A 225,940-nucleotide genomic window follows, 5' to 3' on the forward strand; every position below is an offset into this window, starting at 1 on the left:
CGCTGATCGCCGCCATCGCCTCCGGCACGCTGTTCACGCTCTCGTCCGTACCGGCGGTGAGCGCGTTGCGCTGCACGGCAACCGCCTCCAGCTCACGCACGAGCGAGGACTTGCCGACACCCGCCGCGCCGTGGACGTGGAAGACGAAGCTGTGCCGCTCGTCCTCCGGCGCGGTGTCGAAGTTGCCGCGGAACACGTCGAGTTCACCACGCCGACCGACGAACCCGGCACGCTTGCGCCGCCCGATCAGCTCCTGCATAGAGGGCCGCGCCCGCCCCATCCGTACGTCCCCTCGCCGTCCCCGAAGCCCGTCCACGCCACCTCCATTCTGGCTCAATGCGTACGGCGTACGGCGGGTCCCGCAGGGAAAAATGATCGCCATGGCCACCACACCCCCACGCAGCGCACTGCACCTCACCAGCACCCTCCTCACCGCGACGGTCGCCCTCTACATGGCCCTCGTCGCCTTCGGCAACATCACCGACTTCGGCACGAATCAGGCCTTCGTGCAGCACGTTTTGGCGATGGACACGACCTTCAAGGACGACGACCTGATGTGGCGGGCCATCACCAGCAAGGGCCTCCAGAACACGGCGTACGTCGCGATCATCGTGTGGGAGACGCTGGCCGCCCTGGTCCTCATCTACGGCACCTGGCTCTGGTCCCGCCGCTCCGACGACAGCGCCCGCCGCTTCTCCACGTACGGCCTGCTCATGGTGATGCTGCTGTTCGGCGCCGGGTTCATCGCGATCGGGGGCGAGTGGTTCTCGATGTGGCAGTCGGCCGACTGGAACGGCCTGGACGCGGCACTGCGGGTGTTCCTGCTCAGCGGGGTCGTACTGCTGGTGGTGAACCTGCCGACGGAGCCCCGCCCCAGCCTGGGGAAGGGTTCAAGCTGAGGGATTGGCAGATCCGTCCCATGCCCGGTCCCCGCCACCTGCGGTTTTGCCGTCCGAACGTGGGACGGATCTGCCAATCACTCCTTCGGGCCCCGGAACCGGCCCCCGCGCATCGGAGCTACTGCACCACCACTACCGACGTGCCCTTCTCGCCGAACGTCCACAGGGCCGACCCGTCCGCCTTCGCCATCCGGATGCCGCTGGTCTGCGTGCCGGAGGCGACGGCGGGCGGGGATGAGCCGTCCACCGCGTTGGAGAAGGCGATGGAAAGGCCCGACTTGGTGGCGAAGTAGACGATGTGCTCGATCTGGACGCCGTCGGAGCCGGTCGTGGAGTCGCGGCGTACGTCGACCGTGTAGGTGCCGGTGTCCGGGCTCACCGTGCCCGGCCAGACCGCGAAGGTGCGCTGGGGCGTGTCGCTCGCGTCGACCAGCCAGACTCGCTTCTGGGCGAGGGAGTAGACGATGCGGCGGCCGGTGCCGGAGCCGTCGGGGACCGCGGCGGCCGTCGGCTTCGTGGGGGACGCCGACGGGTGCGCCGACGCCGAGACGCTCGGGTTGGCGGCGGCCGTGGCCTCGGGCTTCGGCCCCTTGTCGGCCTGGACCGCCAGGGCGGCGACGACGGCTATCGCTCCTACCGTCAGACCGGACACCCAGACCTTCGAGGCTGGCACGGCACGCATCTCCTCAGCTACGACCCCCTCCGAACGGGGGCCCGATCATCGTACTGCGACCCTGATGAACCCCGGTCGCCCGCGGCCGCCCGACAGCGTTCCACGCGCACCTGGCGCCGACCGCTGACCTCAACTGTTCCTTTTGGCCGACCACTTCACCCGACACTCGGCACAATGCCCATGTCAACCGATGCCCCAGTCTGAGAGCTCTCGATGCGCTACGCGGCGTTCATCTCGTACAGCCACTCGGCCGACGCGCACCGGGCGCGGGTCCTTCACGAGGCGCTGCACCGGTTCGCCAGGCCCTGGAACAAGCCGCGGGCGCTGCGGGTCTTCCTGGACAAGGTCAGTCTGTCGGCCGACCCCGGGCTGTGGAGCACCGTGGAGGCGGCGCTCGGCGACTCCGAGTATCTGATCCTGCTGGCGTCGCCGGAGTCCGCCCGCTCGCCCTGGGTCGGCCGGGAGATCTCCTGGTGGCGACAGGGTCCCCGGGCGAAGAACCTGCTGCTGGTCGTCACGGGCGGCGAGCTGTACTGGGATCACGAGGCGGGGGACTTCGACTGGGACCGCACCACCTGCCTCCCCGAGGCCCTGCGCGGCCATTTCGACGAGGAGCCGCTCTGGGTGGACCTGAGCTGGGTCGACGAGGACCACTCGGGGTCCCTGCGCGACGGCCGTTTCCAGGACTGCGTGGCCGATGTCGCCGCCCATCTGCACGGCCGCCCCAAGGACGACCTGACCGGCGAGGACGTACGCCAGCACCGCAGACTGCGCCGCTTCCGCCGGGGCATGTTCAGCGCCGTGTGCGTACTGGGCGTGCTGGCGGTCGTCGCCGCCGGGATCGCCGTCGTCCAGGAGGGCAGGGCGGAGGACCAGGCCCGTATCGCGACCGCCCGCCAGTTGGCCGCCACGGCGCTCAGCCTCAGCGACACCGACCTGGACGTCGCCGCGCTCCTCGCCCTCCAGGCGTACGACGTGCAGGAGACCCCCGAAACCCTGTCCGCCCTGTACCGGCTGACCACCGCCAGCCCCCATCTGGTCCGGTTCCTCCAGGCCGACGGCACGGTGACCGCGCTGGCCCACACCACCGCCGCCAAGTACCTGGCCGTCGGCACCGACACGGGCTCGGTCACCGTGTGGTCCTCCGACGGGACACGGCGGGTGGCGCATGTGCCCGTCGAGGGGCGGGTCACCGAGCTGACGTTCAGTGGTGACGACCGGCTGCTCGCGGTGGGCACCGAGACAGGGCAGGCCGTGGTCCAGGACATGGCGGACGGGAGCACTCGGCGGCTGTCCGGCGTCGGGGGCGAGGTGCGTGGCCTCGCCTTCCGGCCCTCCTCGCACGAACTCGCCGTCGCGGACGACCGTGACGTCCTGTTGTACGGCGACACCGGCCGTGCCCCGGGCGCCCGCGTCGGCACCGGGTCCCTCGCCGGTGTGCAGGACCTCGCGTTCTACGACAAGGGCCGGAAGCTGGTCGCGGTCACGACCCAGGACTGGCGCCTCTATGACAGCCGGCTCCGCACACTGCGGTCGGGCCACGACACGATCTACCCCGCGAACGGGTACACACCTGGGGAGTCCCCCAGCGGCAACTGCCTGGGGATCGCCACCTTCGGCGGCTCGGACTTCGTGTCGCTCACCGATCTGCTCCGGGGCGACCTGGCGGAAGGGAGCGGCTGCGGAGCCCATCCTGACCTGCCCGGCAGGGAGGCCAGCGCCCTGGCCGTCTCCGACGACAACCGGGCCGTCGTCGGAACCAGCGAAGGACTCTTCCTCGCCACAGCGCCGGAGGGCAGACCGGACGACGCCGTACTCGAGACGCTGCCCGGCGTCACGGCACCTTCCGTACTCGCCTTCTCCCCCGGCGCGGGCGACCGTCTCGCCTCCGCCGACAGCGCCACCGTCGCGCTGTGGGACCTCGACAAGACCGCGCCCGCCGCTCCCACCCTGCACCGACACGGGGTGTCCGTACCCAACACCACCAAGCTGCAGAGACAGCTTCCTCTCGCCGTGGCCCCGGACGGGCGGGTGGCGTGGAGCCAGGAGCCCACCGGTGAGGACTCACTGCGGGTGTTGTCCCGAGGAGAGAACATCGGCAGCATCGGGGCACCGAACCCGTTCGACGCCGTCGCCTTCGCGCGCAAGGACCGGAACACCCTGTACGCCGCGGTCGACTGCACCGTCGGCACCTGGAAGTCCTCGGACGGCGGCGCGATGCTCCGGGAGGGACTCGCCACCCTGTCCGCCGTCGCCGGCCCGACCCGCATCGCCACCCGGCCGGACGGAGATGTCTCCGTGATCTGCGACGACGGCTCCCTCTACATGCTCGACGACGAACGCCAGTTCACCCAGGTCGTCCTCACTGCTCCCGCGTCGCCCCCACAACAAGCCGGGGCCGCGGTCACCGCGCTCGACGACACGGGCACCCTCGCCGCCGTGGCCGCCGGTGACGGCCGAGTCGACGTCTACGAGATCCCGTCCGGGCACCGGCTGCGCCGCCTGGACCTCGGCAGCTCGGCCCCCGTCCAGCTGGGGCTCTCGGAGAAGACCCACTCCCTTCTCGCCGTCACCGACGACGGCATCCTGGAGCGCTGGGACCTGCGCACCGGCAGCCTGGTCCAGCGCTCCGACGGGGCGGGCCGGTACGGACTCGCGTTGGATCCCTCCGGCCGCTGGGCCGCCACCCTCGCCGGTGACGGCACCATGTGGCTGTGGGACGCCGTCTCCGGCAACCGGCTGGGCAGCACCACCCTGCCCCTGAGCTACTCCCTGTCCGGATCCGGCACCGGCGGCACCGAGAGCGGCCTCGCCTTCTCCGCCGACGGCGCCCGCCTCTGGACCGTCACCGAAGGAGGCGAACTCCTCTCCTGGGACACCTCGGTGGCGGCCTGGTCCGAGGAACTCTGCGCCAGAGCGGGCCGCCGGCTCAGCGACGCCGAACGCTCCCGTTACCTGACCTCGCTCTCCGACGACGACACCGCCTGCGCCGACGCCCCCTGAGCGCGGCTCTCAGTCCAGCACCGGCAGCAGCTCCGGGAGATGCCCGTCGGACACCGCCGCCGCCTTCCGCCGTTCCTCCGGCACCTCGCCGTACAGCGTCGTACGAGGCCGCGAAGGCCGGCCCGCCGCCTCCGCCACCGCGATCAGGTCCTTCACCGACTTGTAGGAGCCGTAGGACGAACCCGCCATCCTGGAGATCGTCTCCTCCATCAGGGTGCCGCCCAGGTCGTTCGCGCCGGAGCGGAGCATCTCCGCCGCGCCCTCCGTGCCCAGCTTCACCCAGCTGGTCTGGATGTTCGGGATCCAGGGGTGCAGGAGGAGGCGGGCCATCGCCGTCACCGCCCGGTTGTCCCGCATCGACGGGCCCGGCCTCGCGATCCCCGCCAAGTACACCGGGGCGTTGGTGTGGATGAAGGGGAGGGTGACGAACTCCGTGATGCCGCCGGTTCGTTGCTGGATGCCGGCCAGGGTGCGCAGGTGGCCCAGCCAGTGCCTCGGCTGGTCTACGTGGCCGTACATCATCGTCGAGGTCGACGGGATGCCGACCTCGTGTGCCGTTTCGATGACCTCGATCCAGGTCGCCGTCGGGAGCTTGCCCTTGGTCAGGACCCAGCGGACCTCGTCGTCGAGGATCTCCGCGGCCGTTCCCGGGATCGAGTCCAGGCCCGCTTCCTTCGCCGCCTCCAGCCACTCCCGGATCGAAAGGCCTGTCCTCGTCGCGCCGTTCACCACCTCCATCGGTGAGAAGGCGTGGACGTGCATTCCGGGGACCTTCGACTTCACCGCCTTCGCTATGTCGAAGTACGCCGTTCCCGGGAGGTCGGGGTGGATGCCGCCCTGCATGCAGACCTCCACCGCGCCCACGTCCCACGCCTGTTGGGCGCGGTCCGCGACCTGGTCCAGGGAGAGGGTGTACGCGTCGGCGTCCGTCCGCCGCTGCGCGAAGGCGCAGAAACGGCAGCCCGTGTAGCAGACGTTGGTGAAGTTGATGTTCCGCGTGACGATGTACGTCACGTCGTCGCCGACCACCGATTTACGGACGTCGTCCGCCACTCCGCACAGCGCGTCCAGCGCCGGGCCGTCCGCGTGCAGCAGCGCCAGCGCCTCGGCGTCCGTCAGCTTCGTCGGGTCGTCCGCGGCCACCCGCAGGGCCTGTCGTACGTCGGTGTCGATCCGCTCCGGGACCATCCCCGGCGCCGCCGCCTCCCGCAGGGCGCCCCAGTCGCCGTACACCTCGTCGAAGTCGTCGCGGCGGTCGGACGTACGGCCCTGCGTGTCGATGGAGGCGTGGAGGTCGGTGCGGCCGGACGGGACGAAGACCTCCTCCGGTTCCTGCCACGGACGGCCGTTCACCGGGGCATCGGGGAGCGCGAGGCCCGTCTCCGGGTCCGCGAGCGCCCGTACGTGCGGGAGCAGGCGCGGGTCCAGCCAGGGCTCGCCGCGCTGGACGAACTCGGGGTACACGCAGAGGCGTTCCCGGAGCGAGAAGCCGACGGCCGCCGACCGGTCCGCCAGTTCCTCGATCTGCGGCCAGGGGCGTTCCGGGTTCACGTGGTCGATCGTGAGGGGGGACACTCCGCCCCAGTCGTCGATCCCGGCCCCGATCAGGCGCTCGTACTCCGAGTCCACCAGGTTCGGCGGGGCCTGGAGGCAGGCCGACGGGCCCATGATGTGGCGGGCGACGGCCACGGTGGCGACCAGCTCGTCCAGTTCGGCGTCGGGCATGCCGCGCATCGCCGTGTCCGGCTTGGCGCGGAAGTTCTGGATGATCAGTTCCTGGATGCCGTGGTAGGCGCGGGACACGCGGCGGAGGGCGAAGAGGGACTCCGCGCGCTCCTCGTACGTCTCGCCGATGCCTATCAGGAGGCCCGAGGTGAAGGGGACGGACGAGCGGCCCGCGTCCTCCAGCACCCGCAGGCGGACGGCCGGTTCCTTGTCCGGGGAGCCGTAGTGGGGGCCGCCCGGCTCCGACCACAGGCGCTCGGCCGTCGTCTCCAGCATCATGCCCATCGACGGGGCGACCGGCTTCAGGCGCTGGAAGTCCGTCCAGGACATCACCCCGGGGTTCAGATGAGGCAGGAGCCCGGTCTCCTCCAGGATGCGGATGGAGATGGCGCGGACGTACGCGATGGTGTCGTCGTAGCCGTGCGCGTCGAGCCACTCCCGGGCCTCCGGCCACCGCTCCTCCGGCTTGTCGCCGAGGGTGATGAGGGCTTCCTTGCAGCCGAGGGCGGCGCCCTTGCGCGCGATGTCGAGGACCTCGTCCGGGGACATGAACATGCCGTGGCCGGCGCGGCGCAGCTTGCCGGGGACGGTGACGAAGGTGCAGTAGTGGCACTTGTCCCGGCAGAGGCGGGTCAAGGGGATGAAGACGCTCTTCGAGTAGGTGATGACGCCGGGGCGGCCCGCCGCCTCCAGGCCCGCGTCACGCACCCGGGCCGCGGACGCGGTGAGGTCGACGAGGGCCTCGCCGCGGGCCTGGAGGAGGACCGCGGCTTCGCTGACGTCGAGGGCCACGCCGTCACGGGCGCGTTTGAGGGCGCGACGCATGGAGTTCTCGGTCGGGCCGGTGCCGCTGGTGGGCTCGGTGGGGCCGTTTCCGGAGGTCGCGGAAGTCGTCATCCTTCGAGCATACGAGCGAGGTGATCAGGGCAGACAGGCACCGCCCGATTCGTCCCCGGCCGCCGGCCGTTACACCGTGTAAGAGGCACCGGCCGTTACACCGTGTAAGAGGCATAGGCGTCCAACACCTCCAGCACCTCCGCCTCCCCCGCCGGCGGCAGCTGCACCACGACCTCCTCGATGCCCAGCTCGGCGTAGTGCGCGAGCTTGCCGGGGGTGGGGAAGACCGCGTACGGAACGACCTGGAGGGCCGCCGGGTCGCGGCCCGCGTCCGCCCACGCCGTGCGCAGCACCGGCAGCGTCTCCGTCAGACCACGGCCGCCGATCGGCAGCCACCCGTCGGCGTACTCGCAGATGTGCGCGAACAGCTTGGGGCCCGCCGCGCCGCCGATGAGGGTGCGCGGGCCGATGACCGGGCCGCGCGGCTTCTGTACGGGCTTGGGGTACGCGTGCGAGGCCCGGACGCGCCCGAACTCCCCCTCGTACGCGGACGGTTCCTCCGCCCACAGGGCCTGCATCAACCGCATCCGATCCCGGACCAGCTCCCGCCGGGTGGGCCAGTCGACGCCGTGGTCGGCGGCTTCCTCGACGTTCCAGCCGAAGCCGAGGCCGAGCGTCAGCCGTCCCCCGGAGAGATGGTCGACCGTCGCGATCTGCTTCGCGAGGTCGATCGGGTCGTGCTGGGCGACCAGCGTGATGCCGGTCCCGAGGCCGAGGGTCTCGGTGACGGCGGCCGCCTGTCCGAGGGCGACGAAGGGGTCGAGGGTACGGCCGTACTCGGGCGGGAGGTCGCCGCCCGCGGGGTACGGCGTCACCCGCTCCACCGGGATGTGGGTGTGCTCGGGCAGATACAGGCCGGCGAAGCCCCGCTGCTCCAGCTCGCGGGCGAGCCGGGTGGGGGTGATCGTCTCGTCGGTGAGGAAGATCGTGGCGGAGATACGCATGGCCCATCTGTACCGGGCTGTGCCGGAAATGTCCATACCGACTGGTCGGCATCCGTCAGCGTTCGTCGACGTCCAAGCCGAACAGCTACCACTCCCTCAATTCCCCTGTCTTTCCACGGCAGTTCACACACGCCCGGGAGAATTGAGGCATGTGTGACGACAACGAGCTCCATCACAGCATCGGAAGACGCACACTCCTGGTGACGGGAACCGCCGCCGCGCTTACGTTGGGAAGCGTGACCTTCGCCGAAGCCGCCGACGCAGCCGACGGCGAGCAGGAGACCCGTACCGTGCGCGGCACGCTGCCCACCGGGTCGCCGGACTTCGTGTACGTACCGGTCGAAGTCCCGTCCGGCGTAAGGGAGATCAAGGTCTCCTACACCTACGACCGCCCGGCCGTCCCAACGGGTACAGCAGGCAACGCCCTCGACATCGGCATCTTCGACGAACGCGGCACAGAGCTCGGCGGGAAGGGCTTCCGGGGCTGGTCGGGCGGCGCCCGGACCGAGTTCTTCCTCCGCGCGGACGACGCGACGCCCGGCTACATCCCCGGGCCGGTGCGGGAGGGCACGTGGCACATCGCCCTCGGCCCGTACACCGTGGCCCCGCAGGGGCTGTCGTACGACATCACGATCACGCTGACGTACGGGGAGCCGGGCGAGGCGGTCGAGCCCGTGTATCCGCCGGCGCGCGCGAAGGGGCGGGGCCGGGCCTGGTACCGGGGCGACTGCCACCTCCACTCCTGGTACTCCGACGGGCGCCGCACCCCGGCGGAGATCGCGGCCCTGGCCCGGGCCGCCGGCCTGGACTTCATCAACACCTCCGAGCACAACACCCATGCGGCGCACGCCCATTGGGCGGACGTGGCCGGGGACGACCTGCTGGTGATGCTGGGCGAGGAGGTCACGACGAGGAACGGCCATGTGGTCGCCCTCGGCACGGACCCCGGCACCTTCGTCGACTGGCGTTACCGGGCTCGCGACAACCGCTTCGGCCGTTTCGCCCGCCGTATCCGCAGGGCCGGGGGGCTGGTCGTACCGGCCCATCCGCACGCCACCTGCGTGGGTTGCGGGTGGCGGTTCGGCTTCGGTGAGGCGGACGCGGTGGAGGTCTGGAACGGGCCCTACACGCCGGACGACGAGGTGGCGCTGGCGGACTGGGACGCCATGCTGGTGGCGTCGGTGCGGGAAGGGCGGGAGGACCGAGAGCGCGAGGAAGGGCGCGCCGGGCGGGGAGGCCGTGACTGGATCCCGGCGATGGGCAACAGCGACGCCCACCGCGACCCGGACGTCGTCGGCTCCCCGCAGACCGTCGTCCTCGCCGACGACCTGACCCGCGAGGCGATCCAGGAGGGCATCCGGGCGGGGCGGTCGTACATCGCCGAGTCCAAGAACGTCTCCCTGACCTTCACGGCGACCGGCTCGAAGGGCGAACACGCGGGCATCGGCGGCCGGTTGGCGGCGAATCCGGAGACGCCGGTGACGGTACGCCTGGAGGTGACCGGCGCGCCTCGCTGCACGGTCCGGTTCGTGACCGACCAAGGCGTGCTGTTCACGAGCGCACCCTTGCCGGTGGCGGGGTCGGGGGTGGTGGAGTGGCAGACCACTCCGGCCTACGCGGCTTACGTACGGGCCGAGTTGAGGCACGAAACGGCGGCGGGGCCGCTGCCGGGGGCGTTGGCGGGGTTCACCAACCCGATCTTCCTGGGCCGCCGTTTGTGAGACTGCGTGCATGACCTTCACCACCGGCCCCGCTTCTCACGATCCCGCCCTGGACTTCCCCGAGTTGGCGCCCTACGCGCGCAAGACCGTACGGCTGCACCCGCGCCGGGGCGCCCCAGGGCCGCGGGACAGCCACATCGGCGGCCCGCTGTTGTGGCCGGTGGGTGAGGCGTGGCCGTCGTGTGGTGAGCATCGGGATGTGAACGGGCGGGAGTTGGGGCCGTATCCGCTGGTGGTGGTCGCGCAGTTGAGGGCAGGGGACTTTCCGGAGATCCGTTTCCCGGAAGGTACGGATGTGGTGCAGCTGCTGTGGTGTACGGACTGGCACGATCAGCCGCATCCGGAGGGGTGGGGGCAGGCATGCGTCCTCGTCTGGCGCCGGGCGGCCGATGTGACCGACCTCCTCGGCGACCAGCCGGGTCCGGATCCGGGTGAGGACGGGGGACGGGGACATGGTGCCGAGGGCCTGCGTGCTGCATCCCGAGCGGCTGACGGAGTACCTCTGGCGGGACGAACTCCCCGACGGGCTCGCCGATCGTCACGAGGCGTGGTTGGAGGGGCGTGCCGGAGTCGATGGCGTGCAGGGAGTGTGGTGCGGTGCTTGTACGCGGGGTTGTACGTCTGCTCGGGCGATCCTCGTCATCCCGCGTCGCTCTTCACGCAGTGAACGCAGGAGGTGAGCGCCCCCAGCGTGGCGATGGCCGGGCAGCGGGCGACGGATCATGCTCGCGGGAAGCCGGCACCCTCCAGGTCGGCGACCACCGCCGCGTGGTCTGACGGCCACACCCCGTCCACGGGACCGTGTCCGGCCCGCCGTACCCCTCGTACCGTGCCCTCGCCCTCCGGGCCCGCCGGGGCGCCGACGTGGATGTAGTCGATGCGGCCGCCTGGGCCGAGGCCGGGATGGACGTACGGGTTCTGCGGGGTCCAGGTCGCTCCGGGGGTGGCCTGGTCGGCGTACTCCCAGGCGTCGAAGAAGACCTGGCCAGGGACGGGTGGGGATGTGCGCAGGCCGCCGAAGAGGCGGAGTTCGTCGGAGTCGGGCCAGGCGTTGAAGTCGCCGGTGACGAGGGGTGGGTAGGGGGTGCCGTTTTTGTGTTCCGCCACGAACTCGGCCAGTGCCCTGACCTGTTGGACGCGGACCGCCGACGCGTGGAGGGGGGAGGTGAGGTGGGTCGTGAAGAAGGGGATCTCGGCTGTCGGGGCGGACAGGCGGGTGTACAAGGCCAGTCGGCCGTCGTCCAGGTCCGGCGGGGCCGGTAGGCGCAGGACCGACTGCTGCTGGATCGGCCAGCGGCTCAGTACCGCGTTGCCGATGTCCGCCGAGTCGTCGGATATGCGGTGCTGCCAGCGTTCGGGGGCCGGGGACGGGGCCCAGGTCCAGTGGAGGTCCAGCTCGGCGGCCAGCCATTCCGCGAGGTTCTCGCCGGTTCGGCGGTCCGACCAGACCTCCTGGAGGCCGACGACGTCCGGCCGTAGTTCACGCAGTACCGCGAGAATCGCCTTCTGGCGCTCGGCCCACGGGCCGAACCGCCACCACAGGTTCCACGTCACCACCCGCACGGACACCTCACCAGCCCCTCCACGAGACTTGGTAACCATGCCCCGTCACAACGAACGCAAGTATCGGATCGTCGCCGCCTTCCAGCGCCGGCTCAACGCCGTCATGCGCCGGCTGCCGACCCACACCCTCCTGGAGACCACCGGCCGCACCTCCGGCCTGCCCCGCCGCACTCCGCTCGGCGGGCGGCGGGTCGGGGACTCGTTCTGGCTGGTGTCGGAGTTCGGGGAACGGTCGCAGTACGTCCGGAACATCAAGGCAGATCCCCGGGTGCGGGTCCGGCTGCGCGGGCGCTGGCACACCGGTGTCGCTCACCTGCTCCCCGACGACGATCCCGTCGCGCGGCTGCGCAGTCTGCCCCGGGTGAACAGTGTGGGGGTACGGGCCATGGGGGCGCAGCTGCTGACGGTGCGGGTGGATCTGACCGACTGAGCGGCTCCGCCATCCCACCGCGCGCCCACCCGCGCCCACCCGCGCCCACCCACGGCTCAGACGAGGGACGCGGCCAGCAGGGCGAAGGCCGCGACGATGACCGCGACGCGGACGTAGTGCCAGCGCAGCCAGCGGTTCAGCTGCTGCTTCCAGTCGGCGGGACGGTTCTCCGGGGTCCACGTCTTGTTCCGGTTGTTGATCGGGACCAGCAGCAGGATCGACATGATCACGCTGAGGAGCAGCAGTGCGCCGGCGGTGACGACCAGGCCGGTGCCGTGGTCGTGCCATCCGGCTACGGCCCAGATCGCGACCAAGGCCAGTGAGCCGATGTACCAGACCGGCATCACCGCGCCGAGCATCCGGCCCCCGTGGGCGTGACCGAGCTGGCCGCTCTCCTCCGGGAGGGCGTTGAGGATCGGGTTCATGACGAAGGCGACGGCGAACTCCACCCCCACCATCACGCCGACGACCACGACCGTGACGACCTCGAGTGTCTCGAGTGTGCTGAGCATGATGACCCCCTGAAGCGAAAGCTGGAATCTAGCGTTGCTAGCTGTTGAGGCAACGCTAGACCTACTGCCGCTCGATTGTCTAGCAGTGCTAGGATCGACTCATGTCGGTACAGGAGCGCAAGCAGCGTGAACGGGCGGAGCGCGAGCGCCTCATCGTGGCGACGGCCCGCGAACTCGCCGAGCAGCAGGGCTGGGACGCGGTCACCACCCGTCGGCTCGCCGAGCGCATCGAATACAGCCAGCCGGTCCTCTACAGCCACTTCCGCGGCAAACGGGAGATCATCGGCGCCGTCGCCCTCCAGGGCGCCACCGAGATGGCCGCCGCGATGCGGGCCGCGACCGCCGCCGCGGACGGCACACGGACCCGGGTGACCGCCCTCGCCCGCGCCTACCTCGACTTCGCCGAGCGCAACCCCGCGGTCTACGACGCCCTGTTCCAGCTCGACGGCGGTCTGCCGTACGCGCGGGAGGACACCCCCGAGCCGCTGAAGGACGCCTTCGCCGCGCTGCTGGAGACCCTCGCCGAGGTCGCCGGGGACGGGGTCGAACCGGGGCTGTTCACCGAGCTGTTCTGGGCGTCCCTGCACGGGATCGCGACCCTGACCCGTACGCGCAGGCTGCCGCCGGAGGACACCGAGCGCAGGGTGGAGCTGCTGGTCGACCGGCTCGCCGTGCTCTGAGTCTGAGACACGACCGATGCCCGGGCCAGGGGGGCGGTCCGGGCATCGGCGCTGGACGGAGACCTACGCGCCGCCGTGGGGGTTCAGGGCGCGAAGATCTCCTTGCCTTCCTCCGCCGTGCGGAGCGTGATGGCCGCCGCGGGGCAGTTCTCGGCGGCGTCGAGGAGTTCGGGGGACGCCGGTACGGGGGACTCGGGGGCGGTCGCGCGGCCGGCCGTGTCGAGGGTGAAGCAGGTGGGCGCGGTGCCGGCGCAGAGGCCGGAGCCGACGCAGACCGCGGAGTCCAGCTCGATCCGCCACTGTTCCTCGGCCGTCATACCGGCTCCCCCGCCTTGTTCCGGGTCGGTACGGTCACCGGGGCTGTCTCGGACGGCCCGCCCTCGCTGATGCCGAACCGGCCGTGCAGCCGCCGCAGCGGGCCGGGCGCCCACCAGTTGGCGCGGCCCAGCAGCGTCATGACGGACGGGACGAGGACACCGCGCACCACGATCGCGTCCATCAGGACGGCCAGCGCGAGGCCGAGGCCGAGCATCTTCATGTTGGTGATCTGCGAGGTGCCGATGGCCACCAGGACGACGGACAGGACGGCGGCCGCCGCGGTGACCACGCCGCCGCTGCGCTGGAGGCCGAAGACGATGGCGCGGGTGGTGTCGCCGGTGCGGTCGTACTCCTCCTTGATGCGGGACAGGACGAACACCTCGTAGTCCATGGAGAGTCCGAAGGCGACGCAGAACATCAGGACGGGCAGGGTCGCCGGGATGAAGCCGGTGACCGTGAAGTCGCCGAGCAGGCCGCTGAGATGGCCGTCCTGGAAGACCCAGACCAGTGCGCCGAACGTGGCGGACAGGCTGAGGACGTTGAGGACCACCGCCTTCAGGGGGACCACCACGCTGCCCGTCATCAGGAACAGCAGGATCATCGTGACGCCGACCATCGCGAGCAGCGCGTAGGGCAGCCGGTCGGCCAACGTGTCCTGGGTGTCGACGAGTTCGGCCGCGCCGCCGCCCACCAGGACCGGGAACGGGGACGGCACGTCACGGATCGCGCGGACCAGGTCCTGGCTCTCCGGGGAGACGTCCTCCAGGGACGGCTCGACGGCCAGGTAGGAGGCGCCGGTCGTGGTGTAGCGGGCGTTCGCCGGGCCCGGCTGCTGCACCAGGCGGCCCTCGGCGTACGTGCCGGCCGAGGAGTTGACCCGTACGACCCCGTCGAGGCGGGACAGCGTCGTCGCGTACGAGGCGATGTCCGTGGCGCGGCTCCTGCCGTCCACCCCCTGGGCCACCACGTCGAGTTCGCCGGTCGGGCGGGACGTGAAGCCGTCGCGGATCACCTGGTGGACCTGGTGCGCCTCGGCGTCCTTGGGCAGTTGGCGGTCGTCGATGTTGCCGAAGGTCACGCCGAGGAAGGGGGCGCCGAGCGCGACGAGGAACGCGACCGCGGTGACGGCGAAGACGACCGGGCGCTTCACCACGGCCTCTCCGATCCGCCGCCAGCGGCGGCCCGAGGCGTCCGGTGCGGTGCCCTCGGCCGAGCGGCGGCGGAAGAACCGGGTCAGGTCGAGCGCGTCGATCCTCCTGCCCAGGACCAACAGCAAGGCGGGCAGGACGAGGAGCGCCGCCGCGGCGGCGATGAGGACCACCGAGATGCCCGCGTAGGCGAAGGAGCGCAGGTAGTACATGGGGAACAGGAGCATCGCCGAGAGCGCCACGGCGACGGTGAGCGCGGAGAAGGCGACCGTGCGGCCGGCGGTGCCGAGCGTGGTGCGTACGGCGGTCGCGGGCGGGGCGCCGCCGTGCAGTTCCTCGCGGTAGCGGCGGACGATGAACAGGCCGTAGTCGACGGCGAGTCCGAGGCCCAGCGCGGTGGTCAGGTTGAGCGCGAAGACGGACACGTCGGTGAAGCCGGTGATCACGCGCAGGCTCGCGTTGGTGCCCACGATGGCGATCAGGCCGATGATCACGGGCAGCAGGGCGGCCACGGCGCTGCGGAACACCAGGACCAGGATCAGCAGGGTCAGCGGCAGCGCGATGACCTCGGCACGCGCCAGGTCCTCCCGGCTGGTGTCCTGCACCTCGGCGCGGATCTGGGCGGCGCCGCCGATGGAGACGTCGACCGGGCCGTGGCTGCCGCGGTAGTGCGGGGCGAGGGCCTTGAGGGTGTCGTCGGCCTCGGTCTCGGTGTCGGTGACGCGGGCGACGACGAGGCCGTAGCGGCCGTTCTCGCTGCGCAGCGCCGGGGACTTGGCCTGCCAGTACGAGGTGACGCCCTGGACGTCGTGCTCGGCGGCGAGCCGTTCGGTCAGCCGCTCGGCCTCCGCGGTCACCGCCGGGTCGTCGACGCCGGCGTCCGCCTTGACGAGCAGCGCCAGGTTGGGGCGGCCCGCGGCGAACTCCCGGTCGAGGAGACGGGCGGCCTGCGAGGACTCGGCGGCGGGGTCGGTGGTGCCGCCGCCCTGGAGCCGGTCGGCCACCCCGCCGCCGAGGACGACGGCGCCCGCGGCGAAGAGCAGCGCCAGGAACAGGATGAGGCGTGGCCGCGCCGTGGTCAGCCGGGCCAGACGCTCGAACATGGTGGTCCCCTTCAGAGGTGACGCGGGTGTGGGTGGGTGGGTATGGGTGATTGGCAGATCTGTTCCATCGCTCGGGCGTAAAACCGCAGGTGAGTGGGGGCCGCCCCTGGAACAGATCTGCCAATCACCGAGCCCCTTGACCGGCCTCAGCCGGAGCGGGCCGGCTCGCCGACCGCCGGGAAGCTGGCGCGGCTGAGGCCGAGGGTGCGCAGGAGCAGGCCGTCTCGGAAGCGGTCGGGGAGGATGCGCAGGAAGGACAGGGCTCGGGCGTCCTGGCCGATCAGGTAGCGGGTGGCCGGGCGGCGGGCGGTGATCGCCTTGGTCAGGGTCCGGGCCGCCTTTTCGACCGGCGTGGCCTTCTGCTTCGCGGCGGCCGCCTGGGCCTGGCCGAGCGCCTTCACGTAGCTCTGCCGGGCCTCGGGCTCGCCGGTCCAGCCGTCGTCGGCGGCGGACTTCTCCGCCTTGTGGAAGATCTCCGTCTCCAGGGCGCCGGGTTCGACGAGTACGACGTCCACGCCGAGGAACTTCAGCTCCAGGCGCAGGGTGTCGTTGAGGGAGGCGAGGGCCGCCTTCGAAGCGGCGACCGGGCCGAAGAAGGGCACGGCCGTGCGGGCGGTCACCGCGCCGACGTTGACGACGCGGCCGCCGGCCTGGCGGAGGGCGGGCAGGAAGGCCTGGGTGACGGCGATCTGTCCGAGGACGTTGATCTCGAACTGGCGGCGCAGTGCGTGCGGGGGGACGAGTTCCAGGGGGCCCTGCACGATGACGCCGGCGTTGTTGACCAGGGCGTCCAGGCCGTGGTCGGCGAGGACGGGGGCGACGGTGGCGGCGGCCGCGTGGATCGAGTCGGGGTCGGTGACGTCCAGGACGACGGGGACGACCGAGGCGAGGCCGATGGGCAGTTGGTCGAGGGCGTCGGGGGTGCGGACGGCGGCGATCACCCGCCAGCCGGCGTTCGACAGCTTCTTGATCGTCTCGGTGCCGAGACCGCCGGACGCGCCCGTGACGAGGGCGGTGGGGGCGGTGGCGGCGGACGAGGTGGGGCTCATGGGTGCCTCCGGGGGTGTGAGGGGGCCTGACGCGGCAGAGGTGCCGGATGCGGGGCGGGGTGGGTCATTCGTCCTCCACCAGGTGCATCAGCCCCGCCGGGAACCGCTCCCCCGCGAAGGCGCCCGGCGGCGCGACCGCCTCGATACGGGCCAGGTCGGCGGGGGTGAGGTCGACATGCAGGGCCGCCGCGTTCTCCTCGAAGTCGCGGCGGGTCTGGCTGCCGGGGATGGGGACGACGCCCTGGGCGAGCAGCCAGGCCAGGGCGAGCTGTGCGGTGCTGCACCCCTTCTCCAGGGCGATCTCGCCGAGGCGGGCGACGATCGCGCCGTTGACCGCGAGGTTGTCCGGCTCGAAGCGCGGCAGGAAGCGGCGCAGGTCGTCGGTGGCCAGGTCCTCGTCGGTGAGGATCTGGCCGCCGAGCAGCCCCCGGCTGAGCGGTCCCCAGGAGACGAAGCCGATGCCGAGTTCCCGGCAGGTGGGCAGGATCTTGTCCTCGACGCCACGGCTGGCCAGCGAGTACTCGGTCTGGAGGACGGAGACGGGGTGGACCGCGTGGGCGCGGCGGACGGTCTCGGCGCCGGCCTCCGAGAGGCCGATGAAGCGCGCCTTGCCGGCCCGCACGATCTCCGACAGCGCGCCCACCGACTCCTCGACCGGCACGCGCGGGTCGATGCGGTGCAGGTAGTAGAGGTCGACGTGGTCCGTGCCGAGGCGGGTCAGGCTCGCGTCGATCGCCTTGTGGAGGTGGGCCGGTGAGCCGTCGAGCTCCACGCCGGTCGGGGTGCGGATCATGCCGCCCTTGGTGGCCAGCACGACCTTGTCCCGCAGTCCGCCGGCGCCGCGCAGCGCCTTGCCGACGATCTGCTCGGACACTCCGTCGCCGTACATGTCGGCGGTGTCGATGAAGTCGACGCCGAGTTCCACGGCGCGGTGGATCGTGGCGATGGATTCCGGGTCGTTCCGGTCGCCGTAGAATTCGGCCATTCCCATGCAGCCGAGCCCGAGCGCGGACACTTCGAGGCCCTTCGCGAGTTCGCGACGCGGCACATCCATTTGCTACTCCAGTCGTCTCGGAAGAAGCCGAATTCCCGGCTTTTCAGCACATGGGCCCCGGCTTTTCAGCGTATGAGCGAGAACGTGCGGGCACAATGGTGGAAAAACTAATAGCAGTACCGCCACCAGCGGCCCGTCAGCGCCTGACCAGATGAAAGAGCCAGGTCAGAGCGGCTGCACCGGACAGTGCGGCACCCAGCACGCACACCGCGGTCCACCCGGAAGCGGAATACGCGAGAGCGGCTCCTGAGGCACCCACGGCGCCGCCCAGGAAATATCCGGTCATGTAGACCGACGTGACTCGGCCACGAATTTCCGGGGGAACCTGGTAGATCGCTCCCTGATTGGCGATGTGCGCGCCCTGGACCGCGAAGTCCAGGGTGAATGTGGCGAGGACGAGAAATGTCAGGGACGTTTTTCCGAGGGCGGCCGGGAGAAAGGACAGGCACACCCCGGCGAGCAGGATGCCGGTGAGGGGCGTGCCGCGTCCGCGGTCGGTGGCCCGGCCGGCCAGCCCCGCGGCGACGACCCCGCCGACGCCGACGAGGCTGAGCAGCCCCACCGCACCGGCGCCGTACCCGTACTCGGGTCCGGCGAGCAGGAACGGCAGCGGGGTCCAGAACGCGGTGAACGCGGCGAAGCACAGGGCGCCGTACAGGGTGCGGCGGCGCAGCGTACGGTGGGCGGCGACCAGGCCGGGCAGGGAGCGCAGCAGCGCCCCGTAGCCGAGGCCGGTCACCAGGGGCGGAGCGGCGCCGGCCCGGGGCAGCCGGCCGCGCAGGACCAGCACCAGGAGGCCGGCGCAGGTCGCGGCACCGTAGTACACGGGCCGCCAGCCGGTGCGGTCGCCGACGACGCCGGACAGGAAGCGGATCAGCAGTGAGCCGACGAGGACCCCGCTCATCACGGTGGCGACCACCCGGCCGCGCTGGTCCTCGGGTGCCAGGGACGCGGCGAACGGGACCATCACCATCACCGCGACCGAGGCGAGGCCGATCAGGGCGGCCGCCGCGTAGAGGACGCCGATGCCCGGTGCCGTGGCGGCGAGCAGCAGCGCGGCCGTCTCCGCGGTGAGGAGCGTGAGGATGAGCCTGCGCCGGTCGAGGAGGTCGCCGAGCGGGACGACGAGGACCAGGCCGAGGGCGTACGCGGCCTGCGTCGCCACCACCAGGAGGCTCGCGGCGAGATGGGAGCGGTCCAGGTCGGCGGCGATGGTGTCCAGGAGCGGCAGGGCGAGGTAGAGGTTGCCGACGGTGAGGCCGCTGGCGAGCGCCAGCAGCCGGACCGGGGTGCGGGGGACGGGGGCGGCGTGCCGCCGGGGCGAGTCGGGGCGTACGGACGAGGCCATTCGGGGCGTCCGGGCCGTCAGCCGACGGCGAGCGGCAGGGACTCCACGCCGCGCAGGGTCAGCCGGGGGCGGAAGACGACCGTGTCCGCGCCGACCGGGCAGTGCAGCCGGGGGAAGCGGCGCAGGAGGGTCGAGAAGGCGATCTGGGCCTCCATGCGGGCGAGGGAGGCGCCGAGGCAGTAGTGGATGCCGGAGCTGAAGGACAGGACGGGGGCGTCGCCCCGGGCCACGTCGAAGCGGTCGGGGTCGGGGAAGCGGCGGGGGTCGCGGTGGGCGGCGCCGACGAGGGCGACGACGGAGGAGCCCTCGGGGATGACCGTGCCGGCGATCTCGACGGGTGAGTCGGTGACGCGGTTGCCGAGCTGGGTGGGGCTGTCGTAGCGGAGCATCTCCTCCACCGCGCCCGGTATCAGGTCGGGTTGGGCGCGCAGGCGGTCCATCTGCTCGGGGTGGCGCAGGAGGGCGAGCATGCCGTTGCCGAGGAGGTTGGTGGTGGTCTCGAAGCCGGCGCCGAACAACAGGTTGCACATGCCGATGAGTTCGCCCTGGCTGAGCTGGTCGGCGCCGTCCTTGGCGGCGATGAGCGCGGAGAGGAGGTCGTCGTCGGGGTGCTTGCGGCGCTCCTCTACGAGTTCGCTGAAGTAGTCGTCGGTGAACTGGGCGCCCTTGTCGCAGGCGGCCAAGTCGTCGGGGGTCAGGCCGAGTTCGTAGATGTCCTGGAAGGCCCGCATGGGTTCCTGGAGGGAGGGGAGGTCGGCGTCGGGGATGCCGAGCATGCGGCCGGTGGCCATCGCCGGGAGCGGGAAGGCGAAGTCCCTCATGTAGTCGATGGTGCCGTCGTGTTCGAGCCGGTCGGCGAGGTTCTCGACCATGGCGGTGATCTGCGGGCGCATGGCCTGCACGGCCCGGTTGGTGAAGGCGAAGCCGGCCAGCTTGCGCAGCCGGGTGTGGTCCGGCGGGTTGGCCCACAGCATGATGTTCGGCAGCCGGCGCAGGGCCGCGTGCTCCTGCCACTCGTCCTTGCCGACCCAGGGGGCGAAGACCCGGTAGGGGTCCTTGAGGGCGTGCTGGCTGCGAAGAAAAGTGTTCACGTCGTCGTAACCCGTGACCACCCAGTGGCCGAGAGCGGTGCGATGTACTGGGGTCAGATCCCTGACGCGCTCATAGAGCGCATAGGGTTCGCGCAGGCCCTCGGGCGTGAGGAAGAGCTGGGCGAGCAGCTCATCCGCATCCGTTTCCATGAGGTGTCCTCTCTGTGTACTCGCTGACTCCCCCTCATGATTGAGCAGGATTTCCGGAAGAGGGAGAGTAGAGTCTCTGCTAGTGGTTTCCGCACCACGAATCCGATCCCACGGGGGCTTTTCATGGGAAATTTGAAGGATGAACATGGCCGGAAGGAGCTGGGGGACTTCCTCAGGTCCCGGCGCAGGAAAGCGGACCCGAAAAAGAGTGGACTGATTAATTCCGGAAACGAGGTGAGCAGGCGCCGAATTCAGGGGCTGCGCAGGGAGGAGGTCGCCCAGCTCTCGGGTGTGAGCCTCACCTGGTACACCTGGCTGGAGCAGGGGCGGGACATCAACGTCTCGCGGCAGGTCCTCGGCGGGATCGCCCGCGCCCTGTCGCTGGACGCCGTCGAGCGCAGCCATCTGTACCGGCTCGCGGGCGAGGTGCCGCCGGACACCGCGGGCGCCGGCGACGAGCAGGTCGCCGGACCCGAGATCCAGACCTTCATCGATCTGCTCGACCCGAACCCCGCCTATGTGATCACCCGGTGCTTCGACGTCGTCGCGTGGAACCGCGCGGAGGCCGCTCTCATGGGCGGCTTCGATCATCTGCCCGTCCATGAACGCAACGCGCTGTGGCTCATGTTCAACGCCCCCGAGGCCCGCGAGCTGCTGCCCGACTGGGAGCGCGAGGCGCGCTGGCTGGTGGCACTGCTGCGGGCCGAGTCCGCGCATGAGCTGGGCAGTCCGCGGTTCATCGAGGTGGTCAGCAGTCTGCGGAAGTCCAGCGAGCTGTTCAGCGAGTGGTGGACCTCTCATGACGTACAGGCGTTCGCCCCCTCGGTACGCCGTTTCAAGCACCCGGTCGTAGGAGAGCTGGAGCTCAACTACGTGAAACTCTCCGTGGAGGGCGGTCACGGGCTCAGCGTGGTCTCCCACTTCGCGACCGCGGGCTCGGAGACGGCACGGCGGCTGAGCACGCTGATCGCCTAGCTCCGGCCCCACGCTCAGGCGGTGAGCAGGTCCGCGGGGACCTCGTCCGGTCGGCCGATGACGCCCGACTGTTCGAGGGCCACCTCCCACAACCGCCGCCGCCCCGCCCTGTCCTGGGCGAACGGGTTCGGCTCGATACGCCGCCGCTCGTGGAAGTAGACGCCGCTCGCGTTCTCCAGCTGCGGATCGGTGACCAGGCGCACGATGTTGCGGGCGCCGAACCCCGTGCGATGCGGGGCCAGCACGAACGTGCTGCGCACCATCTTCGTGGCGCACATGCCCGGATGGAGACTGTTGGCCCGCACCCCGTCGGCCCGCAGGCGCTGCGCGTACTCGTTGGTGAAGGCGGTCAGCGCCAGCTTGGACTGCGCGTACGCGGCCATACGGTCCCAGCGCTCCGCCATCTGGAGATCGTCCCAGCGCAGTCGCCCCCACCCCTGGGCGACGGAGCTGACGTTGACGACGAGCGCGGGCGCGGAGCGGGCGAGCAGGCCCGACAGCCGCAGGGTCAGGGCGAACGGCGCGAGGAAGTTGACCTGCCACTCCAGCTGAAGGCCGTCCGCCGTGACCCGGCGGGTGCGGGCGCTGCGGTTGGGCGTGGCCACGCCGGCGTTGTTGATCAGGGCGTCGAGGCGGCCGTGCGCGGCCAGCACCTCGTCGGCCAGCGCGTGCACCCCCGCGCGCCGCGACAGATCGGCGACCAGCGAGCTCCCCCGGCCGGCGCCCGCCTCGCGCACCCCCGCGAGCGCCTTGGCCGTCCTGCGCGGATCACGGCCGTGCACCACCACGTGCCAGCCCTGTTCCGCGAGGAGCCGCGCGGTCGCCTCCCCCAGGCCGCTCGTGCTGCCGGTCACCAGAGCGACCCGTTCTGTGCTGGTCACGTCCTGCTCCTTCACGGCCGAATCGTCATCGGTAGTCGCGGGAATCACGAGATGCGCGAGATTCGCAAGACTCGCGAGATTCGCGCGTCAAACGGTTTTCTCCCAGTTTCACAGTCCCCGATCCGCGGCCGCCGGACAAGATTACTGAAACCACTAGTGCCAACGGCACCACCGTCCGGTCAAGTATTCGTTGACAATCAGACCGCCGGGTGTGGATTGTTGTGCAGCAGTGAAAGCCACGCCCCGGGGAGGCGATAATGGCAGAACAATCCATAGCACCTGTCATAGTCGAAACCGTTAAAGGCGGCATTCCGCTGGACCGGCTCGGCGTCACTTTGATGCATGAGCACGTCTTTGTCCTCAGTACGGAAATACAGGAGAACAATCCTCAGCTCTGGAATGAGCGGGCGCAGATCGACAGCGCCGTCGCCAAGCTGAACGCGGCCGCCGAGCGCGGTGTCGACACCGTCGTCGACCTCACCGTCCTCGGCCAGGGCCGCTATCTGCCCCGTATCAAGAAGGTGGCCGAGCGGGTCGCGCTCAACATCGTCGTGGCGACCGGCGTCTACACCTACAACGACGAGCCCCTGTACTTCGCCTTCCGCGGCCCGGGCCGGGTCTTCGAGGGCCCCGACCCGATGGTCGAGCTGTTCGTGCGCGACATCACCGAGGGCATCGGCGACACCGGAGTCAAGGCCGCCGTCCTCAAGTGCGCCACCGAGACCGAGCAGCTGCCCGAGGGCGTGGAACGCGTCCTGCGCGCCACCGCGCAGGCCCACCGCGAGACGGGCGCGCCGATCCAGACCCACAGCAACGCCCTGGTGCGCAACGGCCTGCTCCAGCAGAAGGTGTTCCGCGAGGAGGGCGTCGACCTCAGCCGGGTCGTCATCGGCCACTCCGGTGACAGCGACGACCTCGGCTATCTGCGCGAGCTGCTCGACGCCGGCTCGTTCCTCGGCATGGACCGCTTCGGCATGGAGTTCATCGCGCCGCTCGACCAGCGCGTGGAGACCGTCGCCCGACTGGTCCGCCTGGGGTACGCCGGACAGCTCGTCCTCTCCCACGACTGCCCGTGCTTCCTCGACTACCTCACCACCGACCAGCGCGAACTCGTCGCCCCCTCCTGGGAGTACACGCACATCCACGACGACGTGCTGCCCGCGCTGCGCAAGGCCGAGGTGAGCGACGAGGACCTCCGCACGATGCTCGTCGACAATCCGCGCCGCTTCTTCGCGGCCAACGCCCCCTACTGACCCCCACCTTGCAAGGAGGCTTCCGTGACGCACAGTCCCGTCGACCGTCCCGTCACCGCGCAAGGCCCCTGGGAAGAGCTCGGCGCACCCCTGTGCCTGGACACCCCCTGGGTGAAGGCCTGGGTCGAGCAGGTCCCGCCGGGCGGCACCCGCCCCCTGCACACCCACCGCAAGCCCTGGGCGACCGTCGTGCTCAGCGGCGCCAAGGTCCGCTCCCTCGGCCCCGGGGGCGAGATCCTCCGCGAGGGCGAACTCCCGGACGGTGTCGTCCTGTTCAACCCGGCGGACGAACCCCTGTGCCACCAGATGCACAACATCGGCGACACCGAACTGATCATGGTCGGGCTCCAGTGGGAGAGCGGCCCGGCGGGCACGGCGCAACCGGAGGCGTCATGAGCGCCGACGTGGTCGTCGTCGACTACGGCGGCGTGCTCACCAACCCCCTCGCGGAGACCTTCTGCGAGTTCGCCGCCCTGGCCGGCCTCGACACCACCGCCCTCGCCGAGGCGTTCCTCGCCGCCACCGAACGGCACGGCGAGACACCCATGGCGGCCCTGGAGACCGGCGCGATCAGTGAACGTCAGATGGCCGACCGCATCCTCGCCGAACTGCCGGCCGGGTCCGAACGGGTCCTGGACGGGCACGAGTTCGGAGAGCTGTGGTTCCGCGGGCGCCGCCCCAACCAGCGGTTCGTCGACTTCCTCCTGGACCTGCGCGCGGACGGCCACCGCCTCGCCCTGCTCACCAACAACGTGCGCGAATGGGAGCCGCGCTGGCGCGCCCAGCTCCCCGTCGACGAGCTCTTCGAGGTGGTCGTCGACTCGCACAAGGAAGGCGTGCGCAAGCCGGATCCCAAGATCTACCGGATCCTGCTGGACCGGCTGGCGGTCGCACCGCACCAGTGCCTGTTCGTCGACGACACCGAGGAGAACTGCGCCGCCGCGCGCGAACTCGGCATCCCTTCCGTGCTGTTCACGGACACGGACACCGCCGTACGCGAGGTGCTCACCCACCTGGAAGGCAACGCACCGGACTCCGAAGGGACTTCACCATGACCGAGGACATCCTGATCGTCGGCGCCGGCCCCACCGGGCTGACCGCCGCGTGCACCCTGCTGGGCCTCGGTGTGCCGTGCCGGGTCGTCGACCGGCGCGACGGGCCGGGCGGGGCGCCCAAGGCGCTGGTGCTGTGGAGCGGGGCGCTGGAGTGCCTGAACCGCATCGGTGCCGCGGGGGCCGTCGTCGACGCGGCGCTGCCGCTCGCGCGCGCCACCTACTGGTCGCGGAAGAAGCAGATCGGCGGGATGCGGTTCGGCGGCCTCGACGGCACCGCCTTCCGCCACCCGCTGTGCGCCCCGCAGCCCGTCACCGAGACCGCCCTGCACGACCGGCTGCACGCCCTCGGCGGAGAGGTCGAGTGGGAGACGGAGGCCGTCGGCGTCACCGTCGCCGGCGACAAGGCCACCGTGGCGCTGCGGACCGCCCAGGGCCGGGTCGAGCGCGGGACGTACCGGTATGTGGTCGGCGCGGACGGCACCCACAGCAGGATCCGGGAGCAGGTCGGCATCCCCTTCGAGGGGCACACCTACGACCGGGTGTTCCTGCTGGGCGACGGCCTGCTGGAGGGGCCCGCGCCCGAGGACGAGGCGCAGTACCACATCACCCCCGAGGGCGTGCTGGTCCTCGTACCGCTGCCGGACGGCGGGCACCGCGTCTTCTTCGACACCGCCGCCGACGACCGCACCCAGCCGCCGTCCGACCAGGAGCTCCAGGCCCTGCTGGACGAGCGCGGCCCGGGCGGGCTGGTGCTGCGGGAGACCTGGTGGTCCAACCGGTTCCAGGTGCACGCGAAGGTCGCCCCGGCGTTCCGGGCGGGCCCCGTCTTCATCGCCGGGGACGCCGCCCACGCACACAGCCCCGCGGGCGGCCAGGGCCTCAACACCGGGGTCCAGGACGGCTACGACATTGGCTGGAAGCTCGCCTCCGTGCTGCGCGGCGCCTCCGCCGACCTGCTCGACAGCTACGAGCCGGAGCGCCGCCCGGCCTCCGCGCAGGCGGTGCGCAACGCCGACCAGCAGACCCGGATGTGGCTGCTGCGCAACCCCATGGCCCGCGCCATGCGGGACGCCACCATGCAGTCGCTCTCCCGGCGGGGCCTGCTGGAGAAGCAGATGCTCCCGCAGCTCGCCCAGCTCGACCTCGACCACTCCGCCAGCCCCGCCGTCGCCGACCTCCTCGGCGCCACGGCGGTGCCCCGCGCGGTCCGGCTGGGGCGCCGCGTACCGGACCTGCCGCTGGTCCCGCAGCACGGCACGAAGGCGGACTCGCTCCACCAGTACCTCACCGCGGGCCGGCACACCGTGCTCGCGTACGGCGATCAGGCCGCCGGTGACATGGCCGTCCGGGCCGTGGCCGCGCTGCGGGGGCGCGGTGTGGACGACATCACGGACGTGCTGTGGGTCAAACCGGCGGGCGACAGCTCCGGGGCCGGACACGGTGGCGGCGCCGCCGATGCCCGCTGCGACACCGCGCGCGTGTCCGGCCCCGGGTTCGGCAAGGAGGACGGCACGCCCTGGCTCGTGCACATCCGCCCCGACGGCGCGGTCGGGGCCCGGGCCGGCATCCCGGGCGTCCTCGAACTCCTCGACCGCCTGCCTTCGCAACGGGCCGTCGCACCCGAGGCGGCCTGAGCCATGGACCGACACCCCTTCCCTGTCGGAAAGGACCCCCACCGACCATGACCCTGCCCGAGACACAGCCCACCGAGCTCGGCATCGAGGACCCGGCCGAGACCGTGCCGGACGCCGTGGCCGAGGCCGCCGCCCGGCTGCGCTACGACGCCACGGTCTCCCGCACCCTGGTCCACCGCACCTCCGTCGCCGAGGTGTTCGTCACCGACTCCACCGCGATCGGCGAGGAGACCTTCCTCGTCGCCGCCCAACTCCCGCGCGGCCACCTCATAGGCGAGAACGCGCCCCTGTACGACTACACCCTCCTCATCGAGGTGGTCCGGCAGGCCGGCGTCCTCGTCGCCCACGAACACCTCGACGTGGAACTGGGCTCCGCGTTCATCTTCCGCAGCCTCAATCTCCGTACGGTGGGCCTGACCCAGCTGCGGATCGGGGCCACGCCCGCCCATGTCCTGGTCACCATGACCGTCCACCCCCGGCGCAACAAGGCGGGCCGGGTCCAGGGCTTCACCTTCAGCGGGAACGTCGCCCTGGACGGCCATGTCGCGATGTCCGGCAACGGCGCCCTGCTCATCGTCTCCCAGCGCGCCTACCGCACCCTGCGGGCCAAGCGCCGCACCGCGGCCACCGACCTCGCCCTGCCCCGCTTCACCCCGGCCGCGCCCTCCGCCGTGGGCCGCAGCGAGGCCCGTAACGTCGTGATCACCGCGCCCGTGGTGGCGAGCGAGGCCCGGATGTCGGCCCAGCTCGTCCTGGACGCCAGCCATCCCCACATGTTCGACCACCCCCTCGACCACGTCCCCGGCCATCTCCAGATGGAGGCGGCCCGCCAGCTCGCCGTCGCCGCCGTGGCCCAACTGCACGGCCTGTCCCCGCACACGCTCACCATCTCCGCGATCGAGACCGAGTTCACCGACTACGCGGAGCTGGACCAGGTGACCGAACTGCGGGCGACCGTGGAGGGTTTCCGCCGCCAGGACGACCTGCGCACCCTCGCCGTACCCGTGGTGATCGACGTCCGGCAGGAAGGAGCGGTGACGACGACGATCCGGCTGGAAGTGGTGCAGTGGACGTGACCGGCCCGCCGTTGCAGCGGGTGCTCGTCACCGGTGCCACCGGTCTGCTCGGGGGCCATGTCGTACGGCAGCTGCTCGACGGCGGCAGCGCGGTGACGGCCGTGGTCCGGGACCCGGAGCGGGCCCGCGCCCTGCTCCCCGGGCACGGTCAACTCACCGTCCTCCAGGGGGACGTACGCGACCCGGGCGCCCTCGCCCCGCCCCTCCCGGGGCACACGGCGGTGATCCACACGGCCGCGTACTTCCGTGAGTACTACGCGCCGGGAGGGCACGACCCGGCACTGCTGACGGCCACGAACGTCGACGCCGTGACCGGCCTGCTGGACGCGGCGGCCACGGCCGGTGTCCCGGTCGTCGTGCACACCAGCTCCATCGGCACGCTCGGCACCCGCCCCGACGGGCGCCCCTCGGACGAGGACACCCCCGAGGGGCGCGGCACCCGCGCGAACGGCTACTACGCGAGCAAGCTCCGCTCGGAGGAGGCGGTGCGCGCCTTCGGCGCCGAGCGCGGGGTGCGGGTGCCGATCGTGCTCCCCGGCTGGATGTGGGGGCCCGGGGACGCCGGACCGACCTCCGCCGGGCGGCTGTTCGCCTCGGTGGCCCAGGGCCGGCTCGCCGCCGTCCCGCGCGCGGGCAACCACGTCGTGGACGCCCGTGACGTGGCCGAGGCCTGCGTACGGGCCGCCGCCAAGGGCGAGCACGCCCGCCGGTACATCGTGGCCGGCGACTGGGTCCCGCTCCCCGAGGTGTGCCGGCTCGCGGCGCGCGCTCTGGGGGTCACCCCGCCGCGCGAGGTCCCCGCCCGGCTCGCGCTGCTCATGGCCGCCCTGCTGGAGGCCGGAGGCAGGCTGCGGGGCGGTACGCCCACCGCGACGCGGGACGGCGTACGGGCCCTGCTGGAGGGCGACCGACGCCGGGTGACCTCCGCCCGGGCGGAGCGTGAACTCGGCGTGGAGTTCCGCCCGTTGGAACGGACCCTGCGGGACCAGGCCGACTGGTACCGCACCCACCACGACACCGTCCGCTGAGCCCCGGGGCCCGGGCGGTCACGTCCCCCGACCGCCCGGGCCCCGGCCTGCCTTCCCACCCTGCGAGGAGACCGACCCAGCCATGCCCAGACCCAGCAGCGAGATCAGCAGACGGGCCTTGATGACCGGAGTGTCCGCCCTGGCCGTCACCGAGGGCGTCCTCACCACGACGGACGCGAGCGCGACCCCCGCGCCCGCCGCGCCCACGGTGTCCGTCGGCCCCGGTGACGCGCGGTACGCGGAACTCGCCACCGGCGTGAACAAGCGGTGGACGGCCACGCCCGAATCCATCCGCCTCGTCGCCTCCACGGACCAGGTCGTCCAGGCGGTGACGGAGGCCGTCCGCACCGGAAAACGCGTATCGGTGCGCAGCGGCGGCCACTGCTACGCCGACTTCGTCCACCACCCCGACACGGACATCATCATCGACACGTCCCCGCTGAACGGGATCACCTACGACCCCGCCCGCAACGCCTTCACCATCGGCTCCGGAGCCCAACTGGGCCAGATCTACGAGGCGTTGTACAAAGGCTGGGGCGTGACGCTCCCCGGCGGCGCCTGCCTGACAGTGGGTATCGGCGGTCACGCGTGCGGGGGCGGATTCGGCCCGCTGACAAGGAAGTTCGGCCTGGTGGCGGATCACATCGAGGCCGTGGAGATGGTCGTGGTGGACGCCGGAGGACGAGTCCGTACGGTCCAGGCGTCCCGCTCCCCCTCCGACCCGCACCGCGACCTGTGGTGGGCCACCACGGGAGGCGGCGGCGGAAGCTTCGGCATCATCACCCGCTACTGGTTCCGCTCCCCCGACGCCACCGGAACCGCACCGGGCCTCCAACTCCCCACCCCGCCCCGCGAGGTGCTGGTCAGCCTGGCGGAGATCCCGTGGAGCCGGCTGGACGCCCCGTCGATGGCCCGCCTGGTCCGCAACTTCTGCGCCTGGCACGTGGACAACGGCGCCACCTCCTCCCCGTTCATCTCCCTCTCCGGCTATCTGCTGATGCGCCAGGGGGCGACGGGCGGCGTGGCCCTGTTCACGCAGGTCGACGGCACGGACCCGGACGCCGACCGGCTGCTCGCCCACTACACCGCGGCCCTCACCGCCGGGACCGGCCTCGCCGCCTCCTTCCCCTCCCGCCGCGTCCCGTGGCTGGCCTCGACGAAGCTGCTCGGCACCAGCAGCCCGGTCCTGCTGTACGACCACACGTTGCGCAGCGCGGTGAAGACGGCGTGGCTGAAGGGGAGTTTCACCGACGCCCAACTGGCGGTCATGTACCGCCACTTGACGCGCACGGACTACACGAACCCGAACGCCGTGATCTCCCTCAACGGCGGCGCGGGCCGCACGAACGACACCGCCCCCGGCGCCACGGCCATCCCGCACCGGGACGCGGCCCTGATCGCCCTCTACGAGAACTTCTGGATCGACCGGCGCGAGGACGACAAGCACCTCGCCTGGCTCCGGGACCTGTACCGGGAGTCGTTCCAGGACACGGGCGGCGTCCCCGTCCCGAACGACCTGACCGGCGGCTGCTACATCAACGACCCCGACCCCGACCTCTCGGACCCCGCCTGGAACACCTCGGGCGTGCCCTGGCACACCCTGTACTGGCGGGCGAACTACACCCGCCTCCAGCAGGTCAAGGCCCGCTACGACCCCACGGACTTCTTCCGCCACGCACAGTCGATACGGCTCCCGTAAGGCCGGGGACCGCTCACCCCGGCCAGACGATCGACTGCACCTCGCTGTAGGCGTGCAGCGCGTACGACCCGACGTCCCGCCCGACCCCGCTCTTCTTGAACCCCCCGAACGGAGCCTCCATGTTCCGCCCGACGGTGTTCACCCCGACCCCGCCGGCCCGCAGCCGCCGCGCCACCCGGAAGGCACGGGCGACATCGCCGGACCAGACGTAGTCGATGAGCCCGTAGTCGGTGTCACCGGCGAGCGCGATGCCCTCCTCCTCGTCGTCGAAGGGAACGACGGACACGACCGGCCCGAAGATCTCCTCCCGGACGACCCGCATCCCGCTGGTGCAGTCGACGAGGAGGGTGGGAGCGACGTAGAAACCATGCTCGTACGACGGCCGGGAGCCGCCCGCGACGACGACCGCGCCCTCCTTGCGCCCGAGTTCGACGTACGTCTCCACGCGTTCCCGGTGCGCGGCGGAGATCACCGGCCCGACGACGGTGTCCGCCTCGCGCGGATCCCCCACCTTCAGATGCCCGGCGTACGCGGTGAGCCCGTCCACGAGCCGCTGGTACACCCCGCGCTGCACGAGCACCCGGGTCGGCGCGGTGCAGATCTGCCCGCTGTAGAAGGAGAAGGTGGTGCCGATCCCGGAGACGGCGGAGGCGAGGTCGGCGTCGTCGAAGACGAGCGCGGCGCCTTTTCCGCCCAGCTCCATCAGCTGGCGTTTCATCCCGCGCCCGCACACCTCGCCGATGCGCTGTCCTACGGCGGTGGAGCCGGTGAAGGAGACCATGTCGACGTCGGGCGAGTCGACGGCGGCCTCCCCGACCTCGACGGACCGTCCGGAGACCACGTTGAGCACCCCCCGGGGCACCCCGGCGGCCTCCAGGGCCTCCGCCATCCGGAAGACGGACAGCGGGTCCTGCGGGGCGGGCTTCACGACGACCGTGTTGCCCATGGCGAGGGCGGGGGCGATCTTGCCGGCGGGGTTGGCCCAGGGGTTGTTGTACGAGGTGATGCAGGTGACGACGCCGACGGGCTGCCGTACGGCCAGGGCCCCCATGACCCCCGCCTTCCCCATCGGCCCGGCCTCGTTGATCTGCGGCGGGATCGCCCACTCGGCGGGCTCCACGCGCGCGTACCGCGCGAACCGGGCGGCACCGACCCCGACCTGCATGGCCCGCGCGGTGCCGGTCGTGGCGCCGGTCTCGGCCTGGGCGAGTCCGGCGTACTCCACGAACCGCGACCGGATGAGGTCGGCGGCCCGCGCGAGGATCGCGGCCCGCTCCTCGGGCGCGGTGCGCGACCAGGACCCGAAGGCCTCGCGGGCCGCGGCACAGGCCGCGTACACCTGATCCCGCGAGGCCTCCGGCGCCCACCCGACGAGTCCCTCGGTCGCCGGATCGACGACCTCGTAGTGCCCGCCCTCCGGCTCGACCCACGCACCGCCGACGAAGAGCCGCTGTTTGCGTTCCCGGGTCACTTCGTCGCCACCGTCCGCGTGTCCCGCCCCGACCGCAGCACCTTGCCCGGCACGGCCCCGCTCACCACGTCGTCGCGGATCGCCTCGACCCCGTTGACCCACACGGCCCGGATCCCGATCGCCTTGGAGTCCAGGCGTGGACTGTCACCCGGCAGGTCGTGCACCAGGGTGGCCGTGCCCGCGTCGATCCGCTCCGGGTCGAAGAGCACGAGGTCCGCATGGAAGCCCTCCTGGATCCGCCCGCGCTCCTTGAGCCCGAAGAGCCGGGCGGGATCGTCGGTGAGCATCCGCACGGCCTGCTCCAGGGTCGCCAGCTTCCGCCCGCGCAGGCAGTCGCCGATGAACCGGGTGGTGTACGGCGCCCCGCACATCCGGTCCAGATGCGCCCCCGCGTCCGACCCGCCGAGCATGACGTCCTCGTGCTGCCAGGTCTCGGCCCGCAGCGCCCAGGACGCGGGGTCGTTGTCGGTGGGCATCGGCCACAGCACCGTACGCAGATCGTCGGCGGCGCAGATCTCGACCAGGCACTGGAAGGCGTCCTGCCCCCGCTCCGCGGCGATGTCCCGCACGACCCGCCCGCTGAGCCCACGGTTCGCCTCGCTGTACGTGTCCCCGATGACGTACCGCCCGAAGTTCGCGAGCCGCCGGAAGACCCCGGCCTCCTTGGAATCGGCGCGCCGCAGCATCTCGGCCCGCACGTCCGCATCCCGCAGCTTGGCGATCCGCTCCGGGACGGGCAGCCCGAGGATCGGCCCCCATCCGGGAATGAGATTGAGCGCGCAGAACGTCCCCAGGGACATGTTCATCGGCGTGAGGATCGGCATGGTGAGCGCGACGATCCGCCCACCCGCCTTCCGCGCCTGCTCACTGGCGAACAGCTGCCGGGGCACCCGCTCCGGCACGGAGGCGTCGATGGTGAGCACATTCCAGTTCAGCGGCCGCCCCGCCGCCGCGCTCATCTCCACGAACAACTCGATCTCGGCATCACTGAACTGATCGAGACACCCGGCGACGATCGCCTCGATCTGCGTACCCTCATGCTCACCGACGGCCTTGGCGAGAGCGATGAGTTCAGCGGGCCGCGCATGCCGGGACGCGACGGGCTTCCCGTCCCCGTCGGAGTGCGTGGACGACTGAGTGGTGGAGAACCCCCAGGCCCCGGCGTCCATGGCCTCATGGAAGAGCCGGAGCATGGCGTCGAGTTGCTCGGGGCTCGGCTGCCCCCCTACCGCATCCGCCCCCATGACATACCGCCGCAGCGCACAATGCCCCACCATGAACCCGGCGTTGACCGCGATCCGCCCTTCAAGAGCGTCCAGATACTCCCCGAAGGAGCTCCAGCTCCAGGGCGTCCCTTCTTCGAGAGCGACCAGCGACATGCCCTCCACCTTGGACATCATCCGCCGGGTGTAGTCGGCGTCCTCGGGACGGGAGGGATTGAGCGGCGCGAGCGTGAACCCGCAGTTCCCGGCGGCGACGGTGGTGACACCGTGATTGAGGGAGGGGGTGGCGTAGGGGTCCCAGAAGAGCTGGGCGTCGTAGTGGGTGTGGGGGTCGACGAAGCCGGGGGCGAGGATGAGGCCGGTGGCGTCTTCGGTGGTGCGGGATTCCTCGGCGATCCGGCCTATGACGGCGATACGCCCGTCACGGATACCGACGTCGGCGGGGTAGGCAGGGGCGCCGGTCCCGTCGACAACGGTCGCCCCCTTGATGACGTGATCGAGCACGGGGCTCACCTCCTGATGCGCAGCGAGTTGACCTGCCTAGGGGCGCGGGGCTGTGTCAATTTGCGGCTACCGCCGCGTGAGCGCGACCAGCCCCCACGCACCCGCACACCGCAACGGCGCTCAAGAGGCCGCCCGGAACCGGGACGTCCGATGCACCGGATCCGTGTCGATCTTCGGAATCACGTGCTCCCCGATCAGCCGGATCGTCTGCAACGTCTCCTCCTTCGGCACCCCCACCGGCAGCCCGAAGCTCAGCTGATCCGCCCCGGCCTGCTCCCACCGCTTGCACTGCCGGACCACCTCATCGGGGTCCCCGCAGATCAACAGCTCTTCCTCGATGAGCAGTTCGACGAACTCCGGCGTGTACTCCGGCAGCGTCTCGGGCCACTCGGGGAACCCCTCGGGCCGCGGGAACGTGTCGTGGTACCGGAACACCAGCGAGGGCAGATAGTGCAGCCCCCCGTTGACGGCGATCTCGATCGCCTCGGCGTGCGTGGGCGCGCAGATGGCCGTCGTCGTCACCATGACGTTGTCGTTGACGAAGTCCCCGACCGGCTCGGCGTTCACGATCGCCGTCTTGTACTGCTCCAGCACCCACTCCATGTCGGACACCTTCTGGATGCTGAACCCGAGCACCCCGAGCCCCTTCTTCGCCGCCATGGAGTACGACGGCGGCGACCCGGCGGCGTACCACATCGCGGGGTGCGACTTCCCGTACGGCTTCGGCAGGACCTTCCGCGGCGGCAACTGCCAGTGCTTGCCCTGGAAGCCGACGTACTCGTCCTGGAGCCACATCTTGGGGAACTCGGCGATGGTCTCTTCCCAGATCTCCTTGGTGTAGTTCATGTCGGTCACGCCGGGTATGAACCCGAGGATCTCGTGCGACCCGGCCCCCCGCCCGCTCCCGAACTCGAAGCGTCCTTCGGAGAGATGGTCGAGCATGGCGACCTTCTCGGCGACCTTCACGGGGTGGTTGACCTGGGCGAGCGGGTTGAAGATCCCGGACCCGAGATGGATCCGTTCCGTCGCGTGCGCGAGGTACCCCAGGAAGACGTCGTTCGCGGAGAGGTGGGAGTACTCCTCCAGGAAGTGGTGCTCGGAGGCCCAGGCGTACTTGAACCCGGACTTGTCCGCCTGGATGACGTACTCGGTCTCCTCCATCAGCGCCTTGTGCTCCGCGAGCGGATCGGTCTCGGCGCGCTTGCCGACGTATCCCTGTACAAAGAGCCCGAATTCCAAGGCGGTTCACCGTCCCAAGTCCAGTTGGGTCTGCTGAGTGCTACGACTTTCTGACGTACCGTCAGAAAGGTCAATACCCGACGGGTCACTACCTGACGACCCGTCAGAAGACACTGACCCCCGCCAGCCATCCCCCGTCGATCACGAACGGCTGCCCGGTGATGTACGACGAGTCCTCGCACGTCAGGAAGAGCGCGAGCCGCGCCACCTCGTCCGGCCGGCCGATCCGCCCGAGCGGCACGAGCTTGCGGTACAGCTGGTCGATGGCCCGGCTCATCCCCTCCGCGTCCGCCCCGGGGTCCAGTTGGGCCGGGTTGGACATCGCGGTGTCGATGGCGCCGGGGCACAGGGCGTTGACGCGGATGCGCCGGCCGGCGAGTTCCAGGGCGGCGACCCGGGTGAGGCCGAGGACGGCGTGCTTGCTGGCGGCGTAGCTGCCGACGGCGGCCATGCCGGTCACACCCGTGTAGGAGGCGGTGTTGACGATGGTGCCGCCGTCCTCCATCACCGGCGCCACGGTCTTGATGCCGAGGAAGCAGCCGACCTGGTTGACCCGGACGACCTGCATGAACTCGTCGAGGGGCGTGTCGACGACGGAGTTGAAGCGCAGGATGCCGGCGTTGTTGACGAGGCCGTCGACGCGGCCGAAGGCGTTCTTGACGACGCGCACCGCGTCCCGCCACTGCTCCTCGTCGCCGACGTCGAGATGGACGTACCGCGCCCCGATCTCCCGTGCGAGCGACTCCCCTTGCTCATCGAGGACATCGGCGAGGACGACCTCCGCCCCCTCCTCCCTGAACAGCCGCGCCTCCTGCTCCCCCTGTCCGCGCGCCGCACCGGTGACGATGACGACGCGTCCGTCCAGCTTGCCCATCCGGCATCTCCTCAGAGGTGGGGCGCCACTTCGGTTCCGAAGGCCGCCATCTGGTCGGTGAGTTCGCTGCGGCCGCGGCTGCGGAAGCGAACCTGGAGCTGATCGACGCCCATCTCGCCGTACGCCCGCAGGGACGCGGCGAGTTGGTCGGCGCCGCCGGTGAGGGTGCGGCGGCCGACGTCCCAGGAGGGCTGTCCGATGTAGAGGGGCTCGGCGATGGCGCCGACGGTGAAGGGGCCTTCCCTGTCCTGACGCAGTTCGCGGATGCGGGCGATCTGCGCGGGCAGCCGGTCCCTCGGATCTCCCTGCGGCAGCCAGCCGTCCCCCTTGAGCGCCGCCCGGCGGACCGCGGCGGGCGAGGAGCCGCCGACCCAGAGGGGTACGCGGGGCTGGGCGGGGCGGGGACGCTGGCCGAGCCCCTCGAAGTCGTAGAGCTTGCCGTGGTGTTCGGGGAACTCCTCGGGCCCGAGGGCGGCGGTGAGCGCGTCGAGGCACTCGTCGAGCACCGCGCCCCGCTGCCGGAAGTCGACCCCCAACGCCTCGAACTCCTCCGGCACATGCCCGGCCCCGACCCCGAGAATCAGCCGCCCGCCGCTGAGACGGTCGAGCGTGGCGTACTGCTTGGCGGTGAGGAGGGGATGGCGGAGGCCGACGACCGCGACGTGACTGAGCAGCCGTACGCGCTCGGTCGCGGCGGCGAGGTAGGCGAGGGTGGCGACGGGGTCGTACCAGACCGTGCTCATCGCGGGGGCGAGGCGACGCGGGATGGCGACGTGGTCGCAGGTCGCGATGTAGGCGAAGCCGGCGCCGTCGGCGGTGCGGGCCACGGCGAGGAGGTCGTCGGGACCGGCGCCGGCCTCCCAGGGTTCGGCGTAGATCGTGCTCTGGGACTGGACGGGGAGCTGGATGCCGTACTCCATGCGCCTCTTGTCCGTGTGCGTCATGCGCCGCTCCACAGGCCGTCGGGGGTGAGCCCGAGGAGGTCGATGGCGTTGCCGCGGACGATCCGCTCGACGAGGTCGGGGGCGAGGTGGCCCATCTGGGCCTCGCCGACCTCCCTCGACTTCGGCCAAGTGGAGTCGGAGTGCGGGTAGTCGGTCTCGTAGAGGACGTTGCCGACGCCGATCGCGTCGAGGTTGCGGAGCCCGAACGCGTCGTCGAAGAAGCAGCCGTAGACATGCTCGGCGAAGATCTCGGACGGCGGCCGGTGCACCTTGTCGGCGACTCCGCCCCAGCCCCGGTTCTCCTCCCACACCACGTCGGCGCGTTCGAGGATGTACGGGATCCACCCGATCTGGCCCTCGGCGTACATCACCTTGAGGTTCGGGAAGCGCTCGAACTTGCCGCTCATCAGCCAGTCGACCATCGAGAAGCAGCAGTTGGCGAAGGTGATGGTGGAGCCGACGGCGGGCGGGGCGTCGGCGGAGGTGGAGGGCATCCGGCTGGACGAGCCGATGTGCATGGCGATGACGGTGCCGGTCTCGTCGCACGCGGCGAGGAAGGGGTCCCAGTCGTCGGTGTGGACGGAGGGCAGGCCCAGGTGCGGGGGTATCTCGGAGAAGGCGACGGCCCGGACGCCGCGCGCGGCGTTGCGGCGCACCTCCGCGGCGGCGAGTGAGGCGTCCCAGAGGGGAATGAGGGTGAGGGGTATGAGCCGCCCTTCGGCCTCCGGCCCGCACCACTCCTCCACCATCCAGTCGTTGTAGGCCTGGACGCACAGCAGGCCCAGCTCGCGGTCGCCCGCCTCGGTGAAGGTCTGCCCGCAGAAGCGGGGGAAGGTGGGGAAACAGAGGGCGGACTGGACGTGGTTGACGTCCATGTCGGCGAGGCGGGACGGGACGTCGTACGACCCCTGCCGCATCTGCTCGTACGTGATGACCTCAAGCTTGATCTCGTCCCTGCTGTAGCCGACGGCGGTGTCGAGGCGGGTGAGGGGCCGGTGCAGGTCCTCGTAGACCCACCAGTCGCCGATGGGGCCCTCTGCGGTGCCGGGGGTGCCCATCACGGGCTTGAACCGCCCGCCGAGGAAGGTCATTTCCTTGAGCGGCGCGCGGACTATGCGGGGCCCGGTGTCCAGGTACTTCTTCGGAAGCCGGTTCTGCCAGACGTCCGCCGGCTCCACGGTGTGGTCGTCGACGGAGATGATCAACGGAAAGGAGGGGGCGGGGGTGGAGGTGTCTGTGCCGCCCGTGGTCTCGGGGCTGTCCGTGGTCTCGGTCATGGCGCTCACGGTAGCGCCGATCTGACGACCCGTCAGCTACGGCGGCAGTGACCGCGTATGGGGCTTTGTGTGCGGAAGTGTGCGAAGAGCGCGTGCAGACCTTGTGACATACCGCGCGCCTACCTGTGATCAGCCTCTCCACAGCTGACGCATCTGCCATGAACAAGGCAAACTGGCGGGGTTGCTCACTGTGTCTAGGGGGACGGCGATGGACGGTGTACCGCGAGTGCCTGAGCAGCGGCGTTCCGGCTCCTCGACGGAGTCCGTACAGCCGCTGCGCTTCAGCGTGCTCGGACCCGTGCGCGCCTGGCGCGGCGAGGAGTCCCTGCCCACCGGCTCCCCCCAGCAACGCGCGCTGCTGGCCGCCCTGTTGCTGCGGGAGGGCCGTACGGCCACGGCGGCCGAGCTGATCGACGCCCTGTGGGGCGAGGAGTCCCCGCCCCAGGCCCTCGCGGCCCTCCGGACGTACGCGTCACGGCTCCGGAAGGTGCTGGACCCCGGCGTCCTGGTCAGCGAGTCGGGCGGCTACGCGGTGCGGGGCCTCGGCGAGGGCGCCCTGGACCTGGCGGCGGCACAGGAGCTGGCAACGCAGGCGGAGAAGGCGCGCGGCACCGGCGACCTGTGCCACGCCCGCGACCTGCTGGGCCGCGCCCTGGCCCTCTGGGACGGCGAGGTCCTGGCCGGCGTACCGGGCCCGTACGCCGCCTCGCAGCGGGTACGGCTGGAGGAATGGCGCCTCCAACTCCTGGAATCCCGCCTCGACATGGACCTGGAGCAGGGCTGCCACGCGGAGGCGGTGTCGGAACTGACGGCCCTGACCGCCGCGCACCCCCTCCGGGAACGGCTGCGCGAGCTGCTGATGCTGGCGCTGTACCGCAGCGGACGCCAGGCGGAGGCGCTGGCGGTTTACGCGGACACGCGGCGGCTCTTGGCAGACGAGTTGGGAGTAGACCCCCGCCCGGGGCTACGGGACCTGCAACAGAGGATCCTCCAGGCGGACCCGGGTTTGGCGGAACCGTCAGCCCCGGTGGCGGAACCGGCCGCGATACCGGTCCGCCCGGCCCAACTCCCGGCGACAGTCCCGGACTTCACAGGGCGGTCGGCCTTCGTGACCGAGCTGGGCGAGGTGCTGGCGTCCGCGGAGGGCCGCGTGATGGCGGTCTCGGCGCTCGCGGGCATCGGCGGGGTGGGAAAGACGACGTTGGCTGTACATGTAGCCCACCAGGCCCGATCGGCCTTCCCGGACGGCCAGTTGTACGTCGATCTCCAGGGCGCGGGTTCGAGGGCGGCGGAGCCCGAGACGGTACTGGGCTCCTTCCTGCGGGCGCTGGGCACGCCGGACTCGGCGATCCCGGACTCCCTGGAGGAACGGGCCGCCCTGTACCGCTCGGTACTGGACGGCCGCCGGGTGCTGGTCCTGCTGGACAACGCGAGGGACGCGGCCCAGGTCCGTCCGCTGCTGCCGGGCACGGAGGGCTGCGCGGCGCTGGTGACCTCGCGGGTGCGGATGGTCGACCTGGCCGGCGCCCACCTGGTCGACCTGGACGTGATGTCCCCGGACGAGGCCCTGTCCCTGTTCACGAAGATCGTCGGCGAGGAGAGGGTGGGTTCGGAACGCGAGGCGGCCCTGGACGTGGTGGCGGCGTGCGGCTTCCTGCCGCTGGCGATCCGCATCGCGGCGTCGAGGCTCGCGGCTCGTCGCACGTGGACGGTCTCGGTCCTGGCGGCGAAGCTCGCGGACGAACGCCGGCGACTGGACGAGCTCCAGGCGGGCGACCTCGCGGTGAAGGCCACCTTCGAACTCGGCTACGGCCAGCTGGAGCCCGCCCAGGCACGCGCCTTCCGGCTCCTGGGCCTGGCCGACGGGCCGGACATCTCGCTCGCCGCCGCGGCCGCGGTGCTGGACCTGGGCGTGGAGGACACCGAGGACGTCCTGGAGTCCCTGGTGGACACCTCGCTGCTGGAGTCGGCGGCGCCCGGTCGGTATCGGTTCCATGATCTGGTGCGGCTCTATGCGCGGGCCTGCGCGGAGAGGGACGAGTGGCCGCCCAGTGAGCGGGGGGCGGCGTTGTCGCGGTTGCTGGACTTCTATCTGGCGACCGCGGGCGGGGTCTATCTCATCGAACGGCCGGGTGACCGGCTGGTGGACCACCTGGAGGACGCCGCGTACCCGGGGCTTGCCTTCGCGGATCGCCATCAGGCGCGGGACTGGCTGTACTCCGAGGCGATCCCCCTGCTGGCCTGCGTACGCCAGTCCGCACAGCCCAGTTCGCTGCGGCGTGCCGTCGACCTCCTGTGGGCCGCCGTCGATCTGGCGGAGTCGGGCGCCAACTCCAAGGAGTACGAGACAGTCGCCTCCCTTCTCCGGGACGTGGCGCAGGAGTCCGGGGACACCCGCACGGAGGGCCGCGCCTCGACGGCGCTCGCCTTCGTGCATCAGCACTCGGGCAGCCGTTTCGACGTAGCCTTCCAAGAGGCCGAGCGAGCGGCCGAGTTGGCCCGCGAGGCCACCGACCCGCTCACCGGCTGCTGGGCCTCCAACATCGGCGGCGTGATCGCGCTGTACCAGAACCGGCACGACGAGGGCATGGCGTACTTCACCCACGCCATCGAGAGCTTCCGAGCCCTCGGCGACCGGCCCGGCGAGGCGAGCGCCCTGTGCAACTTGTCCCGCATCCACCTCGCCACCGGGCGGACGGAGAGCGCGGTCGAACTGGCCCAGCAGGGCACGGCGATGTACGACGACATGGCCCACGCCTTCAAGGGCGCCAACGGCCGGTACGCGCTGGGCCTCGCCCTCACCCAGAGCGGCAGGCTCACCGAGGCGACCGAGTGCCTCCAGCAGGCCCTTCAGGTGTTCCGCGACAGCCGCCAGCGCCTCTGGGAGGGCATGACCCTCTTCCGGCTCGCCGAACTCGACCTCGCGGCCCGGCGCCCCGCGCAGGCCGCCGCGAACGCCGAGTCAGCCCTGTCCCTGCTGCGCGGCATCGGCGGGGAATGGCGGCACGGCAACGTCCTCACGGTCCTCGGGCAGGCCCTCAACGGGATCGGGCAGTTGGGCCGGGCGCAGGTGTGCTGGCGTGAAGCGCTGGAGATTTTCGAGGGGTTGGGGTCGGCTGAGGCTGATGGAGTGCGGGCGCTGTTGAATCCGACGGCGGTTGCGTGACGCGGTCAGCGTGGGCTGGGCTGGGCTGGGCTGGGCTGGGCTGGGCTGGGCTGGGCTGGGCTGGGCTGGGCTGGGCTGGGCTGGGTGAGGATGCCTGAATGGGGGCCACTCTGACCGGCGGAAACGCGCGTTCATCATTCGTTTATCGCCGCCCGGCAGTCTGAACTGTGTCGAGCCGTCGCGTCGGGGGGCAGACGGAGCGACATCGGGCCGGACATCTAAGGTGAACCGGCCCAGCGGATCCGCCCGGCAGTCCTCGGGGGAATTGCCGGGCGGATCCTGCCCATTCATCGCACCACACTGCCAGGGGAGCCCAGCGACATGAGCGACGAGACCAGCACCGACAACGTCCACGCCACGGACGAGCCGACCGCGACGACAGACAACGTCCACGCCACCACCGAGCCCGTCACCATCAAGAACGTCCACGCCACGTCCGACCCGCTCAAGCTGAGCGAGGACACCGGCGAGGCCACGACGGACAACGTCCACGCCACGGACGAGCCCGTCTGACCAGACCTTTTCCCACACGGGGTTCGGCCGCGGCGGCGCGGAGGGGGAGCCGCCGCGGCCGATGTGTGTCCGGAGGCGGTTCAGGTCGGTCAGTACGGATGCCATGTCCGTTGGAACCGCTTGAACATTCGCCCCTGTCTCACTGAGGCCACCGGCGTACGAAGATCACTTCTATCGCCAAAGGAGTTGGGATGACACGCGCCAAGAAGGTCCTCGTCACCGTAGCCATTGCCGTCGCCGCGGTGGGCGGTGCCGCAGCCTCGGCGTCTGCCGACACTCACATCACGGTCACGCCGAACGACACGCACATCACCAGCGTCTCGAAGTAACTCCCCCAGATCACAGCACGATGGGGCCGAGCACGGGCTCGGCCCCATCGTCGTGTCACCCCAGCGGCAGCACGCCGTCCCCTTTCGCCGACGGACTGCTTAGATCGCCGCTCCCGTCGAGCACTTCCTGCCCTGCACCCACGGAGGCGGCCCGCGCTTCGCAGTCACCGTCACAAAGCGACGACCCGAACCCCCTCGCCGCACAGCTTCGTCATGTCGTCCTCGTCGGACGTGTAGAGCACAATGTTCCCACCCAGTCCCCAGGCGATCACCGCAAGAACCGCGTCGATCGCGTACTTGTGACCGTGCAGCCCCGTGTCCCGTAGCAGCCCGATCGCCCGCTCCGCGACATCCCGCGTGACCGGCTCCACGACGACCCGGGACATCGCCCACGTCCAGGCGGCATGCTGCACCTGCCCGTTGTAGGCCTCGATCAGGGTCATGGAGCTGGTGACGACCCGGATGCCCGAGCGGTGGGCCTGCGTGAGCCTTGTAGTCATCTTCCGTTCACGTCGGGCCGCTCGGGACAGGGCTTCGCAGTCCAGCACGAAGGCGTCGACAGTCATCAGCCCGCCAGGGGAAGGTTTGAGTCGCCGCCCGCGTCAGCGGGCCTGTCCCGCTCGGCGAAGTAGCGCTCGTGATCGCGCAGCTCCGCCCCTGCCTCCGCCATCTCGGCCTCGGTCAGCGGTCCGCCTTCTTCCTGCATCCACGCCACCAGCTCACCGAGCCTGTCCTGCTCCCGCTGACGCTCTATGGCCCTCGTGACGTACGCGCTGAAGTTACCGGCCCCGACTTCGGAACGGATCTCCTCGGCGAGTTCTTCCGGCAGCGTCACGGTGTACTTCTTGGTTGCCATACCACTCACCATACCTACATCCGCCGCGGTCAGCCCGGCACTCACTTCGCCTCCGCAAGCTCGCACCACACCGCCTTGCCCGCCACCCCCTGCTCCACGCCCCACCGCAACGCCATCGCATCGAGGAGAGCGAGCCCACGCCCGGCTTCGTCGTCGCCCGTGGCGTGCAGGAGTACGGGGAGGGCGCGGGCGTCGGGATCGGCAACCTCGACGCGGACCCGACCGCCCTCCACACGTGCCACCCGCACCCGGACGGGCGTCCCCTCTCCCACGTGCCGGATGACGTTGCCGACGAGCTCGGTGACGCAGAGTTGCACGTCTGCGCTTGGCTCGCCAAGGCACCGGCGCAGGGTACGACGCAGGTCCGGCACCGCTCCGAGGGTGGCGGGGAGATCGAGGTCCAGCAGAATGCGTCCGCTCCCCCGCAGGGCAGCCGCGAGCTTGCGTGCCGTCGCGGCATTGCAGTTGCCGAGCGCGATCAGGCCTGCCGGGGGTTCGTAGGTGCCCGCGAAGGTCGGCAGATCGGGGCGCAGGGAAGGGAGCGTGATGCCGTGGGAGGCGAGGGCGGCTCGGAGGTCGCCCACGCAATGATCGATATCGACGGCGGCAGTGGGGGGTTGGCGGTCGTGCATGAGGCGGCGCCTTCCTGTGCTCTCTGTGACTAATCACTCACACAGTGGCGTGATGGTGCGTACCGTGAAAGGGACTTCGATTGCGCAAACACAACTCGCAAACGGCGGTGATGAGTCGTGCCCCCACGCAAGGACCCCGACGCCTCGGCGAACGTCCCCTCCTTCTACGGCGCCGAGTTGCGCTATCGGAGGGAGCAGGAGGGCCTGACCCTGGAGCAGCTGGCGGAGGGAAGCTTCCGTGGCGTCCCGTTCCTGAGCCAGATCGAGCGCGGGGAGCGGCGTATGCCGCTGGATCTGGCCCGGCATGTGGACAAGGTGCTGGGCACGGACGGGTTTTTCGAGCGGCGCTGTGAAGACGCGCGGAAGGCGAAGCAGTCGGGGCATGCGGAGTACTTCGCGGATGTGGCGGAGATGGAGCGGCATGCGGAGACGATCGAGGACTGGGCGCCGATGTTGGTGCCGGGGCTGTTGCAGACGGAGGCGTATGCGCGGGCAGTGGTGCACATCTCGCTGCCGTGGCTGCGGCCCGAAGTCGTGGAGAAGCAGGTCAAGGCTCGTAAGGAGCGGGCGAAGCTCTGGGAGCGAGACAACCGCCCGGCGTTCTGGGCCGTCCTGCACGAGTCGCTGATCCGCAACCCGCTGGTACCACCGGAGGAGATGGCTGCGCAGCTGGAGCACATCACACATGTGGTCCGTTCCACGCAGAGCGTTTTACAGATCCTTCCGGAAACAGCGGCAGCCCACCCCCTCATGATGGGCATGATCAAGGTCATGACCTTCCCTGACCAGCCGCCCGTGGTGTACACGGAGGGGCTGCACAGCGGCCAACTCATCGACTATCCAGCCCTCGTGAAGGACTACCGCAGGTCGTACGATCTCCTCAGGGCCGCGGCACTGCCACCAGAGGCGTCCCTGGCCATGATCGAACAGGCAGCAGAGGACTACCGAAATGGCAAGCAACGAGCGTGACTTGAGCACCGCCAGCTGGCGCAAGAGTAGCTACAGCAACGGAAGCGGCGGCGACTGCGTCGAGGTAGCCGACGGCCTCCCCGACGTGGTCCACGTCCGCGACTCGAAGCTGGGCTCGGAGCAGCCCGCACTTCTCGTCCGCCCGGCCGCCTGGTCGGCGTTCGTGACGGCGGTCGCGCGCTGAGCGTTCGCTCCGCTGGGTTATCCACAGGCGAAGGCGTGATGTCCGAGCCTCCTGAGACTGTCGCGATGTGGAACACAAGGAGTTGCGAACTCTCGCTGAAGGGGGCCTGCTGCTCACCTCGCGGGCGGTGGCGGCCGGTTGGCCCCGGATGACTCTGTTACGGAGGCTCGGGGTGGAGGGGTGGACCCGGGTTCGGAGCGGGGTCTGGGTGGAGCCCGGGCGGGGGATCGATCTCCGGGTGCGGGCGAAGGCCGTGCAGTTGTCGCAGCCGCGGCTTGTCGTGAGTCATGGGTTGGCTGCCCGGCTGTGGGGCATCGAGACCCTCGGGCCGCGCACTCCGGCGGTCCTTGAGTTCATCGACCCTGGGCTCAGCATCCGGCAGGGCAGTGCGGACGTACGGGTGCACCGGGCCGTTCTCACCGAGGACGAGGTCACGGACCGGCGGGGGCTCCGCGTGACGGACGTGCCCCGCACCCTCGCGGACCTCCTGCGCACCGGTCCGAGAAACGACGCGCTCGTCGCCGTCGAGTCCGCCCTGGGGCGCCGCACCGTCGACGGGGTACGCCGGCCCGCGCTCACCACCCGTACCGCCCTCTCCTTCGCCCTCGACCTCGAACCCGGACTCCGCGGGGGCGTCCGCGCCCGGCAGTGGCTGAGCCTCGCCGACCCTCGTGCCGGGTCCCCGCCAGAGACCCTCGCTCGCCTGCTGATGCTCGACGCCGGGCTCCGGCCCGAACCCCAAGCCGAACTCCGGTTGCCTGATGGCCGGCGACGGTACGTCGACTTCCTCTTCCGGCAGGCGGGGCTGGCGGTTGAGATCGAGGGATACGCCTATCACGGCAGCCGTGAGGCACATCGGCGGGATGTGGCCCGGTTCAATGAGGTGCTGTGGTGTCCGGAGATTCGTGGGGTGCTGCGCTTCACCACCGCGGACGTCCACCAGCGCCCCGCCCAGCTGATCCAGCAGATCAAGTCAGCGCTGGCTGCGGCAAGGCCGTCTGCCGGGGAGCCGACGAAGAGGCTCGGTTCCTGACCTCACGCGAGGCGAGTGCAGGCGGCCTCTGTTGCTGCGTTGCCGTGGGACCGCCCGCTTCTTTGTCAGTGTCGTGATTCCGTGAGCCGAGTAAAGGGCGCTGCGCGTCGGCTGCGCCGATTCCGCTTCGCTCCACCCTTGACTCGGCTCACGGAACCACGGGTTAGAAGCGAGCGGGCGGCCCTGAGGGATGGGTGGCCCAGGTGGGGCGGCTGTGCGGTGAGTTGGGCTGTGGGCCGGGGTTGGGGGGGCGCGGTCGCGCCTCGCCAGCACGCCGGGTGGGATTGGCGTCTGACCGCCGGTGGGAGGCTGGGGCGCGCGGTCACGCTTCACGGCGGCACGCCGGGTTGGCATAGCGGCGAGCGGCCGGTGGGAGGCTGGGGCGGCGCGGTCGCGCCTCGCCAGCACGCCGGGTGGGATTGGCGTCTGACCGCCGGTGGGGTGGTGGGGCGCATGAGCCGGCCGCTACGAATCGTGCGCGGGGAGCCGGTCGGGGCCTTCGGGCTCTCTTCAGGGAGTGATTGGCAGATCTGTCCCACCCCCGGCACCGCCCACCTGGGGCATTTCCATCCCGCCCATGAGACAAATCTGCCATTCACTCCCTGATCCACCTGCCACCCCACCGGCGGTCAGTCGCTGAGCCGACCCGGCGTGCAGGCGAGACGCGACCGCGTACCACCCGCCGGCCGCAGGACGCTAAGCCAGCCCGGCGTGCAGGCGAGACGCAACCGCGCACCGTCCAGCCCCGGCCCGCAACCCCACCCACCGCACCGCACACCCACCCAGCGGGCCACCCATCCCCCAGGGCCGCTCGCACGCTTCTCCCCCGTGGTTCCGTGAGCCGAGTCAAGGGTGGAGCGAAGCGGAATCGGCGCAGCCGACGCGACCGCAGGGAGCGCCCTTTACTCGGGTCGCGGAATCACGACACTGACAAAGAAGCGGGCGGCCCCACGGCAACGCAGCCAACGGCCGTTCACATCAGGTGCCTTCAACCGAGCACCGACTACCCCGGGCCGCCCCGCCCCGCCCCACCCAGGTCCAGCGGAGGCCGAGTCTCCTACCAGTGCGCTGCGCTTCCTTTGGCATGTACCTGTTGCCCGATGGGCGGGTGGCAGCCTCATGGAGGTGTGGGATGCACCGCAGACTCGGCACCGCACTCGCAACGTCAACCCTGGCTCTGGTCACCGTCGTCGGTACGGCGACGAGTGCCGGGGCCGCTCCCGCTGACAAGCCCCAGGTTCTCTCCTCCTGGACCCAGACCAGTTCGTCGAGCTATGACCTCTGGGCCGCGGCCCGGGCCAACCAGGGCGCCTGGTCGGCGTACGGGTTCGACTGGTCCACCGACTACTGTTCCTCGTCGCCGGACAACCCCTTCGGGTTCCCGTTCTCCACGTCCTGCGCCCGGCACGACTTCGGGTACCGGAACTACAAGGCCATCGGTGCCTTCGACGCCAACAAGTCCCGGCTCGACAGCGCCTTCTACGAAGACCTCAAGCGCGTCTGCAACAACTACAGCGGTCTCACCAAGACCAGTTGCACGAGCACCGCCTGGACGTACTACCAGGCCGTGCGCGCCCTCGGCTGATCCACACCGCCCACCGCACGTGCGCGATCCGGGGCGCCGGTCACACCCGGCCGGCGTCCCCTCCCCGCAGCCCCGAGCGCAACTCCCCCTTCACCACCTTTCCGCTCGCGTTCCGAGGCAGCTCCCCCACGAACTCCACCGCCCTCGGCACCTTGTAGTTCGCCATCTCCCTGCGGGCCCACGCGATCAGGTCGTCCGCGGTCGTCAGCGCTCCGGTGCGCCTCACCACGTACGCCTTTCCGACCTCCCCCAGCCGTGGATCCGGGACGCCGATCACCGCCACGTCGGCCACGTCCGGGTGCAGGCCGAGGAGTTGCTCTATCTCCGCCGGGTACGCGTTGAAGCCGCCGACGATGTACATGTCCTTCAGGCGGTCGGTGATACAGAGGTTGCCGGCCGGATCGAGGACGCCCACGTCTCCCGTGCGCAGCCAGCCGTCCGGGCTCAGGACCTCCGCCGTCGCCTTCTCGTCCTCGTAGTAGCCCCGCATGACGTTGAAGCCCCGGACGAGGACCTCGCCGGGGGCGCCCGGGGCGGCCGCCTCGCCCGACGCGTCCGCCACCCTCACCTCCGTGCCCGGGATCGCCCGGCCCGAGGTCGACGCGATCACCTTCGGGTCGTCGCCCCGGCGGCACATCGTGACCATTCCGGTGGCCTCGGAGAGGCCATACGCCGTCAGGACCGTCTCCACGCCCAGTTCGTGCCGTAGGCGCTCGACCAGTTGCAGGGGCACCACCGCCGCTCCCGTCACCACCAGGCGGAGCGCCGAGAGGTCGTAGGCCCCTCTCGCCGGGTGGTCCAGCAGTGACTGGTGCAGGGTCGGCGGGCCCGGGAGGACCGACACCCGTTCCGCGGCGATGTTGGCCAGGACGGTGTCGGTGGTGAAGACCGGCTGGGGGATCATCGTCGCACCCCGCATCAGGCAGGCGATCACGCCCGCCTTGTAGCCGAAGGTGTGGAAGAAGGGGTTCACGATCAGATAGCGGTCGCCCTGCCGCAGGCCTGCCAGGTCGCTCCAGATCTCGTATGCCCGCAGGGTCTGCGCGTGCGTGATCACCGCGCCCTTGGGCCGGCCCGTCGTACCGGACGTGAAGACGATGTCCGAGGGGTGGGAACCGTCGACCCCGGCCGCCCGCTCACGCACCTGCGCCGCCCCCACCCCCTCACCGCTCGCCAGGAAGTCCTTCCAGGTGCGGTACTCCGCCGGGGCGTCGTCGGAGAGGACCACCACCTGTTCCAGGGAGCCTCCCAGTGCCGGCAGCCCCTCTCCCACCGCCCGCCGCAGCGAGGCCACGTACGACGTCCCCAGGAACGTCCCCGTCACGAACAGCAGCCGCGCCCCGCTGCGCCGGAGCACGTCCGCCGCCTCCGTGCCCTTGAAGCGGGTGTTCAGGGGGACGAGGACCGCGCCCGCCGACACCGCGCCGAGCGCGGCCACGATCCAGTCGAGGCTGTTCGGCGCCCAGATCGCGACCCGGTCGCCGGGCTCGACACCGTTCGCGAGACAGGCCGCCGCCGCGCGCTCGACGCGGGCGCCCAACTCGGCGTACGACACCCGCGTACGGCCCTCCACCACCGCCTCGACGTCCGGGTACCGCTCCACCGCGGCCCGGACGAGTCCCGGAATGCCGCCCCACTCCAGATCACCGCGCATCGCACGCCTCCCAACCCCGGAGCTGACTACCCGTCAGATTAGCTGTACCCTGACGGCCTGTCAGCAGCCCTTCAGCATGGTGGAGGTGTGCGCGCATGGCCGGGATCAAGGACGCCACCGCGATCGTCGGGATAGGACAGACCGCCTTCGCCAAGCAACTCCCCGAGGACGAACGCACCCTCGCCTGCCGTGCCGTTCTCGCCGCTCTCGACGACGCCGGGATCGCCCCGGGCGAGGTCGACGCCCTCGCCTCCTTCACCATGGAGGAGACCGACGAGGTGGAGCTCGCTAAGGCCGTCGGGTTCGGTGATCTCACCTTCTTCAGCAAGGTCGGGTACGGCGGCGGCGGTTCGTGCGCCACCGTCGCCCATCTCGCCGCCGCCATCGCCGCCGGGCAGGCCACCGTCGGCGTCGCCTGGCGGTCGCGGAAGCGCGGGTCCGGGCCCCGGCCCTGGCGGAACACCACAGCCCAACTCCCCACGCCCGCCCAGTGGACCCGGCCCTTCGGGCTTCTCCGGCCCGTCGACGAGATCGCCATGCTGACCAGGCGGTACATGCACGAGTACGGCGCCACCCGGGACCATCTCTTCAACGTCGCCCTCGCCTGCCGGAACCGGGCCAATCAGAATCCGGCCGCCGTGATGTACGAACGGCCCCTCACCCGCGAGATGTACATGACCTCCCGCTGGATCAGTGAGCCGCTCTGCCTCTTCGACAACTGCCTTGAGACGGACGGCGCGTTGGCGTGTGTCGTGGTCAGCAGGGAAAGGGCGCGCGACTGCCGGAACGCCACCCCCGCCTACATCCACTCCGCCGCCCAAGGCCTCCCCGCCCAGCACCACGGCATGGTCAACTACTGGAACGACGACCCGCTCACCGGTCCCGCCTGGACCGCCGCCCGGCATCTGTGGAAGCACGCCGACTTCACGCCCCAGGACGTGGATGTCGCGCAGATCTACGACGCGTTCACCGCCCTCATCCCGCTCTCCCTGGAGGGGTACGGCTTCTGCGGGCGGGGCGAGGGCGGCGCCTTCACCGAGCAGGGGGCGCTGGAGATCGGCGGGCGGCTGCCCCTGAACACCGGGGGCGGTGGGCTCAGTGAGGCGTACGTGCACGGCTTCAACCTCATCAACGAAGGCGTCAAGCAGCTCCGCGGGACCAGTACCGCCCAGGTCCCCGGCGCCTCGACCTGCCTGGTCACCGCCGGTGAGGGTGTTCCCACCTCCGCTCTCCTGCTGAGGAGTTGATCCCCATGCTCAGCCCCGTCACCGACCCCGACGGCGCCCCCTTCTGGCAGTACGCCGCCCAGGGCGAGCTCCGTGTCCAGGCCTGCGCCGACTGCGGCGAACCTCGCTTCCCGCCCCGGCCCTGCTGCCCCTACTGCCAGTCCTTCGAGAGCGAGTGGCTGCTGACGGACGGGCACGGACGCGTCTGGTCCTACGTCGTTCCTCATCCGCCGCTGCTTCCCGACTACGCCGCGCAGGCGCCGTACAACGTCGTCGTCGTCGAACTCGCCGAGCATCCCCGGATACGGCTGGTCGGGAATGTCGTATCCGGGGCGGGGGCTCCTCTCAACTCCCTTGACCCGCAACGCATCCGCATCGGGGCCAAGGTGCGTGTCACCTTCGACCGGGGGCTTCCGCAGTGGGTGCTGTCGTGAGCGGGGGGCTGCGGATCGACGTCGACAAGGACTCCGGTGTCGCCGTCCTCACCCTCGACCGGCCGCACCGGCTCAACGCCATCGATCTGGAGATGCGGGATGAACTGAGGGACGCGTGGCGTGAATTGCGGTTCGACGACTCCGTACGGGCTGTCGTGCTCACCGGATCCGGTGAGCGTGCCTTCTGCACCGGGCTCGACCGGGATGCCGAGGTGCCTCAGCCCAACTCGCCCTATATGGCCGACGATCCGCTGCTTCGGGTCGGGCCCAAGGCCAATGACCTGTGGAAGCCGGTCATCGCGGCCGTGCGGGGGATGGCCTGCGGTGGGGCCTTCTATCTGCTCGGGGAGAGCGAGTTCATCGTCGCTGACACCACGGCGGTCTTCTTCGATCCGCATACGACGTACGGGATGGTCAGCGCCTATGAGTCGGTGCTGATGGCGCAGCGGATGCCTTGCGGCGAGGTCGCGCGGATGATGCTCATGGGGACCGCAGAGCGGATCTCCGCCCGGCGGGCCCACGACATCGGGCTGGTCTCCGAACTCACCGAGCCCGGCGCCGCGTTGGACACGGCGGTGCGGCTCGCCGCCGTCATCGCCGGGTATCCGGCCGAGGGGGTGCAGGGCACCGTCCGGGCCCTCTGGGCGGGCAAGGAGGCCGCTCTCGCCGCCGGATTCGCGCAGGCCCCGCATCTCATCTCGCTCGGGAATCTGCCCCTGGAGCGGCAGGCGGAGCTGTTCACCGCCCGCCGCTCGGAGTTCAGGACGCGCTGAGCGACCCCTGTCCTGCGCCCCCCTATCCGGCGATGCGCTGCGGGTTCACCAGCTCGCATGTGCCGTCGGTCACCGTGGCGTCGGCCGTGACCTGGGCGGAGTCGGTCGCGCCCGCGGCGAGGGAGAAGATGCCGCTGCTGCCGGTGGCGACCGTCGTGCCGGAGGCGTCCTTGAAGGCCACCTGGAACATGTAACTGGACGCGCTCGCGCCGCTGTTGGTGGCGCGGACATCGGCGACGAGGGTGCCGTTGCCGACCTTGCACTCGGCGATGGTCAGGTCCCGCGTCTCCTCGCCGAGGGAGCTGGGCTCGACCCCGCCGGAGACCGAGCCGGAGTCGTCATCGTCGTGGCTGCCGCTGCCGCCCGTCGAACTGCTCGACGAACCGCTGGAGTTGGAGTCGTGGCCCATACAGCCGCCGCCGGACGAGTGGCGGGCTCCGGTGAGGGCGAAGACCACCCCGACGAAGACGGCCACCGCGCGGGCATGGCGAAGCTTCACTGTGAAAATCCCCCGTGACTCAGAAGCTTGATCGTGAACACGTCACGTTAGCAGCCGTCACATGGCGCTCATCCCGCCTCGGGCGTAGCGTCTGGTGTGAGAGCGGTGAAGGTACAGGGAACCCCGCTCTCCGCATCGACGGCCGCCGTCCGGACCCCCTTCCGAGCGCCGGTACGACGGCCGTCCCGGCCACCGTCGAGCAGGCCTACGCGGTCCTCGCCGTCCCCGTGCCCTTCTCCGCGTCCAGCGCGTACACACAGCGGTCCTTGCTGCACGCGTACACCACGCCGTCCTTCACCACCGGGGCGCCGGTGATCTCGCCGCCCGTGGCGAGCTTCCAGCGCAGTCGGCCGTCGTCGGCCTTCAGGGTGTAGAGGAGATGGTCGGTGGAGCCGAAGTGGATGCGGCCCTCCGCCACCGCGGGCGCGCCCACGATGTCGCCGCCCGCCTGGAAGCGCCACTTCGGCGTGCCCGTGACCGCGTCCAGGGTGTAGAGCCCCTTGCCGCTGCCCACGTGCACATGGCCGGCCACCACCAGCACCGGTTCGATCGAGGACCGTGCCTCGGTGGCGATGCGCCAGCGGTCGCGGCCGTCGGCGGCGTCGAGGGCGTAGACCGTGCCGAGGTAGTCGGCCAGGTACACGCCGCCGCCGGTCACCGCCGGGCCCGGTACGAAGGTCGGGGGGCACAAGAACACCGCTGGGGCCTCGAAGTGCCATTTCACGTGGCCCGTCGCGACGTCCAGGGCCAGTACGCGCGTACCCGCCGCGACGTACGCGTAGCCGTCGGGGGCCTGGGTGACCCGTACCGGTACTCCGCCGCAGGAGGCGGCGTCGCCGATGGGGTACGACCAGCGCTCGTCGCCCGTGCGGGCGTCCAGGGCGCGCAGGCGGGCGTCCTGCCAGACGTAGACCGTGCCCTCGTGGAGGGCCGGGCCCGCCTCCGGGGACTCGAAGTCGGTCTGGGCGCCGGTGAGCTCCCAGAGCTTCTGACCGTTCGAGGCCTCCCAGCCCTGGACGCCGCCGCCGCGGCTGCCCGTGACGACGGTGCCGCGGTCGGCCTTGAGGGAGTAGACCCAGGCGTCGGTCTGGAACCGCCACAGGTCGGCGCCCTCGCGGGCCTCCAGGGCGAACAGGGTGGGGCCGTCGGAGGCGTGGATACGGCCGTCCGCGACCGCCATCGACCAGGCGACGTCCCGGGTCTTGAAGCGGCGGCGGCCGGTGGCCACGTCGAGGGCGTGCACCTCGAAGGAGGTGACGTAGACGAGGTCGTCGGCGACGGACGGGGTGCCCCATACGTCGTTCGACATGCGGAAACGCCATGGCCGCCAGCCGCCGGCCGGTTCCTGGAGGGGCGGCGGGGCGGGTACGGCGGGGCCTACGGCACCGTCCGTGCCGTTGACTCCGGGGCGCGGCTTGGACCAGCTGGCGACCAGGCCCGCCTCGGGCGGCGGCGCCTTCACGGCGGCGGCGCGGGCGTCGGCGACGCGCGGTCCGGGTCCGATGGGCACCTGGGCGCCCGCGAGGCGTACCGGGCCGGTGTCGGGGGCGCCGACGGGCACGGGTGCGGGGACGACGGGGTCGTGGGCGGGCGGGGGCGGAACCGAGGGGCCCCGGCCGCCTCCGCTGCGGCCGGCCTGGCCGGGCTTGACCGCGGGGCGTCCGTTGCGGCGGCCCTCGATCAGGCTGACCGCGCGCTCGGGCAGCCACGCCGACGCCGTACCGCTGTCGTCGGAGCCGGAGCCGAAGAGGTGGGGTGCGAGCTGGGCCTGGAGGTCGGCGGGGTTGGGGCGGCCGGTGGCCTCCATCTGCATACAGGACTCGATGAGGGGGCGCAGCTCGTCCGGGAGGCCTTCGAGGTCCGGGCCCTCGCGGAGCAGCATGAAGACCGTCTCGACCGGGTTGGCGCCGTGGAAGGGCGGGTGTCCGGTGGCGGCGAAGACCAGCATGGAGCCGAGCGAGAAGACGTCGCTGGCGCCGGTGACGGAGCGCGAGTCCTTGGCCTGCTCGGGGGACATGTAGGCGGGGGTGCCGACGGCGACGTTCGTCATCGTCAGACGGGTGTTCGATACGCCGGAGGCGATACCGAAGTCGATCACCCGGGGGCCGTCCTCGACCACGAGGACGTTGGAGGGCTTGAGGTCGCGGTGGACAAGGCCGGCGCCGTGGATGGACTGGAGGGCCTCGGCGACGCCCGCCGCGAGCCAGCGCACGGCCTGGGCCGGGAGGGGCCCGCACTCGTTCACTATCTCTTCGAGGGAGGGCGCGGGGACGTACGCGGTGGCCAGCCAGGGCACGGCGGCGCGGGCGTCGGCGTCGACGACGGCCGCCGTGTAGAAGCCGGAGACCGCGCGGGCCGCCTCCACCTCCCGCGAGAAGCGGACGCGGAACAGCTGGTCCTCGGCGAGTTCCGTACGGACCGTCTTGATCGCCACGCGCCGGCCGGACGCCGAGCGCGCGAGATAGACCAGCCCCATGCCGCCGGCGCCCAGCCGTCCCAGCACCTCGAACGGCCCGATCCGCCGCGGATCGTGCTGTGTCAGCTGATCCACCACTTGCCTGCCACCTCCCCGTACGGGCCGCGTCACACCCTTATGCACGCGACCCCGTGCAGCGTCTCACCACCGCACCGCCATGGCGGCACGCACCCCGATTCTTCCTGGCCGAGGCGCAGGTTGCGAACCCGGGTTCAAATCGGGATGTCCTATGCCAAAACGCAGCGTTTCAGCGGTCGGACTCCCCGGCGGCGCGCTCAAGGAGCGCGAACGACGCCCCTTGATTGTCGGTGACGACCGCCACTTTCCCGTACGACGTCTCGAAGGGTGGCGCCTGGACGCGTCCGCCGAGCCGGTTCACGGCCCCGAGGACGGCATCGCAGTCCTCGACCGCGAAGTGCACGAGGAAGTGGGGCGGCATCTCGGCCGGAAAGACGTCGGAGACGGGGGCCCGGCCGAAATCGGGCTGCGCGTCCGGTCCGAACAGGGCGTCGTGGAAGAGCCCGCCGTAGAAGGTGTTGGCGGCCTCGGTGTCCCGGGCGTACAGCTCGGCCCAGACGAAGGTGCCCGGCTCGTGCCGTACGCCGAAACCGGTGTGGGTGTCCGGCTCCCACAGCCCGAAGACGGCCCCGTCCGGGTCGGTGACCAGCGCGGAGGTGCCCAGGTCGCCGACCGGCATGGGCGCGGTGACGACCTGTCCGCCGGCCGCCCAGATCCGGTCCGCGAGCCCCTCGATGTCGGGGGTCGCGAAGTACACCGTCCACACGGTGGGCATCCGCCCGTCCGTCTTGTGCGCGAGCGCGGCGACCGGCTTCCCCTCGTGGAGGGCCCATACGGCACCGCCGTACCGCTGCTCCTCGAAGCTCCACCCGAAGAGCTCCCCGTAGAACCGCTTGCCCGCCTCGACGTCGGGAAGCTGCGCGTCCACCCAGCAGGGGACGCCCTCGCCGTATGACGATCCGTGTGCCGATCCGTCTGCGGATGCCCTGTTTTCGGCCATACCGCCAAACTAACGGCGACTCACGCAGCGCGCAGACCAGCGCACCAGCCACAGGAAGCCCGTGCACCCCATTTGCAGTCGGCCGAATCGCGCTCCGATCACCCCTCGGTAAGCTGACGGCATGACAGGACAAGTGCGTACCGTCGACGGCCGCGTGGCCGGCCGGCGTGGGCAGGCGACCCGGCAGAAGCTGCTCGACTGCCTCAGCGAGATGCTCAGCTCCTCCCCTTACCGGGACGTCAAAGTCATCGATGTCGCCCGGAAAGCGGGTACTTCACCCGCGACCTTCTACCAGTACTTCCCGGACGTCGAGGGTGCCGTCCTGGAGATCGCCGAGCAAATGGCCACGGAGGGCGGGCAGTTGACCGCGCTTCTGGAGGGCCGGTCATGGGTCGGCAAGGCCGGCTGGACGACCGCCCAGGAACTCGTGGACGGCTTCCTTGAGTTCTGGCGCAAGAACGACGCGATCCTCAGGGTCGTCGACCTCGGTGCCGCCGAGGGCGACAAACGGTTCTACAAGATCCGTATGAAGATCCTGAACTCCGTGAACAACTCCCTGGCCGATTCGGTGGCCGAGTTGCAGTCCAAGGGCAAGGTCGACAAGGACGTCAACCCGGCGGCGGTCGCCGGTTCACTGGTCGCGATGCTCGCGGCGGTCGCCTCGCACCAGAAGGGCTTCCAGACCTGGGGCGTCAAGCAGGCCGAACTCAAGCCGAACCTGGCGCTGTTGGTCCACCTGGGCGTGACCGGCAAGAAGCCGACCAAGTAGCAGCAGCCCTTTCAGGGGTTCTTTCAGGCACCAAGTCCTGTCTGGCGGGCGGTGGTTCACTCGGGTGAGCCACCGCCCGCCGCGCTACGCCGGCAGCGGGCGGTCCTTCACGACGTGCTTCATCACCAGCGTCGAGGTCAGCCGCTGCACTCCCGGCAGCGTCGCCAGCCGCTCGTCGTACAGCCGTTGATAGGCGGCGAGATCGGCGGCCACCACCCGCAGCAGATAGTCCGGCTCCCCGAACAGCCGCTGCGCCTCCTGCACGCCCTCCACCTCGGTGAGCGCCCGCTCGAACCCGGCGACGGTGTCCCGGTCCTCCTGCCGCATGGTGACGAAGACCAGCGCCTCGAAGTTCAGCCCGACGGCCGAGGGCTCCACCACCGCGCGATACCCGCTGATCGCGCCCGCCCGCTCCAGCTCCCTGAGCCGCCGATGGCACGGCGAGACGCTGAGCCGCACCCGCGCCGCCAGCTCGGTCACGGTCAGCCGCCCGTCCTGCTGGAGCTCGGCAAGAATCTTCCGGTCCACGTCGTCCATGGGGCAGATCTTCCCCCAGAAGACGCGATCATGGGCAAACTTCAGGAACACTTTCGGGCCATTCCCGCCTAATGTCCCCAGCATGGACATCGGACTGCTGCTCTCCTTCCTCGCCGTCGACCTGCTGCTGATCTGCGTACCGGGCGCCGACTGGGCGTATGTGATCGCCGCCGGCGTGCGCGGCCAGTCGGTGACGCGGGCGGTGGCGGGCCTGATGGCGGGGTACGCACTGCACACCGCGCTGGCGGTCGCGGGCCTCGCGGTCCTGGTCGCGAGCTCGCCGGGGCTCCTCACCGGACTGACGGTGGCGGGAGCCGCGTACCTGGTGTGGCTGGGCTGGAACGTCCTGCGCAGCCCCGCGACCCCGGAGGCGGACACCGAGGCCGCTGATCGCGGCGGCCTGTTCCTGCGCGGCGCGGCGATCAGCGGCCTCAACCCCAAGGCGCTGCTGCTCTACCTCTCCGTACTCCCGCAGTTCCTGATCACGGAGGGCGACCACCCGCCGGTGGCGGCCCAGACGGCCGTGCTCGCCCTCCTCCACATGGCCGGCTGCACCGCCGTCTACCTCACCGTCGGCGCCCTCTCCCACCGCCTCCTGTCCGCCCGCCCCCGCGCCGCCCGCGCGGTGACCCGCACCTCGGGGGCGGCGATGCTGGGCATAGGCGCACTGCTGCTCGCCCAGCACACGCTATGACTCCCGTCGTTCCCGTCGCACCAGCCGGAAGAGCCGGATCTCCCGCTCGATCCGCGCCTGGTACGTCGCGTACGGCGGCCAGAACGCGAGCGCCCGCTTCCATACGGCGGCCCGCTCCTCTCCGGTCAGCAACTGCGCCCGTACGGCGATGTCGGCGCCCTTCCAGCTGATCTCGGCGTCCGGACGGGCCATGAGGTTGGCGGTCCAGGCGGGGTGTCCGTCGCGCCCGAAGTTGGAGCCGATGAGGATCCAGGTCCGCCCGTCGTCCTCGGGCATACAGGCGAGCGGCGTACGCCGGGTAAGGCCGCTCTTCGCCCCGGTGGAGGTGAGGATGACGCCGGGGAGCATCTGGGCGCTGAGGATGACCTTGCCGCGTGTCAGCCGGTGTACGGCCCGGTCGAGCGCGGGGATGACATGCGGGGCCACCTTGGCGAACCCGCGCGTGGACGAGATCCGCTGTACCGCCCGTTCGCCGATCACACCGTCACCTCCTGCTGTTCCTGCCGGGTGAAGAGCCGCGCCGCGTCGGCCGCGTGCGCCCGGAGCCGGTGCACCGGCCCGAACAGCAGCTCGTCACCGGCGGCTCGCTTGAAGTAGAGCTGGACGTCGTGCTCCCAGGTGAACCCGATCCCGCCGTGCAGCTGGATCGCCTCACCGGCGGCGCAGCGCAGCGCCTCCAGCCCCTGGGCGAGGGCGAGCCCACCGACCCGCTCCCCGTTGGCCGCACCCCAGGCGGCGTAGTAGGCAGCGGAACGCGCCGCCTGCACCCGCACATACACATCGGCCAGCCGGTGCTTGACCGCCTGGAACGACCCGATCGCCCGCCCGAACTGCTCCCGCTGCTTCACATACTCGACGGTCCGCTCCAGCACCCGGTCGGCGGCCCCGACGGCCTCGCAGGCGAGGAAGACCGCACCGCAGTCCCCGACCCGGGCGAGCCCGCCGAGCACATCACCGCCCTCCTCGCCCAGCAACTCGGCGCCCACGTCCCGCAGTTGGATCCGGGCGAGCGGGCGGGTGGCGTCGAGGGCGGTCTGCCGTACGCGGACGAGCCCGTCGGCGCCCCCGGGGACGAGGAAGAGAAGGGTGCGGGAGCGGGCGAAGCCACCGGTGTGGGCGGCGACGAGCAGCATCCCGGCGGAGTGCCCGTCGAGAACGTGCTCGATCTCCCCGTACAACCGCCAGCGCCCCCCGTCACCACGCGCCGCCTGCACACCCCCCGCTCTACCGCCTCCCGCCCAGTCACCGCCGTTGTCCCCGACGAGCCCGAGCCCGGCGGCGGGGGCGGCGAGGGCGGCGGTGAGGGAGCCGTCGGCGATACGCGGGAGCAACTCGCGCCGCTGGGAATCGCTGCCGAGGCCCTCGATCAGCGGGGCGGCGAACACGCCGGTCGCGAGAAGGGGCGAGGGCGCCAGGGCCCTGCCCGTCTCCTCCCCCGCGAGGGCGAGTTCGGTGACGGAGCACCCCACACCGCCGTACGCCTCGGGAAGGGCGAGCCCGGGCAGCCCGAGCCGCTCGGCGAGGGCCGCCCACAGCCCGGCGTCGTACCCGTCCTCCCGGTCGACGGCGACCCGCACCTCCTCCGCCCCGCACCGCTTCCGCAGCAGCTCGCGCAGGGTGCGGCGGATCTCGTCCTGCTCGGCGGTGAAGCCGGCGTCCATGGCGACCCCTTCCCTCCGGATCTGACGGTCCGTCATATTAGGAGCGGCGGCCCGAGATGCACAGACAGAGGGAGAGACCATTCATGACGGCCGGATCCCGCAACAGGAAAGTCGCCGTGGTCGGCGTCGCCCTCTCCGACTGCGGCCGGGTGGACGAGGCGACGCCGTACACCCTGCACGCCCAGGCCGCCCGCCGCGCCCTGGCGGACGCGGGCCTCGACAGATCGGTGGTGGACGGCTTCGCGTCGGCCGGTACGGGCGTACTGGCCCCGGTGGAGGTCGCGGAGTACCTGGGCCTGCGCCCGACCTGGGTCGACTCCACCTCCGTGGGCGGCTCGACCTGGGAGGTCATGGCCGCCCACGCGGCGGACGCGATAGCGGCGGGCCACGCCAACGCCGTACTGCTGGTGTACGGCTCGACGGCCAGGGCGGACATCAAGGCGGGCCGGCGCACGGGCAACCTGTCCTTCGGTGCCCGGGGTCCCTTGCAGTTCGAGGTCCCGTACGGCCACACGCTGATCGCCAAGTACGCGATGGCCGCCCGCCGCCACATGATCGAACACGGCACCACGATCGAGCAGTTGGCGGAGGTGGCGGTCCAGGCGAGGGCGAACGCGGCACTGAACCCGGAGGCGATGTTCAGGACCCCGATCACCGTGGACGACGTCCTGTCCGGCCCGATGATCGCGGACCCGTTCACCAAACTCCACTGCTGCATCCGCTCGGACGGCGGCGCGGCGGTCCTCCTGGCGGCGGAGGAGTACGTACAGGACTGCCGCACCACCCCCATCCGCATCCTGGGCACCGGCGAGCACGTCTCCCACGCGACGATGTCGGAGTGGCCGGACTTCACGGTCTCCCCGGCGGCGGTGAGCGGCCGACTGGCCTTCGAGAGGGCGGGAGTCAGGGCCTCGGACATCGAACTGGCCGAAATCTACGACGCGTTCACCTACATGACCCTGGTGACTCTGGAAGACCTCGGCTTCTGCAAGAAGGGCGAGGGCGGAGCATTCATACAGTCCCGCGCGCTCCCGGTGAACACGGACGGAGGCGGCCTGTCCGCCCAACACCCAGGAATGCGGGGCCTGTTCCTCCTGGTGGAGGCAGTACGCCAACTGCGCGGAGAGGCAGGCGCGAGACAAGTACGACGCCCCGACGGCGAGTTGCCGGAACTGGCGGTGGCCTCCGGGACGGGGGGCTGGTTCTGCTCGTCGGGGACGGTGGTGCTGGGCAGGGAGTAGCCCGCTCAGTCCCCGACCACCCGCACGACAGCCTCGTCATTGGCCGCGTCCGGGTCCCGGCGCCCGACGTCCCAGGCACCGGCCGGGGCCGTGTCCTCAAGGGACAGGGTCCCCTCGCCCGGTTCACCGAGGGCCATGGTGAACTCGAAGGAACGGGTCTCACCGGGATCCAGATCACCGACGGCACAGGTGTAGGCGTAGCCGTTGCTCTCGCAGTACTCCCGGTAGACGCCGTCGTCGTACTCCTCCATGGGCTGCTTGACCACGGTCGCCCCGAACGGCGGACTGAACACCACCTCGGCGGCGGCGCCGGCGTCGGCGGGGCCGTTGTTGCGGACCTCGATCTCGAAGGTGCGCCGGTCGCCGGGCTCGCCGGTGAGGGTGATGTCGGAGACCTCGTAGTCGGCGTACGAGTCGAGCACGACGTACGTACTGCCGCCACCCCCGACGTAGGCGCCCTTGGCGGGCGTGGTTCTGGAGACCTTGAGCTCCGGGCCGTCCCCGTAGTCGCCGCCCTTCAGCTCGGTCTTGTAATGCCCGGGCCCCATGTCCATCGCCCAGACGTCCTTGCCGTAGGAGACATACATGTCCGACTCCCCGGTACGCAGCCGCACGGCGGGCCGGAGGGCGACGGTCTCCCCGGGCGCGATGGTCACCTTCGGAAACTCGCAGAGGGCGACATGCCCCTTCTGCGGTTCCGGATACCGGCAGTTGGAGTACTTCTCCGCGAACTCGGCCGTGCCCGAGCCGAGTTGCACCGCCAGTCCCTTCACGGGTACCTCGCCGCTGTTCCGCACGACGACGGAGTCGGCGAGTTGGGCACCGGGACGCGGCCCGCCCTTCACATACTCGGGCGCCGCAGCCTCCACCACCGGCTCCCCGACGACGAACCGGGTCCTGGCGGTGAGCTTCTCCCCGTCCTTCGTCGTGTAGGTGTACGTGACGACGGCGGAGTCCCCCACCTCAGCCCCCTCGGCGGCGACGACCTTGGCGCGGGGCGAGTCGGCCCAGTTGCTGTAGTCCCCGTCGACCCGACAAGTCACATGCACGGAACTGCCTTCGCACCCCCCGTACTTGCGGATCACGACCGTGCCCTCCGCCCCCTTCGGCACATCGGCGGTAAGCATCCGGGCACCGGCCCCGCCCCCGTCCTCGGCCCGGAGCGCGTAGGGCATCTTGTCCCGGACGCCGGCCTTGTCACCCTGGGGCCGGAGATAGAAGACCTCGGGCGCGGAGATGAACGGCTCCTTCTCCCCGCCCCCGACACCGCCGCACGCACTGAGAACGGCCGCGAGGAGGAGAACGGTGGTGGCGGCGGCGATCGAGCGCCTCGGCGCGGGACGGTGCGAGTGGCAGGGGCCTTCGATGGTCACAACCGCCGACCGTACGGGAACACCGGACCAGTCACCCGGCGTTGTGCGATACCAGACCACGGACCGCAACCGTAACCACAACCGCAACCGCAACCGCAACCGCAGCCGTTGCAATCCGACACCGTTGCAATCCGACACCGAAGGGATCCGTATGACCGCCCTGAGCCGGTGGGAGCGCGAACAGTTCCTGGCCGAACCCCATGTCGCGGCACTGTCGGTGGACGGCGGGGAGGGCCGCGCCCCGCTCTCCGTGCCGATCTGGTACCAGTACGAGCCCGGCGGCGACATCTGGATCCTCACCGGTCTCGGTTCGCGCAAGCAGCGCCTGATCGAGGCGGCGGGCCGCTTCTCCCTCCTCGTGGACACGGTCGAACCGACGCTGAAGTACGTGTCCGTCGAGGGGCCGGTCATCGACACGAGGCCCGCCACCATCGACCTCCTCCGCGAGATCTCCGCGCGCTACCTCCCCGCCGACAAGGTGGACGGCTATGTCGACTACGCCTGGAAGAACCACGGCGAGTCAGTGATCATCCACCTCCGCCCGGAGCGCTGGGTGTCGTCGGCCATCGGCTCGCTGTAGGCAGGGCGAGCAACGGGCGCCGGGCGACGGGGGGCGACAATCGGGGCATGGGAACGGATCTTCACTCACTGCTGAGGTCACTGCGGGTATGGGCCCCGGAGTCCACCACCCTGCCCCCCTTCGACCCGGCCACCACCCCCACCACGCCCCTCCCCCTCTTCACGGAGTGGTTCGCGGAGGCGGTGGCGGCGGGCCAGCCCGAACCGCACACCATGTCCCTCGCCACGTCGGACGCGGACGGCCGCCCCGACGTACGCACGGTGATGCTGCACGGCGCCGACGCCGCCGGCTGGTCCTTCGCCACCCACAGCACCAGCCGCAAGGGCCACCACCTCACCGCCCGCCCGTACGCCGCCCTCGGCTTCTACTGGCCGGTCCTGGGCCGCCAGGTGAGGCTGCGCGGCCCGATCACCGCGGCCCCCTCCGCCGAGAGCCAGTCCGACCTGCACGCCCGCTCGACCGGCGCCCTGGCCGCCGCCCTCACCGGCCGCCAGAGCCAAGTCCTGGGCTCCGTGGAGGAGTTGCGCGAAGCATCCGAGGCGGCCTGGGCACAGGCCCAGCACACCCCGGACGCCCCGGTCCCGACCTGGACCCTCTACCACCTGGCCCCCGACGAGGTGGAGTTCTTCCAGGGCGACGCCCAGCGGCGCCACGTACGGCTGGTGTACGGCCGGACGGGGTCCGGCTGGACCCGAAGCCTCCTGTGGCCGTGACCCGTCCGGGCACTTCGGCCTCGACCTCGGCCTCGACCTCGGCCCGAGCGGAGTGCCCGCCGTACGCCTTCGCCCCCCGTACGCGCAGCCTCTCGGTGACCGTCAGCGGGACGGTGTGCAGCACCGGCCGGGAGTGCAGGAAGGTTCCGGCAGTGGCGAGGAACGCGTCGAGATCCTCGGTCACGGACCACTTCGCCTCGCTCACAGACCCCTTCGTCTCACTCACGGACCACTTCATCTCCCCCCGAACCACTTTGGTCACCGCCCCACCCCCTCCGGATCCGTCGCCAGCCGGGCATGCAGATGCACGTCCCGGAACGCGTCCTGCCGCCCCGCCTCGAACATCGCGCCGCGCAGGGTCCCCTCGGGGCGGAACCCGCAGCGCTCGGCTATCCGGCAGGAGGCGTGGTGGCCGAGGGCGTGGCCCAGTTCGAGGCGGTGGAGGCGCAGGTCGGTGAAGGACCAGCGGGCGACGAGGGTGAGGGCGCGGGTGGCGACGCGGTGGCCGCGGGCCTCGGGGAGGACCCAGTAGCCGACGCGGGCGACGCGCATGACGTGGTCGATCGCGTTGACGCCGATGTGCCCCAGCGTCGTACCGCTGCCCGCGTCCGTGACGCGGAACGACGCGCTGTCGCCGTCCGCCATGCGCTCCGCGACCGCGCGCAGCGAGGCGCGGGAGCCCTCCAGGTCGGTGACCGGCTTCAGGGGGGTGTTCCAGCGCCGGAACTCGGGGTCGGAGCGGGCGCGCAGCCAGACCTCGGCGTCGGCGTCGGAGTCCGGGTCCCAGCGGCACAGCCGCAGTCCGTGCCCGAGCAGTTCGGGAGCGGGGTGGCTGGGGGACCGTTCGCGTGTAGGGGCCATCGGGCCATTGAATACGGAAGAGGTGCCGCCGATCATCCCCCTCCGCGCGAACATGTCATCCTCTCGGCCAGAACATGTCATTCCCGCGGCCGGAACACCGGGATCCCCTGCCTGAAAACGACCTCCAGGCCCATCCCCGCCCGCAGCGAGTCCGCCCCCGCCTCCACGATCTCCGTCATCATCCGCGGCCCCTCGGCGAGTTGGACGACGGCGGCGACATACGGCGTGCGCGCTCCGAAGGGCGGCAGGTCGTTGCGGTGCACGACGGACCACGTGTAGAGCTCGGCCCGGCCGCTCGCCGGCTCCCAGGTCACGTCCTCGCTCCAGCAGTGCGGGCAGAACTCGCGGGGGTAGTGGTGGGCGCGTCCGCAGGCGTGGCACTGCCGGATCAGCAGCCGTCCCTCCGCCGCCGCGTCCCAGTACGCGCGCGTGAAGGCATCCGGCTCGGGCACGTCAAAACGGACCTCCGCCGCCCCGCCCATTACAGCCACCCCAACGCCACGCCCATCAGAACCATCCCAGCGTCACGCCCCGCCCCACCCATCAGAACCACCCCACCCCCGCATCCACAGACCAGCTCTGCCAAGACACCCCGAACAGCGCAACCACCGATATCAGCGCCATCATCGAGTTCTGCCCCTGCTCGGCCCAGTCGTGGATCATGAGCGTGAAGTAGAGGACGTTCAGGAGCAGCCCGCCGACCAGGGCGATCGGCGTCAGGAGCCCGGCCACCAACCCCAGCCCGACCGCCAGTTCCGCGTACACCACCACGTACGCCATCACGCGCGGCCGAGGCGCGACGACCACCTCGAACCCCGAACGGACCGCGTTCCAGCGGTGTTTGGCGGCGACGTCCGCCGCCCACGCGATGCCCGTGCCCCGCTCGAACCAGCTCTTCTTGTCCTTGTGCCGCCAGCTCTCCAGCCACCACAGCCCGAGTCCGATCCGCAGCACGGCCAGCCATTCCGCCCCGGTGAGCCAGATGGAGTCCATGGATCTGACGGTACGTCAGATAAAGCCTCGCGGGGAAGCCCACGTATTCCACGCACCCGCGTATTCCACGCACCCGCGTGCTCCACATACGGGAAACCTGTGTGGCGACCTTGAACCTGTGCGCCCACAATGAATCCGAGCAGATTGTTGGCAATCTTGTCGGCACTCGCATACGTTCGCAGACGCAAGGAGAGTCGACAGCGATCCGCAGGCGTGATCCTGATCCACAGCGATCTCGGGGATCGAGCGAGCGAGAGGCACCACCGTGAAGCACAGGGCAGTCAAGCGCAGGAGCGTCGTACTGGGCATCGGCGCGACCGCCGGAGTCGCGGCGATCGGCGGCATCGCCCTGAACGCCCAGGCCGAGAGCACGAGCGGCGACTCGTCCTCCTCCGACACCCTTGTCTTCGACAAGGACGCCTACACGAAGCTGACGAAGACGATCACCGACACGGAGGGCACCGAGCACTCGGTGACCTACCACTTCTGGAAGGCGATCACCTACGTCGCCAAGCCCGTGGACGCGACCTACCAGTCACTGATCGTGAGCGCCCCGGTCGAGATCGACGGCAAGACGGTGGACCCGACGAACGCGCCGATCCTCCTCGCCAACTCCGTCGGCGGCTACATGCCCGCCTCCGTGGCGGACGCCACGGAGGTCGGTGGCGGCGGCTCGGCGATGGGCGGCGGCGCCCCCACCGGCGCGGCCCCCACCGGTGAGGCCCCCAGCGGCGCGGCTTCCGCAGCCTCCTCCTCCACCGCTTCCTCCTCCGCGTCCTCTTCCGCCGCCCCGAACGCGAACGCGAACACCAACGCCACCGGCGGCGCCACCTCCAGCAACCAGCTCCTCGCCCTCGCCGCCGGGTACGTCGTCATCGAGCCCGGCGCCCGCGGCCGTACGCTGAAGAACTCCTCCGGCGAGTACTACGGCACCGCCCCCGCCGCGATCGTCGACCTCAAGGCGGCCGTGCGGTACATCAAGTCGAACAAGGGCCGCATCCCCGGCAACGTCGACCGGATCGTCTCCGCCGGCACCAGCGCGGGCGGCGCCCTGTCCTCGCTGCTCGGCGCCTCCGGCGACAGCAAGCTCTACGACAAGTACCTCAAGGAGCTCGGCGCCGCCGACGCCTCCGACGCGATCTTCGCGACCGGCGCCTGGTGCCCGATCACCGATCTGGAGCACGCCGACGGCGCCTACGAGTGGAACTGGGGCACCAACGACCTCAGCACCGGCAAGCAGGTCGACCAGACCGTCTCCAAGGACCTCCGGTCCCAGTTCGCCGAGTACCAGGCGTCCCTGAAGCTGAAGGGCCTGGGCCGCTACGGCACCCTCACCGCCCGCAACTACGACGAGTACCTCCTCAAGCAGTACATGGAGCCCTCGGCGACCACCTACCTCGCCGCCCTCTCGGACAGCGACCGCGAGACGTATCTGGCGAAGAACACCTTCATCACCTGGTCCGGCGGCAAGGCGACCTTCACCTGGGCCGACTTCCTCACCCACGTCGGCGCCCGCAAGAAGGACGCCCCCGCCTTCGACGCCTTCGACCTGTCGGCCGGCGAGAACAACCTGTTCGGCGCGGGCACCACCGAGTCCCGCCACTTCACGGCGTACGGCGCGAAGAACGACTCCACGGGCCTCAGCTCCAAGCGGGTCGCGAGCGACATCCCCGAGAAGCTGAACCTGATGAACCCGATGTACCACCTGGAGCGGAAGAACCCCGGCCGCTCCAAGCACTGGTGGATCCGCCTCGGCACCAACGACACCGACACCTCGCACGTCGTCTCCGCCAACCTCGCCGCCGCCGCGAACGCCCTGGGCGACGAGGTCAACCACCTCTACTACTGGGACCAGGGCCACGGCGCGAACACCGACCCGGGCGACTTCATCACCTGGATCGCGAAGGTGACGGGCTACAAGGGCCCCAAGAAGAAGTAGCTCCGGAAGCAGCCCCCGCCCCCGCGGGCCACGCCCGCCCCCAGAACGCGGTGCCGGTTTCCCGTCATAAGAACCAGGCCACCGCACCCACGGCGCCGAGCCCCTCCGCGTATGCGGGCTCGGCGCCGTGGTCTTTCCACACTCCTCCAGCACAACCACGTGACGTACGCCACGAGCCCCACCCACTCCTCCTACAGGCGTGATCAATCCGAAACCAATTCCGGTCTTGACCGAGACCCATCAACCGGAACCCTGATTACGCTCGCGCACATGGCCGACCCCGCAGCGACCCCCGCACCCCCCGCGTCCTCCCCCGCCCGCCCCGTGTACGTCATCGGCGGCGGCCCCGGCGGACTCGCCGCCGCGTACGCGCTGCGGGCCCAGGGCATACGCGCCGTCGTCCTGGAGAAGTCGGACCGCGTAGGAGCGTCCTGGCGCCGCCACTACGACCGCCTCCACCTCCACACCACGCGCCGCCTCTCCGCCCTCCCGGGGCTCCCGATGCCCCGCCGGTTCGGCCGCTGGGTCTCCCGCGACGACGTCGTCCGCTATCTGGAGAAGTACGCCGAGCACCACGAACTGGAGACCGTCACCGGCGTCGAGGTCTCCCGCGTCGAACGCTCCCCGGACGGCACCGGCTGGCTCCTGCACGCCACCGGCGGCCGCGAGCTGACCGGCGCCGCGGTGATCGTCGCCACCGGCTACAACCACACCCCGCTGCTCCCCGACTGGCCGGGCCGGGAGTCGTACGCCGGTGGGCTCACGCACGCCGCCGAGTACCGCAACGCGGGGCCCTACGCCGGCCGTGACGTCCTGGTCGTCGGTGTCGGCAACACCGGCGCCGAGATCGCCGTCGACCTGGTCGAGGGCGGCGCCCAGCGGGTACGCCTGGCCGTCCGTACCGCCCCGCACATCGTCCGCCGCTCGACCGCGGGCTGGGCCGCCCAGTACACGGGCGTCCTCGTACGACGCCTGCCCGTCGGCCTGGTCGACCGCCTCGCCCGCCCCATGGCGAAGCTCAGCGTCCCCGACCTCTCCGCCCACGGCCTCCCCCGCCCCGACACCGGCCTGTACACCCGGGTCCGCGAGGGCGCCATCCCTGTCCAGGACGTTGGCCTCATCGACGCCGTACGCCAGGGCAAGGTCGAGATCGTCGCCGCCGTCGACGGCTTCGACGACGACAAGGTCCTCCTCTCCGACGGCACCCGCATCGGCCCGGACGCCGTCATCGCGGCCACCGGCTACGCCCGCTCCCTGGAGAACCTGGTCGGCCACCTCGACGTGCTCGACGCCCGGGGTCTGCCGGTCGTGAACGGGGCCCGCGCCCCGAAGAACGCCCCAGGCCTCTTCTTCACGGGGTACGTCACTCCCATCAGCGGCACCTTCCGCGAAGTGGCGATCGACGCCGGGAAGATCGCGAAGGCGATCACCAAGGGCGGTGCCCCGCAGGTCTCCAGACTCCCCGTCTGACGTAGGAACTCTCAACTCACTGACGTACTCCTTCCGTTACTCCTGGGTCAGAAGTGACGAGAGAGCTGTACGCCGCCACCGCATGGGGCCAGAATGTGAGCACTGTTCATGTTCTGGCTCCACTCCAACCTCTCGCCCTTGACGGAGGATGCACGTGGCACGCAATAGACAGCTCTCCCGCCGCTCCCTGCTCGGCGGTGCCGCGGCGACCGCCGGGGCCGCCGCCCTGACCGGCGCCGCGGCCTCGCCCGCCGCCGCGGCCACCCGGGAGGCCGACGTGGTCGTCGTCGGTGCCGGGCTCGCCGGACTCACCGCGGCCCGCGACCTGGTGGCGGCCGGCAAGTCCGTGGTCGTCCTGGAGGCCCGCGACCGCGTCGGGGGCCGGGTCCTGAACCTCCCCCTGGCCAACGGCGGGGTCACCGAGGGCGGCGGCGAGTTCATCGGCCCCACCCAGGACCGCATCAAGGCCCTCGCCGACTCGCTCGGCGTGCAGACCTTCGCGACCTACAACACCGGCAACAACCTCCTCTACAAGGACGGCAAGAAAACCCCTTACGCCACCGACGGCCTCCTCGGCTCGGTGCCGCCCATCGACGTGGCCGGTCTCGCCAACGCCGCGATCGTGCAGGCCACCCTGGACGACCTGGCCAAGCAGATCCCGGTCGACGCGCCCTGGACCGCCGCGAAGGCCGACGAATGGGACCGCCAGACCTTCGAGACCTGGCTGCGCGCCAACGCCGTGGTCCCGTCGGCCAAGTTCCTCTTCGACGTGGCCTGCACCTCGATCTTCTCGGCCGAACCCCGCGAACTCTCCTTCCTGTTCGTGCTCTTCTACATCGCCGCCGCCGGCAACTCCTCCAACGTCGGCACCCTGGAACGCCTCACCGAGACCGCGAACGGCGCCCAGGAACTGCGCTTCGTCGGCGGCTCCCAGCTGGTGCCGATCAAGCTCGCCGCCACCCTCGGCGACCGCGTGGTCCTCAACGCCCCGGTGCGCTCGATCGCCCAGTCCGGCGGCAAGTACGTCGTGACGGCCGACGGCATCACCGCCACCGCGAAGAAGGTCGTCGTCGCGGTACCCCCGCCGATCGCCGCCCGCATCACCTACGCACCGCTGCTCCCGGCCGCCCGCGACCAGCTCACCCAGCGTCTCCCGATGGCCTCGGTCGGCAAGGCGATCGCGATCTACGACACCCCCTTCTGGCGTGCCGACGGCCTCAACGGCCAGGTCGTCAGCGACACCGGCGTGGTCAGCTCCACCTTCGACAACTCCCCGCCGGACGCCTCCTACGGCGCCCTGATGGGCTTCATCGAGGCCGACGAGGCCCGCAAGTACGACGGGGCGAGCGAGGCGGACGTCAAGGCGGCCGTCCTCAAGGACTACGTCACGTACTTCGGCTCGAAAGCCGCCTCCCCCACCTCCTTCGTCCTGCAACGCTGGAACAACGAGACCTGGACCCGCGGCGGCCCGGTCTCCATCGCCGCCCCCGGCGTCCTGACCCAGTACGGCCCCGCCCTGCGCACCCCCGTGGGCGGCATCCACTGGGCCGGCACGGAGACGTCCGTCTACTGGATGGGCTTCATGGACGGCGCGGTGCGGTCGGGCGAGCGGGTGGCGAAGGAGGTCCTGGCAGTGCTGTGAGCGGTGCTGTGAGCGGCACCGCAGCGGCACCGGTGGCCGAACGGTGGCGGACCGGTGAGCGGCCGCGGCGGCACCCCGTGCCCATCCTTTCCGTGCACAGCCATTCCTGACACAGCGTCAGTTCCTTTAATCTGACACTGCGTCAGTTAATCGCTGTCACACAGGAGCGGGCGGACCGATGCTTGGATCAACCCACGGCACCCTCACCACCGACTCCCGCCGGGCCCGGGTCATCGCTTGCGGCGAGCAACCCGGGCCCGCCGTCCACGGCAGGCCGGCCGATGTCGACGACCTCGACGTCAGCGGCCGGCCGCTGTACTCCGACGTCCCCGATCTGGACCGCTTCTTCCGGCCGGAGTCGGTGGCGGTGATCGGCGCCTCGGACACCGAGGGCCGCCCGAACACCGGTATCACAAGGCAGTTGGTGGCCTGGGCCGAACGCGTCGGCGCCCGTCTCCACCCCGTGCACCCCACCCGCCCGTCCGTCTTCGGCATCCCTTGCTCCCCTTCCGTCGCCGACCTGCCCGAGCAGGTCGACCTCGCCGTGCTGCTGGTGTCCGACCCCCTTCCGGTGATCGAGGAACTGGCCGAGGCCAAGGCGAAGTTCGCGGTCGTCTTCGCCTCCGGGTTCGCGGAGACCGGCGAGGCGGGCGCCGCCGCCCAGGCCCGCCTCGCCGCCGCCGTACGCCGGTCGGGGATGCGGCTGCTCGGCCCGAACACCAACCTCAACGCCTTCGAGGAGTTCCGCGAGGACCTCGAAGGACCGGCGATCGCCCTCATCACCCAGTCCGGGCACCAGGGCCGCCCCGTCTTCGCCCTCCAGGAACTCGGCATCCGCCTGAGCCACTGGGCGCCGACCGGCAACGAGGCCGACCTGGAAACGGCCGACTTCCTCTCCTACTTCGCCGAGCAGCCCGAGGTGGGCGCGATCGCCGCCTACGTCGAGGGCCTCAAGGACGGCCGCTCCTTCCTCCTCGCCGCCGACCGGGCCGCCCGCCGCAAGGTGCCGGTGGTCGCGGTCAAGGTGGGCCGCACGGAGACCGGCGCCCGCACGGCCGCCTCCCACACCGGCAAACTGACCGGCGCCGACGCGGTGGTGGACGCGGCGATGCGGCAGTACGGCGTGATCCGCGTCGACGGCCTCGACGAACTCCAGGACACCGCAGCCCTGTTGGCCCGCGCCCGCCCGCCGCAGGCCGACGGCGTGGTCGTCTATTCGATCTCGGGCGGCACGGGCGCGCACTTCGCCGACCTGGCGACGGAGGCGGGCCTGACCCTGCCCACGCTCTCGGAGGCCAAGCAGACCGAGCTGCACCAGTGGATACCCGAGTACCTGAGCGTCGCCAACCCGGTCGACAACGGAGGCCACCCGGTCGGCGACTGGCGCGGCCGGAAGATCATCGACGCGATCCTCGCCGACCCGTCCGTCGGGATCCTGATCTGCCCGGTCACCGGCCCCTTCCCGCCCCTGAGCGACAAGCTCGTGCAGGACCTGGTGGACGCGGCCGAGGGGACGGACAAGCTGGTGTGCGTGGTGTGGGGATCGCCGGTCGGCACCGAACCGGCGTACCGCGAGGTCCTGTTGGGCTCCTCCCGGGTCGCCACCTTCCGCACGGTCGGGAACTGCATCACCGCCGTCCGCGCCTACCTCGACCACCACCGCTTCGTCACGAACTACCGCTCCCCCCTGGACGAGGCCCCGCGCACCCCCTCCCCCTCCTTTCGCAAGGCACAGGCCCTGATGCGCCCGGGCCAGCAGCTGAGCGAGCACGCGGCGAAGCAACTGCTGCGGGCGTACGGCATCCGGGTCCCGCGCGAACAGCTGGTGACCAGCGCGGCGGCGGCCGTACGGGCGGCGGGCCTGGTCGGCTACCCCGTGGTGATGAAGGCGTCCGGCGCGCAGATCGCCCACAAGACCGAGCTCGGCCTGGTGAAGATCGGCCTCACCTCCGCCAGCCAGGTCCGGGACGCCTACCGGGAGTTGACCGACATCGCCCGCTACGAGGGCGTCTCCCTCGACGGTGTCCTGGTCTGCCAGATGGTCGAGCGGGGCGTCGAGATGGTCGTCGGCGTCACCCACGACGACCTCTTCGGACCGACCGTCACGGTGGGTCTGGGCGGGGTCCTGGTCGAGGTGCTGCGCGACACCGCCGTACGCGTACCGCCCTTCGGGGAGGAACAGGCCCGGGACATGTGCGGTGAACTGCGCGGGCGGGCCCTCCTCGACGGGGTCAGGGGGCGCCCCCCGGCAGACCTCGACGCGCTCGTCGAGGTCGTCCTGCGGGTGCAGCGCATGGCGCTGGAACTCGGTGACGAGGTTGCCGAGTTGGACATCAATCCGCTGATGGTGCTGCCGCGCGGGCAGGGCGCGGTGGCGCTGGACGCGTTGGTGGTGTGCCGCTGAAATGGACACGTCTGATTCCCCCCGTAAGCCGGAAATTTCCGTTGAGTCATTGGTACAGCACGCCACTGACAGTCACGTCTGCCGCATCACCCTCAACCGGCCCGAGGCCCTCAACGCCATCACCCCTGACCAGCGGGAACGCCTCATCCAGCTGCTTTCCGAGGCCTCCGCGGACGCCGACGTCCGGGCGGTGGTCCTCACGGGAGCGGGCCGCGGCTTCTGCGCCGGAGCCGACCTCCGGGGCACCTCCGCCTCCGCATCCGCCTCCGCCTCCGCCTCCGGTGAGCGGATCCCCGGGGACGTGGCCCGCACCCTCCGGCTGGGCGCGCAACGCCTGATCGCCGCCGTCCTGGACTGCGAGAAGCCGGTGATCGCCGCGGTGAACGGCACGGCGGCCGGCCTCGGCGCCCACCTCGCCCTCGCCTGCGACCTCGTCCTGGCCGCGGAGTCCGCGAAGTTCATCGAGGTCTTCGTCCGCCGCGGACTCGTACCGGACGGCGGCGGGGCGTATCTGCTGCCTCGCCTCATCGGCCCGCAGCGCGCCAAGGAACTGATGTTCTTCGGCGACGCCCTCACCGCCGCCGACGCCGAGCGCCTCGATCTGGTCAACCGGGTCGTACCGGACGGCGAGTTGGACAAGACGGCACACGCATGGGCGACCCGTCTCGCCACCGGCCCGACCCGCACCCTCGCCCTGACGAAACAGCTCGTCAACACCTCCCTCGACACTGACCGGGCCACCGCCTTCGCCGCGGAGGCAGCCGCGCAGGAGATCAACATGACGACCGAGGACGCCCAGGAGGGCGTGGCGAGCTTCGTGGAGCGGCGGAGTGCGCGGTTCAGGGGGCGGTGAGTACGAGGTTCAGGGCGCGGTGCGTACGGGGCTCAGTCCCGGGTGAGGATCCGCAGGTCACCCGCGTCCGGGTCACCGAACAGCACGAACAGCTCGGGGTCGCGCTCGGTCCCGCCGATCGTCCAGAGCGTCGGCTGCCCGCATCCGCCGTCGACCCGCAGCCCTACGCCGTCACGGTCCACGTCCTCCTCCACCCCCACGCTCCCGCCTCCGGTCCCATCCCCGTCCCCGTCCCCGTCGCGTCGCAGCGGTTCCCACGTGCCGGTGCCCTCGCACACGGTGTAGACCGGGTCGGCGAGCCAGTCGTCGGTCTCCGACACCATGGGCAGCTCGGTGAGTTCGGCCCGTCCGCCCGCGTGCAGCCGCAGAACCGCCCCGTCCTGGCCCCGCCATACGCCGGTGAGCTGCGCGTCGGACAGCAGCGGAGGCTCGTACTCCTCGACGAGACCGGTCTCGGTGGCGACGACGGCACCCCCGAAGACGACCATGAACAGCACGAAGGACACCCCGGCCGAGACGATCCACGTCCCCGAGCACCCCCACGCACGCGCGCGTGACCGGCTGCCGCGCCGGAAGTACGCCACTCCGAGCACCGGAAGGACCCCGAGCGCCGCGAGGACGGCGGCCGTGGCGGCGAACGGCCAGCCCCACAGCACGGCGGTCGCCCCCGCCCAGAGCACCCCGAGCGCAGCCGCCCACGCCAGGTGCCACATCCACTCGGGCCCGCGGACGCGGCGGACCGTGAGCCGGGCGAGCAGGGCGGCCGGCAGGGTCTGCACGCACGCGTGGAGCAGTCCCAGGAACGGCAGGTACAGCGGCGCGAGGACGAACAGGCAGGCCAGTCCGATGGCGATGGTTCCGCCGCCGTAGTCATCGCCGGTGGTGACGTCGACGTACCAGATCATCCCCACGGCGGGCAGCTGCGCCGCCCCCACCGCCGCGGCCGCGTGCACCGCGACCGAGTCCCAGGCCGCCCGGGCCCGCCCGAGCTCCCGCCGTATGTCTCCCCACCCCATGTCGGCAGCGTACGCAGCGGCCTGCCCCGCCCCCGCGCACCCCTTCCCATCTGACGCACCGTCAGCTTCAATGGAAGGCGTGATGGGACAAGCAGGCATGGCCGAAGCGGCCGTCCGCTACCTCCGGTCGGCCGGTACGGCACCGGGGGACTCCGCGACGCCGACGGGATCCGGGGTGTCCGCAGGAGCCCCTGCACCGCCCGTGGAGCCGCTGCCCCGCCCCGAGCTCCGCTGTGTAGGCGAGGACGAGCGCGCGCCGGTCGGGCAGGCCGAGTTCCGGCGGGTGCTCGGGAACTTCGCGTCGGGCGTGGCCGTTGTCACCTCACCCGCCACCGACGGCGAGGACGGCCCCGCCGGCTTCGCCTGCCAGTCCTTCTCCTCCCTCTCCCTCGACCCGCCCCTGGTCGCCTTCATGGTCGGCCGTACGTCGACGACGTGGCCGCGTATCGCCCGCGCCGGGGCCTTCTGCGTCAACGTCCTGGCCGCCCACCAGGGCGAGCTGTGCCGTGGGTTCGCGGTCAGCGGCGCGGACAAGTTCGCGGGCGTGGCGTACGACGCGGCCCCCGCGTCCGGCTCACCGCGCCTCACGGACACGCTCGCGTGGATCGACTGCACGATCCACGCGGTGCACACGGGCGGCGACCATCTGATCGTGGTGGGCCGGGTGGACGCGCTGGGGACGGGCACCGACGAGGACCAGGCGCCCTTGCTGTTCCACAAGGGCCGGTTCGTCTGAGGGCAGGCCTCGCTCAGGCCACCGCAGGTATCGGCGCGGGCCGCCTGCGGATCACCAGCGCCATCAGCGCCGCCACCGCGCACAGCGCTCCGGACGCGACCCAGACCATGTCGTACGACCCGAAGACGTCCCGTGCCACACCGCCGAGGAAGGCCACGAGCGCCGCGCCGATCTGGTGCGAGGCGAGGACCCAGCCGAAGACGATCGCGCTGTCCTCGCCATAGACCTCGCGGCACAGGGCCACGGTGGGCGGGACGGTGGCGACCCAGTCCAGGCCGTAGAAGACGATGAAGAAGAGCATCGGCGGGTGCACGCTGGGCCCGAGCAGCAACGGCAGGAACAGCAGGGAGATGCCGCGCAGGGCGTAGTACATCGCGAGCAGCCGACGTGGCTCGAAACGGTCGGTGAACCAGCCGGAGGCGACCGTGCCGACGACGTCGAAGACCCCGATGACGGCGAGCAGCGAGGCGGCCGTGGTGACGGGCATGTGCGCGTCGTGGGCGGCGGGCACGAAGTGGGTCTGGATCAGGCCGTTGGTGGAGGCGCCGCAGATCGCGAAGGTGCCGGCGAGCAGCCAGAAGGGGCCGGTGCGGACCGCCTTGAACAGGACGGTGACCGCGCGGCGGGCGGCGCCCGGGACGGGGTCCGGCTTGGGCACGAACTCCTTCGCCCCGTAGGGCTTCAGGCCCACGTCGGCGGGGTGGTCGCGCAGCAGCAGCCAGACGAAGGGGACGACGGCGAGGGCGGCCAGGGCGACGGTGATGGCGGCGGGGCGCCAGTCGTGCTTCTCGACCATCCACGACAGCAGGGGCAGGAAGATCAGCTGCCCTGAGGCGGAGGCGGCGGTCAGGATGCCGGTGACGAGGCCGCGCCGCTCGGTGAACCAGCGGTTGGTGACGGTCGCCGCGAATGCCAGCGCCATCGAGCCGGACCCCAGACCGACCAGCAGGCCCCAGTACAGCAGCAGCTGCCAGGCGGCCGTCATCCACACCGTCAGGCCCGAGCCGACGGCGATCACGGTCAGCGCCACGGCGACGACCCGGCGGATGCCGTAGCGGTCCATCAGGGCGGCCGCGAAGGGGGCGGTGAGTCCGTACAGCGCGAGGTTGATCGAGACCGCCGCGCTGATCGTGCCGCGTGACCAGCCGAATTCCTGGTTGAGCGGGTCGATGAGCAGCCCGGGCAGGGAGCGGAACGCGGCCGCGCCGATGATCGTCACGAAGGTGACGGCGGCGACGAACCACGCCCGGTGGATGCGGGGACGTCGGGCGGGCTGGGGCTTCGGCTCCACAGGGGCTGCGGCATCGGTTGTCTGGGTCACGCCATAGAGCTTCCGGCCTGCGACAACCACAAACGAGTGGCCGGAAGGACAGCATTCACTAGGATCGGGCCATGGGTGACGGTTACGATCGAGCCATGGCCGACCAACCGGACAGCGCCGACCCCCGTGACAGTGCAGAACCCTTCCGCCCGCACCGCGTCGTCGTCCTCGCCATGGACGGCGCGCTCCCCTTCGAGCTGGGCATCCCGCACCGCATCTTCGGCCGCCCCAAGGACACCTGGAGACGGCACCTCTACGACGTCGTGACCTGCTCGATCCGCCCGCCGGGCCCGGTCCGCACGGACTCCGACTTCGACATCATGGTCCCCAACGGCCCGGAGATCCTCGCCACCGCCGACACCGTGATCGTCCCGGCCTCCTACGAGTTCGGCCCGGTCTACGACGAGGGCGTCCTCACCCCCGAACTCGCCGCCGCCCTCGCCCACATCCGGCCCGGCACCCGCATCGCCTCCATCTGCACCGGCGTCTACGTCCTCGCCGCCGCCGGCTTCCTCGACGACCGCCCCGCCACCACGCACTGGGCCGACGCCGAGCACTTCCAGCGGCTCTTCCCGCGAGTCAAGGTCGACGCGGACGTCCTGTACGTCGACGACGGCGACGTCCTCACCTCCGCGGGCGTCGCGGCCGGTGTCGACCTGTGCCTGCACATGGTGCGCCGCGACCACGGCACCGCCGTCGCCAACGAGGTGGCCCGCCGCACGGTCGTACCGCCGCACCGCGAGGGCGGCCAGGCCCAGTACATCCAGCGGCCGGTACCGGAACCCCAGCTGGCCACCACGACCACGGCCCGCGCCTGGGCCCTGGGCCGGCTCCACGAGCCGATCCAGCTCCGGGACATGGCCGAACAGGAGTCGATGTCCGTACGGACCTTCACCCGCCGTTTCCGCGAGGAGGTCGGCATCAGCCCCGGCCAGTGGCTCACCCAGCAACGAGTGGAACGCGCCCGACAGCTCCTGGAGTCGACCGCCCTCTCCGTCGACCAGGTGGCCCGCGACGCAGGCTTCGGCACGGCCCAGTCGATGCGCCAGCACCTACAGACGGCCCTCGGCGTCACCCCCACCAGCTATCGGCGTACTTTCCGAGCGGAGATCGGCGTCAACGGGCAGGCGAGCACCGGAACTTGAGCCCTGCGGGGAGGCGTCGCCGGGGAGATCGTCAGCAGCACGCGAACTCTCCGGAGCGGCACCCCCGCCACCCTCCGCACCAGCACACGAGCCCCCGCCACCCTCCACGGCACCCGTCACGCCCTCCCTCCGCCCCTCCCCCCACCACCCCACCCCCGTCAGCAGCAGCGTCACCCCCACCCCCGCCAGAATCGCCGTGGACGGCGTCACCACCTGGAGCAGCCCGCCCGCGAGGGACCCCGTCGCCGCGTACCCCGCGCCCGCGGCCGCGTACATCACGGAGTACCCGGCGGCCAGCGCCCCCGGCGGCACCGCCTCGCGCAGGGACAGGTTGCGGGTGATCAGCGCACCCGACTGGAGCGTGCCCGCGAGGACGAGCGCGACGGCGATCCCGGCAGCGCCGGGTGTCACCGCGGCGAGGGTCACGAAGACCGACATCCCGCACATCAGCAGGACACTGCGCCCCCGGAGCCGCCCCGGCCACGACCGCAGTCCGTACAGGAACGCCCCGAGCCCCGCCCCGGTCGCCATGCCCGCCAGCATCGGCCCCGACCAGCCGACCTTGATGCCGCGCTGCTCCAGCAGGGCCGGGAGGGTGAGTTCGGCCAGGCCCAGCAGCGTGAGGCTCGCCGCGCCGGTGACGTACACCGGCCAAGCCCGTATCAGCACCCGGAGCCGCCCCGCCTCCCCGTCCCGCTCCCCCTTGCCCCACCCGGCCGGCAGCAGCCGGTGCCCCACGACCGACAACGCCATCAACGCGGCCCCGAGCAGCAGCGGGACGCGCGGCGCGACCCCGAGCGCGAGCCCCGCGACGGCGACCGGAGAGACGGCCCACACCCCCGACATCAGCATCGACTCGGCGGACAGCGCCTGCGCCACGGCACGTTCCGGAACGAGCGACGTCAGAAGGGCCCGCTGCCCTCCGGCGGCCGCGGCCGGCGCCGCCCCGGCGAGAAACGCGAACGCGCCCAGCACCACGGGATGCGCCCCGGCCAGCACCCCGAGCCCCGCGAACCCCAGGGCCCCGCCCGCGAGCCCGAGACCCAGATGCCGCCGCCCCCGCGCCGGATCCATCCGCATCCCGAGCACCGGCGCCCCGACGATCTCCCCGATCACATAGGCTGCCGCGAGCGCCGCGCCCAGCGTGTAGCCGCCGGGCCGCTCCCGCACCAGGAAGACCAGGGCCAACGGGGCCATGGCGACCGGCATACGGGAGGCGACGGCGGTGCAGGCCCAGACGAGAACCTGTTTGGTGGCGACATCGCGGTAGGTCATGAGTCGACGCTAGGCGCTGCCACTGACAACACCCAGAACCCTTCAGGCCCCTGTGGAAAACTCTCCGCACAGGGCCGGTCACCTCACAAGGCCGGTCTCCTCAGAAGGTCAGCACCCCCCGAGCCACCTTCCCCGCCTCCGCATCCGCCACCGCCCGCTCGAACTCCTCCACCGGATACGTCTGCGTCACCAGCTCATCGAGCAGCAGCCGCCCTTCCCGATACAGCTCGGCGTACAGCGCGATGTCCCGCTGCGGCCGCGAGGACCCGTACCGGCACCCCAGGATCGACTTGTCCAGGAACATGGACGCCACGACGAAGGACGCCTCGGCCCCGGCCGCCGGCATCCCGAGCAGCACCGCCTGCCCGTGCCGGTCCAGCAGATCGACCGCCTGCCGTACGAGCTCCACGCGCCCCACGCACTCGAAGACATGGTCAGCCCCGGTGGGCAACAACTCCCGCACCCCGTCCGTGGAGGTCAGGAAGTCGGTCGCCCCGAACTGCCGGGCCACCGCCTCCTTGGCCGGATTGGCGTCGACGGCGACGATCCGCAACGCCCCCGCGATCCGGGCCCCTTGGAGCACATTGAGCCCGATCCCGCCCGTGCCGATCACGACGACACTGTCCCCGCGGTCCACCTTCGCCCGGTTGAGCACGGCCCCGACCCCGGTCAGCACCCCGCACCCGATGAGCGCGGCGGACGGCAGCGGAATGTCCTTCGGAATGCGCACCACCTGCACGGCTTTGACCACGGTCCGTTCGGCGAAGGCGGAGTTGGAGGCGAACTGGAACACAGGCTGCCCACCGCGCGAGAACGGCTGCCCTGGCCGCCCGATCGCCTTCCGGCACATGGTGGGCCGCCCCCGGTCGCAGTCCGCGCACGTCCCGCAGTTGGCGAGCGTGGACAGCGACACATGATCGCCCACGACGACATGCGAAACCCCGTCGCCCACCGCCTCGACGACTCCGGCGCCCTCATGCCCCAACACCACGGGCACGGGAAAGGGAATCGTCCCGTCGACCACCGACAGATCGCTGTGACACAACCCCGCCGCCGAAATGGCCACCAGCACCTCTCCCGGCCCCGGCTCCCGCACCTCCAGGTCGTCGACGACCTCGACCCGCTTACCGTCGAACACCACGCCGCGCATCACACAACCCCCTTGGGTTCCTTCGGCAGCCCGAGCACCCGCTCGGCGATGATCGTGCGCTGAACCTGGTCCGAGCCGCCATAGATCGTGTCGGCCCGCGAGAACAGGAACAGATGCTGAAAAGCGTCAAGTTCGTACGGCGCCGAGGCGTCCCAGTCGACCGGCCCGACCCCACCGGCAGCCCCCCGCACCTCCACGGCCAGCTCCCCCAGCCGCTGATGCCACCCGCCCCACAACAACTTGGCGACGCTTGAGGCCCCGGCATCCCCCGAACCCCCCAGCGTCCGCAGGGCGTTCCACCGCATGACCCGCAACTCGGCCCACTGCCGAACAAGCCGATCCCGCACAACGAAATCCCCTACGGCCCCACTCTCAAGGGCGGCCCGAACCACCCGCCCCAACTCGGCGGCAAACCCCACCTGTTGAGCCAGCGTCGAAACCCCCCGCTCAAACCCGAGCAGACTCATGGCGACCCGCCACCCGTCCCCCTCACCCCCGACCACATGCTCCCCACGCGCGTGCGCCCCCTCGAAGAAGACCTCATTGAACTCACTGGTCCCGGTCATCTGCCGAATGGGCCGCACCTCGATCCGCCCAGGCTGATCCATGGGAACCAGCAGAAACGACAGCCCGTGATGCCGAACAGACCCCGGTTCAGTACGCGCCAACACAAAACACCAGTCGGCTTCAAGAGCCAGAGACGTCCAGATCTTCTGCCCCGTCACGCGATACGAACCATCCGCACCCCGCTCGGCCTTCGTACGAATCCCCGCGAGATCCGACCCCGCGCCGGGTTCGCTGTATCCCTGGCACCACAATTCGTCCCCGGCGGCAATGGAAGGAAGAAAGCGTGCTTTCTGCTCAGGAGTCCCATGCGCGAGAAGGGTAGGCGCCAGCAAATTCTCCCCGATATGCCCGGACCGAGCCGGCGCACAGGACCGCGCGTACTCCTCGGCCCAGGCGACCTGTTGGGTAAGCGTGGCAACCCGATTCCCATACCCACTCTCACCCCACCCGAGCCCGATCCACCCGTCTTTACCGAGGGCCCGTTCCCAATCCCGACGATCCACCCCAGCAACGGCATGCTCACCGAGCCAGCCCCGAGCCTCCGCACGGAACACCTCGTCTTCGGCAGTGCACCCAAAGTCCACAGAGAGCTCCTCTCAACACCGGACGAGTTGACGCCCTAAGGGGCGCGGGGAACTGCGCGACCAGCCACAACAGACCCGCAGCCGCACAACCAGAGATCCACCCACCCCATTAGGCGTTAGGCCGCTCCCCTTCCCGCGCAGCCCGCTCCATCGCAGCCACCCGCTCCAACATCGGCATCGGATCCACCCCCACCGACCCCGGCAAGAACTCCGCAATCGTTTCCGGCGTCCACCCGCCGGAGGCATACGCGGCACGCAACTCCCGCGGCTGAGCCCACACCGCGATCTTCGCCCCCGCCACCGTGTACACCTGCCCGGTAACCCCCCGAGCCCGCTCCGACAGCAAATACACGACCAGCGCGGCCACATCCTCCGGCTCCCCGATCTCGGAAAGCTCCACAGGCACCCCGGCCGACATCCGGGTACGGGCGACAGGCGCCACCGCGTTGGCGGTCACCCCGTACTTGTTCAACCCCAGCGCCGCACTCCGAACCAGCGAGATGATCCCCCCTTTCGCGGCGCTGTAATTGGCCTGCGAAACGGACCCTTGATGATTCCCGCTGGTGAACCCGATCAACGTCCCGGCCCGCTGCTGACGCATCACCGCGGAGGCCGCCCGGAACACCGTGAACGTGCCTTTGAGATGAGTGGCGACCACCGGGTCCCACTCCTCCTCGGTCATGTTGAACAGCATCCGCTCCCGCAGAATCCCGGCGACGCACACCACCCCGTCCAGCCGCCCGTACGACGACAGGGCCACGTCGACGACCCGCTGCCCGCCCGCCATGGTCGACACGTCGTCGGCGACCGCGACGGCCACTCCACCGGCCGCCTCGATCTCCTTGACGACTCCCGAGGCGACCTCGCTCGTGGGTGACTCCCCGTCCACCGAGACCCCGTAGTCGTTGACGACGACGGACGCCCCCTCGGCCGCCGCGCACAGCGCCACCGCCCGCCCGATCCCCCGCCCCGCGCCCGTGACGGCGATGACCTTGCCTGCCAAGAAGTTCCCCACGCCCGGCCCCTTCCCGCGGTTTCTGACGGACCGTTAGATTTTATGACCCGTCAGATACCTGGAGACAAGCCCCCGGGGAGCGTCGATGCCACTACCCGCCGAGTTCCACGAGATCGCCAAGCGCGTGAACAACTGGGGCCGTTGGGGCGCCGACGACGAGATCGGCACCCTGAACCTGATCACCGACGAGGTCGTACGGGAGGCCGCGGCGGAGATCAGGACCGGTCGCCGCGTCCCGCTCTCCCTCCCGTTGAAGGAGGACGGCGTGCAGACCGGCGTGATCCCGGGCCGGGTCAACCCCCTGCACACGATGGTGCAGATCAACCAGGAGATCTTCGGCCCGGGCACGGTCGCGTGCAGCGACGACGCCGTGACGATGGGGCTTCAGGCGGCGACCCACTGGGACGCGCTCACGCATGTCTCGCACTCGGGCGTGCTCTACAACGGCCGCCCGGCCGGCTCCATCACCCCGCACGGCGGCGCCGAGTTCAGCGGTATCGACAAGGCGCGGCACATCGTCTCGCGCGGGGTGCTGCTGGATGTGGCACGCGCGCGTGGCACGTCCCGGCTGGGCGGCTCGTACGCCGTGACACCGGAGGACCTGGAGGCCGCCGAGGCACTCGCGGGCACGCGCGTGCGTGCCGGTGACATCGTGCTCGTACGGACCGGGCAGATCCAGGTGTATCTGGGGGGCGACAAGCACGCGTACGGTTTTCCGTCGCCAGGGCTTTCGATCCGTACGCCGGAGTGGTTCCACGCGCGCGATGTGGCGGCCGTCGCGAACGACACCCTGACCTTCGAGATCTTCCCGCCCGAGGTCGAGGATCTGTGGCTGCCCGTGCACGCGCTCGACCTGGTCGAGATGGGCATGCTCCAGGGCCAGAACTGGAATCTCGAAGAGTTGTCCACAGCCTGTGGAGAAGAGGGCCGCTATACGTTCCTGCTGTCGGCGATGCCCGAGCCGTTCGTCGGCGGAACGGGGACACCGGTCGCTCCGGTGGCCGTGCTCTGACGCGGGGCTAGGCCGGACGGCGGCGCCCCAACGCCCGCCCCGAGCAGGGCGTTCCGCGCCGCCGTCCGGCTCCGGCGTTCCCGCCCCGGTTCCTCTTGGCCCTGAGGGAACCGACGCCGAATCACGACCCACGCTCGCCGAGGGCTCCCGTCACCGGAACCCTCGTCGTCCCCTCGCGGCGAATCGCTGACCACAAGCGTGAGCAAACGGACACGTGGCGTCAACACCCGTTCAGAGATTTATTACTTACGCACCATTTGTTACGGGCGCGCACGGAAGCACACCACGGCGCACCGCCTCTCGCCCGACCGGCGACGGCCAGGGCTTCTGCCACCGTGCACCGGCCACGCCACACGGCCGCCATGCGCCCTCTTGCGCCACACGCGGCCGTCAGGACCCGATGCGCCATGCGGCTACACCGCCTCGTACGCCAGCCCCTCGTACCCCTCGAACGCCGGGGCCCCCGCCCCGAACGCCGTCGCGCCCTCGCCGTCCTGGGCGGCCCCGTAGCGGTCGAGTTCGCACCAGATGCGCTTGCCCGCGCCCTCGGGGCTCCAGCCCCAGCGGTCGGCGAGCCCGTCGACGAGGGCGAGCCCCCGGCCGCCGGTCGCGTCACCGTCGGCACAACGCGGCACCGGGGCACGGCCGCTGGTGTCGACGACCTCCAGGCGCACGACGGCCTGTTCGGCCGCGGCCGTGACGCCGGGCAGCGACAGTCGCAGCACGGCAGGGCGGCCGGTGTGCACCACGGCGTTGGTGACCAGTTCGGACACGAGCAGGATCAGGGTCTCGGCGAGCGGCTCGTCGGCCCCTATCCCGGATCCGGCGAGCCGCGAACGGGCCCACCGCCGGGCTCGCCCCACCTCTGCGGGGTCGGGCCGGATCTCCAGCTGCACTTGAAGCACCTGCACCGCTCACACCATCCGAACCGGCAGACACATAGCCTCGCGCCTCACGAGGGCCACGATCGTAGCCATTTTTTGCATGGCCAGAACAATGGCCAAGGCCGGGGTCACAGAACGTGAATCCCTTACGAGACAGCATGGTTGACGTACAGTCACCCCAACAAGCGCTTCGGGCATATTCCAGCGCGAAGGAGTACGCGGGTGGCATACTGTGCGACGCTCATCGTGGGGAGTCGAACAGGCGGAGACCAACGGCCCGCCGGCCCTGCGAGAAGCGGCGCGCACCGCCGCATCCGGAGCCGCCACAGAGGCAACACCGGCATCGCTCGCGCTCGGCACCACTCGCATCCCACAGAAGGTACCGGAGCGGCCCCCCGACTCCAGGCCGTGACGGGTCACGCATAGGACACAACCCGGTATCAACGCTCCGTGATTCCGGTATGCCACAATCCGCGACATTCACCGGACGCACCCCGGCACCACCGCGGCCCAGCGCCCGTCAGGCCGTCAGATCGGCCGCGAGCAGCTCCTCACTCTCCGCACCCCCACCACCACGCCGCGCCCGCACCCACGCCCGCTTCAGCAGCAGATGCACCTCGGACTCCCAGGTGAAGCCCATCCCGCCGTGCACCTGAAGGCAGTCCCGAGCGCCTTGTACGGCGGCCTCGTCGGCCAGCAGCCGGGCCGCCGCGATGTCGACGGGTTCCGCGGTCACCGCCGCCGCGTAGACGGCCGCACGCGCCACCTCGGCCCGCACCAGCAGCTGCGCGCAGAGATGCTTGACGGCCTGGAACGCCCCGATCGGCCGCCCGAACTGCTCGCGCGTCCGGGCGTGTTGCACGGCCAGCTCGCACGCGCGCGTGGCCGTACCGAGCTGCTCGGCGGCGGTGAGGAGGACGGCGACGGGGTCGGCCTCGGACACCCCGGGCATACGACGTCCCGCCACCCGGTGCAGCGGCGTCAGCGGATCCACCGACCGCAGCGGTACGGCCCCGCCGGCCTCCCCTCGTACGACGTCGGCGGCGTCCAGCCACTCCACGAGCCCCCCGTCCACGTCCGCCACGACCACCGACCCGTCCGCCGCGCCGGACACCACCCCGGCCGCGAGATGCGTGGCCACCAGCGGCCCGGGCAGCAGCACGCGCCCCGCCTCCTCGAAGGCCAACACCGCTTCGGGCAGCCCGAGTCCGACGCCTCCGTCGCTCTCCGGCAGCCGCAGCGCGAAGAACCCGGCCTCGCCCAGTTCCCGCCACAACGCCCGGTCAAGACGCCCCGGCGCGTCCACGGCGGCCCGTAGCGCCTCGCGGTCGAAGCGCCGGGCCAGCAGCCCCCGTACGCCGTCCCGCAACGCCCGTTGATCGTCAGTGAGTTGGAATCTCATGTGAATCCCACCGGAAGACTCACCGCCCCTTCGGCAGCCCGAGGATGCGTTCGGCCACGATGTTCCGCTGGATCTGCGAGGTGCCGGCGGCGATGGTGTACGACAGCGAGGACAGCCGGTCCAGGACCCACGGCCGGTCGAGGTCAAGGGCATCGGGCCCCATGACCTCGGCGGCGGCGTCGTACAGCTCCTGCCGCGCGTGCGAATACCTCAGTTTGAAAACCGAACCCCCGACACCGGGGACCCCGCCCGAGGCCTCCGCCTCGCTCACATTCCACTGCGTCAGCCGCCACAGCGCCCGGAACTCGGCGTTGAGCCGCCCCAGTCGCCGCCGGAGTCCCGGCTCGTCCCAGCGCCCGTTCTTGCGCGCCTCGGCGGCGAGGTCGCGCAACACCCGTCTGCACGCCACCACTTCGCCCACGAAGGCCGTGCCGCGCTCGAACGACAGGGTCACCATGGTCACGCGCCAGCCGTCGTTCTCGTCCCCGACCCGGTTGGCGACCGGCACCCGCACCTCGTCGAGGAACACCTCGGCGAACTCGGCGGACCCTGCGAGGGTCTTCAGCGGCCGGACGGTGATCCCCGGCGCGTCCATGGGCAGCGCGAGCCAGGTGATGCCCCGGTGTTTCTCGGCGGTGGGGTCGGTCCGCACCAACAGTTCGCACCAGTCGGCCACTTCGGCGTGCGAGGTCCAGATCTTGGACCCGCTCACCACGTACTCGTCGCCGTCCCTACGCGCGCGTGTCCGCAGCGCGGCGAGATCCGACCCGGCGTCCGGCTCACTGAACCCCTGGCACCACACCTCGTCCCCGCGCAGGATCGCCGGCAGCCACCGCTCCCGCTGCTCGGCGGACCCCTCCGCCGCGATGGTGGGCCCGGCATGCAGTAGCCCCACGAACCCGGCGCCCACATAGGGCGCCGCCGCCTTCTCGGTCTCCTCCAGGAAGATGAGCCGCATGGTCGGCGAGGCGTCCCAGTGCACGTGCGCGTACCCGGCGTCGTACAACATCCGCTGCCAGCCCATGTCGTAGGCGCGGCGGCCGGGCCAGTCGTCCGGGGACGGCTTGGCCGGGAGCGTGGGCAGCACGCGGCCGAGCCACTGCCTCAACTCCGCCCGGAAAGCCTCCTCCTCGGAGGTGGAGGACAGGTCCATCACTTGTCGCGGTCGAGATCGCGGCCGCGGTCGAGGTCGAGGTCGAGCATGCGGATGGCGTTGCCGCGCATCAGCTTGTAGACGGTCTCGTCGTCGAGGCCCTTCACATGGTCGAGCGCGACCTCCTTGGTGTGCGGGAAGGTCGAGTCGACGTGCGGATAGTCGGTCTCGAAGGTGGCGTTGTCCCGCCCGACCACGTCCAGGGAGGCGACCCCGTGCTTGTCGCGGAAGAAGCAGCAGAAGATCTGCCGGTAGTAGTACGTCGACGGCGGCTCGGGGATCAGGTCGCGCACCCCGCCCCAGGCGCGGTGCTCCTCCCACACGTCGTCGGCGCGTTCGAGGGCGTACGGGATCCAGCCCATCTGGCCTTCGCTGTACGCGAGTTTGAGCCGCGGGAACTTCACCAGGACGCCGCTGAACAGGAAGTCCATCATCGAGGCCATGGCGTTGTTGAAGGAGAGCGAGGCCTGGACGGCGGGCGGGGCGTCGGGGGAGGCGGCCGGCATCTGCGAGCTGCTGCCGATGTGCATGTTGACGACCGTGCCGGTCTCCTGGCACACGGCGAAGAAGGGGTCCCAGTACCCGGAGTGGATGGAGGGCAGTCCGAGGTAGGTGGGGATCTCGGAGAAGGTGACGGCCTTCACGCCCCGTGCCGCGTTCCGCCGGATCTCCGCGACGGCCAACTCGACGTCCCACAAGGGGATCAGGCACAGCGGGATGAGCCGCCCGCCGCTGTCGCCGCACCACTCCTCGACCATCCAGTCGTTGTAGGCGCGCACACACGCGACCGCCACCTCTTTGTCCTGCGCCTCGGCGAAGGTCTGCCCGCAGAAGCGCGGGAAGGTCGGGAAGCAGAGGCTCCCCTCGACATGGTTGAGGTCCATGTCCTTGAGCCGCTCGACGGGGTCCCAGCACCCCCGCCGCATCTCCTCGCGGGTGATCCCCTCCAAGGTCATCTCGTCGCGGTCGAAGCCGACGGCGGCGATGTTGCGCTTGTACGGGAACTTCAGGTCCTCGTAGATCCACCAGTCGGTGGGCGGACCGTCCGGATCCATCGTGATCTGGTACTTCCCGCCCACATAGGCGAGTTCACCGATCCCGGCGGTGAGCGGCTGCGGTCCGCGGTCCTGGTACTTGGCGGGCAGCCAGCTCTTGAACAGGTGCGCGGGCTCGATCACATGGTCGTCGACGCTGATGATGCGGGGCAGTTCGGTCGGCATGATCCCCTCCGCCGGACGGTGTTCACCTGACAGGCACAATCTGATGGTCCGTCAGATAGCATGTCACCTGACGAGTCGTCAGCCAAGCAGGGGGCAGATGTGAACGAGACCCCGCACTCCCCGAGTCCGGAGACCCCGCACACCCTGAGCTCCGCCCGCACCCTCTGGGAACTGGTCGCCCGCCGCGCCGACCTCACCCCCGACCGCCCGGTCTTCCTCCAGGACGACCGCTCCCTGACCTTCGGCGAACTACGCGCGCGTGCCGAGCGGGTGGCGGCGGGCCTGTACGACATGGGCGTACGCCCCGGCACAGTGGTCGCCTGGCAGCTGCCCACCCGTATCGAGACGGCGGTCCTGTCCTTCGCACTGGCCCGCCTGGGCGCCGTACAGTCACCGGTCATCCCCTTCTACCGCGACCGCGAAGTCGGCTTCGCACTAAGGGAGTCGAAAGCCGAGTTCTTCGCGGTGCCCGGCGAGTGGCGAGGCTTCGACTACACGGCGATGGCCCGGCGCCTGGACGCGAGGGGGATCTTCGAGGCGTACGAGGCGCTCCCCGACGGCGACCCGTCCCTGCTCCCCGCACCGCCCTCCTCCGGCACCTCGGTCCGCTGGATCTACTGGACCTCGGGCACGACATCGGACCCCAAGGGCGTTCTGCACACGGACCGTTCACTGATAGCGGGCGGCTCCTGCCTCGCCCACGCGCTGCACCTGACCCCCGACGACGTGGGCTCGATGGCCTTCCCGTACGCGCACATAGCGGGCCCGGACTACACGGTGATGCTGCTCCTGTACGGCTTCCCGGCGGTGATGTTCGAGCAGTTCGCGCTGCCGGACGCGCTGGAGGGGTACCGCAGGCACGGAGTGACGGTGGCGGGCGGGTCGACGGCGTTCTACTCGATGTTCCTGGCGGAGCAGCGCAAGCACCCGGAGACGAAGGTGATCCCCACCCTGCGGCTGCTGGCGGGCGGCGGGGCGCCGAAGCCGCCGGAGGTGTACCACGCCGTCGTACGGGAGATGGGCGTGCAGTTGACGCACGGCTACGGCATGACCGAGGTGCCGATGATCACGATGGGCTCCCCCGACGACACCACGGAGAACCTGGCGACGACCGAGGGCCGGCCGCCGGAGGGGATGGAGATACGGATCGTGGACGGCGAGGTCCGGCTGCGCGGCGAGGCGGTCTGCCAGGGCTACCTGGACGCGGGCCAGACGGCGGAGGCCTTCGACGAGGAGGGCTTCCTGCGCACGGGCGACCTGGGAGTCCTCAGGGACACCGGCCACTTGGTGCTCACCGGCCGCCTCAAGGACGTGATCATCCGCAAGGGCGAGAACATCTCGGCGAAGGAGATCGAGGACCTGCTGGCCGCGCACCCGGCGGTCGGGGACGTGGCGGTGATCGGCCTGCCGGACGAGGAGCGGGGCGAACGAGTCTGCGCGGTGGTGGAACAGCCGCGGGGAGCCGAGGAGTTGACCCTGCCCGCGATCGTGACGTACCTCCGCGCGGAAGGGCTGTCGGTCCACAAGCTGCCGGAGCAGCTGGAGGTGGTGGACGCCCTTCCGCGGAACGAGACGCTCAGGAAGGTACTGAAGTACAAGCTGAGGGAGCGCTACTCGACGACGGGCGGCGCTACTCGGGAACCGTGAAGTAACGGGCGAAGGCGGAGACGATCTCGGCCTCGCCGACCTTGCCGTCGCCGTCGGTGTCGAGGGCGACGGCGGCCTCACGGGCGATGTCCTCGCCGACGCCGAGGTTACGGAGCACCCGCGCGGTCTCCTCGACGGTGGCCGCCCCGTCGCCGTCACCGTCGGCGATCGCGAGCGCCGCGTGCAGGAAGGGCCGGGCGATCTCGGCGAACCGCTCGGGATTGTCCCGCAGCCGCTTGACGGCGCCGTTGACGAACTCGTCCCGGGTGATCCGCTGATCCCCGTCCCGGTCCGCTATCCCCGCCATGCCCTGCCAGAACGCCTCCGCTCCGACGTAGAGAGCCTGTCCCTTGTCGGACCGCGCCGCCGTACCGAACTCCGCGAGCAGCGCCTTCGCCGCCACGTTGAAGTCCGCCCGGTCGATATAGCCGTTGCCGTCCTGGTCGAAGGTGGCGAAACGGCCGGCGATCCTGCGCTCGTACTCGCTGCTGACCATGTCTTCTCGGGCCGCCTTACCTCACTGTGGGGTGCATCTGAACGGGAGCGTACGACGCCGGGCCCGACCCAGGTGGGGGAAAGCGACGGTTGTGCCAAGACCGGGGGAATTTTGAAACAACGACGTGGCAGAGGAACAGAGCTCCGAGAACACCGCTCCAGCTCACTCCAGCGGCCCCGGCTCAGCGCCTCGCAGCGTCACGCCGACAGCGGGTCCGCTTCCTCCGACACCGCCGACTTCAGATCCAGGTGCACATCGAACAACCGCCGCACCCCCAGCGCCCCCAGCACCCGGTTCACATGCGACCCCTCCACCGCTCCCTGCGCCGGCAGGATCAACCGCAGCCGCCCCTGGCAGGACCGGATGAGCCGCCGCGAGGCGATGAGCACGCCCACCCCGCTGGAGTCGCAGAAGAAGACCTCGGAGAGGTCGAGGACGAGGCTGTGGCGGCCCTCGGCCACCACATCGTGCACCCGCTGACGCAGCACCGGCGACGTCACCAGATCCAGCTCGCCCGACACCTGGAGCACGGCCCACTCCCCGTGCTCACCGCCGGTCACGTTGAACGCCACCACCACGCCCTTCGCTCGCCGGGACTTCCCGGAACGGCACGTGAAAGGGATCTGCGCACGGCCCGGAAACGGAAGCGCCTCCTACGCTTCCTTGCAGCGCGGCTGCCCACCGGCGGTTCCCTGAAACCCGACCCAGGAAACGGAAACTGATCAGAAGAGGCTTGTTTTAGTCGACTTCGATCCTGTTCGATCGGGGATGGACGCACAGTGGAGGGGTAGCCGAAAGTCCACTATCACCGGCCGCTCTCCCGGGGGCGCACATTGCGACAAAGGGGCGTGCACTGTCAGACGTGCCGACTACATTCGAGGAGACGGTGGGTTCAGGCTTGACGAGGACGCGAACGACAGTGAGGGGGCCGCATGGCGAAGAAGGACGCACCTCCCCGCTGGGACCGCAAGATGCAGCAGCGTCTCGCGCGCGGTGAGGCGGCCGCCCTCGGCGAGCTCTACGACCGCTTCGCCTCCCTCGTGCACGGCCTCGCCCACCGCGTACTCGGCGACGAACGCGCCGCCGACGGCATCACCCGCGAAGTCTTCGCCCACGTCTGGGAGCACCCCGACGCCTACGACCCCAAACAGGGCCCCCTGCGCTCCTGGGTCGCCGGCCTGACCCACCGCCTCGCCGTGCAGCGCCTGCGCGCCACCGAGACCGCCGCCCTCGCCCAGGGCGGCCGCGGCTCCACCGAGGAACTGGAGCACAAGGTCCGCCACGCCTCCGTCGCCGCCCGCGCCGACTACATCGTCACCTCCATGCCCGCCCCGCTGCGCGCCGCCCTGGAGCTGGCCTACTTCCAGCGCCGCGACTACCGCCAGACCGCCGCCGACCTCGGCGTCACCGAGGACGAGGCCCGCCGCCGCCTCCGCCTGGGCCTCCAGCTCCTCGCGACGGCCCACGACGCCGGCACCGGCGCCCCTCCCGGCTACGGGGGTGCCGCGTGAACGAGCCGAACCGCTACGAGGCGTACGACGAGCACGAGGGCCCGGAGGAACAGGAAGGACGCCAGGAGTACGGCTCCGGAGGCACCCCTGGCCCCCGCGGCGAGGGCAAGCAGGGCGAGCCCCCGCACCCGGGCGCCCCCGGCGGTCCGGCCAACGGCGACGTCCCCACCCCGGACCACCCGGGCGAGCCACCCCGCATACCGCTCCCCCGCGCCTCGGTAGAGGACACGGGCCACCCCCTCCCGCCCCTGGAGACACCACCGTCCCCGCCCGCACCCCCGCCCCTCGCCCTGGAGCACCCCGTACTGAAGTCCCTCCTCGGCGCCTGGGCCCTGGCCGCCTGTTCGCCGGAGGAGACGACCGCCGTGGAGGAACACCTCGGCGACTGCGGCTCCTGCGCGGACGAGGCGCTGCGGCTGCGGGAGGCCGTCGGCCTGCTCCACCCGCCCGAGAGCCTCGACCTGGACCCGGGCCTGCGCACCCGCGTCCTGGAGGGCTGCCTGGACCGCCGCCCGCCGCGCATACCGGTGCCCGAGTGGGCGACGCCGTACGACGCCGAGACCGCCCGTCTCGACGCGCTGCTGCGGGACATGGGCGACGCCGAGTGGCACGCGCCCGTGCGGCTGCGCTGGTTCGAGGCCGACGAGGCGACGAGCCGCCGTACGACGGTCGCCGGTGTCATCGCCCATCTGCTGACGGTCGACGGCCTGGTGGCACTGGCCCTGGGTCTCGACGACCCGCTCGGCGCCATCACGGCGGACGGCCCGACCCCCGAGGCCCGCACCGAGGCGTACTGGCGAGGCTCCCACTACCCGCCGACCCGCTCCGTCCGCGGCCCCTGGCGCGAACAGAGCCACGACCTGGTGCGCACGGTCTCCTTCACCGGCGGCGGCGCCGGCAAGCTCTCGGTGTCGTACGGCGACTTCGACCTCCCCCTGCACGACGCGATGCTGGACCGCGCGTTCGAGTGCTGGGTCCACGCCGGGGACATCGCCGAGGCGGTCGACTACCCGTACGGCCCGCCGTCCCCCCGCCACCTCAACCGCATGATCGACCTGGCCGCCCGCATGCTCCCCGTGGCACTCGCCGGGCGCCGCCAGTCAGGCCTTGCCGCACCGGCCCGGGGCCGCCACCTCGTCCCCGCGGGCGAACCGGGACGCAGCCTGCGCCTCGAGATCGAGGGCCTGGGAGGCGGCGAGTGGCTGATCCCCCTCGACTCCCCGGCGGCGGTGGGCTCGGCGGCACACGAGGTGGCGCACGTGGCGCTGGACGGCGTGGAGTTCTGCCAGCTGGCGGCGGGGCATGTGCCTCCGGCGGAGGCGGCGGCGGGGCAGGTGGGGGACCGGGAGGCGATCAGGGATGTGCTGTTCGCGGTGGCGTCGTTGAGCCGGATATAGGGGCCCGCGCCCCTAGGTACGTGCGGTGACCGACCTGCTTCTAGGGGCGCGGGGAACTGCGCGACCAGCCACAACCAGCCCGCAGCCGCCCCACGACACAAGACCCTGAGCTGCTAGGCGAACACAACCGTCCGCCGCCCGTTCAACAGAATCCGCCGCTCCGCATGCCACTTCACCGCCCGCGCCAGCGCCTGGCACTCCACATCCCGCCCGATCGCGACCAGCTGGTCCGGCGTGACGTCATGCCCCACCCGCTCGACCTCCTGCTCGATGATCGGCCCCTCGTCCAGATCCGCGGTCACGTAATGCGCGGTCGCCCCGATGAGCTTCACGCCCCGCGCATGCGCCTGGTGATACGGCTTCGCACCCTTGAAGCTCGGCAGGAAGGAGTGGTGGATGTTGATGATCCGCCCGCTGAGCTGCTTGCAGAGGTCGTCGGACAGCACCTGCATGTACCGGGCGAGAACGACGAGCTCCACACCCTGCTCACGCACCAGCTCCAGCAGCCGCGCCTCCGCCTCGGCCTTGTTCTCCCGCGTCACCGGAATGTGGTGGAAGGGAATGTCGTACGACCCCACGAGCTCGGCGAAGTCGGTGTGGTTGGACACCACGGCGGCGATCTCGACCGGCAGGGCGCCGATCCGGGCGCGGAAGAGCAGGTCGTTCAGGCAGTGCCCGAACTTGCTGACCATCAGCACGACCCGCATCTTGTCCTCGGCCCGGTTGATCTGCCAGTCCATGTGGAAGGCGTCCCCGATGGCCGCGAAGCTCGCGCGGAGCTTGTCCACCGTCACCGGCGCCTCCGCCGAGAAGTGGACGCGCATGAAGAACAGACCCGTGTCGTGGTCGCCGAACTGCTGGCTGTCCTCGATGTTGCAGCCGGTCATGAAGAGGTAGCTCGACACGGCGTGCACGATGCCCTGCTTGTCGGGGCAGGACAGGGTGAGGACGTACTGCTCGGCGGGGGCCGCGGCTCCGGTGGACTGCTCGTTCATGCGGGACAGGGTCCCATATCCGCCGACACCGCAGAGAACCCGTCCGTCACGCGAAACAGCTCACGCGGAACAGCTCACGCCGACCCGGTCACGCGGACTCGGTCACGCGGACCTCGTCATGATCTGCAAGACGTGCAGCGAGCGCGGCGGCTGGTCCGGGTCCTCCCCGTCCGCCATCGCCATCCGCACATGCGCGTCGCGCGCGGCACGCACCGCCTCCGGCCATCCCGCGTTCTCCATGTACACGGAGACGGGGGCGTCGGGCCCGACCTGGTGCATGATCCGCAGCACGCGCAGGACGGCGGTGTCGACGAGGGCCGCTTCCTGGGAGTCCCGGAAGATCGTGCCGACGTATTTCTCGGCGGACCAGTTGTCCAGCCAGGTGTCCTCGACGAGGCGGTACACGGCGTCGGTGACGTCCCCGTACCCCTCGACACCGGCCAGCCAGACCTCCTGCTGGAACCCGGGGTCGGAGAGCATGTGCAGCGCGGAGCGCACATTGCTGCGCCAGCGCCACCACGGCATGTCATTCAGTGGCATGCCGCCCATGGTGGATGAGCGACGGCCGCGACGGGAAGAGTTCTCCGAACCTTGCACGGTCATCGATCGTACGTTCCTCGTCACACTCGCCGCACCGGCCCCCGTAATTCACCTTCGCGTCACCGGATGTTGACCGTAAGTAACTCCGAGGTTGGCGGTGTGACGGAAACGTGTGTGCCCATGACCGGCAGGCGACGCATCCGCAGCACCTTCCCTCTCAAGCTCCACCGGCCCGTCAGAGCCACCGCCCGCTCGGCGGGGGCGCTGGCCGCGTGCGCTGCGCTGACGGCCGGTTGCGGGGTCATCCCCGGTGCCACGGGGGGCTCCGGGGATGACCCGATCAAGATCATGACGTGGGCGCCGATGGAGACCGGCGCCACCAACAAGCCCGGTATGCCCGCCTTCGCGCAGGCCTACGCCCGCTGGATCAACGCGCACGGCGGCATCAACGGCCGCAAGCTCTCCGTCCTGGTCTGCAACGACCACAACGACACCCTGGCCGCCGCCAAGTGCGCCCAGCGCGCCGCCGACGAGAAGGTCGTCGCGGTCGTCGGCTCCTACAGCCAGTACGGCGACACGTTCTTCCCGACCCTGGAGATCGCCGACATCCCCTACATCGGCGGCTACGGGATCACGAACTCCGAGTTCGACAGCATGGTCTCCTACCCCGTCAACGGCGGTCAGCCCAGCCTGCTCGCGGGCCTCGGCAGGGAACTCGGCGGCAGCTGCGGCCCCCTCGCGCTGGTCCGCCCCGACAGCATCGCGGGCGACGAACTCCACGTCATGCTCGACTCGGGCCTGAAGGCCGCGAAGCACACCGCGGCGGCCGACCAGCTGGCCGCGGAGGACGCCACCGAGTACTCGACCCAGTCCGAGCGCGCCCTCGACACCACGACCGCCGACCCCGCGAAGAAGGGGTGCGTGGTGCCCGCCCTCGGGGACCGCACCAGCACCTTCATGGACTCCTTCCGCCGGGCCCGCGAGGACTACCCCGACGTACGCACCGCGACCGTCCTCGGCAGCGTCGACCAGACGGTGATAGACGCCACCGGCGGGGCGTCGGGGCCGTACGAGGGCTCGTATCTCACCGGCTGGTACCCGGTCACGAGCGACAAGCGCTGGGACCCCATGAAGGCGGTGATCAAGGCGCAGGCCTTCGGCGACAACCGCATCGACCCCGCGGACGCCGGAGTCCAGACCACCTGGATCGCCTACACCGTCCTCAAGGCGGCGCTGGAGTCCCTCGGCGACGGCGAGGTGACGTCGACCGCCGTGCGCCAGGCCCTCGACGGCGGGCTGAAGGTCGACACGGGCGGTCTGACGCCGACGCTCCAGTGGAAGGACGACAACGGCCTCGCCTCCGTCGGCCTCCCCCGCCTGGTCAACACCGACGTGACCCTCCAGGCCGTACGGCAGGGCCGACTGGTGGCCGTACGGAAGGGCTTCACGGACGTCCGCAGGACGCTGGCGAACGCCGACGTGAGCTGAGACCGGGGGCCGCCGCTCCTTCTGGCGGCCCCCGGTCCCGTCACAGCTGGGTGCGGCTGCGCTCGGTCAGGCCGTACGTCTTCGCGATCTGGTTCCACAGCTTGGCGGCCGTGATCTTCTGCGTACTGGCCTCACCGCTCGCCGTGTTGCCGGCCGCGGTCTGCGCGGTGGTGCGCGCCTTGCCCTTCTTGCAGCCCTTCTTGCCGGCGACCTGGTCGGCCCACGCCGCGTAGTGGTTGTCGGCCGACGCGGACGCCTTCCACGCCTTGGTGAGGGCGGTGGTCAGCTCGGTGTGGTTCGGCAGCTGGTCGACGGTCAGGCCGGACAGCCGGGTCACCAGCTCGTTGCGCTGGGTCGCCGCGTCCCGCAGGTTCTGTGCCGCCTGCGGGAGGTTCTTGCAGGCCTTCACGTCCTCCACCGCGCTGATCACCGAGGCCCGGCTGTCACCGCTGTCGGCCAGCAGCTTGTCCAGCTCAACCGCCTGCGCCTTCACGGGATCGGCCGACGGCGAGGCGGACTCGCTCACCGGAGCCGTCGCGGACACCGTCTTGCTGCCGTCACCGTCGTCGTCCCCGCCGCCACCGCTGAGCAGCGCGCCCGCACCGATCCCGAGCGCCGCGATGGCGATCCCGACACCCGCGATGAGCGGCACCCGCGAACGCCCCCCGCCACCGCCACGGCCGTGGTCGTCGTCCTCGTGACTCCCGTACGACGGCTGCGCGTACGCCGGCTGCGGATGCGCCCCGCGCGGCTGCGGCTGCACTCCTGGCCCCGGCTCGAAGCGCGGCAGCTGCTGCGTGGCCTGCGCCGGGCTCTCCCCGCCCGGCCCGCTGCGGAAGAGGCTGTCGAACTCGGCGGGCGGCTGCCGCTCCCCACCGTGCTGCCCCGGCACCGGCGCGATGTACTGCGTCGCCTCGGCGTCCGGCCCGGACACGGGCGGCAGCGGCCCGGCCCCGTGCGCGGCATGCGGAGCCTGCGGCGCCTGTCCCAGGAACTGCGTCCGCTCCCCCGCCCCCGGCACCTCGGGCGGCAGCGCCCCGGGCCCGACCGGCGGGATGTACTGGGTCACGCCCTCACTCGGGGCGGCGGCGACGGGCGGGATGTACTGGGTCGCCCCCTCGTCGTTGACGGGCGGAGGCAGCGGTACGCCGCCGGCGGCGCCGTGTCCGACGGGCGGGCCGTAGAGGTCGGCGGCGGGCGGGAGGGGCGCGCCGCCCGGGGGGCCGTAGGCGTTGGCGGGCGGCAAGGGAGCGCCGTAGGCACCGGCGGGCGGCAGCGGTGCGCCGCCCGGGGCGCCGTATCCGTCCGTGGTGGCGGGCGGCAGGGGCGCGCCACCGGCGGGAGCACCGTAGGCACCGCCCGTCGGGCCGCCGTGCGGGGTGTTCTGGGCCACCGGCGGCAGGTAGTACGACGTCGGCTGGTCGGTGTCGTGGCCGACTGGCGGCTGAGGTGCGCCGCCACCCTGCGGGGCGTTCTGGTCGACCGGCGGCAGGTAGTAGGAGGTCGGCTGGTCGGCGTCGTAACCGGGGGCCGGTGCTCCCTGCTGCGGCTGGGGCTGCTGCTGGGGCTGGGGCTCCTGGGCGGTCCACTGCTGGGCCTGCGCCTGATACGGGTCCTGGGTGCCCCACTGCTGGGACTGCTGAGCCTGCTGGGCCTGCGGTGTGCCGCCCCAGCCGTCGCCCTGCTGCGGGGCGGGCGTCTGCTGCTCGGGGCCCCACGGGGTGCCCCAGGCCTGGCCGCCCGCGGGGGGCGCGGGGGTCGGGTTCGGGATGTGCGGGGCGGGCTGGTGGCCGCCGGGTCCGCCGGTCATGCCCGGCAGCAGCGGTTCGCCGCCGTCGGAGGGCAGCACGATGCCTTCGCGCGCCACGCGCGGCGAGGGCTCCTCGCCCTGTCCACTCTGCGTCACCGGGACTCCTACTAATGGGGGACCTTGTGAATCGTCGGCTCACGCTACCGGGTCCCCCGAGCCCGGTGCCACGCAGCACAGGACGTGACCTGCGTCCCTGTGACCGCCGTAACAGAACCGGGCCCGCATCCGCTCTATATGCCCTCCTCTCGCTCTCCGAGCCTTGGTTTCCCGCCTGTTCACGCCCTCGTACCCGGGGGTTTCACGCCGCCGCCTGAAGCTCCAGCCGCGCCCCGAACTCCCTTACCACGGGCTCGTCCCGGAACGGCTCCAGCCGCTGCTGGAAGTCGTCGAGGTACTCGGCACCCCGGTTGGAGCGGACGGTCTCCAGCAGCTCCACCGCCTTCAGGCCGGTGTGGCAGGCCTGTTCGACCTCGCGCTGCTGCACCTGCGCGGTCGCGAGGAGGACGTAACCGATGGCCCGGCGCCGCGCCTTGGTCTCCGGAAGCCCGTCCAGCGACTCCTGCGCCCGCCGCGCCGCCGCGTCGGCCTGCCCCAGATCACGGTGGCAGTGCGCCAACTCGTCGGCGAGATAGGCCTCGTCGAAGTGCGCGATCCACGCCGGGTCGTCCCCGGAGGAAGGATCCGCCGCCTCCAGTGCGCTCACCGCCCGCCCGGACGCCGCCTGCGCCGCCCGCGCGTCGCCCATCAGCGCGTGCCCACGCGCCTCCGCCGCGAAGAACATCGCCTCCGCGCGCGGTGTCACGCGCCCCCGCGCCCCTTCCTGCGCCGCACGCGCCAACTGCGCGATCTCGCGCGGGTTTCCGAGCTGCGCGGCGAGATGGCTCATGGACGCGGCGAGCACGTAACCGCCGTACCCGCGGTCCCCGGCGGCCTGTGCGAGCCGCAGTGCCTGGATGTAGTACCGCTGAGCGAGCCCCGGTTGGCCGGTGTCGATGGCCATGTACCCGGCGAGCTCCGTCAACCGCGCGACGGCGGCGAACAGTTCACGCCCGACGGCCTCCCGGTACGACCCGGCGAGCAGCCCGCTGACGACGCTGTTGAGGTAGTGCACGACGACCGGACGCACATGCCCGCTGCCGTACTGGTGGTCGAGGTCCACGAGGGCCTGCGTCATCGCCCGCACGGCCGCGACATCGGACTGCCCCACGCGGGGCCCCGCCTGCCGCGCCACCTGCGAGTCCGGCGAGGAGATCAGCCAGTCCCGGCTCGGCTCCACGAGCGCGGAGGCGGCGACGGACGAGCCGGACAGGAAGTCCCGCCGCCCCACATCGCTGCGCCACAGCTCGCAGACCTGCTCGATGGCCCCCAGTACGGTCGGCGAGAACTGGAGTCCGACGCCCGAGGCGAGGTTCTTGCCGTTGGCCATGCCGATCTCGTCGATCGTGACCGTACGGCCGAGTTTGCGGCCCAGCGCCTCCGCGATGATCGCCGGCGCGCGTCCCCTCGGCTGCTGCCCGCGCAGCCAGCGCGCCACGGACGTCTTGTCGTAGCGCAGGTCGAGCCCGTGCTCGGCGCCGCACATGTTGACCCGGCGGGCCAGCCCGGCGTTCGAGCAACCCGCTTCCTGGATGAGCGCCTGCAACCGTTCGTTCGGCTGCCGCGCGACGAGAGGCCTTGCGGCCATTGGCGTACCCCCTGTGGCTGCGGTGCCTGCCCACGCACCGAGTTGACGTGTCTTCCACCGAAAAAATCCGGCCGTGAAGATCAATGCCCCGCGAACAGACCGAAAATGCGAGGCTTGCGAGGATTGCCGGGGTAAAGGCGGTTGCCGCCCCCACACCTGGCTACCCCGATCAAGCCACCCTTCCTCCCGCGCGCCCCCACACGTGCATCCATGCGCCCCAGATGCGGAATCGATGCGCTTCCCCCGCGCGCGGTACAGCCGTAACTACAGGTGGGCGCGGGAGTTGTGTTGGGCGTGGAAGAGACGATCGCGAGCACCGAAGCCGCCCAGATTCCGAAGCAGCGTGGGGAATCGCTGCTGGAGACCGCCGTACGCTACGCCGAGGAGCGCCACTGGGACGTGTTCCCCGGCACCTGGCTGGAAGCCGTCGACGGGGTGCAGCACTGCTCCTGCGGCGACGCCGCGTGCGCCGTGCCCGGCGCGCACCCCGCGCGGGAGGACTGGGCGACGCAGGCCACCGGCAGTGCGACGGTCGCGCGCCGGCTGTGGTCCAAGCAGCCGCTGGCGTCGATCCTGCTGCCGACGGGGCGTACCTTCGACGCGATCTCCGTCCCGGAGACGGCCGGGTTCCTGGCGCTCGCGCGGATGGAGCGGATGGAGCTCACGCTGGGTCCGGTGACGCTGTCCCCGGACCGCCGGATGCACTTCTTCGTCCTGCCGGGCGCGTCGGTGAAGGTGCCGGAGCTGGTGCGGAAGCTGGGCTGGACGCCGTCGTCCCTCGACCTGGTGGCACTCGGCGAGGGCGGCTATGTCGCGGCGCCGCCCACCCGGTACGGCTCGCGCGGCGCCGTGCAGTGGGCGTGCCGCCCGACGCCCGCGAACCGCTGGCTCCCGGACGCCGAGGAGTTGATCTCGCCGCTCGCCTACGCCTGCGGGCGGGATCGCTGACCCCTGGGAACGCCGCCCGGCCGTAGGGTGCTCGCATGACGTCGGCCGTAAGTGTGCGTGGGCTCTGGAAGCGGTTCGGGCAGCAAGTCGCCGTTGCCGGGATCGATCTGGAGCTGCCCGCCGGGAAGTTCATCGGACTCGTCGGACCCAATGGGGCCGGCAAGACCACCACCCTCTCCATGATCACCGGGCTGCTGCGGCCCGATCAGGGCACCGTCCACGTCGTCGGCCATGACGTCTGGCGGGACCCGGTCGAGGTGAAGGCCCGGATCGGCGTCCTCCCCGAGGGCCTGCGCCTGTTCGAACGGCTCTCGGGACGCGAACTCCTCGCCTACTCCGGGCGGTTGCGGGGCCTGCCCGGAGCCGAGGTCGACAAGCGCGCCACCCAGCTCCTCGACGTCCTCGACCTCGCGGGCGCCCAGCACAAACTGGTCGTCGACTACTCGACCGGGATGCGGAAGAAGATCGGCCTCGCGGCGGCCCTCCTCCACAATCCCGAAGTCCTCTTCCTGGACGAGCCGTTCGAAGGCGTGGACCCCGTCTCCGCCCAGACCATCCGCGGGGTCCTGGAGCGGTACACGGGATCCGGCGCCACGGTCGTCTTCTCCTCCCACGTCATGGAACTCGTCGAGTCGCTGTGCGACTGGGTGGCCGTGATGGCCGCGGGCCGCATCCGCGCCCACGGCCCCCTCGCCGACGTACGCGGCACCGCCCCCTCCCTCCAGCAGGCCTTCCTCGAACTCGTGGGCGCGGGCACCCGCGACACCGGCTCCGACCTCGACTGGCTGGGCGGCGGGGCGACACGATGAGCGCCGAAGTCACCGACGCCACCCCCGTAACCCCCGCCACCCCCGTCACCGCCGTAGTCGTACGCCTGAAGCTGTCACTGCTGCGCAACGGCCTGCGCCAGTCCGGCGGCAGGCAGGCCGCGTACATCGCCTCCGCCGTCATCGCGTTGCTGTTCGCCGCCCTTCAGTTCCTCGGTCTGCTGGCCCTGCGCGGCAACGACCACGCGATGTCCGTGGTCGTCCTCCTGGTGGCGGTACTGGCCCTCGGCTGGGCCGTGATGCCGCTGTTCTTCCCCGGCGGCGACGAGACCCTCGACCCCACCCGCCTGGTGATGCTCCCCCTGCACCCCCGCCCCCTGGTACGGGCACTCCTGGCGGCCTCACTGGTGGGCATCGGCCCCCTGTTCAGCCTCTGCCTGCTCACCGGCTCCGCGATCTCCGTGGCGCACGGAGGGGCGTCGTACGTCGTCGCCGTCCTCGGCGTCCCCCTCGCGCTGCTGGTGTGCGTGGCGCTCGCGCGGGCCGTGGCCGCCGCCAACATCCGTCTGCTGACCAGCCGTAAGGGCCGCGATCTGGCGGTGCTGAGCGGGCTGGTCATCGCGATCGGGGCGCAGTTGGTCAACTTCGGTGTGCAGCGGCTGGGTTCGAGCGGCCTCGCCCAGCTCGACCCACCGGCGGAGGTACTGAAGTGGGTGCCGCCGGCTTCCGCGATCGGGGCGGTGGATTCGGCGAGCGAGGGGTCGTACGGCATCGCGGTAGTCCAACTGGCACTGGCTGCTGGGGCGTTGGCGGGCTTGATCACCGTATGGTCCCGGCATCTGACCCGTCTGATGACCTCGCCGGACGGATCCACCCTCCAGGCCGCCGGTGACCCGGTCGCCCGCGAGCGTACGTCGACCGGGCTCGGGCGGCTGCTGCCCGCCGGGCGCATGGGGGCCGTGGTCGAGCGGAGCCTGCGCTACATCTGGCGCGACCCCAAGACCAAGGCCGCGTGGGTGACTTCGCTGGCGATCGGCCTGATCGTGCCCGTGTTCAACGCGCTCCAGGGCACCGGCTCGATCTACTTCGCCTGCTTCGCGGCGGGCATGCTCGGCATCCAGATGTACAACCAGTTCGGACAGGACACGTCCGCGTTCTGGATGGTCGCGATGACGATCTCGTCCACGCGGGACGCCTACGTCGAACTCCGCGGCCGCGCGGTGGCCCTGCTCCTGATCACCCTGCCGTACGCCGCCCTCGTGACGGTCCTGACGACGGCGATGCTCGGCGCCTGGACCCGGCTCCCCGAGGTCCTCGGCCTCTCCTTCGCCCTCCTCGGCGCGATGCTGGCGACGGGCGCGTGGACGTCCGCCCGCTTCCCGTACTCCATCCCGCAGGAGGGCTACAAGAACGTGGCCCCCGGCCAGACCGGTCTGGCCTGGATCTCGATCTTCGGCGGCATGGTGGGCGCGGCCCTGCTGTGCGCCCCGGTCATCGCGCTGACGATCTGGCTGAACGTGAGCGCGGGCGGGGACGGCTGGGAGTGGCTGGTGCTGCCGGCGGGGGCCGGGTACGGGGCGGCGATCACGTTGCTGGGGCTGCGGCTGGCGGCACCGAGGACGGCGAGGCGCCTGCCGGAGATCCTGGCGGCGGTGAGCAAGGGGTGAAGTGCGGTCACGTGTGGCATGGGGGTCCTGCAACGCCCCAAGGGGCGCGGGGAACTGCGCGAGCAACCACGAACCACCCGCAGCCGCCCCACAACACAAGCCCCCCGGACGATCAGGCGCCCGGAACCCCGTCAGCTAGGCGCCCGTCAGCCCGTCGATGAACGGCTCGATCGCCACCCGCCAGGCCTCCGGCTGGTCATAGTGCACAAGATGCCCCGCGTCGGCGACCTCGGCGTACTCCCCCCGCGGCAGCACCCGCACCATCTCCTGCGCCTCCGCCCGCCCCAGCTCCCCGTCCAGCCCGCGCACGACAAGCGCGGGGCACTGCACCTGGGCCAGTTCCTCCCAGTGCGCGTCGTACACCCACGTCTCCCGGGACTTCAGCATCTGCTCAGGCTCGAAAACGGGCCGCCACCCGTCGGGCGACTCGGCCATGACCTCGGCGTAGAACTCACCGCGGGCCGGATTGGGCCGCTCCACCCACGGGTCGTCCTCGCCGAACCACTTCCGCACATCGGCGAGCGTGGCGAAGGGCACGGGCCAGGCCTTGAACCAGTCCGCCCACTCCCGCTGGGAGGCGGCGCCGAGCGCGGACGCCCGCATGTCACAGATGATCACGCCGGACACGAGGTCCGGCCGCTTCGCGGCGAGCTGCCAGGCGGTGAGCGCGCCCATCGCGTGTCCGATGAGGACGGCGGGGCCGAGGCCGAGCTGTTCGAGGGCGGCCTCGGCGTCCTCGACGTAGGCCTCGCGGGTGAAGGCGGCCTGTGGGGGCTTGTCGCTGCGGCCGTGGCCGCGTTGGTCGAGGGCGACGGCACGGTGGCGTTCGGAGAGCCAGCGGGCGGTCGAGGCCCAGTGGGAGGCGCGGCCCATGAGGCCGTGCAGTAACAGCACGCCGGGCGACGGGTCGAGGGCGCCCTGCGCGGACCTGCGGCCGTGCCCGAGTCGCCCGGCCTGCTCACCGTTCTCCCGTACGCCGTGCCCCGTGAGGTCCACCGCCGGGTCGGTCTTGGGAGGGTCGCCGAACTCCCAGGCGGCAAGGCGTACGCCGCCCGCCCCGGTCACGTCGATGCGCCGCGCCATTGGTCCTGGCCACCCCCCTGGATCCGCTCGGACCAGCTCGCTCCCGCTCGAGCCGGCCGGTCCCGAGAACCGTGTTCTGCCTGCCCTGCCTGACGTGCCCGCTGTCCTGCCGCCCGTCCCTCCCTGAAGCGCACGTTCCGTCTGGCGTGTCACCCAAAGGCTATCGAATGCCTATTCGAAAATGCGGCCCCCGCCGACAACACCCCTCGTTTGAGTGACCTTGCTCAAGGATTGATCGCCGCTGCCGAGGGGAGATCTTCAGCGGGAGGCGGACCGCTCGGGGAAAACGGTCCGAGGGGAATGACCCTGAGAGCTCGGGGCTCCGGGTCAGCACAGGGGAGGACAGGCCCCGGCGCCACATGGCGCCGGGGCCCTCCACACGTCTGCGGCACATCCTCCCCGCCCCCTCAGGTCATATGCCTCACGCGACAGCCTCGCACGCGGGACGTCCGAGCGCTGCGATTCGGCACAGTGAATCTTGGAATCGACGAGATCGCCGGAATGCCACAACCACCCCTGATGTCCCAGGAGTTGGCCCACTCTGTGGTACCTGAGCAGGAGGCCCACCCTCTGATACCTGAGCTGGAGTGGGCCGGCCATACGCCCGCGTCTGTCAGCGCTTGGCGACGAACACATGCGAGGCGACATCCGCCTCCAGCTCCGCCGCCTCACCGCCACTGCCCACCAGCACCCCGCCGGCCGACTCCGTCACGCTCACCACCGAACCGGGCTGCACACCCGCACGCCGCAGCGTGTACATCAGCTGCGCGTCGGTCTGGATCGGCTCGCCGATACGACGCACGACCACCGTCTTGCCCTCGAGCCCCGGGTCGAGGTCGGCCAGCGACACCATGCCCTCGTCGAGGAACGGGTCGGCGCCGTCCTTCTCGCCGAGCTCCTCCAGACCGGGGATCGGGTTGCCGTACGGCGACTCGGTCGGATGCCGCAGCAGCTCCAGCACCCGCCGCTCCACGGCCTCGCTCATCACGTGCTCCCAGCGACAGGCCTCGGCGTGCACCTGCTCCCACTCCAGCCCGATGACGTCGACGAGCAGGCACTCCGCGAGCCGGTGCTTGCGCATCACGCGCGTGGCCAGCCGACGCCCCTCGTCCGTCAGCTCCAGATGCCGGTCGCTCGCCACGGACACCAGTCCGTCCCGCTCCATCCGCGCCACCGTCTGGCTCACGGTCGGCCCGCTCTGGTCCAGCCGCTCGGCGATCCGGGCGCGCATGGGGACCACACCTTCCTCCTCCAGCTCGAGGATGGTGCGGAGATACATCTCCGTGGTGTCGATCAGTCCGGACATACGTGCCCCTCGATTAGCTCTGCCGGAAGCGCGACGACTTCGCGGCGCGTGCGCTGGCCCTGGCTTCAATTCTGACGCATACCACTGACAACCGTGCCGCGCCGGTGAAACGAGCTGGTTTCGTCGGGGGTGCGGGGGCCTGTCCGGGGCCTCGCAGAAGCCCGTACGAGCGTCCACGCCCCTCCCCACGGTCCTCTCCGCCCGGCCGTATTGACACCGCACTGGTCCAGACCGCACGGTGATCCGCGACACAGCCGACCCGAAGGGGCCCGCATGAGCGACGGTACGCCCGCCGACCGGTTCTTCGACGCCGCGATCGGCCTGCTCCAGCGGGTCCGCGACGAGGAGGCCGAGCACATCGACGCGGCCGGGGCGCTTCTCGCCGACACCGTCGCCGCGGGCGGCCGCCTGTTCGCCTTCGGCGCCGGGCACTCCTCGCTCGCCGCGCAGGACGTCGTCTACCGCGCCGGCGGCCTCGCCCTGATGAACCTGCTCACCGTCCCCGGGGTCGTCGGCGTCGACGTCATGCCCGCCACCCTCGGCTCCGCCCTGGAACGCGTCGACGGCCTCGCGAGCGCCGTCCTCGACTGCTCCCCGCTCCGCGCGGGCGACACCCTGGTGATCATCTCCCTCTCCGGCCGCAACGCCCTCCCCGTGGAAATGGCGATGACCGCACGCGCGCGTGGCGTGAAGGTCATCGGCGTGACCTCGGTCGCCTACGCCTCGGAGACGACCCCCCGCCACTCCTCCGGCACCTACCTCAAGGACCACTGCGACGTCGTCCTCGACTCCAAGATCGCCATCGGCGACGCGGAACTCACCCTCGACACCGTCCCCGCCCCCTTCGCCCCCGCCTCCACCGTCGTGACCTCGGCCCTCCTCCAGTCCGTCATCGCCACGGCAGCGGCCGACCTGGCGGCCCGCGGAATCGAGCCACCGATGCTGCGGTCGGGGAACGTGGACGGCGGGCTGGAGTGGAACGCGCGGGTGTTCGAGGAGTACGGGGACCGGATCTACTACCGGCAGTAGAGCGGGCTCCGCCGCTGGAAGGACATCCTCCTGATCTCCGCGCCCCTGACGTCCGCCCTCAGAACTTGCTCCTCCGCCCCTCCGCGAAGTAATGCCCCTCCTCCAGATCCGCGATCAGCCCCGCCTGCTCCGGCTTCCAGCCCAGCCGTTCCCGCGTCAGGGCGCTGGAGGCGCGGACGTCGAGGCCGGCCATGGGGCCGAGCCAGCCGAAGTGGGTGAGGGCTTCGGGGCGGGGGATCTCGGTGAGGGGCAGGTTCAGGTGGCGGGCGATCGTGGCGGCGATGGTGCGGAGCGGGATGCCCTCGTCGTCGACCGCGTGGACGCGGGTGCCCGGGGCGGCACTCTCCAGGGCCAGGCGGTAGAGGCGGGCCGCGTCGTGGAGGTGCACGGCGGCCCAGTGGTTGGTGCCGCCTTCGACCACAGCTGATACGCCCTTCTCGCGCGCGATGTCGATCAGACGGGGCACGAAACCCGGGTCGTCGGGGCCGTGGACGATCGGGAGGCGCAGGACGACCGAGCGGACGCCGCGGTCGGCCAGGGCGAGGGTCGCCGCCTCGGACGGGCCGCGGTGGGAGCCGGGGGCGGCGGGGTCCGTCTCCGTGCCGACGGTGCCCGGCTTGAAGCCGAGGCCCGAGGTGACCACCAGGGGCTTTCCTGAGCCCTCCAGGGCCTCGCCCAGCGCCTCCACGGCCCGCAGGTCGGCCGCGCCCGCCCCGGCCAGGTCCGTGAAGTCGTCGTGCTTGAACGCGAGGTGGGCGACACCGTCCGCCGCCGCGGCCGCCGCACGCAGCCCGGCCAGGTCGTCGATGTCCCCGCGGCGCACCTCGGCTCCGGCCGCCGCCAGCGCCGTAGCGCCCTTGTCGGAGCGGGCGAGGCCGACGACCTCGTGCCCGGCGTCGATGAGTTCGCGCACGACGGCCGAGCCGACGAATCCGGTGGCACCGGTGACGAATACACGCATGCTGAAGTCCTTAGGACATCGGGGGTTCGGGATGACTTCATCGTCCGGACCAGCGAACCTCCGCGTCCAAGGCCTGTTTCGTATATCGCAATACGCTTCAGGCATCGCCGCAGGCCGAGACGGCAGTAGGCTGCCGCCATGACCGACCTCGACCTCCGCCTGGTCCGGTACTTCACGGTCGTCGCCGAGCACCGCCACTTCGGCCGCGCCGCCACCGCCCTGCACATCACCCAGCCGTCCCTCAGCCGCCAGGTGCAGCGCCTGGAGCAGGAAGTGGGCGCCCGGCTGCTCGACCGCACCCCGCGCGGGACGCGGCTGACCGCGGCCGGGGAGGCGTTCCTGCCCCGGGCCGAGGCGCTCTTGCGGGCCGCCGCGCAGGCCGCCGCACACGCGCGTGCCGCCGCCGAACCGCACCGGATCACCGTCGGGTTCACCTCGGGGCTCATCGTCACCCCGGCGGTACGGGCACTGCGGCACCGGCAGCCCGACGCCGACGTACAGACCGCGCACCTGGACTGGGGTGACGTACGCCCCGCCCTGCTCGACCATCGGGTCGACGCGGTGGTGACCCGGCTGCCGTTCCCGACGGACGGCCTCGATGTGACCGTCCTGCATGACGAGCCGCGCGTGCTGGTCGTGCCGCTGGACCACCGGCTCGCCGGCAAGGAGGCCGTCACCCTCGACGACATCGCCGACGAGCCGCTGCCGCGCGTGGCCGATCCGGTGCGCGACGCCTTCTGGCGCATCGACCCGCGCCCGGACGGCCGCCCGGCACCCGACGGACCGCTGATCGAGGCCATGGAGGACAAGTTCGAACTCGTCGCCGCCGGCGAGGCGGTCGCCATCTCCGCCCGCACCGTCGGCACCTTCCTGCGCCCCGACCTCGTCGCGATCCCCCTGGAGGGCGTCGAACCCAGCCATGTCGTCCTCGCGACCCGCGCAGGCGACCGCGGCCGCCTCGTGACGGCGTTCCGGAAGGCCGCCCGCGAGCACCTCACCGCGCCGGAACCCACACCGGAATCCGCACCGGAATCCGCGCCCCAATCGCCGTAGACGGATCTTCGCGCGCCTCCTAGCGTTCGGATCATGACGGAACGACTCGCGATTCTCAGTGGTTCGGTGTTCGAGGAACAGATCGGGTACGCGCGTGCCGTGGTCGACGGGGACTGGGTGCACGTCTCCGGGACGACCGGGTTCGACTACACGACGATGACGATCTCCGACGACGTCGTCGAACAGGCCGAGCAGTGCGTACGGAACATCGGGGCGGCGCTCGCGGAGGCGGACTGCACGTTCGCCGACGTCGTACGCGTGCGGTACCTCCTGCCCGACCGGGAGGACTTCGAGCCGTGCTGGCCGGTGCTGCGGCGGACGTTCGGCGAAGTGCGGCCGGCCGCGACGATGATGATGTGCGGGCTCGCGGATCCTCGTATGAAGATCGAGATTGAGGTGTACGCGCGGCGGGGAAGTGGATCTCGTGCCTGATGTTCGAATAGAACCCGCCGTGGGCGACGCCATGCTGGAGCAGTGGCGACACGTCCACAACGTGATCATCCCGGCCGACGCGCTGAGCCTCGACACGGTACGGGAGCGCAGCACGCGCTACCGGCTGGAGAACGCGTACGTCGGTGACGTGCTCGTCGGATGCTCGACGGTACGGCCTCCGGAGAACGGGGCGGCGACCGTCATCGCGCGCGTGCTGCCCGAGCACCGGAGGCAGGGGTTCGGGACAGCGCTGTACGAGAACGGGCTCGCGCACGCGCGCGTACTGGGCGCCACCGCGATCGAGACCTGTGTGCTGGCCGTCAACGAGGACGGTCTGCGGTTCGCCGAGAAACACGGCTTCGTCGAGGTCGAGCGCTATGTACTGCCTGGTGAGAGCGATCTGTGGGTAGACCTCAGACGGGCTCCGACGGCCTAGACGCAGGAGCGGCGTACAACGATTCCCCCAACTTGCGGGAACTCGGTGTGTGCTGCGTCACGTTCCAGTTAGATGATTGCAAGTGAGCGAACCGACGTGCCGTACGGACGGACGCAGCCTGCAGGGGGTCCAGGTGAGTGCTTCCCGGCGTAGTGGGACCACCGACGAGCTGGGGCCGAACGAGCCCGAACAGCCCGATGGCGCGGATCTGCTCGCCGCCCTGCTCGACGGCATGGACGCGGCCCTGTGCGCCTTCGACGCGGACGGCGTCGTCACGCACTGGAACCGCGAGGCCGAGCGGATCCTCGGCTGGACCGCGGCCGAGGCGGTGGGACGGCAGGGCTTCGCGGGCTGGGCCGTGCGCAGCGCGGACGCCCAGGACGTCGAGGGGCGCCTGCTGTCCGCCATGCAGGCCCCCGGGCGGCAGGTCCACGAGTTCGCGCTGCTGACCAAAGAGGGCGGGCGGGTCCTCGTACGGACCCAGTCCGCCGCCGTCCGCGGACCCGACGGGAAACCGGCCGGGGTGTACTGCGCCTTCAGCGAGGTGCACGCACAGATCGACCTGGAGCGCTCCATCGCGCTCAGCGAGGCGCTCTTCGACGACGCGAGCTGGGGAGTCGTGCTCGTCGACGCCGACCTGCGCCCGGCGGTCGTCAACGCGCACGCGGCACGCGCGCTGGGCGTCGGCCGTACGTCCGTCCTGGGGCGGCCCCTCGGAGAACTGCTCGCGCAGGGCGTGGAGGAACTGGAGAGCGCGCTCACCCATGTCCTCGCCGAAGGCGCGCCGCCCGCGCCCGCCGAGATCTGGGTGAGCGTACGGACCCCCGAGGGCGAACAGCGGCGCTGCTGGCGCTGCGGCTTCGTACGGCTCGCCTCACCGCTCGCGGAGGAGCCGGTGCCCCTCGGCGTCGGCTGGCTCTTCAACGACGTCACCGAGGCCAAGCAGGCCGAACAGGAAGCCGCCCTCCTCCGCTTCCGCACCAACCAGCTGCACCGCGCGGCCCGCGCCGCCGCCGAGTGCGAGGACCCCGCCGAAGCCGCCACGATCCACCTCGACTTCGCCCTCGCCGGCTTCGCCGACCACGCGCTCATCGACCGCGTCGCGGGCGGCGCGACGACCGACGCCGATTCCGACACGCCCGTACGCCTCGTCCGCGTCGCCGCGACCCCCTCCGGGGCACCCGGCCCGAGCGTCCTGTCCGGACAGGCCGGCCTCCCGGTGCGCTACGCCGAAGGACACCCCGCCCTCCAGTGCGTCGACCGCACCGGCTCCGTACGGGCCAGCGTGGGCACCGTACCGGCCGAGAAGGCCCGCGAGTGGGCCCTGGCCCGCCAGTGGCCCGGAGACGCGGTACACGCCCTCTGCGCGGTCCTGCGGAGCCGGGGGCGGACCCTGGGAGTCGTGACATTCCTCCGGGGCGGCGGACGGAGCCCGTTCGAGCGGTCCGACTCGGTGTACGCGGAGGATGTGGCGGTGCGGATCGCTTCGGCGTTGGATTTGGCGGGGGTTGTGCGGGGGTCGCGGGGGTGAGGTGCGGGCCCGTCCTGGACTGAGCCCATCGCGGTACCCGCGCGGGGTGGTCTCCATGGCGGCGAGGATCGAGGCGGCTTCGAGCGAGTAACGGCGCGCCCGGACAAACGACTACCCGGAACCGGCGCCGTCGGCCCTGCCAGCGGCTCTCCACCAGGACACCAGTCGGGCGGCCATCGCTTCCGGCTCCGACGGCACAGGCGTGAGACCGAAGTGATCCTCCAACTCGTGTCGCAGGAACTCGCAGATCTCCGCCTGGCCGGATCCACGCCGAAGCCGCTGGAGGAGAGGGGCGAGCATGCAGTCGTACTCGTCCTGCACGTCGTCGGCAACGCCGATCGGGTCCCACTCATTGAGCAGGTGCCGCAGGGCGTTCTCGGTGACGGCGGTTTCAGGTCGCATCGCTCTATAACAGCAGGGTCGGGTGTGCGTTCGAGGGTTTTGCATTCTTCGCACGAATGAGCGCCATTGGTCGCTTTGGCTGCTTGCCCTGGGGGCTTGATCACTAGCGTTGCATGCGTACTTCGGAAGGGAGGTCAGTCGCTCCCCGACCGCGAGGTCGTCGGCTGACCAGCCCAAGTCATCGCGATCCAAGAGATCAGGGAGGTGCCCCGATGACTACGTTTCCCGCAGGCGAGCAGACCCACCAGGCTGTGCTTCCTCAGCAGCCTGCTCTGGAATCCGCGGGAGCAGACACCCCTGGGAGCAGGGACGAAACGGCTCACGGACACCCCGCCACCGCGCGGGGCACCGGCGGGGAACATGGGCGAGGGGAGACCGACGGACACAGCACCGAAGTCCGCCGGCGTCACGCCAAGACAGAGAAGAGGAGCGGTGACGCTCCCACGCAGGACCAGTCGTACACGGGTGGTGTTGGTGCGAGCCGTGTCTTCGTCCTTTCGAAGGACGGGCAGCCGCTTATGCCCTGCCATCCCGCACGCGCCCGTGAACTTCTACGCAAGGGGAGAGCGGTCGTTGCCCGACAAGTGCCCTTCACCATCCGGCTGAAGGACCGCACGCTCGACGAGTCAGAAGTCGACGGGGTGCAACTGCGTATCGACCCCGGCTCCAAAGGGACAGGCCTCGCCCTCACCGACGAGAAGAAGGAAGCCGACGGGCAAGGGGCCTCAATCACCGTGCGACGTGGCCTGGTCTCGGTCGAACTCCAACACCGTGGCGACCAGATCCACCTCTGCATGCAACAACGCGCGGGCTACCGGCATAGACGACGCTCCGCCAACTGCCGCTACCGAGCCCCGCGCTCAAACAACCGGACCCGTCCCGCAGGATGGCTCCCGCCTTCCCTGCGCCACCGAGTGGACACGACATTTTCCTGGGCGGCCTGGCTGTGCCGCTACGCGCCCATCACCGAGATCCATGTGGAAAGCGTCGCCTTCGACACCCACGCCATGAGCGCGGGCAGGCCCCTCACCGCGGCCGAGTACCAGCAAGGAACACTGGCCGGAACCGGAGCCCGCGCCTATCTGCGTTCCAAATGGAACAGCGCCTGCGCCTACTGCGGCGCGACCGGCATACCCCTGAACATCGATCACGTCAGACCCCGCAGCCGAGGTGGCTCGAACCGCATCTCCAACCTCGTCCTTGCCTGCGTCCCCTGCAACAAGGCCAAGGACAACGCGCGCGTCGAAGTCTTCCTCTCACACCAACCCAAGCGCCTCGCGAAGATCCTCCGGCAAGAAAAGGCCCCGCTTCATGACGCCGCCGCCATGAATGCGACCCGATGGCAGCTCTTGGATGCCTTGAGTGCTCTCGATCGCCCGCTATACACCTGGCCCGGCGGGCGAACGCAGTGGAACCGCAGCGTCATGGGGCTGGCCAAGACCCACACCCTGGACGCGCTCTCTATCGGACATCTGGATCACGAGAGCGGCGATGTAATCGTGCGCTTTCCGGGACAGGTACTCGTCGCCAAGGCAACGGGGCGTGGCTCCTATGCCCGCACCACTCCGGATCGATTCGGCTTCCCCCGTCTGCGGCGATCTCGTGTCAAGCAGCACTTCGGATACGTCACGGGGGATCTCGTACGGGCCAGCATGCCGACAGGAAGGTGGACGGGCACTTGGACTGGGCGCATCTCGGTCCGGGCCAACGGACAGCACAGCCTCACCACACCAGCAGGCAGGTTCAACGTCCGTCACCGAAACCTGTGCCTCCTGCAACGGGGCGACGGATACGGATACTCCTTCCGGCCGGAAGGAGTATCCGTCAACATCTCGAAAAACCGGTTGATCGCTGCTCCACCCGTTCCTAGGGTGTGATGCACCGAGGAGAGGAGGTGGTTCGGAGCATGTATGCACACCGGACGTCGGAGGTGGCTGCAGGCTAGCGGCCTGCCACCACACGCAGTGCGGTGCCGGACCAGCGTGTGCGAGAAACACGCAGCCGGCCAATCCAACGCAGTCACCCGACCCGCGAGCTCGCCGGTACGTCCGGCCGGCTCCCCCGCCCCAGGCGGAGGGAACCCGAGCTCGCGGGTCGTCTGCGTTGCGGGGATTTTTCGGGGGTGAGGTGCGTCATGTGGGTTTTTCGCCGTGCGCAGTACCCTGACCTCATGCTTTCGCTCGTTCGACGCCGCCACGTGGACTACGTCCGCGTCACGAGCATGGGCTGTCGACGCTCAGTCTGAGCTTTCCGGCCCCTCTTCCTGCCTGGCTTGCCTTCCCTGCTTGCTTTCCTTGCCTTCCTTTCTTTCAGCAGCCACCGCTGCCGTTTCCCCTTCTCACTCTCCTGTGGACGAACTCCATGACGAACGTGTCGACGAAGCCGTCGTACCAGCAGCTCCCGATCATCGATCTCTCGGCCGCCGATCGCGGTCCGCAGGCGCGTGCGCTGTTGCATGCGCAGTTGCACAGTGCCGCGCATGACGTGGGGTTCTTCCAGCTTGTCGGGCATGGGGTGCCGCAGGGGGAGGTCGATGCGCTGGTTTCCGCGATGCGGAGGTTCTTCGCGTTGCCCGAGGGGGAGCGGCTTGCGCTGGACAATGTGAACTCGCCGCATTTCCGGGGGTACACGCGGACCGGGGACGAGCGGACGGGTGGGAGCAGGGACTGGCGGGATCAGCTGGATATCGGGGCTGAGCGGGAGGCTCGTATACCCGGGCCCGGCGAGGCTTCTTACTGGTGGCTTCAGGGGCCGAATCAGTGGCCTGACTCCCTGCCCGAGTTGCGGACGGCGGCTCTGGACTGGGTCGCGCGGCTGAGTGGTGTCGCTGAGCGGTTGCTGTATGAGCTGCTTACGGCCATTGGGGCGCCCGGCGACTTCTATGCGCCGATCTTCGGGGTCCAGGCGCATCCGCATCTGAAGTTGGTGCGGTATCCGGGGAGTGCGGGGGACGGTGCGGATCAGGGGGTCGGTGCGCACAAGGACTACGGGTTTCTGACGCTGCTGTTGCAGGACCAGGTGGGTGGGCTTCAGGTGCAGCGGGAGGACGGGGGGTTTCATGATGTGCCGCCGTTGGAGGGGGCGTTCGTCGTGAATCTGGGTGAGTTGCTGGAGGTGGCCACTAACGGGTATCTCGTCGCGACCAATCACCGGGTTGTGTCGCCTCCGGGGGCTACCGAGCGGTTCTCCGTTCCGTTCTTCTACAACCCGCGTCTCGACGCGCGCGTGGAGCCGCTTCCGTTCCCGTATGCCTCGGCCGCGCCCGGCGTCTCCGACGATCCGACCAACCCGCTGTTCGCGGAGTACGGCTACAACGAGCTCAAGGGCAAGCTCCGGGCCCACCCGTTGGTGGCCGAGCGGCATCACGGCAACCTGTTGACTCCGGCCTAGCTCGACGCGCGCCCAAAGGGGCGCGGGGAACTGCGCGACCAGCCACTACCGGTCCGCAGTCGCCCGCGCCCCTCAGGCACGCTTCTCAGTGGGCGATGTCCTCGTACCCCGAGACATCCTGCGGGCGGCGCGAGCCTGGGCCCACGTACCGTGCGGAGGGCCGCACCAGTCGCCCCGTCCGCTTCTGCTCAAGGATGTGCGCCGCCCATCCCGCCGTCCGCGCGCACGTGAACATCGACGTGAACATGTGCGCCGGGACTTCGGCGAAGTCCAGGACGATCGCCGCCCAGAACTCGACGTTCGTCGCCAGCACGCGGTCGGGGCGCCGTGCGTGCAGTTCCGCCAGTGCCGCCTTCTCCAGTGCCTCGGCGACCTCGAAGCGCGGTGCGCCGAGTTCGCGGGCGGTGCGGCGGAGTACGCGTGCGCGGGGGTCTTCGGCGCGGTAGACGCGGTGGCCGAAGCCCATGAGGCGTTCGCCCTTGTCGAGGGCCTGCTTGACGTAGGCCTCGGCGTCGCCTGTGCGTTCGATCTCCTCGATCATGTGGAGGACGCGGGAGGGGGCGCCGCCGTGGAGGGGGCCGGACATCGCTCCTACGGCGCCGGAGAGCGCGGCGGCGACGTCCGCGCCGGTGGAGGCGATGACGCGCGCCGTGAAGGTGGAGGCGTTCATGCCGTGTTCCGCCGCCGACGTCCAGTACGCGTCGACCGCTGCCACATGCTTGGGGTCGGGTTCGCCGCGCCAGCGGATCATGAAGCGTTCGACGACGGACTGGGCTTTGTCGATCTCGCTCTGGGGGACCATGGGGCGGCCCTGTCCGCGGGCGGACTGGGCGACGTAGGACAGGGCCATGACGGCGGCGCGTGCGAGGTCGTCGCGGGCCTGGGCCTCGTCGATGTCGAGGAGTGGTTTGAGGCCCCAGACGGGGGCGAGCATCGCGAGTGCGGACTGGACGTCGACGCGGATGTCGCCGGAGTGGACGGGGATGGGGAAGGGTTCGGCGGGCGGGAGGCCGGGGCGGAAGGCGCCGTCGACGAGCAGGCCCCAGACGTTGCCGAAGGAGACGTGGCCGACGAGGTCCTCGATGTCGACGCCCCGGTACCTCAGGGCGCCGCCCTCCTTGTCCGGTTCGGCGATCTCCGTCTCGAACGCGACGACTCCTTCGAGGCCGGGTACGAAGGAGGGGTCAAAGTCGGACATCAGGCGGCTCCTCATGATGTGTGCGACAGGTCTTGTCAGGGGGGTGGGGTGGGGACGACGCGACCTGCGGAGGGGACGGCTCCGTGGTGGTCGTTCGGCCCTGTGATGCCCCGTACGGCGGGTGGTCACCCCACCGGTGGGGCATCTGCACCATATCCCCGAGTGCCATGGTTGGGCACTACTTGCGGCACTGAGTGCCACCCTCGGTTGGGTGCTCCGGCCGTGGATTCCATACGACATACGGCAAGATGACGGCGTGACCGACGCAGACGCCGTCTCCCCCGAACCCGAAACCGCACCCGCACCCGCACCCGAGTCCGACCCCGGGCCCGACCCCGCCGCCATGCGCAAGCAGTACCGGGCCGAGGGGCTCGCCGAGTCCGAGCTCGCCGCGACGCCCGTGGAGCAGTTCGCGCGCTGGTTCAAGCAGGCCGCGACGGAGGCTCATCTGTTCGAGCCGAACGCCATGGTGGTGTCCACGGCGGACGCGGAGGGCCGGCCGGCGTCGCGGACGGTGCTGCTGAAGCAGTTCGACGAGCAGGGGTTCGTGTTCTACACGAACTACGACTCCCGCAAGGCGCGTGACCTCGCGGAGAACCCGTACGTCTCGCTGCTGTTCCCCTGGCATCCGATGGCGCGGCAGGTCATCGTGACGGGCATCGCGCGGCGCACGGCGCGGGACGAGACGGCGGCGTACTTCCGTACCCGGCCGCATGGTTCGCAGCTCGGGGCGTGGGCCAGTGCGCAGTCGTCGGTGATCGCCACGCGTGCCGATCTGGAGGCGGCGTACGCCGAGCTGGAGGCGCGTTATCCGGAGGGCGAGCAGGTGCCGGTGCCGCCGAACTGGGGTGGGTTCCGGGTGGCTCCGCGGGCGGTGGAGTTCTGGCAGGGGCGGGAGAACCGGCTGCACGACCGGTTGCGGTATGTGGCGGAGGCGGACGGGAGTTGGCGGGTGGAGCGGCTCAGTCCGTGAGGACCGAGTCCAGGAGGTCCGTCCATTGGGCGACCACCTTGTCCCGTCGGCCTTTGTCGTCGGTGAGGAGGTTGGCGAGGCCCAGGCCTCGGGCCATGTCCAGCAGGCCCTGGACGGTTTCGCGTACGCCCGGCCTGGACTCGTCCGCGTCGAGCAGGTCGACCGCGATGCGGTGGGTCTCGCGGCCTACGCGTGCCTCCAGTTCGGTGACGCGCGGGCGCAGTTGGTCCTCGTTGGAGGCGGCGACCCACAGGTGGAGGGCCGCTCGGAACAGCGGGCCGGTGTAGAGGTCGACGAGGGCGGCGACGACGGCTCGCCGGTCGCCCGCCGCGCCCTGCGGGAAGAGGGCGCGGAGGGCGCCGGAGCGTTCCTCGGCGACGTACTCGACCGCGGCGGTGAACAGGTCCTCGCGGGTCGGGAAGTGGTGCTGTGCGGCGCCTCGGGAGACGCCGGCGCGTTCGGCGACGACGGAGACCGTGGAGCCCGCCCAGCCGTGTTCGGCGAGGCAGGCCACGGCGGCTTCCAGGAGGCGCTGCCGGGTGGCCCGGCTGCGGTCCTGTTTGGGGGTCCGTTCCTTGGGAGAACGGTCCATACGGTCGCCGACCGTGCTCACAGCGCCCATGCGGGGTCCCGTCGTTCCAGAAAGGCCGTCATGCCTTCGTGGGCCTGTGCGGAGGAGAACAGGCGGGCCGAGAGTGCGGTGAGGTGGGCCGCGTCCCGGTCGAAGGCTTCCAGCACCCTAACGGTGAGCAGCTGTTTCGTCTCCGCGAGGGCTTCGGGGGCGGCTGCCCGCAGTCCTTCCAGGAGGGGTTCGAGTACGGCGTCCACGTCCTCGCCGGTGGCCGTGAGCAGGCCGATGCGGGCGGCCTCGGGGGCGTCGAAGCGTTCGCCGGTGAGGTAGTAGCGGGCGAGGGCGCGGGGGTCGGTGCGGGGGAGCAGGGGCAGGGAGATGACCGCGGGGGCGACTCCGATCCGTACCTCCGTGAAGGCGAAGGTCGCGTCCGTCGACGCCACTCCTATGTCGCAGGCCGCGAGCAGGCCCAGGCCGCCCGCGCGGACGTGGCCGGTGACGCGGGCGAGCACCGGTTTGGGGAGTTCGACGATCTGCCGCAGAAGGCCGACGAGCGCGTCCGGGTGCGGTGGGTCCTTGAGGTCGGCGCCGGCGCTGAAGGTGTTGCCGGTGTGGGTGAGGACGATCGCGCGGACGTCGGTGTCCTTGGCTGCCTCGGCGAGTGCGGAGGACAGCTCGGCGACCAGGGCCGCCGACAGGGCGTTGCGGTTGTGCGGTGAGTCGAGGGTGAGGGTTTCGACGCCACGCGCGTGTGCGCGGCCGATCAGGGTGGCGGTCGGGGTCATGCGAGCTCCCTCAGCTGTCGGCGCAGGATCTTCCCGGAGGCGGCGCGCGGTACTCCGTCGATGAAGGTGACCTCGCGGACGCGTTTGTAGGGGGCGACGCGTTCGGCGACGTACGTCATGACCTCTCCTTCGGAGAGGTGGGTCGCGGTGGGCTGGCGGACCACGTACGCGTGCGGGACTTCGTTGTGGTCGGTGTCGTAGACGCCGATGACGGCGGCGTCGGCGATTCCCGGGTGGGTCAGGAGGAGGGCTTCCAGTTCGGCCGGGGCGACCTGGAAGCCCTTGTACTTGATGAGTTCCTTCACCCGGTCGACGACGAACAGCCAGCCGTCGGCGTCGACGTGGCCGACGTCGCCGGTGTGGAGCCAGCCGTCGGGGTCGATCATGGCGGCGGTGGCGTCGGGGCGGCCCAGGTAGCCCTTCATGACCTGGGGGCCGCGGATGAGGATCTCGCCGTCCTCGCCGATGCCGGTGTCCTTGTCGGGGTCGTCGAGGGAGATGATCCGCATCTCGGTGCCGGCGACGAGTTTGCCGACGGTGCCGGGTGGTGCGGTCGGCATGTCTTCGAGGGACACGGCGTGGGTGCAGGGGGACAGTTCGGTCATGCCGTAGCCCTGGCCGACGGGTGGCAGGCCGAGGCGTCGTGAGCAGGCGGCGGCCAGTTCGGCGTCCAGGGGGGCGGCGGCGCTGACGATGTACCTCAGGGACGACAGGTCGTACCGGCCGACCAGGGGGTGTTTGGCGAGGGCGAGGACGATCGGCGGGGCCACGAACAGGCCGGTGATGCGGTGGTTCTGGATGGCCGCGAGGAAGGTGTCCAGCTCGAAGCGGGGCAGGACGACGACGGTGACGCCCCGGCGCAGGGGGAGGTTCATGAGGGTCGTGAGGCCGTAGATGTGGAAGAACGGCAGCACGGCGAGGATGCGGTCGTCGGGGCCGGCGTCGATGACCGGGTCGAGCTGGGCGAGGTTGGTGGCGATCTGGCGGTGGGTGAGCATCACGCCTTTGGGCAGGCCGGTGGTGCCGGAGGAGTACGGCAGTGCCGCCACGTCCTCGGCCGGGTCGATGTCGATCCGGGGCTCGGGGGCCGTCGTCCCCAGCATGTCGATGAGGGAGCGGTGTCCGGGCGCGCTGTCGCAGACGAAGATCTCCTCGACTCCGCCCGCGAGTTCGGCCGCCCTTCGTGCCGTCTCCAGGAGGGGCGACACGGTGACGATCCAGCGGGCCGCCGAGTCCTTGAGCTGCTTGGCGAACTCCTCCGGCGTGGCGAGCGGGTGCACGGTGGTGACGGGGGCTCCCGCGCGCGTGGCCGCGTAGAACGCGGTCGGGTAGGCGATCGTGTTGGGGCTGTGCAGCGCGAGCACGTCCCCCTTGACCACCCCCGCCTCGGCGAGTCCGGCGGCCACCCGCCGGTGGAACATGTCCAGTTGGGCGTATGTGAGGGTGGTGCCGTCGGTGCCGTCGACGAGCGCGGGACGGTCGCCGAACTCGGCGGCCCGGCCCAGGACGGCCTCGTGGATGGGGAGTTCGACGGGCGGGACGTCTGCGTACTCGCTGCGGAACACGGTTCCTCCAGGACGGCCGGGGGGCGATCTGACCGGGGGTGATCTGACCGGGGGCGATCTAGTACGACTTGGGCAGGCCCAGGGTCTGGTGGGAGACGTAGTTGAGAATCATCTCCCTGCTCACCGGGGCGATACGAGCCACGCGCGCGGCCGTTATCAGCGACGCGAGCCCGAACTCGCGAGTGAGGCCGTTTCCGCCGAGGGTGTGCACGGCCTGGTCGACCGCCTTCACGCACGCCTCCCCCGCGGCGTACTTCGCCATGTTGGCGGCCTCGCCCGCGCCCACGTCGTCGCCCACGTCGTAGAGATGCGCCGCCTTCTGCATCATCAGGCGGGCCAGTTCCAGGTCGATGTGTGCCTGGGCGAGGGGGTGGGCGATGGCCTGGTGGGCGCCGATGGGGGCGTTCCACACGGTGCGGTCGCGCGCGTACTCGATGGCTTTGGCGAGGGCGTACCTTCCCATGCCGATCGCGAACGCGGCCGTCATGATGCGCTCCGGGTTGAGGCCGGCGAAGAGCTGGAGCAGGCCGGCGTTCTCGTCTCCGATGAGTGCGTCGGCGGGGAGGCGTACGTCGTCCAGGGTCAGTTCGAACTGCTTCTCCACGGCGTGGAGTTCCATGTCGATCTGGCGGCGGGTGAAGCCGGGGGCGTCCCTCGGGACGATGAACAGGCAGGGCTTGAGGCGGCCGGTGCGGGAGTCTTCCGTGCGGCCGACGATGAGGGTGGCGTCGGCCAGGTCGACGCCGGAGATGAAGACCTTGCGGCCGGTGAGGAGCCAGTCTCCGGTGTCCGGGTCTCGGCGGGCCGTGGTGGTGATGCGGTGGCTGTTGGAGCCGGCGTCGGGTTCGGTGATGCCGAAGGCCATGGTGCGGGTGCCGTCGGCGAGGGCGGGGAGCCATTCCTGTTTCTGGGCGTCCGTGCCGAAGCGGGCGATCACTGTGCCGCAGATGGCCGGGGAGACGACCATCATGAGCAGGGGGCAGCCCGCGGCGCCCAGCTCTTCGAGGACGATGGAGAGTTCGGAGATGCCGCCGCCTCCGCCGCCGTGTTCCTCGGGGAGGTTGACGCCGAGGTAGCCGAGTTTGGCGGCTTCGGTCCACAGGGCTTCTCGGTCGTAGGTGCGGCCGTGGCGTTTGCCGAGGGCGGCGACGGCTTTGCGGAGGGCGGTGTGTTCTTCGGCTTCGATCGTGGGTGGCATGGGACTCCTTCCGGGTGCGGGTTGTGTGTGGCTTGTCGCGCAGTTCCTCGCGCCCCTTAGGTGGGTTCGACTACCGCCAGCAGGGAGCCGACCGTCACTTGCTGGCCCAGGGTCACGTGGAGCGCCGTCAGCGTTCCCGGTGCCGGGGCCGAAATGCGGTGTTGCATCTTCATCGCTTCGAGCCAGACGATCGGTTCACCTGCCTCGACCCCGGTGCCCTCGGCGAGGCCCTCCGCGATCTTGACGACGGTCCCCGGCATCGGGGCGACCAACGCGCCCGGGGCCAGTTGGGTCGCGGGGTCGGAGAAGCGCGGCAGCGCGCTCAGTCTCGTCGTGTTCACGTACACCTCGTCGCCGTACCTCGTGACCTCGAACTTCCGCTGGACGCCCTCCACTTCGAGTACGACCAGACGCGCGTCCGCGTGTACGACCCGCACCCCGTCCGCCTCCAGGCCGTCCCGGGTGTGGCGGTAGCTCGGCTCGTGTTCCTCGCCCGCCATCTCGTAGCGCTTGGTCTGGGGTTGTGAGGGAACGTTGCGCCAGGCGCCGCCGAAGCGGGAGGGGTGGGTGTGGGCGTCGGCGAGGGCGGCGGCCAGGGGGGCGTGGGGGTCGGGGGGAGTCGCTGTCAGGGACGGGAGGTGGTGGTCGTAGAACGCCGTCGTCATCGACGCCGAGGTGAAGTCGTCGTGGCGCAGGCTGCGGACCAGGAGGTCTCTGTTGGTCGTCGGGCCGTGGATCGTGGCCCTCTCCAGGGCGCCCGCGAGTTTGCGGAGCGCTTCCGCGCGCGTGGGGGCGTATGAGATCGCTTTGGCCAGGAGGGGGTCGTAGTGGACGCCGATCTCGGTGCCGTCGTCGTAGCCGGTGTCGAGGCGTACGGCGTCCGGGACGGTCAGGCGGTGGAGGGTGCCGGTCTGGGGGGTCCAGTCGGTCGAGGGGTCCTCGGCGTAGAGGCGGGCCTCGATGGCGTGGCCACGCGCGCGTGGAGGGCCGGCCGCGTCCAGCGTGCTGCCCTCCGCCACGGCGATCTGGAGTGCCACCAGGTCCACGTCGAACACCGCCTCCGTCACCGGGTGTTCGACCTGGAGGCGGGTGTTCATCTCCAGGAAGTGGGCTTTGCCGTCGGCGACCAGGAACTCCACCGTGCCCGCGCCGACGTAGGCGACGGAGCGCGCGGCGCGCACTGCCAGCGCGCACAGTTCCTCCGCGAGCCCCTCCGGGAGCCCGGGCGCCGGCGCCTCCTCGATGACCTTCTGGTGGCGGCGCTGGAGGGAGCAGTCGCGCGTGCCCAGCGCCCACACAGTGCCGTGCGCGTCGGCGAGCACCTGCACCTCCACATGGCGCCCGCGCTCCACATACGGTTCGACGAACACCTCGCCGTCCCCGAAGGCGCTCGCGGCCTCGGCGCGCGCGCCCTCCAGCGCGGCGCTCAGCTCCTCAAGACGGCGCACGATCCGCATCCCGCGCCCCCCGCCGCCCGCGGCCGCCTTCACCAGCACCGGCAGATCGGACTCGGTCACCTCCCCCAGCGGCGCGAGCCCCATGAGCTCCTTCGCGCGCGTCTTGGACGCCATCGCCTCGATCGCCTCCGGGGGCGGGCCGATCCACACCAGGCCCGCGTCCAGGACGGCACGTGCGAAGTCCGCGTTCTCGGAGAGGAAGCCGTAGCCGGGATGCACGGCGTCCGCGCCGGCCGCGACCGCCGCCTTCACGATCAGGTCGCCCCGCAGATACGTGTCCGCAGGGGTCGCCCCCGGCAACCGTACGGCCGTGTCGGCCACGCGCGCGTGGAGGGCGTTCGCGTCGGGATCCGAGTGCACGGCGACCGTCCGGATTCCCAACTCACGGCAGGTACGGAAGACGCGGCAGGCGATCTCGCCGCGGTTCGCCACCAGTACAGAAGTGATCACTGAAGAGCCCCTCTTACATCCGGAAGACGCCGAAGCCGCCGCGTGCGCCCTCGTACGGCGCCGTGTGGATGGCCGACAGACACAGGCCGAGGACGGTGCGGGTGTCGCGGGGGTCGATGACGCCGTCGTCGTAGAGCCGCCCGGACAGGAACATCGGCAGCGACTCGGACTCGATCTGCTGCTCCACCATCGCGCGCAGGGCAGCGTCGGCCTCCTCGTCGTACGGCTGTCCCTTCGCCGCCGCCGACTGCCGGGCGACGATCGAGAGGACGCCGGCGAGCTGCTGCGGGCCCATGACGGCCGACTTGGCGCTGGGCCAGGCGAAGAGGAAGCGCGGGTCGTACGCGCGCCCGCACATGCCGTAGTGCCCGGCGCCGTACGAGGCACCCATGAGCACGGACAGGTGCGGGACCCGGGAGTTGGACACCGCGTTGATCATCATCGCGCCGTGCTTGATGATGCCGCCCTGCTCGTACTCCTTGCCGACCATGTAGCCGGTGGTGTTGTGGAGAAAGAGGAGCGGGATGTCGCGCTGGTTGGCCAACTGGATGAACTGGGCCGCCTTCTGGGACTCCTCGCTGAAGAGGACCCCTTGGGCGTTGGCCAGGATGCCCACCGGATAGCCGTGCAGTGCGGCCCATCCGGTCGTCAGGCTCGTCCCGTACAGCGGCTTGAACTCGTCGAAGTCGGAGGCGTCGACGATCCGGGCGATGACCTCGCGGGGGTCGAAAGGGGTTTTCAGATCGCCGGGAACGATGCCGAGGAGTTCGTCGTTGGAGTACTTGGGTAGCTCGGCGAAGCCTGGATCGTCGTACGCCTTCCGGTGGTTCAGGCGTGCCACCACTCTCCGCGCCTGCCGCAGCGCGTCCCTCTCGTCAACCGCGAAATAGTCCGCGAGACCCGACACGCGAGCGTGCATCTCCGCACCGCCGAGCGACTCGTCGTCGCTCTCCTCACCCGTCGCCATCTTCACCAGCGGCGGGCCGCCCAGGAACACCTTCGCGCGCTCCTTGACCATGATCACGTGGTCGGACATGCCGGGGATGTACGCGCCCCCGGCGGTGGAGTTGCCGAAGACGACGGCGACGGTGGGGATTCCGGCGGCGGAGAGACGGGTCAGGTCCCGGAAGATGGCGCCCCCGGGGATGAAGATCTCCTTCTGCGACGGCAGATCGGCGCCCCCGGACTCCACCAGGCTGATGCAGGGCAGCCGGTTGGCGAGGGCGATGTCGTTCGCGCGCAGCGCCTTCTTGAGCGACCAGGGGTTGCTGGCGCCGCCGCGCACGGTCGGATCGTTGGCGGTGATCAGGCACTCGACCCCCTCCACCACCCCGATGCCGGTGACGAGCGAGGCGCCGACCGTGTAGTCGCTGCCCCAGGCGGCGAGCGGGGAGAGTTCCAGGAAGGGCGTGTCGGGGTCGAGGAGCAGCTCGATGCGTTCCCGGGCCAGCAACTTGCCGCGCTCGCGGTGCCGTTGGACGTACTTCTCGCCGCCGCCCGCGAGGGCCTTGGCGTGCTCGGCGTCCAGTTCGGTGAGCTTGGCGAGCATGGTCTCGCGGTGGGCGCGGTAGTCGGGGCCGCTGGTGTCCAGCGCCGACGACAGGACGGTCACAGGAGAGCCTCCGGTATGTCCAGGTGGCGGGAGCGCAGCCATTCGCCGAGTGCCTTGGCCTGCGGGTCGAAGCGGTGCTGGGCGGCGACGCCGGCGCCGAGGATGCCCTCGACGACGAAGTTGAGGGCGCGGAGATGGGGGAGGGCGTGGCGGGTGACGGGCAGGTCGGCGGTCTCCGGGAGGAGTTCGCGCAGCCGCTCGACGGTGAGGGTGTGCACGAGCCAGCGCCAGGCCTCGTCGGACCGGGTCCAGAGCCCGATGTTGGCGTTGCCACCCTTGTCCCCGCTGCGGGCGCCCGCGACGAGGCCGAGGGGGGCCCTGACGACGGGGCCTTCAGGCAGCGGCTCGGGAAGCGGTGCCTTCGGTATCAGGTCTTCGAGTACGGCGGTTTCCTGGGCCGGCGCCACAGGCACCCGCCGCCCGTCGTGGAGGACCGCCACATGCGCGACGGCGTCATGGGGGACGTACACATCCTCGAAGACCCCATAAGGCGCGCCCTTTCCAGGTGGGGCGAGCACATGGAAGCCGGGGTAGCTGGCGAGGGCGAGTTCGACGGCGGCGCCGCTCAGCGCGCGCCCGACGGCCTCCTGGTCCGGGTCCCGTACGACGAGCCGGAGCAGCGCGCTCGCGGTCTCCTCGGTGTCGGCGTCGGGCCGGTCGGTGCGGACGAGGTCCCAGCGCACGTCGGCGACCTTGGCGAGGGCGCCCTCCAACTGGCCTTGCACCAGTGCCGCCTTGGCCTCGATGTCGAGGCCGGTCAGGACGAAGGTGACCTCGTTGCGGTAGCCGCCGAGGCGGTTGAGGCCGACCTTGAGGGTGGGGGGCGGGGGCTCGCCCTGGACGCCGGAGATGCGGACGCGGTCGGGGCCGTCCTGGGTGAGGCGGACGGTGTCGAGGCGGGCGGTGACGTCGGGTCCGGCGTAGCGGGCGCCGCCGGTCTCGTACAGGAGTTGCGCGGTGACCGTGCCGACGTCGACGAAGCCGCCGGTGCCGGGGTGTTTGGTGATGACGGCGGTGCCGTCCTCGTGGAGTTCGGCGAGGGGGAAGCCGGGGCGGCGGAGGTCGTGGGAGCCGTCGGTGAAGAAGGAATAGTTGCCGCCGGTGGCCTGTGTCCCGCACTCCAGTACGTGCCCGGCGACGACGGCCCCCGCGAGCCGGTCGTACTCCCCCGGCCCCCAGCCGAAGTGCGCGGCGGCGGGCCCGGTGACCAGCGCCGCGTCCGTCACCCGCCCCGTGACCACGATGTCGGCGCCCGCGCGCAGACAGGCGGCGATACCGAAGCCGCCGAGGTAGGCGTGGGCGGCGAGGCTGCCGGGGTGGCGGGCGGTGAGGTCGTCGCCCTCGACATGGGCGACCCGGACGGGGATGCCGAGGCGCTGCGCCAACTCCCGTACGCGGTCGGCGAGTCCGGCGGGGTTGAGGCCACCGGCGTTGGTCACGATCTTGACGCCCCGCTCGTGGGCGAGGCCGAGGGATTCTTCGAGCTGGCGGAGGAAGGTACGGGCGTAACCGGCACCGGGGTCCTTCAGGCGGTCGCGGCCGAGGATGAGCATGGTGAGCTCGGCGAGGTAGTCGCCGGTGAGGACGTCGAGTTCGCCGCCGGTGAGCATGTCGCGCAGGGCGTCGAAGCGGTCGCCGTAGAAGCCGGAGGCGTTGCCGATGCGGAGGGTCATGGGCGGGCCTCCTTGGGGGCGGTCACTGGCCGGCCTCCCTGGGGCTGGGGCACCGATGGGCCGTCCATAGAGCCGCCCTCAGAGCCGTCCATACGTGCGGTCACTGGTCGGGCCCCTTGGGTGCGCGTCCCTCGCCCGGTGGGCCCGCGAAGGCCTGGGCGATGTCCAGCCAGCGGTCGGCGTCGTCGCCCTCGGCGGTCAGGGCGAGGTCGGTGCGGTGGGATCGCTGGGTGACCAGGAGGCAGAAGTCGAGTGCGGGGCCGGTGACTTTGCCGGAGGCGGCGTCCTCGGGGCCGTAGATCCACAACTCGCCCGAAGGGGCGGTGAGTTCGATGCGGAACTCCTCGAACGGCGGGGTCAGTCCGTGCACGCCGAAGGCGAAGTCGCGGGTGCGGACGCCGAGTCGGACGATGTGACGCAGCCGGTCGGTGGGGGTGCGGGTGACGCCGAGCGCGTCGGCGATGTCGAGTCCGTGGGCCCAGGTCTCCATCAGGCGGGCGGTGGCCATCGAGGCGGCCGACATGGGCGGGCCGTACCAGGGGAACCGGGCGCCCTCGGGTGCGGCGCGCAGGGCGTCGGCCAGATCCTCGCGTCCCGCACGCCAGTAGGCGAGCAGCCGCCCGGGAGGCTTGCCCGCGCCCTCCTCGGCGCCGTTGTCCACGAAGTCCCCGGGCGCGGCCAGCGCCTTCTCGACCTCGCGGGAGAAGGCGGCCTGATCGGTCACCGCCAGCAGGGAGGAGTGGTCGGTCCAGGCCAGATGCGCGATCTGGTGAGCGACGGTCCAGCCGGGCGCGGGGGTCGCGAGCGCCCAGCCCTCCGGGCCCAACTCGGCCACGAGCAGGTCGAGTTCCTCGCCCTCCGCACGCAGGTCGTCGATGACGGGCGTCGGGTCAGCCATGGGGCGAGCATGGCAGCGGGAGCAAAAACAAGCAAGCGTGCTTGCATGGAAATGTGCGCGGAACTGTGGTCGAGGGATTTCTCCGCCGGGCTGTCACATCGGCGCCGTCCGCTCCGTCAGACCGATGAAGAAGCAGACGAAGAGCGAACGAAGAGCAGACGAAGACACGGATGAGGGACTTACCGAGGGGAACGATCATGAGCGCAGGCAGGAAGATCGCGGTGGCCGGGGCGACCGGGCGGCTCGGGCGGCACGTCGTGGACGTACTGACGGAGCGTGGCCACGAGGTCGTCGCCATGTCCCGGTCGGGCGGCGTGGACATCGAGTCCGGGGCCGGGCTGGCCGAGGCGCTGGCGGGTGTCGAGATCGTCATCGACGCGGCGAGCACGCCCTCGCCCGACCAGCGGGTGGCGACGGAGTTCTTCACCGCCGCGGCCCGCAATCTGCACGAGGCCGGGGCGAAGGCGGGCGTACGGCGGCTCGTGGCCGTCTCGATCATCGGCATCGACGGCTCGGTGGCCGGCTACAACGCGGCCAAGCTCGCGCATGAGCGGGAGGTGCTGGCGGGGCCGGTGCCGGCGCGGGTGCTGCGGGCGGCGCAGTTCCATGAGTTCGTGGAGCAGCTGGCGGGGTGGGGGCGGCAGGGCGACACCGTGTACGTCCCGAGGATGCGGACGCAGCTGGTGGCGGCGCGGGCGGTCGCCGAGGCGCTGGTCGATCTGGCGCTCACCGAGGACGACGTATCGTCCGCGCCGCCGTTCGCCGAGGTCGCGGGGCCGCGGGAGGAGAGCCTGGAGGAGGCGGTACGGCTGCTGCTGCGGGCGCGTGACGACTCCGCGACCGTCGTCGCGGTGAGCGACCCTGACAACCCGGACCGGGAGCTGTTCGAGAACGGGGGGCTGCTGCCGGGGGCGGGAGCGCGGGTGGCGGGGCCGGGGTTCGGGGAGTGGGTGGGGGCGGGGGCTGCGTGACGGGGGTGGAGGTGTCGTCCCCGATGTCACCTCCGGGTTCGTCCCCCTTCAGGTGAGGGGGTCGGGCGTCACCTGCCAGATGGTGACGAGCTCGGACCGCGGCGTGACCATGTAGACGAAGAAGCCACCGGCCACGAACGCGTGCCTCGCCCCTTCATCCGCGCCCTGGTATCCCGGCCCGTGAAGGTGGAGTGCCTCGGCGGCTCGGACCAGTTCGTCGGCCTTCTTCTCCACCTCGGCCAGGAACGCCGGTGGCGCACCGGCCGCCACCGTGGTCTCGTCGGGCACGTACTCCCAGCTCCAGCTCACTCGGCGCGCACCGCCTCCGCCGCGGCGCGGTAGATGCCGCTGGCGGTGGTCAGGTGTGCGCGCGCCGTGGCCGGTTCCGTGGCGATGTGGGCGAGGTACTCGGCGCGGTGGTAGGCCTTGGCCGTCTCCGGGTGGCGTTCGATCTCGATCAGAGCCGCCCAGTGGGTGAGGTAGGCGTGTACGGGCCCCAGCGAACCGTGCGCGACGGCCTCCGCGAGGGCCTGGTCCTTGGCCTGGTCGTACGCGGCGACCAGTTGGGGAGCCACTACGGCGCAGGCGGCGCGCAGGGCGGCGGGGGTGCGCTCGGGGCGGGGGATCAGCGGTCCGTCTCCCGCCACCTCGGTGTGGTGCGGACTCATGCGCCGTTCCCTTCGTCACCCGTGTTGGTTCCCAGGCACGAGCCCGACTCTAGTGCCGGGGCACCCTGCCCCGCCGCGGCAACCGTCAGGAACCCTCCTCCAACCCCTTCGCCTTCCCCCGCCCCACCTGAGTCCGTACCGCCCCCATGCTCGCCGCGATGACCAGGGCGATCGCGGCGGACTCGGTCGCGGAGAGGGACTGGTTCAGGACGAGGAAGCCGGCGGTGGCGGCGATGGCGGGTTCGAGGCTCATGAGGATGGCGAAGGTGGAGGCGGGGAGGCGGCGGAGGGCGAGGAGTTCGAGGGTGTAGGGGAGGACGGAGGAGAGGACCGCCACCGCCGAGCCGAGGGCGATCGTCGTGGGGTCGAGGAGCTTGGTGCCGGACTCGGCGATGCCCAGCGGCAGGAACATCAGTGCGGCGGCCGCCATCGCGAGGGCCAGTCCATCGGCCTGCGGGAAGCGGCGGCCGGTGCGGGCGCTGAAGACGATGTACGTCGCCCACATCACCCCCGCGCCCAGGGCGAACAGCACGCCGACGAGGTCGAGGCCGCCGAAGCCCCCGCCGCTCAGGAGGAAGACCCCGCCCAGGGCGAGGGCCGCCCAGACGAGGTTGATCGCGCGGCGGGAGGCGAGGACCGAGAGGGCCAGCGGGCCGAGGACTTCGAGGGCGACGGCCGGGCCCAGCGGGATGCGGTCGATGGACTGGTAGAAGAGCCCGTTCATCCCGGCCATGGTGCCGCCGAAGACGACGACCGTGGCCCAGTCCGCGCGCGTGTACCCGCGCAGCCGCGGCCGGCAGACGATCAGCAGCACCAGCGCGGCCGCCGCCAGCCGCAGCGTCACCACCCCGAGCGCCCCGGCCCGCGGCATCAGCCCTGCGGCGAGCGCGCTGCCGAACTGCACCGAGACCCCCGCGCACAGCACCAGCCCGATGGGGCCGAGGGAGCCCCGGCGGTGCGGGGCTCCTGCCGGGGCCCGGTTGTCGGCAGCCGGGGATGACGAAGGCGTGGCGGGAGTGGCTGCGGTTGCTGCGCTGGGGGTGGTCACGGGGCCTTCCAGGAACTCGTTCTCGAGAGTCGTTCATCGCACTGTACTGCCTAGTCCACAGTAATGGACCCAGTCAGGCTCGTGAACCCATTTTGCAACTGTCGATGGCGCCGGGCCAATGGACCAACGGCCAGCCAATGGACTAACGGCGGGACATGTACAGGTCCAGCGCCTTGTGGAGCAGCCGGTTCAGCGGGAAGTCCCACTCCCCGAGGTACTCGACGGCCTGACCGCCCGTGCCCACCTTGAAGCGGAGCAGGCCGAGGAGGTGGTTGGAGTCCTCCAGGGTGTCCGTGATGCCGCGCAGGTCGTACACGGCCGCCCCGAGCTCATGGGCGTCGGCCATCATGCGCCACTGCATGGCGTTGTTGGGCTGCATCTCGCGCTTACGGGCGGTGGAGGCGCCGTAGGAGTACCAGACGTGCTCGCCGACGGTGAGCATGGTCGCCGCGGCGAGGACGTCTCCCTCGTGGCGGGCGAGGTAGAGGCGCATACGGTCGGGGTCCTCGGCGGCGAGCGCCCGCCACATCCGCTGGAAGTAGGCGAGCGGACGCGGGATGAACCGGTCGCGCTCGGCGGTCTCGCCGTACAGCTCGTAGAACGCGGGCAGGTCGTCGTACCCGCCGCGGACGACCTCGACCCCGGCCTTCTCGGCCTTCTTGATGTTGCGCCGCCACTGCTGGTTGAGCCCCCGGTGGACCTCCTCCAGCGACCGCCCGGCGAACGGCACCTGGAAGACGTACCGGGGCTGTCCGGCCGCGAAGCCGTCCTCCCCGCCGGGTTCCGTCTGCTGCCACCCCATGCGCCGCAGCCGCTCCGCCACGTCGAAGGCCCGCGGTTCGTACGACGTCGCCTCCGCGTCCCTCAGCCGCCGCGCCGCCGGATCGGCGATCGCCGCCTTCACCGCGTCGGCACTCCATCGCCGTACGACGACGGGCGGCCCCATCTTCACCGAGAACGCGCCCTGCCGCTTGAGGTGGGCGAGCATCGGCTCCAGCCAGCGCTCACCGAGGTCGGCGGCGTACCAGTCGATCACCGGACCCTCGGGCAGATAGGCCAGGTACTTCTTCAGCCTGGGCAACGGCCGGTACAACACGAGGCCCGCCCCGACCAGCCGCCCCTCCTCGTCGAACCAGCCCAGACTCTCCGCCCGCCAGTCCGGCTTCACATCTCCCCACGAGGGGATCTGCGTATGGCTGACGGAGGGGCGGGCGGCGATGAAGGCGAGGTGGTCGGCGCGGGTGAGGGGGCGGAGGGTGAGGGAGGGGAGGGAGGGGAGGGGGAGGGACACTGTCGGGCTCCTTGCAGGGCAATACGGCTAGCTGGTCAGCAGTACGGCTGCTGGTTGGTGAGGGAGGCCGCCACGCGCATCCACACGCCGAACTGCCGGTACAGGTCGGGCAGGGCGCCCTGCGCCTGGACGGTGCGGCTGTCCGTCGCCTTGACCCCCGGGATGCCCAGGAGGGTGGCGGCGACCGAGGCCGACTGCCAGCGGACGGAGAGCGTGGCGGGCCCAGGCCCAGGCCCAGGCTCGGACTCGGACTCGGACTCGGACTTGGACTTGGACTTGGAAGGCGGCGTCGCGGAAACGGCCGGCCGTGGTGCGGCGAGAGCGGAAGCGACCCCTTCCTCGATCGCGGCGCGGGCCTCGTCCGCCGGGCGCAGTTCGGCGGCGAACCGGTCCCGCGCGTACTTCACGGCGACCGTGGCGACGGAGGCGTCCCATGCCGTCATCTCCGCGCAGGCGCGGTCGTCGCCGGTGAGGACCGCGAGCCGGACGCCGAGGGCAGCGGCCGTGGCGTGCGCCATGCCGATCTCGCCGACGGGGCGGCCGTCCAGCCACATGTCCTCGATCTCGTGCCCCATGAAACTGTGGCTGAGCACCCCGAGTTCACCGGCCCGCGAGTGGTAGCCGACGCCGACCATGGCGTCGTAGCCGGGAGTGAGGCCTTCGAGCATGCCCATCTGCTTGGGCTTGCCCCGCACGAGACGGGCCGCCGGGTGCAGATTCTCGGGCCGCAGGTTCCGCATGGGGCCGTGCGCATCGTTGACGAGGATGTCGGTGGCGCCCGCCGCGATCGCTCCGCGGACGGCCGCGTTGACGTCCTCCGCCATCATCAGCCGGCCCCGCTCGTAGTCCCGGCCGCCGGGCTGGACGTCGTCGGCGTCGACGAGGCCCGTGACACCTTCCATGTCGACGCTGATGTAGATACGCACTGTGGGGTCTCCTCGGTCTTGATCACTGAGAAGACGCCCGCCGCGCCCCGACCGGTTCCTCCTACACCTACTCCCGCCCGGCCCCTGCTCTGTCTACTCCCCCGTCCTCTCGCCCGTCCCGGGGGCCGAACGCCGCCAGCGCCTCCGCGTCCGTCGCCCGCGCGTTGAGGTAGTAGTCCGCCCACTCCGCGATCTCCGGGTAACCGCACTCCCCCACCAGCCGCCCGACCGCCGCCGGTATGTCGTACGGGGTCACCCGCAGGTCGACGCCCGGCCCCAGCAGACACCAGTGGGCGCCCGGGCGGCCGTACGGCATTCCGACGCTCCCGGGGTTCACTATCAGGCGCCCGTGGGCGAGGCGGACGTACGGCATGTGGGTGTGGCCGCAGACCACCGTGCGAACGGTGTCGGGGAGCGGCGCCAGGACCTCCGTCCAGCGGTCGAGGCGGGAGTCGACGAGGACGACCTCCTCGTCGTCGCGCGGTGTGGCGTGGCAGAAGAACGTCTCGCCGAGGCCGCGGAGAGTGAGGGTGAGGGTGGTGGGCAGGCTCGCCAGGAACTCGACCTGTTCGTCGGTCAGTTGGCCGGCCGCGTAGGGGGCGATCGGGTCGGGGATGTCCGCCCGCTCGCCCCTGCGGTACTCGACCAGCTCCCGGTCCGCGTTGCCGCCGACCCAGAGGACGCGCTCCCCCTGCGCCCGCAACAGGTCCAGAACCTCGGACGGTTGGGGTCCGGCCGTGATGTCCCCGGTCAGCACGATCCGCTCGGCCGCCACGACGTCCGGCTCCGCGAGTACGGCCTCCAGTGCGGGCAGCACCCCGTGGATGTCGGAGAGGACGGCGACCCGCCCGAACTCACCCTTCATGGCCCCACCCCTCACGCCCTGCCCCCTCCGTCAGCTCCTCCACCAGCCCCTCCGCCAGTACCTCCGCAAGATGCCGCCCCCGCACCCCGGCCAACTGCTCCAGCTGTGTCCGGCACGAGAACCCGTCCGCCAGGACCACCGCCCCTTCCGGCGCCTCGCGCACCGACGGCAGCAACTGCTCCTCCGCGCAGGACGCCGACACCTCGAAGTGGCCTTTCTCGAACCCGAAGTTGCCCGCGAGGCCGCAGCAGCCCCCGCTCAACTCACCTGTCAGTCCCGCCGCTTCACGGAGTCGGCGCTCGGCCGCGTCACCGAGTACGGCGTGCTGGTGGCAGTGGGTCTGGCCGACGGCCGGGCGGTCCAGGCGAGGCGGGCGCCAGTCCGGGGCGAGGCGTTCCAGTGCCTCGGCGAAGGTCAGGACCCGGGAGGCCAGCTGTCCCGCCCGCTCGTCGTCGTGGAGGAGTTCCGGCAGGTCGGTGCGGAGGGCCGCCGCGCAGCTCGGTTCCAGGACGATGACCGGGAGGTCGGTCTCCAGGACCGGTGCCATCAGGTCGAGGGTGCGGCGCATGACCGTACGGGCGTGGTCGAGCTGGCCCGTGGAGACGTACGTCAGTCCGCAGCAGACCCGGCCTCGGCGGGCCGTGAGGGGGGAGAAGGCGGCCGACGGGCGCAGGGTGGGTGGCAGGAGGACCGTCAGGCCCGCCGCCTCCAGTACGCGCACCGCCGCCTGGCCCACCTGCGGTGACAGGTGCTCGGTGAAGGTGTCCGGCCACAGCACCACCCGCGCACCCGCACCGGCCGACGCACCCGTACCGGCCGTGGTCGCCCGCCTCGCCCACCAGCGGGTCAGGGTCTGCTCCGCCAGCCGCGGCAGCCCCCGCTCGGGCGCGATGCCGCCCAGCCGCTTCGCCGCCCAGCCCAACGGCCGTACGGCGGCGAGGGTGTTGACCAGCCGGGCGGTACGGGTGCGGGCGACCGCCCGGAGCCACACCGGGAGCCGGCCCATCGTGTAGTGGGCGGCCGGGCGGCGTCGGCCCTCGTAGTGGTGGTGGAGGAACTCCGCCTTGTAGGTGGCCATGTCGACCTCGACCGGGCAGTCGGAGCGGCAGCCCTTGCAGGACAGGCACAGGTCGAGCGCGTCCCGGACCTCGTCCGAGCGCCAGCCGTCGGTGACCAGTTCGCCCGCGAGCATCTCGTGCAGCAGCCGGGCACGCCCGCGCGTGGAGTGCTCCTCCTCGCCGGTGGCGCGGAAGGAGGGGCACATGACGGCGGACCCGGACGCCGAGGTCGTACGGCATTTCGCGACCCCCACGCAGCGGCGTACGGCGGCGGAGAAGTCGCCGCCGTCGGCCGGGTAGCCGAAGGCGACGTCGACTGGCCGGTGTGGGAGGACCGAGAAGCGGAGGTTGGTGTCGAGGGGGGCCGGGCGGACGAGCATGCCGGGGTTGAGGAGGTCGTCCGGGTCCCAGACCGTCTTCGCCCGCTCGAAGAGCCCCACCATCTCCTCGCCGTACATGCGGGGCAGGAGTTCGGCCCTCGCCTGGCCGTCGCCGTGCTCGCCGGACAGCGAACCGCCGTGTGTCACCACCAGGTCGGCGAGGTCTTCCGAGAAGCGCCGGAAGCGGCCGATGCCCTGTTCGCTGAGCAGGTCGAAGTCGATGCGCACGTGGATGCAGCCGTCGCCGAAGTGGCCGTACGGCGTTCCGCGCAGCCCGTGTTCGGTGAGGAGCTTCCTGAAGTCCCGCAGGTAGCCGCCCAGTCGGGGCGGGGGCACCGCGCAGTCCTCCCAGCCGGGCCAGGCCTCGCTGCCGTCCGGCATCCGGGTCGCCGTGCCGGACGCGTCCTCCCTGATGCGCCACAGGGCGCGCTGGCCCGCGGGGTCGGTCACCACCAGGGCGTCCACGACGTCCGCCGCCCGCACGATCGTCTCCGCACGCGTGCGTGCCTCGTCCTCGGTGTCGCCGCCCGTCTCCACGAACAGCCAGGCCCCGCCGCGCGGCAGCGAGACCGCCGAGGGCACCAGGTCGGCCGCCATGCCCTCCACCGTCAGAGGGCCGTGCGGCAGCAGCCCGGCGGCGGCCTCGGCGGCCCCGGCCTCGTCCGGGTAGCCCAGTACGGCGAGGGCACGCGCGCGGGGGGACGCGACCAGCCGTACGACCGCCTCGGTGAGGATGCCCAGCGTGCCTTCGCTCCCGCAGAAGGACCTGGCCACGTCGGCGCCCCGCTCCGGCAGCAGCGCGTCCAGCGCGTACCCGGAGATCCGGCGGGGCAGTTCGGGGAAGCCGGTGCGGAGCCGGGCCAGGTCGCCCTCCACCAGCTCGCGCAGCCCCTGTGGCGCCCCCGCCCACCCCTGACCGAGCCGCAGCCGCTCCCCGCGCGCGGTGACGACGTCCAGCTCGCGCACGCTGTCCGCGGTCGTGCCCCACGCCACCGAGTGCGAGCCGCAGGAGTTGTTGCCGATCATCCCGCCGAGGGTGCACCGGCTGTGGGTGGAGGGGTCGGGCCCGAAGCGCAGTCCGTGCGGGGCGGCGGCGTCCTGGAGGCGGTCGAGGACGAGGCCGGGCTGGACTACGGCGGTGCGGGTCTCCGGGTCCAGGGCGAGCAGCCGGTTCACGTGGCGCGTGAAGTCCAGTACGACACCGGTCCCGGTGGCCTGCCCGGCGATCGACGTCCCGCCGCCTCGCGCGACGACCGGCACTCCGTGCTCACGGCACACCGCGAGGGCCGCGGCCACGTCGTCGGCGTCCCGGGGGGCCACCACCCCCAGCGGCACCCGCCGGTAGTTCGACGCGTCCATGGTCGTCAGCGCCCGGGACGTGACATCGAAGCCGACGTCACCCCGGACGGCCCGCCGCAGTGCTGCCTCGAGATCCGTCATGGAACAAGCATGCATCCGACCACTGACAGTGACGGGACCCCTGTGACGTCTCCGTCCACACCAACCGCACCAGAATCTGTGAACGCAAGCGGAACTTTCCCAATTCGATCACCAACTCTCATATAGTGACGGCCAGTTGAGCAACAGGTGTGACTACTCGCTCAGGAACGTCAGGAACGACAGCGGACCCCTACCGAGGACGACCGAGTCAAAGACGACCGAGGACCCCTTTCATGACCGCCCCCACCCTGCCCGGCGAACGACCCACCTTCCGCACCTTCGCCCCCGCCCCGCTGCTCACCGCCGTACTGGCCACGGCCGTCGTCGTCGCCGCGGTCGCCGCGGCACCCGACTCGGTGCGCGTCCCCCTCGCGTGCGGAGCCGGAGCGGGCGCCCTGCTCCTGGTCGCGGCCGTCGCCATGGCCGCCCACGCCGTCCAGACCGTACGGCTCACCCGGCGCCGTCTGGAGGCCGTCACCCTCGACGCCGGCCGGCTGCTTCAGGAGCGGGCCCGGCAGAGCGCCGAGTTCGACCGGGAACGGGTGAGCCTGACCGAGGAGCTGACCCACGAGCGGGCCCGCCTCACCTCGCAGGCCGACCTCGAACGCGCCCGGCTCACCGCCGAGTTCGCCGCCGAACGCACCCGCCTGTCCACGTCCTTCGCCGAGGAACGCGACCGCGTCACCGCCGAGGCCCACGCGGAACGCGCCCGTCTCACCGCCGAGAACGCGCGCCTCACCGAGCAGTCCCGCAAGGCCGCGCAGGACCGTGCCGCCGCCGTCTCCGCCACCGCCAACGCGGCCGGCCGTATGCAGGCGCTCGCCACCGGCATGCTCGCCGACCTCCGCGCCATGGAGGAACGGCACGACGACGAGGACGTCCTCGCCGACCTCCTCCACCTCGACCACCGCGCCGCGCAGGCGGGCCGCCTCGCCGACTCCGTCGCCGTCCTCACCGGCGCCCGCTCCGGCCGGCGCTGGGCCCGCCCCATCGCCATGGAGTCCATCCTGCGCGGTGCGATGGGACGGATCAGCGGCTACCGGCGGGTGCGGGTGCACTCCGCGAGCGAGGCCGCGGTCGCCGGACACGCCGCCGAAGGCGTCATGCACGCGCTCGCCGAACTCCTCGACAACGCGGCGAACTTCTCACCGCCGACGGCCGAGGTGCATGTGTACGTCGAGGAGGTCCCCGCCGGCGTCATCCTCTCCGCCGAGGACAGCGGCCTGGTCATGAGCGAGGTGCAGCTGCGCCGCGCGGAACGTGCCGTGGAGGGTGAGGCGGCGGGCCTCGGCGGCCTCACCGGCACCCGGCTCGGCCTCGCGGTCGTCGGCCGCCTCGCCCTCAAGTACGGCCTGAAGGTCTCCTACCGCCCCTCCGCGCGCGGCGGCACCGGCGTCCTCATGCTCGTCCCCCAGGACATCCTCGTACCCCAGGACGCACCGCTCCCCCAGGACGCCCTCGCCCTTCCGCAGCCGCCCGCGGCCGGGGCTGAGCGCTCGAAGCCCGATGCCGCCGACGCACCCGCCGAAACCGAGACGGCCACCGACGCCCAGCACGCCACCGCCGACCCGGACCCCGACCCCGTACCCGCGCACGAGTCCCCCTCTCGTGACGCCGGCGCCGTCTCCGACGGGCTGCCCAGGCGCCACCGGGGGCGGGCCCTCGCCGCGGCCGAGCGGGAGCGGGAGCGGGCACGCGCGCGTGCGGCCGAGTTCGACCGGGAACGGGAACGGGAGCGCACGCGTGCGCGTGCGGGCCAGGACGACGAACCGGGGCCCTTCCCGACCCCCGACACCGCCTTCCCCGCCTCCCTCGACGACCCCCTCACCCGCGCCGCCCGCTTCAGCAACTTCCGCCGTGCCGTACGCGGCTCCCTCTCGGACCAGGACGCCACGCCCCCGGCGGAGGACATCGCCGTACACACCACCACCCCCGACACCGCCGTACACACCACCGCCACCCACCCGGAAGGCAACCCCACGTGATGACCGGCACGACCACCGCCGACGAGAAGCTGACCTGGCTCATCGAGGGGCTCCTGGAGCGCACCCCGGGAGCGAGGCACGCGCTCGTGCTGTCCCGGGACGGGCTGAAGCTGTGCCGGACGCCGGAGCTGACCGTCGATCAGGCGGATCAGCTGGCCGCGATCGCCGCCGGGATCCAGTCGCTTTCGCACGGCGCGTCCGTGGAGTTCGGGGACGGGAGCGGAGGGGTGCGGTCGGCGATGACCGAGTTCTACGGCGGGGTGCTGTTCATCGTCGAGGCGGGTGACGGGGCGCATCTGGCCGTGATCACCGCCGAGGACGCGGACGCCGGGCTCGTCGGGCACAACATGACGGAACTCGTGGAGCAGCTCGGCCGGCATCTGACCGCGCAGCCCCGGACGTCATGAGCCGCCCCGGAAGGGACGACTCACCCGACCGCCTCTACACGCTCACCGGCGGCCGCGCCCACCCCGCGCCGGACAGCCCGTTCGACCTGGTGACCCTCGTGGTCGCCGAGTGCGATCCGGTGCCCGGCATGCAGTCGGAACACGCGGCGATCCTCCGGTTCACCCAACTCCCGACCGCCGTGGTCGAGTTGGCCGCCGAGCTGAAACTGCCCGTCAGCATCACCAAGATCCTGCTCGCCGACCTCCTCGCGACGGGCCGTGTCAGCGCCCGTCACCCCCGCAAAGCCGCCGTCCCCGATCCCGACGTCCTGGAACAGGTGCTCGTTGGACTCCGCAACCTCTGAGGCAGCCGCTGCCGCCCGCACCCCCCTGGGGGCCACCGCCGACAACGGTCTCAAGATCGTCGTGGTCGGCGGATTCGGCGTCGGCAAGACCACCCTCGTCCGCTCGGTCAGCGAGATCCGCCCCCTCAACACCGAGGAGACGATGACCCGGGCCGGCGAACACGTCGACGACATCAGCGAGATCCAGGACAAGAAGGCGACCACCGTGGCCTTCGACTTCGGCCGCATCACGCTCGACGCCCGCAATGTGCTGTATCTGTTCGGCGCCCCGGGGCAGGAGCGGTTCTGGTTCCTGTGGGACCGGCTGTTCTCGGGGACGCTCGGCGCGGTCGTCCTCGTCGACACCCGCCGGATCGACGACTCCTGGTACGCCATCGACCGCCTCGAACACCACGGCACACCGTTCATCGTGGCCTGCAACGACTTCGGCGGCCCCGCCCACGCCCCGAGCCGGATCCGCGACGCCCTCGACCTCGACCCGCACGTCCCGCTCCTCGACTGCGACGCCCGCTCCCGGGCCTCCGGCAAGCAGGTCCTGATCACCCTGGTCGAGCACGTCAGGAACACCTACAGCAACGCCTACAGCGACACACACGCATCCCACGCCCCTGTACGCGAACAGGAGTTGACCCCGTGACCGCTCCCGCGTCCGCCCCCGTGCCGCTCAGCGGACCCAGGTTCCAGACCGAACCAGCCGAGCTGTACCGGCAGATGCGGCGCGAGCACGGTGCCGTGACTCCGGTGGTGCTCGACGGCGACGTACCGGCGTGGCTGGTGCTCGGCTACCGCGAGCTGCACCAAGTCACCGGCGATCCGGTGCTGTTCAGCCGGGACTCCGACCTGTGGAACCAGTGGGACCGCATCCCCGACGACTGGCCGCTGCTGCCGATGATCGGCCGCAAGCAGCCGTCGATCCTCTACACGGTCGGCGAACGCCACCGCGAGCGCGCCGGAATGATCAGCGACGCGCTGGAGGCCGTAGAGCCTTCCGAACTGCGCGGGTACGCCGAGAAGTTCGCCGACGAGCTGATCGACGCGGTGTGCGCGAAGGGCGAGACGGACCTCGTCGCCGACTACGCGATGCTGCTGCCGGTGCGCGTCCTGGCCCGCCTCTACGGGTTCTCCGACGAGCAAGGGCCGGGCCTGGTCACCGCGTTGAACGACATGATCGACGGCCGGGAGCGGGCGATCTCGGGCCAGACGCACCTCGCCACGTCCATGTTCCAGCTCCTGGCCGACCGGAAAGCCACGCCCGCCGACGACGTCGTGTCGCGGATGCTCGCCGACAAGAGCGGGTTCAGCGACGAGGAGATCGCCCAGGACCTGATGGTGATGATGGCGGCGGGCCATCAGCCGACCGCCGACTGGATCGGCAACTCGCTGCGGCTGATGCTCACCGACGACCGTTTCGCCGCCTCCCTCTTCGGCGGCCGCAACAGTGTCGCCGAGGCCATGAACGAGGTCCTGTGGGAGGACACGCCCACCCAGAACGTGGCCGGCCGCTGGGCCGCCCGTGACACCCAGCTCGGCGGCCGCCGCATCCGCGCCGGCGACCTGCTGCTCCTCGGCCTCCAGGGCGCCAACTCCGACCCCCAGGTCCGCACCGACGGCGCCGCCCTCACCGGCGGCAACAGCGCGCACTTCTCCTTCGGCCACGGCGAGCACCGCTGCCCGTTCCCGGCGCAGGAGGTGGCCGAGGTCATCGCGCGGACCGGCATCGAGGTCGTACTGGACCGCCTCCCCGACATCGACCTGGCCGCCCCGGCCGAGTCCCTGACGCGTCGGCCCTCGCCCTGGCTGCGGGGGCTGACGGAATTGCCCGTGCGGTTCTCGCCCACCCCTGCCCTTGGAGGCACCTCCGTATGACGACGACCGGCATCGAAGAGACCCGTATAGCCCTGGACCCCTTCGTCAAGGACCTGGACGGCGAGAGCGCCCGGCTCCGTGCGGCCGGTCCGCTGGCCGCCGTAGAACTCCCCGGCGGGGTGCCCGTCTGGGCGGTCACGCACCACGCCGAGGCCAAGCAGCTCCTCACCGACCCCCGCCTCGTCAAGGACATCAACGTCTGGGGCGCCTGGCAGCGCGGCGAGATCCCCCAGGACTGGCCGCTGATCGGCCTCGCCAACCCCGGCCGCTCCATGCTCACCGTGGACGGCGCCGACCACCGCCGGATGCGCACGCTGGTCGCCCAGGCGCTCACCCCGCGCCGGGTGGAGCAGATGCGCGACCGCATCACCAAGCTGACGCAGGGGCTGCTCGACAACCTCGAAGGCGCCGGCAAGGACGGCGGCGAGGCCGGTTTCGTCGATCTCAAGGCGGCCTTCGCCTACCCCCTCCCCATGTACGTCATCGCCGACCTCATGGGCATCGACGAGGCGAAGCTCCCCCGCCTCAAGGAGCTCTTCGAGAAGTTCTTCTCCACGCAGACCCCGCCGGCGGAGGTCATCGCCACGCTCATGGAACTCGCGGGCATCATGGCGGAGACGGTCGCCGCCAAGCGCGCCGAACCCGGCGACGACCTCACCTCGGCTCTCATCCAGGCCTCCGAGGACGGCGACCACCTCACCGACGAGGAGATCGTCTCCACGCTCCAGCTGATGGTCGCGGCGGGCCACGAGACGACGATCTCCCTCATCGTCAACGCGGTGGTCCAGCTCTCACTCCACCCCGACCAGCGCGCCCAGGTCCTGTCCGGCGAGGCCGACTGGTCGGCGGTCGTCGAGGAAACGCTCCGCCACTCCACCCCCACCTCCCACGTCCTGATCCGCTTCGCCACGGAGGACGTCCAGGTCGGTGACAAGACCCTGCCGGCGGGCGACGCGCTGATCGTGTCGTACGCCGCGATCGGCCGCGACGAACAGGCCCACGGCCCGACCGCCGGCGACTTCGACATCACCCGCACTTCCCAGAACCGCCACATCAGCTTCGGCCACGGCCCCCACGTCTGCCCCGGCGCCGCCCTCTCCCGCCTGGAGGCGGGCGTCGCCCTCCCGGCCCTGTACGCCCGCTTCCCGGACCTGGACCTGGCGATCCCGGCGTCCGAGCTCCGCAACAAGCCGGTGGTGACGCAGAACGACCTGTTCGAGCTGCCGGTACGGCTGACGGCGCCGCAAGCGTCGTAGACCACCGGTCAGGAATGTCATGAATCCCCCGTCGTAGATCACCACAAGTCCACGGGCCGGAGGAGTCGTCTCATCGAACGGACGGGTTTCCATCCCGTTTCGCCGAGGGGATACCCTCCGGCTCGTGGCTGAGATCCAGATTCCCGCTGACATCAAGCCCGCCGACGGTCGATTCGGCGCGGGCCCCTCCAAGGTGCGGACGGAAGCGCTGGACGCGCTGGCCGCAACCGGTACGTCCCTCCTGGGCACCTCACACCGCCAGGCCCCGGTGAAGAACCTGGTCGGCCAGGTGCGCGAGGGCATCAGTGAGCTGTTCTCCCTCCCCGAGGGCTACGAGGTCGTCCTCGGCAACGGCGGCTCGACCGCGTTCTGGGACGTGGCGACCCACGGCCTGATCGAGAACAAGTCGCAGCACCTGAACTTCGGCGAGTTCAGCTCGAAGTTCACGAAGGCCGCGGGGCTCGCCCCCTGGCTCGCCGACCCGACTGTCATCGCCTCCGACCCGGGCACGCACCCGGAGCCGCGGGCCGAGGCGGGCGTCGACGTGTACGCCTTCACCCACAACGAGACCTCGACGGGTGTCGCCGCCCCGATCAAGCGCGTGGCCGGTGCCGACGAGGGCGCGCTGGTCCTGGTCGACGCCACGTCGGGCGCCGGCGGCCTGCCGGTGGACGTGTCGGAGACCGACGTCTACTACTTCGCCCCGCAGAAGTCCTTCGCCTCCGACGGCGGCCTGTGGATCGGCGTCTTCTCCCCCGCCGCGATCGAGCGCGCCGAGCGCGTCCACGCCTCCGGCCGCCACATCCCGGAGTTCTTCAGCCTCCCCACGGCGATCGACAACTCCCGCAAGAACCAGACGTACAACACCCCGGCCCTGGCCACGCTCTTCCTCCTGAACCAGCAGCTGGAGTGGATCAACGGCCAGGGCGGCCTCGCCTGGTCGACGGCCCGTACGAAGGACTCCTCGACGCGCCTGTACAGCTGGGCGGAGGAGTCGAAGCACGCGACCCCGTTCGTCACCGACCCGGCCAAGCGCTCGCAGGTCATCGGCACGATCGACTTCTCCGACGACATCGACGCCGCCGCCGTCGCCAAGGTCCTGCGCGCCAACGGCATCGTCGACACCGAGCCCTACCGCAAGCTCGGCCGCAACCAGCTGCGCGTCGCGATGTTCCCGGCGATCGACCCGGCGGACGTCGAGGCGCTGACCAAGTGCATCGACTACGTGATCGAGAAGCTGTAGCTGAAGCTGTAACTTCCGGGTAAAAAGCGGTAGTTGCGCAAGTTGTTGCAGGGCCCTGTCGGTGACAGGGCCCTGTTCTTCGGGTACGGCTGTGGCATGAACAGACCGATACCGGGCACCGTGGAGATCGCGGTGCGCCACCTCCTCAGCGACAACACGACCGGCGTGATGACCAAGACCCGCCAGATCACCTGGCGGGACACCCAGTACCGGGTGCGCCGGCCGGCATCGGGCAAGCACACTGTGGAACTGACCTGCTCGGCGTGCGACGCCGCCGTACGGGCCGAGGTCCGCGACGAGGCCGGTTACCGCAGGACTACCGCCATCCTGCGGACTCTTGCCGCACTGTCCGTGCTCGTCCTCGTCGTGGCCTTCGCTTTCGCCGTCTACGAAGGCGGCAAGACGGTGCCCGAGGGCCAGTCGGGGTCGGTCCTGTTCCCCCTCAGCATCATCGCGATCGCCGTCGCGTTCCTCGCCGCTCCCCTGTTCTTCCTCAAGAGCTCCGGCTACACCGGCGTCAGCCTGCTCAACGCCCCCAAGCTCCACGGGATCAAGTCGGTGCGCGGCTGACTTCCCACCTGACTTCCTTCGACGACGAGCAGGGCGCCCGGTGTTCACCGGGCGCCCTGCTTGTTCGGTCCTGCTTCAGCGCTTGTCGGCTCAGTCGCGGAAGCCGAGGAGACCGTGCAGACCGGTCCCGCTCGACGCCGTGGCCGGCTGTCCGGCGGTCGCCGCGGACAGCGCCGAGGCCGAGGCCGCGGCCGCCGGCTTGGGGTCGGGGGTCTTCTGGCAGACCGCGTCGGCCGTACCGCTGCCGCGCGGCACCGTGCCGTCGGTGAGGTACTTCACCAGGTACTTGTCGAGGCAGGCGTTGCCGCTCAGCGAGATGCCGTGGTTGCCGCCGCCCTGCTCCACGACCAGGCTGGAGTGCTTGAGCAGACGGTGGACGTTGACACCTCCCTGGTAGGGGGTGGCCGCGTCGTCCGTCGCCTGGAACAGCAGCACCGGAGGCAGCTTGCTGTTGGCGACGTTCACCGGCTTCAGGGTCTTCGTGGGCCAGAACGCGCACGGCGCGTTGTACCAGGCGTTGTTCCAGGCCATGAAGGGAGCCTTCTCGTACACGGCCCAGTTGTCCTTCTGCCACTGCTTCCAGTCGCGCGGCCAGGAGGCGTCACGGCACTGCACGGCGGTGTAGACGCTGTAGCCGTTGTCACCGGAGGCGTCGATGGCCGCCATGTTCTCGTACGCCTCGACCAGCGGGGCGGTCTTCTTGTCGTTCACGTACGAGGCGAACGCCTTGGCCAGGTCGGGCCAGTAGCCGTTGTAGTAGCCGCCCGGGATGAAGATGTCCTCCAGCTCGGAGGCGCCCACCTTGCCGCCGGCGGGCTTCTTGGCCAGCGCGGCGCGCATCGCGTACCACTTGGCCTCGATCTTGGCGGGGTCGGTGCCGAGCTTGTACGTGGAGTCGTACTTGGCGATCCACGCCATGAGCGCCTTCTGGCGGGCGTCGAAGGCGTAGTCCTGCGCGATGTTGGCGTCGTACCAGACTCCGTCGGGGTCGACGATGGAGTCCAGCACCAGGCGGCGTACCCGGTTCGGGAAGAGCTTGCCGTAGACCTGGCCCAGGTAGGTGCCGTACGAGTAGCCGAAGTAGTTGATCTTCTTCGCGCCGAGCGCCTTGCGGATCGAGTCCATGTCCTTCACGGCGCTGATCGTGTTGATGTACGGCAACACGTCCTTGTACTTGGTGCCGCAGGCCTTGGCGAAGGACTTGGCGCGCTTGAGGTTGGCCTTCTCGATCGCGGGCGTGCTGGGCACGGAGTCCGGGCGGACCGGGTTGAAGGAGCCCGGCACGCAGTCCAGGGCGGGCTTGCTCTTGCCGACGCCGCGCGGGTCGAAGCCGATGACGTCGTACTGGCTCGCGACCGCCTTGGGGAGCGCGGAGGCGACGTAGCCGGCGAGGCTCAGGCCGCTGCCGCCGGGGCCGCCGGGGTTGACCAGAAGCGGACCCTGGTAGCGCTGCGCGGTGTGCGGCACGCGGGAGAGGGCGAGGGTTATCTTCCGCCCCGCGGGCTTGGCGTAGTTCAGGGGCACCTTCACCGACGCGCACTGGAGGGTCGGGGAGTCGTCCGTGCCGCACTTCTTCCAGGTGAGGCTCGACGCCTGGGCGGACTGCGCGGACTGCGGGGCGTCGGCCTGGGCCGGGACGGCGGTGAGCGAGCCGGCGAGGACGACGGTCGCACCGCAGAGCACGGCTGTACTTCTTCTCATGAAGGTCCTTCAGAGCATGGGGGGTTGGGCAAGGATCGGAAGGTTGGCGGTCCTGGCGGGATCTTTTCGGAAAAGTGTGCCGCCGGAGAACATCCCGACCGAAAATTTGAACCAGCTGTGATCCGGCGGCCCCGGCCGCGTGGACGGTACGGAGGGGGCGCCCGGCCGAATGCCGGACGCCCTCTCGTTCATGTCGCCGTGCGGATCGCTCCGCTCATGTCGCCGTGCAGGTCACGGTCGGCACGCTCCCGCCTCCCGGCGCCCCGCCGAACCCGAGGGTCGCCGAACCGCCCACGGCCACCGCCCCGTTGTGCGCGGCGTTCGTGGCGGTCACCGTCGCCCCGGACTGCGTGTACGACGCGTTCCACATGTTCGTGACCTTCTGCGACCCGCTCCAGGTCCAGGTCACCTTCCATGAACTGATCACGGTCGTCCCGGTGTTGGTCACCTTCACCTCGGCGTTGAAGCCGCTCCCCCAGTCGCTGCTGACGGTGTAGACGGCGGTGCAGGCGGCCGTACCACCGCCACCACCCCCGCCCCCTCCACCGCCGCCGCCGTTCGACGGGAAGCCCGGCGCCTTGACGCTCGCCAGATACCCGTCCTTCACGGTGTCCACGGTCTGCCAGTCGTCCTTCAGAATCCCGCCCGTGTCACCGGAGTTGGGGTTCCAGGACCAGAAGGTCCAGTGGAAGGAGTCCGAGCCGTACGTCGACGTCGGCCGCAGATAGTCCACGAGTGCCGCCAGCCACTTCTGGTCGACGGTCGACTGGAGCGTCGTACCGAACTCGCCCACCCACACGGGCGCGATGTTCTGCTTGAAGATGTAGCCCCAGTACTTGTCCCAGATCCCCGGCATGTTCGCCGGGAAGGACGGATCGCTGAACCAGCTCTGCTGGGCCACGCTCGTGGCGTAGTCGTGGGCGGAGTAGACGACCCGGTTGGCGACACTCAGCTGCACCGGATACTGGGCCACGCCCATCAGGTTGCCGCCCCACCACCCGGAGACACCGTTGAAGGTCTGCACGCCCTCGACGAAGATCAGCAGGTCGGGGTTGACGGAGAGGACCGCGTTCCCGGCCCGCTGGGCGGCCAGCCGCCAGTCGGTCGCCGTGTCGCCGCAGCCCCAGCAGGCGGGGTCGTGCGGCTCGTTGTGCAGGTCGATCCCGACGACGGTGTCCTGGCCGAGGTAACGGGTCGCCAGCGCCTTCAGGTTGGCGATCCACGTCGACTCGGGGACCGCGGCGGTGTACCAGAGCGCCGACTGCCCTGCGGAGTCCGGGCGATGCCGGTCGAGGATGACCTTGAGGCCGTCCTGGCCGGCGTACGCCACGATCTTGTCCAGCACGCCCAGGGAGCTGAGCCCCTGGAGGTCGGCGTTCTTGCCGCTGCTGAAGTCGATGCTGTTGGGGACGGTCCCGGACTTGAGGATGTCGTCGCTGAACGGGATGCGGAGGGTGTTGTAGCCCAGCGATTTCATCTGGTCGATCATGGACTTGTAGTCGCGGGACCAGAGGCCGTGGACGACGTGATTGCTGGTCTCGAAGCCGAACCAGTTGATCCCGGCGACCCGGACCGCCTGCCCGTTCGCGTCCAGGATCTGGCGCCCGCTGGTGTGCCAGTAACCGGCACCGGCGGCAGTGTCGGCCGTATCGGCCGCCTGTGCCGAGGGGCCGACGCCGACCAGGAGCGGTATCAGAAGCGCCGCCGCGCACAACGCTCTTCGCAAGGTGCGGAACATGTCGCTGCCTTCTCTCGGGGGGCGCGGGCCCGGAACGTGATGGGAGCGCTCCCATCACCCGCTCCCCCCATGGAAGTCAGGTCACATGAACACGTCAAGACACGTGACGCTACCGACTGAGCTTCTGGAACCTGCGTACCGCGAGAGGCAGGAAGACGGCTGTCAGGATCACCGGCCACACACACGCCATCAGCAGGGCGTGCTCCTCGACCCACGAGTCCCCGCCGCCCACCGGCGTCCCGAACAGATCGCGGGTCGCGGCGGCCGTGGAGGAGATCGGGTTCCAGGCGGCCACATGGCCCAGCCAGTCGGGCATGAGCTGGGGCGCGACGAAGATGCTGGAGATCATCGTGAGCGGGAAGGCCACCGCGAACAGCCCGCCCGCCGCCTCGGGGTTGGGGACGATGAGCCCCAGCCACACCCCGATCCAGATCAGCGCGAACCGCAGCCACAGCAGCAGCCCGAAGGCCGCGAGGAAGCCGAACCCGCCATCGGGCCGCCAGCCCATCGCGAACGCGGTCAGCATCATGATGGCCAACTCGGCGCAGGCGACGAGCAGATCGGTGACCCCGCGCCCGGCGACGACGGCCGCGGACGCCATCGGCATGGAACGGAACCGGTCGATCACACCCTTCGTGGCGTCGTACACCACGAGCGTCGCGGTGTTGATGAACCCGAAGGCCATCGTCATCACGAACATCCCGGGCATCAGGAAGTCCTTGTAGTCCCCGCCGCCGGGCACCTGCATGGCGCTGCCGAAGACATAGCCGTAGAGGAGGACGGAGAGGATCGGGAAGCCCAACTGCCAGGCGATGTTGATGGGTTGGCGCTGGTAGTGGGTGAGGCCGCGGCGGACGATGTTCCAGACGTCGGCGAGGATCCAGTACGTACGGCTGCGGGTGATCCGGTACGTACGGCTGCGGGTGTCCTCCAGCGTGCTCATGCGGCCGCCTCCTTCTGTGCCATCGTGCTCATGCGGCCGCCTCCTTCTGTGCCGTCTCCGTGCGGTGTCCGGTCAGGCGCAGGAAGACGTCGTCGAGGCTGGGCCTGCGCAGCCCGATGTCCTCCACCCGCACGCCCTCGTCCTGGAGAGTGCGAGCGACCTCGGTGAGGGCGGAGACCCGGTCGACGACGGGGGCGTGGACGCGCAACTCGCCCTCCTCCGCCTCGGGTTCACCGTCCGAGACCCGGGCGACGACCTTCACGACCTGCGGGATGTCGGCCCGTTCGGCGACGACGACCTCGATGCGGTCGCCGCCGACCCGGCTCTTCAGCCCGTCCGGGGTGTCGTCGGCGATGGCCCGCCCCTGGTCGATGACGGTGATGCGGGAAGCGAGCTTGTCGGCCTCCTCCAGATACTGCGTGGTCAGCAGCACGGTGGTGCCGCTCGCCACCAACTCCCGCACGGACTCCCAGACTTCATTGCGACTGCGCGGATCGAGCCCGGTGGTCGGCTCGTCGAGGAACAGCACTGCCGGGGCGAGGATCATCGACGCGGCGAGGTCGAGGCGGCGCCGCATACCGCCGCTGTACTTGCCGACGCCCTTGTCCCCGGCGTCGGTGAGGTCGAACTGTTCCAGCAGTTCGGTGGCGCGCGCCTTGGCCCGGCGGCCGCCGAGGTGGAAGAGACGCCCGAACATCTCCAGGTTCTGCCGCCCGGTGAGCACCTCGTCCACGGCCGCGTACTGCCCGGTGAGCCCGATACGGGCACGCACCTCGCGCGAGTGCCGGACCACATCCAGTCCGGCGACGGTCGCCCGCCCGCCGTCGAGCCGGACCAGCGTGGAGAGGATGCGTACGGCGGTGGTCTTGCCGGCGCCGTTCGGCCCGAGCAGTCCGTGCACGGTGCCCTCGCGGACGGCCAGATCGAAGCCGTCGAGGGCGCGCTTCTCGCCGTACCGCTTCTCCAGTGCCTCGGCGTGGACGGCGTATCCGCCGTATCCGTCGGTCATGGGTCCCCCTGTCTCGGTGACTGGCTGCTCCCGGTAACTGAGTACACCGTACCCGATTACGCGTACGCCGTACTCAGTTTTTTCCGGGGGACTGACCGGGGACCTAAGCTGCACCCATGACGAGCAGTTCGGAGACCAGCGGCAGCGGCGACATCGTCCGCACCCTTGAGCTGCTGTGGGACACGGGCAAGCGCCCCAGCCGGGGCCCCAAGCCGACCCTCACCCTGGACCGGATCGTGGAAGCGGCCGTCCAGGTGGCGGACGCCGACGGCCTTGAGGCGGTGTCCATGCGCCGGGTCGCCACCGAACTCGGCACCGGAGCGATGTCGCTGTACCGGTACGTCCCCGGCAAGGCCGAACTGCTCGACCTGATGCTCGACCGCGTCCAACGGCCCTCCGAGAACCCGGCGGACCTGGGCGACGGCGGCTGGCGCTCGGCGCTGGAGGCCGTGGGCCGTTCCACCCTCGCCCTCTACCGCCGCCACCCCTGGCTGCTCCAGGTCAACCAGTCCCGCCCGATCCTCGGCCCGAGCGCCCTCGACGGCATGGAGAAGATCCTCACCCGCATCAAGCCGATGGGCCTGACCGACCCCGAACTGGTCTCGGCGATCATCATGATCGACGGTTACGTCGTCGGCGCGGCCCGCACCCAGCTGTACGCCCAGGAGGTGGAGCGCCGGACGGGCCTGACGGACGCGGAGTTCTGGCAGGCGCAGGTACCGACGCTGGAGAAGGTGATGGCGAGCGGCCGCTACCCGGTGTTGGCCGCCCTCTCGGACGACGCCTTCGGCACCGACTTCGACCACTTCGAGTTCGGCTTGCAGCGGATCCTCGACGGGCTGGAAGTGATCGTGGCAGAGCGCGGCAAGGCGTCAGGGCGCGGCACGGAGAACTGATCCTCGCGGCGGATCTGTTCGTGGGCGCGGGGGTTCACTTCCGCCGCAGCAACCTCCGGAACCCGAACACGACAGCTGCCACGGCGGCTACGGCGAGGGCGCCGACCTCGACGTTCTTGTTGCCGGAGCCGCCGTCGCCATCGCCGTCGGCCTGGGCGGACCCGCCGTTCCCGGAGGAGGAGCCGGAGTCCTGGTCCCCGGGTGCGTCCTGCGCCTCCACCTCGCTCCCGGCGCCCTCGCTGCCGAGCATGAGCTTGGTGCCGTCGGCGGAGTAGGAGACGGACTCGCCCTGCCCGAGGGGGACGCTGATGCGGCCCTCCTTCTTGAGGTCGCCGCCGTTCCAGTCGTACCAGATGCCGCCGAAGTACCCGCGTACGGCGAGCTGTTGGCCGTCGGGCGAGAAGGCGGCGTCGGTGGCCCAGAGGTCGACGGCGGTGGTGGGCTTGAAGACGTTGGTCCCGGAGGAGGAGAGCTTGGCGGGGCCTTCGTAGAGATGCCCGCCGTCCTCGTTCTTGTCGATGATGTAGACGCGCCCGGTCTTGGGGTGGACGATCATCGACTCGGCGTCACGGGAGCCGTCGGAGTACTTCACGACGTACTGGGTGGCACGGATGGTCTGGTCGACGAGCTTCTTCGGCTCGGGAAGCCGGTAGATCCAGACGTAGGGCCAGGTGACCCCGTCATTGTCCCCGATGTCCCCGACATAGATCTGATGGTCCGGGCCGATGGCGATCGCCTCGACGTCCCGCTGCTGCCCGACCCCGCTGAGGGTGATCCGCGCGACGGTCTTCCCGGTGGAGCTGTCGACGGCGTACAGGTAGGTGCCGGAGTCCTGGTCGTTGTGAGTCCAGTAGATGCCGGGGTGCTGATGGGAGGCGGCGAGGCCGCTGGACTCGGTGATACGGGGATCGTCGATGGTAAAGGTCTGGTCCCCTTTCCCGTCCCCGTCCCCGTCGGCGGCTGCGGCGGGCCCCGCGCCCATGAGGACGACCAGGGCAGTGGTCCCGAGGACACCGAGGGCTCCGAGTTGCGCACGCATGGCCTCAAGCTTGCCATCCCGTGCGGGACAGGGGCTCACGTGTCCGGCTTCACACGGCCGCACACCCCACCGCTCCCGCTGATCGTTCATCATGAGCGGATGCTCAGGTTCATGCCCGTCGGCGACTCCCAGACCATCGGAAGCGCGGGCGAACACACCTGGCGTTACCGGCTGTGGCAGCACCTGCGCGACACATACGGCGGCCCGTTCGCCCTCGTCGGCCCGCGCGACACCCTCCACGACAAGGCCGCCGACGCCCCCACCTCGTACGACTACGCCGACCCCGACTTCCCCCGCGCCCACCTCGCCGGCTGGGGCGAGGGCTGGCTGCACATGACCCCGCTGATCGCGGACGCGGTGCGGTCATGCAGGGCCGACGTCCTCCTGGTCTCCCTCGGCCTGATCGACCTCGGCTTCTACACGAACGCGGAGCAGACGGCGGAGAACGTACGCCGCTTCGTGGCCGAGGCGCGGGCGGCGCGGCCCCGGGTGCGGATGGTGGTGCTCCCGGTCATCCCGAACATCCGCGCGGTGGACGAGCCGGCCTTCGGCGCGCAGGTCACGCTCTTCAACGAGCTCCTGGCGAAGACGGTGGCGGACCTGGACGAACCGCGCTCGGAGCTGCTGCTGGCGTCACCGCCGGAGTCGTACGACATCAACGTCGACACGTACGACGGGACGCATCCGAACGCGAGCGGGGAGCACAAGATCGCGGGGGCTTTCGCGGAGGCGATGTATCAGGGGTGGGGGGTCGGGGAGCCTTACGCGATGGTGTGATGACCTACGGCGCGTGACCAGGTCACCGTGCGTATCGTTGTACTGCGCGGCTGTCCTTGTGCGAGGGGCGGTCGGGGAGGAGCGCCACGATGACCGTCCTTGAAGGCCGGATCGCGATGGCCGAAAGCGACAACGAAAGCATGCTCGACGAGATGTTCGACCGGCTTGAGAAGATGCCCACCCCCGAGGGATACAAGGTCGAGATCGTCGAGGGCACCGTCTACATGTCGCCGCAGCGGGACACCCATTGGCAGATCATCGCGGACATCGTCGAGCAGCTGCGGACCAAATACCCCCGGAAGCGGCTGAAGTCCGACGTCCGCATCGACTACCCAGGCCCTCTCAACGGCTTCGCCACCGACGTGACGGTGATGAAAGAGGGCGCGGCCAACACGGAGCAGGGCCACTCGCGCCACGAAGACGTCGAGTTCGTCGCCGAGGTCATTTCCAAGGGCACGGCAGCCAACGACTACGGTCCCAAGAAGCTCGCCTACGCCGTGGCCGAGGTCCCTGTGTACCTCATCGCCGACCCCTACCAGGGCAAGTGCCACCTCTACACCCAGCCCAAGAAGGGCGAGTACCTCAGCGAGCTCTCCATCGCCTTCGGCACGGACGTCGACATGACCGGCACCCACCTCGGCCTCACCCTCAGGACGGACGAGTTCCCGCGCGACTGAGGGGCTGGTCTCCCTCCTGAACGTCGGCCGGGAGGAGCGGGTCCCAGGGCGCGAGGGTTCAAGTGCTGGGCGGGCTAATTGGGTTGCCTTTGGGCCAAGGGGTTCGGTAGGAAGCTCGCATGCTTCGTGGTGACAAGATCGGGCTCCGGGCTCGGCATGAGGACGATATTCCGGTCCTGGAGGCCGAGCTCTACAACGACGTGGTCAACGCCTCGCGGGCCGATGGTCGGCCGTGGCGGCCGGTCTCGCCCGGCTCGGCGGGCGCGAAGTTCGTGGTGGACGACACGGACCAGGCCAACCTGGCCTTCTCCGTCGTGGACGCGGAGAGCGGCACGCTGGTCGGCGCCGCGTCGCTGTGGGGCATCGACAACCACCACCGATGCGCCCACATCGGCCTCGGCCTGCTGCCGTCCGCCCGCGGCAAGGGCTACGGCACGGACGTGGTGGCGGTGCTGTGCCATTACGGCTTCGTCGTACGCGGCCTGCAGCGCCTCCAGATCGAGACCCTGGCGGACAACGAGGCCATGCTGCGCTCCGCCGAACGCAACGGCTTCGTCCGCGAGGGCGTCCTGCGCTCCTCGGCCTGGGTACTGGGCGAGTTCCTGGACGAGGTAGTACTCGGCCTCCTGTCCCAGGACTGGAAGCCGACCCAGACCCCTACCACCCCGACTTCCCCAACTACCCCGAACTCCTAGTCCCTGCGGGGCAGATGGGCGGGTAGCTTACGGACATGGCGTCGTTCGAGGCTGTCCAGGTGAACCTGTGGTGCGACGACGTGGAGCGCTGCGCCACGTTCTTCCGTAGCCTCGGAATGCCGGAGAAATTCCGCTACCCGCCCGACGGCGAGCCGCACCAGATCGAGGTGGAGGCCGCCGGCTTCCGGATCGGCCTCAGCTCAGCCCGCGTGGGCAACGACCTGTTCGGCATCGCCACAACCCCCGGCGAAAACACGGAGGTCGTGCTGTGGTGCAGTGACGTCGACACCCTGCACCAGACAGCACTCGCCGCAGGCGCCGAGCCCCTGACGAGCCCGACCGACTCACCGGACGGCCACCTCCGCTACACCTGGCTCCACACCCCAGAGGGCCACAGAGTGAAACTCGTCCAGGAGCGCCGCTGAGCAGGAAGCGGAGGGAGCGGCGGCGGTACGGAAGCGGAGGGCGCAAGGGAGTAATTGGCAGATCCGTTCCCCTCCCAGTCCCGCCCACCTGCGGTTTCCCGTCCGCAGACCGAAACAGATCTGCCAATTACTGCTCCCCTACCCATCCCCGCTCCCCGTCCCCCCACCCACCGGCGTCCCCACCCCACCCCACCCACCGGCCGCAAGCCGCTAAGCCGACCCGGCGTGCTGGCGAGACGCGTCTGCGCACCCCCCAAACCCCGCCCCACAACCCCACCCACCGCGCCCCCAACCCCGGTCCCGGGCCCCCCGCTCTCCCGGGCCGCTCGCTCGCTTCTCACCCGTGATTCCGCGAGCCGTGTCAAGGGTGGCCCGGAGGGCCATCGGCGCAGCCGACGCGACCGCAGGGAGCGCCCTTTACTCGGGTCGCGGAATCACGACACTGACAAAGAAACGAGTGGCCCAACGGCAACGCACCCAACAGGCGCCCACCCGCCCCACCGCTGCCCACAGCAACTCCCCCACCACAAAAGGCACCCAGCCGCCGGCACCGACCGCCGCCCCGGGCAGGCAGTCACTTGCCGCCGGCGGGTGGTGTCGCCACGGGCTCCGCGAAGAACTGCCAGATCGTGATCACGGCGATGACCTGGCCGATGAGGTAGGCGACCTGCAAGGAGTAGTAGCGCATCTGGTAGATGGACAGGAGGAGCCCCAGGCGGCTCTGCCAGTAGCGGCGCTCACCCCGGAAGGTGTCGAGGTCGAGCGCGATGCCGGTGACGGTGAGGACGAACAGCATCGTCACGACGTGCAGCGCGAGGTTGGCGGCGCCTTCCCGGGTGAACCAGCCGAACAGCGCCTCCAGGGCCACCGGAACAGCGAAGGCTAGGGCGACTGGAATCGCCTTGACCGCCCCGCGCCGCCCAGGCAGTACCCGCCACAGCGCCCCCAGGAAGAAGCCGCCACCGACCCAGGTGGACATCCAGTAGAGAACACCGAGCACCATGCTGGGCAGGCCGAAGAGGTCCAGCAGCGTGTCCCGCCATGCCTCTCCGCGGACGAATCCCGCCCAGGTGCTGAGGACGGCTGCGAGCAGGCCGGGGACCAGCGCGCAGCGGACGCCGCGGATGCCGTTGTCCCACCAGTTGTCCCTCGGTCCCAGAGCCAGGGCCGCGTCGACCACGGACACATGTGGGGGAAGGTTGTCGGGGCACGGCAGCGGGCCGCCCTCGGGCCATTCGTGCAGACCATCTAACTTGTCTTCCAGCGCTTGCCGTTCGGGCGGCCTGTCGCCGAACAGCCCCTGATCCAGGCGGCGCAGCTCCGCATGGGTCTCCCGGTAGACCCGTGAGTTCTCCATCAACTGACGGCGGGCGGCGGTACCCGCGGCCGTGGCGAGGGGCCACCGGGAATACTCGAAACGCTGTTCCAGGACAGCGAGGCCGCGGAACGAGGCCACTGCCAGGTACAGGGCCAGCATGTAGACGGCGATCCAGACGGCTTCGGCGAGTGAGTTCCCGAGATGTTCCTCGCTGATGGACACCGCGATCGGAAAGAACGCCAGGAACAACAGGCAGTCCGCCGGATCGTCCATGGGTGATTGCTTCGGGGCCCGCCTGGTGTGCAGTACGGCGAGCATGGCGATGCCGGTGAGAATCCAGGCGTACGCAAGGATCCATTTCGGGCCGTCGGAGGCGGCCCTCATCGCCGCCCAGACGAAGTCGTCGTAATGCCGGATCCCGTACTCGGGGTCGCCTCGGTCGCTGAGCCAGGAGGCGCGCTGCCAGTTGCGTTCCTCCGTGAGCGCGTAGCAGACAGTCACCGTGACGGTCCACACGGCGATGGCGGGTACGACGATCCGCGCCCGCAGTTCCCGGTCCCTCGGCTGTCGTCCGGGAAGGAAACGGCGACGGCTCTTCGGGATGAGCTTCCCGTCGGCAGCGAGCCGCCATGCCACGGCGACGAATCCGAGGACGGTCAGGGCCATCAGGCAGCACGAGGCCGTCGTCTCGGCCGCGAGCGCGCGATCCGACGTGATCAGCTGGTCGTCCTGCGACTGGTACAGGCCGAAGCTCTGGGGCAAAAATATGGTCACCACGGGCGGGACCATCAGCGGGCCCCCGGCCCACCAGAGAGGCGCTGGCGGTCTCGCGAAGGCGAGCAACAGGGCGGCGGTGGCCAGCGTGAAAGCGTGTCCCTGAACCAGCGGATCCGCGAACTGCCATACCCTGCCGGGCTGCTCGTAGTACTTGCGGAGCAGATCGTTCGTACAGGTCAGCGCGGAGAGCACGACAGCGACGATGGCCCACCACACCAGGTTCCGCAGGACCGGATCCGGTGTGCGGCTACGAGAGCGATAGCGAGCCGCCGCCCACACCAGCAGGATGGACGTGACCACCGTCCACAGCACTCCTCCGGCCCAACTGATGCCCTCGGCAGCCAGCCGCTCGTTCTGAGCGGCCCACAGTCGCTGCCACGACGGCCTGACGGTGACAGTCACGGCGGGAGGCCACGGCTGGGCGGGGTTCTCGGAACGCTCGGGCCGCCACACCAGCGTGGAGGTGCCCTTCTCCTTCTCCTTCTCCGCCGGCCACGGCACGGCGTACTCGGCCCCGAGTGCACCCGGATCCACCGTGACGCTGTCCCAGTGAGCGGCGTCCAGCGCAGGCGGCGGCCGGAGGGTCAGGGACCAGGTCTCGGCACCGGCCCAGATCCGCCAGATCCCCACGTCGAGGCTCTTGCCGTACTGGCTGACCCAGGAGTGGGCCTCGTAGACGACCTCGACGTGACCGCCCTTCTTCGCCGTCACCACCGGTTCACCGGGCCGCCATTCCCACCACCGAGACGGCTCCTGCCAACCGGTTCCCTGCCGCGTGAGGCAGGCCATCGCGCTGGTGTAGGAACCGCTGTGCCGACTGAGGAGCAGAGCGTCGGCGAAGTACCAGTCGCCGGGCACATCGACGGTCAACTTGGTGACGATCTCCGTGTACGTACGGTCGTCATGGACGAGTTGGATGCTGGTGGAGACCCGCGCGTCGACAAGCCCCCCGATATCGCACACGGGGTCCGCGTCATCCGCACGAGCCGTTCCCGCCCCACCGATAACGCACACGGCCGCCAGAACGACCGCCGCCCAAGCCCGACCCCTCAACAAGCCCGCCCCCCGACCGACCCATCACCTCACGGATTCGGTCATACTCCCCACCACCTCCCATAGCAACGCCCCTGACACGAAAGGGACTTCGGCCGACGGCACCGACCGCCACCCCAGCGGCCACGTCATCCCGGTCAGCGCGGGCACGCCCACGTACGCCAGGCTTCGGTCACTCCGTGTCAGGGCTCGCACCCCCGGTGGCCAGGGGAAGGACGTGGCGGTTTGCGGGGGCAACAGGAAGTACATGTTCCGGTCGCCTGTCGCCTCGGTGACGATGGGGCCCGCGTCGAAGTCGGTGCACTGCATCAGCTCTGAGGCGACGCGTTCGGCCAGGGGTTCCCTCATGCGTACGGCGTCGAAGTGGATGCCGGCGTGGCGTAGGGCGTGGCCAGTGTCGGGGATCCAGGTCGGGATCCAGGGGGCGTCGATTCTCTCGTTCATGACGCAAATCGTTCCGTGCGCTCACATACTGCGACCAGGGCCACTCAAGGGTGGTGCAGGGCTGTGCACTTGGGGAGGCGGTTGTGCACTCGGGTGATCGCGGGTCGGAGACGTTCGGGGCCATGTTGAGGTTCTTCCGTGAGCGGGCGGGGATGACCCAGGAGGCCCTCGGCAAGCACGTCGGGTACTCCAAGTCGCAGGTGGCGATGGTGGAGCGCGGCGAGCGATCGCCCAAGGGGCAGTTGGTGGAGATCGCCGATCAAGTGCTCGGTGCACAAGGTGCACTGGTGCTGTTGGCGGAGAAGGAGTTCGGGCGAACCGGGCTGCGTCCGTGGACCGAGGACTACCTGGCGGAGGAGAAGAAGGCTGCCGCGCTGCACGTGTACCAGACCCACTTGATCCCGGGTTCGATCCAGACCGAGGCCTACGCACGCGCGGTGTTCACGTCCAACCGATGCCCGACCCTGGACGAGGAAGAGATCGACAAGCGGGTCGTCGCTCGCCTCAAGCGTCAGGAGCTCTTCGCTCGCAAGCCCACGCCGACGATCAGCTACGTACTCGAAGAGGCTGTCCTGACCCGCCCGTTGGGCGGCGCAGCCACTCTCAAGGAGCAGCTGCACCACGTCCTGGCCATCGGCGAACTCCGCCACGTCGAGATCCAGGTGATGCCGCACAGCCGGGAGACCCACGCCGGTCTCGCCGGCCGCATGAGCCTCCTGGAGACCACCGATCGTCAGCAGCTCGCGTACGTCGAGGGCCACCGTGGCGGCTACTTCGTGAGCGAACAGCCCGACGTAGGAGACCTGTTCGGCAAATATGGCATTCTGCGAGCGCAGGCCCTCAGCCCCGAGGAGTCCGCAACGCTGATCGAGAAGGTGGCGCGGGAGCTATGAGCACGGACCTCCACTGGAGCAAGAGCAGCTACAGCGACGGCGAGGGCGAATGCCTGGAGGCCGCTCTTACCCCCACCACCATCCACATCCGCGACTCCAAGCGCCTCACGGACCCGGCGCCCCGAACCCTCCGCCTCACCCCTACCACCTGGTCGACGTTCCTGAAGTCCCTCTAGAACATCCCGTTGTCGTTCGCCGAACTCTCCGGCACATCCTGGATCACATCCCAGTGCTCCACGATCTTCCCGCCCCGCACCCGGAACAGATCCACGATCGCCTGCCCCCGCTCCCCCGGCGCGTTCACGTAGTGGCTGTGGACGGCGACCAGATCACCCTCGGCGATGACCCGCTTCGGCGTGACCTTCAGTTGCGGGAACTGCTTGAAGAACGCGCCCAGGCCTGACTTCACACCCGCCACGCCATTCGGGATGTTCGGGTTGTGCTGGTCGTACTCGGGGCCCCAGTACCGGTCGATCGCCGACAGGTCCTTCTGCACCAGCAGTTGGTCGAACGCGGCCGTCACCAGCTTCTTGTTGTACGCGGTGAGAAAGCCCGGCCCCGGCTGCTCCGTCCGCGGCCAACTCACCGTCGAGAACATGTCGTTGCCGTTCACGGACGACTCCGGAACCGTCTGCCCGACATCCCAGTGCTCGGCGATCTTCCCGCCCTGGAACCGGAAGATGTCGAAGACAGCGGAGCCCCGCGCGCCCGGCGTCAGGACGACGTTCGAGTGCACCAGGACGAGGTCGCCCTCGGAGAGCACCCGCTTGATGTCGTACTTGGCGTCGGGGAACTGCTGGTGCAGTGAGACGCCGAGGTTCTTCAGCGTCTCCGCCCCGTCCGGCGCGAACGGGTTGTGCTGGATGTAGTCCGGCCGTACGAAACGGTCCACGACCTCGGTGTCGCCGCGCTCGAAGACGCCCTTGAGGACGCGTTCGACGACGGCCTTCTGGTAGCCGAGGCGGGCGTGATCGGCGCGCGTGACGGATGCCGTACCCGGCGCCGCGACGGCCGGTACGGCGGCCGCGCCCAGCACGGCGACGGAGGCCACGAGGGCGACAACCGCCTTGCGGACAGGGCGAGCAGGAGTGGTGGGGGACACAGGGCTCTCCTAAATATTGAAACTTCAAGCGCAACTTTCCACAGGAAAGCACTAACCCTCAGTTAGCGTCAACCCTCAAGATCAGCCAGAGCACCCCAACCCCCCAACCACCCTTGCCTAGAGCGCACTCCACGGCGTTGGCTAAGAGCCCATGGAGTACACGCAGCTCGGACGTACGGGACTCAAGGTCAGCCGGCTGGTCCTCGGGACCATGAACTTCGGACCGCAGACGAACGAGGCGGACAGCCACGCGATCATGGACGCGGCGCTGAACGCGGGAATTAACTACTTCGACACCGCCAATGTGTACGGCTGGGGTGAGAACAAGGGCCGAACCGAGGAGATCATCGGCAACTGGTTCGCGAAGAGCCCCGCTCACCGCGACGCGACCGTCCTCGCCACGAAGGTGTACGGCAACATGGCCGGCGACGGCGCCGCCTGGCCCAACCACGACAAGCTGTCCGCCCTCAACATCCGGCGGGCCGTGGACGCCTCCCTCAAGCGGCTACAGACCGACTACATCGACATCTACCAGTTCCACCACGTCGACCGCGCCACCCCCTTCGAGGAGATCTGGCAGGCGATCGACGTACTCGTCCAGCAGGGCAAGATCCTCTACGTCGGGTCCAGCAACTTCCCGGGGTACAAGATCGCCCAGGCCAACGAGATCGCCGCCCGCCGCTCCGGCACCATCGGGCTCGTCAGCGAGCAGTGCCTCTACAACCTCGCCGAGCGCCGCGCCGAGATGGAGGTCATCCCGGCCGCACAGGAGTACGGCCTCGGAGTCATCCCGTGGTCCCCGCTGCACGGCGGCCTGCTCGGCGGCATCATCAAGAAGCAGGTGGAGGGCGGACGCCGGGCCTCCGGCCGAGCCGCCGACTCCCTCAACGACCCCACCACCCGTGCCCAGATCCAGTCGTACGAGGATCTCCTCGACAAGCACGGCATCGAACCCGGCGAGGCCGCCCTGGCCTGGCTCCTCACCCGCCCCGGTGTCACCGGCCCCATCGTCGGCCCGCGTACGGCCGAACAGCTGGAGTCGGCGATCAGGGCCACGGAACTGGAGCTGAGCGAAGAACTGCTGACCGGCCTGGACGAGATCTTCCCGGGGCCGGGCCCGTCGCCGGAGGCATTTGCCTGGTAATACCCGTAAGGGGAACTGTCTTCAGTTCTTCAGTTCCCCTTACCTATCCCCTTACCTATCCCCCTGCTTACCAAGCTACCTACCAAGCGCCGACGCCAGCGCCACCACAACAAACATCAGCACCAGCACAACAGCCATGATCCGGTTACGGGTCTTCGGGTCCACACCCCGAGCCTAACCGGCCCCACCCAGTGCCCAGCGGCCGACCACCTCATACCGAGGCTGCTCCCCCGCCACCCCGGACACCGGCAGCCGGCTCCGTACCAACGCCAGCTCACCGACGCTCCACGCCCGGCTCGCGTACGCGTCCAGCACCTCCAGACAGGGCCGCACATCCACCGCGTCCCGGCTCCGCGCCAGCGTCAGATGCGGTTTGTACCGCCGGTGCTCCCCCATCTCCACCCCGGCCTTCCGCCCCGCCGCCTCCGCCCGCTCGGCGAGCAGCCGCAACTCCGCCACCCCGCCGGAGGCCCCGGCCCACAGCGCCCGCCCGTGCCCGAACTGCCCGCCCCCGCTCACCGCGAGCTCAAAGGCAGCGGTACGACGGGCCGCCCGCTCCAGCCGAGAGGACAGCTCGTCTACGACGTCGTCGTCCACCTCCCCGTAAAACGCGAGCGTGTAGTGCCACCCCGGCCGCCCCGTCCACCGCAGCCTCTCCGCTCCCGGCAGGCTCCTCAACTCGTCGACCACCGAACCGAGTTCACTGGCGATGTCCTCCGGAGGCAGTACCGCGGCGAAGAGTCTCATGACCCCAGCGTGCCACCATGGCCCCCATGGCGATCACCATCAGAGACGGCGGCCACGACGACATTCCCGCGATACTCGGCATGCTCGACAGCTGTGTGGAGTGGCTGGCCGGGCAGGGGCGTACCGGGCAGTGGGGGTCGAAGCCGCTCTCCGAGAATCCGAAGACGGTCGAGTCGGTCACGCGGTACATGGACGAGGGCGACACCTATATCGCCGAGGTGGACGGCGTACCGGCGGCCACCGTCAGCCTCACCGACGCGCCCGGCGCCTACCTGGCCCATCTCCCCGCCGGTGAGCCCGAGCGGTACATCCACTGGCTCGCCTCCGACCGCCGTTTCAAGGGGTACGGGGTCGGGGCCGCGCTCCTCGCGCACGCCGCCGAGGAGACGCGGCGGGCGGGGATCTCGCTGCTGCGGGTGGACTGTTACGCCGGGGACGACGGCAAGCTCGTCCGGTACTACGAGAGCAACGGGTTCAGCCGGGTCGAGGCGTTCACGGTCGGGGACAGCGAATGGCCCGGACAGCTGCTCGCCCGCAGGGTCTGAGCAGCCGTCCGGGCCAGTGGCCATCCGGGCCGAGGGAAGGTCAGGCGGCCGTAGCCAGCTGCTCCCGTTCCCTCGGTACCAGCCCCACCCTCGGATGCCCGTGGTCCCAGCCCACCGACAGCCGCAGGTTGCCGACCCGGGCCAGGACCAGACCGACCGTCACGGCCGCCGCGGCGGCGATCGCGCCGCCTACCGCGAGGCCCGCCCGGACGCCGTACGCGTCCGTGATCCAGCCGGCGATCGGGGCGCCCAGCGGGGCGCCGCCCATGAAGACCATCATGTAGAGGGACATGACCCGGCCGCGCATGGCCGGGTCGGTGCCCAGCTGGACGCTGCTGTTGGCGGTGACGTTGACGGTCATGCCGAACATGCCGATCGGGACCATGAGCAGGGCGAACAGCCACAGGGACGGGGCCAGCGAGGCCACTATCTCCAGCGTGCCGAAGGCCACCGCGCCCGCGACCAGGACCCGCATCCGGGCGGTGCCGCGCCGGGCGGCGAGCAGGGCGCCGGCCAGGGAGCCGACCGCCATCAAGGTGTTGAAGAGGCTGTAGGAGCCCGCGCCCGCGTGGAAGACGTCGTCGGCGAAGGCCGACAGGTACACCGGGAAGTTGAAGCCGAACGTCGACACGAAGCCGACCAGGACGATCGTCCAGATCAGGTCCGGGCGGCCGGCGACGTAGTGCAGGCCCTCCCGCAGCTGGCCCTTGCCGCGCGGTGCGCGCTCGACCACGTGCAGGTCGCGCGACCGCATCATCAGCAGGCCCGCGATGGGCGCGACGAAGGACAGGCCGTTGAAGAGGAACGCCCAGCCCGTGCCCACGCCGGTGATCATCAGGCCCGCGACCGCCGGGCCGACCAGGCGGGCCGACTGGAAGTTCGCGGAGTTCAGGCTGACCGCGTTCTGGAGCTGGTCGGGGCCGACCATCTCGGAGACGAAGGTCTGGCGGGCGGGGTTGTCGATGACGGTCGCGAGGCCTACGGCGAAGGCGGCGAGGTAGACGTGCCAGACCTCGACGTGGCCGGTGAGGGTCAGGGCCGCGAGCGCGATGCCGGTGAGGGCCATCGAGGACTGGGTGAAGAGCAGCGTGCGGCGCTTGGGGAGGCGGTCTACCAGGACACCGCCGTAGAGGCCGAAGAGCAGCATCGGCAGGAACTGGAGGGCCGTCGTGACGCCGACGGCGGTCGCGGAGCCGGTGAGGCTGAGGACCAGCCAGTCCTGGGCGATCCGCTGCATCCAGGTGCCGATGTTGGAGACGACCTGGCCGGCGAAGAAGAGCCGGTAGTTCCGGCTCTTCAGGGAGCTGAACATCGAGGACTTCGAGGACTTCGAGGACTTAGGGGACTTCGAGGACTTCGACGAGTCCTTCAGGGTAGTGGCGGTCGGTGCGGGGGCGGAGTCTGCTCCGGATCCCGTACTCAAAGGGGTTCGCCTCCTTGCGGCAACTGCTGTTTTACAGATGTGCGAGCTTCTCCAGCACGGGGGCGGCGGCGCGCAGTTTCGCCCACTCGTCCTCGTCCAGGCCGTCGACCAGGGTGGCCAGGAAGGCGTTGCGCTTGGCGCGGCTCTCGGCGAGCATCGCCTCGGCCTGTTCCGTCTTCGTGACGACCTTCTGGCGCCGGTCCTCGGGGTGCGGCTCCAGGCGGACCAGTCCCTTGGCCTCCAGCAGCGCGACGATGCGGGTCATCGAGGGCGGCTGGACGTGCTCCTTGCGGGCGAGTTCGCCCGGGGTGGCCTTGCCGCAGATGGAGAGGGTGCCCAGGACCGACATCTCGGTGGGGCTCAGCGACTCGTCGACCCGCTGGTGCTTGAGCCGTCGGGACAGTCGCATCACGGCGGAGCGTAGGGAGTTCACGGCGGCAGCGTCGTCGCCATGGGTAAGGTCCGGCATCTCTTTAGCGTAACTCATTACTCTCGCTAAACAAGCTGTGGCGCGCGGTGATTCCCGTGACACGGGCCACTGAAACGACAACGTCACTCGTACGGGTGAGTCGACAGCGGAAAGTGAACGCCGTCCCTCCGCGACCCGGACCCTCGTGTTCATGGGGACCAGCGTGCTCAGCCTGCGGATAGACGGGGAGCTGCTCGAACGGCTCCGGGACCATGCGGCGAAAAGGGGAATGAGCGTCCAGGACTATGTGGTCCGAACGCTCATCCGCGATGACTTCGACGAGCGGTTCAAGACCGCCGTCGAGGAGACAGAGAAGTTCTACGGCGTCACGTGATCATCACGTGAGTCCGAGTGCCGGCATCAGGTAGTAGAAGGCGAACACGGCGGACACGACGTACATCGCGGCGGGGATCTCCTTGCCCCGCCCGGCCGCCAGGCGCAGCACCACGAAGGTGATGAAGCCCATGCCGATGCCGTTGGTGATGGAGTAGGTGAACGGCATCATCACCATCGTCACGAAGGCCGGGACGGCGATCGTGTAGTCCGCCCAGTCGATCTCCTTGACGTTGCCCGCCAGGATCAGGAAGCCCACCGCGAGCAGCGCCGGGGTGGCGGCCTGGGACGGGACCATCGTGGCAATCGGCGTGAGGAACAGCGCCACGGCGAAGAGGCCGCCGGTGACGAGGTTCGCGAAGCCGGTGCGCGCGCCCTCGCCGACACCGGCCGTGGACTCGACGAAGGCGGTCGTCGCCGACGAGGAGCTGGCGCCGCCCGCGGCGACCGCGAGGCCGTCGACGAAGAGGACCTTGTTGATGCCGGGCATCTGGCCCTGGGCGTCGGTCAGCTTGGCCTCGTCGGAGACGCCCATGATCGTGCCCATCGCGTCGAAGAAGCACGACAGCAGGACCGTGAAGACGAAGAGGACGCCGGTCAGTACGCCGACCTTGTCGAAGCCGCCGAAGAGGCTGACCTTGCCGAGCAGGCCGAAGTCGGGGCTGGCGACCGGGTTGCCGGGCCACTTGGGCGTCGTAAGGCCCCAGGACGGGATCGTGGCGACGGCCTCGATGATCATCGCCACGACGGTCATGGTGACGATCGAGATGAGGATCGCGCCGGAGACCTTGCGGACGATGAGGGCGAGGGTGAGCAGGGCGCCCAGGATGAAGACGAGGACCGGCCAGCCGTTGAGGTGGCCGTCGCCGCCGAGCTGGAGCGGGACGGTGGTCTGGGCGACGTCCGGGATACGGGAGACGAAGCCGGAGTCGACCAGGCCGATCAGCATGATGAACAGGCCGATACCGATGCTGATCGCCTTGCGGAGACCGAAGGGGACCGCGTTCATCACGCGCTCGCGCAGGCCCGTGGCGACCAGCAGCATCACGATGAAGCCGGCCAGGACCACCATGCCCATGGCGTCCGGCCAGGACATGCGGGGCGCGAGCTGGAGGGCGACGACCGAGTTCACGCCGAGACCGGCGGCGAGGGCGATCGGGACGTTGCCGATGACGCCCATCAGCAGGGTGGTGAACGCCGCCGTCACACAGGTCGCGGTGACCAGCTGACCGTTGTCCAGCTGGTGGCCGTACATGTCCTTCGCGCTGCCGAGGATGATCGGGTTCAGCACGATGATGTAGGCCATCGCGAAGAAGGTGGCGAAACCGCCGCGGATCTCCCGGGGGAGCGTGCTGCCCCGCTCCGAGATCCTGAAGTAGCGGTCGAGGGCGCCGAGAGCGGAGGCGCCGCCCGGCTGCTGAGGAGCGGGGGCCTTGGCGGGTGCCGAGGTGGACATTGGCGGTTCCTACGAACAGAAGTGGTCAGACGCAAACCGTTTCAGTATGAACATATAAATCGGACGATGGCTATCTCCGCGCGTAGAAGTGACCACCTCGTAAGCTGTGCCCCATGGCGAAGTGGACCCCGAAGCACGAGGCACCGGAGCCCCTGGAGGGGCCCATCGTGCCGACCATCATTGGCGGCACGATCCTCTGGTTCGTCCTCTTCCTGGTCCAGCTCCCCTTCTACGGCTGGTTCGACGACCGCGGCCACGCGTGGTGGGTGTGGACCTGCCTCGCCGGCGCGGGGCTCGGCCTCATCGGTATCTATTACGTCCGCCGCCGTGACGCCGCCATCAAGAGGGCCGCCACGAGTGCCGGTGCCGATGCCGGTGCCGATGCCCTACGGGAAACGCAGTAGGCCCTACAACCTCAGCACCACTCCGTCCGACCGCCCCTCCTCCCCAGGTCGGAACTTCCGCCCACTCGGCGGGTGAAGCCGTAAATCCGCACGTACCGTCGAACGCATGACGCACATCGACGCGGGCGCCGAACTCGATCCTGTGCACCCCGTTCCCGTCCCGGCCGCCGCCGCGACCGGGCTCTCCGCCGCCGAGGTGGCCGAGCGGATCGCGAACGGGCAGGTCAACGACGTCCCGGTGCGCAGCAGCCGGTCGATGGGCGACATCGTCCGGGCGAACGTCTTCACCCGCTTCAACGCGATCATCGGCCTGCTCTGGCTGATCATGCTGTTTGTCGCGCCCTTCCAGGACAGCCTGTTCGGGTACGTGATCATCGCCAACACCGGGATCGGCATCATCCAGGAGTGGCGGGCCAAGAAGACCCTCGACTCCCTCGCGGTGATCGGCGAGGCCAGGCCGACGGTACGGCGGGACGGCGTGGCCCAGGAGGTCAGCACCTCCGACATCGTGCTGGACGACCTCATCGAGATCGGACCCGGCGACAAGGCCGTGGTCGACGGGGTGTGCGTCGAGGCCGACGGCCTGGAGATCGACGAGTCCCTGCTCACCGGTGAGGCCGACCCGGTGGTCAAACAACCCGGCGACCAGGTCATGTCCGGCAGCTTCGTGGTCGCGGGCGGCGGCGCCTTCCGGGCGACCAAGGTGGGCCGCGAGGCGTACGCCGCCCAGCTCGCCGAGGAGGCCTCCCGCTTCACCCTCGTCCACTCCGAGCTGCGCTCCGGCATCTCCACGATCCTCAAGTACGTGACCTGGATGATGATCCCGGCCGCGACCGGCCTGGTCATCACCCAGCTCGTCGTCAAGAGCAACGACCTCAAGGAATCCATCGCCCGCACGGTCGGCGGCATCGTCCCGATGGTCCCGGAAGGCCTCGTCCTCCTGACATCGGTCGCCTTCGCGATAGGGGTCATCCGGCTTGGCCGAAAACAGTGCCTCGTCCAGGAGCTGCCGGCCATCGAGGGCCTCGCCCGCATCGACACGGTCTGCCTCGACAAGACGGGCACCCTGACCGAGGGCGGCATGGACGTCACGGAGCTGCGCCCGCTCAACGGCAGCGACGAGACGTACGTACGCAAGGTGCTGGGCGCGTTGGGCGAATCGGACCCCCGCCCGAACGCCTCACTCCAGGCCATCATCGACGCCTACCCGGACGCCGAGGACTGGCGCTGCACCGAGTCGCTCCCCTTTTCCTCCGCCCGCAAATACAGCGGGGCGTCCTTCAGCGAGGGCAACGGGGAGTCGAGTACGTGGCTGCTGGGGGCGCCGGACGTCCTGCTGGGCGCCGACGACCCGGCGCTCGCGGAAACGGAACGGCTGAACGAACAGGGGCTGCGGGTACTGCTGTTGGCACGCGCGGCCCGGGAACTGGACGACCCCGAGGTCGCCGCCGGGGCCACCGCATCGGCGCTGGTGGTCCTCGAACAGCGGCTCCGCCCCGACGCCGCCGACACCCTGCGGTACTTCGCCGATCAGGACGTCCGGGCCAAGGTCATCTCCGGGGACAACGCGGTGTCGGTGGGGGCGGTGGCCGCCAAACTGGGCCTCGCCGGGGCGACGGTCGACGCGCGCGCCCTGCCCGCCGACAAGGAGGGCATGGCCTCGGCGCTCGACGAGGGCACGGTGTTCGGGCGGGTCACCCCGCAGCAGAAGCGGGACATGGTGGGGGCGTTGCAGTCCCACGGGCACACGGTCGCGATGACCGGCGACGGCGTGAACGACGTACTAGCCCTCAAGGACGCGGACATCGGCGTCTCGATGGGCTCGGGTTCGGAGGCCACGCGCGCGGTGGCGCAGATCGTGCTGCTGAACAACAGCTTCGCCACACTGCCGGACGTGGTGGCGGAGGGCCGCCGGGTCATCGGGAACATCACGCGGGTGGCGACGCTGTTCCTGGTCAAGACGGTGTACTCGGTACTGCTGGCGGTGCTGGTGGTGTGCTGGCAGGTGGAATACCCGTTCCTGCCAAGGCACTTGACCCTGCTCTCGACCCTGACGATCGGCGTCCCGGCCTTCTTCCTCGCCCTCGCGCCCAACAAGGAGCGGGCCCAGCCCCACTTCGTACGGCGGGTGATGCGGTACTCGATCCCGGGCGGGCTGGTGGCGGGGGTGGCGACCTTCGTGACGTACCTGATCGCCCGTCACTACTACACGGGGAAGGGCTCGTTGGATGCGGAGACGAGCGTGGCGACCCTGACCCTGTTCCTGATCTCGATGTGGGTGCTGGCCATCATCGCCCGTCCGTACACGTGGTGGCGGGTGGTGCTGGTGGCGTCCATGGGCGCGGGGTTCCTGCTGGTGCTGGTGGTGCCCTGGCTTCAGGACTTCTTCGCGCTGAAGCTGGTGGGGGTGACGATGCCGTGGATCGCGGTGGGGATCTCGGTGGTGGCGGCGGCCGCCCTGGAGGTGACGTGGAAGTGGGTCGACCGCCGCGTGCCCGCATAAGAGCAGGGGAGTTACTGCTTACTGGACGTCTATGTAGTCGCCCGCCGCGCTCACCGCAGGTGTCGTCGTCGTGCCCGCGAAGCTGTAGCGGTAGTAGCCGTCCGCCGAAGCCGTGACCGTCGTGCTCAGGGTGCCCGTCGAGCTGGTCTTGACGGTCTTGACCGTGGTGTACGTGCTGGTGCCCGCCTTGCGGAACTGGAGCTTCACGTACTGGCTCGCGTAGCCGGCGTACTTGTTGGTGTCCCAGTTGGCGCGGGACAGCTTGCCCGTGACGGTGATCGTCTTGCCCTTCTTCACCGGCTCCGGGGAGGCGTTGGCGGTGAGGGTGGACTTGCGCTGGAGCTTGGTGGCGCCGAGGCCGCTCTGCCAGGTGAGTCCGCCGTCCTTGCCGGCGGCGAGGGCGCCCAGCTTCCAGCTGCCCGCCTCGGCGTTGACCAGGTCGTCGTCGGAGCTGGAGGCAGGGCGGAACTCGATCTTCGCGGTGCACTTCAGGACCGTCGAGGAGGACGCCGTGCAGGTGCCGGGGTCGTCGCCGAGGAGCATGTCCTCGGAGTTCACGCCGAGCGTGTCGCCACGGTAGAGGACGGGCCCGGTCTCGAAGGAGCTCGCGGCGAGGCTCGCGGGCTTGGTCACGGTGTACGTCGCGGTGACCGTGACCTGGGTCGTGGTGCCGACCACGATGTTCTTGCCGCTGTTCACCTTGAGCGCGGAGAAGGTGACGGCTGGCCCGGCGGTGGCGGCCTGTGCCGTCGGGACGGCGAGGGCGGTGAGGGCCAGGGCGCCGGTCACGGCGGAGACGGCGGCCAGAGTGGCTCTGTTGCGCATGTGCGTTCCCCAGGGGGAGAAGTGATCTAGGAGTCTGTTGACTCACGGGATCAGATCCGTGGCGGCTGGGGTGAGTTGTAGGAGCGGGCAGGGATTTTGCCGACTTTGTCGTTACATGCGGGGCCCTTGATCGCCGTATGGCATCCCATGGGTTCCCCATGACGAAACGCGAAGACCGGCCCCGGATGGCTCCCGGGACCGGCCTGGACGTCGTACGGCCTACGTCGCTTACTTCACGTCGATGCTTACTTCACGTCGACGAAGTCACCCGCGGCGCTGACGGCCGGGGTGGTCGAGGTGCCCGCGAAGCTGTAGCGGAAGTAACCGTCGGAGGCGGCCTTGACGGTGGTGCTGAGGTTGCCCGTCGAGTTCGTCTTGATGGTCTTGACGGTGGTGTAGGTGGTGGAGCCCTTCTTACGGAACTGCAGCTTCACCGACTGGCCCGTGTAGCCCGCGTACTTGTGGGTCTCCCAGTTGGCGCGCGTCAGCTTGCCGGTGACCGTGATGGTCTTGCCCTTCTTCACCGGCTCCGGGGAGGCGTTGACCGCCAGCTTGGAGTAGCGCTGGAGCTTGGTGGTGGTCAGCGCGTCCTGGTCGACGTAGCCGACCTTGCTCCAGTCGATGGTGTCGGGGTTCGACAGGTCCTGGTCGTTGAAGTCGATCGCGTAGCCGATCGCCTTCCAGGTGGTGGCGTCGGCGTTCTCCAGCTCTTCGGCCGGGTAGACGTCGATGGTGCCCTTGCAGCTGTCGACGGTCGCCGAGACCTCGGTGCAGGTCGGGAACTCGTCGCCCCACAGGATGTTGACCGGCTCGTCGTAGGTGCCGCGGTAGATCTCGACGTCGAACAGGAAGTCCGAGGCGTTGAGGTCGATGTCCTCGGCGTGCGTGACGGTGTACGTCACCGGCACGGTCACCTGCTTGGCGATGCCCGCGACGATCGGCTTGCCCTTGTTGACCTTCACGTTGGAGAAGGACAGGTCCAGCGTGTAGGGCACCCCGTCTTCCGCGGCGGCGTAGGCTGACTTGCCGTCGGCGGCCTGACGCGCGGCCTGCGCGGCCTCGACGAGGTCGCTCTTGCTGTACGAGCTGTCGGCCTGCGCGGCCGGCACGGCCAGGGCGGAGAGGGCCAGGGCGCCGGAGACGGCGGCCACGGTGGCGCGAATACGCATGGGTTTCCTCGGGTGAGAAACGAAGTGAGAGAGCCGCTGCTTACTGCACGTCGATGTAGTCACCCGTGGCGTTGACCGCCGGGGTGGTCGAGGTGCCCGCGAAGCTGTAGCGGTAGTAGCCGTCCGCCGAGGCGGTGACGGTGGTCTTCAGGGCGCCGGTCGACGTGGTCTTGATCGTCTTGACCGTCGTGTAGGTGCTGGAGCCCTTCTTGCGGAACTGCAGCTTCACCGGCTGGCTCGCGTAGCCGGAGTACGTGCCGGCGTCCCAGTTGGCGCGGGACAGCTTGCCGGTGACCGTGATGGTCTTGCCCTTCTTCACCGGCTCCGGCGCGGCGTTGACCGTGAGCTTCGACAGGCGCTGGACCTTGAAGCTCTTGGCGTGCTCCTTGATGACGTAGTCGGAGTCGTTGCCCGCGGCGATGGCCCAGATGTTCCAGGTGCCGGCGTGCTTGTTGAGCACGGTGGAGCCCTGGTCGAGGGTGTAGGTCGCCTTGCAGTTGGCGCTCGTCGCCGACGTGTCGGTGCAGGTCGCGTGGTAGTCGCTGCTGTTGGCCAGGGCGCCGGTGTCGGACGAGTCGATGTCCGCACCGTGGTAGAGGATCGCCTCGGCGTAGTCGACGCCCGACGCGTCCTTCACGGTGAAGGTGACGGTGATGGTCTTCGTGCCCGTCGCGCTCAGGACGACCGGCTTGCCGCCGTTCACCACGATGTTGGAAATCGCGGTGTCGCCTACGACCTCATCGGCGTGGGCAGCCGGAATGGCGAAGGCGGAAAGGGCCAGGGCTCCGGTGACAGCAGCCCCGATGGCTCGAATGCGCATGCGTTCCCCACGTGAGAGGGGCCCCGACGGTGGTCGTCCCCCACGGTGGTGCCGGCACGCCGGGGCCCTAGTTGATCAGGGAGTCTGTTGACTCACGTGATCAGATTCGTGACGCATGCGAATGGTTGTACGGCTGGTGAAAGATTTGTGCGAGCTGTCAGTCGAACCAGCGGTCCCGAGCCAGCTCCGCCGTCCGCGACGGATCCTCCAGCAGCGCCGCCACCTCGAACCGCCGCGGCCACTGCCCCGCCGCCCATGCCAGCCCCGCGGCGACACCCTCCAGGGTCGAGGCGTGCAGGATGCCGTCGCTGGTGAGCCGCCAGTCCAGTTCCACGCCGTCGACGAAGAGCTCCTCGTGCTCGACGTACGTGGCGGGGGTCAGCGCGCCCAGCAGGATCCGTACCGACTCCGGTACGTCGTGTTCGGCGCCCTCGGAGTCCACCGACCCGGTCACCGACTCGCTCAGCCGCCGCACCTGGAACAGCTCCGCGAGCTCGGCGGCCCGCGCCGGGCGTACCGGCAGCAGCGGGACGCCCGCCGTGAAGGGCAGCAGGTCGGGCGAGTCGACGACCACCGCGTCGGCGGCGTCCACGACCTCGACCCGCCCGTCCACGACGGCCCGCAGCTCGTCGGGGAGGGTCACCTGCTCGGGATCCAGTTCGGCCAACGCACCGTAGAGGGCGTGCAGTTGGGCCCCGGTGACCTCACGCTCCGGGTCGGCGAGACGGTCAAGGAGCTCCGCCGCCCCGCCCGGCTCGTCCAGCAGCGCGGCGACGGACGTCCGTACGCCGAGCGCCCGCAGCACCTGCTCGTCGTCGAACCCGGTGGCGTCGGCCTCGTCGTACAGCCCGCGCAGGAGCGGATCACCCCCGGCGGCCAGCAGCCCTGCCGGGCGCCGGCCGTCCAGCACCGGGTGCCCCCTCAACCACCAAGCGGTGTAAGGCCGTACGACCTCATGCGTGCCGTCGGGCAGCAGGATCCGTACGGGCTGGGTGAGGGCGTCCCGCAGGGGCGGCTGGGCGAGCAGGGCGAGGGCCTGGGGCCAGCACTCCTCGTCCACCAGGTCGAGATCGCGTACGGCGACCAGTTCCGTGGCGACGGGCGGCACCGGAGAGTCGGGGAAGCGGTCGAGGACGTCCTCGCTCCACACGTCCACGGCGTCCAGGAGACCCGCGTCGTCGGGCTCGGCGAAGTCCCCTTCCCTGGGCTCGAGTTCGTCCGGGTCGAGGACGACATCGGTGGCCCGTACGAGCGCGAAGTTGGCGAGGACACCGCACGCGGCGAGCGGCTGCTCGCCCCACCGCTCCGCCAACTCGGCATCCACAGCGGCCAGTTCGCCCTCCCGCATGATCTGAGCGAACGGGCTTCCGGGCAGCACGAGTTCACCGGCGGGGGCGAGTTCGCCGTCCTCGTCGGGCAGGGCGAGCGCGCCCAGCCAGGGCTCGTCGCCGGGCTCCAGGCCGGCGTCCCGGACGAGGGCGAGGACCGTGTCGGCCAGCTCCTCGGCGTCGGGGGTCTCCTGCTCCCAGTCCAGGCCGCCGTCGTCGTCCAGGGACGCGGCCACGGCGGCCCGCACCTGCGGGGTGGTCAGCACCGCGCGCGGCGAGGCGGGCAGCGCGCCGAGCTTCTCCAGGAGGGGGTGCGCGGCGTCCGGGTGGGCGACCTTGAGGCCGAGCCGGGCGAGGGTCTCCGGGTCGATGGCGGCACTGTCGGCGCCGGGCAGCAGGACCTGCCGGGGCCCGATGGTCGTCCGCCCGTCGGCGAGCGGCACGGGAAGCCCGGACAACCGGTCGGGATCGACCCCGGCGAGGCTGTCGTACAGCCGCCGCCACCAGTCCGGCTCCTTCTCCAGCCCGGCCAGCCGGTCGATGGCATCGGTGAGGGGAACGCGGGCGACCCCGAGCGTGCGCAGCTCGACACGCCGTTCGAGTCCGGCGGGCAGAAGAGTGGGCAGCACCTCGGCGAGAACCCGCACGGTGTCGGCGCCGGCGCCCTCCACGACCTCGGCTTCGCGGGGGCGGAGCGCCTCGGGCAGGTCATCAGTGTCGTCGTCGGTGCCGTCAGTGCCGTGGCTGCCGGGTTCCAGGGCGGGCGGCAGGAAGGCGGTCCTGGGCAGCCGTTCGAGGATCGCCTGGCGCAGGGTGCCGTCGAGTTCGCCCTTGCCGAGCGGGCCGGGCACGAGATCGATGAGCCCGGTGGACACCGGCCGCCACCCGGCGAGGAGTTCGGTGTACGCGTCGGCCGCGCGCTGCACGAGGAAGTCGGTGAGCGGTCCGGGCGCGGCGTGCCGGCGGCTGGGGTCGAGGGGGAAGGACGCGATGAGCAGCGCGGGCACCCCGAGCGGCTCGTCGCTGGGGGTGGGGGCGTGCAGGACGGGGCTGGTACGGGGCCGGTCGGGCGAACCGTCGGAGCGGGCGGGCACGGCCCAGGTGACGGACCAGTACGGCCGCAGCCGCTCCTCGACAGGCCGGTCGGCGAGGAGATCGGCGCTGAGCGCCCCGTGCGCCCCGGCGACCCGCCACCGCGTGATGCCCTCCCGGGAATCCTCTACGACGGTGAAGACGCCGTCGGTCCGGCGGCGCAGCGTGCGGGCGTCCCCGCCGGGCGTCTCGATGACGACCTCCTCCAGCCCGGGAAGGGCGAGGAGCAGCGCGTCGTCGACGGCGTCGAGGAGCCGCTCGGCGAGATCGGTGGCGGCGGTGTCCCGCAGGGGCAGGATGACGGCCGTGTCGTAGGGGTCGGGGGCGGTGCCCTCGGCGGCGAAGGGAAGGCGAAGGAGCGGGACATGCCCGTCACGCCGCCGAATCTCATCGCCCAGCCCCGGACTGTGCCGGGCGGTGTCGGAGGCGTGATCGCGCGCCTCGGCAAGAGACCACCGCACACCACCGTGCCGCCCCACGACGGCGGGCTCATCGGTGACAGCGAGGACGGCGGCGAACCCGACGCCGAACCGGCCGACGGAGGGAGCACCGGAAGCGGTGTCCCGCTTGGCGGAGGCCCGGAGGGTGGAGAGCGACTCGACACCGGCCGCGTCGAGAGGGGCGCCGGTGTTGGCGGCGACGAGGACCCCGTCCCGCAGAGTGAGCCGGAGCCGCCCGGGCACCCCGGCCCTGGCGGCGGCGTCGGCGGCATTCTGAGCGAGCTCGACGACGAGCCGGTCCCGGTACCCACCGAGGACCAGATCCTCCTCGGCATTGGCGTCCTCACGGAACCGCGCGGGGCTGGTCGCCCAGGCGTCGAGCACGCCCCGCCGGAGACGGGCGGTCCCGAACGGGTCGGCACCCTCTGCTGCGGGCCGCACGAACTTGCTCACGTTGACTCTCCTCGTCTGCGTCCGACGAAGGTACCGCCTGCCAAACGGAGCGTGTCACTCAGGACGCGTGCGACGGGGGAGCCGACAGGCCGTTGACGCTGAGGCTCTCGTACACCCCGATCTGGACGGCCTGTGCTGAAAGCGACGATCCTTGCTCGGTACCAGGACCAGCCGGTCGACGACCGAAGGCACGGCCACTCGCCGCCGGGGCACGCTCAACGCGCCCGACATCAAGCGGCCCCACACCAAGGGAATCGAGGAAGCGGCCATGACCAGCACACCTCCCGGGCCGGTACACATCGTCGGCGCCGGGCCCGGTGTCGGCGCGTCCGTCGCACGGCGTTTCGCCCGCGCCGGGCATCCCGTGGGGCTCGTCGCCCGCGACCCCGTCCGGCTCGCCGGGCTCACCCTGGACCTGATCGCGGAGGGCATCCCCACGGAGTCCTACCCGGCCGACGCGAGTGATCCCGCCGATCTCGCGCGCGCCCTGGCGATGCTCGCCGAGCGGCAGGGACCGGCGGAGGTGCTGTGCTTCAGCCCGCTGCCCGACGTCGGCCTGATCAAGCCGGTGCTGGAGACCGGCGCCGCCGAGCTGGAGCGGGCGCTGGCGCTGAATGTCGTCGGCGCCGCAGCCGCCGTACAGGCCGTGCTGCCCGCCATGCGCGAGGCCGGTCGCGGCACGCTGCTGTTCGTCACCGGCGGTGCCGTGGCCCATCCGAACCCCGAGCGGGCGGCCAGCACGGTCGTCGGATCGGCGCAGCAGGCGTACGCCGCGCTGCTGGCCCGAGCCCTCGACGGCACGCCGCTCCACGTGGCCCACCTGGTCGTCGTCGGCGCGGTGGGCGAGGGGCGGACCCACGAACCGGACACCGTGGCCGACCGCCTGTGGGAACTGCACCGCGCGGCCACCGAGACGTACGCGGTGCTGGAGCAGCCTCTCCCCGAAAGGTGACCCACAAGCGCCCCCGGTCCACGAGGAACCCCCTACGAGTGCCCCAACTCCGCCGCGGCCTCGTCGGAGACCTCCGGTACCGACCCCGAGTCCGCCGCCGGGCGCAGCGGGAACGGGTCGACCTTCGTCTCGTCGATCACCGGCGGAGCCGGACGCGGGGGCTTGGGCATGATCGCGGCCTCGGAGTGGCCGCCGCAGCCGTACGCGAGGGACACCACGCGGCCGTCCGCCGGGGCGAACTCGTTGGCGCAGACGCCGAAGGCCTGGCCGAGGGAGCCGCCGATGGGCTGGAGGAAGCCGCAGCTGACGCAGGTGGCGGGCGCCGCCTGGGCCATGGGGGTCTTGGCGCCGAAGGATTCGTCCCAGCGGTCGGCGGCGGTGTGGAGGCCGTAGCGGGAGAGGACGCGGGCGCGGCGCATACCGAGTTCCTCGGCGACCGAGGCGATCGAGCCGCGGGTCGGGACCACGGGGAGCTGGGCCGGGCTGCCGGGCGTGACGTCCGCGTCCTCCGCCTCCACCAGCTCGGCCATCTCCTCGGAGACGGCGGAGTTCGGGACCGGCTCGTCCTCGCCGGTGTAGCCGGGCTCCAGGCGGAGGTCCTCGGCGTCGGTGGGGAGGAGGTCACCCGGGCCCATGTCTCCGGGGCGCAGGCGTTCGCTCCACGGGACCCATTCGGGGGCGAGGAGCGCGTCGGGGCCGGGCAGGAGGACGACCTCGTCGAGGGTGACGATCTTCGCCCTGGACGCCCGCGCCACGGTCACGGCCCAGCGCCAGCCCCGGTAGCCGAGCTCCTTGCACTCGAAGAAGTGCGTGACGACCCGGTCGCCCTCGGATTCCAGGCCCGCGTGCTCGCCGACGACGCCTGGCGCCGCCGCCTCCTCGGCTGCGGCGCGGGCGAGGTCGACGGCCTCGGCGCACAGGCGGTCGGTGGTGCGGCTTCGCGTGCTCGCTGCGCTCACAGGTATCGCTTCTCTCCTACGCCGTCACTGTAGGTGCGTACGCCGGGGGCGAGGGTGGCGGACGGAGCGGACCCGGGGACCGCGTCGACGTCCGCGCCCGCTCACGCTCGGGCGCACCTGTGCCATCCATTGTGCAAGATGGCTGAGATACGCACGCTACCTGCTCGCGTGCGCTCGTCCTACACCGACGGGACGTTTGGCACCCCCGTACCGGTTGCGGTATGGCCACGGAGGGCGGCGGAGGATCACGGAGTATCCCGCGGCAAGTCCGTAAATGCGCGGCCATACGCGCGGTAACCGCACTACGAACGCCTCAGTCGGGGCACTATGACGTCGTGGCAGCCGCGAAGACACCCCAAGGAGCCACCGGGATCGGTGGGGCCAAAGGGATCAAGGGAAGCGGGAGCAGCCGACGCAACGGCACGGGCCGGGTGCGCGGCTCCTTCCGCTCGGTCGGCCGGGTCCTGCACTTCCCGGTGACCGGGCCCGCCCGCGGGATCCGGAAGGCCACGCACGCGCACGGGGCCGGTGAGTCGGGGCTCGGGAAGCTGATCGAGCTGCACGGTGTGAACGGCGCGGGCGATGTGATGATCACCGTCGCGCTCGCCTCGACCGTGTTCTTCTCCGTCCCCACCGACGAGGCACGCGGGCGTGTCGCCCTCTACCTCGCGATCACCATGGCGCCCTTCACGGTCCTGGCCCCGGTGATCGGCCCGCTCCTGGACCGCCTGCCGCACGGCCGCCGGGCCGCGATGGCGGGCGCGATGCTGGCACGGGCGCTGCTCGCGCTGGTGCTGGCCGGGGCGGTGGCCACCGGCAGCATCGAGATGTATCCGGCGGCGCTGGGCGTCCTGGTGTCGTCGAAGGCGTACGGCGTGGTCAGAAGCGCTGTCGTGCCCCGTCTCCTGCCACCCCGCTTCTCCTTGGTGAAGGCGAACTCCCGGGTCACCCTGGGCGGGCTCCTGGCCACCGCGATCGCCGCGCCGGTCGCGGCGGGGCTCCAGTCCCTCGGCCCTCGCTGGCCGCTCTACGGCGCCTTCGTGATCTTCGTCGTGGGCACCTTCCTGTCCTTCACCCTCCCCCCGAAGGTCGACTCCGCCAAGGGCGAGGACATCGCGCTGCTCGCCGCGGACGAGCAGCACCTGCACGGTCCGCACCGGCAGCCGGTCAAGCGCCCCGGGCTGCGCACGGTCGGCATCGCGGTCACCCACGCCCTCGGCGCCAACGCCGCGCTCCGCTTCCTCTCCGGGTTCCTGACCTTCTTCCTGGCGTTCCTGCTGCGCGAGCACCCGCTGACCGGGGAGAGCGCGGCGGTGTCGCTGGGGATAGTGGTGGTCGCGGCCGGGGCGGGCAACGCGCTCGGCACGGCGGTCGGGGCGTGGCTGCGGCAGCGCGCGCCGGAGATCATCATCGTGACGGTCGTCGCGTTCGTCCTGGGTGCGGCGGTCACCGCCGCGATCTTCTTCGGGGCGGCCATGGTGGCGCTCCTCGCCGCGGTCGCCGGTTTCGCCCAGGCCCTCTCCAAGCTGTCCCTCGACGCCCTGATCCAGCGGGACGTCCCCGAACAGGTCCGCACCTCCGCCTTCGCCCGCTCCGAGACGATCCTCCAGGTCTCCTGGGTCTTCGGCGGCGCGGTAGGCATCGTCATGCCCCTCAACGGCTACCTGGGCCTCTCGGTCGCCGCCGCCTTCGTCGCCGTGGGCTGGCTGACCACGGTGAAGGGCCTGCTCAGTTCAGCCCGCCACGGCGGCTCCCCCCGCGCGCGCGTGGCCTAACGCACGGCACGCCGCACCCCGCGTAACGGGACGGCTGGTAGTGCCCGATAGCCTTCGCCCATGACCTCCATGCAATCCGCTGTGCGACGCCGCCGCGCCGTCGCCGCTGCCGGCGCCGTTTCCGCCGGGCTGCTCGTCCTGTCGGCGTGCGACAAGCCGACGCCGCGCGCCACCGTCACGGTCGGCAAGAACTCGGTGAGCGCCGAGGCCGAGTGCTGGGAGGACGGCGACAACCTGGGCCAGGCGAAGGCCACCAAGTGCGCCCTGAAGAAGGCGTCCGACTCGATCGACGTCCCGCAGAGCGAGACCCTGCGCATCGGTGTCGACCCGGAGATCGCGGACACCGGCTGGGCGCTGTGGATCAACGGCCAGCAGGTCACCCCGGTCTACAAGAAGACGTACTACTCCTTCCAGGGCGTCGACCTCTTCTCCGAGCAGTCGGGCCAGGCCGCGCCGAAGCAGCTGTACATCAGCGTGGTCCAGCAGGACAAGGCGAGCAGCGGGGTCAGCAAGTCGTACAAGGGCGTGTGGAACTTCAAGCTCGTCAACGACGACGCCTGAGTCCGGCGACAGTCCTCCGACGCCGATGCGCATCCTCGTAGCCACCGCGGTCCCGGTCGAACGGGACGCGGTGGCTCGGTCGTTCGCGGGACCGGCGGTCGATGTCCTCGCCGTCGGTGTCGGCCCCGCACTCGCCGCCGCCGGCACCGCGACGGCCCTCGCCCGCACCCCGTACGACCTGGTCGTCTCCGCCGGGATCGCGGGCGGCTTCCAGCCGTACGCCCCCGTCGGCTCCCTCGTCGTCGCCGACGAGATCACCGCCGCCGACCTCGGCGCCGAGACCCCCGACGGCTTCCTCCCGGTGACCGAACTCGGGTTCGGAACCGTCACCCACCGTCCGCCGGAAGCACTCGTACGAGAAGCAGTCGCCGCCACCGGGGCCCGCGCCGGCGCCGTCCTCACCGTCTCCACGGTCACCGGCACCGCCGCACGCGCCGCGGCCCTCCGCGACCGCCACCCCACCGCCCTCGCGGAGGCCATGGAGGGCTTCGGGGTCGCCGAGGCGGCCGCCCTGCACGGGGTGCCGGTCCTTGAGGTGCGGGCCGTGTCCAATCCCGTCGGGCCCCGGGACCGGGCCGCCTGGCGGATCGCGGACGCGCTCACCGCCCTCACCGAAGGGTTCGGGAAGCTCGCACCCGTACTGGAGAGTTGGAACCAGGCATGAGCCTTCAGATCGCTTACTCCCCGTGCCCGAACGACACCTTCGTCTTCGACGCCCTCGCCCACGGCCGGATCCCCGGCGCGCCCGGGCTCGACGTGACGTTCGCGGACATCGACCTCACCAACGGCATGGCCGAGCGCGGTGAGTTCGATGTGCTGAAGGTGTCGTACGCGGTGCTGCCGTACGTCCTCGACGAGTACGCGCTGCTGCCGTGCGGAGGCGCGCTGGGCCGGGGCTGCGGGCCGCTGGTGCTGACGCGCGAGGCCGGGGCCGATCTGACGGGCCGTACGGTCGCGGTGCCGAGCGAGCGGTCGACGGCGTATCTGCTCTTCCGGCTGTGGGCGGCGGACACACTTCCCGGCGGGGTCGGCGAGATCGTCGTCATGCCGTTCCACGAGATCATGCCCGCCGTGCGGGACGGGAAGGTCGACGCGGGGCTCGTCATCCACGAGGCACGCTTCACGTACCAGAACTACGGGCTGCACAAGCTCGCGGACATGGGCGAGCACTGGGAGAGCACCACCGGGCTGCCGATCCCGCTCGGCGCGATCATCGCCAAGCGGTCGCTCGGCGCGCAGACGCTGACGGCACTGGCCGATGCCATCCGCAGCTCCGTGCGCGCCGCCTGGGACGACCCCGAGATCTCCCGCCCGTATGTCATGGAGCACGCCCAGGAGATGGACCCGCACGTCGCCGATCAGCACATCGGGCTGTACGTCAACGAGTTCACCCATGACCTGGGCGTGGACGGCTACGCCGCGGTGCGGGGGCTCCTCACCCGTGCGGCGGCCGAGGGGCTGGTTCCGCCCCTCGGCCCGGATGCGCTCCAATTCCCGTAACGGATACGGGTTATACGGCCTGCACTGGCCTATGCGGGCCCATGGCCCATACAGGCCTATACGTCGAGCTGGTCGGCGACCGCCCGCAGCAGGCCCGCGATCTTCTTGCCCGCGGCCTTGTCGGGGTAACGGCCCCTTTCGAGCATCGGCGTGATGTTCTCCAGCAGAGTCGTCAAGTCCTGGACGATGGAGGCCAGTTCGTCCGGCTTCTTGCGGGTCGCCGCCGCGACCGACGGGGTCGGGTCCAGAACGACCACGGAAAGGGCCTGGTCACCGCGTTGTCCGGCGACGACTCCGAACTCCACTCGCTGACCCGGCTTCAGGCTCTCGACTCCGGCGGGGAGGACCGAGGAATGGACGAAGACGTCACCGCCGTCGTCGCGGGAGAGAAAGCCGAAGCCCTTCTCGCTGTTGAACCACTTGACCTTGCCGGTAGGCACGTCTGTTCCTCGTCCTCGTACTCGTCGGAAAACTGCTTCTGAAACGGCTCTTGATAGCACTGGGGCGGGTCGTCGGGACCCGCCGGTACCAAGGCTAATGGTCTTCAGGCCGGTGACAAGACGTCGCCCGGTTGTTCCTTCGGGCAGGGAACTACCCTGGTCCGGTGCGTGACAAAACCCAAACGAATTCCACCGGTCCCGGCGACCGACTGATCCGTGCCGGTGCCATCGTGTTCTTCATCGGTACGGCGGCCACACTCGTCACCGTGGCCCCGCTGTTCCTCGGAACGACGCCATTTCCGACGTACATGTTCGGACTGAGCATGCTGATGGGCGTCGGCTTCCTGCTCGCCGGAGCGGGGGTGCTCCGGTCGATCGCGGCGGGGCGGCGTCAGGCGCGGGCCGGAAGGTAGCCGGCCAGCCAGTCCGGGAACGCGTGCAGGTCGGCGAGGACGACGTCCGCCCCGGCCGCCGTCAGCTCCTCCGGACTGCACGGGCCCGTGGCCACGGCGACGGAGACCGCTTCGGCGGTACGGGCTCCCCGCACATCCCCGACATGGTCGCCGACGTAGACCGACGCGCCGTGCTCACGCAGCGCCTCCGCCTTCTGCTCGGCCCACAGGTCGCCGATCACCGCGTCGGGGGCGAGGCCGAGGTGCTCTATGTGCAGCTTGGCGCTCGGCTCGTACTTCGCGGTCACCACGATCGCCCGCCCGCCCGCCGCGCGCACGGCGGCGATGGCCTCGCGGGCGCCGTCCATCGCGGGCGTCGCGGCGATGGCGATCGCCGGGTACATCGAGCGGTACAGATCGGCCATGGCCTCGACCTGCTCCGCCGGGAACCAGTACGCGATCTCCTCCACCAGCGGCGGGCCCAGCCGCGTGACCGCGAGATCGGCGTCGATGTACGTCCCTGTCCGCTCGGCCAGCGCCAGGTAGCAGGCTCGGATGCCGGGGCGGGAGTCGATGAGGGTCATGTCGAGGTCGAAGCCGACGGTCGGGGCGGCGGAGATGCTTGTAGAGGCCATATGGGTCATTGTGCCCGGGGGGTGTCGCGGGCGGACAGCGGATAAATGACGGCGGACAGAAGGCGGCTCACCGCTGTCGCTGCGACCGCCAGACCAGGAACAGCGCCGATGCCAGCGCCGCGCCCCTGATCACCCAGGGCCAGGTGTCGGCGATCGCGTCGTTCATGTGGCCCTTGGCGATGGGGTCGCCCCAGCGGCCCTCGGTGCGGCCCCAGAGCCAGACGATGCCGGCGGTGAGGGACAGGCCGGGGAGGAACATCACCGCCCACTTCGTTTCCGCGTCGGTGAGGCGGCGGGAGGCGTAGGCGATGAGCCAGCCGACGAGGAGGGCGAAGAGGTTGCCGAGGACGGTGCCCGCCACGAGGAGGGCGGCGGCGAGCAGGAGGAGGGGGTTGCTCCACCTCGTCCGGGTGCCCTCGCCGCCCTTGGCGCCCTTGCCTCGGTTCAGGAAGGGGAGGCGGCGACGGCGTGGAGCCGGTGCCTCCTCGGCCTCCGTCTCCGCTTCCTCTGGCTTCTCCGGCTGCTGCTTCTCGACCGCCGGTTTCGGGTCGTCCTTCGGCGGCGGGGGCTTCAGCAGTTCCGGGATCTCCACTCCGCCGACGAACCCCGGGACGCTGTCGTCCACCCCGAACGGCGTGCTGCCCGCCCGCCACCAGTCGGCCTGGGCCGTGCCGCCCCCGAGTTCGTGCTCGGCGGCGAGGTGCGGGGCGGTGACGGGCGGCTGGGGTGCCTCCGGTGCCGGGTCGGCGGGGCGGGGGCGGGGGACGATGCGGCGCAGGCCCTTGCGGCGGGGCTCGTCGTCGAGGTCGCGGTCGCGCTGGACCGGTACGGCGGTGGGGGGCGGGGTGGGGGTCACGGGACCGGTGCCCCCCGCGGCCGTGACGACCTCGTCGGGGCTGCCCAGGCGGTCGATGATGCGGCGGACCGCGGCGGGGCTGTCGACCGGGACCTTCGCCCGCCGCCGGTCGATCTCGTTCCGCAACTCCGAGACCAGGCGCATACGGGTGCCGGACGGCAACTGTCGCCGCTGGGCGACATCACCGACGCGGCTCAGATACTCGTAGACGACCTGATCGCTCTCGATACCCACGAAGTCCCTCCGGGGGGCGGCGCGTTGAAACCCCGTGGATGACGGTATCGCGCGAGATGCGGCCGGTGTGGCCACGCACCGTCGTGCCGTCCCGGGGGTCCCGGCGCACAGACCCGCACCTCACCGTCGTACCCACCCGCTACCGTGGGCAGGATGAGCACCCCGGCCACACCGCCTCGCTCCCTCGCCGAAGCCCTCCGGGCCAGAGACGACGCCTCCCTCGGCGCTCTCCTGCGTGCCCGGCCCGATCTCATCACCCCCGTGCCGACCGACCTGACGCAGCTGGCGACCCGGGCCGGCACGCGGGCGTCGGTCGTGCGGGCGCTGGAGCGGCTGGACCGGTTCGCGTTGCAGACGGCGGAGGCGCTGGCGGTCGCGGGGGACCCGGCGTCGTACGAGGAGCTGCTCGGGCTGATGGCGGGGGACGACCGGGACGCCACGGTCGTCGGAGCGCTGCCGCGGGCCCTGGGCACCCTGCGGGAGCAGGCGCTGGTGTGGGGCGACGACGAGCGGCTGCGGCTGGTGCGGACCGCGCGGGAGCTGCTGGCGCCCTCGCCGCAGCATCCGTCGCCGACCGGGCTCGGGCCGACCGTGCGGGAGGCCGCGGCGGGGATGTCGCCGGGCCGGATCCAGGAGATCGTCGGCGCGGCCGGGCTGCCGTCGACGCACGACTCGGTGTCGGCGGTCGCCGCGCTCACCGGCCTGTTCACGGACCGGAAGCGGATGGGCAAGCTGCTCGCGGGCCTTCCGGAGGACTCCCTCGACGTGCTGCGGCGGCTGGTCTGGGGGCCGCCGTACGGGCAGGTCACGGCGGATCCCGCGCTCCGTCTGCGGCGGCTCCTCGACCTCGGGCTGCTGCTGCCGACGGCGCCGGGGACGGTCGTACTGCCGCGCGAGGTGGCCCTGCATCTGCGGGGCGGGCTCGCGCACCGGAGCACCGAGCCGCTGCCGCCGCCCGTGGAGCCCGTCGCCACGCACCGGCCGCAGATCGTGGACGCGACGGCGGCCGGGCAGGCCTACACCGCGCTCGCGACCGTCGAGGAGCTGATGAAGGACTGGGACGAGGGCGGGCCGACGGTACTGCGGGCCGGCGGGCTGAGCGTCCGTGATCTCAAGCGGACCGCGGTCGCCCTCGACGTGCCCGAACCGGTCGCCGCCTTCTGGGTCGAACTCGCCTACGCGGCGGGCCTGATCGCCTCCGACGGCGAGGCCGACGAACGCTATGCCGCGACCCCCGCCTACGACGAGTGGCTGGAGCAGCCGGTCGCCGAACGCTGGGCGCGGCTCGCCGAGGCGTGGCTGCCCGCGACCCGCACCGCCGGTCTGGTCGGCGGCCGGGACGCGAAGGACCGCACGCTGTCCACGCTGGGCCCGGGCCTGGACCGCAGCGCCGCCCCGGAGGTACGGCACCGGGTGCTGACCCTGCTCGCCGCGCTCCCGGAGGGCGCCTCGCCGTCCGCCGAGTCGGTGCTGGCGCGGCTGCGCTGGGAACGCCCGCTGCGGGGCGCGCAGCGCCCCCAGGGCGAGGACGATCTGCGGTCGCGGCTCGCCGAATGGGCGCTGAGCGAGGCGGAGTTGCTGGGGGTGACGGGCCGGGGGGCGCTGTCGGGACACGGGCGGGCGCTGCTGGGGTCACCCACGAGGACGCCCCGGCCGCAGGAGCCGTCCGGCCCCGGCGACAAGCTCCCCGTCCACCACCACGCCCCCGCCCCGCTGGAGCCGCTCGGCCCCGCCGAACAGGCCGTGGCCACCGCCGCCGCGACCCGGCTCCTCGCCCCGCTCCTCCCCGAGCCCCTGGACCACGTCCTGCTCCAGGCCGACCTCACCGCCGTGGCCCCGGGCCCGCTGCAACGGCCCCTCGCCGACGTCCTGGACGTCCTCGCGGACGTGGAGTCGAAGGGTGGCGCCACGGTGTACCGGTTCACGCCGGGTTCGGTACGCCGGGCCCTGGACGCCGGCCAGGCCGCCTCCGACCTGCACGCCTTTCTCGCGGCGCACTCCCGTACGCCGGTCCCGCAGCCGCTGAGCTATCTGATCGACGACGTGGCCCGCAGACACGGCCACCTGCGGGTGGGCGCGGCCTCCTCGTACGTCCGCTGCGACGACGACGCCGTGCTCAACGAGATCCTCGCCGACAAGCGGGCCGCCGGTCTCGGTCTGCGCCGCCTCGCCCCCACGGTCCTGGCCGCCCAGTCCGACCCGGCCGTGCTCCTCGACGGCCTGCGCCAGATGGGCTTCGCCCCGGCCGCCGAGTCCGCCGAGGGCGACGTCCTGATCGCCCGCGCCCACGCCCACCGCACCCCGCCGCGCACGGCGCCCGAACCGGTCCCCGACGGTCCCCCGGTGCCGGACGCCACCCTCCTGTCGGCGGCGATCCGCGCGATCCGCGCGGGCGACCTCGCCTCCACGGCCCCCCGCAAGGAGAGCCCGTCCCGCCCCACCGGCGAACTCCCCCGCACCAGTTCCGCCGAGACCCTCGCCACCATGCAGGCCGCCGTCCTCACCAGCGAGGCCCTGTGGATCGGCTACGTCAACGCCGAGGGCGCCGCCAGCCAGCGGGTCATCGCCCCGATCCGGGTGGAGGGCGGCTTCGTGACGGCGTACGACCACACGGCGGACGAGGTGCGGACGTATCCCTTGCACCGGATCACGGGCGTGGCGGAGCTGGCGGACGAGTAGCCGACGCCCCCCGGGGGACGGACGTCAGCAGGCGCTCACCGGGGCGTCCTCCGGCAGGTCGAAGTACGCGCGGGCCGCCGCCTCCAGGCTGTGGGCGGATATCGAGTCCTCCGCCTTCGACTCGGCGAGGAGCCCGAAGTGGGACTCCGTCCATTCCGCGTAGCCGTCGCCGTCCGGCGGCTCCTCGCGGGACACGACCCGGTAGGTGCCGTCCGTCCGCCGCTCCAGGCGGACCACCTGGGGGTAGCGGCCGCCGGAGCACTCCACCAGGGAGCGGTCCTGGACGCCGTACTCCATGCACAGGGTGTTGACGCCCGCCCGCACCACGCCGTCGTGCTCGTTCAGTTCCAGGGCCTCCGCCCGGCAGAACCAGCGGGCCCTGAGCCCGGGCACGGTCTCCGCGTACCCGCTGCCCCGGGAGTCCGCCGCGAGCCGTGCCTCTATGACCGGCCGCACCTCACCCCACAGCCCGGCGTCGACCCCGGGCGGCCACATCACCCAGGTGCCGGTCGCCACGAGCACGAGCGCGGCCCCCACGCCCGTCCCCCACTTGTGTATCGACATCCCCGCCCACTCCTCACCCCGCCGTTCCCGACCGTCTAGACAGCCGTCGGGGGGCCGGGGTTGCACAGGAAGCCCGGCGGCCTTGGCCAGGAATGATCGCCGGGCGGTAAGGCACACTGGATGTTTGGCCGTGACCTCTGGCCTTACCGAAGGGTGCCGCGCGTGAATGGTCCGCTCATCGTCCATACGATCAGGTGTGATGCACACACTAAGGGATAGGTCCGAGCTCTGGAGCGGTTTCCCTCACAGCGCTTGAGCCTTCCACCTTCCGATCCATGAGATCGGGCAGGCTGTAGGGAGGCGACCCCACCGCCATTCGCGCTGATCGCTGACTTCCGTGATCGTCGGCCTCTGTGTGCCGTCGTTGCCGTGAGCGTTCCCGTCACAACTCGTGGGCAAAGCCACCCGATGCGTGGGCTAGTCAGTCCCTCTATCGACCAAGTACCTTGTGACGCATGGAACCTGGCGGCACAGGCAAGGAGGAGTTGCTCACGCAGCTTCGCCGAGGGGTCCTGGAGTACTGCGTTCTGGCTCTGCTCCGGGATGGCGAGCAGTACGGCGTGGAACTGGCCCGCCGACTCGGATCGGCGGATGCCTTGACTACCAGCGAGGGCACCCTGTACCCCCTCCTGTCGCGACTGCGGCGCCGCGGCCTCGTATCGACAGAGTGGCGGGAGTCGCCAGCAGGGCCACCCCGCCGGTATTACCGCCTCACTCCGGACGGACAGAGCACGCTTGCCAGTTTCAGCGCCGAGTGGGCCACGTTCCGGCGGGCCGTGGATCAGCTCATGGAGGGGGAGTAGACGTGGAGTCCAGGGACTTGGTCCAGGAGTACATGCGGCAGCTCAAGGTGCAGTCTCGGGTGCTGCCACGAGCACAGCGCAAGGAGTTGCTGGCAGACATCCGCGAGCATATTCAGACATCACTTGCGGGCACCCCCGACCACGACGCCGCGTATGCGCGTGGAGTGCTTGAGAGACTGGGCGACCCGGTTGACATCGTCGCGGCTGCGAGTTCTTCCGATTCCGTTTACGCGGGCTCCGGTCTCCGGCAGTGGGGCCCGCTGGGAACCGTGCTTCTCCTCCAGTTCGGAGCCTTCCTCTGCGGCGTCGGCTGGCTGACCGGTGTGCTTCTCCTGTGGACCTCACAGCACTGGCGATTCCGCGACAAGGTCATCGGGACGGCCCTCATCCCCGGGGGCTTAGCCATCCCGATCTTTCTCACCTTCGCACCCGAACGCTGCACAACGACGCCCAGTGTTGGCCCTGTGGCCGAAGAACAGTGTGGCCACATCGTCACCACACCCGGCCTCGACCTGGTCTTTCTGGTGACGCTTTGGGTGTTTTCTATCGGATCTACCGTTTGGCTGATCTACAGCTCCCGCACACAGGTTCCTCATTGATTCCTCAAATATCCATGTACCTTTGCGGGGCGCTGAGCGCGTCTCGCGGCTCTTCCCGCCTCAGGACGCGCAGCAAGAACACGCACCAACGCAACTGACCAACGAGCACAGGAGCGTTTGTGAGCAAAGGTTCTGGCAGATCCGCGTTCCTAGGGGCTGGCGTCTCGCTGGCCGCCATCACCAGCGTGCTGCTGACAGCGGCACCGGCGTCCGCCCACTACGTCTACGAGGGCGGCTGGACGTATCGGACGCAGTACGACTGCACGGCCAACCGCGTGGAGACCAGCCACGGCAGGTACAACGACGGGTTCAGCCGATCAGAGGTAGCGGCCTGGGAAGAGAACTGGCTCGGCTTCCAGTGCACCTTCCCCTCTTACCGCGCCAGGGGCTACATCCGCACCCGCATCGAGCTCCACAGATGGAACTCCTCCAAGTCGCGCTGGGAACTGTGCTGGAAGAACAAGGGCTGGTGGAAGAACACCAAGAACGCCCAGCAGATCGACGTCGGCGTCACCTACAAGAACGGCCATAGAGGCCCGTGCGGCGCGGGCTGGTATGGGACCACAGCCCACGGTCATCAGTACAACGGCGGCTGGCACGGCGGCGGGATGTTCTCCGGCTCCCACTGGCTCCCCGTTAGCTGACGAGAACAGGAGAACACCGATGAATCGTTCCGCCAGCTTTTGGGTGGGCGCAGCCGCCACCCTGACCCTCGTGGCGGGCGGGGCCACGCTCGCCGTCGCGGGCAGCGACGAGGAGATACCGCCTCCGGCTCCCGCATGGGTGGGCGCCAGCGGGGCCGTGGACAGCAGCGCTATCCCTACGGAGGCGCCTTCGCTCCTACCTGACGGCCGTCCCAACATCAACGGGCTCTTCGTCGACGACAACGGCGACAGCAGCACGACCGTGGACAACCTGCCTGGGACTGAGTCCTCCGACCGCCCCGTGGTCGAGGGTGAACCCGTCACCGAGGAACTCGCGTGGGAATTTCCGGAACCCACCTGTGAATATCGACCCGCCACGGGAACAACGTTCAGGACGTCGGTCAACCACTGCTCACGCGAAGACGGCACGTTCGCCGTCAACGGCACGCTGCAGGACACCGTGACCGACGGCAAGTGCACCAACATGACCGTCTTCATCGGCTCCTACCAGCGGACCTGGAAGGTGTGCGACGGGCAGACGATCAGGATGGACACTGATTTCCAGATCGGCACCAGCGCGGCCTGGGGGTACCGCTCCGGCGTCGTCTAGACCGGAGATCGCGGGAATCTGACGGAGCCTCTGCGTCCGGTCCGCGCCTGGTCGGCACGCACTGATCCACAATGCGGTAGAGCGTGCTCAAGGTGATACGGGGCTTCACGTGGAAGGGGTGTCTCTCAGCGAGAGGCACCCCTTCTGGCCGGCAACGACCCTGCTTGCGACCGTAGTCCACTCGCTGAGCCCCTTCCTCGCGTGCACACAGTCCCTCCCATGCAGACCCCGAACGGTACTGTGGACCCATCTCGTCAGGCTGACGCGAAAAACCTCAACCCGTGTTCGTCGCTCCGTCGGTCTGAGATCCTGGAGACCGATCACGAGAGGGGCCGCAGGTATGGAGTGGAAGACCCACGGCGAGCGACAGATCTACACCAACAAGTGGGTGAACCTGTGTCTGGTCGACGTGCAGCAGCCGGACGGGCGCAGGTGGGAGTACCACGTCGTTCGCCTGCGGCACCTGTCCGTGGCCGCCGTGGTCAACGACCGCCAAGAGGTGCTGATGATGTGGCGACACCGCTTCATCACCGACTCGTGGGCCTGGGAGTTGCCCATGGGCCTGGTCGAGGAGGGCGAAACCCCCGAGGAAGCGGCGGGCCGTGAGGTTCTCGAAGAAACAGGCTGGCGTCCCGGACCCATCAAGCCCCTGATCTACGCCGAGCCGGCCAACGGGATCACCGACTCGCAGCACCATGTCTTCCGCATCGACGGCGCGACCTACGCCGGACCGCCCACGGAGAAGAACGAGTCCGACCGCATCGAGTGGATTCCCCTTTCGGAAGTACGGGGCATGATCGACCGCCGCGAGATCGTGAGCAGTGGCTCTCTCGTCGGCCTGCTCTACCTGCTCATGGACGAAGCGATCCGCTGACCGGCGGCAGGACTTCCCGTAGCCGAGCCTCGAAGGCCAGTGCTACGGGCTCCTGCCTGTGCGGCGCCAACTGATCGTAGAACTCCCGGAGATGGCCCGACACTCGCTCGGAGGCCACTGCTGACGCCGGTTCCAGTGCTTGCGTGGCGGTGTGGCACGCCTGGTCAACCTTGCCCTGGTCCAGTTGCGTCCGGGCGAGCCAGAAGGAGTGAAATGCCCGGCCGCGCTGGTTGGTACGGGCTTCGCGCCGCAATGCGTCCGCGATCAGAGGTTCGGCGGTCGCGGCTTCGCCAAGTCGGCCGTGCGCAATGCCGGTGTCCACGATCAGCTTCGTCTCGTCGAAGTACGTCACCCATGACGGGTCCGGGTCGCTCCCCCGGATCTGCTCGAAGTTGCGGTGCGCCTCCCCGATTGCCTGGTGGGTGGAGTCCCGGTTGCCGAGCGTGGCGTGGGCAAAGGCTTCGCGCATCGACAGCATGGAGCGGACCCGTGGTGTCGTGTCGGCTGCGGAGCGGGCCTGGTCCTGGGCGGCGGTCACGAGAGCCAGAGAGTCGGCGGGCTTGTCCTGGTAGGTGCCCTGCAAGCTCATACAAGCAAGGACGTTGGCCATGAACTGGCGGTCGTCGATCTCCTTGGCCAGTTGCAGAGCCTCGGTGAAGTACGCACGGGCCTGGCTGTACTGGCGGGCGTCGAAGTAGGTCCAACCGGTAAGGCGGGCCAACTCGGCCGCGATCCCGTACAGGCCCTTCTGGATGGACGGCGGCCGGTTCTCCTTCAGGAGTCCGACGACATGCCGGAGCTGGCCGACGATGGCCGGCCTCAAAGCCTCGCCTCCGTGCTGGTCGTCCCGTCGCCAGTAGTCCTCGATGGAGGAACGAAAAGCCTCAAGGGTCGCTGTATTGAGGCTCGTTCGCGTGGCCAGCGCCAGGATGCTGTCCACATCGGGACCCGGCAGAGACGCGGGAGGCTGCTGCTCTGGCTCGGTCGCCTGGGGGGCTTCCCGCTCGGTGACCAGGAGGGCTTGAGGCGTCTCCCACTCCCGGCGGGCAAGCCCGAGCATGTGTCCTGGGATGCGCAAGCCGTCCGCGATGCGCTCGATGACGTCCATGTGCTGCAACTGGCGTTGTCCTGCGATGACTTCGCCGACCCGGCTGGGCGTCAGCTCACAGCGCCTGGCGATCATCGACGGGTAGATGCCTGCCTTGGCCTTCACCAGCCTGAAGACCCTGGCGAAGTCCCGCACCCGGCACGCGTCGATCATCTCGGGATCGGTGAGCAGCCTGGCAGGCAGTTCCTGCGGCCGGTCGGCGTCGGGCATCGGCAAGCTCCCACACTGCGAGGGCTACACAACGTCGCTGATTCTCTACTTCCCGCGATATTACCCAAGTTGGGTAATCAGCCTGACCTTTTGGAACGGGTCCCCCGATCGCGATGCTCCTTCCATGGCGAGCAACCAGCAGACCAGACCGAGCATCGGTGAACTGGCCAAGGACAGCGCCCGGGACCGGATCGGCGTCGTCATGGGTGAGGTCGGCGGCCGCGTGCAGATACGGCCGCTCTGCGGCGGCACGGAATGGGATGCCATGCCGGACAACGTGGTGGCGCCGACCGCGCGGGAGGAACTCAGCGCCCGCCTGGCGATCAAGAACGGCAACAGTCGGGACGGTCTGTGATGCGCGTCATCGGCCGGTACGCAGGGGTCCTGTTCGTCATCCTGATCAGCGGCTCGTGCGGCCTGGTGATCGGCATGACTCTCGCCATGGGCCATTAGACGGGCCGCCCTGGACGGGTGCCAACTCCCCGGTTCCCCCTTCCCCGTTCGGGGCGGCCATCCAACCCACGCAGCGCACACACAAGGAGTACTCGCATGACGGCAACGGCAAGGGATCTGAAGACCGGTCGCGCGGTAGCCGGTGAGGAACTGTTCGAGAGCCTCGCCCACTTCGTGGTCGTCCACAACGGGCAGTCGCGCCAGCGTGCCGAGCGGATCGCGGACCAGGCGGTCGCCTTCTTGGTCACCGCGGCCACGGCCACCGTTCCCATGGTCCCGTCGGACGACGTGGACCTCGGTCTGCACGCGCTCATCCTGCACACGAGGGAGTACGCGAGGCTGTGCGAGCGGTACGCGGGACGCTTCCTGCACCACAACCCCAAGCCGGGCGGCGGGGGCCGCGACCCGGAGAAGGTCATCACCTCGGCACGCGCCATGAAGGCGGCCGGTTTCATGGTTCTCGACGACCTGTGGACCGTGGGCGGCCAGAACCTCGCGCAGTGCGACTCGGACTGCGGCCGACCGTACGGTCAGGACTAGCACACGAAAGCAGCGACGCGGCCGGCCTCGATCGTGGTCGGCCGCGTTCGCCCGGAAGGAGAACAGACGTTGTCCGGGTCACCCCCCGAACTGCCGATCGTGGTGCTCGACGCACTCATGCCTACGACCCAACGACTGGTCCTCAACCGCCGGGGCTCCACGGTGTGGGAGGTGGACAGCCACCGGGGCCATTACGCCGTGAAGGTCGGCTATCCGATCGAGGCCACCGCCGACTGGGACGCCCAGCCCTGGACCGCTCTCGCACCCGCACGCGAGGGGGCCGTGCTACTCCGCCTCGGCCTGGCCGACCTCGCGTACGGCGAATGGGAGGGCGGAACCTGGAACTTCCAGCCGTGGCACGAAGGGCCGGACCTGTACCAGCTGTGGGAACCCTGCCGCCGCCCTGACTCCTCGATCACACCCCACACCAGCGTGGCGTTGAGCTGCGTCGAAGCCCTGGCCGAACTCCACGCCAAGGGCTGGGCACACGGAGACGTGCAACCAGCCCACTTCATCATCGGGCCGGAGCGAACCCACCTCATCGACCTCGCCCTCGCCCAGGGCGGCCACGTGCCCGAGGGCTACGACTTCCCGTTCCGCGGCTGCCTCGTCCACTACGAGGCACCGGAGATCGCACGCAGCGTGCTCGACACCGGAGAAGCCGAGCCGACGCAGGAAGCCGACGTGTACGCGCTCGGTGCCTCCCTGCTGATCTCCGCTACCGGTTGGCGGGCGATGGACTACCCGGACGACGCTCCGCGCTCGGTGCAGAGAGAGGCCGTGGCGGACGGTCGGCGCCGTCCCGTGAAGGCGCCTGGCGAGCTGGGCAAGTTGATCGACGCAATGCTCAGCCATGCGCCAGGGGACCGGCCCACCATCTACGAGGTGTGCAAGGCTCTGAGCTGATTCCGAAGCGCCGGTTCGTCGGCGCCTCTCGCACGGCCACAGCCGACAACCTAAAGACCGGACCACCCCTCAGCCTGGACAGCATTCCGGGTGGTCCGGTCGCGGAAGCCCTGATCAGGACCCCGGTGCCGATGGTACCGGGGCGGTTGGCGTGCTCGAACGTGGGAGCGGCTGCAACCCCGGCTTCGCGATGTCGAGTTGGAGAGGGTTCTGAGCTGAGCCAGCGAAAGTCAGCCACGACGGCGGGTGCGCCGACCGAGCACCCGTCACGTGTGTTTCCAGCAACCCCGTACCGGTCTCAGCCACGCTTCCTCCATCGTCACGGGGCACACCTCGATCCGACCTGGACGTTGCCGACGTGGCCTGTCCCTCTGGACTCGGGCTGCGGCCCTGTGGGCCATGCGGCGTCGAGCCGTGGGCGGTTGGGCGGCGTGGTTGGGCTTGGTGCGCGTCGGCCTGGTCCTGGTGCTCGGAGTGGTCGGGTTGCTTCCTGGCCTGGTCGTCCGCCTTGGCGATGCTGCGCGCTGAGCGGGTGGGGGCCGCCGTAGCGGTGGCGGAGACATGGAGCGGCGGGGGGGGGGGGGGGGGGGGGGGGGGGGGGGGGGGGGGGGGGGGGGGGGGGGGGGGCCCGGGGGGGGGGGGGGCGCGGCGTTCGCGGGGGCCGGCACAGGGGGGGCGGGCGCCCTTGGCCCCCCCCCCCCCGCGGCCCGCCGTAGGCGGGCCGCCTTGATCCAGTAAAGAAACTCTGCACAGCTCCGCTGCGCTGGGCTCGATCCAGTAAAGAAACTCTGCACAGCTCCGCTGCGCTGGGCTCGTGGCCGATCGCACGACCATGCGCTGACCCCGCCTCCCCATCCATTCCGCAGTTCTGATGCCATATGAACCCAGGTTGAGGCATTCATGATGGTTCGTTCTGACGATCGGCGGAATTTATCCACAGGCTGGGGGTCGCATAGTTCTCGCGATGGACGAGCGGCATCCACCACCTGGCGTTATGAATTCGTGATCAAACCGGCTGTCACATCAACCGACCCCTCATTCCCCTTCCCTGGTAAAGGGCCGCTCTGAATCGAGTGACCCAGATCACAGAATGAGGTGTCACACCAATAGGGGTGCTCGACACCTGTAGCAGACGAATGAGGGGTCCGACCGAATGCGGAGCCAGAGATGAGGAGTGGCGTGGATCACAGAAGCGGAAGTCACACCGACGCAGATTTCTGCACCCCTATAGGTGATCCACGACGGAGCGAGCGGCGCAATATAGCCGACGATCGCCGGTTACCCAAACCGGCGATTCTCCGGACCATTGATGCTCCTGGCCAACGACTGGAAGGACGAGTGGCATGAGCGCACGGTGGCACGAGTTCCCGCCCAACGGGATGCGCGGGAATCCGAAGGACGGATTCTGCCCGCCCTGCGGGAGAGCAGCGCCGCACGCCTCCGACGTGTCCGGTCTGGCCGGTAGACCTGGCTCAACAGCCGCGATGACGGCTTGCCGGGAGGTACGGACAAGCCCTGATCCGGCGATGGATGACCGCCGGGCAAGCCTTCGGGCAAGCCCTCGGCAGTTGGCTGAACGCAGTACGCAACAACGGCACAGCAACGAACGGGTGGCCATGACTGAGCACGAGGCAGCACGTATTGCGGCGCAACTGGAGGAGGTGGAAGAGAAGCTGATGCAGCTGGAAGAAATAGCGCGTCGGGTCGCCGAGAAGGTTCCCGCTACTTCTTCAGCCCCGTAGCACCGCCGAGTTGCTGGAAGACCTGCAACAGACTGTCGAGCCTGGCGTTTATGGCATCCAGCCGTTCGGACAGCTCGACGTATTCGGGTGTGGGCATTCGCCCGCCGCTTGCCGCCTCGGGAGTGCCGGCCTTCGAGTCGGCCTCTGAGGGCAGGGGATCGGCGACGAAGTTGCCCCGACCCGGCATGGAGTAGATCAGCCCTTCATCGCGCAGGATGCGCAGTGCGGACCGCGCGGTCATGTTCGCGATTTCGTAGCTCCCTTCGAGGTCGCGCGACGAAGGGACCCGCTCGCCGGGCTTGAGGCGCCCAGAGCGGATCTGCCGCCGCAGCTCCTCGGCGACCAGGCGATACGGCGGAGTGTCGGAATCCTTGGGCAGCTTCATAGCCCGAGGGTAGCGGGCCTAGCCCACCTCGCGCAGTAAGACCCTGATGCACCCCAAAACGACCACGCTAGCTCACCCTTAGCGCGATGCGCGCTAAGCGCTTGACGCACTCAACTCACGTAGTGCACTGTTGATCTCGCCCCGCCGCCCCTGGCGGAGCACCTACCGAAAGGACGTAACACCCATGGCTCGTATCCGTGTTGGCCTGCTCCCCACCGCGTCGTTCATGGTCGGCACCCTGCCGGTGCCGAAGTACGCGGACGCCGAGAAGACCCAGTTCGCGACCGACCGTGAAACCGGCGCGAAGCTGAAGACGATCACCCTCTTCTTCATGGAGGAGGACCGCGCCGAGGCGCTGAAGATCACCGTTCCGGAGACCGGTCTCCCCAACGGGCTCAAGCCGGGTGTGCCCGTGATGCCGGTGGAGCTGTTCGCCACCCCGTGGGCCCGGATCTTCAACGGCCAGCTCTCGGACGGCATCGCCTACCGCGCCGACCGCCTGGACCTGGTCGGCGGCGCTGCCCCGGCTGCTGAGGCTGAGGCGGCGTGAGCGGCACCGCATTCCGGTCCGGCGCTGAGCGCAGCTACCCGCTGCCTCACGCCGGGCCGGAAGCCCTGCTCACCGAGCCTCTCGTGAACTCGGCGGCGGCCGTGCTCGTCGGCTACGGCTATCCGCGCCTTACCGGCCCGGATCGGGCGGCTCTCAAATCGGCCCTGGTGGCCTTCCTCTACGAATCACAGGAGAACGGCTCATGAAGGATCTCAACGACACGGTGGAAGGGGTCTTCGGCTATGGCCCCCTGGTGGTCGGCGTGGTGCTGGCCGTGCTGGTGGCCTGGTCGGTGTGGTGGGCGGTCCGCTACCTGCGCGCCGATGCCATGACTCGGCAGTCCATCCGGCAGGCCGTGCGCGTGCGGCGGACCTGGAAGCGGCTCGCGCAGATGCTGAAGCTGTGCGCCACGGACAAGATGCCGACCCCGCTGGCGTCGCTGTCGAACACGGACGGCAAGCCCGTCAAGCCCCGCATCCTGGTACCCGCGCTGAAGGTCACGCATGACGCGTATGGGGTGATCGCGCGGGCGAACTGCCTGCCCGGCGTGGGTCTGGAGCAGTTCCAGAAGGCGGCCCCGCACCTGGCCGATGCCTGGCGGTGCACACGGGTCGCGGTCACCCAGGACAAGCCTGGGCAGGTGGTCATCCGTGGTGTGCGGCTCGATCCGCTGAAGTTCACCACCGAGCACCATCCCACGGGTGAGATACCGGAGGAGATCGCCCGGTGGGACCTGGGCTTGGACGAGTACGCGCAGCCCGTGTCCGTCGACCTCACGCAGGTGCCCGGCGTCACCGTGGCCGGCCTTCCCGGCTTCGGCAAGACCTCGCTCATCAACCGGCTGATCTGCGACTGGGCACCCTCGCCCGCGATTCAGATCGTGTGCGCAGACGGCAAGGTGTCCACGGCCCGGGAAGGCGACTACGCCCACCTCGTGAAGCGGATGTTCGCCTTCGTCGGTGACGACCTCGAAGAGGCCAATGCCCTATTCCGGCGTCTGGTGGACCTGCGCCGCGCCCGCGTCTCGGCCGCTGAGCGCATCCTCGGAGTGCAGAGCATGTGGGAGGTCGGCCCGTCCGCAGCGTGGCCGCTCGTCGTCGTGATCATCGATGAGGCGCACACCTACTTCCGCGACCACAAGGGCAGCGACCCCAAGACGAAGAAGCTCGCCGCGCTCGCCGCCGAGAACGCCAGGCTGGTTGAGGACCTGGTGAAGAAGGGCCGCAGCATGGGCATCCTCGTCATCCTCGCCACCCAGAAGTCCACCGGTGACGCTATCCCCACGTTCATCCGCGACGTGTGCCCCATCGGTCTGTCCTTCGCCCAGAAGACCGCCGAAGCTGCCGTAGCCGCGCTCGGTGAGGACATCCGGGAATGGCCCGACGCCAACCCGATCAACCTCCAGGACCGCTCCTACGTCGGCGTCGCCTCCATGAACCACCAGTCCCAGCCCGGCTTCACCCGCATCCGCACGCCCTTCGTCTCCGGCAAGGACGCCGCCTACATCGCCGCCCGTACCGCCCACCTCACCGCCGACCCGGCCGACCTGCTCACCGCCCAGCTCCCCGGCTTCGGCCTCACCAAGTCCGCCCCGAACAACACCACCCCGCCCATGGCGGCCTGACTCGCCCTGCCAACCCCCTCGCTTCACGAAAGGAGGTGAACACCCATGACTGAGGACCGGATCACTCAGCGCACCATCACCGCCGTGATGATCGTCATCGCCGCGCTGGCGTTCGTCTTCTCCTTCGGCAACGTCTGGGCCCTAGCCCTGCGCCTGGGCGTCCCCGCACCAATCGCACCGCTCATCGCCCCGATGGTGGACCTATCCGTGGTCGGCCTCCTGGTCGCCCTGCGCTACCTCTCCCTGCGCGGCGTCACGCCCGAACAGATGAAGGCAGCAACCCGCCTCATGCACTTCTCCGGCCTGCTGACCCTGGCCCTCAACATCGCCGAACCCGTGGTCGCCGGGCACTACGGCCGCGCTGCCGTCGACGCCGTGGCCCCGCTGCTGCTCCTCGGCTGGGGAGCGGTCGGGCCGCAACTCCTTCGGGCCTTCCACACAGTCGCCTCCGACGCCACCGCCCCGGCCACCGCTGCGGAACCGGCCCCCGTCCCGGCGCTTGCTGCCTCACAGGCGCGCCCGGCCGTAGCCGTTACGGCTCCAGTCCCGGCCGCGCCTGCGGTCAAGGTCCCCGAACCGCTGCTGACCGAGGCACGCTCCATCGCAGCGTCACACCAGGCCGAGCACGGAGAAACGATTACTCCGACTCAGCTCAAGATGCGGCTCGGCATCGGCCTGCCCATGGCCACTGCTCTCCACGCCGCTCTGTAGAGCCGCGCTTCCCCCGCCGGCCTTCCGGCACTTCCCACCCTCGCCCGCCCCTGGGTCCGACTCGTCATGCCTGCGGGCAGCAGCCCGAGCGCACTGAATCGCTGCTGCCCGCAGGCCCCACCCTCGCGCCAGAAGGGACACCCCGCCACCCATGCGCCGCCCCCTCGACCTGCGCCACGTGATCAGCCCTGGCCTGCGGGACCTGATCAAACTGGCCAACACAGACGACTTCGACCGTGTGACCGAACAGGTCCGCGACCTGCACGGCTGCACCAACCCCGTCAACCTCCACGGCTGGACGGTCACCACCGACCAGACCACCAAGCAAGTGATCCGCTCCTACCGTTCCGAGGACGAACCCTCCGGACGCCTCCTCACCACCTGTGGCAATCGCCGCTCCTCCCGCTGCCCCGCCTGCTCCCGCGTCTACGCCGCCGACACCTACCACCTCATCAAGGCCGGACTGTCCGGCGGCAAGAACGTCGCCGACACCGTCCGCGACCACCCCCGCGCCTTCGTCACCCTCACCGCCCCCTCCTTCGGCGCCGTCCACAACCGCAAGACCGGCCACGCGGGCAAGCCCCGCCCCTGCCGGTGCGGCACCCAACACCCCGAAGAGGACCCGGTGTTGGGCACCCCGCTCGACCCGGCCACCTACGACTACACCGGCGCCGTGCTCTGGAACGCACACGCGGGGCAGCTGTGGGCACGCTTCACCACCTACCTGCGCCGTGCCCTGGCCGAGCACCTCGGCATGACGCAGAAGGCGCTGAACGCCGCTCTGCGCGTCTCCTTCGCCAAAGTCGCCGAGTACCAGAAGCGCGGCCTGGTCCACTTCCACGCCGTGATCCGCTTCGACGGACCCGACGGCCACACCACCCCGCCCCCGCCCTGGGCCACCTTCGACTCCCTGAACGCCGCCGTGGGCCTGGCCGTCAAGCGCGCCCGGCTCACTGTCGAGTCCGGCGCTATCGGTGAACGCGTCATCGCCTGGGGCCGCCGGTTCAAGGTCGACCCCATCTCGGCCCTGGGCGACGGAGAACTGACCGACGCCCGGGTTGCCGAGTACACGGATGCCAAGGTCGCCGGATACGTCGCCAAGTACGCCACGAAGAACGCCGAAGGTACCGGCACCGTGGATCGCACCCTGATGTGCCGCCCCTGCGCTGGACGTGGCTACGTACGCGGCCCAGACGGCTTCCACGACCGGTGCCCCGACTGCGACGGCACGGGGCAGGCCGAACCCATCAAGGCCCTGCCCATCCGGCAGCACGTACGGCAGATGATCCGCACCGCCTGGGCCCTCGGCCACCTGCCGGAGCTCGCCCACCTCAAGCTCTGGAAGTGGGCCCACATGCTCGGCTTCCGTGGCCACTTCTCCACCAAGTCCCGCGCCTACTCCACCACCCTCGGCGCACTCCGCGACGTACGCCGCGCGTGGCGCCTCGCCCAAGCAGAGGCTGCCCGCGCCCGCGTCGGGCTCCCCACCAGCGACGAGACCACGACCCTCGTCACCGCCTCCTCCTGGACCTACCTCAGCAGCGGCTACCGCCCCGGTGAGGAGTTCCTCGCAGCCCAGGTCCGCCACGACACAGCCCACACCCGACGCCTCAAGCAGGAGGGAGATTTCTCATGACCAACCGCAAGACGACGTTCGTCGGCCGCTTCCACTGCGGACAAGGCTCCTGGCGTGTGTCTACTGGGACTGAGGAAGTCGCCAGGGTCGTCGGGCGGCTCTTCGGCAGGCAATCGCCGTCCCACGACAGCCACGAAGCCGACCACTTCGAAGTGCTGCCCCGATCTACCTCCATGCGGGTCGTCATCTCCGGCCCCGAATCCATCAAGGCTGGCCTGCTGACAGCCGCACCCCGCTATGAACCCCAGCCCAGTACTCGCCTTTCGTTCCGCCTCGCCGACGCACACGCCCTCGGCGGCTTCCGCCTCAGTTCCGGCTCATGGGACCTGGCAGAGTCCGTCCCCACGTTGAGGACGGCACTGTCCGAGACGGACGGGGACGCCCTCTGCGAACTCGTTGCAGAGACAGTCGAGTTCACAACCCGCGACGGTTCGGCGCTGTCGTATTGCCGCCCCTCTATCAAGGTCATCGGCCCTTGGCACAACCCCGACCAGCACGTCGCCTAACCTGAAACACACGCAGCGGTGCCCCCACCTCGTCCGTCCGGTGGGGGCACCGCTGCGTGTCCGGTGACGTCGGCGTCAGCCCTGGCTGTCAGCCGCCTCGGTCTCCTGTCCGCTCTCCCTCGCCGCTGCCGCCCGCCGCAAGTGCCCCTCCTCGCCGAAGTACACCGACAGACGCGACGTATCCAGCTTCTTGCCGCCGCGCCTCGCGGGTGCCACCTCCACGTAGCCGCCCGCGTTCAGCAGCAAATCTCGCTTACCGGCCACGTCCGAGCGCTTCCACTGCTCGGCGTGCGTCTCGCCGGTCGGCTCCGCCTTCACGCCGCCCGGCTTCGCCGTTCGCTGCCTCTCCTTCAGGGACGCCAGACGCTCTTCCAGCTTGGTGTACTGCTCCGCGTACCGGATCGCTCCGTCGTCGCCCTTGAACAGGCCTCGGTCGTAGCGGTCCTTCTGCAAGTCGGCCAAGGCTTCCTCGGCCTGCCTGATCTGTGGGCGGAAGTCCTCGCCCGCCTCCTGGACCATCCGCATCACGGGAAGGTGCCCGTACTTCGCCAGGAACTGCTCGGTGACATGCTCCTCCGTGGTCACACCCGCCACGGTCGGCCCGTAGCACTTCTCCCCCGGCTTCTTGTCCCCCTTGGCCGCCCGCTGGCGATACTTCAGCGGACCGATGCACCGGTACCGAAGCTGACCGTTGCGCCCACTGAAGGTGTACATGCGCTCGCCGCAGACTCCGCAGTGCATGATGCCGCGCAGCAGCGACGTCCCCTCCCGGCGCTTCTCACCGGGATTGGCCCGGCGCTCCAACTCGTCCTGGAGCACCTGCCACGTATCCGTGTCGAGAATCGGTGGGCGGTTGACCAGGGGCAGCCCGTCCGTCCGCAGGATCGGCTTTCCGTCCTCGATGACCTGGCCGAGCAACTGGGGGTTGCCCAGCAAGCTCCGCAGCGTCGTCGTGTACCACTGCTTGGAGTCGCTGCGCTTGCCCATGGTCTGGCGTGAGGCGTGGCCGGGCGAGGGGACACCCTCCTTGTTCAGGTCGTTGATGATCTGCATGAGCGAGTCCTTGGCAAGCACCCGCTCCACGATCCGTTTGATCGTCTTGGCCTCGTCCTCGTTGACCGAGAGGACCTTGCCCGCCCCGTTGGGATTGGGAACGACCATGTACCCGTACGGGACCCGACCGCCGGTGTAGCGACCCTCGCGGCGCAGGTGCTCATGCGCGCTGGACACCCGCATGCCGATGGTGTCGGATTCCAGCTCCGCGAAGACCGCGATGACCTTCGCCATGGCTCGGCCCATGGACGACGTGAGGTCGAGCGGTTCCGTCGCCGACGCGAGCGCCACGCTCTGGTGCTCGGCGAGTCGCATGATCTCCGCGAAGTCGACCGTCGAGCGGGCGAGCCGGTCGATCTTGAAGAACACGATCACGTCCAGCTCAGCGAGCCGGGTCAGGACGCGCTGTAGCCCCGGGAGAAGCCGGAGACATCGATGTCCTCCTCGACGGCTATGACGTCCCAGCCACGTGCCTTGCACAGCGCCTCGCACGCCGATCTCTGGCGCTCGGGAGAAGTCGTCTCGTCCGTTTCACGCGATAGGCGAACATAGATAGCGGCGCGCATCCCCGGCGCGCTGGCCGGTACGCCCTTCCGGCGCCGGGCACGGGGCATGGCCCGAGCCGTAGCAGGTGTGGTGTCTGTCACGGTGACAATCCTATCCGCGGAGGTATGCGTGTCCTGCCTAATCGTCCAGTCGGACAAGACCCTGCTCCTCGAAGTCGACCACGAGCAGGCCGACGAGTGCCGTCGGGCCATCGCGCCGTTCGCGGAGCTGGAGCGGGCGCCGGAGCACATCCACACCTATCGGCTGACGCCGCTGGGGCTGTGGAACGCCCGGGCCGCCGGGCACGACGCCGAGCAGGTCGTCGACGCGCTCGTGCAGTACAGCCGCTACCCCGTGCCGCACGCGCTGCTCGTGGACGTGGCCGAGACCATGGACCGATACGGGCGGCTGACCCTCAGCAAGCACCCGGCGCACGGGCTCGTGCTCACGACCACCGACCGCCCGGTGCTGGAGGAGATCCTGCGGTCGAAGCGGATCGCCCCGCTCGTCGGCGCGCGGATCGACCCCGACACCGTGATCGTGCACCCCTCCGAGCGCGGGCAGATCAAGCAGACCCTCCTCAAGCTGGGCTGGCCGGCCGAGGACCTCGCCGGGTACGTCGACGGCGAGGCGCACCCGATCGAGCTGGCCGAGGACGGATGGGCGCTGCGCCCGTACCAGAAGCAGGCCGTGGAGAACTTCTGGCACGGCGGCAGCGGGGTCGTGGTCCTGCCCTGCGGGGCCGGGAAGACCCTCGTCGGCGCCGGGTCCATGGCACAGGCCAAGTCGACCACCCTCATCCTCGTCACCAACACCGTCTCGGCCCGGCAGTGGAAGCACGAGCTGGTGAAGCGGACCTCGCTGACCGAGGACGAGATCGGCGAGTACAGCGGGACGAAGAAGGAGATCCGGCCCGTCACCATCGCCACCTACCAGGTGCTCACCACCCGGCGGAAGGGTGTCTATCCGCACCTGGAGCTGTTCGACTCCCGGGACTGGGGTCTGATCGTCTACGACGAGGTGCATCTGCTTCCGGCTCCCGTCTTCAAGTTCACGGCCGATCTTCAGGCCCGGCGGCGGCTCGGGCTGACGGCCACGCTCGTCCGTGAGGACGGGCGGGAGTCCGACGTCTTCTCCCTCATCGGGCCCAAGCGCTTCGACGCGCCCTGGAAGGAGATCGAGGCGCAGGGGTACATCGCGCCCGCCGACTGTGTCGAGGTCCGGGTGAATCTGACGGACTCCGAGCGGCTCGCCTACGCCACCGCCGAGCAGGAGGAGAAGTACCGCTTCTGTGCGACGACCGCGACCAAGCGGAAGGTCACGGAGGCGCTCGTCAAGCGGTTCGCGGGGCAGCAGATCCTGGTCATCGGGCAGTACATCGACCAGCTCGACGAACTCGGCGAGCATCTCAACGCCCCCGTCATCAAGGGCGAGACCTCCAACGCCCAGCGCGAGAAGCTCTTCGACGCCTTCCGGGAGGGCGAGATCAGCGTGCTGGTGGTGTCGAAGGTCGCGAACTTCTCGATCGACCTGCCGGAGGCGACGGTCGCCATCCAGGTCTCCGGCACCTTCGGCTCACGCCAGGAGGAGGCCCAGCGGCTCGGCCGGGTACTGCGCCCGAAGGCGGACGGCCACCAGGCCCACTTCTACTCCGTGGTCGCCCGCGACACCATCGACCAGGACTTCGCCGCCCACCGGCAACGGTTCCTGGCGGAGCAGGGGTACGCCTATCGGATCGTGGACGCGGACGAGCTGTTGGCGGAGGGCTGAGCCATCGGGTGCCGCTGAGCGTGACCGGCCCGGTACCTTGGCGGCACAGCACGAGCCACGGTAAGGAGGGCGCCATACTGGCCCGGGCACCGCGCCCCACCGGGGGCTCACCTGCGGCGGACGCCCGCTTCCTCGCCGTACTCGCCGAGTATGACCACGTCGAAGGCGGCGCCCGCGAAGACGCGGATCGCGCGGAGGGCGCTGCCGAGCCGGTGGCCGGCGTGGGTGTCGGACAGGGGGGTCGCTCCGGACGGGCGACCGGGGGCTGGGGTGAGGGTCGCTGCACTCATGTCTCCATGGTGGCCTTCGAGGCATAAGGAGGGCATCGGCCCTAGGTCCCCACTTGCTGTGATACCTGAGTACCCCCTGTGGGTGGAGCCTCCCCCACTGGAGGGAGGGGCGATCCCCTAGGGGGCTCGACAGAGGGCTCGGCAGGGGGCTGGACGGGGGCCTTCAAGGAGCCTTCGAGGACGCCTCGAAAACAGTTGGCACCCCCGCCGCCCCCTCCCGTAAAATCTCCGCTCTTGCCCGCCTCCCACCCGGAGTGCCGCCGCCCGGACGGAAACCGGTCGGTACCTCGCTGCCACGCAGCCGCGCCAGCATCCAGCCCGCAGCACCTTCGGAGGCACCGCCTTGTCCACGCCCGTCGACGACCCCGCGCCCCTGGACGACCCACTCGGCCGCGAGCGCGGTCATCTCGCCGCGTCCCGTGCCGCCCTGCGTGCCATGCGGGAGGACGCCGAGTCCCTCGACATCAAGGACGTCACCGCGAACTGGGTCAACGCCCAGATCCTGGAACGCCAGATCAACGAGCGCATCAAGGCCCTGGCCGACCTCAGCGACACCCCCCTGTTCTTCGGCCGCCTCGACTATCTGCACGCGCCCGGCATGGACCTCGCCGAGGGCGCGGACGGCGAGCGCTTCTACATCGGGCGCCGGCACGTCCACGACCACGACGGCGACCCGATGGTCATCGACTGGCGGGCGCCGGTCTCGCAGCCGTTCTACCGGGCGTCCAAGAAGGACCCGATGGACATCGCGCTGCGCCGCCGCTTCGGGTACACGCGCGGCGACATCACGGCGTACGAGGACGAGCACCTCTCCGACCCCACGGAGCCGTCGGGGGCCGCCACCACCAGCAAGCTGCTCCAGCAGGAGATCGAGCGGCCGCGTGTCGGTCCGATGCGGGACATCGTCGCGACCATCCAGCCCGAGCAGGACGAGATCGTCCGCAGCGGCCTGAACGGCACCGTGTGCGTCCAGGGAGGCCCGGGCACCGGGAAGACCGCCGTCGGTCTGCACCGGGTCGCGTATCTGCTGTACGCCCACCGTGAGCGGCTCGCCCGCACCGGCACCCTCGTCATCGGGCCGAACAGGTCCTTCCTCCACTACATCGAGCAAGTCCTCCCGGCGCTGGGCGAGTTGGCGGTCCAGCAGGCGACCGTCGACGACCTGGTCTCCCGGAACGCCGAGGTGCGCGGGACCGATGACGCGCCCGCCGCCGTCATCAAGGGCGACGCGCGGATGGCGGAGGTGCTCCGGCGCGCCGTCTACTCCTACGTCACCCTGCCGACCGAGCCGGTCGTCGTGATGCGCGGGTCACGGCGGTGGCGGGTCCCGGCGTACGAACTGGAGGACATCGCCCGGGAGTTGCTGGACCGCGACATCCGCTACGGCGCCGCCCGCGACGCGCTTCCGCAGCGCATCGCGCATGCCGTGCTGGTGCAGATGGAGCGTTCCGGTGAGGCGCCGGACGACCGGGTGCAGGACGCGGTGGCCCGCAATACGGCGGTGAAGGCGGCCGTGAAGGAGATCTGGCCGCCGGTCGATCCGGCGAAGCTGGTGCTGCGGCTGCTCACCGACGCGGACTTCCTCGCCGTACACGCGGAAGGGATCCTCGACGAGGACGAGCAGAAGACGATCCTGTGGGCGAAGCCGGTGCGGTCGGTGAAGTCGGCCAAGTGGTCCGCCGCGGACGCCGTGTTGATCGACGAGGCGTCCGACATCGTGGAGCGGACGCACTCGCTCGGGCATGTGGTCCTCGACGAGGCTCAGGATCTCTCCCCCATGCAGTACCGGGCCGTCGGGCGGCGTTGCACCACCGGGTCCGCGACCGTGCTCGGTGACCTCGCGCAGGGTACGACGCCCTGGGCTACGCGGAGTTGGGACGAGGCGCTCGCTCATCTGGGCAAGGTGGACGGGGTGATCGAGGAGCTCACCGCCGGTTTCCGTGTGCCGACGGACGTCATCACGTATGCGTCCCGGCTTCTTCCGCATATCGCGCCCGGGCTGACTCCGGTGGCGTCGGTGCGTGAGAATCCGGGGTTCTTCGATCTTCGGGAGATCGGGGGGACGGAGGAAGTCGTCGCCGCGTGCGTGGAGTTGCTGGGGAACGAGGGGTCCACCGGGCTCATCGCTGCGGATGCGAGGGTCGCGGTGCTGGCGGAGGCCCTCGACGCGGCCGGTATCGGGTATCTCGACCCCGGCGAGGAGACGACCGAGGAGACTCGGCTGACGCTGGTGCCCGCGTCGCTCGCCAAGGGTTTGGAGTACGACTATGTCGTGCTGGATGAGCCGCAGGCCGTGGTGGACGGGGAGCCGGATGAGCGGACCGGGTTGCGGCGGCTGTATGTGGCGCTGACTCGGGCGGTGTCGGGGTTGATCGTTACGCATGTGGCGGCGTTGCCGGGGCAGTTGGCCTAGCCGCTTGATGTGCGTCGGAGGGTGCGGGTGCGTGGGGGGCTGGTCGCGCAGTTCCCCGCGCCCCTAGGCAAATACAGTCACCGCCGGTCCAAGACGCTGCGCCACTTCGCCACCGCCCCCGCCGACACCCGGCCCTCCCAGCCCTCCGGCCTCGCCGCGCCTCCGATATGGAAGGCGTCGATGCCTGCGGTCAGCAAGGTCGGTACGTGCTCCAGGGTCAAGCCGCCGCCCACCAGGAGCTGCTGTTCGTAGCCCGGCTCGCCGCGCCGTCCCGCCTCGGCCAGCAGCGTGGGAAGCCCCGTGTCCACGCCCGCCGCCGATCCCGCCGTCAGGTAGGTGTCCAGGCCCGGGAGGTCCGCGAGCTGTTTGCGGAGGGCGTCGCGGTCGGTGGTGTGGTCGATGGCCCGGTGGAAGGTCCAGGGGGAGCCGTCCAGGGCGGCGACCACCTGCTCGACGGCCGCCAGGTCCACCCCTCCGTCCGTGTCGAGGAACCCGAGCACGAACTCCTCCGCGCCCGCTTCCCGCAGCTCCCGTGCGACCCGGACCACCCGCCCGGCATCCCCCGCGGCGAAGCCGTCCGCCAGCCGCAGCATCACCCGCAGCGAGAGGTCGACGGCCCGGCGGATCGCGGTGAAGGTCTCGACCGGCGGGGTCAGCCCGTCGGCGGCCATGTCGGTGACCAGTTCGAGCCGGTCCGCGCCTCCGGCCTGGGCGGCGACCGCGTCCTCGACGTCGAGGGCGATCACCTCCAGGACTGCACGCTTGCTCATGGGACCCCATTCATCGGCATTCATCGGCGGCTACAGGTCTAGTCCAATCTCAAGACTACGCCCGCAGCCGCCGCGCCCGCGACAAGATCACGCCCGCCGGGTCAAAGAGACCTCAGCCGAAGACGTCCCGGCCGAAGATGTTCAGCTCCCCCTCCTCCGCCCCCGCCAGCTCGAAGTCCCGCCCCGCCACCGGACGCCCCGTGTACAGCCGTACGAGCGTGGCGGCGTCCCCGATGAAGCGGGCCGGCGTCCGGTCCCCCGACACCGCGCCCAGCGTGAGCGGCTCGTCCACGTCGTCCAGGTCGGCGTGCACCTGAAGCCGCCCCCGTTCCCGGGAGACCCGGGCGAGCAGGGTGAGGGCGTACGGGAGGCCGGGGCCCGCGTACGCGCCCGGTTCCCCGAACACATCCCGTACGTCACCGCCGTGCACCCACTCGCCCAGCGCGAGCATGTCCAGCCGCCCGCCGGCCTTGGCGATCACCGGCCCCGCCTCGGTCATCCCGCGCTCCAGCTCGTCGACGACCTGCGCGTTCGACCAGTCGGCGCGCTCGGCGATGTCCCGGTCGTTGGCCTCGGACGAGAACACGCCCTTCTCGAACCGGTTCTCCACCACCCGCATCAGCGCGGACGAACAGTGCGCGAGCACATCCCGTACGGTCCACCCCGGGCACCCGGCGGTCGGCAGGGCGTAATCCGCGTCGGGGCGGGAGCGGAGCAGGGGGACCAGGGCGTCACGCTCGGTGGTCAGCAGGAGGCCGGGGAGCTCGGGGTCGCGTACGTCAGCAGCAGTCATGCCACCCCACGCTAGGGCCTGTCCGGCGGGGCGCGGGACAATATTGCCCATGGTCGATCCCGACGCCCTGCGCACCCGTTTCACCCGCACTCTGCGAGCCGCCGTGGCCGACGGCCCCGATCCCGCCCCGTACGCCGAGAACCTGCTCGTCCGCTGGCAGGAGCCGCAGCGCCGGTACCACACGCTCGCGCACCTCACCGCTGTCCTGGACCACATCGACGTACTGGAGAAGTACGCGGACGACCCGGACGTGGTGCGGCTGGCGGCCTGGTTCCATGACGCGGTGTATCTGCCCGAGCGGTCGGAGAACGAGGAGCGGTCGGCCCGTGTCGCCGAACGGGCGCTCGCCGAGGCCGGGTTGGCGGCAGACAGGACTGCGGAGGTCGCGCGGCTGGTTCGCCTCACCGTCACCCATGACCCCGCCGACGACGACCGCAACGGGCAGGTGCTGTGCGACGCCGACCTGGCCATCCTGGCGGCGCCACCGAACGCGTACGCCGCCTACACCGCCGCCATCCGCGAGGAGTACCACTTCGTGCCCAACGACGCCTTCCGGACCGGGCGTTCGGCGGTGCTGCGGCAGCTGCTGGAGCTGCCCGCGCTGTTCAGGACGCCGTACGGGGCCGCCGAGTGGGAGGCCACGGCCCGATACAACCTCGCCGCCGAACTCGAAATGCTGTCGAACTGAGGGCCCGGCCCGCTTAGCCTGCCCGTATGGCAGACATGGGTGGGGAACGGGTGACCGAGGCCGTCGGGAGCGCCGTGGCGCTGTTGCGGTCGGCGGTGGATCGGGACTGGGAGGCGGCGCGGGCCGGCCGGGTCGAGTGGAGCTGCCGGCAGACGGCGACGCATATCGCGGAGGATCTCATCGCGTACGCGGGGCAGTTGGCAGGGCGGGCGGAGGACGCGTACGTGCCCTTCGAGATCGTCCTCGAAGAGGGCACCGACAACGCCGGCATCATCCAGGTCGTCGAGACGACCGGCGTACTGCTCACGACCACCCTCCGGACCACCCCGCGCGCGGTCCGCGCCTTCCACCCCTACCCCTTCCGTGACGCGAACACCGAGGGCTTCGCCGCGATGGGTGTCGCCGAGGTGCTGCTGCACGCGCACGACATCGCCGAGGGGCTGGGGTTGGCGTACCAACCGCCCGCCCATCTCCCCGAGTTCGTGCTGACCCGGATCTTCCCGCACGTCCAGCCCGGCGCCGACCGCTGGCGCACCCTGCTGTGGGCCACCGGGCGCGGTGAACTGCCCGGCCGGCCCCCCGTCACCGAGTGGCGCTGGAACAACAACCTCGTGCTCGCCACGGACCGGCTCACCCTGGAGGGCGTCACCCCCGCGTCCGCCGCCGACCTCACCACGGGCGGGACCGGCGGGTTCGACTGGGTCGTGGGCGGGCCGTACCAGGGGACGCGCGACGCGTCCGGGATGATCCTCAAGGCGTACGAAGCGGGCGTGCACCGGCCCGAGTTCGGCATGTTCGTCCTGGTGCGCGAGGAGGACGACCTCGCCGTCGGCGGCATGGGCTTCCACGGGCCGCCCGACGAGGAGGGCCGCGTGGAGATCGGCTACGACCTCGTGGAGGGCGCCCGCGGCCGGGGTTACGCCACGGAGGCGCTGCGCGCGCTGTCCGAGTGGGCGCTGGCGCGGAACGACGTACGGACCCTGTTCGCGACGATCGACGCGGGCAACGTCCGCTCCCAAGGGGTGGTCACCCGGGCCGGGTTCAGGAAGGTGAGCGAGGACGAGGAAGGGCTCGCCTACGAGTTGGGGGGCTGAGGCCGCCCCTTGGGGCGCCGCAACCCCGACGCCGTCAGCAGGCGCACCACCTCGCGGCTGCTGACCTCCACCGCGCCCGCGGCGACCACGTCCGCGTACCGGTGCGACGGGATGTCGTAATGGTCGCGCTCGAAGGCCCGGCGCGGCACGCCCAACCCGTCGGCGAACAGCCGTAGTTCCTCGAACGAGACGTCGCTCACCAGGTGTGACCACATCCGGCCGTGCCCCGGCCAGTTCGGCGGGTCGATGTAGACCGTCACGAGGACGGCATCCCGCCGGTGCCGGTCGCGGAGCCCAGCGTGCCCACCGACGCGACCTTGACCCCGGCCTTGTGGCACACCCAGTGCGGGTCGGGACCCAGCTCGGGCTCGACGTCGAGGGCGTGCGGGTCACCGGTGCCGCACACCGGGCACAGCGGCCACCGTCCGTACCGTTCGAGAAGGGCGTCCTGTACGTCCTGGGCGACCAGGCCCGCGACGAAGTCCACTCCGTCCGGCCACTGCTCCACCCACCAGCGCCGCTGTGCCACGGACTCCTCGACCAGCGACACCACGTCCGCCTCCGCGACCTCGCCCGCGACCAGATCGGCGAGCACGAGGGCGCGCGCCGCGTGCAACGCCTGCTCCAAAGGGCTGATGGGGGGAACGTCGGGGCCGGAGGGATCCATGCACCCATTGTGCGCACTCTTGACCACAACACCGAGCCGAAAATATCTTTCATAGGTGACCCAGGAAGTGAAGGAAATTTTCGGCAGCGCTCCGGCGCCGCCCGCGCCCGCCGCCCTCGCGGCCAAGGTGCGTACCCTCGCGCCCTCGATGACCCGCTCCATGCAGCGCGTCGCCGAGGCCGTCGCCGGCGACCCGGCCGGCTGCGCGGCCCTCACGGTCACCGGCCTCGCCGAGCTCACCGGCACCAGCGAGGCGACGGTCGTACGCACCGCCCGCATCCTCGGCTACCCCGGCTACCGCGACCTCCGCCTCGCCCTCGCGGGGCTCGCCGCGCAGCAGCAGTCCGGGCGGGCGCCCGCGATCACCACCGACATCGCGGTCGACGATCCGATCGCCGACGTCGTCGCGAAACTCGCCTACGACGAGCAGCAGACCCTCGCGGACACGGCGGCGGGACTGGACACCGTCCAGCTGGCGGCGGCGGTCGCCGCGGCGGCCACGGCCCGGCGTATCGATGTGTACGGCGTGGGCGCGTCGGGGCTGGTCGCTCAGGACCTCACGCAGAAGCTGCTGCGAATAGGGCTCCTCGCGCATGCCCACAACGATCCGCATCTCGCCGTCACCAACGCGGTGCAGTTGCGCGCCGGGGACGTGGCGATCGCGATCACGCACTCGGGCGCGACGGGCGACGTCATCGAGCCGCTGCGGGTCGCCTTCGAGCACGGGGCCACGACCGTGGCCATCACCGGGCGGCCGGACAGCTCCGTCACCCAGTACGCCGATCACGTACTGACCACGTCCACCGCGCGGGAGAGCGAGTTGCGGCCTGCGGCGATGTCCTCGCGGACCAGTCAACTGCTGGTGGTGGACTGTCTGTTCGTGGGCGTGGCGCAGCGGACGTACGAGACCGCGGCGCCCGCGCTGGCCGCGTCGTACGAGGCGCTGGCGCACAGGCACCGCGGCAGGCAGTAGGCGGCAGGCAGTAAGCAGCAGGCAGCAGGCAGCAGGCAGCAGGCAGCAGGCAGTAAAGACGTACGCACGACCACAGTTCGCCACGTGAAAGAGCCGCCCCCCATGACATCGACCTCCAACCCCCGTGATCTGCGCGCCGAATTGGAGACCCTGACCACCGAGGCCTTCCGGCCGGAGCTGGCGGACATCGACCGGCTCCCCACCCTCGACATCGCGCGGCTCATGAACGCGGAGGACGCCAGCGTTCCCGCCGCCGTCGCCGCGCGGCTGCCCGAGATCGCCGCCGCCATCGACGCCGTCGCCGCACGGATGGCGAGCGGCGGGCGGCTCATCTACGCCGGTGCCGGTACCGCCGGCCGGCTCGGGGTGCTGGACGCCTCCGAGTGCCCGCCCACCTTCAACACCGATCCCGCGCAGGTCGTCGGGCTGATCGCGGGTGGCCCGGAGGCGATGGTCACGTCGGTCGAGGGCGCCGAGGACTCCAAGGAGCTGGCGAGAGCCGACCTGGACGGGCTCGTGCTGGGCGCGTCCGACACGGTGGTCGGGGTCTCGGCCTCCGGCCGCACCCCGTACGCGATCGGCGCCGTCGAACACGCGCGTGCCCGGGGCGCGTTGACGATCGGGCTGTCCTGCAACGCGCACAGCGCGCTCGCGGCGGCGGCCGATCACGGCATCGAGATCGTGGTGGGCCCGGAGCTGGTGACGGGTTCGACGCGGTTGAAGGCGGGCACCGCGCAGAAACTCGTCCTGAACATGCTGTCGACGATCACGATGATCCGCCTCGGCAAGACGTACGGGAACCTCATGGTCGACGTACGCGCCTCCAACGAGAAGCTGCGCGCCCGCTCCCGCCGTATCGTCGCGCTCGCCACGGGTGCGGAGGACGCGGAGATCGAGCGGGCGCTCGCGGCCACCGACGGCGAGGTGAAGAACGCCATCCTCGCCCTCCTCACCGGCGTCGACGGTCCTACCGCCACCCGCCTTCTGGAGGAGTCCGGCGGCCATCTGCGTGCCGCGCTGGCGGCGGCGGGCGGCTGACCAGCACGCTCATGGCGTGCCTACCTCGACTGACCTGGCCGCGGCCCTCCTCCCTCTCGTCGGCGGCCCCGCGAACATCACCTCCGTAGCCCACTGCATGACCCGCCTCCGCCTGGGCCTCGCGGACCCCGGCAAGGTGGACGGTGACGCCCTGCGGGCGCTGCCGGGAGTTCTGGGCGTGGTCGAGGACGATACGTACCAGATCGTGCTCGGCCCGGGGGCGGTGTCGCGGGTGACGGCGGACTTCGAGGCGCTGCTGCGGAAAGAGACCCAGAAGGCCCGCAACGCGACCCCACTGAAACGGGCACTGCGCCGCGTGGCGAACGTCTTCGTCCCGCTGATCCCGGCACTCATCGGCTGCGGGGTACTGGCCGGCGTCAACGGCCTTCTGCTGAACCTCGGTTGGCTGCCCTCCCTCACCCCCGCCCTCGCTGCCATCGCCTCCGCCTTCATGGCCCTGATCGCGGTGTTCGTCGGCCACAACACGGCGAAGGAGTTCGGCGGCACCCCGGTGCTGGGCGGCGCGATCGCGGCGGTCGTGGTGTATCCGGGCGTGGCGAAGGTGACGGCGTTCGGGGTGACACTGGCGCCGGGACAGGGCGGGGTGTTGGGCGCGCTGGCGGCGGCGCTGCTGGGGACGTACGTGGAGAAGTGGTGCCGGAGGTGGGTGCCGGGGACGCTGGACGTCCTGGTCACCCCGACGCTGACGGTCCTGGTGTCAGGGCTGGTGACGCTGTACGTCCTCATGTACGCGGCCGGCGCGGTCTCGACGGCCATCGGCACGGCCGCGAACTGGCTGCTCGCGACGACGGGCCCCTTCGCGGGCGCGGTCCTCGGCGGCCTCTTCCTCCCCCTCGTGATGCTGGGCCTCCACCAGGCCCTGATCCCCCTCCACGCCACGCTCATCGAACAACAGGGCTCCACCACGCTCCTCCCCCTGCTGGCCATGGCGGGCGCGGGGCAGGTGGGGGCGGCGGCCGCGGTGTACGTCCGTCTGCGGCACGACGTCGACCTCCGTACGACGATCAAGTCGGCGCTTCCGGCGGGGTTGTTGGGGGTGGGGGAGCCGTTGATCTACGGGGTGTCCTTGCCCTTGGGACGCCCGTTCCTGACGGCTTGTGTGGGCGGGGCGGCCGGGGGTGCATTCGTCGGGGCGTTCGCGATGCTCGGGGAGCGGGTGGGGGCCACGGCTATCGGGCCGTCGGGGTGGGCGTTGTTTCCGTTGCTGGCGGGGGGTGGGAGTGGGGGGCTGGGGACGGCTGCGGCGATTTACGGGGGTGGGCTGGTGACGGGATATGTGGTCGGGTTCGGGGCGACTTATGTGTTCGGGCTGCCGCGGGAGGAGTCGGAGGCCGTCACAGGGCAATAACAATCTTCACAACAGCAACTTCACAGGTTGTGGACGACCTTTGGCACACCTGGCACCTTGTGTCCACTTTTAGCCAATAGAGCACCCATCGTCACCCCACAGGATTCACAGCAATCGGAATACTGAATTCCGTTCAGGTCAAGAGGCGGGAAACCCGCTCTCCACATCTTTGATCATTCCGTGACCTGCCCTTTGATGCATCTTCACAGCTTCCTGACTTTTGATCACGCACGCTCGTGACGCACTCGGCGTCGCGATGCGATGTCAGGAGCATTGATGAGACTCAAGGGGAGACGTCTCTTCCCCGCCTCAGGGGGGCAAGCGTGCACCTCGCGTGCTTTGCTGAGGCGTACAGCACTGGCGGTCGCCGCCGTGCTGGCGGCCGAGGCCGCGCTGGTGTCCCTGGAAACGGGCGCGGCCTTCGCCACCGACTCCGGGACCACCGAGGCGACCACGGCCTCCGACACCAAGTCGGCCGCCTCGTCGGCGGATTCGGTGGCGGCGGCGCTGCTGATGGCGCGCCTTCAGGACCGGAAGATCGAGGTGCTGTCGGAGCGGACGGCGACCTCGACGACGTACGCACTGCCCTCCGGGGAACTCCAGACCTCCACCTATGCGGGGCCGATCCGGCAGAAGGTGAACGGCAGTTGGAAGGACATCGACACCTCGCTGTCGGACACCGGTGCCTCGCTGGAGCCGGGTGTGGCGGCGGCCGACATCGCCGTGTCGGACGGTGGTGACACCTCGCTGGTGTCGGTCGACAAGGGGACCAAGTCCTTCGGTCTTGGCTGGGAGTCGAAACTGCCGACCCCGACCGTGAAGGGCGACACCGCCTCCTACGACCTGGGCGACGACCAGACCCTGACGGTCACCGCGCTCGCGCAGGGCTTCAGCCAGAACGTGGTCTTGGATGCCAAGCCCGACGAGGCTCCGGAGTACCGGATCCCGCTGAAGCTGGAGGGGCTGAAGCTGTCGATCGCGGACTCCGGGCATCTGCTGCTGAAGGACTCCGACGGCAAGCTGGTCGCCGAGGCTCCCGCGCCGATGATGTGGGACTCCTCCAAGGACGACGCCTCGGGCGAGTCCGCGCACCAGGCGCCGGTGGCCACCAAGGTCGAGACCGCCGACGACGGTACGCAGACGCTGGTCCTGACCCCGGACGCGGACTACTTCGACCAGGACCTGACCTACCCGGTCACCGTCGACCCCACTTCCACCCTCGCCGTCACCACGGACACCTGGCTGGCGACGAACTACACCGACTCGCAGGTCTCCTCGACCGAGCTGAAGTCGGGCACGTACGACGCCGGGTCCACGGTGGCGCGTTCGTATCTGAAGTTCGACGTGTCGGCGTTCAAGGGCAAGCACATCACCGACACCAACCTGGCCCTGTACTCGTACTACTCCTCGACCTGTTCCACGAGCGGGTCGGGCACGGTGGTGCGGCGGGTCACCGAGTCCTGGGACTCGTCCTCGGTCACCTGGTCGACCAAGCCCGCGGGCACCACGACCGGCCAGGTCGTCAACACCGCCGCACTGGGCTACAGCAGCTCCTGCCCCGCCGGCACGATGAACTTCGACATCGACACCATCACCCAGGCGTGGGCGGACGGCACCGCCAACTACGGCCTCATGATCCGCGGTGTCACCGAGACCGACAGCCTCACCTGGCGGCGGTTCCGCTCCGCGAACTACGTCTCCGGTGACGGTTCGACCGAGCCGCATCTGACGGTGACGTACAACTCCTACCCGTCGGTGCCGAGTTCGCTCGCGATCTCCCCGTCGCAGGTCAACGCCTACAACGGCAAGCGGTACGTGACCTCGCTGACCCCGACGCTGTCGGCCAAGGTGACCGACCCGGACGGGTCCAGCAGCAAGGGCCAGTTCGAGATCACGGCCGACCCGACGTACGCGGACACCACCTACTCGTACACGGGGACCAGTTCCTCCGTCTCCTCGGGCTCCACGGCCAAGCTGACGATCCCGTCCGCCTCCGCGTTCCCGGCCGGTGTGCATCTGCGCTACCGCGTGCGGGCGTACGACGGCACGGACTACGGCTCCTGGTCGGGCTACACGACGTTCGTGATGAACACCGGGCTGCCCGCCGCCCCGACGGTCAGCTGTGACACGTACGAGGAGAACGGCTGGACCGCCAAGGCGGACGACGCCGTGTCCTGCACCATCGACACCTCGTCCTCCGACGGCGCCGGCTACTACTGGGGCCTGGACAACTCCTCGCTGCCGAACAAGAAGCTGGACACCACCAACGGCACCGGCGGCGACTCCGCCACCATCTCCATCGACCCCGCCAACGGCTGGCACACGCTGTACGCCCGCACGGTCGACTCCGGCGGAAACCTTTCTTCAGCGACGACCAAGTTCGCCTTCGGCGTCGGCGAGGACGGCGCGGCGATCCTGTCCCCGTCCGACGGTGACACCACCGCCCGCCGCCTGACCCTCTCCGCCAAGGGTCTGACCTCCTACACCGGAGTGACTTGGCAGTACCGGCGCGGCGAGACCGACTCCTGGCACACCGTCCCGGTCGGCGACGTCACCGCCTCCGGCAACGCCGTGTCCGCCTGGCCGGTCTCCGTCACCGGCGGCACCGCCGCCAAGCTGGTCTGGAACACGGTGTCCTCGCTCTCCGAGGACGGTGTGATCGAGCTGCGCGCCGCGTTCACCGACGGCTCCACCACCGGGCACTCCCAGACCGTCGCCGTCACCCTGGACCGCGACGCGGGCACCGCGCCGAGCGCCGAGGTCGGCCCCGGTACGGTCAACGAGCTGACCGGTGACCTCAGTCTGTCGGCCACGGACGCCTCCTTCTTCCAGTCGAGCGTGGAGCGCACCTACTCCTCGCGTGCGAACGACACGGACACCGAGGGCCAGGCCGAGATCTTCGGCCCCGGCTGGGTCTCCTCGATCGCCAGTGAGGCGGGTGAGTACACGCAGATCCGCGAGACGTCCGACACCTCGGTGGAGCTGCTGTCCGCGGACGGCAGCACGATCGCCTTCACCTTGAACTCGGACGGCAGCTGGGCCCCGCAGACCGGCGCCGAGACCCTGACACTGACCGGCACGCTGACCGGATCGAAGTTCACGCTCACCGACACCGACGCCACCACCACGGTGTTCGCCAAGGCGGCCACCGCGGCGACGACCTGGACCCTGTCCTCCTCCGCCACGGCGGTCGACGACTCCACGGTCACCACCGTCTCCGAGACCGTCACCTCGGGCAGCGAGACGCTGGCCCGCCCGAAGTACGTGATCTCGCCGACCGGCGCGGTCACCGCGGCCACCTGCCAGACCGAGCCCACCACCAAGGGCTGCCGGGTCCTGGAGTTCGTCTACGCCTCCACCACCACCGCCACCAGCTCCTCGCTCGGCGACTACGCGGGCCAGGTCAAGGCGATCAAGCTGTGGGCCACCGACCCGGGTGCCTCCACCGCCACCGCCGAGACCGTCACGTCCTACGCGTACGGCTCCTCCGGCAAGCTCCGCCAGGTCTGGGACCCGCGCACCAGCCCCGCGCTGAAGACGGAGTACACCTACGACTCCGACGACCGCGTCGAGACCCTCACCAACCCCGGCGAGCTTCCCTGGACCTTCACCTACGGCAAGGCCGGCTCGGCGCAGACGGCAGGCTCCGGCATGCTGCTCAAGGCCACCCGCGCGGCTCTCGCCGAGGGCACGGCGGCCACCACGTCCGGCACGGCGGTCACCACCGTCGTCTACGACGTCCCGCTGTCCGGCACCACCGCCCCGTACCAGATGGACACCGACACGGTGGCCACCTGGGCGCAGGACGAGGCCCCGACCGACGCCACGGCCGTTTTTCCAGCGGACAGCGTCCCGGCCTCCTCCACCGGAAGCGACCTGACGGCGTCCGCGTATGACCGGGCGACGGTCACCTACATCAACGCCAGTGGCGAGGAGACCAACGTCGCCGCACCTGGCGGCTCGATCACCACGACCGAGTACGACGAGTACGGCAACACGGTCGCCGAACTCACCGCCGCCAACCGTGAGCTGGCGCTGAGCAGTTCGGCGGACGAGCTGACGGCCCTCGGCCTGACCGGACTGTCCACCGCCGACCGTGCCCAGCTGCTCGCGGCGGTCTCGGAGTACTCGGCGGACGGCGAGCGCCTCACCGACGAGTACGGCCCGCTGTACGAGGTCACCCTCACCGAGGAACTCACCGGCACCACCACCGAGTCGACGCTCGCCGCCGGCACGGTGATCCCGGCCCGCTCGCACATCGCGTACACCTACGACGAGAACCGGCCGACCGACGCGGCAGTGTCCAACCTGGTCACCTCCACGGTGTCCGGTGCGGCGATCCCGGGTTACGCCACCGACGCCGACACCAGCACGGTCACCACGACCTACGACTGGTCGACCGGGGCGGAGAAGGCCTCCGTGGGCGGCGAGGTCACCGATCTGGTGAAGTCGTACGACGACGCGGGCCGGGTGACCAGCTCGCGCACCGCCGGCTCGTCCGGCTCGGACGCGAGCACGCTCGTCTACACGTACTACGACGCGGACGCGACCGGTACCTGCGCCTCGGTCGTCTGGGACGGCCTGCTCTGCAGGACCGCCCCGGCCGCCGCGATCACCGGCGGCGGGTCCAACCCCACCGGGGCCGTCACCACCGTCTACACCTACGACCGCTGGGGCCAGACCGCGACCAAGGCGGAGACCGCCAACAGCGTGACCCGCACCACGACGACCACCGTGGACGCCGCGGGCCGTGTCACCAAGAGCGCGGTCACCGGCGGGACGGGACAGGACACTCCGGCCACCACGTACACCTACGACGAGGACAACGGCCTGATCGCCACCCAGTCCTCGAACGGCCAGACCATCACCCACACCTACGACGCCCTCGCCCGGCAGCTCTCCTACGACGACGGCGCGGGCAACACCACGACCGTCACGTACGACGTCCTGGACCGCCCGGTGAAGTCCACCGACTCGGCGCCCTCCACCGTCACGTACACCTATGGCACGGCGGGCAACGTCAAGTCGCTCACCGACTCGGTCGCGGGCACCTTCACCGCCTCCTACGACGCGGACGGCGTCCTGGTGTCCGAGACCCTGCCGGGGGACTACACCCTCACGGTGGACACCGACACGGCGGGCAACAGCACCGGCCGCGAGTACACCGCCGCGGACGGCACCACGGTCGCCTCCGACACCGCGGGGTACACGGTCACCGGCCGCCAGGCGGGTCACACCCAGACGGACGGCTCGACCGTCGAGACCGACTACACCTACGACAGCGTCGGCCGGCTCACGCAGGCCGCGGACACCACCGCGAGCGGCTGCACCACGCGCGACTACACCTTCGACACGGACAGCAACCGCACGGCGCTGACGACCGTCTCGGACGACTGCGACAGCAGCACCTCCGACGCGACGTCGACGACCACGTCGTACTCGTACGACTCGGCCGACCGGCTGGTGAACTCGGGCTACGTCTACGACGCCTTCGGCCGCACCACGACCGACGGCGACACCACGTTCGCGTACTACACGAACGACCTGGCGGCGACCGAGACGTCCGGTACCAGCCGGACGAACTGGAGCCTGGACGCGGCGGGCCGACTGGCCGTCGCGACGTCCCAGACTCAGGCGAGTGACGGCAGTTGGACCACCGGCACGCCCAGTGTCAACCACTACGGCGGCACGTCCGACAGCCCGGTGTGGAGCGAGAGCGACGACACCGTCAGCCGCAACGTCACGGACCTCACCGGCAGCATGGCCGCCACCACCTCGGCGTCCGGCGACATCGTCCTCCAGCTCACGGCCCTGCACGGTGACATCACCGTCCAGTTGCCGCTGGACACCAGTGTCGCCGCCACGGTGCAGCACTACGACGAGTACGGCAACGCCCTCGACGCCACCACCGGCGCCACCTACGGCTGGCTCGGCGGCTACGAGCGGGCCACCGACGCCCTCGCCGGACTCGTCCTCATGGGGGCACGGCTCTACGACGCGTCCACCGGACGTTTCCTCCAGCCGGACCCGGTGTACGGCGGCAACGCCAACCCGTACGTCTATCCCGGCGACCCGGTCAATTTCTACGACCTGGACGGCTGCGCGAAGGCACGATCCTGCGGCTGGTGGTGCAGCAGGATCTTCGACGCGATCGGGTGGCTGCTCGAAAAGGCGCTGTGCCGGATGAGCGGTATCGGAGCGATCTTCTGCGGAGCGGCGGCTGCCGGTCTGATGGAGGTGGCCAAGTACGCCTACCGCTGCCTGGGCCGTTGCTGGAAGACCAAGACCGCGGTGAAGAAGTTCATTTCCGCGGCTACCGACGGATTGCTTTCCAAAGTCGCGCTGTACTATCTCATCGGCAAACACAAGATGAAGATCTACCGGGTACTGGCGCGTTACCGGAGCACACTCATCAACAACATAGGCCGGGTCGGTTACACCAACATCCGGCGTGTGGTCGGGCGAATAGTCCAGTACGCCGGCGGATAGCCCTCGGCGGACACCGAATCAAAATCCAAAATCCTGTGGGGTCCCGCACAGCAATTTCCGCGGGACCCCACAGGGACTTCATCGAATTCAGACAACAAAGAACCACGAGGGGCGAGTCGAGATGTCCGCTGTACTTCCCTATCTGATCCGCAGATCGCTGTTCTTCACGGCGGTCTTCGGCCTGATCGCCGTACTGGGCATGTCCGTCCTCGTGATCATGGAGGCGGCGAACGGCTCGGACGACCTGCCCGGTACCGCGCTCGCCGCGGGCGCGGTGGTCGCGCTTGTCGCCGCGTTCGTCCTCGTCGTCTGCCTGCTCGGCGGTACCGTGCACGTCCGACGGCTGCGCAGGGCCGGCTGGGACGTCACCCCGGAGACCGTGAAGGTCGGCTGGACCGCCGACGTCCGCCTTCCGCTCGGCACGGCGGAAATGGCCGCCCAAATCCCGGCCCTGGTGAACAAGGTGCCCGGTCTGCGCGTCCACTGGACCGCACCTGACGGTCTGCGTTTCCGCGCGAACCAGCCCTCCGAAGCCGGCCGGGGATTCCCCCACATCATGGGAATCACCCTCACCGGCGCAAAGGATTCCACCCTCGTCACTCTCACCTCCCACACCCTTCTGGGCCTGACGGTCTTCGACCTCGGCCGCGGCTATACCAACATGCGCGCCCTCGTCGCCGAATTGCAGAACCTCAGCCCGGCGAACAGTCAAGTCACCCTGACAGGCGGCCGAATCCGGGGCATGGGCGTTCTGACCGACGGGGTCAAGGATGTGACGGGCATCGTGGAGAGAGCGCACTGGTGACGGGGTGTCAGGCAGGCGCTCGCGTCCTTGTGACCCCGGCTGCCGCCCCGTCGTTGTCCGATCATGAAGAAGATGCTGATGGCCGCCGCGCTGGCCACGTCCGCAGTGACTCTGGCCGCGCCCGCGTACGCCGACCACGGCTCCGACGCTCATTCCGGCAACCACTGGGGGTCCGCGGGACCGGCCGTATGTGCGGCGGAGGACACTGTGGCGCCGGTGCTGGGGAAGCTTGCTTCGGCGCCGCTGAATGCTTGCGCTGAAGGAGAGAACGGCTGATCGGAAGCTTGGTAGTAGTACCGGAGCCCCCGCCCTGACATGGTCGCGGGGGCTCCGGCGTGTGGGGGGGGCGGGGTGGTCAGGTCACTTCTTCGGCGTGCGCTTGTAGCCCGACACCGTGGCGATCCACTTGATGAAGTCCGCCGGGTCCTGGTCGGCGCCGTGGCCCGCGTCCCAGTAGTACGACGTGTTGACGTCGTCGCCGAGGGCGGTGAGGCGGGCGGAGAGGTTGCCGGCGACCGTGTGCGAGGTGTCGGTGTCCTTGGTGCCGAGGCGGATCCACCAGTGCCTGGAGCGGCTGCCGTTGACCTTGTCGACGAGGTGGTACATCGGGTTCATCAGGTGCAGCTTGGCCGGGATGTCCTCGTCGAGGCGGGCGCTGTCGCCGTTCGCGTGGCGGAGGCTGTAGAGGGTGAAGTGGCGGGCTTTGGTGGTGCCGGTGCCGTAGAGGTTGCACTCCGGGGTGGAGAGGTCGAAGGCGTCGAAGGAGGGGGCGTTCTTCTTGCGTGCGCCTACGTGGGTGAGGAAGTCGGCCCAGGTGAAGGTCGCCGCGGTGCCGTCCCAGGTGATGAAGGGGTTGGCGGCGAGGTAGGTCGCGCGGGCCGAATCCGACAGTGCGGCAAGGTACTTGGTGGCCGAGGGCTGGATGAAGGTCCGCAGGAGGTAGTCGTCCAGGTTGCGGGTCGAGAGCCGTCCGAAGCCCGGCGCCGACAGCTTGAGGGACGCGAAGTAGTCGCCGTACGCCGTGCTCAGTTCCTTCGAGACGGTCTGGTCGACGAGCGCGCCGCCGGCCAGCGGGTTGCTCCCCCAGCACCACTCGTACGCCATGTCGGCGTGCTCAAGGTCGGTGATCGGGCACCACGCGCCGGTGGCGAAGATGGCGTCCGAGGCGGGGGCCGCGCCGAGTTCCCTCAAGTACGGCTCGTAGAGCGGGCTGTCGCCGGACGCGCCGAGCAGCGAGGAGAGCGCGCCGCCCGCGCTGACGCCGGAGGAGACGATCCGGTGGACGTTGCCCGGTATGCGGCCCTTGTTGAACTTCACATACCGGACCGCCGCCTTGAGGTCGACGATCGCGGCGGGCGCGGTGCCGTAGTACGTGCCGGCCGCGTCGACGAGGGTACGGCCTCGGGCTCCGGGTTCCACGACGACGTACCCGGCGGCGAGGGCCAGGCCCTGCCTGCTGGTGCCGCCGCCCATACCTGTGGCACCGATGCCGGTGGCCGCCGCGACGGAGGACGGCATGTATCCGCCGACCGAGTTGGCGAGGAGGATCGGGGCGTGGGTGGCGTCCACGGCGGCTCCGTCGATGGTGACGGGGACGCTGACGTTGAGGGACTGGTAGGTCGCGTCGACGGGGTTCGCCACGTAGGAGGCGACCTTGTGGAAGTGGTAGACGACCTCGTGGGACGTGCCTTCGGTGTCCTTGATGCTGACGGTGAGTTCGGTGTAGGCGGTGGGGTCGAAGACGAGGGAGGCGGGGGCCGTGCGGGTCGCTGCCGTGGCGGTGCCCGTCGTCAGCAGTCCTGTCGCCGGAACGGCCGCTGCGACTCCGAGTCCCTTGACCACGGTCCTTCTCTTCACGCTCTTCACGCTCTTCACGTCCGGCTCCTGTCGTCACGGCTCGTCGCGGGTGCCTCAGCGCACCCATCGGGGAGTCAAGGAACCAATCGCTCACAAAATTGTCAACAATCAAGGCGAGCGGTGCGGTGACTTTCAGTCTTTTCTCATGGGCGGCTCGCCTGCCGGTTCCTCGCCCGCACCTGCTCCCTCAACACCTCCTGCTGACCCACGAGTTCGGTGGACTCCGGCGGACAGTCCCACTCCTTGCCGCCGCCGACCGGCCGCAACTGCACTCTTCCGCCCAGGTGTCCCATGACCTCGCCGATCCGCCGGTCCCGCCCGTCCACGACGTACGACCCCAGCGGCGGCCGTTCCCCGCGCAGCACCGACGCCAGCCGCTCCGCCGTACGCACGTTGCAGCGCCCGAGGTCCACAAGTGCGAACGGCTCCTCGCCGGCACCGGTGACCGGGTCCACACACAGCGACGGCAACACCACACCTACGCCCACCAGGGCGTCCCGCAGGGTTGCCACGACTTCCTCGGTCGACCGCATACCTCTCCTACCTCCACGCTGAGTTCACGATTCGCAACACAGCGTGGTTGACAAGGCTCTAGCCTGGCCATACGGGACATCCCAACACCTCTGATGTCGGACCGGGAGCTGCCATGGCAGGACCGAAGGACCTCGACCCGTCGTCGTCGCCGCGCGCGCTGCTGGGGGCGGAGTTGCGGCACGCGAGAGAGAAAGCCGGGCTTAGCCAGGAGGAGTTGGGGGCGCGGCTGTTTGTGAGCGGGTCGTTCATTGGGCAGTTGGAGGCGGCTACGCGGCGGATTCAGCCGGATATCGCGCGGATGCTGGACGAGGTGCTGGGGACGGGGGACTTCTTTCAGCGGAACTGCGGGGCGGCGGCCAAGTCTCGGTATCCGGAGCATTTTGCGGAGGCTGCGGAGGCGGAGGGGGTGGCCACGGGGATCCGGCAGTACGCGCCGATGCTGATCCCCGGCTTGCTCCAGACGCCCGCGTACGCACGGGCCGTGAACCGGGCGTACGACCCGACGGCACCGGAGGAGACCATCGAAGAGTGGGTGGAAGGCCGGATGGCGCGGACCCGTCTGCTCGACGACCCAACAAAGCCGTTGTTGTGGGCGGTGCTTGACGAGGCGGCGTTGCGCCGGGAAACCGGTGGGCGAGCGGTCATGGCGGAGGCGCTGCGCCACATCGCCGGCCTGGCCCGCCGGAGCCGGGTCATCGTGCAGGTACTGCCGTTCAGCGCGGGGGCACACAAGTCGATGGAGGGCTCGCTGAGGCTGATGGACTTCGAAGACGCCCCTCCGCTGGTCTACTTCGAGGGGCCAGGCACCGGGCGACTTGAGGACGACCCGGCCACTGTCGCCCAGATGAGGCTCACCTTCGAGCTTCTCGCGGCCTCAGCACTCTCGCCGGAGAAGTCCCTGGCCTTGATCGAAGCGTTGGCGCAGGATTACGCCCATGAGGAACTTCCCTGACTACGACCTGAGCACGGCCGTCTGGCACAAGTCGAGCTACAGCGGCGGTGGCGGCAACGAGTGCCTCGAAGTCGCCCGCTGGCGCAAGTCGACCTACAGCGGCGGCGACGGCAGTGACTGCCTCGAAGTAGCCGACGGCCACCCCACCCTCGTCCCCGTCCGTGACTCCAAGAACCCGCACGGCCCGAAGCTCGTGTTCCGGGCGGAGACTTGGTCGGCGTTCATCGATGCGGTCAGGATCTGACCTACACCGTTCCTACCGTGGCCCCATGACCGAGACCACTTACGTCACCGACGAACGCACCGACCTGCTGGAAACGCTGGCCCACCACCGGCACTTCCTGCGCTTCACCACCCGTGACCTCACCGACGAGCAGGCAGGGCAGCGGACCACGGCCAGCGTGCTGTGTCTGGGCGGCCTGATCAAGCACGTCACGTCGGCGGAACGGCACTGGGCGGAGTTCATCCTCAACGGCCCCTCCCCGTCGGACGACTTCAGCAACATGACCGAGGCTGACTTCGCCCGGCGGGCCGACGAGTTCCGGATGCTGCCCGGCGACACCCTGGCCGGTGTGCTGGCCGCCTACGAGGAGGTGGCCCGCCGGACCGACGAGATCGTCACGTCCCTGCCCGACCTGAACGCCGACCACCCACTGCCCGAGGCTCCTTGGCACAAGCCCGGGGCTCGCTGGTCGGCCCGCAGGGTGCTGCTGCACATCGCCGCCGAGACGGCCCAGCACGCCGGACACGCCGACATCATCCGGGAGTCCCTGGACGGCGCGAAGAGCATGGGCTGACCACTCCCGAAGCTCAAGTGCCAAGCTTCGAGCCCTCTTTGCTTGGAATGGGTGAGGGCCTCAACCCACCCTCCCACCCCGCGAGTTGACCGCACGCGTTCGGCTTGCCACGCAGAGTCACGATCGTCTACCGTCCCGGATAACGAACAGCCCCCGTCAGGTGCTAGCAACACCTGCGGGGGCTTAACCGCCGAGATCGGAAAGAGCGATCCCGTGGCTGATGCCAAGCTTAGTCCTGCCTCCCTGCCCGCGCACGCGTCCTCCCACCCCCTCGCCAAACCGGGGTACGGAAAACGCACCGCCCCCGGCCAACACCCCCGCACCGCGCACGACTTCGCCCACCTCCCACCCCGCGAAGCCGCCATCGCCGCGTACGTCGACCGTCTCCCCGACGGCGCCGACATCTCCGTAAAGACGCTGGCCAAGGTGGTGCCGTACGGCCAATGCGCCCTGCGCACGGCCCTCAACGCCCTTCAGCGGGCGGGGCACTTGCGCCGGGGACGCGAACATCTGACCGCCGAGTCCGGCAGCTCCGTATGGATCACCCGATCGTGGTGGTCGCGTACGGCACGCGACAACGACTGGTGGGCGTCCTTCACGCGGGGTGACGTACCGGAGGATTCCCAGCCGCAGTCCCCGAAGAGCCCGCAGACCCGCTCCCGCGCGTACATCCTCCTCGCCGCCCTCGGCCGCGAAACCCCCGCGCTCTCCCTCTCCGGCGCCGACTGCGCGGCCCTCGCACCCCTGGTCGACGAGTGGTACGCCCGGGGCGCCACCGACACGGCCGTACTGCGTGCCGTGACCTCCGGTGTGCCCACCCCCGTCCACCACCCGGCCGGTTTCGTCCGCAGGCGCCTGACCGACAAGCTCCCACCGGAGCCCGCACCCAAACCCCGCCCACTGCGACTCCTCGAGTGCGCGAAGTGCAGGGTGCCGGGTGGTCCGGAGGCCCTGCCGGACGGCATCTGCGGCGCATGCCGGGGCGAGCGCGCCCCTGGTCACCTCCACACGCCTCCACCCGCTCCCGACGTGCGTGCCCGTGCGGCGGAGATCCGTGCCGCAATGGATCAACGACGACGCGAAAGGACACTCGTATGACGGCTCCCACGGTCCGCCGACACCATCCCGGGGCACGATGGAAGGGAGGAGGCGATCCCATGACCCCCAGCACCGCCGAACGCCCGCAGATGCCCATCGAGGACTTCGAGGACCTGGTCGCCGTGGCCCCGGCGCACGTACGGCTCGAATTCGTCGACGGCCGGGTCCGCACGAAGGACCCGCTCAGCGTCGAGGACTTCGAGGAACTGGAGCGCCGTGCGCCGGAGACCGTCCGGCTTGAGTACATCAACGGAAAACTTGAGGTCAAGGCGATGCCGGACGGAAACCACTCCGAGATCTTCTGGTGGTTGCTGGAACAATGCGCGCGACACCGCCCCGCTCTCCGTCTGCACCCCGAACGAGGCGTCAAGACCGAGGCATACCGCAAGGGCCGTGCTATCACGGACGGCTTCCTCGTGCCCAAGGGCCACCTCAGAGGACACGGCAACTGGTCCCCGTCCGACGGCGCTCTCATGGCCGTGGAGATCACCTCTCACGACCGCGACACCAACCAGCGGGACCGCATCGACAAGCCGGTCGGATACGCCGAGGCCGACATCCCCGTCTACCTCCTCATCGACCGCGACAACAACACCGTCGTCGTCTACAGCGAACCGAAGGACGGCCGCTACCAACAGATCGTCAGCCATCCTTGGGGGACCCCGGTGGAACTCCCCGACCCCATCGGCTTCACCCTGGATACTGAAGAACTGAAGGACTACGCCGACTGACCGGGACCCATCGTGAACCACGCCCAGCTCACCGCCCTAGGCCGGGCCCTCCGCCTCCTCGGCGAGCACGGCGAGGCCCTGACCGCCGACACCCCGGACGCCAAGCTGCACGAGGTGAAGGCCGACATCAAGCGTGCCCTCGATCTGCTGGACGAGAGCGTCGCCACGGCCGCCCCGACCACCCGCTGTGCCGAGCATCCCAACGGGCCCGTCGACGAGAACGCCCCCGACCTCTGTCTCCTCTGCGAGACCCGCCGCCGTGCCGCCCGCCGCGCCGAGATCAACGGCCCGTCCGCCCCCGCACAGGCCGCCTCCGCCCCCTCCCGCTACGGCGTCCGCGAAGACCGGCCCCAGCCCCAGCAGCGCTGGCTCCCCGAGATGTGGAACGGGCAGGAGTGGCAGCTCTGCGGCACCCCGCGACGGGACCGGAGGGAGGCGGAGATCTACCTGGCCGCCCAGCGCCGGGGCCCGCGTGCCGCCATGGCGTACCGGCTCGTTCATGAGTTCACCGACTATGAGGTGCTGCGGGTGTGGGGGACGCCGGTGAAGGTGGACATCGAGCCGCTGGGCGGCCTGTAGACCTGTAGAAACGGCGGTAGCGGCAGCGCCCCGTAAGGGGCGCGGGACTGCATCGATTTGCGGCTCCGCCGCGTGGGCGCGACCAGCCACGACGGTGCCGCAGCTGCTCGACGGCCCGCAGTCCCCCAACCGCCTCACGCCCCCTACGACTTGGTCGCGGCCTCCGTCACCGAGGTCACCGGCGTTGCCGGGGTCACCGGCTCGTCCGCCACCCGCTGGCGCGGGATGAACGACGCCACGGCGAACGCCAGGAGTGCCGCGCCCGCGCCCACCGCCAGC

Annotated in this window: 210 protein-coding genes and 2 pseudogenes (2 of these 212 cut by a window edge); 109 read left to right on the forward strand and 103 right to left on the reverse strand. The window is 70.5% G+C overall.

Translation table 11 applies throughout. The annotated features are described in order from the left end of the window. Nucleotides 1–316: the 5' end (the start) of a tetratricopeptide repeat protein gene (locus ABZ928_RS14675; protein ID WP_361518162.1), read on the reverse strand. 3,032 nt of this gene lie to the left of the window's left edge; the window shows 316 of its 3,348 coding nt (coding positions 1–316); it begins with the start codon at nt 314–316; its stop codon lies off the left edge, out of view. Nucleotides 317–380: 64 nt separating this feature from the next. On the opposite strand from ABZ928_RS14675, the gene ABZ928_RS14680 reads away from it, so the two are divergent. Continuing rightward, complete coding sequence (locus ABZ928_RS14680; protein WP_361518163.1) at nt 381–899, forward strand: DUF2165 domain-containing protein; 519 nt, start codon at nt 381–383, stop codon at nt 897–899. A 118-nt stretch (nt 900–1,017) separates the two neighbouring features. On the opposite strand, the gene ABZ928_RS14685 is transcribed toward ABZ928_RS14680, so the two are convergent. Next, nucleotides 1,018–1,581 (reverse strand): hypothetical protein, encoded by a 564-nt coding sequence (locus ABZ928_RS14685; RefSeq protein WP_361518165.1) that lies wholly within the window; start codon nt 1,579–1,581, stop codon nt 1,018–1,020. A 204-nt stretch (nt 1,582–1,785) separates the two neighbouring features. On the opposite strand from ABZ928_RS14685, the gene ABZ928_RS14690 reads away from it, so the two are divergent. Beyond that, on the forward strand, nt 1,786–4,575 hold the full coding sequence (locus ABZ928_RS14690; RefSeq protein ID WP_361518167.1) for a TIR domain-containing protein: 2,790 nt from the start codon (nt 1,786–1,788) through the stop codon (nt 4,573–4,575). A gap of 9 nt (nt 4,576–4,584) precedes the next feature. On the opposite strand, the gene ABZ928_RS14695 is transcribed toward ABZ928_RS14690, so the two are convergent. Both ABZ928_RS14695 and ABZ928_RS14700 read right to left on the reverse strand, forming a co-directional pair. Then, nucleotides 4,585–7,197, reverse strand: coding sequence for a bifunctional FO biosynthesis protein CofGH (locus ABZ928_RS14695; protein ID WP_361518169.1), 2,613 nt, complete (start codon nt 7,195–7,197; stop codon nt 4,585–4,587). Nucleotides 7,198–7,292: 95 nt separating this feature from the next. Further along, the gene (locus ABZ928_RS14700; protein ID WP_361518171.1) at nt 7,293–8,141 is read right to left on the reverse strand and encodes an LLM class F420-dependent oxidoreductase; all 849 of its coding nucleotides are present in this window, start codon (nt 8,139–8,141) and stop codon (nt 7,293–7,295) included. 149 nt (nt 8,142–8,290) lie between these two features. Between ABZ928_RS14700 and ABZ928_RS14705 the strand changes: the two genes are divergently transcribed. Further along, complete coding sequence (locus ABZ928_RS14705) at nt 8,291–9,862, forward strand: CehA/McbA family metallohydrolase (RefSeq protein WP_361518173.1); 1,572 nt, start codon at nt 8,291–8,293, stop codon at nt 9,860–9,862. Between the two features lie 720 nt (nt 9,863–10,582). On the opposite strand, the gene ABZ928_RS14710 is transcribed toward ABZ928_RS14705, so the two are convergent. Then, nucleotides 10,583–11,425 (reverse strand): endonuclease/exonuclease/phosphatase family protein, encoded by an 843-nt coding sequence (locus ABZ928_RS14710; RefSeq protein ID WP_361518924.1) that lies wholly within the window; start codon nt 11,423–11,425, stop codon nt 10,583–10,585. A 37-nt stretch (nt 11,426–11,462) separates the two neighbouring features. Here ABZ928_RS14710 and ABZ928_RS14715 point away from each other — a divergent pair, with 37 nt between their 5' ends. Continuing rightward, a complete protein-coding gene (locus tag ABZ928_RS14715; RefSeq protein WP_361518175.1) occupies nt 11,463–11,855 on the forward strand; it encodes a nitroreductase/quinone reductase family protein in 393 nt (130 codons plus the stop codon). 56 nt (nt 11,856–11,911) lie between these two features. Here ABZ928_RS14715 and ABZ928_RS14720 read toward each other — a convergent pair whose 3' ends face one another. Further along, a complete protein-coding gene (locus tag ABZ928_RS14720) occupies nt 11,912–12,367 on the reverse strand; it encodes a DUF1772 domain-containing protein (protein WP_361518177.1) in 456 nt (151 codons plus the stop codon). A 101-nt stretch (nt 12,368–12,468) separates the two neighbouring features. Between ABZ928_RS14720 and ABZ928_RS14725 the strand changes: the two genes are divergently transcribed. Then, nucleotides 12,469–13,047, forward strand: coding sequence for a TetR/AcrR family transcriptional regulator (locus ABZ928_RS14725; RefSeq protein WP_361518179.1), 579 nt, complete (start codon nt 12,469–12,471; stop codon nt 13,045–13,047). 83 nt (nt 13,048–13,130) lie between these two features. Here ABZ928_RS14725 and ABZ928_RS14730 read toward each other — a convergent pair whose 3' ends face one another. The 6 genes from ABZ928_RS14730 to ABZ928_RS14755 all read right to left on the reverse strand — a co-directional run bounded on the left by ABZ928_RS14730 (nt 13,131) and on the right by ABZ928_RS14755 (nt 20,308). Further along, complete coding sequence (locus tag ABZ928_RS14730) at nt 13,131–13,364, reverse strand: ferredoxin (RefSeq protein WP_361518181.1); 234 nt, start codon at nt 13,362–13,364, stop codon at nt 13,131–13,133. After that, nucleotides 13,361–15,616, reverse strand: coding sequence for an MMPL family transporter (locus ABZ928_RS14735; RefSeq protein WP_361518183.1), 2,256 nt, complete (start codon nt 15,614–15,616; stop codon nt 13,361–13,363). The genes ABZ928_RS14730 and ABZ928_RS14735 overlap by 4 nt, the downstream gene beginning before the upstream one ends. 146 nt (nt 15,617–15,762) lie before the next feature. Then, nucleotides 15,763–16,665, reverse strand: coding sequence for an SDR family NAD(P)-dependent oxidoreductase (locus ABZ928_RS14740; RefSeq protein ID WP_361518184.1), 903 nt, complete (start codon nt 16,663–16,665; stop codon nt 15,763–15,765). A gap of 64 nt (nt 16,666–16,729) precedes the next feature. After that, on the reverse strand, nt 16,730–17,719 hold the full coding sequence (locus ABZ928_RS14745; protein ID WP_361518186.1) for an aldo/keto reductase: 990 nt from the start codon (nt 17,717–17,719) through the stop codon (nt 16,730–16,732). 136 nt (nt 17,720–17,855) lie between these two features. Continuing rightward, nucleotides 17,856–19,067 carry an MFS transporter gene (locus ABZ928_RS14750; RefSeq protein ID WP_361518187.1) on the reverse strand — a complete coding sequence of 404 codons (1,212 nt, stop codon included), beginning with the start codon at nt 19,065–19,067 and terminating at the stop codon, nt 17,856–17,858. A gap of 17 nt (nt 19,068–19,084) precedes the next feature. Next, a complete protein-coding gene (locus tag ABZ928_RS14755) occupies nt 19,085–20,308 on the reverse strand; it encodes a cytochrome P450 (protein WP_361518189.1) in 1,224 nt (407 codons plus the stop codon). A 123-nt stretch (nt 20,309–20,431) separates the two neighbouring features. Here ABZ928_RS14755 and ABZ928_RS14760 point away from each other — a divergent pair, with 123 nt between their 5' ends. Next, nucleotides 20,432–21,283, forward strand: a complete 852-nt coding sequence (locus ABZ928_RS14760) for a helix-turn-helix transcriptional regulator (RefSeq protein ID WP_361518191.1) — start codon at nt 20,432–20,434, stop codon at nt 21,281–21,283. A 14-nt stretch (nt 21,284–21,297) separates the two neighbouring features. Here ABZ928_RS14760 and ABZ928_RS14765 read toward each other — a convergent pair whose 3' ends face one another. After that, nucleotides 21,298–22,164, reverse strand: a complete 867-nt coding sequence (locus ABZ928_RS14765) for an SDR family NAD(P)-dependent oxidoreductase (protein ID WP_361518193.1) — start codon at nt 22,162–22,164, stop codon at nt 21,298–21,300. 257 nt (nt 22,165–22,421) lie between these two features. Here ABZ928_RS14765 and ABZ928_RS14770 point away from each other — a divergent pair, with 257 nt between their 5' ends. The 7 genes from ABZ928_RS14770 (at nt 22,422) to ABZ928_RS14800 (ending at nt 29,909) form a co-directional block, all read left to right on the forward strand. Next, nucleotides 22,422–23,417 carry a phosphotriesterase-related protein gene (locus ABZ928_RS14770; protein ID WP_361518195.1) on the forward strand — a complete coding sequence of 332 codons (996 nt, stop codon included), beginning with the start codon at nt 22,422–22,424 and terminating at the stop codon, nt 23,415–23,417. Between the two features lie 24 nt (nt 23,418–23,441). Continuing rightward, nucleotides 23,442–23,813, forward strand: coding sequence for a hypothetical protein (locus ABZ928_RS14775; protein ID WP_361518197.1), 372 nt, complete (start codon nt 23,442–23,444; stop codon nt 23,811–23,813). Next, complete coding sequence (locus tag ABZ928_RS14780; RefSeq protein ID WP_361518199.1) at nt 23,810–24,472, forward strand: HAD family phosphatase; 663 nt, start codon at nt 23,810–23,812, stop codon at nt 24,470–24,472. Before ABZ928_RS14775 ends, ABZ928_RS14780 begins: the two co-directional genes overlap by 4 nt. Continuing rightward, the gene (locus ABZ928_RS14785) at nt 24,469–26,106 is read left to right on the forward strand and encodes an FAD-dependent monooxygenase (protein ID WP_361518201.1); all 1,638 of its coding nucleotides are present in this window, start codon (nt 24,469–24,471) and stop codon (nt 26,104–26,106) included. The genes ABZ928_RS14780 and ABZ928_RS14785 overlap by 4 nt, the downstream gene beginning before the upstream one ends. 47 nt (nt 26,107–26,153) lie before the next feature. Beyond that, nucleotides 26,154–27,182: a ScbA/BarX family gamma-butyrolactone biosynthesis protein gene (locus ABZ928_RS14790; RefSeq protein WP_361518203.1), complete on the forward strand. Its 1,029-nt coding sequence runs from the start codon at nt 26,154–26,156 to the stop codon at nt 27,180–27,182. Beyond that, nucleotides 27,179–28,210, forward strand: coding sequence for an NAD-dependent epimerase/dehydratase family protein (locus ABZ928_RS14795; RefSeq protein WP_361518205.1), 1,032 nt, complete (start codon nt 27,179–27,181; stop codon nt 28,208–28,210). The genes ABZ928_RS14790 and ABZ928_RS14795 overlap by 4 nt, the downstream gene beginning before the upstream one ends. Before the next feature lie 82 nt (nt 28,211–28,292). Continuing rightward, nucleotides 28,293–29,909, forward strand: a complete 1,617-nt coding sequence (locus ABZ928_RS14800) for an FAD-binding oxidoreductase (RefSeq protein ID WP_361518207.1) — start codon at nt 28,293–28,295, stop codon at nt 29,907–29,909. 13 nt (nt 29,910–29,922) lie between these two features. Here ABZ928_RS14800 and ABZ928_RS14805 read toward each other — a convergent pair whose 3' ends face one another. From ABZ928_RS14805 to ABZ928_RS14830, 6 genes are all read right to left on the reverse strand, one after another. Then, nucleotides 29,923–31,380 (reverse strand): aldehyde dehydrogenase family protein, encoded by a 1,458-nt coding sequence (locus ABZ928_RS14805; protein ID WP_361518209.1) that lies wholly within the window; start codon nt 31,378–31,380, stop codon nt 29,923–29,925. Beyond that, nucleotides 31,377–33,116: a D-aminoacylase gene (locus ABZ928_RS14810; protein WP_361518211.1), complete on the reverse strand. Its 1,740-nt coding sequence runs from the start codon at nt 33,114–33,116 to the stop codon at nt 31,377–31,379. Before ABZ928_RS14810 ends, ABZ928_RS14805 begins: the two co-directional genes overlap by 4 nt. Before the next feature lie 111 nt (nt 33,117–33,227). After that, complete coding sequence (locus ABZ928_RS14815; protein ID WP_361518213.1) at nt 33,228–34,346, reverse strand: LLM class flavin-dependent oxidoreductase; 1,119 nt, start codon at nt 34,344–34,346, stop codon at nt 33,228–33,230. 103 nt (nt 34,347–34,449) lie between these two features. Then, entirely contained in the window at nt 34,450–35,220 is a 771-nt protein-coding gene (locus ABZ928_RS14820) for an SDR family oxidoreductase (RefSeq protein ID WP_361518215.1), read from the reverse strand. An 11-nt stretch (nt 35,221–35,231) separates the two neighbouring features. After that, on the reverse strand, nt 35,232–36,164 hold the full coding sequence (locus ABZ928_RS14825; RefSeq protein WP_361518216.1) for a TIGR03619 family F420-dependent LLM class oxidoreductase: 933 nt from the start codon (nt 36,162–36,164) through the stop codon (nt 35,232–35,234). Continuing rightward, complete coding sequence (locus ABZ928_RS14830; RefSeq protein ID WP_361518218.1) at nt 36,161–37,441, reverse strand: amidohydrolase family protein; 1,281 nt, start codon at nt 37,439–37,441, stop codon at nt 36,161–36,163. Before ABZ928_RS14830 ends, ABZ928_RS14825 begins: the two co-directional genes overlap by 4 nt. Nucleotides 37,442–37,649: 208 nt before the next feature. On the opposite strand from ABZ928_RS14830, the gene ABZ928_RS14835 reads away from it, so the two are divergent. From ABZ928_RS14835 to ABZ928_RS14845, 3 genes are all read left to right on the forward strand, one after another. Further along, nucleotides 37,650–40,607: a BTAD domain-containing putative transcriptional regulator gene (locus tag ABZ928_RS14835; protein ID WP_361518219.1), complete on the forward strand. Its 2,958-nt coding sequence runs from the start codon at nt 37,650–37,652 to the stop codon at nt 40,605–40,607. 321 nt (nt 40,608–40,928) lie between these two features. Then, complete coding sequence (locus ABZ928_RS14840; RefSeq protein ID WP_361518221.1) at nt 40,929–41,120, forward strand: hypothetical protein; 192 nt, start codon at nt 40,929–40,931, stop codon at nt 41,118–41,120. Nucleotides 41,121–41,311: 191 nt separating this feature from the next. Next, on the forward strand, nt 41,312–41,449 hold the full coding sequence (locus tag ABZ928_RS14845) for a hypothetical protein (RefSeq protein ID WP_361518222.1): 138 nt from the start codon (nt 41,312–41,314) through the stop codon (nt 41,447–41,449). A gap of 170 nt (nt 41,450–41,619) precedes the next feature. On the opposite strand, the gene ABZ928_RS14850 is transcribed toward ABZ928_RS14845, so the two are convergent. Genes ABZ928_RS14850 through ABZ928_RS14860 form a run of 3 tightly spaced genes read right to left on the reverse strand, consistent with a single transcriptional unit; the run spans nt 41,620 to nt 42,889 of the window. Continuing rightward, on the reverse strand, nt 41,620–42,015 hold the full coding sequence (locus tag ABZ928_RS14850) for a hypothetical protein (RefSeq protein ID WP_361518224.1): 396 nt from the start codon (nt 42,013–42,015) through the stop codon (nt 41,620–41,622). Next, nucleotides 42,015–42,305, reverse strand: a complete 291-nt coding sequence (locus ABZ928_RS14855; protein ID WP_361518226.1) for a hypothetical protein — start codon at nt 42,303–42,305, stop codon at nt 42,015–42,017. Before ABZ928_RS14855 ends, ABZ928_RS14850 begins: the two co-directional genes overlap by 1 nt. Before the next feature lie 41 nt (nt 42,306–42,346). Next, on the reverse strand, nt 42,347–42,889 hold the full coding sequence (locus tag ABZ928_RS14860) for an ATP-binding protein (RefSeq protein WP_361518228.1): 543 nt from the start codon (nt 42,887–42,889) through the stop codon (nt 42,347–42,349). A gap of 165 nt (nt 42,890–43,054) precedes the next feature. Here ABZ928_RS14860 and ABZ928_RS14865 point away from each other — a divergent pair, with 165 nt between their 5' ends. The 4 genes from ABZ928_RS14865 to ABZ928_RS14880 all read left to right on the forward strand — a co-directional run bounded on the left by ABZ928_RS14865 (nt 43,055) and on the right by ABZ928_RS14880 (nt 46,708). Beyond that, on the forward strand, nt 43,055–43,906 hold the full coding sequence (locus ABZ928_RS14865; RefSeq protein WP_361518230.1) for a helix-turn-helix transcriptional regulator: 852 nt from the start codon (nt 43,055–43,057) through the stop codon (nt 43,904–43,906). Then, complete coding sequence (locus ABZ928_RS14870) at nt 43,887–44,090, forward strand: DUF397 domain-containing protein (RefSeq protein WP_361518232.1); 204 nt, start codon at nt 43,887–43,889, stop codon at nt 44,088–44,090. Before ABZ928_RS14865 ends, ABZ928_RS14870 begins: the two co-directional genes overlap by 20 nt. Nucleotides 44,091–44,262: 172 nt before the next feature. Continuing rightward, nucleotides 44,263–45,123: a hypothetical protein gene (locus ABZ928_RS14875; RefSeq protein WP_361518234.1), complete on the forward strand. Its 861-nt coding sequence runs from the start codon at nt 44,263–44,265 to the stop codon at nt 45,121–45,123. A gap of 1,132 nt (nt 45,124–46,255) precedes the next feature. Beyond that, nucleotides 46,256–46,708, forward strand: coding sequence for a phospholipase (locus ABZ928_RS14880; protein ID WP_361518236.1), 453 nt, complete (start codon nt 46,256–46,258; stop codon nt 46,706–46,708). Between the two features lie 40 nt (nt 46,709–46,748). Here the strand turns inward: ABZ928_RS14880 and ABZ928_RS14885 are convergent, their stop codons facing one another. Continuing rightward, complete coding sequence (locus ABZ928_RS14885; RefSeq protein WP_361518238.1) at nt 46,749–48,362, reverse strand: FadD3 family acyl-CoA ligase; 1,614 nt, start codon at nt 48,360–48,362, stop codon at nt 46,749–46,751. Between the two features lie 95 nt (nt 48,363–48,457). Here ABZ928_RS14885 and ABZ928_RS14890 point away from each other — a divergent pair, with 95 nt between their 5' ends. From ABZ928_RS14890 to ABZ928_RS14900, 3 genes are read left to right on the forward strand one after another with little or no spacing between them, the layout of a single operon-like run. Continuing rightward, nucleotides 48,458–49,609, forward strand: a complete 1,152-nt coding sequence (locus ABZ928_RS14890) for a lipid-transfer protein (RefSeq protein WP_361518240.1) — start codon at nt 48,458–48,460, stop codon at nt 49,607–49,609. A 5-nt stretch (nt 49,610–49,614) separates the two neighbouring features. Next, entirely contained in the window at nt 49,615–50,022 is a 408-nt protein-coding gene (locus ABZ928_RS14895) for an OB-fold domain-containing protein (protein WP_361518242.1), read from the forward strand. Next, nucleotides 50,019–50,795: an enoyl-CoA hydratase/isomerase family protein gene (locus ABZ928_RS14900; RefSeq protein WP_361518244.1), complete on the forward strand. Its 777-nt coding sequence runs from the start codon at nt 50,019–50,021 to the stop codon at nt 50,793–50,795. Before ABZ928_RS14895 ends, ABZ928_RS14900 begins: the two co-directional genes overlap by 4 nt. A 22-nt stretch (nt 50,796–50,817) precedes the next feature. Here the strand turns inward: ABZ928_RS14900 and ABZ928_RS14905 are convergent, their stop codons facing one another. From ABZ928_RS14905 to ABZ928_RS14915, 3 genes are all read right to left on the reverse strand, one after another. Then, nucleotides 50,818–51,294, reverse strand: coding sequence for a hypothetical protein (locus ABZ928_RS14905; protein WP_361518246.1), 477 nt, complete (start codon nt 51,292–51,294; stop codon nt 50,818–50,820). Nucleotides 51,295–51,499: 205 nt separating this feature from the next. Continuing rightward, the gene (locus ABZ928_RS14910; protein ID WP_361518248.1) at nt 51,500–53,848 is read right to left on the reverse strand and encodes a serine/threonine-protein kinase; all 2,349 of its coding nucleotides are present in this window, start codon (nt 53,846–53,848) and stop codon (nt 51,500–51,502) included. A gap of 169 nt (nt 53,849–54,017) precedes the next feature. Next, a complete protein-coding gene (locus ABZ928_RS14915) occupies nt 54,018–54,788 on the reverse strand; it encodes a VOC family protein (RefSeq protein WP_361518250.1) in 771 nt (256 codons plus the stop codon). A gap of 133 nt (nt 54,789–54,921) precedes the next feature. Between ABZ928_RS14915 and ABZ928_RS14920 the strand changes: the two genes are divergently transcribed. After that, complete coding sequence (locus ABZ928_RS14920; RefSeq protein WP_361518926.1) at nt 54,922–55,557, forward strand: TetR family transcriptional regulator; 636 nt, start codon at nt 54,922–54,924, stop codon at nt 55,555–55,557. A gap of 84 nt (nt 55,558–55,641) precedes the next feature. Here ABZ928_RS14920 and ABZ928_RS14925 read toward each other — a convergent pair whose 3' ends face one another. Further along, the gene (locus ABZ928_RS14925) at nt 55,642–56,094 is read right to left on the reverse strand and encodes an Lrp/AsnC family transcriptional regulator (protein WP_361518252.1); all 453 of its coding nucleotides are present in this window, start codon (nt 56,092–56,094) and stop codon (nt 55,642–55,644) included. Between the two features lie 82 nt (nt 56,095–56,176). Here ABZ928_RS14925 and ABZ928_RS14930 point away from each other — a divergent pair, with 82 nt between their 5' ends. Further along, on the forward strand, nt 56,177–56,788 hold the full coding sequence (locus tag ABZ928_RS14930) for a LysE family translocator (protein WP_361518254.1): 612 nt from the start codon (nt 56,177–56,179) through the stop codon (nt 56,786–56,788). On the opposite strand, the gene ABZ928_RS14935 is transcribed toward ABZ928_RS14930, so the two are convergent. Continuing rightward, nucleotides 56,783–57,268 (reverse strand): nitroreductase/quinone reductase family protein, encoded by a 486-nt coding sequence (locus ABZ928_RS14935; RefSeq protein ID WP_361518255.1) that lies wholly within the window; start codon nt 57,266–57,268, stop codon nt 56,783–56,785. The genes ABZ928_RS14930 and ABZ928_RS14935 overlap by 6 nt on opposite strands. After that, the gene (locus tag ABZ928_RS14940) at nt 57,265–58,449 is read right to left on the reverse strand and encodes an acyl-CoA dehydrogenase family protein (RefSeq protein WP_361518257.1); all 1,185 of its coding nucleotides are present in this window, start codon (nt 58,447–58,449) and stop codon (nt 57,265–57,267) included. The genes ABZ928_RS14935 and ABZ928_RS14940 overlap by 4 nt, the downstream gene beginning before the upstream one ends. A gap of 83 nt (nt 58,450–58,532) precedes the next feature. Between ABZ928_RS14940 and ABZ928_RS14945 the strand changes: the two genes are divergently transcribed. Beyond that, a complete protein-coding gene (locus ABZ928_RS14945; RefSeq protein ID WP_361518259.1) occupies nt 58,533–59,690 on the forward strand; it encodes an acetyl-CoA acetyltransferase in 1,158 nt (385 codons plus the stop codon). 5 nt (nt 59,691–59,695) lie between these two features. Here the strand turns inward: ABZ928_RS14945 and ABZ928_RS14950 are convergent, their stop codons facing one another. Further along, nucleotides 59,696–61,063, reverse strand: coding sequence for a hypothetical protein (locus ABZ928_RS14950; protein WP_361518261.1), 1,368 nt, complete (start codon nt 61,061–61,063; stop codon nt 59,696–59,698). Nucleotides 61,064–61,214: 151 nt separating this feature from the next. Between ABZ928_RS14950 and ABZ928_RS14955 the strand changes: the two genes are divergently transcribed. Together ABZ928_RS14955 and ABZ928_RS14960 are read left to right on the forward strand one after the other, a co-directional pair. After that, nucleotides 61,215–61,643 (forward strand): pyridoxamine 5'-phosphate oxidase family protein, encoded by a 429-nt coding sequence (locus ABZ928_RS14955; protein ID WP_361518263.1) that lies wholly within the window; start codon nt 61,215–61,217, stop codon nt 61,641–61,643. Nucleotides 61,644–61,690: 47 nt separating this feature from the next. Next, entirely contained in the window at nt 61,691–62,356 is a 666-nt protein-coding gene (locus ABZ928_RS14960; protein ID WP_361518265.1) for a pyridoxal 5'-phosphate synthase, read from the forward strand. Nucleotides 62,357–62,414: 58 nt separating this feature from the next. Here ABZ928_RS14960 and ABZ928_RS14965 read toward each other — a convergent pair. The 4 genes and pseudogenes from ABZ928_RS14965 to ABZ928_RS14980 all read right to left on the reverse strand — a co-directional run. Then, nucleotides 62,415–62,594: pseudogene (locus ABZ928_RS14965) on the reverse strand (GNAT family N-acetyltransferase); the annotation flags it as partial. Nucleotides 62,595–62,614: 20 nt separating this feature from the next. Further along, a complete protein-coding gene (locus ABZ928_RS14970; RefSeq protein WP_361518267.1) occupies nt 62,615–63,217 on the reverse strand; it encodes a GNAT family N-acetyltransferase in 603 nt (200 codons plus the stop codon). Nucleotides 63,218–63,294: 77 nt separating this feature from the next. After that, nucleotides 63,295–63,699, reverse strand: a complete 405-nt coding sequence (locus ABZ928_RS14975; protein WP_361518268.1) for a Zn-ribbon domain-containing OB-fold protein — start codon at nt 63,697–63,699, stop codon at nt 63,295–63,297. Between the two features lie 61 nt (nt 63,700–63,760). Next, nucleotides 63,761–64,210, reverse strand: coding sequence for a DoxX family protein (locus ABZ928_RS14980; RefSeq protein WP_361518270.1), 450 nt, complete (start codon nt 64,208–64,210; stop codon nt 63,761–63,763). Nucleotides 64,211–64,475: 265 nt separating this feature from the next. Between ABZ928_RS14980 and ABZ928_RS14985 the strand changes: the two genes are divergently transcribed. The 5 genes from ABZ928_RS14985 (at nt 64,476) to ABZ928_RS15005 (ending at nt 72,518) form a co-directional block, all read left to right on the forward strand. Beyond that, nucleotides 64,476–66,149 (forward strand): subtype B tannase, encoded by a 1,674-nt coding sequence (locus tag ABZ928_RS14985; RefSeq protein ID WP_361518272.1) that lies wholly within the window; start codon nt 64,476–64,478, stop codon nt 66,147–66,149. 270 nt (nt 66,150–66,419) lie between these two features. Further along, entirely contained in the window at nt 66,420–67,619 is a 1,200-nt protein-coding gene (locus ABZ928_RS14990; protein WP_361518274.1) for an NAD(P)/FAD-dependent oxidoreductase, read from the forward strand. 154 nt (nt 67,620–67,773) lie between these two features. Continuing rightward, the gene (locus tag ABZ928_RS14995; protein WP_361518276.1) at nt 67,774–69,261 is read left to right on the forward strand and encodes a flavin monoamine oxidase family protein; all 1,488 of its coding nucleotides are present in this window, start codon (nt 67,774–67,776) and stop codon (nt 69,259–69,261) included. 178 nt (nt 69,262–69,439) lie between these two features. Then, a complete protein-coding gene (locus ABZ928_RS15000) occupies nt 69,440–71,665 on the forward strand; it encodes an acetate--CoA ligase family protein (RefSeq protein WP_361518278.1) in 2,226 nt (741 codons plus the stop codon). Nucleotide 71,666: 1 nt separating this feature from the next. Further along, entirely contained in the window at nt 71,667–72,518 is an 852-nt protein-coding gene (locus ABZ928_RS15005; protein ID WP_361518280.1) for an enoyl-CoA hydratase-related protein, read from the forward strand. 32 nt (nt 72,519–72,550) lie between these two features. On the opposite strand, the gene ABZ928_RS15010 is transcribed toward ABZ928_RS15005, so the two are convergent. Continuing rightward, nucleotides 72,551–73,534, reverse strand: a complete 984-nt coding sequence (locus ABZ928_RS15010; protein ID WP_361518281.1) for a hypothetical protein — start codon at nt 73,532–73,534, stop codon at nt 72,551–72,553. An 82-nt stretch (nt 73,535–73,616) separates the two neighbouring features. Between ABZ928_RS15010 and ABZ928_RS15015 the strand changes: the two genes are divergently transcribed. After that, nucleotides 73,617–74,270 carry a flavin reductase family protein gene (locus tag ABZ928_RS15015; protein WP_361518283.1) on the forward strand — a complete coding sequence of 218 codons (654 nt, stop codon included), beginning with the start codon at nt 73,617–73,619 and terminating at the stop codon, nt 74,268–74,270. Between the two features lie 13 nt (nt 74,271–74,283). On the opposite strand, the gene ABZ928_RS15020 is transcribed toward ABZ928_RS15015, so the two are convergent. Continuing rightward, nucleotides 74,284–75,591 (reverse strand): MFS transporter, encoded by a 1,308-nt coding sequence (locus ABZ928_RS15020; RefSeq protein WP_361518285.1) that lies wholly within the window; start codon nt 75,589–75,591, stop codon nt 74,284–74,286. A gap of 95 nt (nt 75,592–75,686) precedes the next feature. Between ABZ928_RS15020 and ABZ928_RS15025 the strand changes: the two genes are divergently transcribed. Then, nucleotides 75,687–76,736 carry a helix-turn-helix domain-containing protein gene (locus ABZ928_RS15025; protein WP_361518287.1) on the forward strand — a complete coding sequence of 350 codons (1,050 nt, stop codon included), beginning with the start codon at nt 75,687–75,689 and terminating at the stop codon, nt 76,734–76,736. Here the strand turns inward: ABZ928_RS15025 and ABZ928_RS15030 are convergent. From ABZ928_RS15030 to ABZ928_RS15045, 4 genes are all read right to left on the reverse strand, one after another. Continuing rightward, nucleotides 76,644–78,011, reverse strand: a complete 1,368-nt coding sequence (locus tag ABZ928_RS15030) for an MFS transporter (RefSeq protein ID WP_361518289.1) — start codon at nt 78,009–78,011, stop codon at nt 76,644–76,646. The two genes, ABZ928_RS15025 and ABZ928_RS15030, sit on opposite strands and share 93 nt — an antisense overlap. Nucleotides 78,012–78,111: 100 nt before the next feature. Continuing rightward, nucleotides 78,112–79,161, reverse strand: coding sequence for a Zn-dependent alcohol dehydrogenase (locus ABZ928_RS15035; protein WP_361518291.1), 1,050 nt, complete (start codon nt 79,159–79,161; stop codon nt 78,112–78,114). Further along, entirely contained in the window at nt 79,161–80,312 is a 1,152-nt protein-coding gene (locus ABZ928_RS15040) for an acyl-CoA dehydrogenase family protein (protein ID WP_361518293.1), read from the reverse strand. Before ABZ928_RS15040 ends, ABZ928_RS15035 begins: the two co-directional genes overlap by 1 nt. 109 nt (nt 80,313–80,421) lie before the next feature. Beyond that, the gene (locus ABZ928_RS15045; RefSeq protein ID WP_361518294.1) at nt 80,422–81,327 is read right to left on the reverse strand and encodes an SDR family oxidoreductase; all 906 of its coding nucleotides are present in this window, start codon (nt 81,325–81,327) and stop codon (nt 80,422–80,424) included. 85 nt (nt 81,328–81,412) lie between these two features. Between ABZ928_RS15045 and ABZ928_RS15050 the strand changes: the two genes are divergently transcribed. After that, on the forward strand, nt 81,413–82,339 hold the full coding sequence (locus ABZ928_RS15050) for a cyclase family protein (protein WP_361518296.1): 927 nt from the start codon (nt 81,413–81,415) through the stop codon (nt 82,337–82,339). Nucleotides 82,340–82,752: 413 nt separating this feature from the next. Here the strand turns inward: ABZ928_RS15050 and ABZ928_RS15055 are convergent, their stop codons facing one another. From ABZ928_RS15055 to ABZ928_RS15070, 4 genes are all read right to left on the reverse strand, one after another. Further along, entirely contained in the window at nt 82,753–83,235 is a 483-nt protein-coding gene (locus ABZ928_RS15055) for an ATP-binding protein (protein WP_361518928.1), read from the reverse strand. Nucleotides 83,236–83,743: 508 nt separating this feature from the next. Then, the gene (locus ABZ928_RS15060; RefSeq protein WP_361518298.1) at nt 83,744–84,625 is read right to left on the reverse strand and encodes an acyl-CoA dehydrogenase family protein; all 882 of its coding nucleotides are present in this window, start codon (nt 84,623–84,625) and stop codon (nt 83,744–83,746) included. Between the two features lie 19 nt (nt 84,626–84,644). After that, entirely contained in the window at nt 84,645–85,778 is a 1,134-nt protein-coding gene (locus ABZ928_RS15065) for an acyl-CoA dehydrogenase family protein (RefSeq protein ID WP_361518299.1), read from the reverse strand. Continuing rightward, nucleotides 85,778–86,998 (reverse strand): amidohydrolase family protein, encoded by a 1,221-nt coding sequence (locus ABZ928_RS15070; protein WP_361518301.1) that lies wholly within the window; start codon nt 86,996–86,998, stop codon nt 85,778–85,780. The genes ABZ928_RS15065 and ABZ928_RS15070 overlap by 1 nt, the downstream gene beginning before the upstream one ends. 99 nt (nt 86,999–87,097) lie before the next feature. On the opposite strand from ABZ928_RS15070, the gene ABZ928_RS15075 reads away from it, so the two are divergent. After that, nucleotides 87,098–88,645, forward strand: coding sequence for an AMP-binding protein (locus ABZ928_RS15075; protein ID WP_361518303.1), 1,548 nt, complete (start codon nt 87,098–87,100; stop codon nt 88,643–88,645). Here the strand turns inward: ABZ928_RS15075 and ABZ928_RS15080 are convergent. Both ABZ928_RS15080 and ABZ928_RS15085 read right to left on the reverse strand, forming a co-directional pair. Further along, the gene (locus ABZ928_RS15080) at nt 88,629–89,141 is read right to left on the reverse strand and encodes an EF-hand domain-containing protein (protein ID WP_361518305.1); all 513 of its coding nucleotides are present in this window, start codon (nt 89,139–89,141) and stop codon (nt 88,629–88,631) included. The genes ABZ928_RS15075 and ABZ928_RS15080 overlap by 17 nt on opposite strands. Before the next feature lie 197 nt (nt 89,142–89,338). Continuing rightward, nucleotides 89,339–89,719 carry an STAS domain-containing protein gene (locus tag ABZ928_RS15085; protein ID WP_361518306.1) on the reverse strand — a complete coding sequence of 127 codons (381 nt, stop codon included), beginning with the start codon at nt 89,717–89,719 and terminating at the stop codon, nt 89,339–89,341. 354 nt (nt 89,720–90,073) lie between these two features. On the opposite strand from ABZ928_RS15085, the gene ABZ928_RS15090 reads away from it, so the two are divergent. Continuing rightward, nucleotides 90,074–90,652, forward strand: coding sequence for a sigma-70 family RNA polymerase sigma factor (locus ABZ928_RS15090; RefSeq protein ID WP_361518308.1), 579 nt, complete (start codon nt 90,074–90,076; stop codon nt 90,650–90,652). Continuing rightward, nucleotides 90,649–92,049, forward strand: coding sequence for a zf-HC2 domain-containing protein (locus ABZ928_RS15095; RefSeq protein WP_361518309.1), 1,401 nt, complete (start codon nt 90,649–90,651; stop codon nt 92,047–92,049). Before ABZ928_RS15090 ends, ABZ928_RS15095 begins: the two co-directional genes overlap by 4 nt. Before the next feature lie 113 nt (nt 92,050–92,162). Here the strand turns inward: ABZ928_RS15095 and purU are convergent, their stop codons facing one another. Both purU and ABZ928_RS15105 read right to left on the reverse strand, forming a co-directional pair. Continuing rightward, complete coding sequence (gene purU / locus ABZ928_RS15100) at nt 92,163–93,044, reverse strand: formyltetrahydrofolate deformylase (RefSeq protein WP_361518311.1); 882 nt, start codon at nt 93,042–93,044, stop codon at nt 92,163–92,165. Between the two features lie 102 nt (nt 93,045–93,146). After that, nucleotides 93,147–93,647 carry a hypothetical protein gene (locus ABZ928_RS15105; protein ID WP_361518313.1) on the reverse strand — a complete coding sequence of 167 codons (501 nt, stop codon included), beginning with the start codon at nt 93,645–93,647 and terminating at the stop codon, nt 93,147–93,149. Between the two features lie 117 nt (nt 93,648–93,764). Here ABZ928_RS15105 and ABZ928_RS15110 point away from each other — a divergent pair, with 117 nt between their 5' ends. Next, nucleotides 93,765–95,072 carry an ABC transporter substrate-binding protein gene (locus ABZ928_RS15110; RefSeq protein ID WP_361518314.1) on the forward strand — a complete coding sequence of 436 codons (1,308 nt, stop codon included), beginning with the start codon at nt 93,765–93,767 and terminating at the stop codon, nt 95,070–95,072. A 40-nt stretch (nt 95,073–95,112) separates the two neighbouring features. Here ABZ928_RS15110 and ABZ928_RS15115 read toward each other — a convergent pair whose 3' ends face one another. Together ABZ928_RS15115 and ABZ928_RS15120 are read right to left on the reverse strand one after the other, a co-directional pair. Next, on the reverse strand, nt 95,113–96,978 hold the full coding sequence (locus ABZ928_RS15115; RefSeq protein WP_361518316.1) for a hypothetical protein: 1,866 nt from the start codon (nt 96,976–96,978) through the stop codon (nt 95,113–95,115). A gap of 202 nt (nt 96,979–97,180) precedes the next feature. Further along, nucleotides 97,181–98,566 carry a transcriptional regulator gene (locus ABZ928_RS15120; protein ID WP_361518318.1) on the reverse strand — a complete coding sequence of 462 codons (1,386 nt, stop codon included), beginning with the start codon at nt 98,564–98,566 and terminating at the stop codon, nt 97,181–97,183. 285 nt (nt 98,567–98,851) lie between these two features. On the opposite strand from ABZ928_RS15120, the gene ABZ928_RS15125 reads away from it, so the two are divergent. Genes ABZ928_RS15125 through ABZ928_RS15135 form a run of 3 tightly spaced genes read left to right on the forward strand, consistent with a single transcriptional unit; the run spans nt 98,852 to nt 101,948 of the window. Further along, complete coding sequence (locus ABZ928_RS15125; protein WP_361518319.1) at nt 98,852–99,514, forward strand: bifunctional DNA primase/polymerase; 663 nt, start codon at nt 98,852–98,854, stop codon at nt 99,512–99,514. Nucleotides 99,515–99,549: 35 nt separating this feature from the next. Beyond that, nucleotides 99,550–100,323 carry an ABC transporter ATP-binding protein gene (locus tag ABZ928_RS15130; RefSeq protein ID WP_361518320.1) on the forward strand — a complete coding sequence of 258 codons (774 nt, stop codon included), beginning with the start codon at nt 99,550–99,552 and terminating at the stop codon, nt 100,321–100,323. Beyond that, nucleotides 100,320–101,948: a transporter gene (locus ABZ928_RS15135; protein WP_361518322.1), complete on the forward strand. Its 1,629-nt coding sequence runs from the start codon at nt 100,320–100,322 to the stop codon at nt 101,946–101,948. Before ABZ928_RS15130 ends, ABZ928_RS15135 begins: the two co-directional genes overlap by 4 nt. Nucleotides 101,949–102,083: 135 nt before the next feature. Here ABZ928_RS15135 and ABZ928_RS15140 read toward each other — a convergent pair whose 3' ends face one another. Further along, nucleotides 102,084–103,031, reverse strand: coding sequence for an alpha/beta hydrolase (locus tag ABZ928_RS15140; protein ID WP_361518324.1), 948 nt, complete (start codon nt 103,029–103,031; stop codon nt 102,084–102,086). Nucleotides 103,032–103,644: 613 nt separating this feature from the next. After that, nucleotides 103,645–104,337, reverse strand: a complete 693-nt coding sequence (locus tag ABZ928_RS15145) for a metal-dependent transcriptional regulator (RefSeq protein ID WP_067020955.1) — start codon at nt 104,335–104,337, stop codon at nt 103,645–103,647. A gap of 273 nt (nt 104,338–104,610) precedes the next feature. Here ABZ928_RS15145 and ABZ928_RS15150 point away from each other — a divergent pair, with 273 nt between their 5' ends. Continuing rightward, complete coding sequence (locus tag ABZ928_RS15150) at nt 104,611–105,366, forward strand: SIS domain-containing protein (protein ID WP_361518326.1); 756 nt, start codon at nt 104,611–104,613, stop codon at nt 105,364–105,366. 58 nt (nt 105,367–105,424) lie between these two features. On the opposite strand, the gene ABZ928_RS15155 is transcribed toward ABZ928_RS15150, so the two are convergent. Continuing rightward, complete coding sequence (locus ABZ928_RS15155; protein ID WP_361518327.1) at nt 105,425–106,327, reverse strand: SDR family oxidoreductase; 903 nt, start codon at nt 106,325–106,327, stop codon at nt 105,425–105,427. A 138-nt stretch (nt 106,328–106,465) separates the two neighbouring features. On the opposite strand from ABZ928_RS15155, the gene ABZ928_RS15160 reads away from it, so the two are divergent. The 4 genes from ABZ928_RS15160 (at nt 106,466) to ABZ928_RS15175 (ending at nt 109,779) form a co-directional block, all read left to right on the forward strand. Continuing rightward, a complete protein-coding gene (locus tag ABZ928_RS15160; protein WP_361518329.1) occupies nt 106,466–107,380 on the forward strand; it encodes a LysR family transcriptional regulator in 915 nt (304 codons plus the stop codon). A 33-nt stretch (nt 107,381–107,413) separates the two neighbouring features. Then, nucleotides 107,414–107,812, forward strand: a complete 399-nt coding sequence (locus tag ABZ928_RS15165; protein ID WP_361518330.1) for a RidA family protein — start codon at nt 107,414–107,416, stop codon at nt 107,810–107,812. Then, nucleotides 107,805–108,248, forward strand: coding sequence for a GNAT family N-acetyltransferase (locus ABZ928_RS15170; RefSeq protein ID WP_361518331.1), 444 nt, complete (start codon nt 107,805–107,807; stop codon nt 108,246–108,248). The genes ABZ928_RS15165 and ABZ928_RS15170 overlap by 8 nt, the downstream gene beginning before the upstream one ends. Nucleotides 108,249–108,381: 133 nt before the next feature. Next, nucleotides 108,382–109,779: a PAS domain-containing protein gene (locus tag ABZ928_RS15175; RefSeq protein ID WP_361518332.1), complete on the forward strand. Its 1,398-nt coding sequence runs from the start codon at nt 108,382–108,384 to the stop codon at nt 109,777–109,779. Between the two features lie 111 nt (nt 109,780–109,890). Here ABZ928_RS15175 and ABZ928_RS15180 read toward each other — a convergent pair whose 3' ends face one another. Then, the gene (locus ABZ928_RS15180; RefSeq protein WP_361518334.1) at nt 109,891–110,181 is read right to left on the reverse strand and encodes a hypothetical protein; all 291 of its coding nucleotides are present in this window, start codon (nt 110,179–110,181) and stop codon (nt 109,891–109,893) included. Nucleotides 110,182–110,393: 212 nt separating this feature from the next. Here ABZ928_RS15180 and iscB point away from each other — a divergent pair, with 212 nt between their 5' ends. Together iscB and ABZ928_RS15190 are read left to right on the forward strand one after the other, a co-directional pair. Next, nucleotides 110,394–112,058: an RNA-guided endonuclease IscB gene (gene iscB / locus ABZ928_RS15185; protein ID WP_361518336.1), complete on the forward strand. Its 1,665-nt coding sequence runs from the start codon at nt 110,394–110,396 to the stop codon at nt 112,056–112,058. 484 nt (nt 112,059–112,542) lie between these two features. Beyond that, nucleotides 112,543–113,571, forward strand: a complete 1,029-nt coding sequence (locus ABZ928_RS15190; protein ID WP_361518338.1) for a 2-oxoglutarate and iron-dependent oxygenase domain-containing protein — start codon at nt 112,543–112,545, stop codon at nt 113,569–113,571. Between the two features lie 85 nt (nt 113,572–113,656). Here ABZ928_RS15190 and ABZ928_RS15195 read toward each other — a convergent pair whose 3' ends face one another. Further along, nucleotides 113,657–114,769, reverse strand: coding sequence for a citrate synthase 2 (locus ABZ928_RS15195; protein ID WP_361518339.1), 1,113 nt, complete (start codon nt 114,767–114,769; stop codon nt 113,657–113,659). 343 nt (nt 114,770–115,112) lie between these two features. Here ABZ928_RS15195 and pdxH point away from each other — a divergent pair, with 343 nt between their 5' ends. Beyond that, complete coding sequence (pdxH, locus tag ABZ928_RS15200; protein WP_361518930.1) at nt 115,113–115,742, forward strand: pyridoxamine 5'-phosphate oxidase; 630 nt, start codon at nt 115,113–115,115, stop codon at nt 115,740–115,742. Here pdxH and ABZ928_RS15205 read toward each other — a convergent pair. The 8 genes from ABZ928_RS15205 to ABZ928_RS15240 all read right to left on the reverse strand — a co-directional run bounded on the left by ABZ928_RS15205 (nt 115,732) and on the right by ABZ928_RS15240 (nt 125,951). Continuing rightward, the gene (locus ABZ928_RS15205; RefSeq protein ID WP_361518340.1) at nt 115,732–116,364 is read right to left on the reverse strand and encodes a TetR/AcrR family transcriptional regulator; all 633 of its coding nucleotides are present in this window, start codon (nt 116,362–116,364) and stop codon (nt 115,732–115,734) included. The genes pdxH and ABZ928_RS15205 overlap by 11 nt on opposite strands. Next, a complete protein-coding gene (locus ABZ928_RS15210; RefSeq protein ID WP_361518341.1) occupies nt 116,352–117,098 on the reverse strand; it encodes an enoyl-CoA hydratase family protein in 747 nt (248 codons plus the stop codon). Before ABZ928_RS15210 ends, ABZ928_RS15205 begins: the two co-directional genes overlap by 13 nt. Beyond that, nucleotides 117,095–118,663 (reverse strand): 4-coumarate--CoA ligase family protein, encoded by a 1,569-nt coding sequence (locus ABZ928_RS15215; protein ID WP_361518343.1) that lies wholly within the window; start codon nt 118,661–118,663, stop codon nt 117,095–117,097. Before ABZ928_RS15215 ends, ABZ928_RS15210 begins: the two co-directional genes overlap by 4 nt. A gap of 58 nt (nt 118,664–118,721) precedes the next feature. Beyond that, nucleotides 118,722–119,861 carry an acyl-CoA dehydrogenase family protein gene (locus ABZ928_RS15220; RefSeq protein ID WP_361518345.1) on the reverse strand — a complete coding sequence of 380 codons (1,140 nt, stop codon included), beginning with the start codon at nt 119,859–119,861 and terminating at the stop codon, nt 118,722–118,724. A gap of 56 nt (nt 119,862–119,917) precedes the next feature. Further along, nucleotides 119,918–121,768, reverse strand: a complete 1,851-nt coding sequence (locus tag ABZ928_RS15225) for a biotin carboxylase N-terminal domain-containing protein (protein WP_361518347.1) — start codon at nt 121,766–121,768, stop codon at nt 119,918–119,920. Nucleotides 121,769–121,781: 13 nt separating this feature from the next. Next, complete coding sequence (locus tag ABZ928_RS15230) at nt 121,782–123,380, reverse strand: carboxyl transferase domain-containing protein (protein WP_361518348.1); 1,599 nt, start codon at nt 123,378–123,380, stop codon at nt 121,782–121,784. Beyond that, nucleotides 123,377–125,053, reverse strand: a complete 1,677-nt coding sequence (locus ABZ928_RS15235) for an acyclic terpene utilization AtuA family protein (RefSeq protein WP_361518350.1) — start codon at nt 125,051–125,053, stop codon at nt 123,377–123,379. Before ABZ928_RS15235 ends, ABZ928_RS15230 begins: the two co-directional genes overlap by 4 nt. A 100-nt stretch (nt 125,054–125,153) precedes the next feature. Continuing rightward, nucleotides 125,154–125,951 carry a TIGR03084 family metal-binding protein gene (locus ABZ928_RS15240; RefSeq protein WP_361518351.1) on the reverse strand — a complete coding sequence of 266 codons (798 nt, stop codon included), beginning with the start codon at nt 125,949–125,951 and terminating at the stop codon, nt 125,154–125,156. A 197-nt stretch (nt 125,952–126,148) separates the two neighbouring features. Between ABZ928_RS15240 and ABZ928_RS15245 the strand changes: the two genes are divergently transcribed. Next, the gene (locus tag ABZ928_RS15245; RefSeq protein ID WP_361518353.1) at nt 126,149–126,922 is read left to right on the forward strand and encodes an NAD(P)H-binding protein; all 774 of its coding nucleotides are present in this window, start codon (nt 126,149–126,151) and stop codon (nt 126,920–126,922) included. Between the two features lie 48 nt (nt 126,923–126,970). On the opposite strand, the gene ABZ928_RS15250 is transcribed toward ABZ928_RS15245, so the two are convergent. The 7 genes from ABZ928_RS15250 to ABZ928_RS15280 all read right to left on the reverse strand — a co-directional run bounded on the left by ABZ928_RS15250 (nt 126,971) and on the right by ABZ928_RS15280 (nt 134,598). After that, entirely contained in the window at nt 126,971–127,210 is a 240-nt protein-coding gene (locus ABZ928_RS15250) for a hypothetical protein (RefSeq protein ID WP_361518355.1), read from the reverse strand. A gap of 17 nt (nt 127,211–127,227) precedes the next feature. After that, the gene (locus ABZ928_RS15255; protein ID WP_361518356.1) at nt 127,228–127,590 is read right to left on the reverse strand and encodes a DUF6247 family protein; all 363 of its coding nucleotides are present in this window, start codon (nt 127,588–127,590) and stop codon (nt 127,228–127,230) included. A gap of 85 nt (nt 127,591–127,675) precedes the next feature. Further along, nucleotides 127,676–128,638 carry an EamA family transporter gene (locus ABZ928_RS15260; RefSeq protein WP_361518358.1) on the reverse strand — a complete coding sequence of 321 codons (963 nt, stop codon included), beginning with the start codon at nt 128,636–128,638 and terminating at the stop codon, nt 127,676–127,678. Between the two features lie 142 nt (nt 128,639–128,780). Continuing rightward, on the reverse strand, nt 128,781–129,929 hold the full coding sequence (locus ABZ928_RS15265; RefSeq protein WP_361518359.1) for a peptidoglycan bridge formation glycyltransferase FemA/FemB family protein: 1,149 nt from the start codon (nt 129,927–129,929) through the stop codon (nt 128,781–128,783). Between the two features lie 35 nt (nt 129,930–129,964). Then, nucleotides 129,965–130,855 (reverse strand): M55 family metallopeptidase, encoded by an 891-nt coding sequence (locus ABZ928_RS15270; protein ID WP_361518361.1) that lies wholly within the window; start codon nt 130,853–130,855, stop codon nt 129,965–129,967. A gap of 67 nt (nt 130,856–130,922) precedes the next feature. Next, nucleotides 130,923–131,720: a metallophosphoesterase family protein gene (locus ABZ928_RS15275; protein WP_361518363.1), complete on the reverse strand. Its 798-nt coding sequence runs from the start codon at nt 131,718–131,720 to the stop codon at nt 130,923–130,925. Next, a complete protein-coding gene (locus ABZ928_RS15280; RefSeq protein WP_361518365.1) occupies nt 131,710–134,598 on the reverse strand; it encodes an FAD-binding and (Fe-S)-binding domain-containing protein in 2,889 nt (962 codons plus the stop codon). The genes ABZ928_RS15275 and ABZ928_RS15280 overlap by 11 nt, the downstream gene beginning before the upstream one ends. Before the next feature lie 233 nt (nt 134,599–134,831). Here ABZ928_RS15280 and ABZ928_RS15285 point away from each other — a divergent pair, with 233 nt between their 5' ends. The 8 genes from ABZ928_RS15285 (at nt 134,832) to ABZ928_RS15320 (ending at nt 142,269) form a co-directional block, all read left to right on the forward strand. Continuing rightward, entirely contained in the window at nt 134,832–136,583 is a 1,752-nt protein-coding gene (locus ABZ928_RS15285; protein WP_361518367.1) for an ATP-binding protein, read from the forward strand. Continuing rightward, nucleotides 136,583–136,990 (forward strand): roadblock/LC7 domain-containing protein, encoded by a 408-nt coding sequence (locus tag ABZ928_RS15290; protein ID WP_361518368.1) that lies wholly within the window; start codon nt 136,583–136,585, stop codon nt 136,988–136,990. Before ABZ928_RS15285 ends, ABZ928_RS15290 begins: the two co-directional genes overlap by 1 nt. Continuing rightward, nucleotides 136,987–137,334, forward strand: coding sequence for a DUF742 domain-containing protein (locus ABZ928_RS15295; protein ID WP_361518370.1), 348 nt, complete (start codon nt 136,987–136,989; stop codon nt 137,332–137,334). The genes ABZ928_RS15290 and ABZ928_RS15295 overlap by 4 nt, the downstream gene beginning before the upstream one ends. After that, complete coding sequence (locus ABZ928_RS15300) at nt 137,315–137,971, forward strand: ATP/GTP-binding protein (RefSeq protein WP_361518372.1); 657 nt, start codon at nt 137,315–137,317, stop codon at nt 137,969–137,971. The genes ABZ928_RS15295 and ABZ928_RS15300 overlap by 20 nt, the downstream gene beginning before the upstream one ends. After that, nucleotides 137,968–139,200, forward strand: coding sequence for a cytochrome P450 (locus ABZ928_RS15305; protein WP_361518374.1), 1,233 nt, complete (start codon nt 137,968–137,970; stop codon nt 139,198–139,200). The genes ABZ928_RS15300 and ABZ928_RS15305 overlap by 4 nt, the downstream gene beginning before the upstream one ends. After that, nucleotides 139,197–140,456, forward strand: coding sequence for a cytochrome P450 (locus ABZ928_RS15310; protein WP_361518376.1), 1,260 nt, complete (start codon nt 139,197–139,199; stop codon nt 140,454–140,456). The genes ABZ928_RS15305 and ABZ928_RS15310 overlap by 4 nt, the downstream gene beginning before the upstream one ends. Nucleotides 140,457–140,580: 124 nt before the next feature. Next, nucleotides 140,581–141,699, forward strand: a complete 1,119-nt coding sequence (gene serC, locus ABZ928_RS15315; RefSeq protein WP_361518377.1) for a phosphoserine transaminase — start codon at nt 140,581–140,583, stop codon at nt 141,697–141,699. A 96-nt stretch (nt 141,700–141,795) separates the two neighbouring features. Continuing rightward, a complete protein-coding gene (locus ABZ928_RS15320) occupies nt 141,796–142,269 on the forward strand; it encodes a hypothetical protein (protein ID WP_361518379.1) in 474 nt (157 codons plus the stop codon). Between the two features lie 90 nt (nt 142,270–142,359). Here ABZ928_RS15320 and ABZ928_RS15325 read toward each other — a convergent pair whose 3' ends face one another. The 4 genes from ABZ928_RS15325 to ABZ928_RS15340 form a co-directional block, all read right to left on the reverse strand. Next, nucleotides 142,360–143,970 carry an alpha/beta hydrolase gene (locus ABZ928_RS15325; RefSeq protein ID WP_361518381.1) on the reverse strand — a complete coding sequence of 537 codons (1,611 nt, stop codon included), beginning with the start codon at nt 143,968–143,970 and terminating at the stop codon, nt 142,360–142,362. Nucleotides 143,971–144,184: 214 nt separating this feature from the next. Beyond that, nucleotides 144,185–145,708 (reverse strand): cellulase family glycosylhydrolase, encoded by a 1,524-nt coding sequence (locus tag ABZ928_RS15330; RefSeq protein WP_361518383.1) that lies wholly within the window; start codon nt 145,706–145,708, stop codon nt 144,185–144,187. Nucleotides 145,709–145,817: 109 nt separating this feature from the next. Continuing rightward, nucleotides 145,818–146,651 carry an ABC transporter permease gene (locus tag ABZ928_RS15335; RefSeq protein WP_361518384.1) on the reverse strand — a complete coding sequence of 278 codons (834 nt, stop codon included), beginning with the start codon at nt 146,649–146,651 and terminating at the stop codon, nt 145,818–145,820. 28 nt (nt 146,652–146,679) lie between these two features. Continuing rightward, complete coding sequence (locus ABZ928_RS15340) at nt 146,680–147,660, reverse strand: ATP-binding cassette domain-containing protein (protein ID WP_361518386.1); 981 nt, start codon at nt 147,658–147,660, stop codon at nt 146,680–146,682. A 116-nt stretch (nt 147,661–147,776) separates the two neighbouring features. Here ABZ928_RS15340 and ABZ928_RS15345 point away from each other — a divergent pair, with 116 nt between their 5' ends. Then, the gene (locus ABZ928_RS15345; RefSeq protein ID WP_361518388.1) at nt 147,777–148,556 is read left to right on the forward strand and encodes a TetR/AcrR family transcriptional regulator; all 780 of its coding nucleotides are present in this window, start codon (nt 147,777–147,779) and stop codon (nt 148,554–148,556) included. Nucleotides 148,557–148,590: 34 nt separating this feature from the next. On the opposite strand, the gene ABZ928_RS15350 is transcribed toward ABZ928_RS15345, so the two are convergent. Continuing rightward, complete coding sequence (locus tag ABZ928_RS15350; RefSeq protein WP_361518389.1) at nt 148,591–149,595, reverse strand: WD40 repeat domain-containing protein; 1,005 nt, start codon at nt 149,593–149,595, stop codon at nt 148,591–148,593. Between the two features lie 99 nt (nt 149,596–149,694). Here ABZ928_RS15350 and ABZ928_RS15355 point away from each other — a divergent pair, with 99 nt between their 5' ends. The 4 genes from ABZ928_RS15355 (at nt 149,695) to ABZ928_RS15370 (ending at nt 152,169) form a co-directional block, all read left to right on the forward strand. After that, complete coding sequence (locus tag ABZ928_RS15355; RefSeq protein ID WP_361518391.1) at nt 149,695–150,372, forward strand: SGNH/GDSL hydrolase family protein; 678 nt, start codon at nt 149,695–149,697, stop codon at nt 150,370–150,372. An 89-nt stretch (nt 150,373–150,461) separates the two neighbouring features. Then, nucleotides 150,462–151,049 (forward strand): Uma2 family endonuclease, encoded by a 588-nt coding sequence (locus ABZ928_RS15360; protein ID WP_361518393.1) that lies wholly within the window; start codon nt 150,462–150,464, stop codon nt 151,047–151,049. Nucleotides 151,050–151,168: 119 nt separating this feature from the next. Next, complete coding sequence (locus ABZ928_RS15365) at nt 151,169–151,744, forward strand: GNAT family protein (RefSeq protein WP_361518395.1); 576 nt, start codon at nt 151,169–151,171, stop codon at nt 151,742–151,744. Between the two features lie 35 nt (nt 151,745–151,779). Next, a complete protein-coding gene (locus ABZ928_RS15370; RefSeq protein WP_361518397.1) occupies nt 151,780–152,169 on the forward strand; it encodes a VOC family protein in 390 nt (129 codons plus the stop codon). A gap of 574 nt (nt 152,170–152,743) precedes the next feature. Here ABZ928_RS15370 and ABZ928_RS15375 read toward each other — a convergent pair. Next, nucleotides 152,744–155,227 carry a DUF6185 family protein gene (locus ABZ928_RS15375; RefSeq protein WP_361518399.1) on the reverse strand — a complete coding sequence of 828 codons (2,484 nt, stop codon included), beginning with the start codon at nt 155,225–155,227 and terminating at the stop codon, nt 152,744–152,746. 114 nt (nt 155,228–155,341) lie between these two features. Then, nucleotides 155,342–155,761 carry a hypothetical protein gene (locus tag ABZ928_RS15380; RefSeq protein WP_361518400.1) on the reverse strand — a complete coding sequence of 140 codons (420 nt, stop codon included), beginning with the start codon at nt 155,759–155,761 and terminating at the stop codon, nt 155,342–155,344. Between the two features lie 122 nt (nt 155,762–155,883). Between ABZ928_RS15380 and ABZ928_RS15385 the strand changes: the two genes are divergently transcribed. Next, nucleotides 155,884–156,654: a helix-turn-helix transcriptional regulator gene (locus ABZ928_RS15385; protein ID WP_361518402.1), complete on the forward strand. Its 771-nt coding sequence runs from the start codon at nt 155,884–155,886 to the stop codon at nt 156,652–156,654. Then, entirely contained in the window at nt 156,651–156,830 is a 180-nt protein-coding gene (locus tag ABZ928_RS15390; RefSeq protein ID WP_361518404.1) for a DUF397 domain-containing protein, read from the forward strand. Before ABZ928_RS15385 ends, ABZ928_RS15390 begins: the two co-directional genes overlap by 4 nt. Here ABZ928_RS15390 and ABZ928_RS15395 read toward each other — a convergent pair. After that, complete coding sequence (locus ABZ928_RS15395; RefSeq protein WP_361518406.1) at nt 156,827–157,756, reverse strand: nuclear transport factor 2 family protein; 930 nt, start codon at nt 157,754–157,756, stop codon at nt 156,827–156,829. The two genes, ABZ928_RS15390 and ABZ928_RS15395, sit on opposite strands and share 4 nt — an antisense overlap. A 151-nt stretch (nt 157,757–157,907) precedes the next feature. Here ABZ928_RS15395 and ABZ928_RS15400 point away from each other — a divergent pair, with 151 nt between their 5' ends. Continuing rightward, nucleotides 157,908–158,900 (forward strand): aldo/keto reductase, encoded by a 993-nt coding sequence (locus tag ABZ928_RS15400; protein ID WP_361518408.1) that lies wholly within the window; start codon nt 157,908–157,910, stop codon nt 158,898–158,900. A gap of 174 nt (nt 158,901–159,074) precedes the next feature. Here ABZ928_RS15400 and thpR read toward each other — a convergent pair whose 3' ends face one another. Then, the gene (gene thpR / locus ABZ928_RS15405; protein WP_361518410.1) at nt 159,075–159,647 is read right to left on the reverse strand and encodes an RNA 2',3'-cyclic phosphodiesterase; all 573 of its coding nucleotides are present in this window, start codon (nt 159,645–159,647) and stop codon (nt 159,075–159,077) included. Nucleotides 159,648–159,673: 26 nt separating this feature from the next. Between thpR and ABZ928_RS15410 the strand changes: the two genes are divergently transcribed. Next, on the forward strand, nt 159,674–160,192 hold the full coding sequence (locus ABZ928_RS15410) for a GNAT family N-acetyltransferase (protein ID WP_361518412.1): 519 nt from the start codon (nt 159,674–159,676) through the stop codon (nt 160,190–160,192). Nucleotides 160,193–160,232: 40 nt separating this feature from the next. Here the strand turns inward: ABZ928_RS15410 and ABZ928_RS15415 are convergent, their stop codons facing one another. Beyond that, on the reverse strand, nt 160,233–161,615 hold the full coding sequence (locus tag ABZ928_RS15415) for an MFS transporter (protein WP_361518413.1): 1,383 nt from the start codon (nt 161,613–161,615) through the stop codon (nt 160,233–160,235). Nucleotides 161,616–161,646: 31 nt separating this feature from the next. After that, on the reverse strand, nt 161,647–162,084 hold the full coding sequence (locus ABZ928_RS15420) for a MarR family transcriptional regulator (RefSeq protein ID WP_109496818.1): 438 nt from the start codon (nt 162,082–162,084) through the stop codon (nt 161,647–161,649). 145 nt (nt 162,085–162,229) lie between these two features. On the opposite strand from ABZ928_RS15420, the gene ABZ928_RS15425 reads away from it, so the two are divergent. Next, nucleotides 162,230–162,418 (forward strand): ribbon-helix-helix protein, CopG family, encoded by a 189-nt coding sequence (locus ABZ928_RS15425; RefSeq protein WP_361518414.1) that lies wholly within the window; start codon nt 162,230–162,232, stop codon nt 162,416–162,418. Between the two features lie 3 nt (nt 162,419–162,421). Here the strand turns inward: ABZ928_RS15425 and ABZ928_RS15430 are convergent, their stop codons facing one another. Then, nucleotides 162,422–163,873, reverse strand: coding sequence for an NCS2 family permease (locus ABZ928_RS15430; protein ID WP_361518416.1), 1,452 nt, complete (start codon nt 163,871–163,873; stop codon nt 162,422–162,424). A gap of 113 nt (nt 163,874–163,986) precedes the next feature. Here ABZ928_RS15430 and ABZ928_RS15435 point away from each other — a divergent pair, with 113 nt between their 5' ends. Next, nucleotides 163,987–164,277 carry a DUF2530 domain-containing protein gene (locus ABZ928_RS15435; RefSeq protein ID WP_361518418.1) on the forward strand — a complete coding sequence of 97 codons (291 nt, stop codon included), beginning with the start codon at nt 163,987–163,989 and terminating at the stop codon, nt 164,275–164,277. Nucleotides 164,278–164,383: 106 nt separating this feature from the next. Next, a complete protein-coding gene (locus ABZ928_RS15440; protein WP_361518419.1) occupies nt 164,384–166,780 on the forward strand; it encodes a cation-translocating P-type ATPase in 2,397 nt (798 codons plus the stop codon). 18 nt (nt 166,781–166,798) lie between these two features. Here the strand turns inward: ABZ928_RS15440 and ABZ928_RS15445 are convergent, their stop codons facing one another. The 4 genes from ABZ928_RS15445 to ABZ928_RS15460 form a co-directional block, all read right to left on the reverse strand. Next, on the reverse strand, nt 166,799–167,605 hold the full coding sequence (locus ABZ928_RS15445; protein ID WP_361518420.1) for a hypothetical protein: 807 nt from the start codon (nt 167,603–167,605) through the stop codon (nt 166,799–166,801). Between the two features lie 245 nt (nt 167,606–167,850). Next, nucleotides 167,851–168,774 (reverse strand): hypothetical protein, encoded by a 924-nt coding sequence (locus ABZ928_RS15450; protein WP_361518422.1) that lies wholly within the window; start codon nt 168,772–168,774, stop codon nt 167,851–167,853. Nucleotides 168,775–168,814: 40 nt separating this feature from the next. Continuing rightward, complete coding sequence (locus tag ABZ928_RS15455; protein WP_361518424.1) at nt 168,815–169,594, reverse strand: calcium-binding protein; 780 nt, start codon at nt 169,592–169,594, stop codon at nt 168,815–168,817. Nucleotides 169,595–169,751: 157 nt separating this feature from the next. Continuing rightward, a complete protein-coding gene (locus tag ABZ928_RS15460; RefSeq protein ID WP_361518425.1) occupies nt 169,752–172,907 on the reverse strand; it encodes a molecular chaperone Hsp90 in 3,156 nt (1,051 codons plus the stop codon). Between the two features lie 268 nt (nt 172,908–173,175). Here ABZ928_RS15460 and ABZ928_RS15465 point away from each other — a divergent pair, with 268 nt between their 5' ends. Beyond that, nucleotides 173,176–173,859 (forward strand): SDR family NAD(P)-dependent oxidoreductase, encoded by a 684-nt coding sequence (locus tag ABZ928_RS15465; protein WP_361518427.1) that lies wholly within the window; start codon nt 173,176–173,178, stop codon nt 173,857–173,859. A gap of 32 nt (nt 173,860–173,891) precedes the next feature. Here ABZ928_RS15465 and ABZ928_RS15470 read toward each other — a convergent pair whose 3' ends face one another. After that, the gene (locus tag ABZ928_RS15470; protein WP_361518429.1) at nt 173,892–174,818 is read right to left on the reverse strand and encodes a DUF3027 domain-containing protein; all 927 of its coding nucleotides are present in this window, start codon (nt 174,816–174,818) and stop codon (nt 173,892–173,894) included. Nucleotides 174,819–175,153: 335 nt separating this feature from the next. On the opposite strand from ABZ928_RS15470, the gene ABZ928_RS15475 reads away from it, so the two are divergent. The 4 genes from ABZ928_RS15475 to ABZ928_RS15490 are packed head-to-tail and all read left to right on the forward strand — an operon-like array spanning nt 175,154 to nt 178,654. Continuing rightward, nucleotides 175,154–176,593 (forward strand): MFS transporter, encoded by a 1,440-nt coding sequence (locus ABZ928_RS15475; protein ID WP_361518431.1) that lies wholly within the window; start codon nt 175,154–175,156, stop codon nt 176,591–176,593. A 60-nt stretch (nt 176,594–176,653) separates the two neighbouring features. Further along, complete coding sequence (locus tag ABZ928_RS15480) at nt 176,654–177,154, forward strand: hypothetical protein (RefSeq protein ID WP_361518433.1); 501 nt, start codon at nt 176,654–176,656, stop codon at nt 177,152–177,154. A 25-nt stretch (nt 177,155–177,179) separates the two neighbouring features. Next, nucleotides 177,180–177,818, forward strand: coding sequence for a futalosine hydrolase (locus ABZ928_RS15485; RefSeq protein WP_361518435.1), 639 nt, complete (start codon nt 177,180–177,182; stop codon nt 177,816–177,818). Further along, a complete protein-coding gene (locus ABZ928_RS15490) occupies nt 177,815–178,654 on the forward strand; it encodes a 1,4-dihydroxy-6-naphthoate synthase (protein WP_361518436.1) in 840 nt (279 codons plus the stop codon). The genes ABZ928_RS15485 and ABZ928_RS15490 overlap by 4 nt, the downstream gene beginning before the upstream one ends. A 56-nt stretch (nt 178,655–178,710) precedes the next feature. Here the strand turns inward: ABZ928_RS15490 and ABZ928_RS15495 are convergent, their stop codons facing one another. Further along, entirely contained in the window at nt 178,711–179,094 is a 384-nt protein-coding gene (locus tag ABZ928_RS15495) for a cold-shock protein (RefSeq protein ID WP_361518438.1), read from the reverse strand. A gap of 164 nt (nt 179,095–179,258) precedes the next feature. Here ABZ928_RS15495 and ABZ928_RS15500 point away from each other — a divergent pair, with 164 nt between their 5' ends. After that, the gene (locus tag ABZ928_RS15500; RefSeq protein ID WP_361518440.1) at nt 179,259–179,507 is read left to right on the forward strand and encodes a hypothetical protein; all 249 of its coding nucleotides are present in this window, start codon (nt 179,259–179,261) and stop codon (nt 179,505–179,507) included. Here the strand turns inward: ABZ928_RS15500 and ABZ928_RS15505 are convergent. Both ABZ928_RS15505 and ABZ928_RS15510 read right to left on the reverse strand, forming a co-directional pair. Next, nucleotides 179,486–180,121, reverse strand: a complete 636-nt coding sequence (locus tag ABZ928_RS15505) for a haloacid dehalogenase-like hydrolase (protein WP_361518441.1) — start codon at nt 180,119–180,121, stop codon at nt 179,486–179,488. The two genes, ABZ928_RS15500 and ABZ928_RS15505, sit on opposite strands and share 22 nt — an antisense overlap. 67 nt (nt 180,122–180,188) lie before the next feature. Next, nucleotides 180,189–181,211: a hypothetical protein gene (locus tag ABZ928_RS15510; RefSeq protein WP_361518442.1), complete on the reverse strand. Its 1,023-nt coding sequence runs from the start codon at nt 181,209–181,211 to the stop codon at nt 180,189–180,191. A gap of 153 nt (nt 181,212–181,364) precedes the next feature. On the opposite strand from ABZ928_RS15510, the gene ABZ928_RS15515 reads away from it, so the two are divergent. After that, nucleotides 181,365–183,890, forward strand: a complete 2,526-nt coding sequence (locus ABZ928_RS15515) for a helicase C-terminal domain-containing protein (RefSeq protein ID WP_361518444.1) — start codon at nt 181,365–181,367, stop codon at nt 183,888–183,890. 24 nt (nt 183,891–183,914) lie between these two features. On the opposite strand, the gene ABZ928_RS15520 is transcribed toward ABZ928_RS15515, so the two are convergent. Continuing rightward, nucleotides 183,915–184,454, reverse strand: a complete 540-nt coding sequence (locus ABZ928_RS15520) for a hypothetical protein (protein ID WP_361518446.1) — start codon at nt 184,452–184,454, stop codon at nt 183,915–183,917. A 455-nt stretch (nt 184,455–184,909) separates the two neighbouring features. Here ABZ928_RS15520 and ABZ928_RS15525 point away from each other — a divergent pair, with 455 nt between their 5' ends. From ABZ928_RS15525 to ABZ928_RS15545, 5 genes are all read left to right on the forward strand, one after another. Beyond that, nucleotides 184,910–185,257: a PadR family transcriptional regulator gene (locus tag ABZ928_RS15525; RefSeq protein WP_361518448.1), complete on the forward strand. Its 348-nt coding sequence runs from the start codon at nt 184,910–184,912 to the stop codon at nt 185,255–185,257. A 32-nt stretch (nt 185,258–185,289) separates the two neighbouring features. Next, a complete protein-coding gene (locus tag ABZ928_RS15530; RefSeq protein ID WP_361518450.1) occupies nt 185,290–185,856 on the forward strand; it encodes a hypothetical protein in 567 nt (188 codons plus the stop codon). Nucleotides 185,857–185,975: 119 nt separating this feature from the next. Further along, on the forward strand, nt 185,976–186,500 hold the full coding sequence (locus ABZ928_RS15535) for a hypothetical protein (RefSeq protein WP_361518451.1): 525 nt from the start codon (nt 185,976–185,978) through the stop codon (nt 186,498–186,500). A 19-nt stretch (nt 186,501–186,519) separates the two neighbouring features. Next, a complete protein-coding gene (locus tag ABZ928_RS15540) occupies nt 186,520–187,110 on the forward strand; it encodes a hypothetical protein (protein ID WP_361518453.1) in 591 nt (196 codons plus the stop codon). A gap of 340 nt (nt 187,111–187,450) precedes the next feature. Further along, nucleotides 187,451–187,984, forward strand: coding sequence for an NUDIX hydrolase (locus ABZ928_RS15545; protein WP_361518454.1), 534 nt, complete (start codon nt 187,451–187,453; stop codon nt 187,982–187,984). Here the strand turns inward: ABZ928_RS15545 and ABZ928_RS15550 are convergent. Continuing rightward, on the reverse strand, nt 187,962–189,302 hold the full coding sequence (locus ABZ928_RS15550) for a hypothetical protein (RefSeq protein ID WP_361518456.1): 1,341 nt from the start codon (nt 189,300–189,302) through the stop codon (nt 187,962–187,964). The genes ABZ928_RS15545 and ABZ928_RS15550 overlap by 23 nt on opposite strands. A 124-nt stretch (nt 189,303–189,426) precedes the next feature. On the opposite strand from ABZ928_RS15550, the gene ABZ928_RS15555 reads away from it, so the two are divergent. From ABZ928_RS15555 to ABZ928_RS15565, 3 genes are all read left to right on the forward strand, one after another. Then, on the forward strand, nt 189,427–189,657 hold the full coding sequence (locus ABZ928_RS15555; RefSeq protein ID WP_361518458.1) for a hypothetical protein: 231 nt from the start codon (nt 189,427–189,429) through the stop codon (nt 189,655–189,657). A gap of 194 nt (nt 189,658–189,851) precedes the next feature. After that, nucleotides 189,852–190,295, forward strand: a complete 444-nt coding sequence (locus ABZ928_RS15560; RefSeq protein ID WP_361518459.1) for a hypothetical protein — start codon at nt 189,852–189,854, stop codon at nt 190,293–190,295. A gap of 69 nt (nt 190,296–190,364) precedes the next feature. Then, entirely contained in the window at nt 190,365–191,201 is an 837-nt protein-coding gene (locus ABZ928_RS15565) for a protein kinase (protein WP_361518460.1), read from the forward strand. Between the two features lie 1,722 nt (nt 191,202–192,923). On the opposite strand, the gene ABZ928_RS15570 is transcribed toward ABZ928_RS15565, so the two are convergent. Next, complete coding sequence (locus ABZ928_RS15570) at nt 192,924–193,328, reverse strand: winged helix-turn-helix domain-containing protein (protein ID WP_361518462.1); 405 nt, start codon at nt 193,326–193,328, stop codon at nt 192,924–192,926. Between the two features lie 184 nt (nt 193,329–193,512). Between ABZ928_RS15570 and ABZ928_RS15575 the strand changes: the two genes are divergently transcribed. The 6 genes from ABZ928_RS15575 (at nt 193,513) to ABZ928_RS15600 (ending at nt 198,355) form a co-directional block, all read left to right on the forward strand. After that, nucleotides 193,513–193,878: a hypothetical protein gene (locus tag ABZ928_RS15575; protein ID WP_361518464.1), complete on the forward strand. Its 366-nt coding sequence runs from the start codon at nt 193,513–193,515 to the stop codon at nt 193,876–193,878. Further along, nucleotides 193,875–194,084, forward strand: coding sequence for a hypothetical protein (locus ABZ928_RS15580; RefSeq protein WP_361518465.1), 210 nt, complete (start codon nt 193,875–193,877; stop codon nt 194,082–194,084). Before ABZ928_RS15575 ends, ABZ928_RS15580 begins: the two co-directional genes overlap by 4 nt. Further along, nucleotides 194,081–195,502 carry an FtsK/SpoIIIE domain-containing protein gene (locus ABZ928_RS15585; RefSeq protein ID WP_361518467.1) on the forward strand — a complete coding sequence of 474 codons (1,422 nt, stop codon included), beginning with the start codon at nt 194,081–194,083 and terminating at the stop codon, nt 195,500–195,502. The genes ABZ928_RS15580 and ABZ928_RS15585 overlap by 4 nt, the downstream gene beginning before the upstream one ends. 45 nt (nt 195,503–195,547) lie before the next feature. After that, entirely contained in the window at nt 195,548–196,213 is a 666-nt protein-coding gene (locus tag ABZ928_RS15590) for a DUF2637 domain-containing protein (protein ID WP_361518469.1), read from the forward strand. 151 nt (nt 196,214–196,364) lie between these two features. Beyond that, complete coding sequence (locus ABZ928_RS15595) at nt 196,365–197,849, forward strand: replication initiator (RefSeq protein WP_361518471.1); 1,485 nt, start codon at nt 196,365–196,367, stop codon at nt 197,847–197,849. Then, entirely contained in the window at nt 197,846–198,355 is a 510-nt protein-coding gene (locus ABZ928_RS15600; protein ID WP_361518473.1) for a hypothetical protein, read from the forward strand. The genes ABZ928_RS15595 and ABZ928_RS15600 overlap by 4 nt, the downstream gene beginning before the upstream one ends. A gap of 75 nt (nt 198,356–198,430) precedes the next feature. On the opposite strand, the gene ABZ928_RS15605 is transcribed toward ABZ928_RS15600, so the two are convergent. Together ABZ928_RS15605 and ABZ928_RS15610 are read right to left on the reverse strand one after the other, a co-directional pair. Then, nucleotides 198,431–199,591 carry a recombinase family protein gene (locus tag ABZ928_RS15605; RefSeq protein ID WP_361518932.1) on the reverse strand — a complete coding sequence of 387 codons (1,161 nt, stop codon included), beginning with the start codon at nt 199,589–199,591 and terminating at the stop codon, nt 198,431–198,433. Nucleotides 199,592–199,603: 12 nt separating this feature from the next. Then, nucleotides 199,604–200,166 (reverse strand): annotated as a pseudogene (locus ABZ928_RS15610) (recombinase family protein); the annotation flags it as partial. Here ABZ928_RS15610 and ABZ928_RS15615 point away from each other — a divergent pair. Beyond that, nucleotides 200,084–201,724 (forward strand): DNA repair helicase XPB, encoded by a 1,641-nt coding sequence (locus ABZ928_RS15615; protein WP_361518474.1) that lies wholly within the window; start codon nt 200,084–200,086, stop codon nt 201,722–201,724. The pseudogene ABZ928_RS15610 and the gene ABZ928_RS15615 overlap by 83 nt on opposite strands. Nucleotides 201,725–201,831: 107 nt before the next feature. On the opposite strand, the gene ABZ928_RS15620 is transcribed toward ABZ928_RS15615, so the two are convergent. Then, the gene (locus ABZ928_RS15620) at nt 201,832–202,014 is read right to left on the reverse strand and encodes a hypothetical protein (RefSeq protein ID WP_361518475.1); all 183 of its coding nucleotides are present in this window, start codon (nt 202,012–202,014) and stop codon (nt 201,832–201,834) included. A 343-nt stretch (nt 202,015–202,357) separates the two neighbouring features. Here ABZ928_RS15620 and ABZ928_RS15625 point away from each other — a divergent pair, with 343 nt between their 5' ends. Then, a complete protein-coding gene (locus tag ABZ928_RS15625; protein ID WP_361518477.1) occupies nt 202,358–204,427 on the forward strand; it encodes a UvrD-helicase domain-containing protein in 2,070 nt (689 codons plus the stop codon). Nucleotides 204,428–204,504: 77 nt separating this feature from the next. On the opposite strand, the gene ABZ928_RS15630 is transcribed toward ABZ928_RS15625, so the two are convergent. Both ABZ928_RS15630 and ABZ928_RS15635 read right to left on the reverse strand, forming a co-directional pair. Next, nucleotides 204,505–205,197, reverse strand: coding sequence for a copper homeostasis protein CutC (locus ABZ928_RS15630; protein WP_361518479.1), 693 nt, complete (start codon nt 205,195–205,197; stop codon nt 204,505–204,507). 112 nt (nt 205,198–205,309) lie between these two features. After that, nucleotides 205,310–205,990 (reverse strand): maleylpyruvate isomerase family mycothiol-dependent enzyme, encoded by a 681-nt coding sequence (locus ABZ928_RS15635; protein WP_361518480.1) that lies wholly within the window; start codon nt 205,988–205,990, stop codon nt 205,310–205,312. 49 nt (nt 205,991–206,039) lie between these two features. Between ABZ928_RS15635 and ABZ928_RS15640 the strand changes: the two genes are divergently transcribed. Both ABZ928_RS15640 and ABZ928_RS15645 read left to right on the forward strand, forming a co-directional pair. After that, on the forward strand, nt 206,040–206,678 hold the full coding sequence (locus ABZ928_RS15640; protein ID WP_361518482.1) for a hypothetical protein: 639 nt from the start codon (nt 206,040–206,042) through the stop codon (nt 206,676–206,678). Between the two features lie 26 nt (nt 206,679–206,704). After that, nucleotides 206,705–207,772, forward strand: coding sequence for a GNAT family N-acetyltransferase (locus ABZ928_RS15645; RefSeq protein ID WP_361518483.1), 1,068 nt, complete (start codon nt 206,705–206,707; stop codon nt 207,770–207,772). On the opposite strand, the gene ABZ928_RS15650 is transcribed toward ABZ928_RS15645, so the two are convergent. After that, a complete protein-coding gene (locus ABZ928_RS15650; protein WP_361518485.1) occupies nt 207,754–208,032 on the reverse strand; it encodes a DUF4031 domain-containing protein in 279 nt (92 codons plus the stop codon). The genes ABZ928_RS15645 and ABZ928_RS15650 overlap by 19 nt on opposite strands. Further along, nucleotides 208,029–208,439, reverse strand: coding sequence for a hypothetical protein (locus ABZ928_RS15655; RefSeq protein WP_361518486.1), 411 nt, complete (start codon nt 208,437–208,439; stop codon nt 208,029–208,031). Before ABZ928_RS15655 ends, ABZ928_RS15650 begins: the two co-directional genes overlap by 4 nt. Nucleotides 208,440–208,494: 55 nt before the next feature. Here ABZ928_RS15655 and ABZ928_RS15660 point away from each other — a divergent pair, with 55 nt between their 5' ends. The 6 genes from ABZ928_RS15660 (at nt 208,495) to ABZ928_RS15685 (ending at nt 219,389) form a co-directional block, all read left to right on the forward strand. After that, the gene (locus tag ABZ928_RS15660) at nt 208,495–209,412 is read left to right on the forward strand and encodes a MurR/RpiR family transcriptional regulator (RefSeq protein WP_361518487.1); all 918 of its coding nucleotides are present in this window, start codon (nt 208,495–208,497) and stop codon (nt 209,410–209,412) included. 102 nt (nt 209,413–209,514) lie between these two features. Next, entirely contained in the window at nt 209,515–210,450 is a 936-nt protein-coding gene (gene murQ / locus ABZ928_RS15665; RefSeq protein WP_361518489.1) for an N-acetylmuramic acid 6-phosphate etherase, read from the forward strand. A 16-nt stretch (nt 210,451–210,466) separates the two neighbouring features. Next, a complete protein-coding gene (locus ABZ928_RS15670; protein WP_361518491.1) occupies nt 210,467–211,819 on the forward strand; it encodes a PTS transporter subunit EIIC in 1,353 nt (450 codons plus the stop codon). Nucleotides 211,820–212,158: 339 nt separating this feature from the next. Next, nucleotides 212,159–218,308 carry a DNRLRE domain-containing protein gene (locus ABZ928_RS15675; protein WP_361518493.1) on the forward strand — a complete coding sequence of 2,050 codons (6,150 nt, stop codon included), beginning with the start codon at nt 212,159–212,161 and terminating at the stop codon, nt 218,306–218,308. 121 nt (nt 218,309–218,429) lie between these two features. After that, on the forward strand, nt 218,430–219,113 hold the full coding sequence (locus tag ABZ928_RS15680) for a hypothetical protein (protein ID WP_361518495.1): 684 nt from the start codon (nt 218,430–218,432) through the stop codon (nt 219,111–219,113). A gap of 63 nt (nt 219,114–219,176) precedes the next feature. Then, nucleotides 219,177–219,389: a hypothetical protein gene (locus tag ABZ928_RS15685; RefSeq protein WP_361518497.1), complete on the forward strand. Its 213-nt coding sequence runs from the start codon at nt 219,177–219,179 to the stop codon at nt 219,387–219,389. A gap of 84 nt (nt 219,390–219,473) precedes the next feature. On the opposite strand, the gene ABZ928_RS15690 is transcribed toward ABZ928_RS15685, so the two are convergent. Together ABZ928_RS15690 and ABZ928_RS15695 are read right to left on the reverse strand one after the other, a co-directional pair. Next, nucleotides 219,474–220,988 carry a subtype B tannase gene (locus ABZ928_RS15690; protein ID WP_361518499.1) on the reverse strand — a complete coding sequence of 505 codons (1,515 nt, stop codon included), beginning with the start codon at nt 220,986–220,988 and terminating at the stop codon, nt 219,474–219,476. Between the two features lie 125 nt (nt 220,989–221,113). Then, on the reverse strand, nt 221,114–221,503 hold the full coding sequence (locus ABZ928_RS15695; RefSeq protein ID WP_361518501.1) for a hypothetical protein: 390 nt from the start codon (nt 221,501–221,503) through the stop codon (nt 221,114–221,116). A 113-nt stretch (nt 221,504–221,616) separates the two neighbouring features. Between ABZ928_RS15695 and ABZ928_RS15700 the strand changes: the two genes are divergently transcribed. The 6 genes from ABZ928_RS15700 (at nt 221,617) to ABZ928_RS15725 (ending at nt 225,661) form a co-directional block, all read left to right on the forward strand. Further along, nucleotides 221,617–222,456 carry a helix-turn-helix transcriptional regulator gene (locus tag ABZ928_RS15700; RefSeq protein ID WP_361518503.1) on the forward strand — a complete coding sequence of 280 codons (840 nt, stop codon included), beginning with the start codon at nt 221,617–221,619 and terminating at the stop codon, nt 222,454–222,456. After that, nucleotides 222,440–222,700 (forward strand): DUF397 domain-containing protein, encoded by a 261-nt coding sequence (locus ABZ928_RS15705; RefSeq protein ID WP_361518504.1) that lies wholly within the window; start codon nt 222,440–222,442, stop codon nt 222,698–222,700. Before ABZ928_RS15700 ends, ABZ928_RS15705 begins: the two co-directional genes overlap by 17 nt. Before the next feature lie 25 nt (nt 222,701–222,725). Continuing rightward, entirely contained in the window at nt 222,726–223,253 is a 528-nt protein-coding gene (locus ABZ928_RS15710; protein WP_361518505.1) for a DinB family protein, read from the forward strand. Between the two features lie 213 nt (nt 223,254–223,466). Further along, nucleotides 223,467–224,351 carry a hypothetical protein gene (locus ABZ928_RS15715; protein WP_361518507.1) on the forward strand — a complete coding sequence of 295 codons (885 nt, stop codon included), beginning with the start codon at nt 223,467–223,469 and terminating at the stop codon, nt 224,349–224,351. Nucleotides 224,352–224,410: 59 nt separating this feature from the next. Next, nucleotides 224,411–225,082, forward strand: a complete 672-nt coding sequence (locus tag ABZ928_RS15720) for a Uma2 family endonuclease (protein ID WP_361518509.1) — start codon at nt 224,411–224,413, stop codon at nt 225,080–225,082. Between the two features lie 12 nt (nt 225,083–225,094). Next, nucleotides 225,095–225,661 carry a hypothetical protein gene (locus tag ABZ928_RS15725; protein ID WP_361518511.1) on the forward strand — a complete coding sequence of 189 codons (567 nt, stop codon included), beginning with the start codon at nt 225,095–225,097 and terminating at the stop codon, nt 225,659–225,661. A 143-nt stretch (nt 225,662–225,804) separates the two neighbouring features. Here the strand turns inward: ABZ928_RS15725 and ABZ928_RS15730 are convergent, their stop codons facing one another. Then, a protein-coding gene (locus tag ABZ928_RS15730; protein WP_361518513.1) for an MFS transporter crosses the window boundary here: on the reverse strand, nt 225,805–225,940 show its end. 1,322 nt of this gene lie beyond the right edge of the window; the window shows 136 of its 1,458 coding nt (coding positions 1,323–1,458); its start codon lies off the right edge, out of view — the gene reads right to left on this strand; the stop codon is at nt 225,805–225,807.

Origin of the sequence: Streptomyces sp. NPDC046909 (assembly GCF_040644695.1) — a bacterium.
Classification (GTDB): domain Bacteria; phylum Actinomycetota; class Actinomycetes; order Streptomycetales; family Streptomycetaceae; genus Streptomyces.

Excerpts from the sequence above, each read along its gene's own strand:
- ABZ928_RS15025 (WP_361518287.1), top strand. The coding sequence starts at position 75,687 with ATGGCCGACCAACCGGACAGCGCCGACCCCCGTGACAGTGCAGAACCC.
- ABZ928_RS15620 (WP_361518475.1), bottom strand. The coding sequence starts at position 202,014 with ATGAGTGCAGCGACCCTCACCCCAGCCCCCGGTCGCCCGTCCGGAGCG.
- ABZ928_RS15010 (WP_361518281.1), bottom strand. The coding sequence starts at position 73,534 with ATGGGGTGGGGAGACATACGGCGGGAGCTCGGGCGGGCCCGGGCGGCC.
- pdxH (WP_361518930.1), top strand. The coding sequence starts at position 115,113 with ATGCGCAAGCAGTACCGGGCCGAGGGGCTCGCCGAGTCCGAGCTCGCC.
- ABZ928_RS15720 (WP_361518509.1), top strand. The coding sequence starts at position 224,411 with ATGACCCCCAGCACCGCCGAACGCCCGCAGATGCCCATCGAGGACTTC.
- ABZ928_RS15525 (WP_361518448.1), top strand. The coding sequence starts at position 184,910 with ATGGAACCTGGCGGCACAGGCAAGGAGGAGTTGCTCACGCAGCTTCGC.
- ABZ928_RS15595 (WP_361518471.1), top strand. The coding sequence starts at position 196,365 with ATGCGCCGCCCCCTCGACCTGCGCCACGTGATCAGCCCTGGCCTGCGG.
- ABZ928_RS15255 (WP_361518356.1), bottom strand. The coding sequence starts at position 127,590 with ATGAGTCCGCACCACACCGAGGTGGCGGGAGACGGACCGCTGATCCCC.
- ABZ928_RS14840 (WP_361518221.1), top strand. The coding sequence starts at position 40,929 with ATGAGCGACGAGACCAGCACCGACAACGTCCACGCCACGGACGAGCCG.
- ABZ928_RS14780 (WP_361518199.1), top strand. The coding sequence starts at position 23,810 with ATGAGCGCCGACGTGGTCGTCGTCGACTACGGCGGCGTGCTCACCAAC.
- ABZ928_RS14915 (WP_361518250.1), bottom strand. The coding sequence starts at position 54,788 with ATGGCCGAAAACAGGGCATCCGCAGACGGATCGGCACACGGATCGTCA.
- ABZ928_RS15390 (WP_361518404.1), top strand. The coding sequence starts at position 156,651 with ATGAGCACGGACCTCCACTGGAGCAAGAGCAGCTACAGCGACGGCGAG.
- ABZ928_RS15515 (WP_361518444.1), top strand. The coding sequence starts at position 181,365 with ATGAGCACCCCGGCCACACCGCCTCGCTCCCTCGCCGAAGCCCTCCGG.
- ABZ928_RS15490 (WP_361518436.1), top strand. The coding sequence starts at position 177,815 with ATGAGCCTTCAGATCGCTTACTCCCCGTGCCCGAACGACACCTTCGTC.
- ABZ928_RS15280 (WP_361518365.1), bottom strand. The coding sequence starts at position 134,598 with ATGACGGATCTCGAGGCAGCACTGCGGCGGGCCGTCCGGGGTGACGTC.
- murQ (WP_361518489.1), top strand. The coding sequence starts at position 209,515 with ATGACATCGACCTCCAACCCCCGTGATCTGCGCGCCGAATTGGAGACC.
- ABZ928_RS14690 (WP_361518167.1), top strand. The coding sequence starts at position 1,786 with ATGCGCTACGCGGCGTTCATCTCGTACAGCCACTCGGCCGACGCGCAC.
- ABZ928_RS15295 (WP_361518370.1), top strand. The coding sequence starts at position 136,987 with ATGAGCCGCCCCGGAAGGGACGACTCACCCGACCGCCTCTACACGCTC.
- ABZ928_RS15430 (WP_361518416.1), bottom strand. The coding sequence starts at position 163,873 with ATGTCCACCTCGGCACCCGCCAAGGCCCCCGCTCCTCAGCAGCCGGGC.
- ABZ928_RS15640 (WP_361518482.1), top strand. The coding sequence starts at position 206,040 with ATGGTCGATCCCGACGCCCTGCGCACCCGTTTCACCCGCACTCTGCGA.
- ABZ928_RS15015 (WP_361518283.1), top strand. The coding sequence starts at position 73,617 with ATGGGACAAGCAGGCATGGCCGAAGCGGCCGTCCGCTACCTCCGGTCG.
- ABZ928_RS15240 (WP_361518351.1), bottom strand. The coding sequence starts at position 125,951 with ATGGCTGACCCGACGCCCGTCATCGACGACCTGCGTGCGGAGGGCGAG.
- ABZ928_RS14750 (WP_361518187.1), bottom strand. The coding sequence starts at position 19,067 with ATGGCCTCGTCCGTACGCCCCGACTCGCCCCGGCGGCACGCCGCCCCC.
- ABZ928_RS15130 (WP_361518320.1), top strand. The coding sequence starts at position 99,550 with ATGACGTCGGCCGTAAGTGTGCGTGGGCTCTGGAAGCGGTTCGGGCAG.
- ABZ928_RS14885 (WP_361518238.1), bottom strand. The coding sequence starts at position 48,362 with ATGCGCGGTGATCTGGAGTGGGGCGGCATTCCGGGACTCGTCCGGGCC.
- ABZ928_RS15350 (WP_361518389.1), bottom strand. The coding sequence starts at position 149,595 with ATGCGTGCGCAACTCGGAGCCCTCGGTGTCCTCGGGACCACTGCCCTG.
- ABZ928_RS14880 (WP_361518236.1), top strand. The coding sequence starts at position 46,256 with ATGCACCGCAGACTCGGCACCGCACTCGCAACGTCAACCCTGGCTCTG.
- ABZ928_RS15180 (WP_361518334.1), bottom strand. The coding sequence starts at position 110,181 with ATGCGACCTGAAACCGCCGTCACCGAGAACGCCCTGCGGCACCTGCTC.
- ABZ928_RS14755 (WP_361518189.1), bottom strand. The coding sequence starts at position 20,308 with ATGGAAACGGATGCGGATGAGCTGCTCGCCCAGCTCTTCCTCACGCCC.
- ABZ928_RS14955 (WP_361518263.1), top strand. The coding sequence starts at position 61,215 with ATGACCGCCCTGAGCCGGTGGGAGCGCGAACAGTTCCTGGCCGAACCC.
- ABZ928_RS15600 (WP_361518473.1), top strand. The coding sequence starts at position 197,846 with ATGACCAACCGCAAGACGACGTTCGTCGGCCGCTTCCACTGCGGACAA.
- purU (WP_361518311.1), bottom strand. The coding sequence starts at position 93,044 with ATGAACGAGCAGTCCACCGGAGCCGCGGCCCCCGCCGAGCAGTACGTC.
- ABZ928_RS15210 (WP_361518341.1), bottom strand. The coding sequence starts at position 117,098 with ATGACCCCGACCGCCACCCTGATCGGCCGCGCACACGCGCGTGGCGTC.
- ABZ928_RS15190 (WP_361518338.1), top strand. The coding sequence starts at position 112,543 with ATGACGAACGTGTCGACGAAGCCGTCGTACCAGCAGCTCCCGATCATC.
- ABZ928_RS15440 (WP_361518419.1), top strand. The coding sequence starts at position 164,384 with ATGACGCACATCGACGCGGGCGCCGAACTCGATCCTGTGCACCCCGTT.
- ABZ928_RS15540 (WP_361518453.1), top strand. The coding sequence starts at position 186,520 with ATGAATCGTTCCGCCAGCTTTTGGGTGGGCGCAGCCGCCACCCTGACC.
- ABZ928_RS15450 (WP_361518422.1), bottom strand. The coding sequence starts at position 168,774 with ATGCGTATTCGCGCCACCGTGGCCGCCGTCTCCGGCGCCCTGGCCCTC.
- ABZ928_RS15590 (WP_361518469.1), top strand. The coding sequence starts at position 195,548 with ATGACTGAGGACCGGATCACTCAGCGCACCATCACCGCCGTGATGATC.
- ABZ928_RS15220 (WP_361518345.1), bottom strand. The coding sequence starts at position 119,861 with ATGCCACCCACGATCGAAGCCGAAGAACACACCGCCCTCCGCAAAGCC.
- ABZ928_RS15330 (WP_361518383.1), bottom strand. The coding sequence starts at position 145,708 with ATGTTCCGCACCTTGCGAAGAGCGTTGTGCGCGGCGGCGCTTCTGATA.
- ABZ928_RS15570 (WP_361518462.1), bottom strand. The coding sequence starts at position 193,328 with ATGAAGCTGCCCAAGGATTCCGACACTCCGCCGTATCGCCTGGTCGCC.
- ABZ928_RS14930 (WP_361518254.1), top strand. The coding sequence starts at position 56,177 with ATGGACATCGGACTGCTGCTCTCCTTCCTCGCCGTCGACCTGCTGCTG.
- ABZ928_RS15105 (WP_361518313.1), bottom strand. The coding sequence starts at position 93,647 with ATGACCGTGCAAGGTTCGGAGAACTCTTCCCGTCGCGGCCGTCGCTCA.
- ABZ928_RS15400 (WP_361518408.1), top strand. The coding sequence starts at position 157,908 with ATGGAGTACACGCAGCTCGGACGTACGGGACTCAAGGTCAGCCGGCTG.
- ABZ928_RS15455 (WP_361518424.1), bottom strand. The coding sequence starts at position 169,594 with ATGCGCATTCGAGCCATCGGGGCTGCTGTCACCGGAGCCCTGGCCCTT.
- ABZ928_RS15370 (WP_361518397.1), top strand. The coding sequence starts at position 151,780 with ATGGCGTCGTTCGAGGCTGTCCAGGTGAACCTGTGGTGCGACGACGTG.
- ABZ928_RS15355 (WP_361518391.1), top strand. The coding sequence starts at position 149,695 with ATGCTCAGGTTCATGCCCGTCGGCGACTCCCAGACCATCGGAAGCGCG.
- ABZ928_RS14890 (WP_361518240.1), top strand. The coding sequence starts at position 48,458 with ATGGCCGGGATCAAGGACGCCACCGCGATCGTCGGGATAGGACAGACC.
- ABZ928_RS14760 (WP_361518191.1), top strand. The coding sequence starts at position 20,432 with ATGGGAAATTTGAAGGATGAACATGGCCGGAAGGAGCTGGGGGACTTC.
- ABZ928_RS14895 (WP_361518242.1), top strand. The coding sequence starts at position 49,615 with ATGCTCAGCCCCGTCACCGACCCCGACGGCGCCCCCTTCTGGCAGTAC.
- ABZ928_RS15325 (WP_361518381.1), bottom strand. The coding sequence starts at position 143,970 with ATGAGAAGAAGTACAGCCGTGCTCTGCGGTGCGACCGTCGTCCTCGCC.
- ABZ928_RS15445 (WP_361518420.1), bottom strand. The coding sequence starts at position 167,605 with ATGCGCAACAGAGCCACTCTGGCCGCCGTCTCCGCCGTGACCGGCGCC.
- ABZ928_RS14790 (WP_361518203.1), top strand. The coding sequence starts at position 26,154 with ATGACCCTGCCCGAGACACAGCCCACCGAGCTCGGCATCGAGGACCCG.
- ABZ928_RS15465 (WP_361518427.1), top strand. The coding sequence starts at position 173,176 with ATGACCAGCACACCTCCCGGGCCGGTACACATCGTCGGCGCCGGGCCC.
- ABZ928_RS15160 (WP_361518329.1), top strand. The coding sequence starts at position 106,466 with ATGACCGACCTCGACCTCCGCCTGGTCCGGTACTTCACGGTCGTCGCC.
- ABZ928_RS15080 (WP_361518305.1), bottom strand. The coding sequence starts at position 89,141 with ATGGTCAGCAGCGAGTACGAGCGCAGGATCGCCGGCCGTTTCGCCACC.
- ABZ928_RS15165 (WP_361518330.1), top strand. The coding sequence starts at position 107,414 with ATGACGGAACGACTCGCGATTCTCAGTGGTTCGGTGTTCGAGGAACAG.
- ABZ928_RS14980 (WP_361518270.1), bottom strand. The coding sequence starts at position 64,210 with ATGGACTCCATCTGGCTCACCGGGGCGGAATGGCTGGCCGTGCTGCGG.
- ABZ928_RS15710 (WP_361518505.1), top strand. The coding sequence starts at position 222,726 with ATGACCGAGACCACTTACGTCACCGACGAACGCACCGACCTGCTGGAA.
- ABZ928_RS14735 (WP_361518183.1), bottom strand. The coding sequence starts at position 15,616 with ATGTTCGAGCGTCTGGCCCGGCTGACCACGGCGCGGCCACGCCTCATC.
- ABZ928_RS15320 (WP_361518379.1), top strand. The coding sequence starts at position 141,796 with ATGAACAGACCGATACCGGGCACCGTGGAGATCGCGGTGCGCCACCTC.
- ABZ928_RS14945 (WP_361518259.1), top strand. The coding sequence starts at position 58,533 with ATGACGGCCGGATCCCGCAACAGGAAAGTCGCCGTGGTCGGCGTCGCC.
- ABZ928_RS15700 (WP_361518503.1), top strand. The coding sequence starts at position 221,617 with ATGGCAGGACCGAAGGACCTCGACCCGTCGTCGTCGCCGCGCGCGCTG.
- ABZ928_RS15560 (WP_361518459.1), top strand. The coding sequence starts at position 189,852 with ATGACGGCAACGGCAAGGGATCTGAAGACCGGTCGCGCGGTAGCCGGT.
- ABZ928_RS14705 (WP_361518173.1), top strand. The coding sequence starts at position 8,291 with ATGTGTGACGACAACGAGCTCCATCACAGCATCGGAAGACGCACACTC.
- ABZ928_RS15035 (WP_361518291.1), bottom strand. The coding sequence starts at position 79,161 with ATGCGCGGCGTGGTGTTCGACGGTAAGCGGGTCGAGGTCGTCGACGAC.
- ABZ928_RS15000 (WP_361518278.1), top strand. The coding sequence starts at position 69,440 with ATGCTTGGATCAACCCACGGCACCCTCACCACCGACTCCCGCCGGGCC.
- ABZ928_RS14820 (WP_361518215.1), bottom strand. The coding sequence starts at position 35,220 with ATGGGCAAGCTGGACGGACGCGTCGTCATCGTCACCGGTGCGGCGCGC.
- ABZ928_RS15680 (WP_361518495.1), top strand. The coding sequence starts at position 218,430 with ATGTCCGCTGTACTTCCCTATCTGATCCGCAGATCGCTGTTCTTCACG.
- ABZ928_RS15685 (WP_361518497.1), top strand. The coding sequence starts at position 219,177 with ATGAAGAAGATGCTGATGGCCGCCGCGCTGGCCACGTCCGCAGTGACT.
- ABZ928_RS15070 (WP_361518301.1), bottom strand. The coding sequence starts at position 86,998 with ATGCCGACCGAACTGCCCCGCATCATCAGCGTCGACGACCATGTGATC.
- ABZ928_RS14870 (WP_361518232.1), top strand. The coding sequence starts at position 43,887 with ATGGCAAGCAACGAGCGTGACTTGAGCACCGCCAGCTGGCGCAAGAGT.
- ABZ928_RS14695 (WP_361518169.1), bottom strand. The coding sequence starts at position 7,197 with ATGACGACTTCCGCGACCTCCGGAAACGGCCCCACCGAGCCCACCAGC.
- ABZ928_RS15310 (WP_361518376.1), top strand. The coding sequence starts at position 139,197 with ATGACGACGACCGGCATCGAAGAGACCCGTATAGCCCTGGACCCCTTC.
- ABZ928_RS15630 (WP_361518479.1), bottom strand. The coding sequence starts at position 205,197 with ATGAGCAAGCGTGCAGTCCTGGAGGTGATCGCCCTCGACGTCGAGGAC.
- ABZ928_RS15530 (WP_361518450.1), top strand. The coding sequence starts at position 185,290 with ATGCGGCAGCTCAAGGTGCAGTCTCGGGTGCTGCCACGAGCACAGCGC.
- ABZ928_RS15065 (WP_361518299.1), bottom strand. The coding sequence starts at position 85,778 with ATGGACCTGTCCTCCACCTCCGAGGAGGAGGCTTTCCGGGCGGAGTTG.
- ABZ928_RS15605 (WP_361518932.1), bottom strand. The coding sequence starts at position 199,591 with ATGCGGGTGTCCAGCGCGCATGAGCACCTGCGCCGCGAGGGTCGCTAC.
- ABZ928_RS15365 (WP_361518395.1), top strand. The coding sequence starts at position 151,169 with ATGCTTCGTGGTGACAAGATCGGGCTCCGGGCTCGGCATGAGGACGAT.
- ABZ928_RS14785 (WP_361518201.1), top strand. The coding sequence starts at position 24,469 with ATGACCGAGGACATCCTGATCGTCGGCGCCGGCCCCACCGGGCTGACC.
- ABZ928_RS15235 (WP_361518350.1), bottom strand. The coding sequence starts at position 125,053 with ATGACCCTCCGCATCGGCAACGCCTCCGGCTTCTACGGCGACCGCTTC.
- ABZ928_RS14830 (WP_361518218.1), bottom strand. The coding sequence starts at position 37,441 with ATGACCGAGACCACGGACAGCCCCGAGACCACGGGCGGCACAGACACC.
- ABZ928_RS14970 (WP_361518267.1), bottom strand. The coding sequence starts at position 63,217 with ATGGCCCCTACACGCGAACGGTCCCCCAGCCACCCCGCTCCCGAACTG.
- ABZ928_RS14855 (WP_361518226.1), bottom strand. The coding sequence starts at position 42,305 with ATGGCAACCAAGAAGTACACCGTGACGCTGCCGGAAGAACTCGCCGAG.
- ABZ928_RS15110 (WP_361518314.1), top strand. The coding sequence starts at position 93,765 with ATGACCGGCAGGCGACGCATCCGCAGCACCTTCCCTCTCAAGCTCCAC.
- ABZ928_RS15435 (WP_361518418.1), top strand. The coding sequence starts at position 163,987 with ATGGCGAAGTGGACCCCGAAGCACGAGGCACCGGAGCCCCTGGAGGGG.
- ABZ928_RS14725 (WP_361518179.1), top strand. The coding sequence starts at position 12,469 with ATGTCGGTACAGGAGCGCAAGCAGCGTGAACGGGCGGAGCGCGAGCGC.
- ABZ928_RS14975 (WP_361518268.1), bottom strand. The coding sequence starts at position 63,699 with ATGGGCGGGGCGGCGGAGGTCCGTTTTGACGTGCCCGAGCCGGATGCC.
- ABZ928_RS14685 (WP_361518165.1), bottom strand. The coding sequence starts at position 1,581 with ATGCGTGCCGTGCCAGCCTCGAAGGTCTGGGTGTCCGGTCTGACGGTA.
- ABZ928_RS15480 (WP_361518433.1), top strand. The coding sequence starts at position 176,654 with ATGACCTCCATGCAATCCGCTGTGCGACGCCGCCGCGCCGTCGCCGCT.
- ABZ928_RS15090 (WP_361518308.1), top strand. The coding sequence starts at position 90,074 with ATGGCGAAGAAGGACGCACCTCCCCGCTGGGACCGCAAGATGCAGCAG.
- ABZ928_RS15120 (WP_361518318.1), bottom strand. The coding sequence starts at position 98,566 with ATGGCCGCAAGGCCTCTCGTCGCGCGGCAGCCGAACGAACGGTTGCAG.
- ABZ928_RS15205 (WP_361518340.1), bottom strand. The coding sequence starts at position 116,364 with ATGGGCGCTGTGAGCACGGTCGGCGACCGTATGGACCGTTCTCCCAAG.
- thpR (WP_361518410.1), bottom strand. The coding sequence starts at position 159,647 with ATGAGACTCTTCGCCGCGGTACTGCCTCCGGAGGACATCGCCAGTGAA.
- ABZ928_RS14745 (WP_361518186.1), bottom strand. The coding sequence starts at position 17,719 with ATGGATGTGCCGCGTCGCGAACTCGCGAAGGGCCTCGAAGTGTCCGCG.
- ABZ928_RS15520 (WP_361518446.1), bottom strand. The coding sequence starts at position 184,454 with ATGTCGATACACAAGTGGGGGACGGGCGTGGGGGCCGCGCTCGTGCTC.
- ABZ928_RS14835 (WP_361518219.1), top strand. The coding sequence starts at position 37,650 with ATGGACGGTGTACCGCGAGTGCCTGAGCAGCGGCGTTCCGGCTCCTCG.
- iscB (WP_361518336.1), top strand. The coding sequence starts at position 110,394 with ATGACTACGTTTCCCGCAGGCGAGCAGACCCACCAGGCTGTGCTTCCT.
- ABZ928_RS14720 (WP_361518177.1), bottom strand. The coding sequence starts at position 12,367 with ATGCTCAGCACACTCGAGACACTCGAGGTCGTCACGGTCGTGGTCGTC.
- ABZ928_RS15150 (WP_361518326.1), top strand. The coding sequence starts at position 104,611 with ATGAGCGACGGTACGCCCGCCGACCGGTTCTTCGACGCCGCGATCGGC.
- ABZ928_RS15285 (WP_361518367.1), top strand. The coding sequence starts at position 134,832 with ATGACCGCCCCCACCCTGCCCGGCGAACGACCCACCTTCCGCACCTTC.
- ABZ928_RS14960 (WP_361518265.1), top strand. The coding sequence starts at position 61,691 with ATGGGAACGGATCTTCACTCACTGCTGAGGTCACTGCGGGTATGGGCC.
- ABZ928_RS14715 (WP_361518175.1), top strand. The coding sequence starts at position 11,463 with ATGCCCCGTCACAACGAACGCAAGTATCGGATCGTCGCCGCCTTCCAG.
- ABZ928_RS15705 (WP_361518504.1), top strand. The coding sequence starts at position 222,440 with ATGAGGAACTTCCCTGACTACGACCTGAGCACGGCCGTCTGGCACAAG.
- ABZ928_RS15575 (WP_361518464.1), top strand. The coding sequence starts at position 193,513 with ATGGCTCGTATCCGTGTTGGCCTGCTCCCCACCGCGTCGTTCATGGTC.
- ABZ928_RS15060 (WP_361518298.1), bottom strand. The coding sequence starts at position 84,625 with ATGAGATTCCAACTCACTGACGATCAACGGGCGTTGCGGGACGGCGTA.
- ABZ928_RS15340 (WP_361518386.1), bottom strand. The coding sequence starts at position 147,660 with ATGACCGACGGATACGGCGGATACGCCGTCCACGCCGAGGCACTGGAG.
- ABZ928_RS14940 (WP_361518257.1), bottom strand. The coding sequence starts at position 58,449 with ATGGACGCCGGCTTCACCGCCGAGCAGGACGAGATCCGCCGCACCCTG.
- ABZ928_RS15050 (WP_361518296.1), top strand. The coding sequence starts at position 81,413 with ATGCCACTACCCGCCGAGTTCCACGAGATCGCCAAGCGCGTGAACAAC.
- ABZ928_RS14850 (WP_361518224.1), bottom strand. The coding sequence starts at position 42,015 with ATGACTGTCGACGCCTTCGTGCTGGACTGCGAAGCCCTGTCCCGAGCG.
- ABZ928_RS15645 (WP_361518483.1), top strand. The coding sequence starts at position 206,705 with ATGGCAGACATGGGTGGGGAACGGGTGACCGAGGCCGTCGGGAGCGCC.
- ABZ928_RS15485 (WP_361518435.1), top strand. The coding sequence starts at position 177,180 with ATGCGCATCCTCGTAGCCACCGCGGTCCCGGTCGAACGGGACGCGGTG.
- ABZ928_RS15635 (WP_361518480.1), bottom strand. The coding sequence starts at position 205,990 with ATGACTGCTGCTGACGTACGCGACCCCGAGCTCCCCGGCCTCCTGCTG.
- ABZ928_RS15505 (WP_361518441.1), bottom strand. The coding sequence starts at position 180,121 with ATGGCCTCTACAAGCATCTCCGCCGCCCCGACCGTCGGCTTCGACCTC.
- ABZ928_RS15345 (WP_361518388.1), top strand. The coding sequence starts at position 147,777 with ATGACGAGCAGTTCGGAGACCAGCGGCAGCGGCGACATCGTCCGCACC.
- ABZ928_RS14700 (WP_361518171.1), bottom strand. The coding sequence starts at position 8,141 with ATGCGTATCTCCGCCACGATCTTCCTCACCGACGAGACGATCACCCCC.
- ABZ928_RS15195 (WP_361518339.1), bottom strand. The coding sequence starts at position 114,769 with ATGTCCGACTTTGACCCCTCCTTCGTACCCGGCCTCGAAGGAGTCGTC.
- ABZ928_RS15135 (WP_361518322.1), top strand. The coding sequence starts at position 100,320 with ATGAGCGCCGAAGTCACCGACGCCACCCCCGTAACCCCCGCCACCCCC.
- ABZ928_RS14845 (WP_361518222.1), top strand. The coding sequence starts at position 41,312 with ATGACACGCGCCAAGAAGGTCCTCGTCACCGTAGCCATTGCCGTCGCC.
- ABZ928_RS15005 (WP_361518280.1), top strand. The coding sequence starts at position 71,667 with ATGGACACGTCTGATTCCCCCCGTAAGCCGGAAATTTCCGTTGAGTCA.
- ABZ928_RS15655 (WP_361518486.1), bottom strand. The coding sequence starts at position 208,439 with ATGGATCCCTCCGGCCCCGACGTTCCCCCCATCAGCCCTTTGGAGCAG.
- ABZ928_RS15380 (WP_361518400.1), bottom strand. The coding sequence starts at position 155,761 with ATGAACGAGAGAATCGACGCCCCCTGGATCCCGACCTGGATCCCCGAC.
- ABZ928_RS14825 (WP_361518216.1), bottom strand. The coding sequence starts at position 36,164 with ATGACGCACACGGACAAGAGGCGCATGGAGTACGGCATCCAGCTCCCC.
- ABZ928_RS15410 (WP_361518412.1), top strand. The coding sequence starts at position 159,674 with ATGGCGATCACCATCAGAGACGGCGGCCACGACGACATTCCCGCGATA.
- ABZ928_RS15385 (WP_361518402.1), top strand. The coding sequence starts at position 155,884 with ATGTTGAGGTTCTTCCGTGAGCGGGCGGGGATGACCCAGGAGGCCCTC.
- ABZ928_RS14925 (WP_361518252.1), bottom strand. The coding sequence starts at position 56,094 with ATGGACGACGTGGACCGGAAGATTCTTGCCGAGCTCCAGCAGGACGGG.
- ABZ928_RS15335 (WP_361518384.1), bottom strand. The coding sequence starts at position 146,651 with ATGAGCACGCTGGAGGACACCCGCAGCCGTACGTACCGGATCACCCGC.
- ABZ928_RS14730 (WP_361518181.1), bottom strand. The coding sequence starts at position 13,364 with ATGACGGCCGAGGAACAGTGGCGGATCGAGCTGGACTCCGCGGTCTGC.
- ABZ928_RS15030 (WP_361518289.1), bottom strand. The coding sequence starts at position 78,011 with ATGACCTACCGCGATGTCGCCACCAAACAGGTTCTCGTCTGGGCCTGC.
- ABZ928_RS15420 (WP_109496818.1), bottom strand. The coding sequence starts at position 162,084 with ATGCCGGACCTTACCCATGGCGACGACGCTGCCGCCGTGAACTCCCTA.
- ABZ928_RS15290 (WP_361518368.1), top strand. The coding sequence starts at position 136,583 with ATGACCGGCACGACCACCGCCGACGAGAAGCTGACCTGGCTCATCGAG.
- ABZ928_RS15555 (WP_361518458.1), top strand. The coding sequence starts at position 189,427 with ATGGCGAGCAACCAGCAGACCAGACCGAGCATCGGTGAACTGGCCAAG.
- ABZ928_RS14770 (WP_361518195.1), top strand. The coding sequence starts at position 22,422 with ATGGCAGAACAATCCATAGCACCTGTCATAGTCGAAACCGTTAAAGGC.
- ABZ928_RS14990 (WP_361518274.1), top strand. The coding sequence starts at position 66,420 with ATGGCCGACCCCGCAGCGACCCCCGCACCCCCCGCGTCCTCCCCCGCC.
- ABZ928_RS15360 (WP_361518393.1), top strand. The coding sequence starts at position 150,462 with ATGACCGTCCTTGAAGGCCGGATCGCGATGGCCGAAAGCGACAACGAA.
- ABZ928_RS15550 (WP_361518456.1), bottom strand. The coding sequence starts at position 189,302 with ATGCCCGACGCCGACCGGCCGCAGGAACTGCCTGCCAGGCTGCTCACC.
- ABZ928_RS14680 (WP_361518163.1), top strand. The coding sequence starts at position 381 with ATGGCCACCACACCCCCACGCAGCGCACTGCACCTCACCAGCACCCTC.
- ABZ928_RS14800 (WP_361518207.1), top strand. The coding sequence starts at position 28,293 with ATGCCCAGACCCAGCAGCGAGATCAGCAGACGGGCCTTGATGACCGGA.
- ABZ928_RS15245 (WP_361518353.1), top strand. The coding sequence starts at position 126,149 with ATGAGCGCAGGCAGGAAGATCGCGGTGGCCGGGGCGACCGGGCGGCTC.
- ABZ928_RS15275 (WP_361518363.1), bottom strand. The coding sequence starts at position 131,720 with ATGAAGGGTGAGTTCGGGCGGGTCGCCGTCCTCTCCGACATCCACGGG.
- ABZ928_RS15155 (WP_361518327.1), bottom strand. The coding sequence starts at position 106,327 with ATGCGTGTATTCGTCACCGGTGCCACCGGATTCGTCGGCTCGGCCGTC.
- ABZ928_RS15545 (WP_361518454.1), top strand. The coding sequence starts at position 187,451 with ATGGAGTGGAAGACCCACGGCGAGCGACAGATCTACACCAACAAGTGG.
- ABZ928_RS15145 (WP_067020955.1), bottom strand. The coding sequence starts at position 104,337 with ATGTCCGGACTGATCGACACCACGGAGATGTATCTCCGCACCATCCTC.
- ABZ928_RS15140 (WP_361518324.1), bottom strand. The coding sequence starts at position 103,031 with ATGGCGCGGCGCATCGACGTGACCGGGGCGGGCGGCGTACGCCTTGCC.
- ABZ928_RS14740 (WP_361518184.1), bottom strand. The coding sequence starts at position 16,665 with ATGAGCCCCACCTCGTCCGCCGCCACCGCCCCCACCGCCCTCGTCACG.
- ABZ928_RS15585 (WP_361518467.1), top strand. The coding sequence starts at position 194,081 with ATGAAGGATCTCAACGACACGGTGGAAGGGGTCTTCGGCTATGGCCCC.
- ABZ928_RS15695 (WP_361518501.1), bottom strand. The coding sequence starts at position 221,503 with ATGCGGTCGACCGAGGAAGTCGTGGCAACCCTGCGGGACGCCCTGGTG.